General features: G+C 40.8%; 205 protein-coding genes, 8 tRNA genes, 3 rRNA genes, 16 pseudogenes, 1 riboswitch and 2 other annotated features (2 of these 235 cut by a window edge). Of the genes and pseudogenes, 205 read left to right on the top strand and 27 right to left on the bottom strand.

Annotation, left to right across the window (positions count from 1 at the left end; all coding sequences use genetic code 11):
• Positions 1-69 carry the 3' portion of a radical SAM mobile pair protein A gene (locus NKF87_RS12730; RefSeq protein WP_253583664.1) on the top strand. The gene continues 621 nt to the left of window position 1, outside the view, so the window shows 69 of its 690 coding nt (coding positions 622-690); the start codon falls outside the window, past its left edge; the stop codon is at positions 67-69.
• The gene (locus NKF87_RS12725) at positions 57-965 is read left to right on the top strand and encodes a radical SAM mobile pair protein B (RefSeq protein WP_118378715.1); all 909 of its coding nucleotides are present in this window, start codon (positions 57-59) and stop codon (positions 963-965) included. The genes NKF87_RS12730 and NKF87_RS12725 overlap by 13 nt, the downstream gene beginning before the upstream one ends.
• A 296-nt stretch (positions 966-1261) precedes the next feature.
• Here NKF87_RS12725 and NKF87_RS12715 read toward each other — a convergent pair whose 3' ends face one another.
• A complete protein-coding gene (locus NKF87_RS12715) occupies positions 1262-1699 on the bottom strand; it encodes an Rrf2 family transcriptional regulator (protein ID WP_028087392.1) in 438 nt (145 codons plus the stop codon).
• A 154-nt stretch (positions 1700-1853) separates the two neighbouring features.
• On the opposite strand from NKF87_RS12715, the gene NKF87_RS14275 reads away from it, so the two are divergent.
• Positions 1854-1979 carry a hypothetical protein gene (locus NKF87_RS14275; protein ID WP_270604489.1) on the top strand — a complete coding sequence of 42 codons (126 nt, stop codon included), beginning with the start codon at positions 1854-1856 and terminating at the stop codon, positions 1977-1979.
• Positions 1980-2305: 326 nt separating this feature from the next.
• Here NKF87_RS14275 and NKF87_RS12710 read toward each other — a convergent pair whose 3' ends face one another.
• Positions 2306-2542, bottom strand: a complete 237-nt coding sequence (locus NKF87_RS12710; RefSeq protein WP_005341369.1) for a helix-turn-helix domain-containing protein — start codon at positions 2540-2542, stop codon at positions 2306-2308.
• Between the two features lie 141 nt (positions 2543-2683).
• Here NKF87_RS12710 and NKF87_RS12705 point away from each other — a divergent pair, with 141 nt between their 5' ends.
• The 33 genes and pseudogenes from NKF87_RS12705 (at position 2684) to NKF87_RS12555 (ending at position 29681) form a co-directional block, all read left to right on the top strand.
• Positions 2684-3064 carry a hypothetical protein gene (locus NKF87_RS12705; RefSeq protein WP_226799356.1) on the top strand — a complete coding sequence of 127 codons (381 nt, stop codon included), beginning with the start codon at positions 2684-2686 and terminating at the stop codon, positions 3062-3064.
• Positions 3065-3104: 40 nt separating this feature from the next.
• A pseudogene (locus tag NKF87_RS14630) lies at positions 3105-3436 on the top strand (DUF5720 family protein).
• Positions 3437-3622: 186 nt separating this feature from the next.
• Positions 3623-4530, top strand: a pseudogene (locus NKF87_RS12690) (plasmid segregation actin-type ATPase ParM).
• Entirely contained in the window at positions 4527-4817 is a 291-nt protein-coding gene (locus NKF87_RS12685) for a hypothetical protein (RefSeq protein ID WP_007884594.1), read from the top strand. Before NKF87_RS12690 ends, NKF87_RS12685 begins: the two are co-directional and overlap by 4 nt.
• 153 nt (positions 4818-4970) lie before the next feature.
• A complete protein-coding gene (locus NKF87_RS14440; protein WP_330642790.1) occupies positions 4971-5678 on the top strand; it encodes a hypothetical protein in 708 nt (235 codons plus the stop codon).
• A 38-nt stretch (positions 5679-5716) separates the two neighbouring features.
• Complete coding sequence (dcm, locus tag NKF87_RS14435) at positions 5717-6286, top strand: DNA (cytosine-5-)-methyltransferase (RefSeq protein WP_334304158.1); 570 nt, start codon at positions 5717-5719, stop codon at positions 6284-6286.
• Positions 6287-6535: 249 nt separating this feature from the next.
• The gene (locus NKF87_RS14430; RefSeq protein ID WP_330642788.1) at positions 6536-6748 is read left to right on the top strand and encodes a hypothetical protein; all 213 of its coding nucleotides are present in this window, start codon (positions 6536-6538) and stop codon (positions 6746-6748) included.
• Positions 6670-6900 (top strand): annotated as a pseudogene (locus NKF87_RS14625) (DNA cytosine methyltransferase); the annotation flags it as partial. The gene NKF87_RS14430 and the pseudogene NKF87_RS14625, both read left to right, overlap by 79 nt.
• A gap of 2 nt (positions 6901-6902) precedes the next feature.
• Positions 6903-7853 (top strand): annotated as a pseudogene (locus NKF87_RS14545) (amidoligase family protein).
• Between the two features lie 12 nt (positions 7854-7865).
• Positions 7866-8003, top strand: a complete 138-nt coding sequence (locus NKF87_RS14620) for a hypothetical protein (RefSeq protein WP_330642784.1) — start codon at positions 7866-7868, stop codon at positions 8001-8003.
• Positions 8004-8162: 159 nt separating this feature from the next.
• On the top strand, positions 8163-8342 hold the full coding sequence (locus tag NKF87_RS14615) for a hypothetical protein (protein WP_330642783.1): 180 nt from the start codon (positions 8163-8165) through the stop codon (positions 8340-8342).
• 74 nt (positions 8343-8416) lie between these two features.
• A pseudogene (locus tag NKF87_RS14610) lies at positions 8417-12768 on the top strand (SpaA isopeptide-forming pilin-related protein).
• A gap of 87 nt (positions 12769-12855) precedes the next feature.
• A pseudogene (gene metK, locus NKF87_RS12660) lies at positions 12856-14015 on the top strand (methionine adenosyltransferase).
• A pseudogene (locus NKF87_RS14525) lies at positions 14002-14984 on the top strand (DUF3991 domain-containing protein). The pseudogenes metK and NKF87_RS14525 overlap by 14 nt, the downstream one beginning before the upstream one ends.
• Positions 14985-14990: 6 nt before the next feature.
• Entirely contained in the window at positions 14991-15569 is a 579-nt protein-coding gene (locus NKF87_RS12650) for a hypothetical protein (RefSeq protein ID WP_253583658.1), read from the top strand.
• Positions 15566-15736, top strand: a complete 171-nt coding sequence (locus NKF87_RS12645; protein ID WP_253583657.1) for a hypothetical protein — start codon at positions 15566-15568, stop codon at positions 15734-15736. Before NKF87_RS12650 ends, NKF87_RS12645 begins: the two co-directional genes overlap by 4 nt.
• 20 nt (positions 15737-15756) lie before the next feature.
• Positions 15757-16560: a DNA-methyltransferase gene (locus NKF87_RS12640; protein WP_226793175.1), complete on the top strand. Its 804-nt coding sequence runs from the start codon at positions 15757-15759 to the stop codon at positions 16558-16560.
• Between the two features lie 81 nt (positions 16561-16641).
• A complete protein-coding gene (locus tag NKF87_RS12635) occupies positions 16642-16965 on the top strand; it encodes a hypothetical protein (protein ID WP_015513330.1) in 324 nt (107 codons plus the stop codon).
• A 138-nt stretch (positions 16966-17103) separates the two neighbouring features.
• Entirely contained in the window at positions 17104-17280 is a 177-nt protein-coding gene (locus NKF87_RS12630; protein WP_015513331.1) for a DUF3789 domain-containing protein, read from the top strand.
• A complete protein-coding gene (locus NKF87_RS12625) occupies positions 17259-17567 on the top strand; it encodes a plasmid mobilization protein (protein ID WP_015513332.1) in 309 nt (102 codons plus the stop codon). The genes NKF87_RS12630 and NKF87_RS12625 overlap by 22 nt, the downstream gene beginning before the upstream one ends.
• A 6-nt stretch (positions 17568-17573) precedes the next feature.
• Complete coding sequence (locus NKF87_RS12620) at positions 17574-18863, top strand: relaxase/mobilization nuclease domain-containing protein (protein ID WP_015513333.1); 1290 nt, start codon at positions 17574-17576, stop codon at positions 18861-18863.
• A 2-nt stretch (positions 18864-18865) separates the two neighbouring features.
• Positions 18866-19672 (top strand): PcfB family protein, encoded by an 807-nt coding sequence (locus NKF87_RS12615; protein ID WP_015513334.1) that lies wholly within the window; start codon positions 18866-18868, stop codon positions 19670-19672.
• A gap of 5 nt (positions 19673-19677) precedes the next feature.
• Positions 19678-20652 carry an ArdC family protein gene (locus NKF87_RS12610; RefSeq protein WP_208728534.1) on the top strand — a complete coding sequence of 325 codons (975 nt, stop codon included), beginning with the start codon at positions 19678-19680 and terminating at the stop codon, positions 20650-20652.
• Between the two features lie 83 nt (positions 20653-20735).
• Positions 20736-21047 (top strand): hypothetical protein, encoded by a 312-nt coding sequence (locus tag NKF87_RS12605; protein WP_235250576.1) that lies wholly within the window; start codon positions 20736-20738, stop codon positions 21045-21047.
• Between the two features lie 40 nt (positions 21048-21087).
• Positions 21088-21342 carry a DUF4314 domain-containing protein gene (locus NKF87_RS12600; RefSeq protein ID WP_318299347.1) on the top strand — a complete coding sequence of 85 codons (255 nt, stop codon included), beginning with the start codon at positions 21088-21090 and terminating at the stop codon, positions 21340-21342.
• The gene (locus NKF87_RS12595; RefSeq protein WP_055247008.1) at positions 21339-23090 is read left to right on the top strand and encodes a VirD4-like conjugal transfer protein, CD1115 family; all 1752 of its coding nucleotides are present in this window, start codon (positions 21339-21341) and stop codon (positions 23088-23090) included. The genes NKF87_RS12600 and NKF87_RS12595 overlap by 4 nt, the downstream gene beginning before the upstream one ends.
• An 87-nt stretch (positions 23091-23177) precedes the next feature.
• Positions 23178-23495: a hypothetical protein gene (locus NKF87_RS12590; protein ID WP_006426976.1), complete on the top strand. Its 318-nt coding sequence runs from the start codon at positions 23178-23180 to the stop codon at positions 23493-23495.
• Positions 23496-23581: 86 nt separating this feature from the next.
• Positions 23582-24424, top strand: coding sequence for a hypothetical protein (locus NKF87_RS12585; RefSeq protein WP_173689658.1), 843 nt, complete (start codon positions 23582-23584; stop codon positions 24422-24424).
• 4 nt (positions 24425-24428) lie between these two features.
• Positions 24429-24860, top strand: coding sequence for a DUF4313 domain-containing protein (locus NKF87_RS12580; protein ID WP_173818945.1), 432 nt, complete (start codon positions 24429-24431; stop codon positions 24858-24860).
• 3 nt (positions 24861-24863) lie between these two features.
• Positions 24864-25304, top strand: a complete 441-nt coding sequence (locus NKF87_RS12575; protein ID WP_195368708.1) for a PrgI family protein — start codon at positions 24864-24866, stop codon at positions 25302-25304.
• Positions 25297-27614 (top strand): annotated as a pseudogene (locus NKF87_RS12570) (VirB4-like conjugal transfer ATPase, CD1110 family). The gene NKF87_RS12575 and the pseudogene NKF87_RS12570 overlap by 8 nt, the downstream one beginning before the upstream one ends.
• On the top strand, positions 27614-27892 hold the full coding sequence (locus NKF87_RS12565; protein ID WP_253583655.1) for a hypothetical protein: 279 nt from the start codon (positions 27614-27616) through the stop codon (positions 27890-27892). The pseudogene NKF87_RS12570 and the gene NKF87_RS12565 overlap by 1 nt, the downstream one beginning before the upstream one ends.
• 99 nt (positions 27893-27991) lie before the next feature.
• Positions 27992-29681: pseudogene (locus NKF87_RS12555) on the top strand (lysozyme family protein).
• Positions 29682-29836: 155 nt separating this feature from the next.
• Here the strand turns inward: NKF87_RS12555 and NKF87_RS12550 are convergent.
• The 3 genes from NKF87_RS12550 to NKF87_RS12540 are packed head-to-tail and all read right to left on the bottom strand — an operon-like array spanning position 29837 to position 31573.
• Positions 29837-30088, bottom strand: a complete 252-nt coding sequence (locus tag NKF87_RS12550) for a hypothetical protein (RefSeq protein WP_117598636.1) — start codon at positions 30086-30088, stop codon at positions 29837-29839.
• A gap of 2 nt (positions 30089-30090) precedes the next feature.
• The gene (locus NKF87_RS12545; RefSeq protein ID WP_253583649.1) at positions 30091-31200 is read right to left on the bottom strand and encodes a M56 family metallopeptidase; all 1110 of its coding nucleotides are present in this window, start codon (positions 31198-31200) and stop codon (positions 30091-30093) included.
• A 4-nt stretch (positions 31201-31204) separates the two neighbouring features.
• Positions 31205-31573, bottom strand: a complete 369-nt coding sequence (locus tag NKF87_RS12540; protein ID WP_173784964.1) for a BlaI/MecI/CopY family transcriptional regulator — start codon at positions 31571-31573, stop codon at positions 31205-31207.
• A gap of 503 nt (positions 31574-32076) precedes the next feature.
• Between NKF87_RS12540 and NKF87_RS12535 the strand changes: the two genes are divergently transcribed.
• The 5 genes from NKF87_RS12535 to NKF87_RS12515 all read left to right on the top strand — a co-directional run bounded on the left by NKF87_RS12535 (position 32077) and on the right by NKF87_RS12515 (position 39327).
• The gene (locus NKF87_RS12535) at positions 32077-34254 is read left to right on the top strand and encodes a radical SAM peptide maturase, CXXX-repeat target family (RefSeq protein WP_253583647.1); all 2178 of its coding nucleotides are present in this window, start codon (positions 32077-32079) and stop codon (positions 34252-34254) included.
• Complete coding sequence (locus NKF87_RS12530) at positions 34254-34514, top strand: CXXX repeat peptide modification system protein (protein ID WP_173785296.1); 261 nt, start codon at positions 34254-34256, stop codon at positions 34512-34514. The genes NKF87_RS12535 and NKF87_RS12530 overlap by 1 nt, the downstream gene beginning before the upstream one ends.
• Before the next feature lie 353 nt (positions 34515-34867).
• A complete protein-coding gene (locus NKF87_RS12525) occupies positions 34868-36877 on the top strand; it encodes a hypothetical protein (protein ID WP_253583645.1) in 2010 nt (669 codons plus the stop codon).
• 3 nt (positions 36878-36880) lie between these two features.
• Complete coding sequence (locus NKF87_RS12520; protein ID WP_173785272.1) at positions 36881-37633, top strand: ABC transporter ATP-binding protein; 753 nt, start codon at positions 36881-36883, stop codon at positions 37631-37633.
• Between the two features lie 2 nt (positions 37634-37635).
• On the top strand, positions 37636-39327 hold the full coding sequence (locus tag NKF87_RS12515; RefSeq protein WP_253583643.1) for an ABC transporter ATP-binding protein: 1692 nt from the start codon (positions 37636-37638) through the stop codon (positions 39325-39327).
• Between the two features lie 240 nt (positions 39328-39567).
• Here NKF87_RS12515 and NKF87_RS14520 read toward each other — a convergent pair.
• Positions 39568-40168 (bottom strand): annotated as a pseudogene (locus NKF87_RS14520) (tyrosine-type recombinase/integrase).
• Positions 40169-40834: 666 nt separating this feature from the next.
• On the opposite strand from NKF87_RS14520, the gene NKF87_RS12505 reads away from it, so the two are divergent.
• The 12 genes and pseudogenes from NKF87_RS12505 (at position 40835) to NKF87_RS12450 (ending at position 51636) form a co-directional block, all read left to right on the top strand.
• Complete coding sequence (locus NKF87_RS12505; RefSeq protein WP_253583641.1) at positions 40835-41263, top strand: sigma-70 family RNA polymerase sigma factor; 429 nt, start codon at positions 40835-40837, stop codon at positions 41261-41263.
• Positions 41264-41785: 522 nt separating this feature from the next.
• Positions 41786-43751, top strand: a pseudogene (locus NKF87_RS14515) (ATP-dependent DNA helicase).
• Between the two features lie 155 nt (positions 43752-43906).
• Positions 43907-45031: a tyrosine-type recombinase/integrase gene (locus tag NKF87_RS12495; protein ID WP_055215247.1), complete on the top strand. Its 1125-nt coding sequence runs from the start codon at positions 43907-43909 to the stop codon at positions 45029-45031.
• Positions 45032-46237: 1206 nt separating this feature from the next.
• Positions 46238-46669: pseudogene (locus NKF87_RS12490) on the top strand (tyrosine-type recombinase/integrase); the annotation flags it as partial.
• Positions 46644-47027, top strand: a complete 384-nt coding sequence (locus tag NKF87_RS12485; protein ID WP_055261959.1) for a DUF6262 family protein — start codon at positions 46644-46646, stop codon at positions 47025-47027. The pseudogene NKF87_RS12490 and the gene NKF87_RS12485, both read left to right, overlap by 26 nt.
• Positions 47028-47167: 140 nt before the next feature.
• Positions 47168-47911, top strand: a complete 744-nt coding sequence (locus NKF87_RS12480) for a hypothetical protein (protein ID WP_006426953.1) — start codon at positions 47168-47170, stop codon at positions 47909-47911.
• A 590-nt stretch (positions 47912-48501) separates the two neighbouring features.
• Entirely contained in the window at positions 48502-48744 is a 243-nt protein-coding gene (locus NKF87_RS12475) for a hypothetical protein (RefSeq protein WP_253583639.1), read from the top strand.
• 5 nt (positions 48745-48749) lie between these two features.
• Positions 48750-49592, top strand: a complete 843-nt coding sequence (locus NKF87_RS12470) for an NAD-dependent protein deacetylase, SIR2 family (protein WP_253583637.1) — start codon at positions 48750-48752, stop codon at positions 49590-49592.
• A gap of 48 nt (positions 49593-49640) precedes the next feature.
• The gene (locus tag NKF87_RS12465) at positions 49641-50621 is read left to right on the top strand and encodes an NAD-dependent protein deacetylase (protein ID WP_242998860.1); all 981 of its coding nucleotides are present in this window, start codon (positions 49641-49643) and stop codon (positions 50619-50621) included.
• Between the two features lie 192 nt (positions 50622-50813).
• Positions 50814-50978 (top strand): hypothetical protein, encoded by a 165-nt coding sequence (locus tag NKF87_RS12460; protein ID WP_181978337.1) that lies wholly within the window; start codon positions 50814-50816, stop codon positions 50976-50978.
• Positions 50979-50981: 3 nt separating this feature from the next.
• Positions 50982-51197 (top strand): hypothetical protein, encoded by a 216-nt coding sequence (locus NKF87_RS12455; protein WP_055182629.1) that lies wholly within the window; start codon positions 50982-50984, stop codon positions 51195-51197.
• Positions 51198-51219: 22 nt separating this feature from the next.
• Positions 51220-51636 (top strand): hypothetical protein, encoded by a 417-nt coding sequence (locus NKF87_RS12450; RefSeq protein WP_055195465.1) that lies wholly within the window; start codon positions 51220-51222, stop codon positions 51634-51636.
• Between the two features lie 51 nt (positions 51637-51687).
• On the opposite strand, the gene NKF87_RS12445 is transcribed toward NKF87_RS12450, so the two are convergent.
• A complete protein-coding gene (locus NKF87_RS12445) occupies positions 51688-52203 on the bottom strand; it encodes a helix-turn-helix domain-containing protein (protein WP_028087387.1) in 516 nt (171 codons plus the stop codon).
• A 237-nt stretch (positions 52204-52440) separates the two neighbouring features.
• Between NKF87_RS12445 and NKF87_RS12440 the strand changes: the two genes are divergently transcribed.
• The 23 genes from NKF87_RS12440 to NKF87_RS12335 all read left to right on the top strand — a co-directional run bounded on the left by NKF87_RS12440 (position 52441) and on the right by NKF87_RS12335 (position 81225).
• Positions 52441-52797, top strand: coding sequence for a hypothetical protein (locus tag NKF87_RS12440; protein ID WP_227097836.1), 357 nt, complete (start codon positions 52441-52443; stop codon positions 52795-52797).
• Positions 52697-52921 (top strand): Fic family protein, encoded by a 225-nt coding sequence (locus NKF87_RS14510; RefSeq protein WP_334294258.1) that lies wholly within the window; start codon positions 52697-52699, stop codon positions 52919-52921. The genes NKF87_RS12440 and NKF87_RS14510 overlap by 101 nt, the downstream gene beginning before the upstream one ends.
• Before the next feature lie 118 nt (positions 52922-53039).
• Positions 53040-54116 (top strand): SPFH domain-containing protein, encoded by a 1077-nt coding sequence (locus NKF87_RS12435; RefSeq protein WP_253583635.1) that lies wholly within the window; start codon positions 53040-53042, stop codon positions 54114-54116.
• 1 nt (position 54117) lies between these two features.
• Positions 54118-54672, top strand: a complete 555-nt coding sequence (locus tag NKF87_RS12430; protein ID WP_253583633.1) for a hypothetical protein — start codon at positions 54118-54120, stop codon at positions 54670-54672.
• A gap of 237 nt (positions 54673-54909) precedes the next feature.
• Positions 54910-55224: an autorepressor SdpR family transcription factor gene (locus NKF87_RS12425; protein WP_117992070.1), complete on the top strand. Its 315-nt coding sequence runs from the start codon at positions 54910-54912 to the stop codon at positions 55222-55224.
• Positions 55225-55393: 169 nt separating this feature from the next.
• Entirely contained in the window at positions 55394-56233 is an 840-nt protein-coding gene (locus NKF87_RS12420) for an SdpI family protein (protein WP_253583632.1), read from the top strand.
• A 47-nt stretch (positions 56234-56280) separates the two neighbouring features.
• Positions 56281-59892, top strand: a complete 3612-nt coding sequence (locus NKF87_RS12415) for an ABC transporter ATP-binding protein/permease (protein WP_253583630.1) — start codon at positions 56281-56283, stop codon at positions 59890-59892.
• A gap of 120 nt (positions 59893-60012) precedes the next feature.
• Entirely contained in the window at positions 60013-60741 is a 729-nt protein-coding gene (locus tag NKF87_RS12410; RefSeq protein WP_117597542.1) for a DUF554 domain-containing protein, read from the top strand.
• Positions 60742-60878: 137 nt separating this feature from the next.
• The gene (locus NKF87_RS12405) at positions 60879-61895 is read left to right on the top strand and encodes a GGDEF domain-containing protein (protein ID WP_242998858.1); all 1017 of its coding nucleotides are present in this window, start codon (positions 60879-60881) and stop codon (positions 61893-61895) included.
• 44 nt (positions 61896-61939) lie between these two features.
• Entirely contained in the window at positions 61940-62467 is a 528-nt protein-coding gene (locus NKF87_RS12400; RefSeq protein ID WP_055282023.1) for a CinA family protein, read from the top strand.
• A gap of 677 nt (positions 62468-63144) precedes the next feature.
• Positions 63145-64676: ribosomal RNA gene (locus NKF87_RS12395) — 16S ribosomal RNA — on the top strand.
• 118 nt (positions 64677-64794) lie between these two features.
• Positions 64795-64912 (top strand): 5S ribosomal RNA (gene rrf / locus NKF87_RS12390).
• Positions 64913-65361: 449 nt separating this feature from the next.
• A 23S ribosomal RNA gene (locus NKF87_RS12385) occupies positions 65362-68253 on the top strand.
• The 16S, 23S and 5S rRNA genes sit together here, the layout of an rRNA operon.
• A 200-nt stretch (positions 68254-68453) precedes the next feature.
• Positions 68454-70034, top strand: a complete 1581-nt coding sequence (locus tag NKF87_RS12380; RefSeq protein ID WP_253583628.1) for a glucose-6-phosphate isomerase — start codon at positions 68454-68456, stop codon at positions 70032-70034.
• A gap of 149 nt (positions 70035-70183) precedes the next feature.
• Complete coding sequence (locus tag NKF87_RS12375; RefSeq protein WP_192934790.1) at positions 70184-71479, top strand: bifunctional folylpolyglutamate synthase/dihydrofolate synthase; 1296 nt, start codon at positions 70184-70186, stop codon at positions 71477-71479.
• Positions 71476-72033, top strand: coding sequence for a GTP cyclohydrolase I FolE (folE, locus tag NKF87_RS12370; RefSeq protein ID WP_055195732.1), 558 nt, complete (start codon positions 71476-71478; stop codon positions 72031-72033). The genes NKF87_RS12375 and folE overlap by 4 nt, the downstream gene beginning before the upstream one ends.
• A 22-nt stretch (positions 72034-72055) precedes the next feature.
• Complete coding sequence (locus NKF87_RS12365; protein ID WP_253583626.1) at positions 72056-72577, top strand: HD domain-containing protein; 522 nt, start codon at positions 72056-72058, stop codon at positions 72575-72577.
• Positions 72574-73389 carry a dihydropteroate synthase gene (folP, locus tag NKF87_RS12360; RefSeq protein WP_006428047.1) on the top strand — a complete coding sequence of 272 codons (816 nt, stop codon included), beginning with the start codon at positions 72574-72576 and terminating at the stop codon, positions 73387-73389. Before NKF87_RS12365 ends, folP begins: the two co-directional genes overlap by 4 nt.
• A 17-nt stretch (positions 73390-73406) precedes the next feature.
• The gene (gene folK, locus NKF87_RS12355) at positions 73407-74228 is read left to right on the top strand and encodes a 2-amino-4-hydroxy-6-hydroxymethyldihydropteridine diphosphokinase (protein WP_055282006.1); all 822 of its coding nucleotides are present in this window, start codon (positions 73407-73409) and stop codon (positions 74226-74228) included.
• Positions 74229-74292: 64 nt separating this feature from the next.
• A complete protein-coding gene (locus NKF87_RS12350) occupies positions 74293-74937 on the top strand; it encodes a trimeric intracellular cation channel family protein (RefSeq protein ID WP_028088091.1) in 645 nt (214 codons plus the stop codon).
• A 126-nt stretch (positions 74938-75063) separates the two neighbouring features.
• Positions 75064-75304: a binding site (T-box leader), on the top strand.
• 65 nt (positions 75305-75369) lie between these two features.
• Positions 75370-76395 (top strand): bile acid:sodium symporter family protein, encoded by a 1026-nt coding sequence (locus NKF87_RS12345; protein ID WP_173791443.1) that lies wholly within the window; start codon positions 75370-75372, stop codon positions 76393-76395.
• Between the two features lie 207 nt (positions 76396-76602).
• Positions 76603-78699 carry an efflux RND transporter permease subunit gene (locus NKF87_RS12340; protein ID WP_253583624.1) on the top strand — a complete coding sequence of 699 codons (2097 nt, stop codon included), beginning with the start codon at positions 76603-76605 and terminating at the stop codon, positions 78697-78699.
• A gap of 45 nt (positions 78700-78744) precedes the next feature.
• Complete coding sequence (locus NKF87_RS12335; protein WP_253583622.1) at positions 78745-81225, top strand: hypothetical protein; 2481 nt, start codon at positions 78745-78747, stop codon at positions 81223-81225.
• Between the two features lie 115 nt (positions 81226-81340).
• Here NKF87_RS12335 and NKF87_RS14505 read toward each other — a convergent pair whose 3' ends face one another.
• A complete protein-coding gene (locus tag NKF87_RS14505; RefSeq protein WP_238024875.1) occupies positions 81341-81439 on the bottom strand; it encodes a helix-turn-helix domain-containing protein in 99 nt (32 codons plus the stop codon).
• Between the two features lie 127 nt (positions 81440-81566).
• On the opposite strand from NKF87_RS14505, the gene NKF87_RS12325 reads away from it, so the two are divergent.
• From NKF87_RS12325 to NKF87_RS12300, 6 genes are all read left to right on the top strand, one after another.
• Positions 81567-82850 carry an O-acetylhomoserine aminocarboxypropyltransferase/cysteine synthase family protein gene (locus NKF87_RS12325; protein WP_117598160.1) on the top strand — a complete coding sequence of 428 codons (1284 nt, stop codon included), beginning with the start codon at positions 81567-81569 and terminating at the stop codon, positions 82848-82850.
• Positions 82851-83135: 285 nt separating this feature from the next.
• The gene (locus tag NKF87_RS12320; RefSeq protein ID WP_181978371.1) at positions 83136-84458 is read left to right on the top strand and encodes a sodium-dependent transporter; all 1323 of its coding nucleotides are present in this window, start codon (positions 83136-83138) and stop codon (positions 84456-84458) included.
• 30 nt (positions 84459-84488) lie between these two features.
• Positions 84489-85802, top strand: a complete 1314-nt coding sequence (locus NKF87_RS12315; protein WP_117598162.1) for a Na+/H+ antiporter NhaC family protein — start codon at positions 84489-84491, stop codon at positions 85800-85802.
• Positions 85803-85805: 3 nt separating this feature from the next.
• Positions 85806-86276 (top strand): hypothetical protein, encoded by a 471-nt coding sequence (locus tag NKF87_RS12310; protein WP_117598163.1) that lies wholly within the window; start codon positions 85806-85808, stop codon positions 86274-86276.
• 199 nt (positions 86277-86475) lie between these two features.
• On the top strand, positions 86476-88263 hold the full coding sequence (locus NKF87_RS12305; RefSeq protein ID WP_117598164.1) for an aminopeptidase P family N-terminal domain-containing protein: 1788 nt from the start codon (positions 86476-86478) through the stop codon (positions 88261-88263).
• A 144-nt stretch (positions 88264-88407) separates the two neighbouring features.
• Entirely contained in the window at positions 88408-89649 is a 1242-nt protein-coding gene (locus NKF87_RS12300; protein ID WP_117598165.1) for an Nramp family divalent metal transporter, read from the top strand.
• Between the two features lie 72 nt (positions 89650-89721).
• Here the strand turns inward: NKF87_RS12300 and NKF87_RS12295 are convergent, their stop codons facing one another.
• The gene (locus tag NKF87_RS12295; RefSeq protein WP_055214292.1) at positions 89722-90210 is read right to left on the bottom strand and encodes a DUF2798 domain-containing protein; all 489 of its coding nucleotides are present in this window, start codon (positions 90208-90210) and stop codon (positions 89722-89724) included.
• Positions 90211-90532: 322 nt separating this feature from the next.
• Complete coding sequence (locus tag NKF87_RS12290) at positions 90533-91126, bottom strand: HAD family hydrolase (protein WP_117598167.1); 594 nt, start codon at positions 91124-91126, stop codon at positions 90533-90535.
• A 213-nt stretch (positions 91127-91339) separates the two neighbouring features.
• On the opposite strand from NKF87_RS12290, the gene NKF87_RS12285 reads away from it, so the two are divergent.
• On the top strand, positions 91340-92272 hold the full coding sequence (locus tag NKF87_RS12285) for an AEC family transporter (protein ID WP_117598168.1): 933 nt from the start codon (positions 91340-91342) through the stop codon (positions 92270-92272).
• A gap of 120 nt (positions 92273-92392) precedes the next feature.
• Positions 92393-93262 carry a DUF1287 domain-containing protein gene (locus NKF87_RS12275; RefSeq protein ID WP_117598169.1) on the top strand — a complete coding sequence of 290 codons (870 nt, stop codon included), beginning with the start codon at positions 92393-92395 and terminating at the stop codon, positions 93260-93262.
• A gap of 68 nt (positions 93263-93330) precedes the next feature.
• On the opposite strand, the gene NKF87_RS12270 is transcribed toward NKF87_RS12275, so the two are convergent.
• Positions 93331-94071 (bottom strand): GTP pyrophosphokinase, encoded by a 741-nt coding sequence (locus NKF87_RS12270; protein WP_117598170.1) that lies wholly within the window; start codon positions 94069-94071, stop codon positions 93331-93333.
• Positions 94072-94299: 228 nt separating this feature from the next.
• On the opposite strand from NKF87_RS12270, the gene NKF87_RS12265 reads away from it, so the two are divergent.
• The 17 genes from NKF87_RS12265 (at position 94300) to NKF87_RS12190 (ending at position 115377) form a co-directional block, all read left to right on the top strand.
• Entirely contained in the window at positions 94300-95157 is an 858-nt protein-coding gene (locus tag NKF87_RS12265; protein WP_117598171.1) for a DMT family transporter, read from the top strand.
• A gap of 108 nt (positions 95158-95265) precedes the next feature.
• Positions 95266-95391 carry a hypothetical protein gene (locus NKF87_RS14265; RefSeq protein ID WP_262568865.1) on the top strand — a complete coding sequence of 42 codons (126 nt, stop codon included), beginning with the start codon at positions 95266-95268 and terminating at the stop codon, positions 95389-95391.
• A gap of 90 nt (positions 95392-95481) precedes the next feature.
• Complete coding sequence (locus tag NKF87_RS12260; protein ID WP_117598172.1) at positions 95482-96747, top strand: threonine/serine ThrE exporter family protein; 1266 nt, start codon at positions 95482-95484, stop codon at positions 96745-96747.
• A gap of 12 nt (positions 96748-96759) precedes the next feature.
• The gene (locus NKF87_RS12255; RefSeq protein ID WP_117598202.1) at positions 96760-98019 is read left to right on the top strand and encodes a threonine/serine exporter family protein; all 1260 of its coding nucleotides are present in this window, start codon (positions 96760-96762) and stop codon (positions 98017-98019) included.
• A gap of 85 nt (positions 98020-98104) precedes the next feature.
• Positions 98105-98188: riboswitch (ZMP/ZTP riboswitch) on the top strand.
• 120 nt (positions 98189-98308) lie between these two features.
• Positions 98309-99988: a formate--tetrahydrofolate ligase gene (locus tag NKF87_RS12250; RefSeq protein ID WP_171029269.1), complete on the top strand. Its 1680-nt coding sequence runs from the start codon at positions 98309-98311 to the stop codon at positions 99986-99988.
• A gap of 204 nt (positions 99989-100192) precedes the next feature.
• Entirely contained in the window at positions 100193-101962 is a 1770-nt protein-coding gene (locus NKF87_RS12245; protein WP_181978372.1) for a zinc ribbon domain-containing protein, read from the top strand.
• A 185-nt stretch (positions 101963-102147) separates the two neighbouring features.
• Positions 102148-102297, top strand: coding sequence for a 50S ribosomal protein L33 (gene rpmG, locus NKF87_RS12240; RefSeq protein ID WP_028086482.1), 150 nt, complete (start codon positions 102148-102150; stop codon positions 102295-102297).
• A 19-nt stretch (positions 102298-102316) separates the two neighbouring features.
• Positions 102317-102517, top strand: coding sequence for a preprotein translocase subunit SecE (gene secE, locus NKF87_RS12235; protein WP_044920309.1), 201 nt, complete (start codon positions 102317-102319; stop codon positions 102515-102517).
• Positions 102518-102544: 27 nt separating this feature from the next.
• Positions 102545-103060, top strand: a complete 516-nt coding sequence (gene nusG, locus NKF87_RS12230) for a transcription termination/antitermination protein NusG (RefSeq protein ID WP_006428123.1) — start codon at positions 102545-102547, stop codon at positions 103058-103060.
• A 57-nt stretch (positions 103061-103117) separates the two neighbouring features.
• Complete coding sequence (rplK, locus tag NKF87_RS12225) at positions 103118-103543, top strand: 50S ribosomal protein L11 (RefSeq protein ID WP_006428124.1); 426 nt, start codon at positions 103118-103120, stop codon at positions 103541-103543.
• Positions 103544-103600: 57 nt separating this feature from the next.
• Positions 103601-104293 (top strand): 50S ribosomal protein L1, encoded by a 693-nt coding sequence (gene rplA / locus NKF87_RS12220; RefSeq protein ID WP_006428125.1) that lies wholly within the window; start codon positions 103601-103603, stop codon positions 104291-104293.
• Between the two features lie 125 nt (positions 104294-104418).
• Positions 104419-104566: a sequence feature (ribosomal protein L10 leader region), on the top strand.
• 47 nt (positions 104567-104613) lie between these two features.
• A complete protein-coding gene (gene rplJ, locus NKF87_RS12215; protein ID WP_028086478.1) occupies positions 104614-105159 on the top strand; it encodes a 50S ribosomal protein L10 in 546 nt (181 codons plus the stop codon).
• Between the two features lie 61 nt (positions 105160-105220).
• Positions 105221-105598 carry a 50S ribosomal protein L7/L12 gene (rplL, locus tag NKF87_RS12210; protein ID WP_028086477.1) on the top strand — a complete coding sequence of 126 codons (378 nt, stop codon included), beginning with the start codon at positions 105221-105223 and terminating at the stop codon, positions 105596-105598.
• A gap of 273 nt (positions 105599-105871) precedes the next feature.
• The gene (locus NKF87_RS12205) at positions 105872-109750 is read left to right on the top strand and encodes a DNA-directed RNA polymerase subunit beta (protein ID WP_253583620.1); all 3879 of its coding nucleotides are present in this window, start codon (positions 105872-105874) and stop codon (positions 109748-109750) included.
• A gap of 15 nt (positions 109751-109765) precedes the next feature.
• Positions 109766-113473 carry a DNA-directed RNA polymerase subunit beta' gene (gene rpoC / locus NKF87_RS12200; protein ID WP_117598174.1) on the top strand — a complete coding sequence of 1236 codons (3708 nt, stop codon included), beginning with the start codon at positions 109766-109768 and terminating at the stop codon, positions 113471-113473.
• A 211-nt stretch (positions 113474-113684) separates the two neighbouring features.
• Complete coding sequence (locus NKF87_RS12195) at positions 113685-114770, top strand: M24 family metallopeptidase (RefSeq protein ID WP_028087897.1); 1086 nt, start codon at positions 113685-113687, stop codon at positions 114768-114770.
• Between the two features lie 43 nt (positions 114771-114813).
• A complete protein-coding gene (locus tag NKF87_RS12190) occupies positions 114814-115377 on the top strand; it encodes an HD domain-containing protein (RefSeq protein ID WP_049947128.1) in 564 nt (187 codons plus the stop codon).
• A 65-nt stretch (positions 115378-115442) separates the two neighbouring features.
• Here NKF87_RS12190 and NKF87_RS12185 read toward each other — a convergent pair whose 3' ends face one another.
• From NKF87_RS12185 to iorA, 3 genes are read right to left on the bottom strand one after another with little or no spacing between them, the layout of a single operon-like run.
• The gene (locus tag NKF87_RS12185; RefSeq protein ID WP_118309487.1) at positions 115443-116678 is read right to left on the bottom strand and encodes a phenylacetate--CoA ligase family protein; all 1236 of its coding nucleotides are present in this window, start codon (positions 116676-116678) and stop codon (positions 115443-115445) included.
• Between the two features lie 24 nt (positions 116679-116702).
• Positions 116703-117281, bottom strand: coding sequence for an indolepyruvate oxidoreductase subunit beta (locus NKF87_RS12180; protein ID WP_117598176.1), 579 nt, complete (start codon positions 117279-117281; stop codon positions 116703-116705).
• Positions 117274-119097, bottom strand: a complete 1824-nt coding sequence (iorA, locus tag NKF87_RS12175; RefSeq protein ID WP_253583618.1) for an indolepyruvate ferredoxin oxidoreductase subunit alpha — start codon at positions 119095-119097, stop codon at positions 117274-117276. The genes NKF87_RS12180 and iorA overlap by 8 nt, the downstream gene beginning before the upstream one ends.
• A gap of 203 nt (positions 119098-119300) precedes the next feature.
• Here iorA and glf point away from each other — a divergent pair, with 203 nt between their 5' ends.
• The 9 genes from glf to tuf all read left to right on the top strand — a co-directional run bounded on the left by glf (position 119301) and on the right by tuf (position 130192).
• Positions 119301-120431: a UDP-galactopyranose mutase gene (gene glf / locus NKF87_RS12170; protein ID WP_055281957.1), complete on the top strand. Its 1131-nt coding sequence runs from the start codon at positions 119301-119303 to the stop codon at positions 120429-120431.
• A gap of 148 nt (positions 120432-120579) precedes the next feature.
• Positions 120580-121968, top strand: coding sequence for a phosphoglucosamine mutase (gene glmM / locus NKF87_RS12165; protein ID WP_055281955.1), 1389 nt, complete (start codon positions 120580-120582; stop codon positions 121966-121968).
• Positions 121969-122057: 89 nt separating this feature from the next.
• Positions 122058-123896, top strand: a complete 1839-nt coding sequence (gene glmS / locus NKF87_RS12160; protein ID WP_117598180.1) for a glutamine--fructose-6-phosphate transaminase (isomerizing) — start codon at positions 122058-122060, stop codon at positions 123894-123896.
• A 112-nt stretch (positions 123897-124008) separates the two neighbouring features.
• A complete protein-coding gene (locus tag NKF87_RS12155) occupies positions 124009-124947 on the top strand; it encodes a nucleotidyltransferase family protein (protein WP_117598181.1) in 939 nt (312 codons plus the stop codon).
• 73 nt (positions 124948-125020) lie between these two features.
• Complete coding sequence (locus tag NKF87_RS12150) at positions 125021-125578, top strand: VanZ family protein (protein WP_117598182.1); 558 nt, start codon at positions 125021-125023, stop codon at positions 125576-125578.
• A gap of 96 nt (positions 125579-125674) precedes the next feature.
• Positions 125675-126097 carry a 30S ribosomal protein S12 gene (gene rpsL / locus NKF87_RS12145; protein WP_055281947.1) on the top strand — a complete coding sequence of 141 codons (423 nt, stop codon included), beginning with the start codon at positions 125675-125677 and terminating at the stop codon, positions 126095-126097.
• 180 nt (positions 126098-126277) lie between these two features.
• Positions 126278-126748 (top strand): 30S ribosomal protein S7, encoded by a 471-nt coding sequence (gene rpsG, locus NKF87_RS12140; protein WP_022415687.1) that lies wholly within the window; start codon positions 126278-126280, stop codon positions 126746-126748.
• 18 nt (positions 126749-126766) lie between these two features.
• Positions 126767-128884, top strand: a complete 2118-nt coding sequence (gene fusA / locus NKF87_RS12135; RefSeq protein ID WP_055281945.1) for an elongation factor G — start codon at positions 126767-126769, stop codon at positions 128882-128884.
• A 114-nt stretch (positions 128885-128998) separates the two neighbouring features.
• A complete protein-coding gene (gene tuf, locus NKF87_RS12130) occupies positions 128999-130192 on the top strand; it encodes an elongation factor Tu (RefSeq protein ID WP_028087889.1) in 1194 nt (397 codons plus the stop codon).
• A gap of 199 nt (positions 130193-130391) precedes the next feature.
• Here tuf and NKF87_RS12125 read toward each other — a convergent pair whose 3' ends face one another.
• Both NKF87_RS12125 and NKF87_RS12120 read right to left on the bottom strand, forming a co-directional pair.
• Entirely contained in the window at positions 130392-131219 is an 828-nt protein-coding gene (locus tag NKF87_RS12125; protein ID WP_253583617.1) for a DUF2971 domain-containing protein, read from the bottom strand.
• Between the two features lie 17 nt (positions 131220-131236).
• Positions 131237-131770 (bottom strand): helix-turn-helix domain-containing protein, encoded by a 534-nt coding sequence (locus NKF87_RS12120; RefSeq protein ID WP_118392735.1) that lies wholly within the window; start codon positions 131768-131770, stop codon positions 131237-131239.
• 204 nt (positions 131771-131974) lie between these two features.
• Between NKF87_RS12120 and NKF87_RS12115 the strand changes: the two genes are divergently transcribed.
• The 8 genes from NKF87_RS12115 (at position 131975) to NKF87_RS12080 (ending at position 137947) form a co-directional block, all read left to right on the top strand.
• Entirely contained in the window at positions 131975-132166 is a 192-nt protein-coding gene (locus tag NKF87_RS12115; protein ID WP_009243123.1) for a helix-turn-helix domain-containing protein, read from the top strand.
• 13 nt (positions 132167-132179) lie between these two features.
• Positions 132180-133232, top strand: a complete 1053-nt coding sequence (locus NKF87_RS12110) for a site-specific integrase (protein WP_118392736.1) — start codon at positions 132180-132182, stop codon at positions 133230-133232.
• A gap of 17 nt (positions 133233-133249) precedes the next feature.
• Positions 133250-133420, top strand: a complete 171-nt coding sequence (locus tag NKF87_RS12105; protein WP_009243121.1) for a hypothetical protein — start codon at positions 133250-133252, stop codon at positions 133418-133420.
• Positions 133421-133607: 187 nt separating this feature from the next.
• A complete protein-coding gene (locus tag NKF87_RS12100; RefSeq protein ID WP_253583615.1) occupies positions 133608-134282 on the top strand; it encodes a CHC2 zinc finger domain-containing protein in 675 nt (224 codons plus the stop codon).
• Positions 134227-135564 carry a virulence-associated E family protein gene (locus NKF87_RS12095; RefSeq protein WP_253584338.1) on the top strand — a complete coding sequence of 446 codons (1338 nt, stop codon included), beginning with the start codon at positions 134227-134229 and terminating at the stop codon, positions 135562-135564. Before NKF87_RS12100 ends, NKF87_RS12095 begins: the two co-directional genes overlap by 56 nt.
• Before the next feature lie 117 nt (positions 135565-135681).
• Positions 135682-135909 carry a DUF5348 domain-containing protein gene (locus tag NKF87_RS12090; RefSeq protein ID WP_072446982.1) on the top strand — a complete coding sequence of 76 codons (228 nt, stop codon included), beginning with the start codon at positions 135682-135684 and terminating at the stop codon, positions 135907-135909.
• Positions 135910-136152: 243 nt separating this feature from the next.
• Complete coding sequence (locus NKF87_RS12085) at positions 136153-137568, top strand: plasmid recombination protein (RefSeq protein WP_301291796.1); 1416 nt, start codon at positions 136153-136155, stop codon at positions 137566-137568.
• 4 nt (positions 137569-137572) lie between these two features.
• Positions 137573-137947 (top strand): TnpV protein, encoded by a 375-nt coding sequence (locus NKF87_RS12080; RefSeq protein WP_118392740.1) that lies wholly within the window; start codon positions 137573-137575, stop codon positions 137945-137947.
• A gap of 49 nt (positions 137948-137996) precedes the next feature.
• On the opposite strand, the gene NKF87_RS12075 is transcribed toward NKF87_RS12080, so the two are convergent.
• On the bottom strand, positions 137997-138455 hold the full coding sequence (locus NKF87_RS12075) for a very short patch repair endonuclease (RefSeq protein ID WP_101884366.1): 459 nt from the start codon (positions 138453-138455) through the stop codon (positions 137997-137999).
• A gap of 181 nt (positions 138456-138636) precedes the next feature.
• Between NKF87_RS12075 and dcm (NKF87_RS12070) the strand changes: the two genes are divergently transcribed.
• The 15 genes and pseudogenes from dcm (NKF87_RS12070) (at position 138637) to NKF87_RS12000 (ending at position 150241) form a co-directional block, all read left to right on the top strand.
• On the top strand, positions 138637-139869 hold the full coding sequence (dcm, locus tag NKF87_RS12070; RefSeq protein ID WP_118392742.1) for a DNA (cytosine-5-)-methyltransferase: 1233 nt from the start codon (positions 138637-138639) through the stop codon (positions 139867-139869).
• On the top strand, positions 139870-140748 hold the full coding sequence (locus tag NKF87_RS12065; RefSeq protein WP_118392743.1) for an Eco47II family restriction endonuclease: 879 nt from the start codon (positions 139870-139872) through the stop codon (positions 140746-140748).
• Positions 140749-140775: 27 nt separating this feature from the next.
• On the top strand, positions 140776-141693 hold the full coding sequence (locus tag NKF87_RS12060; protein ID WP_118392744.1) for a DUF6602 domain-containing protein: 918 nt from the start codon (positions 140776-140778) through the stop codon (positions 141691-141693).
• Between the two features lie 32 nt (positions 141694-141725).
• Positions 141726-142523, top strand: a complete 798-nt coding sequence (locus NKF87_RS12055; RefSeq protein WP_253583611.1) for a hypothetical protein — start codon at positions 141726-141728, stop codon at positions 142521-142523.
• Positions 142502-143521, top strand: a pseudogene (locus tag NKF87_RS12050) (tyrosine-type recombinase/integrase); the annotation flags it as partial. The gene NKF87_RS12055 and the pseudogene NKF87_RS12050, both read left to right, overlap by 22 nt.
• Positions 143493-143936 (top strand): annotated as a pseudogene (locus tag NKF87_RS12045) (AAA family ATPase); the annotation flags it as partial. The pseudogenes NKF87_RS12050 and NKF87_RS12045, both read left to right, overlap by 29 nt.
• A gap of 71 nt (positions 143937-144007) precedes the next feature.
• Positions 144008-144550, top strand: a complete 543-nt coding sequence (locus tag NKF87_RS12040) for a hypothetical protein (protein WP_253583608.1) — start codon at positions 144008-144010, stop codon at positions 144548-144550.
• A gap of 3 nt (positions 144551-144553) precedes the next feature.
• Positions 144554-144928 (top strand): TnpV protein, encoded by a 375-nt coding sequence (locus tag NKF87_RS12035; RefSeq protein WP_117598191.1) that lies wholly within the window; start codon positions 144554-144556, stop codon positions 144926-144928.
• A gap of 241 nt (positions 144929-145169) precedes the next feature.
• The gene (locus NKF87_RS12030) at positions 145170-145586 is read left to right on the top strand and encodes a YjdF family protein (RefSeq protein WP_117598192.1); all 417 of its coding nucleotides are present in this window, start codon (positions 145170-145172) and stop codon (positions 145584-145586) included.
• A 47-nt stretch (positions 145587-145633) separates the two neighbouring features.
• Positions 145634-145831 (top strand): zinc ribbon domain-containing protein, encoded by a 198-nt coding sequence (locus NKF87_RS12025; RefSeq protein ID WP_008373560.1) that lies wholly within the window; start codon positions 145634-145636, stop codon positions 145829-145831.
• 58 nt (positions 145832-145889) lie between these two features.
• Positions 145890-146222, top strand: coding sequence for a DUF3784 domain-containing protein (locus tag NKF87_RS12020; protein WP_117598193.1), 333 nt, complete (start codon positions 145890-145892; stop codon positions 146220-146222).
• Between the two features lie 41 nt (positions 146223-146263).
• Positions 146264-146584, top strand: a complete 321-nt coding sequence (locus NKF87_RS12015) for a DUF3784 domain-containing protein (protein WP_008373564.1) — start codon at positions 146264-146266, stop codon at positions 146582-146584.
• Between the two features lie 150 nt (positions 146585-146734).
• Positions 146735-147676 (top strand): helix-turn-helix domain-containing protein, encoded by a 942-nt coding sequence (locus NKF87_RS12010; protein WP_253583606.1) that lies wholly within the window; start codon positions 146735-146737, stop codon positions 147674-147676.
• 792 nt (positions 147677-148468) lie between these two features.
• Entirely contained in the window at positions 148469-149383 is a 915-nt protein-coding gene (locus tag NKF87_RS12005; protein WP_253583604.1) for a carbohydrate kinase family protein, read from the top strand.
• Between the two features lie 39 nt (positions 149384-149422).
• Positions 149423-150241: an AraC family transcriptional regulator gene (locus tag NKF87_RS12000; RefSeq protein ID WP_173792150.1), complete on the top strand. Its 819-nt coding sequence runs from the start codon at positions 149423-149425 to the stop codon at positions 150239-150241.
• Between the two features lie 238 nt (positions 150242-150479).
• Here the strand turns inward: NKF87_RS12000 and NKF87_RS11995 are convergent, their stop codons facing one another.
• From NKF87_RS11995 to eda, 3 genes are all read right to left on the bottom strand, one after another.
• Entirely contained in the window at positions 150480-152099 is a 1620-nt protein-coding gene (locus NKF87_RS11995; RefSeq protein WP_173792149.1) for an IS1182 family transposase, read from the bottom strand.
• 178 nt (positions 152100-152277) lie between these two features.
• Entirely contained in the window at positions 152278-153285 is a 1008-nt protein-coding gene (locus NKF87_RS11990) for a 2-dehydro-3-deoxygalactonokinase (protein WP_055214573.1), read from the bottom strand.
• A gap of 39 nt (positions 153286-153324) precedes the next feature.
• Positions 153325-153957 (bottom strand): bifunctional 4-hydroxy-2-oxoglutarate aldolase/2-dehydro-3-deoxy-phosphogluconate aldolase, encoded by a 633-nt coding sequence (gene eda / locus NKF87_RS11985; RefSeq protein ID WP_055214575.1) that lies wholly within the window; start codon positions 153955-153957, stop codon positions 153325-153327.
• A 181-nt stretch (positions 153958-154138) separates the two neighbouring features.
• On the opposite strand from eda, the gene NKF87_RS11980 reads away from it, so the two are divergent.
• From NKF87_RS11980 to pfkB, 21 genes and pseudogenes are all read left to right on the top strand, one after another.
• Positions 154139-154933 carry an IclR family transcriptional regulator gene (locus NKF87_RS11980; RefSeq protein ID WP_070097837.1) on the top strand — a complete coding sequence of 265 codons (795 nt, stop codon included), beginning with the start codon at positions 154139-154141 and terminating at the stop codon, positions 154931-154933.
• 24 nt (positions 154934-154957) lie between these two features.
• A complete protein-coding gene (locus NKF87_RS11975) occupies positions 154958-155659 on the top strand; it encodes a FadR/GntR family transcriptional regulator (RefSeq protein ID WP_173792148.1) in 702 nt (233 codons plus the stop codon).
• 298 nt (positions 155660-155957) lie between these two features.
• Complete coding sequence (locus NKF87_RS11970; RefSeq protein WP_055214582.1) at positions 155958-156974, top strand: zinc-dependent alcohol dehydrogenase; 1017 nt, start codon at positions 155958-155960, stop codon at positions 156972-156974.
• Positions 156975-156988: 14 nt separating this feature from the next.
• Complete coding sequence (locus tag NKF87_RS11965) at positions 156989-158032, top strand: DctP family TRAP transporter solute-binding subunit (RefSeq protein ID WP_055214584.1); 1044 nt, start codon at positions 156989-156991, stop codon at positions 158030-158032.
• The gene (locus NKF87_RS11960) at positions 158032-158529 is read left to right on the top strand and encodes a TRAP transporter small permease (RefSeq protein ID WP_055214586.1); all 498 of its coding nucleotides are present in this window, start codon (positions 158032-158034) and stop codon (positions 158527-158529) included. The genes NKF87_RS11965 and NKF87_RS11960 overlap by 1 nt, the downstream gene beginning before the upstream one ends.
• Positions 158529-159812 (top strand): TRAP transporter large permease, encoded by a 1284-nt coding sequence (locus NKF87_RS11955; RefSeq protein WP_253583602.1) that lies wholly within the window; start codon positions 158529-158531, stop codon positions 159810-159812. Before NKF87_RS11960 ends, NKF87_RS11955 begins: the two co-directional genes overlap by 1 nt.
• A gap of 18 nt (positions 159813-159830) precedes the next feature.
• Complete coding sequence (locus NKF87_RS11950) at positions 159831-160595, top strand: SDR family oxidoreductase (protein ID WP_055214590.1); 765 nt, start codon at positions 159831-159833, stop codon at positions 160593-160595.
• Positions 160596-160672: 77 nt separating this feature from the next.
• A complete protein-coding gene (locus NKF87_RS11945) occupies positions 160673-161626 on the top strand; it encodes a C-terminal binding protein (protein WP_055214592.1) in 954 nt (317 codons plus the stop codon).
• 15 nt (positions 161627-161641) lie between these two features.
• Complete coding sequence (locus NKF87_RS11940) at positions 161642-162616, top strand: bifunctional 4-hydroxy-2-oxoglutarate aldolase/2-dehydro-3-deoxy-phosphogluconate aldolase (RefSeq protein WP_161158968.1); 975 nt, start codon at positions 161642-161644, stop codon at positions 162614-162616.
• Between the two features lie 28 nt (positions 162617-162644).
• A complete protein-coding gene (locus NKF87_RS11935; RefSeq protein ID WP_161158949.1) occupies positions 162645-163586 on the top strand; it encodes a sugar kinase in 942 nt (313 codons plus the stop codon).
• Positions 163587-163837: 251 nt separating this feature from the next.
• Positions 163838-164291: pseudogene (locus tag NKF87_RS11930) on the top strand (DUF4867 family protein).
• Positions 164292-164375: 84 nt separating this feature from the next.
• Positions 164376-165860: an L-fucose/L-arabinose isomerase family protein gene (locus NKF87_RS11925; protein ID WP_022415714.1), complete on the top strand. Its 1485-nt coding sequence runs from the start codon at positions 164376-164378 to the stop codon at positions 165858-165860.
• 76 nt (positions 165861-165936) lie between these two features.
• Positions 165937-167403 (top strand): xylulokinase, encoded by a 1467-nt coding sequence (gene xylB, locus NKF87_RS11920; RefSeq protein ID WP_253584336.1) that lies wholly within the window; start codon positions 165937-165939, stop codon positions 167401-167403.
• 183 nt (positions 167404-167586) lie between these two features.
• Positions 167587-168846, top strand: a complete 1260-nt coding sequence (uraA, locus tag NKF87_RS11915; RefSeq protein ID WP_161143923.1) for a uracil permease — start codon at positions 167587-167589, stop codon at positions 168844-168846.
• 146 nt (positions 168847-168992) lie between these two features.
• Entirely contained in the window at positions 168993-170027 is a 1035-nt protein-coding gene (locus tag NKF87_RS11910; protein WP_028086379.1) for a GntR family transcriptional regulator, read from the top strand.
• 176 nt (positions 170028-170203) lie between these two features.
• Positions 170204-171265 carry an NAD(P)-dependent alcohol dehydrogenase gene (locus tag NKF87_RS11905; protein ID WP_028086380.1) on the top strand — a complete coding sequence of 354 codons (1062 nt, stop codon included), beginning with the start codon at positions 170204-170206 and terminating at the stop codon, positions 171263-171265.
• 237 nt (positions 171266-171502) lie between these two features.
• Positions 171503-172270: a DeoR/GlpR family DNA-binding transcription regulator gene (locus tag NKF87_RS11900; protein ID WP_253583600.1), complete on the top strand. Its 768-nt coding sequence runs from the start codon at positions 171503-171505 to the stop codon at positions 172268-172270.
• Positions 172271-172337: 67 nt separating this feature from the next.
• Positions 172338-173189 (top strand): class II fructose-bisphosphate aldolase, encoded by an 852-nt coding sequence (locus tag NKF87_RS11895; protein WP_028086382.1) that lies wholly within the window; start codon positions 172338-172340, stop codon positions 173187-173189.
• 34 nt (positions 173190-173223) lie between these two features.
• Entirely contained in the window at positions 173224-174744 is a 1521-nt protein-coding gene (gene xylB, locus NKF87_RS11890) for a xylulokinase (RefSeq protein WP_253583598.1), read from the top strand.
• 2 nt (positions 174745-174746) lie between these two features.
• A complete protein-coding gene (locus NKF87_RS11885) occupies positions 174747-175796 on the top strand; it encodes a galactitol-1-phosphate 5-dehydrogenase (protein WP_253583597.1) in 1050 nt (349 codons plus the stop codon).
• Positions 175797-175809: 13 nt separating this feature from the next.
• Positions 175810-176739, top strand: coding sequence for a 1-phosphofructokinase (gene pfkB / locus NKF87_RS11880; protein ID WP_226853274.1), 930 nt, complete (start codon positions 175810-175812; stop codon positions 176737-176739).
• Positions 176740-176835: 96 nt separating this feature from the next.
• Here pfkB and NKF87_RS11875 read toward each other — a convergent pair whose 3' ends face one another.
• On the bottom strand, positions 176836-180117 hold the full coding sequence (locus NKF87_RS11875) for a DUF5107 domain-containing protein (RefSeq protein WP_253583595.1): 3282 nt from the start codon (positions 180115-180117) through the stop codon (positions 176836-176838).
• Between the two features lie 240 nt (positions 180118-180357).
• Between NKF87_RS11875 and NKF87_RS11870 the strand changes: the two genes are divergently transcribed.
• The 17 genes from NKF87_RS11870 (at position 180358) to NKF87_RS11790 (ending at position 200957) form a co-directional block, all read left to right on the top strand.
• Complete coding sequence (locus NKF87_RS11870; protein ID WP_161143939.1) at positions 180358-181269, top strand: AraC family transcriptional regulator; 912 nt, start codon at positions 180358-180360, stop codon at positions 181267-181269.
• 131 nt (positions 181270-181400) lie between these two features.
• Positions 181401-182468 (top strand): zinc-dependent alcohol dehydrogenase family protein, encoded by a 1068-nt coding sequence (locus tag NKF87_RS11865; RefSeq protein ID WP_226851058.1) that lies wholly within the window; start codon positions 181401-181403, stop codon positions 182466-182468.
• On the top strand, positions 182468-183553 hold the full coding sequence (locus NKF87_RS11860; protein ID WP_253583593.1) for a M24 family metallopeptidase: 1086 nt from the start codon (positions 182468-182470) through the stop codon (positions 183551-183553). Before NKF87_RS11865 ends, NKF87_RS11860 begins: the two co-directional genes overlap by 1 nt.
• Positions 183554-183788: 235 nt before the next feature.
• Positions 183789-184955, top strand: coding sequence for an ROK family transcriptional regulator (locus tag NKF87_RS11855; protein ID WP_161143940.1), 1167 nt, complete (start codon positions 183789-183791; stop codon positions 184953-184955).
• A gap of 205 nt (positions 184956-185160) precedes the next feature.
• Positions 185161-185937 (top strand): SDR family oxidoreductase, encoded by a 777-nt coding sequence (locus tag NKF87_RS11850; protein ID WP_028086391.1) that lies wholly within the window; start codon positions 185161-185163, stop codon positions 185935-185937.
• 80 nt (positions 185938-186017) lie between these two features.
• On the top strand, positions 186018-187034 hold the full coding sequence (locus NKF87_RS11845) for a sugar ABC transporter substrate-binding protein (RefSeq protein WP_161143941.1): 1017 nt from the start codon (positions 186018-186020) through the stop codon (positions 187032-187034).
• Between the two features lie 82 nt (positions 187035-187116).
• On the top strand, positions 187117-188619 hold the full coding sequence (locus NKF87_RS11840; protein ID WP_161143942.1) for a sugar ABC transporter ATP-binding protein: 1503 nt from the start codon (positions 187117-187119) through the stop codon (positions 188617-188619).
• Positions 188620-188640: 21 nt separating this feature from the next.
• On the top strand, positions 188641-189591 hold the full coding sequence (locus NKF87_RS11835; RefSeq protein WP_028086394.1) for an ABC transporter permease: 951 nt from the start codon (positions 188641-188643) through the stop codon (positions 189589-189591).
• A gap of 118 nt (positions 189592-189709) precedes the next feature.
• Positions 189710-190810: an ROK family transcriptional regulator gene (locus NKF87_RS11830; RefSeq protein ID WP_215720163.1), complete on the top strand. Its 1101-nt coding sequence runs from the start codon at positions 189710-189712 to the stop codon at positions 190808-190810.
• 83 nt (positions 190811-190893) lie between these two features.
• Positions 190894-191916 carry a zinc-dependent alcohol dehydrogenase family protein gene (locus NKF87_RS11825; RefSeq protein ID WP_161143944.1) on the top strand — a complete coding sequence of 341 codons (1023 nt, stop codon included), beginning with the start codon at positions 190894-190896 and terminating at the stop codon, positions 191914-191916.
• Between the two features lie 104 nt (positions 191917-192020).
• The gene (gene xylB / locus NKF87_RS11820; protein ID WP_226851055.1) at positions 192021-193505 is read left to right on the top strand and encodes a xylulokinase; all 1485 of its coding nucleotides are present in this window, start codon (positions 192021-192023) and stop codon (positions 193503-193505) included.
• A gap of 33 nt (positions 193506-193538) precedes the next feature.
• The gene (locus NKF87_RS11815; protein WP_253583591.1) at positions 193539-194405 is read left to right on the top strand and encodes a glycyl-radical enzyme activating protein; all 867 of its coding nucleotides are present in this window, start codon (positions 193539-193541) and stop codon (positions 194403-194405) included.
• A gap of 52 nt (positions 194406-194457) precedes the next feature.
• Positions 194458-196845, top strand: a complete 2388-nt coding sequence (locus NKF87_RS11810) for a pyruvate formate lyase family protein (protein ID WP_215720165.1) — start codon at positions 194458-194460, stop codon at positions 196843-196845.
• 179 nt (positions 196846-197024) lie between these two features.
• Positions 197025-197516: an ureidoglycolate lyase gene (locus NKF87_RS11805; protein WP_253583590.1), complete on the top strand. Its 492-nt coding sequence runs from the start codon at positions 197025-197027 to the stop codon at positions 197514-197516.
• A 60-nt stretch (positions 197517-197576) separates the two neighbouring features.
• A complete protein-coding gene (locus NKF87_RS11800; RefSeq protein WP_253583588.1) occupies positions 197577-198707 on the top strand; it encodes an ROK family transcriptional regulator in 1131 nt (376 codons plus the stop codon).
• Positions 198708-198737: 30 nt separating this feature from the next.
• Positions 198738-199415: a class II aldolase/adducin family protein gene (locus NKF87_RS11795; protein ID WP_055281928.1), complete on the top strand. Its 678-nt coding sequence runs from the start codon at positions 198738-198740 to the stop codon at positions 199413-199415.
• Between the two features lie 42 nt (positions 199416-199457).
• Entirely contained in the window at positions 199458-200957 is a 1500-nt protein-coding gene (locus tag NKF87_RS11790; protein ID WP_253583586.1) for a rhamnulokinase, read from the top strand.
• Positions 200958-201040: 83 nt separating this feature from the next.
• Here the strand turns inward: NKF87_RS11790 and NKF87_RS11785 are convergent, their stop codons facing one another.
• Together NKF87_RS11785 and NKF87_RS11780 are read right to left on the bottom strand one after the other, a co-directional pair.
• Positions 201041-201721: a fructose-6-phosphate aldolase gene (locus tag NKF87_RS11785; RefSeq protein WP_161143950.1), complete on the bottom strand. Its 681-nt coding sequence runs from the start codon at positions 201719-201721 to the stop codon at positions 201041-201043.
• Between the two features lie 42 nt (positions 201722-201763).
• Positions 201764-202519, bottom strand: a complete 756-nt coding sequence (locus tag NKF87_RS11780; RefSeq protein ID WP_226851045.1) for a DeoR/GlpR family DNA-binding transcription regulator — start codon at positions 202517-202519, stop codon at positions 201764-201766.
• A 174-nt stretch (positions 202520-202693) separates the two neighbouring features.
• Here NKF87_RS11780 and xylB (NKF87_RS11775) point away from each other — a divergent pair, with 174 nt between their 5' ends.
• Positions 202694-204211, top strand: a complete 1518-nt coding sequence (xylB, locus tag NKF87_RS11775; protein ID WP_253583585.1) for a xylulokinase — start codon at positions 202694-202696, stop codon at positions 204209-204211.
• A gap of 63 nt (positions 204212-204274) precedes the next feature.
• Positions 204275-205144 (top strand): sugar phosphate isomerase/epimerase family protein, encoded by an 870-nt coding sequence (locus NKF87_RS11770; RefSeq protein ID WP_055281920.1) that lies wholly within the window; start codon positions 204275-204277, stop codon positions 205142-205144.
• Between the two features lie 111 nt (positions 205145-205255).
• Here NKF87_RS11770 and NKF87_RS11765 read toward each other — a convergent pair whose 3' ends face one another.
• Positions 205256-206047, bottom strand: coding sequence for an HAD family hydrolase (locus tag NKF87_RS11765; protein WP_253583583.1), 792 nt, complete (start codon positions 206045-206047; stop codon positions 205256-205258).
• A 105-nt stretch (positions 206048-206152) separates the two neighbouring features.
• Here NKF87_RS11765 and rpiB point away from each other — a divergent pair, with 105 nt between their 5' ends.
• A complete protein-coding gene (rpiB, locus tag NKF87_RS11760; RefSeq protein ID WP_055282014.1) occupies positions 206153-206605 on the top strand; it encodes a ribose 5-phosphate isomerase B in 453 nt (150 codons plus the stop codon).
• Between the two features lie 60 nt (positions 206606-206665).
• Here rpiB and NKF87_RS14500 read toward each other — a convergent pair.
• A pseudogene (locus NKF87_RS14500) lies at positions 206666-206758 on the bottom strand (RpiB/LacA/LacB family sugar-phosphate isomerase); the annotation flags it as partial.
• A gap of 108 nt (positions 206759-206866) precedes the next feature.
• Between NKF87_RS14500 and NKF87_RS11750 the strand changes: the two are divergent.
• The 4 genes from NKF87_RS11750 to NKF87_RS11735 all read left to right on the top strand — a co-directional run bounded on the left by NKF87_RS11750 (position 206867) and on the right by NKF87_RS11735 (position 209758).
• Positions 206867-207559 carry a FadR/GntR family transcriptional regulator gene (locus NKF87_RS11750; RefSeq protein WP_117598197.1) on the top strand — a complete coding sequence of 231 codons (693 nt, stop codon included), beginning with the start codon at positions 206867-206869 and terminating at the stop codon, positions 207557-207559.
• A 143-nt stretch (positions 207560-207702) separates the two neighbouring features.
• On the top strand, positions 207703-208485 hold the full coding sequence (locus tag NKF87_RS11745; protein ID WP_173791407.1) for an N-acetylmuramoyl-L-alanine amidase: 783 nt from the start codon (positions 207703-207705) through the stop codon (positions 208483-208485).
• Between the two features lie 105 nt (positions 208486-208590).
• On the top strand, positions 208591-208848 hold the full coding sequence (locus NKF87_RS11740; RefSeq protein WP_028086422.1) for a hypothetical protein: 258 nt from the start codon (positions 208591-208593) through the stop codon (positions 208846-208848).
• Positions 208849-209056: 208 nt separating this feature from the next.
• Positions 209057-209758 carry a sigma-70 domain-containing protein gene (locus NKF87_RS11735; protein ID WP_117597770.1) on the top strand — a complete coding sequence of 234 codons (702 nt, stop codon included), beginning with the start codon at positions 209057-209059 and terminating at the stop codon, positions 209756-209758.
• A gap of 14 nt (positions 209759-209772) precedes the next feature.
• On the opposite strand, the gene NKF87_RS11730 is transcribed toward NKF87_RS11735, so the two are convergent.
• Positions 209773-211056 carry an HlyC/CorC family transporter gene (locus tag NKF87_RS11730; protein WP_117597769.1) on the bottom strand — a complete coding sequence of 428 codons (1284 nt, stop codon included), beginning with the start codon at positions 211054-211056 and terminating at the stop codon, positions 209773-209775.
• A 206-nt stretch (positions 211057-211262) separates the two neighbouring features.
• Between NKF87_RS11730 and murB the strand changes: the two genes are divergently transcribed.
• The 26 genes from murB to NKF87_RS11600 all read left to right on the top strand — a co-directional run bounded on the left by murB (position 211263) and on the right by NKF87_RS11600 (position 229103).
• The gene (gene murB / locus NKF87_RS11725) at positions 211263-212174 is read left to right on the top strand and encodes a UDP-N-acetylmuramate dehydrogenase (RefSeq protein WP_055281908.1); all 912 of its coding nucleotides are present in this window, start codon (positions 211263-211265) and stop codon (positions 212172-212174) included.
• 1 nt (position 212175) lies between these two features.
• Positions 212176-213057: an RNase adapter RapZ gene (gene rapZ, locus NKF87_RS11720; protein WP_117597768.1), complete on the top strand. Its 882-nt coding sequence runs from the start codon at positions 212176-212178 to the stop codon at positions 213055-213057.
• 8 nt (positions 213058-213065) lie between these two features.
• Positions 213066-213971 carry a DNA-binding protein WhiA gene (gene whiA, locus NKF87_RS11715; RefSeq protein ID WP_055281903.1) on the top strand — a complete coding sequence of 302 codons (906 nt, stop codon included), beginning with the start codon at positions 213066-213068 and terminating at the stop codon, positions 213969-213971.
• Positions 213964-214215: an HPr family phosphocarrier protein gene (locus NKF87_RS11710; protein ID WP_028086428.1), complete on the top strand. Its 252-nt coding sequence runs from the start codon at positions 213964-213966 to the stop codon at positions 214213-214215. Before whiA ends, NKF87_RS11710 begins: the two co-directional genes overlap by 8 nt.
• A 120-nt stretch (positions 214216-214335) precedes the next feature.
• Positions 214336-215247 (top strand): diacylglycerol/lipid kinase family protein, encoded by a 912-nt coding sequence (locus NKF87_RS11705; protein WP_117597767.1) that lies wholly within the window; start codon positions 214336-214338, stop codon positions 215245-215247.
• A 102-nt stretch (positions 215248-215349) separates the two neighbouring features.
• Positions 215350-215421, top strand: a tRNA-Glu gene (locus tag NKF87_RS11700).
• A 180-nt stretch (positions 215422-215601) separates the two neighbouring features.
• Complete coding sequence (locus tag NKF87_RS11695) at positions 215602-216141, top strand: CD3072 family TudS-related putative desulfidase (RefSeq protein WP_055281898.1); 540 nt, start codon at positions 215602-215604, stop codon at positions 216139-216141.
• A gap of 27 nt (positions 216142-216168) precedes the next feature.
• Complete coding sequence (locus tag NKF87_RS11690) at positions 216169-216729, top strand: CD3073 family putative ECF transporter S component (protein WP_055281895.1); 561 nt, start codon at positions 216169-216171, stop codon at positions 216727-216729.
• A gap of 7 nt (positions 216730-216736) precedes the next feature.
• A complete protein-coding gene (locus NKF87_RS11685) occupies positions 216737-217615 on the top strand; it encodes an energy-coupling factor transporter ATPase (RefSeq protein ID WP_117597766.1) in 879 nt (292 codons plus the stop codon).
• The gene (locus NKF87_RS11680) at positions 217602-218459 is read left to right on the top strand and encodes an energy-coupling factor transporter ATPase (protein ID WP_055281891.1); all 858 of its coding nucleotides are present in this window, start codon (positions 217602-217604) and stop codon (positions 218457-218459) included. The genes NKF87_RS11685 and NKF87_RS11680 overlap by 14 nt, the downstream gene beginning before the upstream one ends.
• Positions 218456-219265 carry an energy-coupling factor transporter transmembrane component T family protein gene (locus NKF87_RS11675; RefSeq protein ID WP_117597765.1) on the top strand — a complete coding sequence of 270 codons (810 nt, stop codon included), beginning with the start codon at positions 218456-218458 and terminating at the stop codon, positions 219263-219265. The genes NKF87_RS11680 and NKF87_RS11675 overlap by 4 nt, the downstream gene beginning before the upstream one ends.
• 85 nt (positions 219266-219350) lie before the next feature.
• Entirely contained in the window at positions 219351-220217 is an 867-nt protein-coding gene (fba, locus tag NKF87_RS11670; protein ID WP_055281887.1) for a class II fructose-1,6-bisphosphate aldolase, read from the top strand.
• 196 nt (positions 220218-220413) lie between these two features.
• The gene (locus NKF87_RS11665; protein ID WP_117597764.1) at positions 220414-222525 is read left to right on the top strand and encodes a glutamine synthetase III; all 2112 of its coding nucleotides are present in this window, start codon (positions 220414-220416) and stop codon (positions 222523-222525) included.
• Positions 222526-222684: 159 nt separating this feature from the next.
• Positions 222685-223164 (top strand): DUF1700 domain-containing protein, encoded by a 480-nt coding sequence (locus tag NKF87_RS11660; RefSeq protein WP_055281882.1) that lies wholly within the window; start codon positions 222685-222687, stop codon positions 223162-223164.
• 228 nt (positions 223165-223392) lie between these two features.
• Entirely contained in the window at positions 223393-223614 is a 222-nt protein-coding gene (locus NKF87_RS11655) for a hypothetical protein (protein ID WP_028086433.1), read from the top strand.
• A 223-nt stretch (positions 223615-223837) separates the two neighbouring features.
• On the top strand, positions 223838-225010 hold the full coding sequence (locus NKF87_RS11650; protein WP_055281878.1) for a THUMP domain-containing class I SAM-dependent RNA methyltransferase: 1173 nt from the start codon (positions 223838-223840) through the stop codon (positions 225008-225010).
• Position 225011: 1 nt separating this feature from the next.
• On the top strand, positions 225012-225623 hold the full coding sequence (gene rdgB, locus NKF87_RS11645) for an RdgB/HAM1 family non-canonical purine NTP pyrophosphatase (RefSeq protein WP_028086435.1): 612 nt from the start codon (positions 225012-225014) through the stop codon (positions 225621-225623).
• A 56-nt stretch (positions 225624-225679) separates the two neighbouring features.
• Complete coding sequence (locus NKF87_RS11640) at positions 225680-226165, top strand: metallophosphoesterase family protein (RefSeq protein ID WP_028086436.1); 486 nt, start codon at positions 225680-225682, stop codon at positions 226163-226165.
• 158 nt (positions 226166-226323) lie between these two features.
• A tRNA-Pro gene (locus NKF87_RS11635) sits at positions 226324-226398 on the top strand.
• An 8-nt stretch (positions 226399-226406) separates the two neighbouring features.
• Positions 226407-226477, top strand: a tRNA-Gly gene (locus NKF87_RS11630).
• A gap of 38 nt (positions 226478-226515) precedes the next feature.
• Positions 226516-226589, top strand: a tRNA-Arg gene (locus NKF87_RS11625).
• A 65-nt stretch (positions 226590-226654) separates the two neighbouring features.
• A tRNA-His gene (locus NKF87_RS11620) sits at positions 226655-226728 on the top strand.
• A 15-nt stretch (positions 226729-226743) separates the two neighbouring features.
• Positions 226744-226815 (top strand) — tRNA-Gln (locus tag NKF87_RS11615).
• A gap of 8 nt (positions 226816-226823) precedes the next feature.
• Positions 226824-226896 (top strand) — tRNA-Lys (locus NKF87_RS11610).
• Between the two features lie 52 nt (positions 226897-226948).
• Positions 226949-227029 (top strand) — tRNA-Leu (locus NKF87_RS11605).
• Between the two features lie 124 nt (positions 227030-227153).
• Positions 227154-229103: a bifunctional metallophosphatase/5'-nucleotidase gene (locus NKF87_RS11600; protein ID WP_055281874.1), complete on the top strand. Its 1950-nt coding sequence runs from the start codon at positions 227154-227156 to the stop codon at positions 229101-229103.
• A 49-nt stretch (positions 229104-229152) separates the two neighbouring features.
• Here NKF87_RS11600 and NKF87_RS11595 read toward each other — a convergent pair whose 3' ends face one another.
• Positions 229153-230082, bottom strand: a complete 930-nt coding sequence (locus NKF87_RS11595) for a hypothetical protein (protein ID WP_117597762.1) — start codon at positions 230080-230082, stop codon at positions 229153-229155.
• Between the two features lie 197 nt (positions 230083-230279).
• Between NKF87_RS11595 and NKF87_RS11590 the strand changes: the two genes are divergently transcribed.
• A protein-coding gene (locus tag NKF87_RS11590; RefSeq protein WP_055282012.1) for a putative ABC transporter permease crosses the window boundary here: on the top strand, positions 230280-230686 show its 5' portion. Its footprint extends 400 nt past the window's final position; the window shows 407 of its 807 coding nt (coding positions 1-407); its start codon is at positions 230280-230282; the stop codon falls past the right edge of the window.

Here is a 230686-nt window from a genome sequence, read left to right as displayed (position 1 = left end):
AATATGATTCAGGAAATGCCGGAAGAATTTAATAAAGTGTTAGAGGTACAGAAATCATGGAAGAAGTAATAAATGGAATCCTCATTCGTGAGGTGGAAACAAAGAACATCATGACTAAGTCTAGTCTGCCGGTAGGCGGTTACTCAGTCAATCCCTATGTGGGCTGTACACATGCCTGCAAGTATTGCTATGCTTCTTTTATGAAGCGTTTTACCGGGCACAAGGAGGAATGGGGCACTTTCCTTGATGTGAAGCATTGGCCGGAAATTAAAAATCCGAAGAAATATGCCGGACAGCGGGTGGTCATCGGTTCTGTGACAGATGGCTACAATCCACAGGAGGAGCAATTCGGGAATACCAGAAAACTTCTGGAGCAGCTGATCGGCAGTGACGCAGATATTCTGATCTGCACAAAGTCGGATCTTGTGGTACGGGATATTGATCTGCTGAAGAAGCTTGGACGTGTAACCGTTTCATGGTCGATCAACACACTAGATGAAAATTTCAAGAACGATATGGACTTTGCTTCGAGCATTGAGCGCCGTATCTCTGCTATGAAGCAGGTATATGAAGCAGGTATCCGTACAGTCTGTTTCGTATCCCCGGTATTCCCCGGTATCACGGATTTTGAAGCAATCTTTGAGCGGGTAAAGGATCAGTGCGATCTGTTCTGGCTCGAAAATCTCAATCTTCGAGGCGGTTTCAAAAAGACAATTATGGATTATATCGCCGGAAAATATCCTGATCTTGTACCACTTTACGACGAGATCTATAACAAGCATAACCGTAGCTACTTTGAAGCACTTGAAGTTAAAGCTGAGAAAATGGCTAAGAAGTATGATTGTGCCTTTGTGGATAATGAAATGCCTTATGGCAGAGTCCCGCAGGGGCATCCGGTGATCGTAGATTATTTCTATCATGAGGAAATCCGTGGGACAGAGAATACCGGAAAAAGAAATCGCTAATTTCAAGTTTGTAGAATTCAAAAATTTAATATGAAATATGAGATAGAGCGTATGGAAATAATCTATACGTTCTATTTTTTTGCCTTTTTTGAAAAAGTGATTAAAAAACTATTGACATTTTGTTACTGGCAAAACTGCAAAATCGATTTTGATTTCCTGTGGTGCCAGACTTTCACCATTTGATATTCAGGAGCTTCGAGAAAGCATGTCGTATGACGAAATGGAACTGGATATGATCGGCAATCAGAGAACAGCCATGTTTGTCATCATCAGTGATACCGATGACACATTCAATTTTAAAGGTTTTTAACTTTCCTGATTTTAAAATAATACCGATCAATAATATCCTGCAATGTAATGGATTTCATTTTTTCATCTACCATATTTTGAATTTCATGATAGAAGTCCCCAATAGCGAATTGAATGTTGATACCGATTCCACAATCCGGATTGGTATCTGTGTCCAGGTGAAGCAGCGGCTTATCGCCCTCTACAGCTCGGTAGATGTCATACATATTGATTTTATCTGCCGATTTTGCAAGAGCGGCATTCGCATGACCTTGTGTGTTGACAACAATGCCTGCATTTTTCAGGGTTGCCATAAGTTGTCTGACATAAGCCGGGTTTGTCTTGATACTTTCTGCAATTTTTGTGCTGGAGAGTTGTTCGTCATCTCCAAGAGCAATAAATATAAGAATATGAATGGTGTCACTAAGCTTTGTGGAATATTTCATTTGTCACCTCGAATTTTCTTCTTGTAATTTTTAAACTTACATGATAACATGACTTTAATGCTTGATGTAAATTTAATTTTAACAAGTAAAAAAATAAAAGTCAAGCAAAATAAAAGGTGTGGAATCTGATATAAAAAAGGAGATAAAGTGGTGTATGCAAAAGGAGGAACAAGTCAGTTTTCTGGCAGAAAAAATCCGTCAGGCAGATGCCGTTTTGATAGGCGGTGGTTCTGGTCTTTCCAGTGCGGCGGGATATAACCATTATCATTGGCTACCCTAAAATGGAGTACAGTTTATAGTAGTGTATAGCGTGTACCAAGTTATAATTATGGGGTTGAAAATAACAGTATACACAGATAATGTGGAAAAATGTGTATGACGTTTATATAGAAAATAACATTGAAAAAGAAATTCAAGAATGGGTAAATTCATTAAATTTAAAATAGAATAATAATTACATGAGTGACAGAAGATAAGAATCTGAATTCCCTGTCACTTTTATATTATTTGATAAGAAAAAAGAACTGGTTTATATCCGATAAGAATATAGACTGGTTCTTATTTTTAATATGCTATTATATACACAGGGAGTCGGGGAATGTCGAACTATAGCAAGCCGGAAAAGAAAGCATTGATATCGGTATGAAAGAGTTTTGCAAGTGCAACTAATTCAGATGCCTTAATGTTCATGCGATTTGTTTCCAGTTTGGCATAGGTACTTTTGGTGATGGAGATACCCATAAGATTTAATTTTGCAACTACTTGGTCTTGAGTCATATTGTTTTTATATCGAATTGCTTGGATATTTTTACCAATATCCATATCTGGTCTAATCTTTTGCATAATGATGAACTCCCCTTATAAAATAAAAAGATTCGTAATACAGAAATATATATATTGATTCTAAAGAATTTAAATTTTATAATGTTTCGTAATAAGGAATTATTTTTAACAGGAAGAGGTAAAAGTATAATGGATGTGGAGATGGAAAAGAGAAAATTTTTAAATCTATGTGGCAAAAGAGATCGAGCATTATTGTCAGGTGAAAAAAGAATGACATTGGGGGATATGGAACGATTGACATATCTGACAGAATTTTTTGAACTGGAGAACTATGGAATCGCCTTATGGAAAGAATTTGGTGATGATGTAAAAGAGCCATTTGAAGCGATGATGAAAATGTTAGATGAGCCGGAGTGCATAGAAGATCGATGGCTTGATGACGAAGCAAAAGGGGAAAAGTGGTTGTTAGAATTTCAGGAACTGGCATTAACGGAAGAATACAGGGAATGGATTCGAAATTATATCGATAAAAAATATGAAGAAAGAGGATTACCATATCCGACAGGAGCAGACTTCGATTAAGAGGTCTGCTTTTTTCTGGTCTTTTGGGAGGTGATAAGAGGTGGAAGTAAGTATTTATGAACTCTTGGCGGCAGCAAGAGAATCGGCTAAATCTGATTATATAAAAGGGGACAGCATTTTGTGTGAGAAGAGATTTCATCCAGATACCCATTACATGGTAGAAATGGAGCTGTTAGGAAATGATAACAAGCTGGGAGAAAAGGGGAATTACATACGAAGTTTCTGACAGAACCGGAGTATCTTCCCATTTTACAAAAGCAGGAAAAACACCTCATAAAAATAAAAAGACAGGCGATTGTTCAAAAAGGAAACTTGCGATATATCCCTCCCCCGGACAGGCTGGACCGCCGCCGGGAGAGGGATATTTTATAACCGGCTGCGAAGGAACAGTAGTGTTCCTCTGGCGATAGTGGTATAAAAAAGCCAGATTTTCCGCAGGTTTTGGGACGCTGGAACATGGAAAAGTGTTCACGAATGGCACTTTTGCAACAATCCGTTGCAGCAGTGAAAGCATTTTTGACCTTACGTTAAACAGAAAAATGAAAGGGTGTGATTGTGATAATCATAGGAATTGATCATGGCTATTATGCCATTAAAACAAGACAAGTGTCTTTCCCAAGTGGAATTATTGGGTATGATTACGAGCCGTATACCATGCAGAATGTTCTGCAATATCAAGGAAAGTATTATGTCTGCGGTACGGGAAGACAGACGCTGGTAAAAAATAAAACGTCAAATGATAATTATTATCTGCTGACGTTGGCAGCCATTGCAGAAGAAATCAAGCATCGGAAAGCGGAACGAAAGACAGAGGTAATTCTGGCTGTCGGACTTCCGCTTTCAAGTTTTGGAAGAGAGAAACAGGGATTCAGGGAGTATCTGTTGCGGAAAGAGCAGCCAGTGCGATTTTTATATGAAAGTGAGTTATATGAGATAACAATAAAAGATGTGAAACTGTTCCCACAGGGATACTCTGCGCTTGCTCTGCATCCAGAGTATCTGAAGAATGAACCGTCTGTTCTGCTTGTTGATATTGGTGGCTGGACCGTTGACCTTATGAGGCTGGACAATGCTGTTCCGAATGCAGCAACGTGCAGAAGTCTGGAACTTGGAGTAATCCGATGTATTGATGAGACAGCAGAACAAGTGCGTAGAAATACCGGACTGTCTGTGACAGAAACTCAAATTGAGCGTGTGCTTCGGAGGGAATCTTGCAGTATGGCAGAGGAGGCCAGACGGATCATACAGGAAAACGGACGGAAATATATAGAAAGAATACTGTCTGCGGTGACAGAATCCGGGTTTGATCTCCGGGCAGTACCCACCGTATTTATGGGGGGAGGCTCCGCAATTTTAAAACGCCACGTGACCGCACAGGACGCGATTTGCCGCCCGTTTTTATAGAGGACGTCCATGCCAACGCAACAGGGTATGAACGGATTGTAGAGCAGATGTGGACGAGATGACACGCCCTGTGTATTCGTTCCGCCCGAACCTGAAAAATCCAGAACACCAGAGGGCATGGGAGAAATTTCAAAGTGTTCCAGAAGGGCAGAAAAGCCAGTATCTGGTTCAGGCAATTCTGGAAAAAGAGGATCGGAAATGGATGGAAGAAGTCATTCAAAAGACGATAAAAGAAAGTGTTCGGGAATTAGGAATATGTGGCACTACGGAACAATCGACAACGAAACTATCATCGGAAGAAATACCAGATCAGATGATGGATTTTCTATCTCAAATGGAAAATTTGTAAAGGGGGTGAGGCCTATGATTGCACGATACATACATTGTTGGATCTGCTAGGGGCAAGGCAAGAAATGCATCGTTATCTTTGGTGGGTATTGTGAATAGCTTTTCATGCGGCTTTGGAGTATGTTGTGTGTAGCGAAAAGAAAGGAGAAAGGTTATGGCAGAGATGAAAAATATCTGCGGAAAGATCCCGATGGACTTACATGAGAAAGTAAGAGAAGAGATTGAACTCACAGAAAGCAGCACACAAAAATTTTTACAACAGGTCATTGAAGAACATTTCAACAGACTGGAAGGAAAAGGAGAAATAAGCATGGGAGCAGTAAGAACAGTAGCAGTACAGGTATCAGAGGAATTATTCCAGAGATTAAAAGTAGTCATCGGAAAGAAACACATGAAACAGAAAGACTTCTTAATTCAGATTATAGAAGAAGCACTGGAAAAGGCAGAGGCCGAATGGCAAAGCAAAGATCAGCCTGAAGAATCCGAACAGACAACTGGAGAATTGGAACAGAAGAAACTCAACCGGAAGAAAGCACTGAGCCGGAAAGGGAAAGCGAACCAGATGGAGAGAGCGAACCGAAAGAGGAAAACGAATCAGAAGAGGAGAGCGAACCGAAAGAGGAAAACGAACCAGAAGGGGAAAGCGAACCGGAAGAGGAAACTGAAACAGAAAGTGAAACTGATCTGGAAGAAGAAACCAAAGCAGAAGAACCAACAGAATGGTAACCAATTGATACAGAATAACGAAGGGCGGTATGAGAGATCATGCCGCCTGTTTTTATCAGCAAAAAGGAGGTTGATAGCCGCAACCATTCAATTTTTTGATCTCTTTAGCGGAATCGGGGGATTCGTGAAGGCTTAAGACGGGCAGGAAACTTTGTCTGTGTCGGACATTGTGAGGTGGATACTTATGCGGATAAGAACTACCGATTGCTGTTTGATACGGAAGGGGAGTGGTATTGTAATGACGCAAGAACAATCGAACCAGAACGAATGCCAGATTTTGATTTACTCTGTGCAGGATTTCCTTGCCAGGCATTCTCTATCGCCGGAAAGCGAGAAGGATTTGCCGATGCAAGAGGAACTCTCTTTTTTGAAATTGCCCGGATTCTTGAAGCTAAAAGACCCTCGTATTTTATCCTTGAAAATGTTCCCGGTTTGTTATCGCATGACAAAGGCCGGACGTTTTGCACCATCCTCAGTACGCTTTCTGAACTGGGGTACCATGTCGAATGGAAAGTGCTTAACAGCAAGGATTTCGGAGTCCCCCAAGCAAGAAAACGGGTGTATATTGTCGGATATCTTGATTTCCGATGTGCCGGAAAAGTATTACCTGAACCAGAAACAAATGGAGCAGCTCTTGTTCAAATCCGGGCAGGAAGTCAGGGAAAAGAGTTTACAGTCCAAAAGGATAAGCTGTACCCTGACATCACAGGCCGGAGGAATGGGTGGAAAGACAGGATTATATGATGTGGTGTTCCAATTAAAGAAATACAAAGCTCGGCTACAAACTTGCAAGAGAGGGTGACAGCATCGATTTAGGCTATGCGAATCTCAACAGCAGGAGAGGAAGAGTTGGACATCAGATAGCACACACCTGACTACAGGTATTCAACAGGGAACACTTCATTTTGTAGATTTGTCTCCGCCGCCACTGGTAACTGAAGAATGCAGAAGCCTTAATACCCGACAATGCGGAATCCATAAATACAAAGGAGAATGTTCCGGTGTATTAAGGGAAGAAGGGCAAGAGCAGTCCTTACACCAGCCAAGGAAAATGTCCGTCAGAATGGCAGACGTATGAAAAATCCAGAAGAACCGATGTTCACAATTACTGCAACCGATCGTCATGGCATCTTGTATCACGGAAGAATAAGAAGATTAGTTCCAAGGGAGTGTCTGCGTCTGCAGGGTATTATGATTGGCAAATAAATAAAATCATAGACAGCACTTCTGATGCACAGCTTTATAAACAGGCTGGAAACGGGGTAACTGTCAATGTCATCGAGGCAATTGGCAAACTATTACAAAAGGCAGACTCCGAACTCAACGAACAGGAAGTGTCTGAGAAAGGAATCCATTAGGCATGATCGGTATAAAAGACCAATACTTTGGCACAGAAATCGAAATGACAGGGATTACCAGACAACGTGCTGCAGAAGTTGTTGCTGAAATGTTTGGAACAGAAGCATATTATGACGGCACGACTACGGAATCTGGTCAGTGATAGATTGGAAGGAAAAAAGTGGAAATTTATGTCTGATGGAAGCATTTATACACAACGGAAAGTATACGGTCGAATTGTAGACGCAGGCGGAGAATATTCAACAGAGATGGTATCACCGAAATTATCCTATGATGAAATGGGTAAGTTACAGGAAGTAGTACGCTGTCTGCGACGGAATGGAGGTTTTGTAAATGAGTCCTGTGGTCAGCATGTTCATGTAGATGCATCGAATCATACACCGCAAGCTGAAAAATGCACTGACAATTATGTATGCAAAGGAAGATATTCTGTTCAAAGCACTGAAAGTGCAGGAGAGAAGAGCAAATAGTTATTGTCAGAGGGTGCGACCGGAGGTATTGGAGAAAATCCGAAAAATACCAAATAAATCAATCACAATGGACCGAGTAAGAAATGTCTGGTATGGAGGCAGGGATGGAAGTCATACCCATTATGATCATACCCGTTATTATGCTCTGAATCTTCATGCTGTGTTTTCAAAAGGAACTTTGGAATGGCGCTGTTTTGAAAGCACACTTCATGCAGGAAAGGTAAGAGCAAATATTACTCTGGCATTAGCCATTTCCGCACAGGCGATCAATCAGAGATCGACACAGATGAAAAAGACACTGATATCAGAAAATCCAGCATTTACATTTCGTACATTTTTATTGAGACTTGGGTTAATTGGAGACGAATATAAAAATGTCGAAAACATTTGCTGGCAAATCTGGATGGTGATCTTGCGTGGAGATATGATAAAAGCACGTATGAGTGTTGAAGAAAAATCAAAGGACAGAAGGAGTCAGATAGAGGTGAGAAAAAATGGAAGATAGATATTACTTCGCTTATGGCAGCAACATGAATCTGGAGCAGATGAAGTACAGGTGTCCGGCTGCGGAAGTTGTGGAAAATGTCCGGCTTGAAATTATCGGCTGGCATTTCGAGGAAGGCTCCGGGTAACGGGTAGCAACGGTACTGCCGGAAAAGGGAAGCTGTGTCGAAGGAGTTTATGGAAAATCACAGAAGCGTGTGAGAAGAGTCTGGATTTTATGAAGGATTCCCAAGTTTTTATGGGAAAGAATCGATTCAGGTAAAAAATCAGGATGGAGTGGAGAAAGAGTGTTTGTATATATGATGAACGCTCCGCACAAAGATGTTCCGGCAAGACCATCGAAGTTTTATCTGGATGGAATTCTGGAAGGATATAAGGATAACCAGATTCCAACAGATTCTGTCATGAAAGCGGTGAAGCGTACCAGACAGGAAGTGAAAAAAGAAAAAAATCGATATACAAGATAAAACGTACCGCAGAGGAAACATCTTCTGCGGTATTTAATTAAAAAAATCTATTTATAATTAGGAAGGAAAAGCACATGAAGGTTAGAAAATTAAAGACCAGAATAGCTGCTTTTGGACTGGCTGTCCTGATGGGCATCAGTACCTTGAGCAGTGTAAATGCGTTTGCGGTCGAACAGACAGGCTCGGAACAGCAGACGGAAGTACAGGCGGTAACAAGCCAGAAAGATACATCGGTTACAGCAGATGATATCACAAAAGCGGTTTCGGATGAAACATTTGCGGTGGAAACCTGTATGGAAGGAATCCATTATGATGCAGAAAAAGAAGATGTTACGCTTGTAAGTATCAAAGATGAGAATGGTGGAGAGTATCATTCTGACAAAGCAGGAACATATATTGCCACTTATATGGTCGTTCCAAAAGATAAGAGTGACAGCTATACCATCACCCGAAAGTGACTCTGACGGATACAGAAGGTCAGGCACATTCTGAAGAAAATGGTGGAGAGAAACAGAAGTCAGATACAGAATCTGAAGATGATTCGGATTCGCCTGTGCAGAACTACACAGATGTAGAAATTGAAACATCCGAAGAAGATGCATCTGCACAGGCAGTCAAAGAACTGAAAGAGGACATCGAAGAGGGAAATGTGATGGTATTGTCTGCGGCTGAAAGAGCTACAAGCAGCGGTTCCACAGTTACATTGACAAAGGGGAGAACTATTTATTATCCAAGTTATATTGGAAATTATCTTACTTGCCTGTTTACAGTCAATGGAAAAATTGCATACTGCCTTCAGTCCCAGAAAGCATCCCCACCGAGTGGAAGTTATGTAGCACAGGTACTGGACAGCAATAAAAATCTACAGAAAGTCCTTTATTATGGTTATGGCGGGGCAGGAGATCTGACAGGAAGTTATCTGTCTGGAAAAACGGAAGATGAAAAGTATGTGTATACACACATTGCAGCCAGCTACGCTTATGCAGGAGAAGCCGGATTTACAGGGTGTAATTATAATGACCTTGTAAATGCAGGGGTTATCGCATATATCAATTATCTGTTTGGACAGGAAGAACCGCCAAAAGGTGAACTGAGCCTTTCAAGCACAAAGCTGAATGCAGTACGGGATGGAAACATCCAGAAAACACCAAATATCACACTGTCTGGAGATCACAGAAACTATGTGACATTGAGTGTACCGGAAAATGTGACAGCACATAATCTTTCCAAAGGAACAAGTGTTACAAATGGAAAAATCCAGATTTATGGTGGAGATACATTCTATCTGTCTGCGGATTTATTACTGACAGGCAGTTATGCTTCCGGCAACTTATATGGTTCTGTCGGAAAGACATGGAGAACACTGGTGCTGACAACCGGAAATTCCAAGCAGGATATCGGTGTATTTGAAAGTGAAACAGCAGCTCCGGTAAGTTTTAGTGTACAGTGGCTGAATATGACACGCATTGAACTTATGAAGAAAGATGTCAATACACAGAATCTACTGTCAGGAGCAGTTTATGGTATTTATACTGATAAGAAGTGTGAAAACCTGCTGATGACAATGTCAGCAACCGGAAGAGATGGAAAAGCAGTCAGCGATTATTTTGATTCTGCACTGAAAACTGTGTATGTAAAAGAGATCACTGCTCCGACAGGATATAAACTGAATACAGAAGTATATAAAGTAGATGTTGCAGCCGGAAAGACATTGAATGTAACAGCAACAGATGAGAGAGTCACCGGAAAAGTAAAAATCGCAAAGATCGATAAAGAAACACTTGCATTTAAAGCGCAGGGGACAGTGCTCTTCGTGGTGCGTGTATGGTCTTTATGCAAAGAGGACATCGTGCATCCGGATGGCACAACAGGAGTTCTGTATAAACAGGACAGCCTGATTGCACAGGGAGTCATCGGAGATGACGGAACACTGGAATTTTCAGAATTATACCTTGGAGAAATGTATCTAAAAGAAATCACTCCACCGGAAGGATATACACTGGATACTACAAATATGAGGTATCAGTAACTTATGAAGGTCAGGATGTTGCGAAGTGACAAGAGACCTTACGGTAAAAGAGCAGGTAAAGAAACAGGCATTCCAGTTAATCAAAATCAGTGAAGATGGAGAGCAGACAGAAACGACCTGGTTGCAGGAGCAAGATTTAAGGTATATCTGATCAGCGACCTGACACAGGTGAAAAATGGGAAACTGAAACCGTCCAATGGAGAAAGCTATACAGCAAGTGATTTCAAAATTATGACTTCAGCAAAGAGCAGGTTGCAGTTACTTATGAGAATGGAACCGCCGTACCAGTACCGGAACTGATCACTGATACAAAGGATATGCAGTCAGCCCGGAACTGCCGTATGGAAGTTATGTTGTAGTGGAAAGCACTACCCCGAGAATCTGAAAACCATTGATCCATTTGTTGTAAATGTGGAAAATGACAGCAGAGAACCAATGCAGTGGAGAGTATTTGATGACCGTCCGTTTGAATTTTTGTTGAAAATCGTAAAGAAGGATGCACAGACTGGAAATACGGTTTTAAAGGCCGGAGCCTCTTATAAGATTTACGATGTGACAAATAAGAAATATGTGGAACAGGTTGTTCAGTATCCGAAGAAAGAAAAGATCAGTGTATTCAAAACAAATGAGGAAGGATATCTGATCACACCGCAGGAACTGAAGTGCGCTACCTATCGAATCGAAGAAGTAAAAGCACCGGAAGGATTTGTAAGACAGGGAAGCGAAGAGTCCCTGTATGATGGAACAACGATTATTTCACCATTAGAGCAGACTACAAAAGGAACATATAAAGAAAATCCACAGAATGGTATTGTAATTACAGTATCCTCAAACACTGCACATCAGATTGATCCGGATACAGGAGCTGCGATTGTAGAGTAGAACAGAAAAATGACGAACAGGTAGGAAGCCTGCTCCTGACGAAAAAGGGAGAACAGCTTACCGAAGTAACCGGAGATTCTGTTCTGGCAAAAGTAAAAGCACTGGTTTCTAAAGTAAGAAATACCGTATCTGGTAAAGAAGAAACAGGTATTATAAAGGCTTTAAATATGAAGAAACCGGAGTAGAAGGTGCTGAATTCGAAGTATATGCCAAAGATACCATCTATTCACCGGACGGAGCAAAGGACGAAGAAGGAAATCCAGTTGTTCGTTATGAGAAAGATGATCTGGTAGCCAAACTGACTACAGATGAAAATGGAACAGCAGTTATCAACAATCTGCCACTGGGAACGTATTATCTGAAAGAGGTTGTAGCAGGAGAGAATTTTGTCCTGAATACAGAACAGAAAGAATTTACCCTGACAGCAGAGGATGATACACAGGCAGTCGTTTATGAAGGCGTTACCTATAAAAATGAAAGACAGAAAGTTTCCGTATCGGTAGAAAAGAAGGATTCTGTCACAGGAGAAAAGCTGGAAGGTGTTATTTTTGGACTGTATGCTGCGGAAGATATTCTTTCTAATCAGGGAGAGGTTCTCGTAGAGAAAGATACCCTGCTGGAAAAGAAAGCAACAGATACAAAGGGAACACTTACTTTCGACAGTGATCTTCCACATGGAAAATACTATGTCAAAGAGGAAGTCAGAAAAGCCGGATATCTTCCAAATGAAGAAGTATGGAATGTAGATGCAACCTATGAAAATCAGAATCTTGCAAAGATTGAACTGAACAAAGAAGTTGAGAATCAGCCGACAGAAACACGTATTACCAAAACAGATGCAACAACCGGAAATGAGCTGGAAGGAGCAAAACTGCAGGTCATTGATAAAGACGGAACTGTTGTGGAAGAGTGGATTAGTACGAAGGAAGAACATGTCATTTACGGACTGCCGGAAGGAAGTTATACCTTACATGAGGAACTGGCTCCTTATGAAGATGGCTATGTGTCTGCCAGCGATGTGACGTTTGAAGTCAAAGAAGATGGAAGTGTGACAAAGGTTGAGATGAAAGACGAATATTCCAAAGTGGAAATTTCAAAAACAGACCTAACAACCGGAAAAGAACTGGAAGGGGCAAAGCTTCAGATCATCCGCAAAGATGGAACTGTTTGGAAGAGTGGATTACGGATGGAAAGCCACATTCCGTTGCAAAGCTCCCGGTCAATGAAGAACTTACTCTGCGTGAGATCACAGCGCCGGATGGTTACGAGATTGCGGAAGATGTTACATTCACATTGAAAGATACAATGGAAGTCCAGAAAGTAGAAATGAAAGATGCCAGAACACCGGAGAAAACAACAGAAAAAACAAATGCACCAAAAACAGGTGATAACCAGAAAGTATGGCCGTTTGTTCTGCTTGCACTGGCATCTGCCGGAACAGCTACAGGAGTGACTGTATACCGCAGAAAGAAGTCAAAAATGACAGACAACAAAGAAGAAACAGAAGTAAAATAAAATAAAAATTACAGGATAAACCAATTGACAGGGCAGGAGATGTTCATAAGGCAGCGCCTGCCCTGTCTGTAGATAAGGAGAAGAAAGATGAGACGTTTTTATACAGCAGAATCAGTAACAGAAGGACACCCGGATAAAGTATGCGATCAGATAGCAGATGCAATCTTAGATGAATGTCTGCGTTACGATCCATCTTCGAGAGTGGCGTGTGAAGTCCTTGCTACAAGAGGAAATGTGTTTGTAGCAGGAGAAATCACCAGCGGATATGAACCACCAGTGTTTGATGTGATCCGAAAAGTTTTAGAAGAGTGTGGATATTGTACAGATGGGATAGAAATGGATACGTTTGTACACCAGCAGAGTCCAGATATTGCGAAAGCAGTGAGTGTGTCGAAAGAATTTCGGGATAATATCGGCGCAAAATTAAGAGATAGAAGCAGGGGAGCTGGAGATCAGGGTGTTATGGTCGGATATGCGTGTGATGATACTCCGCAGCTTATGCCAATGCCGACTGTTCTGGCACACCGGATCACACGTGAACTTTCGGCTTGCAGAAGAAGCGGATATATCAAAGATATCTTTTCGGATGGAAAAGCACAGGTAACCGTAGAATATGAAGATGGAAAACCAGTGAGACTGGAAAGTGTTGTTGTTTCCTGCCAGCATGGTGCAGAAAAGAACCTGAAGAAGTTAGATGCCGAGATCAGAGAGAAAGTGCTTCGCTCAGCACTCAGATTACTGCCGCCGGATGAGGATACGAAGATTCTGATCAATCCGTCAGGAAAATTTGTGTGCGGAGGATTTGATGCAGATACCGGACTGACCGGAAGAAAGCTGATGGTGGATACTTATGGCAGTATGGTTCCGCATGGCGGCGGTGCATTTTCGGGAAAAGACTGTTCGAAAGTAGACCGTTCGGCAGCTTATATGGCAAGGTATATCGCCAAAAATATAGTAGCTGCTGAGTTTGCAAGCAAGTGTCAGGTGTCTTTGGCTTATGCAATCGGAGTAGCAGAGCCGGTTATGATTGAGGTAGACACCTTTGGTACAGGAAAAGTGTGTGCGGATGATTGTCTGGCGGCAGCAATCCCTCTGGTGTTTGGAGTGACACCTGTCCAGATCATGGAATCTCTCGGCTGAACCGTCCGATTTTCCGTCAGACCGCAGTTTTTGGACACTTTGGAAGAAAGGAGTTTCCTTGGGAGCGAACCGATAAGGTACTGGCTCTTCAGGATACCATTCTGTAATGCCTGGGTAACGGAAGAAGAGATTCAGGCAGCAAAAATATGACTGCGTATGAGTATTTGCGAACGCATCAGGCACAGAGACTGCAAAAGACAAGGACCAGAAATGAATGGCAGTTGACGGATCATGACAGTTTTAAAATCAATGAACTGTCCAGCAAATGGCATTGGAAATCCAGAGATATCGGTGGCGTGTCCGCACTGCGGTTCCTGATTGAAGTAGATGGAATGAAATTTACAGATGCCGTAAAACTGTTGTGCGAAGAGAGTCCGTCTTTTATTCCGACACAGTCTGCGAAAAAGGAAAAACCACCCTTTAAGCTGCCGGAGAGATATTGTAATTGCAGACGAATCAGGGCTTATTTAAACCACAGAGGAATCAGCGATGAAGTGATCACGTATTGCATTTCGCATGAAATCCTTTATGAAAGTGTCCCGTACCATAACGCTGTTTTTGTTGGAAAAGATGAATCCGGAAAAGCAAGATATGCATTCCTGCGAGGAATCTATGAAAAAAACGGGAAGGATTCAAGATGGAGCAGACCGGGAGTGAAAAAAAGTACAGCTTTTGTATTCCACCTGAAAGAGAAACAAAACGAGTTGTCGTATATGAAGCGTGTATTGATGCACTGGCCCACATGACACTGGAAGAAGGAAAGAGGGATAAATATCGTCTTTCCCTTGGGGAATCGCTGCTCCGAAAGAAAACACACAGATACAGAGTGAACGTTTTAAAAAGCTGCCGGATGCACTGGAAGAGTTTCTGAAGAACCATCCGGAAATCAAAGAAATTGAAATCTGCACCGATAATGACTTTGCCGGAGATGGGCGAAAGAACAGATGAAAAAACATTACGAGGGAACGTATCAGATTATTGCAATCTGCCGAAAAAGAAGGGCAGATTATGCAGACCTTGCGAAAGAAAAAAAGCAGACAAATAAATGCAGGGACAGACCATTAGAAAGAAGGTGATAGAGAATGGAAGAAAAAGGAACGATGCACGTACATCTGTTGACGGAGCTGACTGGAAATCTTTATTCAGAAGAATCCGAATGGGAAGAAGAGTGGTCGGAGAGTGATGAATATGGAATGCCATTAGATGGAACAGAACTTGCCGATTATGAAGAAGTCATCCGAGAAGAACTGGAACGCTATGGGGAAGATGATCTCATGCAGTATTTTGACGGAAGTGAGTCCATTCAGGAAAAGATACAAAGTGCAGTTGTTACGATAGAAAACAAAGACGGAATCCTGTACGGCTGTACCAAACTGGAATTAAATGAATTTTTAAGTCAGGAAGAACTACAGGAATTCACCGAATACATTACAGGGCAGTACAGTGACGGGTGGGGTGAAGGATTTGAACAGAGGGATATCAAGGTAGATGGTGGAACGATGAATGTGCATTTTGGCATCCTAATATGGAACAGCCGAAAATGTATGAAAAGAAAACAGAGCAGATTCCGACAAAGCCTGAGAAACAACGTCCCAAGTTACAGCTCCTTGGACATGATGGGAATATTTTTTCCATTATGGGCGATGCCTCAACTCTTTTGAAAAAGAATAAACAGACAGCAGAAGCAAAAGAAATGCGTAAAAGGGTATTGGAAAGTGGGGACTATTACAAAGCACTTTTGATTATCAGCGAATATGTAGAAACTGAGTTGAGTCCGCCGCCCAAAGAAAATAAAAAGACAAAGAAGAAAAATCAGCCGGAACGCTGAGAAAAGAAAGGATGATGCCTATGACAAATGGCCTGAGTTTGGAAGAACTTATGAAAGAGGGAACATACCCGGAGGAATATACTGAAGGGGAAAACTGGAAAATATTACATGGAGATACATTAAAACTGGTCAAAGCATTCCAGCCGGGAATCTTTGATGCAGTTATTACCGATCCGCCGTATGCATCCGGTGGAACAAAACAGAATGAAAGAAATCGTACTACAAATCAGAAATACAGCAGTATGAGTGCTGCCAATGCACTTCCGGATTTCGATGGGGATAACAAAGACCAGAGATCTTGGACGCACTGGATGGCTGAATGGCTCTATGATGTGCGGAAAGCCTGCAAGAAAGGTGCTCCGATCTGTCTGTTCATTGACTGGCGTCAGTATCCATCGATTACCGATGCATTGCAGTGGGCAGGATGGATCTGGCGAGGAACAGCGGTGTGGGATAAGGGAAACTCCCGTCCACAGAAAGGCCGTTTCCGCCAGCAGGCTGAATATATTGTGTGGGGCAGTAACGGACCGATGCCGATCAACCGTCCGGTATCTTGTCTGCCGGGCGTCTTCCGATATGGCAATCCGCAGAACCGGATTCATGTGACAGAGAAACCGTTGCAGCTTATGAAAGATGTTATCCAGATTTGTGAACCGAGAGGGCTGATCCTGGACCCGTTTGTCGGAGCAGGAACAACTGTCCTTGCAGCGGTTATGACAGGTTATCGTGCAGTGGGAATTGAGGTAACAGATGCCTACTACAAACTGGGAAGTGACAGAGTGAAAATTGCATTAGAAGCAGAGCAGAAAGAGGATGAAAAGTAGCCGGGATGTCCAATTGGACATCTTGTTTTTTATAGAGAAAATGAGTGGCATCCAACTGGATGCAGGAAGGAGATGGAGCGTATGGAACAGGCGCTGGCTTATGTGTGCTGTTCAGCAGAAGAAAGCCGGGTAAAAGTGCAGAAATATTGCAGAAAAATCTATGAACTTGGGTATGTACCAATCTGTCCGAGATTTGTATTCTCACCATTCTTGGAAGAGTCTGATGCAGAAGATATGCAGGGATATGGAAGAATGTCCCATATCCTTTTACGGAGATGCCGGATGGTAGTCGTATGTGGGAAAGAAGTGACAGGAACAATGAATACCGAAATCAGTATGGCAGACAGACTCCATATCATTTGTACGACACTTGATGGACTGGTACAGATAAAAGAATCAAAATAAATCAGAATCGAGTCAATCCGGTGCTACAGAAACTGGCGGTACTCGTTTTGCAAGCATAGCGTTTGGATATCCAAACGCACTTTGGGGAGAACCCCAATCCCCCGGACACAGACGGAAATGGAAAGGAAGGATCAAGTCATGTTAAGAAATGGAGTAATGATTGTAATCGCATTGATGAGCGGAGGATTTATAGGAGTGATAGTGACCTGTTGCATGGTTGCAGCGAAAAAATCCGATGAGGATCTTGGCGGTATGATGAAAGAGGAAGAGAAAAAAGAAGGGACGGTGATGCAATGCGAAAACGAAACCATGTGATCCCGGTACGGCTTAATGCAAGGGAAGTCAGGGAACTGAATGAGCAGGTCGAAAGAAGCGGTCTGAGCCGGGAAGAGTTTATGCGTTCGTTGATTTTAGGAGCGCAGGTTCATGCAAAACCCTGTGAGCATCATCCCGAATTGCTCCGAAAGATTGCAGGCTTATGCAACAATGCCAATCAGCTTGCACATGTTGCCAATGCTTCTGGTATGGCAAGCGAGCAGAGTATTCAGGAAATGCTGCGGCTTACCAAAGAAACATGGCATCTGGTAAAGGAAGAGTGGTAATGCCGGATGGCTTATACAAGTGTTATCCCCGTCCACCGCCTGGACCGTTCTATCGAATATGTGAAAGATAAAGAAAAAACCACACAGAAAGCGGACTCTCTGGAGGCTGCCATCGATTATGCCATGAATCGGACCAAGACGGAACAGGCGGTCTTCGAAGATACCATCGGATGTACCAATGAAAATGCGTATGAAGATATGCTGGCAACGAAAAAGAGATTCCATAAGATGGGCGGTGTAGAAGGATACCATCTGGTACAGAGTTTTGCAGAAGGTGAAGTGACACCGGAACTGGCACATCTCATCGGGCAGGAATTGGCAGACCGGCTCTTAAAAGGACAATTTGAAGTCGTCATAACAACACATCTTAATACCAGACACTATCACAATCATATTGTCTGGAATTCTGTAAGCATGGTGGACGGACATAAGTACCATAGTAATGCCAAGAGTTATTATACGGAGATCCGTAAGATTTCCGATGACCTGTGCAGAAAATATGGTCTGTCTATCATTGAATCCAATCAGAAAAAATCAATCCCTTATGTACAGTGGAAAGCAGAACAGGAAGGAAAGCCGACATGGAGAACGGCGATCCGTTTGGATATCAGGGAATCGGTACAGGAAAGCTACTCCTGGTCACAATTCCTAAAAGAGATGGAAAAGCGGGGTTATACATGGAAACTGAACAGGAAATACATTTCTTTAAAAGCTCCGGGAATGGAGCGGTATATTCGTCTGCGTTCCCTTGGAAAAAATTATTCTGAAGAGGAAATACGTGGGCAGATACTACAGCCCAAGGTGAAACGAGTCTATCAAAAGGCAGTACAGATTCATCCCAAAAAGAAACTGACCGGGATTCAGGCACTGTATTATTCCTATTTATATCAAATGGGGGTACTGCCAAAAAGACCGAAAAGGAGTCCATACGCTGTCAGAGAGGATATCCGGAAACTGGACCGCAGGATTGAACAGATTGAATTTCTGATGAAACATGACATCATAACCAGAGAGCAGCTTGCCGCATACCGAGAGCCATTGCAAAAGCAGATTGCGGAACTTATGAAAGAACGCAGAAGATTGTATCGGAATGGGGGCAGCAAGACGGGGGAAGAACGATTGTCCGAAATCAATGAGGAATTGAAGCGACTCCGTAAGGAAGTTCGTATGACCGTTCAGATTGAGAAACATTCCTTGGAAATCGAAGCGAGACTTCAGGAAGCAGAAGAACAGAGTCAGGATGAAAAACGTGTGGAAGATAAAGAAAGAATGCAGAAAAGTCAGGAGGTGAGATAAGTATGAATTACGGAGCAGAACCGGCAGATCAGGTGGTACGGTACAGTCTGGAAGGGATGGAGTATTCGCTGAAGATCACCGGGAATGTAGCAAAGCATGTGGCAGTCTTTATTGCTGCCGCTTTGAAGGACCAGAAAAAGACAAGAGGGAAAACAAGACTTACCAGAATGTTAAAGGAACAGCGCCCGATGAAATTTTTTACTGTTCCGGGTGACCGTCTGAAAGAATTTGCAAAAGAGGCCAAGGCAAGGGGCATCTTATATGTAGTTATCAAGAATAAGGTGAATCCGGATCAGACAGAGGTCATGGTATTTGCAGATGATGCAGCAAAGATGAACCGGGTATTAGACCGGATGAATCTGGATTTTGTAAAAGCAGAATCAGGCTCTATGGTTACAGAAGCAGTGGAAAAAGAGAATGCACCGGAGAAGGCAGAGAACCAGATGGAAAAAGAAACCGGGGAGAATGTACGGACAGAGACCGTTGTCCTGCCGGAAGGCAAGATAGAATTTGAACTGGATGATGCGGAAGAAATGTTTCAGATCGGGGATGAGGCTTTTCCGGAAGGAAATTTTACACAGGCGCAGGAGGGGGAAGTAAAGAATCCATCCGAACCTTTCTTGCGCAACAAAAATATTTTTTCCGGTCGGGAAACTAGCTGGGAAGAAAAGAATGAAAAACCATCTGTGCGGAAAGAACTCGGAGATATCCGTAAGGAACAGGAAGAGAAACGCAAGCGTCCAGACAGACGGAAAAATGCCAGAGAGAGCCGGAAGAAACGTAAGAATATGAAAACGAAAGGCAGGTAATGTATATGGATTTAACAGATATGATTTCAGGTGGAACGGAAGAACAGCAGATTCCTGAACAGAAATTGACCAAGGAAGAATATGCAGCCAAGAAGCAGCAGGAAAGAGAAGAGGTATGGGCTGAAGTAGATTCACAGGCACAGGGAGTTTTTCAGGATGGAGAAAAACTGAAAGGCTTTCTGGATTTTATGGCAGAGTGTAATACACAGAGAACTCCGAATCTGCTTTTGATTTACGGACAGCATCCAGATTTTAAGGTAGTAAGGTCTTATGAACGCTGGAGAGAAGAACACCGTTCAGTAAAAGCAGGGGAGCATGGCATTACTTATATGATTTCCACTGAATACGAAAAAGACGGTGAAATGCGGAGAGGGTATACGATCGGAAAAGGATTTGACATCAGTCAGATGTCTGGAAAGCCATTGGAAGAACGCCCTCAGCGAAGTCTGACAGAACTGATAGGAACTGTCTTAAAAGACCAGTCGGTACGTGTGCAGATTGAGGATGATCTGCCAGACAAAGTGCAGGCCCAGTACAATCCGAGATACCGTACCATTTATATCCGCAACGGAATGAGTGAAGTAACGACATTCCATGCACTGAACAGAGAACTGGCGTGTGCAGCACTGGACCAGCATACTGGAACCTACAGCCGACAGAAAGTCAGTGCACAGGCTTATTGTGCAGCCTATGTGATTGCGAAACGTTATGGTGTGGATGTTACCGGATTCAATCTGGAGTATATTGCACAGAGGAATGAATGCGGAAAGAAAGATCCGCAGGAACTGAGAGACTTTTTAAATGATGTCCGTCAGGCTTCCTACAGTATACGAAACCATATCGAACGCAATTTTGGTGCAAAGGAACAGGAGTATATAACCGATGAGTTCGCAATCGGAGACCCTGTAAAAACACCGGAAACCAAGGATGAAAAAGCATCTGGAAAAGAGAAAAAAGCAAAGAACCAGCCGGAACGATAAAAGTGAAAAAGTTGGACGGTTGGAGTAGCTATTACGGAGGTCTTGTGATATGGTTGGTGTAACAAAAAAAGGAGGTCAGCCAGATGACAAAATACTATTTGAAGATGGATAACATTATGAAAAATATGTTCGTGGTGGCACTGAATGATGAGCTACAGGCACAGAGTGAGCAGGATGAATGTTTGGAAGAAACGAAAGCTCTTCTGAAAAAAGTAAGTGAATACGACCTCGCTCAGAAACGACTGCAGATTACAGCCGGGGAACAGAGGCAGATCCGTAAGGCACTGAACAGACTCAGAAGTAAATATCTTGCAGCCGGAAGATACAGTGACGGAATAGATAAAGTCATCCTTCAGGTTGCAAAACCGAATACCACCAGACACATGTTCTGGTAGAGAAAGGAGTGGTTGATTGGTCATTTATTCAAGAGAAAAAGTGGCACGACTTAGAGAACAGTATCCGGCAGGAACAAGAATCTGTCTGGATTCGATGGACGGAGAAGCGGATATGCCGCAGGGACTGGAAGGAACTGTGCAGTATGTGGATGATGCGGGTCAGCTCGGCATCAGTTGGGACAACGGCAGAAGTCTCTCACTGATACCGGGAGTGGATTCCTTTCATAAGAAAGAAGGACAGGGACATCCAGAAGAAAAGCCACGAAAGAAAAGAGAATCTGACTTGCAGAGATAAGTACAAAAAAGCAGGACTGGGTTCTGTATCTTGTCTTTCTGCCATTTGTCTGGTGGGCGGCAGCGATTACCGCTTGTGCCATTGCACCGGATAAGAATTTTATTCAAATCTTAGAAATGCTGAGCGAAAAACTCGAACAGCCGTTTTTTATCACGTATACACCGTATACGTTCAAATGTATTCTGATATTCACAGCAGCCTATTTCTTAGGCATTGGTATTTATGAATCCCAAAAAAGAAATTATAGAAGAGGCGTGGAACATGGTTCCGCAAAATGGGGCAACGTGTCCGAAATCTGCAGACGCTACTGCGAAAAACAATACACGCAGAATCTGCTTTTAACACAGCATTTCCGCATGGGACTGGACGGCTATAAGCACAAACGAAATCTAAATGTGCTGGTAGTCGGAGGTTCGGGAGCAGGAAAGAGCCGGACGTATGCAATCCCAAACATCATGCAGTGCAACTGTTCGATGGTGATTACTGATCCCAAGGCAGAACTTTTGCGTAAAACCGGAGGTGTCCTGGAACGGAATGGATATGAAGTCCGGGTTTTTGATTTGATCAATCCGGAGACTTCCTGGTGTTATAATCCGTTTGCGTATGTCCGGGATGATAAGGATGTACTGAAGCTGATCAATAACCTGATCCGCAACACAACACCAAAGGGTGCGCAGAGCTCAGACCCGTTTTGGGAGAAGTCCGAGACTGCACTTTTGCAGGCACTTATGCTGTATTTGCTGCATGAAGCTCCACCGGAAGAACAGAACTTCCCGATGATCATGGAAATGCTTGGAAGCGCACAGGTCAAAGAAGATGATGAGGATTACCAGTCTCCATTGGACATTTTGTTTGAAAGACTGGAAATGCGGGATCCGGAGAGTATTGCGGTCAAGCAGTATGCCATTTATAAGCAGGCGGCCGGAAAGACTGCAAAGTCGATTTTAATCTCGGTTGGTGTCCGTCTGGCAGCTTTTAACCTGAAACAGATCGCCAACCTGACCTGTACAGACGAACTGGACTTATACAGCATCGGGGAGAAGAAAGTAGCACTGTTTTGCTGTATTCCGGATGCGGACACCAGCATGAATTATCTGGTCGGCATGATTTACAGTAATCTGTTTCAGACACTGTATTATGTGGCAGACCGGAAGTACGGAGGAAGGCTTCCAATTCCGGTACACTGCATTATGGATGAGTGGCCAAACGTAGCCTTGCCGGATGATTTTGACAAGATTCTGGCAACCATGCGTTCCAGGGGGATTTCCTGCAGTATCATCATCCAGAACATCGCACAGATGAAAGCCTTATTTAAAGACTCGTATGAGAGTCTGATCGGCAACTGCGATGAATTTTTATATCTGGGTGGAAATGAAAAAGAAGGACATAAGTATGTCTCGGAATTATTGGGAAAAGAGACATTGGATACCAATACCTACGGACAGACAAAAGGGCGTAGCGGCAGCTATTCGGTGAATTATCAGCAGACTGGAAGGGAACTTTTAACACCGGATGAAATACGGCTTTTAGATAACCGCAAAGCGATTTTGTTTATTCGTGGGGAGCGTCCGATCATGGACGATAAATATGATTTAAAAAAGCATGTGAATTTCAGATACACAGAGGACGGTGGTGCATCGCCTTATGATTATGCGAAAACACCACTGGCTCACGACGACCTAAAGATTGACATTAACAGATTAGACGACTACGAACTGCTGTCTACCGAGGACATCCTTGGTGAATAGCAGTTTTTTGATGGATTGGAGTGATGTGTATTGAAGAAACTTCTCACAGGAGAAAAAAATAGAACAAAAAAGAATACAACTGAAAAAATGACAACCCCAATGCCGATGGGGAGAAAACAGAAAAAGTGGATGAGCCTTTACATGGCGCTGGTACTGACCGTAACGGTTGGAGCAACGACCGCATTCGCAGCCGGAGATCCGTTGTCCGTTATCAATAACCTGTCTACCTTTATTTTTTCTCTGATTCGTGCGATCGGTTTGATTTTGCTTGGATTTGGTGTTGTGCAGGTTGGTCTGTCTTTAAAAAGCCATGATCCAAGCCAGAGGGCAAATGGATTTCTGACACTGGCCGGAGGGGTAATTATTACGTTCGCCAAAGAAATCCTCGATTTGATTATGGCGTAAGCCTCTTTGAAAAAATATATCAGGAAACAGCAGGAGTGCCGAAGGTACTCCTGTATTCAAAAATATGTTTAAGGAGGTGAGAGTTTTTGAGTGATAACTGGATTGTACAGAATCTAAACTCAGCACTATCCACATGGAGTGAAAAGATGGCAGAACTGTGGACTCTGCTGACTGAAAATCCGGCAACTTTTAAGGGCGGCGGCATCTGGCGGATTATGGTAAATATTAATGATGCACTGACAGCCATTGCTTATGGATTACTGGTATTATTTTTCGCAGCCGGAATCATTAAAACGTGTGGCAGTTTTACAGATCTGAAAAAGCCGGAACATGTGCTAAAAGCATTTATCCGGTTTGCACTTGCTCAGGGAGCAATTACATACGGGATGGAACTTATGCAGGCACTGTTTTCCATTGTGCAGGGAATCGTGACAACCGTAATGAGTGGCTCCAGTATGGCAGGAAGCGTGACGGAACTGCCAACGGAGATTGTAGATAAGATTGAGAGTGTGGGAATGTTGGAATCCATTCCATTGTGGATTGTCACACTGCTTGGCAGTCTGCTGATCACTGTATTGTCATTTGTAATGATCCTGACAGTGTATGGCAGAATGTTCAAAATCTATATGTATACGGCAATCGCCCCGATTCCGATTTCCTCATTTGCAGGAGAACCCACGCAGTCCATCGGAAAGAACTTTATTCGTTCTTATATAGGCGTGTGTCTGGAAGGGGCAATTATTGCACTGGCATGCATTATCTTTTCTGCTTATGCGGCAAGCCCTCCGGCTGTCGGAGATACGGAGCTGAGTGCAGTTACAATCGTGTGGAACTATGTAGGAGAACTGGTATTCAATTTACTGGTGCTGGTTGGAGCAATTAAGGCATCTGACCGTATTGTCAGAGAAATGATGGGACTTGGAGGTTAAAAATATGGATACAAAGAAAACATTAAGATATAACTGGGAATTTGGACGTGAGACAGTAGCAATACGAGCGAGCTCTTATCGGAACAATGGAAATTTATATGTAGGACTCTGCCATAAGGAAGGGAGAGAATGGGAAGATTTTGGAGATGTAACCATTAATCTGCCTTATCAGTTCTTAGAGCCAAATGAGGCTTTTATAACAGGAGATTTTACCAAGGATATGCTTAATTTTATCAAGGAACATAAACTTGGAAAAGTGTTGAATGAAACAGGAAGATCAGGATATACAACCTATCAGAAGGTAGCGTTTGATCTAGCAAGACTTGCGGAATTTGATCCGGAAGGCGTTGCGGAACACTGTAGATTTGCCGGGATAGAAGTACCGAAAGAAAAACCACAGAAAACGAAGAAACAAAACAGGGGAGAGGAACGATAATTTATGGAAGTAAAGATGAACAAAGAAATCAGGGACTATCAGGAATCCATGTTTATGGGACTGGACCTGAGACAATGTGTGTGTTCTGTTCTTGCGATTCTTACAGCAATCGGAATTTACTTTGGAATGCGTGATATTACTGGACAGGAAATAACCGGATGGCTGTGTGTGCTTGGTGCTGCTCCATTTGCTGCCTGTGGCTTTTTCAAATATCATGGTATGACAGCCGAACAGTTTTTATGGGCAGTGATCAAATCCGAATTGCTGTATCCGAAGAAACTGGTGTTTCAGTCGGAAGATATCTACTACTCCTGCATGCAGGAGACCATCTCGCTGGGAGAAAAGAATCAAAAGGATGGAGCGGAAATCATAAAAGAGCGGGAGCAAATAGCAGAAGCAAAACAGAGAAAGAAACGCAAGGGAAGGAGTGATGCCTTTGATTAAAACTTTAAGTCAGGCACTTCGGATGGATAAGGAACGCTTCAAAGTTCCGAAATCCGTCCAACAGGCGATTCCCATCCAGCGAATCTGGCCGGATGGAATTTTTCAACAGGGAACGAAATTCTCAAAAACATATCGTTTTACAGATATCAACTATTATATTGCGAGTAAGGACAATAAGACAGAAATGTTTCTGGATTATTCCGAACTCTTAAATGCACTGGATTCCGGCATTTCTGCCAAAATTACCATCAATAACCGGAGAATCAATAAAGAAGAATTTGAAAAATCAATCCTGCTTCCAATGAAGGAAGATGGACTGGACCACTATCGGGAAGAATACAACGAAATGCTCCTGTCTAAGATTACAGGAACAAACAACAGCATCTATCAGGAACGGTATCTGACTGTCAGTGTACATAAAAGATCTATTGACGATGCAAGAACCTATTTTGCACGTATCGGAACAGACATCGTAACACATCTGGCAAAGTTATCGTCCACAGCAGAAGGACTGGACGCAGAGAGCCGGCTCCAGATCTTCCGGGACTTTTTCAAAGGAGATGTCCCACAGGCATTTCCGTTTGATCTGAAACAATTTGCCAAGAAGGGAACAAGTTTCAAGGACTGGATGTGTCCGGATTCTATGGAATTTGAACGTGACCATTTTAAAATCGGTGACAGGTACGGAAGAGTCCTGTATATGCAGGATTATGCAAGTTATGTCAAAGATGACATGATTTCAGAACTGTGTGACTTCAGCCGGAATCTGATGTTGTCGATTGACATCCTGCCAGTCCCTACGGATGAAGCAGTAAGGGAAATCCAGAACCGACTGCTTGGTGTGGAAACAACGTGACCAACTGGCAGAGAAGCAGAATGCAAACAATAACTTTTCAGCTATCGTCCCATACGATATGGAGTTGCAGAGGAAAGAAACAAAGAAATGCTGATGATCTGACAACCAGAGACCAGCGGATGATGTTTGGAATTCTGACGATGGTACATCTGGCAGACAGTAAAAAGCAACTGGATTCCGATACAGAACTGCTCCTGTCGGTGGCAAGAAAGCATCTGTGCCAGATGTCAACATTAAAGTGGCAGCAAGTGGACGGACTCAATACAGTGCTTCCTTACGGACTGCGAAAGCTCAATGCGCTGCGTACACTGACAACGGAATCAACGGCTGTTTTAATCCGTTCCATACACAGGAAATCCTGCAGCCGGGAGGTATCTATTATGGGCAGAATGCAGTCAGCAAGAACCTTCTGGTAGCCGACCGGAAGAAACTGATGAATGGAAACAGTTTCCGTTGGGCGTCAGTGGATCAGGAAAGAGTTTTCGGCAAAAGAAGAGATTGTGCATCTGGCATTGAGTACCGATGACGATATCCTGATTCTTGATCCGGAGTCCGAATTCACAAAATTAGTAGAGGCTCTGGTGGACAGGTTGTAAAAGTATCTGCGACATCAGACAATCACCTGAATGCAATGGATATGGACGCAGCCTACGGCAATGAAAAGAATCCACTGATTGAAAAATCGGAGTTTATCCTGTCTGTGTTCGAACAGTTGGTTGGAGCAGGAAATCTGTCAGCAAAAGAAAAGTCAATCCTGGATCGCTGTGCTGCAGATGTGTACCGGGATTATATCCGAAGTGGTTATACCGGAGAAGTTCCGACATTGAAAGATATGTACCGACAGCTGATGTTACAGCCGGAAGAAGAGGCAAGAGGACTGGCATTATCATCGAACTTTTTATCAATGGAAGCCTGAACACCTTTGCACAGCCGACCAATGTGAATAAGAAGAACAGGATCATGGATTATGATATCCGGGAACTGGGGGAACAGCTGATGCCACTGGAATGCTGGTTACCTTAGACAGTATTTTCAACAGGGTAATTCAGAACTGGAAAGAAGGAAAAACTACATGGATATTTGCCGATGAGTTTTATTGTTATTCGCTATGAATACAGTGCAAATTTCTTCTACCGACTGTACAAGAGAATCAGAAAATACAATGGATTCGTGACAGGTTTAACCCAAAATGTTGAGGAACTTCTGAAATCGGACACTGCAAGACTGATGTTGGCAAACAGTGAGTTTTTGATTCTTTTGAATCAGGCAAGTACAGACAGGGAAGAACTGGCAACTCTTTTGAATATTTCCGAAAACCAACTGTCCTATATTACAAATGTATCGGTCGGCAGTGGTCTGATCCGTTGCTCTGGAATATCGTACCATTTGAGAATACATTCCCAAAGAATACAGACCTTTATAAACTAATGACAACAAAACCGGGAGAATCATAATGAAGAAAAAAGAAGAAGTAACGATAACTTTTTATGCTGCAGAGTGCGGTGAGTTCCATGATTTAGGAGAATATACAAAATGCAGAACGCTGGAAGAGGCATATAAAAAGTACCAGAAGTATTGTAGAACATCTGCCAATATGTGTCCGGCTATTGAGTTTTCTATCCATGATCCGAATCAATTTATTCAGACATGGAATATCCATTACCGTTGTCATCAAAAGACAGGGGGATTTGGAACTTGTGCCATATTACAACGAGCATCCACTGGTAAATGAAGCAATCAGACAGTTGGAGCAGTTGCAGAAACAGCAGGAAAAAAAGAAACATCGGGATGTTGCCCGATGAGATAAGAGATACGGAAAGAGGGTGACCGGATGAGAGATATCAAGGAACGGGTAAGGGATAAGAATCCGAAGATTCGAAATCCGGCTGCCCGGCTTCCGAAAGAGCTGGTTCGCCAGACGGTACTGGAGCAAAAGAAAAGCCAAGGGAACTACATGAGAAAAGCAGTGGGCAGTCAGACTCCCCAACACAATATGGAACTGAAAAAATAGAATCCGTACAGTACAGGGCGGCGAGTGTGGCGGAAGAACCATAGGAAAAACCACATATCGAGGTGGAAAAAAACTTGCCGGAGTGACCTACAGGAAGATAAAGGAAAGAAAAAGCAGACAGGAAGAAGCGAAAGCCGCTGAAGAAGCAATGGAGCAGGGGGCAGAAAGCGGAAAAAAATTAATCAAGCTGAAACCGGAGCAGGCGGCACTTGCCAAGGAGAATGGTAAACGGCAGGTGAAAGCAGCACCGAGAGTGGTAAAAGTATCCGGTCTGTCTCAGGAGAAAATAAAGACACAGGCATCCATGCAGAAACAGCAGGTGGAAAAGAGCCTTCAGGCGATGCAGAAAGCAAGAGTAGTCCAGATGGCAAGAAAATCAGCACAGGCATCGGCAGAAAGTGGAAAAGCAGTCTTTCAGGTAACTGGAAAGGGTTCAAAGTTATCCGTACAGGGAATTACAGCAGCGATTCAAAAAGGGGTAGTAGCTCTTGAAAAAATGGGAAAATGGATTGCTGCCGGAGGCGGTGCATTTCTTCTGGTATTCATTTTGATTGCGGGAATCATTGCAGGAGCAGCCTTCAGCAGTAGTTCGGAAAGTTCCGAATCCCTAAGTGCTGAGGTGCTGGCTTATACTTCGGTGATACAGCAGTACGCATCCCAATATGGTATCCCAGAATATGTGTCTGCGATACAGGCCATCATGATGCAGGAATCTGGAGGCAGAGGAACGGATCCGATGCAGTGTTCGGAAAGTCCGTATAATACAAGATTCTCACACGGTCCCGGTTCTATTACCGATCCGAATTATTCGATAGAGGTGGGAGTGCAGACCTTTGCAGACTGTATCAGTCAGGCAGGATGTAGCAGCCCACAGGATATGGATAAGTTAAAACTTGCATGGCAGGGATATAACTATGGAAACGGATACATAGGATGGGCGCTGCAAAGAGGCGGATACACAGAAGCCAATGCTTTACAATTTTCACAGGAGCAGGCAGCTTCACATGGATGGAGCAGTTACGGAGATCCCGAATACGTTCCCCATGTGATGCGGTATTATTCCGGTGGCAGCCTGTTTGCTGGTTTGTTTGGAAATCAGCAGATCGTATCGGTTGCGATGGGGCAGCTTGGAAACAGTGGCGGTCAGAAGTTCTGGAGCTGGTATGGATTTGACAGTCATGTAGAATGGTGTGCTTGTTTTGTGTCATGGTGTGCCAATCAAAGTGGCTTAATCGAAAGTGGAAAAGTTCCGAAGTTCGCATTGTGCAGTTCCGGTGTTACCTGGTTTCAGGGAAAGAACAAATGGCAGAGTGGTGGAACAACTCCATCAGCTGGAATGATTATTTTCTTCGACTGGAATCACGATGGAACATCAGACCACGTAGGAATTGTAGAAAAGTGTGAAGGTGGAAGAGTTTACACGATTGAGGGAAATTCCAGTGATCAGGTACGGCAGAGAACCTATGCAGTGGATTATGGAGCTATTATGGGGTATGGGAGGAGTTGGTAAAAAGTTATATGATTGTTAATGTGTTTGAAAAGTAGAAAATAAAATATCATTAAAGGAGAAATATTCATTAGTAAAACAAAAGTAGGATTAACCTTAAAGAAAATGTGGATTAATCCTACTTTTTAATCGATACAATGTAAAATAATTATATAATATTATGCTGGTAACCAATCAGTCAGCCATTTTTCATAAGTAATTGACCATAGTCTTCGTTGCTTTTTGCCCTTATATGTACGATACTTCCAAGTGACTTGTTCTACTCTGGCATTAGATATACTTTGAGAAGAATAATTGTTTGAAAGAGTATTGGCAAATACAGGCATCGTATATGCCTGTAGCAGAAATGCACTACCTAGGATACACGGACACACCTTTAAAATAAATTTTTTGATTTTTTTCAGTTGCATAATTATTGACTCCTTTCTATAATTTCATATTTTGAATATTGGGGCTTTTTGATATCAGTTGAATTTAATGTTTTTGAAAATTTTCCATTAACATATAATTCATATTGGTCATCTGATACATGTAAGATTAAAGTTGGTGTATTTATAGTATCTACAGTTTTAGCTGGTTGTAATATTATAAAATAAGAAGCTATAAATAATAAAATAGATAAGGCATAATAACAAAATATTAGTTTTTTATTTCGGTGATTATTATCTAAAATTATTTCAAATCGTTGTCGAGTTAACGAATAAGCAGAATAATTTACAAAAGAAGCTGTCATATAATTGTGAGAATTTGAAATTATAGAGGCTCTTTTTTGTTTTAATACCTTTAACAAAGTTTCAAGGTAATAAGTCTGTTGTTGTTTTGAATAGCGTTCTATTAACTTGGCATCACATCTCAGTTCTAACATTTGGTCAATATCTTTACGCAAAATATACATAAGAGGATTCCACCAAAATATTGCAGAGACCAAAAGTAACAAGACTTTAATAAAAGTATCATGCAGTTTTATATGTTCTATTTCATGTTCTAAAATAAACTTCCATTCTTCAGAAGAAAGGGAGAAATCGGGAACATACAAATGGCATGCACGAAATCCCCAAACTTTTGGAATATCTACGGTAGTAGATACCTTTATAATAATTTTACGGTTAGAATATTGAGAAATCAAATTCTCTATAACAGGGAGATTGATGGATTCTAGTTTGTTTAATTTGTGAATTTCAAATAAAGAAATAAATAAATAGTAAAATCCAAATAAAAAAAATCCTAATAACCAAATAATCAATAATAACTGATATAAAGCAAAATCGTTAAAAAGTTGTAAAGTAAAAAATGGCTTCAAAAAACGGTAAATTTTGTGTATATCAATAATTTTTGCATAATATAAATCTATGGGAAAAAGCAATCTTAAAAAAGCTAATAGTGTTGAAATTAAAAGCAAATTGACACTATATTTAGCAATAAAAGCTGTATTTTTCCTTTTCACAACTATAATTATTGCAGCAATATTAAATAAAATTAAACTACTGAAAATAGAAAAAATGCTTACATTAAGATGTCCCATAATATTATTTCCTTGATTTGATTAATTGCTCCAGTGCTTCCAATTCTTCGTCGGTAAAAACATTTTCACGTATTAATTGTGAAAAGATTTTATAAGGTTCAGCTTTTTGTGAAATATTCATTAATAAATTTGAAAAATAGGAACGTCCTTTTTCTGTTGGAGCAAACGTCCTTCCAAATCCTTTTCCTGTTCGGATGAAACCGGCTTCATAGATAGCTCCCTTTTCTAATAAACTATTTAATAAAATGTGAATTGACCCATCTTTCCAGCATTTGTTGATTGATGAATGTTCTAAAATTCCGGATTTAGATAAAGGGGCATTTGCATCTAATAAGATTTCTAAAACATCGGATTCACTTTTTGTTAAATTCATATAAACACCTCTTTGAAATATTATATTAAATTAATTATATAATAATGTGATAAAAAATACAATAATGAAAAAAATAATAAAAAAGGGATAATAAAAATATTATACAATAAAAATATTGACATTAAATAAAAGAAATTGTATTATATGCACAAAAGAAAACTAGTTTTTGATAAAAATGTGTCGAAAAATAACAGACATTGATCTAGAAGTGTATTTATTTAAGGTTATGTATTAGAAAGTATAAAAATGGTTATGATAGAATGCATTTTTGAAATTTAGTGGTCATTATTTCATTGGTTATTACCCACAATTTTTGCAATACATAATCTTAAAATTAAGCCATTAGTAAAGACTTTTGTTAGTTTTAAATTAATGGAATGGGGAATTAACTACTTGATTTAGAAGTATGTAAAGGTGCTAAATTTGATGGTTTTATTGCAAAATTGTATAAAATTAATTATTAGTAGCTACATAAGAAATTTGAGAAAGAACGGTAAAAGAAGATGAATAATAATTATAGTGTTGGAAATATTCAGCCAGAGTGGAATGATGGCATGGCACAAACATTAACGTTTATTGTTACAGAAGATTGTAATTTGCGATGTAAGTATTGTTATGTAACGCACAAATCAAAAAATAAAGTTATGAAATTGGAAACAGCAATAAAATTTATTGATTACATATTAGAAGATACAAAATTTATAAAAAGCGAGGCTGTAATATTGGATTTCATAGGTGGAGAACCGTTATTAGAAGCTTCATTGATTGATCAGATTTGTGATTATTTTAAAACAAAAACTTATAAGTTAAGAAATCAATGGTATTGGAATTACAAAATAAGTATTAGTACAAATGGAGTGAATTATTCGGATCCATGTGTGCAAAATCTTATATTGAAAAATGAAGGGAAAATCTCAATCGGAATTACTATTGATGGAATTAAAGAAAAGCATGATTTACAAAGGGTTTTTCCTGATGGATCAGGTTCATATGATATTGTTTACAATAATGTTAAACTTTGGTTAGAGCAATTTGAGGGAAGTACAAAAGTAACATTTTCAAGTGACGATTTGATTTATTTAAAGGATAGTATTATTCATTTGTGGAATATAGGAATTAAAACAATTGCAGCAAATGTTGTTTATGAAAATGTTTGGAAAGATAAGGATGAGATTATATTTGAAAATCAATTAAAAGAATTAGCTGATTATATAGTAGATAATGATTTATATGATAAATATGAATGTTCATTATTTTTAGGAGATATTGGAATGCCATATAGTGAAGATGACTTAGACCGAACAAGTTGTGGTGCGGGAAAAATTTTGGCCTTGGGACCAAATGGCAAAATATATCCTTGTGTTAGATATTATGATCATTCATTAAATCACAGAGTAGGATATGTAATTGGTGATATTGAAAAAGGTATTGATTATGAATTGGCGAGGACATTTTTATTAACAAGTTATAAATATCAGTGCGATGATGAATGCTTAAACTGTAGTGTTGCTAAGGGATGTGAATTTTGTCAAGGATTTAATTATGATGAAGCTGATTCAAATACGAACTTTCAAAAAGCAAAATATATATGTAAAATGCATAAAGCGAGAGTTAGAGCAAATAATTATTATTTTGCAAAATTATTTCATAAAAAAGGAATTAAGCGACAGAATTATTATTGGAAAAACAATCTGGTATTTTTGTTGAATGATAATTATGTTTCAGATTGTTCTTATCAGAATAATAGTCTACAAAATATAGGGATGAATGAAAAAAGAATTCGGGAAGGGTTGAAATTTGCAGAAGAAAATTTTATGAAACCGATTTTTTTACATTCAAGAAATATAGAAAAGGATAGTTTGGTAGAGTATGAAGAGTATGAAGTATTGCATAGAATTCCAATAGAAGGATATAGGGAAGGATTACCTTTTGATGAATATCAATTGATAATAACTGTGGATTCAATATCACATATAAAAAGAATAAAAGAGCAAGAAATAGTTATATTCAACATAGAAGAAAAGAATATTTCGAAACTGAGTTACTTTATTGAAAAAATATTATCGAAAACCCAAAGAATTAATATTAATATTATGAACATAAGTCGTAATTTTAATATGAAAGATTATTATAGGGAATTAAAAAAATGTGCTGATTTGTTAATTGAAGAATTCAAAAGAACACAAATTTTTAAAGAGATAAATATTATAACAGATATATTTTTTATTTATAAACATGAAGAATGCAATGCAGGCAGTAGAAGTTTTACTTATGCTCCAGATGGAAATTTGTATGTATGTCCAGCGTTTTATTCAGAAAAAATGGGAAATATTGGAAATATATATACAGGTATAACTTTACCGAACAGAAATCTATATACAACAAAATATATGCCAATCTGTAATGTTTGTGATTGCTTTCAGTGTGAAAATTGTAAGTATTTAAATAAAAAATATACAAATGAGGTAAATATTTCCCCATCATTTCAGTGTGATAAGGCTCAAATTGAAAGAAAGATATCGGTATATTTTCAACAAAATTTAAAAAATATGTGGGAATTCGAAAAAGAATTGGATGATATAAAGTGTGAAGATCCAATAAAAATCTTGGAAAGAAAGGGTATGTATATGGGATATTACAATTCTGAAGATATTGAATCTAAACTGGAGGAAATAAATTGATGCTTGTGCAAGAAATATCTATTGTGGAAAAAAATGAAATTAATGAGTTGATAGAAAAAAAGAATGCATTGAATAATTTGGCTAAAGTATTGAATGAAAGTAATGATAAGGAATTATATAAAAGATGCAAGGATGAATTAGCGAAAATAAATAAGCTATATACAGAATGGTGGGAAAAAGTTATAAATGAATATCAATTAGAAAATAATAAGAATGATGAATTATATGTTGATGCAATAAATGGAATTATTTTTAAATAGCAATATAAAGAAGAAAAGTAAAAATAGTTACCATGATATACATTTCGTAATATTGGTAAAAGAAATGATTGTTTCTTGATTTGAAAAATCAAGAAAATAATCATAAATGCAAAAGGAGAGGAGGTGTAGGTATGGGAAGGTACGATAATAAAGTAAAGAATAACGCTACAATAACTAATATGACAAATTCAAAAAGCTTTTGTGGATTGACATGTAAGAATTATTGTACTTTTGCTTGTAAGGGTACAAGTACAAAGAGTACTAGACCTTCTGCAATTAGTACAAAAAATTAATAATTGTGCGAATGAAAACTGTCTGTAAAACAGACAGTTTTCATTAATGGAGGAGGAAAAATGTTTTTTAAAATAGTAATAAAAAATATGAAATATAATATAAAAAATTATATACTTTTTTTTATAGGAAATATGATCGGTGTTACAACTTTTTTTGTTTTTTGGGGAATATATTCTGTTGTAAAGTCAAGTGCTTCGAATTCTATAAATTTAGAAGATACATTGGTAGAAATTATTATTTCAGTTTTAGTAATAACAATTTTTGCAACGGCTTTAATGATATATTCATTGATGAATTATATTAAATTGAAATTTAGAGATTATGCTCTTTTTATTATATTAGGTGCAAAGAAAAAAATAATATATTCTATGATTGGTTTAGAATATTTGTTTGGATGGGGCATATCATTGGTAAGTGGAGTACTTATGGGAAAAATTATTTTTTCCTTTGTACAAAAAATATGGCACAATTTATTTCCAATGTATATTTCCTATACAAAAATTGGCTTGGATACTTATCTTAATGCATGCAAAGTTAGTTGTTTGATTATGGCGCTGGTTTTTGTTTTCGTATTGGTATGGAATGATAATTGTGGAATAAGCTCTATAATTGCAACGGATTCAATTAAAGAAAGAAAACCTCAAAGTATTTATTGGAGTGTATTTATTATTTTAGGGATAGGAATATTATGTCTTAGTTACTTTAGTTATCAAAGTTCAATGAGTTGGGGATATATTTTTTCACACTTAGAATGGATTCTTGGGGGATTTTTGATTTTAATGTTTGGGGGAGGAATATGTCTTGAAGAAATACACAAACATACCAAATTTTATGATAAAAATATTTTGAAATTGAATCGACTATATAGTAAGTACCAAACAAATATGCTTATACTTTTAATGCTGTTGTCTGTTCATTTTGTAGCGATGGGATATTGTGTGACCAATATTACTACCTTATTACCTATAAGTAGATATGAAGAAAAATATCCTTATCAGGCAATATGGTTTAATCGAAAAAATAATCAAGATATAAAAATCTGTGGGAATTTATGTGAGGAATATCAAGTAAGTGTAAAAAATATACCGATAATTAGAGTGAGCAGTTATGGTAATGAGTTGATTGGAATTTCAGAAGATACATATGAAAAATTAACTGGTGAAAAAATAAGTTTAAAGAATAAAGAAATCGTATATATTACAAGTGAATATAGAACCGGAAACAGAGGAGGAGTGGATACAACAAAAGGTGGATTTGATTATGGGAAAAAAGGTTTTACATGGTTGGCCATGGGAAGCTATACATCAAAATTAAAAGAATATGTTGATCCGGGGACAAATAATATTTTGCCGAGTCATGATAAAAAACATTTATATAAATTAAAAAAAACAGAAAGTAGAAATCTTTTTGGAAAATATAGAATGAATAATGAAGCGGAAAATGTAATAGTGTTTTCGAATAAATATTTTAAATTACAAAGATTAAAAATGCAAAAGAAAGAGTATGAACCAACAACGCTAAGCTTATTTAAGATACCTGATTCAAAAGAAAAGATTGTATTAAAAGAATTGAATCAGTATATAAAACAACACAATATAAAAGATTTTGGATTAACGGATACACCTCAAAGCACTTTTTATATAACTAAAGAGTTTGTAAAAAATATAAAAAAGGTGAAAATTTTTAAAATTACAAATAAAATCTTTATCATGTTTTCAATGCTTATAAATGGATTTTTCGTTTTTGCAATTAAAACAATTGCAGAGACTCCATATTATCAGAGACAATGGAAATTTTTAAAATGTATGGGAATACGAAAAAAGATATGGAATGAAACAATTAATATGGAAATTAAAATTTTGCCATGCATATCAATAATAGCGGCGTTAGTGCTTTCTTTAGGATATTTGATAATAAATTTTATAGTAGATAAAAAAAGCGGAATTATATATGGAAATACAGTTTGGAAAGCTTGGATATTAATGGTTTGTATATATGTATCAATTGAATATAGTATACGAAAAATTTTTACAATTTACATTTGTAAAAAAATAGTGAGGGAGGTGTAATAAATGAAAATACTTGATATAAAAAATTTAAGTCGAAATTATGGCAAAAATTTGTTAAATCAAAGTGAGAAATATGTAAATGTTTTGGATAAAATTAGTTTTCATGTGGAAAAAGGAGAATTTTTGGGAATAATGGGGAAATCTGGCTGTGGAAAAACAACCCTTCTTAAAACTTTAGGAATGATTGATAAGCCAAGTGATGGAAAAATATATTTCATGGGAGAAGACACGAGTAAATTGTATGGAGATAAGTTGGCTGATCTCAGGAATAAGAAAATAGGATTTATTTTTCAAGATTTTTATTTAATGGATAGTTTATCAGTAGAGGAAAATATTATATTGCCAATGATTATTGGCAATATAGAAATGCACAATATGCATGAATTGGCAAGAAAATATGCAGAACAATTTCAGATTAGTCATATTCTAAAGAAGAATCCATATGAATTATCGGGAGGTGAAAAGCAAAGAGTTGCGATTTGTAGAGCGTTGATTAATAATCCAGATTTGATTTTAGCCGATGAACCGACAGGAAATTTGGATTCTAAGTCAGGAAAAATAGTGATAGATGCATTGAATCGAATATCTACAGAATATCATAAAACAATTGTTATGGTTACACATGATCCGCAGATGGCGAGTTATTGTGATCGTATTATTTTATTGAAAGATGGAAAAATACTTGATGAAATAGAAAAGAATAAGAGTAATGGAGATTTTTATTCAAGGATACTTTCGAAAATGGTGGAATTATAAGTATGAATAAAGAAATATATATAAAATATTTCAAAAAAAATAGGAAAGGTCTCCTATTATTAATATTAATAATAGGAATGGGGACTATTGTAAGTGGAATAAATCCATATGTATATGGGAAAATTGTGGATAGTATATCTGATAAAAATGTATATTCTTTAAAAAAATGGTTGTTGTTATTCGGAACTATTTTAATAGTAACGTTAATTTTAGAGTCCATTGAATCGTTAGTTGGAAATTGGCTTACGAATATAACAGAGAATCAAATGAAATTAAATTTATTTGGACATATTTTCTCTATTAAATGTAAAAAAATAGATATATATGAGACAGGAGAATTATTTAATAAAATAGAATTTGATATAGAAAATATTGTTAGTTATTATTTAGATTGCATGACGAGCATTTTGATGATTGTGGTTAATTTGGGGATTTCTGTATATTTTATTTTAAATATTTCAAAATCGTTGGCTGGTATAACATTCATAACAATACCAATGTTATATTTTATTAATTTTATATTTCAAAAAAAAGTTTATATGATGAATCAAAAAATAAGGATATTTACAGATAAATATTATAGTTTTTTAAATGAGAGTTTATCTGAGGTAATCCAAATCAAAGCCTTTGGCTTAGAGAATATTGTATCGCAACGTTATAAAGAATATTTAAAAGAGAGGCTTCGGATTCTTTTGAAAAAGGAAGTCCTTTTGCAAAAAATAGGATTTATAAGAGGTGGATCAGGAAATATAATTAATGTTATAATTTTATTTATTGCAGGAATGTCAATTGTTGCAGGAAATATGACTATAGGTATGTTGGTTTCGTTTTGCTCATATATGGAAAAATTTTTTGAAGCTCTTTCAAAGATTATGGAACTAAATTTGAATAAACAGGAAGTAGTGGTATCTTATGAACGAATGAATGAAATATTGAATTCTGAGAAAGAAGAGAATAATGGAATTATACTTAAAGAACCTATTCAGAAAATTCAATTTCGTCAAGTAATATTTGGATATAAAGACAATTTAGTATTAAAAAAAATTGATTTATCAATTGAAAATCCTGGATTATATTCATTAGTAGGAAGTAATGGGTGTGGGAAAAGCACAATATTCAAGCTATTAGAACGATTTTATGAATGTAAAGTCGGAAAAATTGAAATTAATCAAGTACCAATAAATAAATATTCTGCATCGGATTTAAGAAATAATATAGTGTATATGCCTAAAAAACCCTTTTTTTTACAAGGAACCATTATGGATAATCTGAAATTGGGGCAGAATGAAATATCAGATTTAGAAGTAATAGAAGTGTGTAAAAAAGTGGGGATACATAGTGATATACAGAAGTTGGAAAAGGGATATTATGAGTTGATAGAATCAGGTGGAGAAAATTTTTCAAGTGGTCAAAAACAGAAACTTGGTTTTGTAAGAGTGCTGTTGAAAAAAGCAGATATTGTGCTTTTGGATGAAGTTACTTCGGATTTGGATGGAGAAGCGGAAAGACAAATCTGTAATCAGATAGAAGAGATCGCTAAGAAGGCAATTGTATTAAATATAGCTCATAAGCCTGAAAGTATAAGAAGAAGTAAAAAAGTCTTTTTTATTCAAGGCGGGAAAATAGTCGCAGAGGGAACACATAAAGCGTTGATGAAGAATTGCGTAGATTATAAAAAAATATTTGCTAATTAATAATTAAAAAATGTGTTCGATTTTTTGATTTATTAACTAGAATTAATGAATATAAATATAAATGGAGTATATGATACAATGAATAATAGATAATAAGAAATTATCCACTAAAAACGGAACTATCAGATGAATGAAAAATATAAAGGAATAAATTTTTTAATGGAACAAAATGTTGAATATAGATAATTTGAATCTAAAAAGCAGCCTTGAAAGAGATTACTTGCAAGGCTGTTGAAACTACTATAATTGATTTATTATATTCAAGCTTTTACGAGGATGTTTGGCTTTAAGAATATCTTTTTGCTTTGTCATAGTCACATGTGTATATATTTCAGTCACATTTATTGAACTGTGTCCCAACATAGTTTGAATATAACGAATGTCAACATTCTGTTCCAAAAGTAATGTGGCAAAAGAGTGTCGAAACATATGGGGAGTAATATGTTGACGAATTCCAGCAAGATGACAATATCTATTGATCATGTTTCTTAGGCAAAGGGATGGTTTTCGGAAGTATAATTGGTTCGCGAAATCTTAATTGTAATTTGGCGAAAGGATTATGAAGTATTATTTCTTTGTATTCAAGATGATGAAAGAGAGCTTTTAAAGAAGCAATTTTTCGTTTTACAGTTTTGGGGGCATATTGTTGATGCAACTTTGCTATATATGTTTCTAAAAGGGGAACAGTAAGTTCTGAAGCTTCGATTATCCAAATTTGCTCGGAAAATTGACGTAGGTCTATACGATATGCTTTTAATGTTTGTGAATCTAAGCGTTTTTGTATTCTGCAATACTCCAAATAGTTTTCAATGGTAAATTGTTCATAATATAATCTCCTCATTTGTTTTTTTCTTAAGAATAATCGTACATCGATTTCAGAATATCGTAAATATTTAGAAGTGTTTGATTGGGAAGTATGAGGAAAGAAGTATTACTTTAAAGGAAATTACTTGTATGATGAATGAATTTTACCGTTATAAATAATTAAAATCTTTCAAATATCACAAGTATCTATTTTACATCTCAAAAAGAGGTAGAATGCAATTATGGAATAATAAAAATATTATCGCATAAGATTGACACAAAATAATAAAAATAATATAATTTATTTAAATAATAATGAAAAGAAATACCGAAAATACGAAAAGATTAGCAGATGTAGATGTAGTATATGAATTGAAAGATGGTGTTTTAATAAAAAATAAAGTAGAAGACTATCATGAAAGATGAAAAAATATGAGAACCTACATAATGAAACGTTTTTTATAAAAAGTAAAGTTATGCAATAAAAGTGATAATGATTTTTTGTTAAAAGCAACTTGATAGAAGGATTTATATCAATGAATTTGACTGAAAAAACAAAAAGGTAAAAAGAAGAAGTGTTGTAATCGAACAGATTGCAACATTTTTTTTTCGATGTTTTTCGAAAATGGTAGTTTGTCATGCATCCGGTCACCGCCATGCTCCGATTTGATTTCTATACAAAAATCAGATCGGAGGAAAGATAATGGCTTATAACAAAGCGAGTGAAGAACGAAAATGGCGTTATTGGAAGGAACAGGAAGAAAAGAAACTGCGTGAACTGGGAATGGACGAGGAAAAGATTCGGAAATTAAGACAGATGGACTGGGAAGATTTTCTGGAAGAACGCAGATACCGGGAACGGTTGGAAGAAACGATGCAGGAGATTGATACAGGAAACCCAGAGGACGGTGAACCGTTTGCAATGGATGTCCGGGAACTCTTAGATCATGTGGGAGATAGACGGTTGTATGAAGTGTTAAAGGATACGGAGCATCAGACACTGGAGATACTTTTGCTTAGTACATGGGGATATTCGATTAAGGAAATCGCAAATATTATGGGTCTTCCGAAGGATACCGTTTATACGAAAAGAAAGATTTTGCGGAAAAAATTGAAAAATTTTAAATTTTGAGACAAAAATGACGAATTTCGTCGGCTATTTAATAGGCAGGTAAATTTTGCTAGTGTACTTTGACAATCCTATACCAGCATTACAGGTACGTTCCCGTAAGTAGAAGCGTGTCAGGAAGGCGCGAGGACAAATGAAAATGACAGCAAAGAATACAAAAAATTCTTTGCTGGTGTTTTTGTTTCGAGCGAATCAGCTTTAACTGAAACAGGATCGTGGCGGTCTTTTGCGAGGATCACTTACGAGGGGATAATGATACATAGGAACTGCCAGTGAGCAGAGGATGGACTTTGGGTTGTAATCAGCAAGACCTTTAGAAAATCCATGAGCGGTGCAATGCCAAGCATCCGCCTGTAATGTTCCCGTAAGGCAATGGGGGAGTCGAGGACAAATACAACGCCAAAAAACAAAAGTATAAGAAATCAAGGAAGAATGTGTCGTTGATATCAGATACATGCGGCTGTAGGGAGTAATCCTTTACAGCCGTATTGATGTGGTATCAGCACGCATATCAGGTAACAAATTATGTATTACACAAAAGAATATTTAAAAAGAGCACATCGTGAAATTGATACAATCTTTCGTGTGCTGTTCCCGGAACATGGAATGGCAGTAAGGGAAGAACAGATTATGTTATGCCACGAAATGCTGGATAACCTGCTGGGAAGAAACATAGCACTGTGTGACGCAGGTGTCGGTATCGGCAAGACGTATGCTTATCTGGTGGCCTGTGTTCTGATGAGAAAATATTCCCTCCTTGCAGAAGGATGTTCCCCTTATGAGCAGCGTCCGGTCGTGATATCCACTTCCAGCATTGCACTCCAGAAAGCAATTCTTACAGAATATATCCCTTTTCTCTCCCGGATTCTTCAGGAGAACGGGACGATTCAGGCCCCCATTAAAGCTGTGATACGAAAAGGGAAAGAGCATTTTGTCTGCGATGAGAGGTTGGAGCAACGAATCGTTGCAATCGAAGAGAAAAACAAAAATGCGTTGCAGAAAGAAACGCTGTTGTCGTTGAAAGAACATTATGATATGGACGAAGTGTCCAACTTAAGTGGGTTTGACAGAAGGATGGTGAGTGTACCGAAGTTCTGTTCGGGAGACTGCCCGAAAAGAGGTTCGTGCAGATATCAGCAGTATTTGGAGCGTTCCAGAGATAATGAAATGTTCATTCAGATCTGTAATCACAATTATCTGTTGGCTGATGGTTATCACAGACTGCAGGATTACCGCCCGTTATTGAAAGATTACGGGCATTGATTATAGATGAAGCACACAAACTGCCGGATGCAGCAAAGCAGATGTTCGGGAAGAGCCTGTGTTATGACGATATCCGGGAAATCTGCTTTTATCTTGGAAAAGAATATCAAGGACCGGAGATAAGAAAACTGTCCGGTATGATCCGGATGGTGCTGGACATCATAGGAGAAAACCACAGAACCAGATATGGAATCAAAGAAGAATTCCACATGACAGAAGAGTGTGCAATGTATTTATATGAGGGGATACAGACCATGAATAAGATCATAGAAAAATTAGAAAAGAAGATTCCGAAGTGGATCAGAAACAAGCTGGAAGAAACCAGAAGTGTGCTGGAATGCTTTTTCCATCAGGATAAGAAGTATGTGCTGCATCTGAAGCAGGACCATGACCACCGGATTATATTGTGTGCATCCAGCAGACGGATTCCGCAGTACCTGGATCAGATGTTATGGAGCAGAGGTATGGGAGCGATTCTTACAAGCGGAACTTTAAAAACCGGACAGGGATTTTCCCACATTCGGAAAATGACAGGATTACAGAGAGTGCGGAGAGTCCGGGAATATGTGGCAGACTCCCCGTTTGAATATCAGAAAAACTGTCTGTTATATCTGCCAAAGGATTTGAAAAAATGCAGAAGAGGAAGTCAGGAAGAGGCAGAGATGATAGCAGGGCATATCCATTCGCTGATCTGTTCGACTTACGGACATACGCTGGTGCTGTTTACATCTTATCATTTGATGGGAAACGTTTACCAGATGTTAAGGGATGAAATTCCGTTCCCGATGATAGAAGTGTGGAGACATTCCCCGGAAGAGATCACAAGATTTAAGCAGATGGATAATGCTGTTCTTTTTGCAGCCGGCTCCTGCTGGGAAGGAGTGGACTTCCCCGGAGATATGGTATCCTCGTTAATTATTGTAAAACTACCGTTTGCTGTTCCAGATCCCATCAGCGAAGCACAGAAGAAGGAATATGCTAATCTGAAAGATTACATTCAGGCAGTGATTGTTCCAGACATGCAGAAAAAACTAAGACAGGGATTCGGACGGGCTCTCCGCACCGAGACAGACACTTGTGTCGTGTCCATTTTAGACGAGCGTGCAGGAGAAGGTGGCAGGTATCACGAAGAAGTGATGTGTGCGCTTCCGAGCTGCAAGATGGCAAAAGATATCAAGATGTCCAGCACTTTATCCGAAACCGGAAAGGCGTGGAATACTACCTGTAACCGTTCGTGGTTCTGCTACAGAAAAAGCAGATTTTGCACGAAAAGTTTGGTGGTATTTCAAGGGCGTTTTCGGTGGGATTGTTGGTATTGATGAATAGCTATTTCGGCATGAAGTGGGTATACTGTGTATAGCGTTAGAGGAAAGGAGGCAGCTTATGATATACAAGGTGGAAACGATAAAAGATGGAACAGAAAAATATTTTTTCATCAGAAATCTGGAAACAATGAGCATTGAAGAACTGCCAAGTAAATATCTAATGCATAAGATTAAATGTAAACGTTCACCAAATACAGTGAAACGCACAGCATTTTCAATCTGCTATTATATGAAATATATGGCAGAGAAAGAAATGGAACTCACAGAAGTCTATCAGTTAGATTATGAAAAACAGACAGAATACTTTGTGGAATTTTTATACTGGCTTAAAGCCGGAAACCATACAGAGCAAACGTCTGGAGAAAAGAAGTGTCCGAATGAAGGAACCTGCAACGCATACTTAAAAGATGTGTTCAGGTTCTATTTATTTATAGAGGCAGAATATGAACAGTACGGAAGTCTCAAAACCTTATCGTATAACCAGATTATAGCGGTTAATCAGGTGGGAGTAAAAAAGGTACTGCGGAATCATTCTTTTAAAGCCTATCTGAAGGAAGAGGAACATCGTGGGAGAACAGCAAAAGAAAATCAGATTATTACAATTTTACAGGCCTGTACGAACCGAAGAGATCAGCTTCTGCTGCTTATGTTAGCAGAAACCGGATACAGAATCGGGGAACTACTGGGAGTAAAATATGTCAAAGATATTGATTATAGGAATCACATGATAAGGGTATGCTTCCGGGAAGATAATGAAAATGAAGCAAGAGCCAAAAATGCGGAATACAGAAGTGCCAAGATAAGTAATGATACGTTTGAATTTCTCATGGATTATCTGGCAAAATATCGGAAAATTCTGCAACATCAGGATTACCTGTTTGTGAATATCATGGGTGAGAACATTGGAAAGCCATTAAGAGTGGACAGTGTATATGATATGTTGGACCGAATGGAAAAGAAAACGGGAGTTAAAATCACACCCCACATGTTACGTCACTATTTTGCAAATATGCGAAAGCAGGCAGGATGGGAACTGGAGATGATCAGTCAGGCATTGGGGCATAAACATTTGGATACGACTATAAAGTATCTGGACTGGCTGGATGATGAACTGATAGAAGCAAGTAATGAGTTTTATGCACAACACACTGCTATTTATGGGGCGGAACGTCTGCTGGAGTAGGGAGGTGTGAGAAATACCTATATATTTATTGCAACAGGCAGAACGCATAACAGAATCTGAAGTAGATATTGAGAAGAAAAAGCAGGAACTATATTCAGAAATTGATGCACTTGGAATAAAAAGTGATTCAAGAATTAACAAATTGAAAAAGTTCTTGGCGGATAGAAAAATCTGGCATCTGGAAGAAATGGATTATCCTTTGCGAAATTCGTATGAACAATATTTAAGAGGACAGATACGATCACAAATTGTATCTTTCTATTTGAAAATATATGATACGGTAAAACAACAACATATCTATCAACAGATGCAGACGCTAAATGGAAAGCGGATATATGAATGGAAATATCAAAATAAAATTTATTTTCTGAAGTATTATCCGGAAAAGAAAATAGCTGAGACTTTTGAAACTTCTTATAAAACAAACCTATTGGTGTGGGATTTTACACAAAATTGTTCAGAAGTTTTAAAGAAACAAATTTTTTATACGTTGAGTCGTATCATTGCAAATACTTCAATGTCTAAGGCTTATAGAAATGTCAGGTTAAAATCTTTAAAACTTCTTTATGATTCTTGTGTTCAGTTAAATATTACGGATGTTGGATTGCTGGAAATGGAACAAGTGGAAACTATTTTAAAGAATTTTCCCGAAACGAGTCAACGAAGTATTTTAGGTGAATGCAGAAGAGATGCGTTTATGCAGCAGGAACAGATCCAATGGGAAGCAAATGTATGGTATCTGGAACGATTACATCTTGGAAAACATCGAATAGACGAAAGTAAATCCTTAATTAGCATTTCTTTTATGGAAGTCAAGGAAATACAGAATCGAGAAATTTTACAGGCATACATGAAATATGAACTGGGAATTACTGGACAGGCAGTCAGCACGATTGTACGAAGATTTGTATGTATTAGAAATTTTATTGAACTGCTGGAACAAGAAAAGATACTGGCGATTCATGCAACTGTCGTAGAAGTAAAAAAGTATGCAGACGGCTTGCGAGAACGGGGAATACAGGCAAAGGGATTTAATGAAAGAATTTTCGGTATCGGTCATTTTTATAAATTCATGGAAGTTAAACAGTATATTACAAGAATGCCATTCCGAATTGAATATTTCCAACAAAAAGAAGTAGTAGTACATCATGATCGTAGCGTTGAGGAAACAGTATATATGGAAATTTTGAAAAAATTATATCTTTTTCCAGAGCGATTGCAAAACTGTTACAGAGTTCTATTGAATATACACAGGAAAAGTTCGGTGATACAGAATACATATTTGTTAATGAAAAAGAACCTGACCGCCCGATGCAGTATATGGCTATAAAAACAAAAGTCATGTCCATGATACAGGAAAAGCAGTTGAAAGATGATCATGGCGAATTATTCGGGTTTGGAACGCACATGTTCCGGCACTACTATGGCGTCAAACTTACAGAAATGCATCTGGATGACTGGACGATAGCGAGACTATTGGGGCATAAAAGACTGAATAATGTACAGCATTACCGGAAAATGAGCAATCAAAGAATGGCAGACGAAACCAGAGAAGTAAGACAGATGATGAGTGACATCATATATATGAGTCTGGCAGGATGGGGTGAAGAATATGAGCAAATACGACAAGATGATTGAGGAAAATCAGAGAAAAAGTAAAGAGAAAATTGAACTGGCATTGCAAGCAATACAAGATATGCTGGCAAATAAAGAACGTATCAGTGTTCCAAAGCTGATGAAGAAAACCGGATTGTCGAGAGGATTCTTTTATAAAAATCCAACCGTCCGAGATACATTGAACCAAGCAGTAGAGCAACAGGCCGGAATGATAGATCCAAGAAGAGAAATTCTGAACATGGCGATGGAAAAACAGATTGAACTGCTGAACCAGAAGGTAGCAGCTCTAACCAGAGAAAATAAGGAACTGAAGAGAAAGAACGAAAAGTTACAGAAGGCATTACGGAAACAGGATTTGAATTTTATTAAGAACTTATAACATTGAAAATAATAAGATGGAAGAGATGTGTGCAGACACATCTTTTCATCCTTGAGGATAAAATATATAGAATGAGAATGGGATTGTTTTATGGTATACTAAAAGTGAAATGCTAACTTTGATATGAGGTATAAAACAATATGACAGAAATACAAATTAAAAATTTAATTAAAGAATATGAAAAAGAATATATTGAGTTTATGGAAATTGAGAAATTACCACAGTATAAGATAGATTTTTTTGAAATTAATGTTGAGGAAAGCGATGCAGCAGGATTCGCTTCAGCCGCCCAAGCTTACTATAATACGAAAACAGATGAACATATATTAAGGATATGCAAAAGTTCGGAAATACCAAGGTATATTGTGTTTCATGAATTTACGCATATTTTAGATACGGAAATGTATGCAAAGCAAGATTCTTGGAAATATATGGCTTTGTCTGGTTATACAGAATATCATGCAGCACAAGTTGAATTGATGATAATGTTAGGAGCAGATAGTATACAAACTCAAGATTTTTCATTTACAGTTGATGTTGAAATAGGTAATAGTACAGTTAGGAATTACCTAAACTCAAGACATCAATTAGTAGTGAATATGATGAATAGAACAGATTTTCCAAGAGATATTGAAGCATTAAAAACAACGGTAGGTGTGCTATATAATTATTTTGGAGTGCGTTCTATATGTAAAATGTATGCGAAAGATTATACTGAAGAAGTGGATAACACAATTATTATTCAGAAACTTTCAAAAGTATTATTTGAAGAGATAAATAGCTTTATGGTTGGATGGTTTAATGAAGCACAAGTAGAGCTGAGCTTTGTGTCATATATGAAAATAATGTGGCCTATGCTTCAAAGCTATTTTGGAAAAGAATGAAAGATAGTAACAGTAAACACAGTTTTGTATACAGTTAAACCCAGTAAAATCAACGCATGAGGGGAACTGGCTACATTTTACTACCCTATATGGAGGAATGTTTACAAGATTTCAAGGAGTGGTATGGACTGAAATCTCCTTTTGACGGTTTTTACTACTGTTATTCATCGCCGGAACAACAGTGGGCATATTATGCACGTTACATACAAAGTATGTGGGATGCACCTACAGGACAGCCATACTATGACCTGCGTGATATTGTGGCGGAAAAAGAAGTCTTTGTTTTAACAACCAATATAGATATGCAGTTTGAACGGATTTTTCAGAAAGAAAGGATTTGCGATTATCAAGGTAACATCGGCTATCTTCAATGCAGTCAGCCTTGCCATGATCAAATTTATTCCAATGTAAAAATGATTCGCAGGATGAACGAAAATATCCGGGAGCTGCGAGTTACTTCCGAGCTTCTGCCAAGATGTAATGAGTGCGGGAGAATCATGGTTCCCTGGGTAAGGGATGATACATTTTTGGAGGGGAAAGACTGGAGGGAAGGTGTAAGGCGATATGAGAATTTCCTGAAAAAATATCTCATGAATGGAACAGATAAGAATGTTGTACTGCTGGAGCTGGGGGTTGGTGAGATGACACCCAGTATTATTAAACTTCCTTTTTGGGAAATGACATACAAAAATGAAAAGGTGTTTTATGCTTGTCTGAATCAGAAGAAATCTTCAGTTCCAGAGCATATAAAAGACAAAGGCATTTATATAGCAGGAGATTTGGCAGAAACCCTGCGGGATTTAAAAGAAAACATAGCGGGAAAGGAAATGTGATGAAGATGAATGTATATCAAGAGATAAGTCAAATCATCAAAGAAGCAGATGGTATTTTGATTGGAGCCAGTAATGGTTTGTCTATCGCAGAGGGATATAATATTTTTGCAGATGACGCATGGTTTCAGGAAAATATGGGAGATTTCAGAGAAAAATACGGACTGTGTTGTGTTTTACACGGATTTTCAGTGCCAATGAAGGTAGAAGAAAAGTGGGCGTTTGTAAGCAGACTTGTTAAGGCAAAAGCTATGCAGGATGAGCCGAGTGAGATTATGAAAAACATCTATGCACTAGTAAAGGATAAAGAATATTTCGTAGTAACTTCCAATGCGGAGGATCATTTTGTGCCGGCAGGTTTTGAGGCAGATCGTGTTTTTGAAATGGAAGGGAAATTAACCCAGATGCGGTGCAAGAACAGATGTCATGATGAGGTCTATCCTAATCAAAAAGCAGTTCTCGCCATGACAGAAGAGGAAGTAAACGGAAGAGTACCCAAAGAGTTACTGCCGAAATGTCCAAAATGCGGTGGAGATATGGAAGTAAATTGGGGTGAGATGTCCTCGTTTACAGAAACGAAAAATTGGAAGGAAAAGGCTGCCCGCTATCAAGAATTTATTCAGAATTTACATGGAAAGAAGCTGGTAATTCTGGAATTTGGCATTGGTTGGAGAAATCAGATGATTAAAGCTCCTTTGATGCAGCTAGCAGCAGTAGAACCACAGGCAAGATATATCACATTTAACAAGGGCGAAATTTACATTCCAGAGGAAATCAAAGAAAAATCCATCGGTGTGGATGGTAATCTTACGGTAGCGTTAAAGGAAATCAGAAAGGGAAGGATAGACTAAGTAAGATGGTTAAAGATATTACAGTTGTGAGATAGGAGAATGAAAAAAATGAGCTGTTATGAAAATTTGGTAATGAAAACACAAATGAACTATTCCAGACACTATAGTACCTATGCATCCGGCGGTACTGCTGTAGTGTTGAGCAAACAAAAACCACTTCCTTATGAGGAACAGATTCAGGAATTTGTTCGCAGAGTGCAGGAGGCAGAGAGTATCATAGTAGGCGGAGCATCCGGTTTATCAGCGGCTGGAGGTGGTGACTTTTATTATAGTGATACCCCTTCTTTTCGTGAGCATTTTGGAAAATTTGCAGATAAGTATGGATTCAAAGGTGCTTTTAGCGGAATGATGCATCGGTTTTCTACAAGAAATGAACACTGGGGATATGTGGCAACCTTTTTAAATACTACACAAAATGCCCCTATCAGAGAGCCATATCTGGATTTGGATAGAATCTTGCAGGGAAAGGACTTTCATATCTTAACGACTAATCAGGATACACAGTTTGTAAAAATTTATCCGGAAGAAAAGGTCAGTGAGATTCAGGGAGATCATCGTTTCTTCCAGTGTTCCCAGTGTTGTCAGGATGAAACATGGGATGCCGTACAACCCGTGGCAGATATGATTGCGGCTATGGGAGAGGGGACAATAGTGCCGGATGAACTGATTCCTCGCTGCCCTCATTGTGGTGCGGAAATGTTTCCGTGGGTAAGAGGATATGGGAATTTTCTGCAAGGGAAAAAATACGAAGAAGAATATGAGAAAATCTCAAAATACATTCAAAAGAACAAAGATAGAAAAATTCTCTTTATAGAACTTGGAGTAGGGCGCATGACACCGATGTTTATACAGGAGCCGTTTTGGGAACTGACAAACAGCTTGAAAGATGCATATTATATCTCCGTAAATTCAGAATATCAGTTTTTGCCGGAATTCATTGAAGATAAGGGGATTGCTATTTTGGGAGATATAGGAACAGTGTTAAAAGATTTGCGGAAAGCAAAAGAGGAAAGTGCATTTGTATGTTAAGTTGATTCTGTTTGAAAAAAATACTGCTATATAACCAAAAGGCTCAGGGAATTTCCTCTGGGTCTTTCTTAAGATTCCTCAAAAATTGAGAATTACATATGTTCAATTCTTTGTATTAGGTATATATTTTGAAAAGTTGTCCGGTTATACTGACAATATCAAAAGGCAGAACTGTTAGAATGAGGTGAGCAGATGGATACAGCACAGAAAATAAGGTTAATTCGGATGATTGAAAAAATAGAGAAGAATCCAGAATTCAGTAGTAAAATTGGTGTGAGAAATACATCTGAGTTTATATCAAGTAAACAATCAAAAAAAATGAATGATTCAAATCATAACAGGAGTCAGAAGGAGTAGAATATGTTATCGTTACTATTTGTTATATGCATGATCTGGTTTATTGGAAAATTTTTTATATTTGGTGTAAAAGCATCCTGGGGAATCTTAAAGCTGCTCTGTACAGTTGTATTTTTCCCGGTGATTTTGATAGGAATGGTTGTTGGCGGACTGATTTATATTGCATTTCCATTGTTGATCATCGGCGGAATCATTGCACTTATATCATCTAACTCATAAAAATACGAGGAGGGAAGAAATTATGGGATATGATATAGAAAAAGAGAAACGAGAAGCGATTGAAGCAGGACAACGTGCGTTAAGTAGTCTTCGGACAGCAGAAGAAAACCTGAACAGTGCAAAAAATTGGGGCTTGGTGGATATGTTTGGCGGTGGATTCTTTTCTACGATGTTGAAACACTCCAAGATGGATCAGGCCAGACAAAATATGGAACAGGCGAAATATGATCTTCGTAATTTCAGCAGGGAATTAAATGATGTGAACATGGCTTGTAATCTGAAGATCAATACTGGAGATTTCTTATCCTTCGCAGATTATTTTTTTGATGGATTTGTTGTGGATTGGATGGTGCAGGATCGAATCAATAATGCCAGACATCAGGTGGAAGAAGCTATCCGCAGAACGGAATACATCATAAACCAGTTACAGCATATGTAAAGGAAAGCGGCAGTGGACCATAAATAGGTTTGCTGCCTTGTTTTTTCATACTTATTTTTGTTTCTTTTTTTCTTCTCTGAGCAATTCGATGTTTAGTCCCTGCTCTCCGGCTGTTTTGTCAACCCAGAGATTCAGAGAATCTATTGCCAGAGAAATTTCATCCAGTTTGTTGCTGATAAAAGCAAAATCCTTGATTTCATCATCGCTGATCTTACCGTCACGGGCAATCTGGATCAGACGTGTGGTAAGAGGATTAATCTCATTCAGACTGGCAATGGTTTCCAAGATTATATTGGATAAGTCAGAAACTTCGACTTCCGGGACATAACGATGTCCGATTTCACACTTATGAGAACAATAATAATTGCAGAGATCCGGGCGCTTGTAAGCATCAGCCATCTGGATGATATCGTAAGGTGTGGGTTCCTGCATTTCATATTCAAACTTTTCAATTTTAGAATCAGAAACAGCAGTCATTTTTTCGCTGGCTTCTGATCTGGTAAGACCGGCTTCTTCCCGGCAAATCTGATAAATTGTTTTATTTTCTCTTGTAGATTGTTTCCCCATGAGAATAACCTCCCTGTATATCGCAAAACATGAGGATTATCGGGTGGTAAGTCCACATGCTGTACGTCTATTTCCTTTATGAATTTCATTATACTTGAAGCAGCAAGAAACAACAAGAGATAACAGGAAGGAGCAAGTTATAAATTTTTTGAAAAAAATTATGTATAATTAAGCAAGAAATAAGCAAGAAAACACGCAAGATAATAAGCAAGATGAAATGCTGAGAGGTGAAAAATTATGGCAGATTATACTCCAACGTTTACGATTACAAACACAATGTTGGATTGCGTTGCATCTATATCGGAGAAAATCGGAAAAATGAGTGCATTAAAAAATTTGGAAGCAAAACCTCATTTAAGAAAGAACAATAGGATTAGATCCATTTATTCATCTTTGAGAATTGAAGCAAATTCGTTGAGTATCGGTCAGGTAAGAGATGTTATCAGTGGACAACTTGTATTGGGCGAACAAAAAGAAATTCAAGAAGTAAAAAATGCATACGCATGTAACAGAATATGTAAAAAAATTATTGAATGTTATGGAATACGAAGTGCCATATACAAGCACTGTTTTGATGGAAAAACTCGGACTTAAGTCAAAGGAAACTTTTCGCAAAAATTACATGAATCCGGCTATGGAACTTCAGTTGGTACAAATGACAATTCCAGAAAAACCGAAAAGTAGAAACCAAAGATATATAAGAAGAAACAGAGGTTGACTCCTTTCGCCAGGAAAGATATGATAAATATAATGAGAATGGGGCTGCTTGCTGTAGTATGACGCAGACAGAATCTGGCAGTGAGACGCTGCAAATCAGAAAAGTGGGGGACTTTAAGATGGAAATAATGGATGTTATAAAATATAATGGAAGGCCGGATGTCTTCGCATGGAAATATCCGGGTGAAGAGCTTGGAACATGGTCGCAGCTGGTAGTTAATCAGTCACAGGAAGCCGTGCTTGTAAAAGGTGGAAGTGTGGCAGATGTGTTCGGACCCGGAACGCATACGTTGGATACAAAGAATATTCCGATTCTGAATAAGATTATTAATCTTCCGTTTGGCGGGAAATCTCCGTTCAAGGCAGAAGTATGGTATATTAATAAAGGATATTACCTGGATATTAAGTGGGGAACGCCAACACCGATTCAGATCCAGGATCCAAAGTATGGAATATTTATTCCGATACGCTCGAATGGAGCGTTTGGAATTCATGTAACAGATTCGGTGAAGTTTCTGGCAAAACTTGTGACAACCATGAATGTTTTTGACGCAGAGACTGTAACGAAGTATTTCAGAAGTTTGTATGTGACGAAGATAAAGGATACGATTTCTTCATATCTGCTTCACAGAAAGATCAGTATTCTTGAGATGAATGCGTACATAGATGAAATTTCACAATATATGAAGGAGACAATCTGTCCGATAATGGAAGAGTATGGACTGGGACTGACTTCATTTTATGTAAATGAAATCAGTACACCGGAAGATGATCCGTCTGTGGGAAAACTCAAGGAGGCTTTATCCAAGCGTGCCGAGATGGAGATTATAGGCTACAATTATCAACAGGAGAGATCCTTTGATACATTGGAAAATGCGGTCAGTCACGGGAATGCAGATGCAGGTTCTGTGATGGGAGCCGGAATGGGACTTGGAATGGGATTCGGCGTTGGAAGAGAGATGGGAAACCAGTTTTCTTCTATGGCACAGAATATAGATTTGCGTGGCGGATATAGAAAATCAAAATTCTGCCCGCAGTGTGGGAGCGAAGTTCTGGCGGATGCAAAGTTCTGTTCTGAGTGTGGAAGCCGTCTTATAAGCAAAGAGAGACACTGTACACAGTGTGGAACTGTGCTGGAAGGGAATCTACGTTTCTGTCCGGAATGTGGAAAACGATTAGATGGGGAGGAAATATAAAATGTTGATCATGAAAAAGATTCTGTCAGTTGTGAGGATTATCGGAGGAACATTTTTCCTTCTGGTTGCAGCAATCTGTGTGGAAGAATGGTTCTCTGATCCGGCATATGCAGCGGATATGGAAATTTCGGGATTGATTATGTGCATTGTTCTGGGAATTTTCGGGGTGATCTTGATTGTGCTCGGAATCCAGACACTCCGTCTGCAAAAGCTTTATCGAGAATATAAAGAGATTGCAGAAGCTTCGAATGATGGATTTATCCCGGATATGGCAGCGATTCTTAGCCAGCCGGAGGATAAAGTACGTCGAAATCTTGAAAAATTGTGTAAAAAGAAATATTTTAACGATGCTTATGTGGATAACAAGGCAAAGTTATTTGTTCGAAAGGATCAGATGAATCAGAAGATTGGTAACCCCTCTTTTACAAAGACGGTCAAACAGACAGATGCAGAACTTATTACTGTAAAATGTAAGGGATGTGGTGGTATCAACAAAATTCAAAGAGGAGCCGTGGGCGAGTGTGAGTATTGCGGTTCGCCAATCAGCGGGGAATAATAAAAGAAAGACCTATTGTGGAACCATTATCCACGATAGGTCTTTCAAAGTGAAACTGTAAATACTATTCTGCAGTAACTGTAGCACCGAAAGCCCCCATTACTTCCGAATTCGCTTCAGCATACACACCAAACTGTCTCTGGTAATCGGCTAATTTTTCCTTTGCATTCATTTTTATTTCTTGACATATAATGCATCTGGAATTACAATACACTTAACAATTAGGTTAAATGTTGAATGAGAGGGCGGGATGAATTTTTGGGTATACAAGATACATTAAAAGCATTGGCTGATCCAATACGACGCGAGATTTTGAATTTGTTGAAAAATGGTCGGCTTTCAGCCGGAGAGATATGCGAACATTTTTCAGTAACGGGAGCATCTATATCAAGACATCTGGCAGTATTAAAGGAGGCTGATTTGATTCGAAACCAAAGAGAAGGAAAGTTTATTTATTATGAATTAAACACTTCCGTGTTGGAAGATGTCATGTTGTGGATAACAGACTTGAAAGGAGCATCGGACGATGAAGGAAATGATAAAAAATTATAGAGGTACATTAATTAGCTCTGGACTGGTAATTCTTGCAGGGATTCTGGTAGGTTTTACGAGTATACAGGGTAAGTGGTTAAATGTATTTTTTATAGTGATGCAATGTGCGCTTGTGACAATCATATTTTATGATAACAGGAACAGACAACAAAGTCGCAAGGTTATAGGGATGACTATATGGATCATACCTGTTATTACATTGATTTATAACGGTATTGCCAGATTGGTCAACATGGGAGCAGATACAGAGAATTTATTTATGGCATTGATTTATTATGGAACAGGTTTAATGTTTATGGTTATAGGAAATTATCTGCCAAAGGTAAAACAGAACAATACGATAGGAATCAGGGTCGTATGGACATTGCAGGATGAAGAAAACTGGAATGCAACGCATAGATTCAGTGGAAAGATATGGGTGGCATCAAGTATTCTGTGCATGCTTTGCGGTCTTTTTGCAGAAAGCATAGCAGCACTCGTTTTGTATATTGTAAGTATTATGGCAGCCGCAATCATCAGTGCTCTTTATTCCTATCTCTTTTATAAGAAAAAGATAGGAACCGGAGAAAAATTAAAAATTCAGTATAACAAAAAAGTAATGGTGGTGTACGGAATCGTAACAATTTTAACTATTATATTTATTATAGTGACTTTGTTTTGGGGAAGTATTGACATTCACTTCCAAGATAACAATTTTACTATCGAGGCGCAGGGATGGAGCGATTATACAGTAGCCTATACGCAGATTGACAGTATCTCATACGAAGAGAATTTATTACAGAACTCGAATGATTATAGAACCAATGGTTTGGGAAATTTTAAATATGCTATGGGAAATTTTAGAAATGATGTTTATGGAAATTATATCCGTTATACACATTCGTCCTGTCATTCATATGTAGTCATGAGTGTAGATGGAAAAATATTGGTTATAAATGGTGAAAATGATTCGGCGACAGAAGAAATATATCATACTATCAGTGAGAAGATGTCACGGGAATTAGAATAGAGTCATCTCATTCTCAAAACTGATACTATATTTATAGGAGAATTTAAATGCTTCAAATACAACACATAAAAAAAGAATACCGGACGGGAAGCTTGGTACAGAAGGCTCTGGACGATGTGAGTCTGAATCTGAGAGATAATGAATTCGTAGCAATCTTAGGTCCCAGTGGTTCCGGCAAAACCACGCTTCTGAATATTATCGGAGGACTGGACCGCTACGACAGCGGAGATCTTATCATCAATGGCATTTCCACAAAAAAATATAAGGACAGAGACTGGGATTCGTATCGTAATCATACGATTGGTTTTGTATTCCAAAGCTACAATCTGATTCCGCATCAGACGGTGCTTGCAAATGTTGAGCTGGCACTGACAATTTCGGGAGTCGGGAAGGAAGAAAGAAGAAAGCGTGCAGTGGATGCACTGGAGAAGGTGGGTCTTGGGCAGCAGCTTCATAAGAAGCCGAACCAGATGTCGGGAGGCCAGATGCAGAGAGTTGCAATTACAAGAGCGCTGGTCAATGATCCGGAGATCCTGCTTGCAGATGAGCCGACAGGAGCACTGGACAGTGACACCAGTGTGCAGGTCATGGATCTTCTTAGAGAGGTGGCGAAAGACCGTCTGGTCGTTATGGTCACACATAACCCGGAACTTGCAGAGCAGTATGCGACCAGGATCGTCAATCTGAAAGATGGAAAGATCCGTTCGGACACAGATGAATATATTGTGGAAGAGGAAAATCTGACACCGCCGGAGCATAAGAATATGGGGAAATCTTCCATGTCTTTTCTGACGGCATTGTCACTGAGTTTTAATAACTTAAGGACAAAGAAAGCAAGAACCCTTCTGACTTCTTTTGCAGGATCTATTGGAATTATCGGAATTGCACTGATTCTGGCTCTTTCAAATGGCGTCAACGCTTATATCCGGTCCATTGAGGAGGAGACATTGTCTGAATATCCACTGCAGATACAAAGTACTGGATTTGATCTCACTTCCATGATGGTGGGTATGAATGGGGATCCCGGAAGCAGTGATGATAAGAAAAGTGGAAAAGATAAAGATAAGGTAAAGGTCATGCAGGTAGTCACCAATATGTTTTCAAAGATGGATTCCAATGACCTTGGTGCTTTAAAAAAATATCTGGACAGTGGTAAATCTAAGATTCATGACTATACAAAAGCAATAGAATATTCTTACAATGTGATGCCGCAGTTGTTTCGACAGGACGGTGACAATGTTCGTCAGGTCAATCCGGATCAGTCATTTTCTTCATTGGGACTTGGTGCATCTGCAGGTTCGAATAGTCTGATGTCCTCCATGATGAGTACCAATGTGTTCTTTGAGATGCCGGAAAATACGGATCTCTATGAAGGACAGTATGATGTAAAAGCCGGAAGATGGCCGAAAAAATATAATGAATGCGTTCTTGTGCTGACGCCGGATGGTTCTATGAGCGACTTCTTATTATATACATTGGGACTCAGAGACCAGGTTGAACTCGATGATATGATTAAGCAGTTCATCAACGAAGAGACGATAAAAACGCCTGAAAATATTGGAACTTATACTTATGATGATATTTTGGGAAAGACATTTAAACTGGTAAATGCTTCAGATTATTATGAATATGACGATCAATATCAGGTGTGGAAAGACAAAACTGACAATGCGGATTACATGAAAAAACTGGTCGAAGACGGTGAGAATGTAAAAATTGTGGGAATTGTACAGTCAGCCGAAGATGCGAAGGCTTCATCACTGACACCGGGAATTAACTATACCGCAGACCTTGTAAATCATGTGGCAAAACAGGCAAAAGGCAGCGAGATTGTAAAACAGCAGCTTGCGAATCCGAATGTAAATGTATTTACCGGGGAAGAATTTGGCAATACAGATGGGAACAATGGATTTGACATGAATTCTCTGTTCAGTATAGATGAGGATGCCCTGAAAAACGCATTTGGTTTTGACAGCAGTGCCATGAACAATCTTGGAAGTTCCATGGATCTGTCGGGACTTGATCTTTCCAAGGCATTTCAGATGGACGGAAATTCTATGGATTTGTCCGGTATGGTGAATCTGGATCAGGTAGAAATCAACATGGGCAATATGCCACAGATGAATCTGGGGGATATTCTTGCGAATCTGGATGTACAGGTCAATGCGGATGGCATGCAGAAAATGTTATCCGGCCTTTCAGAAGGTTATCAGGAATATGTAAAGAGCCATCCGGAAGCGGATTATTCCAATCTTGGAAATCAGATTGCAGAATATCTGACTTCCGATCAGGCAAAGACCATTATTCAGAAATATTTGAAAGACATTCTGAAAAATAACGGCGAAATTACGATTACAGCGGAGCAGATCAAGGAACTGTTGACCAGTGTGATGAGTGATTTTCAAAGCTGGCTTACAGAGCAGAACGCTAATCCGGGTGCAGAGGAATTTGGAACGTACTTCCAGCAGTATCTACAGACCGGGCGTGCCAATGCAATTGTAAACAAATGGGCCAATGAAATATTTGGAAATATAGATTTCAACATTTCCAGTGACACATTGCAAGCTATGGCAAAGGAACTGGCAGATGGGTATACTGCATATGCAAAGGAAAAGAATTATGCAGATCCGACAAAGATGGCAGAGAATTTTGTGAATTATATAAAGACGGATGATGGAAAGAGGCGCCTGAATCAGGGACTTTCTGAGGCAATCAATATGGATAGTCTTCAAAAGCAAATCAGCACGGCCATGAGTAGCTACATGGGTCAGGCCATGAGTGCATATACCGGTGCCATTTTTCAGGCAATCAGTACACAGATGACATCCGCTATGAGTCAGGTGACCACGCAGCTTGCCGGTGGACTTGAAACGGTTATGACATCTGCCATGAGCCGGATTGGAGAAAATCTGCAAAAAGCACTGGGAGGCTCTATGAACTTTAATGCCGATGCATTTGCAAATGCATTCCGGTTCAATATGACGGAAGATGATCTGACGGAACTTATGATGTCCATGTCTGGGACACAGAGCGCTTCCTATGATAATAATCTGCAGCAGTTGGGATATGCAGATTTCAGTCAGCCGAGTTCCATTTCCATTTATCCAAAAGACTTTGATAACAAAGAAAAAGTGGTAGAGGTTCTGGATCATTATAATCAGAAAATGGAAGATGAGGGAAAAGAAGAACAGGTGATTTCTTATACGGATATTGTAGGAACGATGATGTCATCAGTGACTACCATTATCAATACAATCAGCTATGTACTGATTGCATTTGTGGCAATTTCCCTGCTCGTATCATCGATCATGATTGGAGTTATTACTTATATTAGTGTACTGGAACGAAAGAAAGAGATTGGTATTTTAAGAGCCATTGGAGCATCCAAAGGAAATATCTCGCAGGTATTTAATGCAGAGACATTTATCATCGGACTCTGCGCCGGACTTATCGGTATCGGACTGACGCTTTTGATATTGATTCCGGGAAATATGCTGATACATGCACTTGCAGACAATAACCGGGTCAGTGCAATCCTTCCAATCGCACCGGCGATCGTACTGATTCTTTTAAGTGTGGTGCTTACCTTACTTGGCGGATTGATTCCTTCAAGGAAAGCTGCCAAGAGTGATCCGGTGACCGCACTTCGAACAGAATAATGAAAAATAAAAGTTTACATGGTAAAAAGGTTTGTGATAAACTAATTATTGGATTGTAAATTCACGGTGCAGGGGGTTCCCTGCACCGTATCTGTATTTTTAGAAAGACGAGGGATAACTATGCCAATAGGAGTTATTATCAATGCCCTGTCGGTTGTCGCCGGCGGTGTGATCGGGGCATTACTCGGGCATAAACTGCCTGAGAAGTTTAATTCGGAGCTTACCAAGATTTTTGGAGTCTGCTCAATGGGAATGGGAGTTAGTTCCATCGGGCTTATGAAAAATATGCCTGCCGTTATTTTTGCAGTGATTATCGGAACTGCATTTGGTTTGGCTGTTAATCTTGGAGGAATGATTAATCGTGGAGCGGTTTGTATGGAGAAACCGGTGGGAAAATTATTCCCGAATAAGAATAAATCTATGTCCAGGGAAGAATATATGTCCATGCTTGTGACAATTATCGTACTGTTCTGCGCCAGTGGGACAGGAATCTACGGTGCGTTGGATTCGGGAATGAGTGGGGATCATACGATTCTGATTTCCAAGTCGATTCTGGATTTCTTTACTGCGATGATTTTTGGAGGAACATTGGGGATGGTGATCGCAGTGGTTGCAATTCCGCAATGCGTGATTTTCCTTATTATATTCGCAGCAGCAAAATTTATCTTTCCACTGACCACACCGGATATGATTGCAGACTTTAAAGCATGCGGTGGTTTCCTGCTTCTGGCTACCGGTTTCCGGATTGCAAAGATTCATGATTTCCCGGTTGCAGATATGATTCCGGCTATGGTGCTTGTGATGCCGGTGAGCTGGTTCTGGGTAAATATGATAGTACCGGTACTGTAAAGTAGTGGATAATAAAATATGTTTCATAGTATGTTTCAGAATTAGAAGAAAATGGAAAGGTATGCAATGAACGGATATTTTTGTGTATTAACTACAATTGATTTTTTGTTTTATGTTTTATGTGTATTCTCACATATTTGAGTGAAACGCTTAGCAAAAAACAAAAGCGTGGTTTCTTTCTTGCCTTTGTTCTGATCGCAGGGATTTCCGTACTGGAAGTCATTACTCTTGTAGTGGATGGTCTGCCTCCGGGGTACCGCTGGCTGAATATTACTGCTAACTATCTTGGCTTTGGTTTGTCACCGGCTGTGTGCATCTGTCTTGTATATGTCTTGGACAGGAAAACAGCCCTGCGGCGTGAGATCAGAACGGCGGTGCGTATTGAAATCGGATATTTGATTTTTCTTTTTGTTACGATTCCATGTGGAATTGTGTTTTCTGTGAGCGCAGATAACATTTATTCACGTGGTCCGCATTTTTATATATATGTCATCATGTATTTTGGGGCGATCTTATATCTTTCTGCATCTACGGTCATTACCGCCAGGGAGTTTCAGAATCGCAGCAGACTTCTGATCTATCCACTTATTCTTTTCGTGATGGCGGAAACGATCATTCAGGTTGCTCTTCCCGAACTTCATGTTACCTGGTTATGTGTTACGTTGCTATCGGTATTGTATTTTATCTATTGCAGCGAGATGTGGAATCAGTTGGATGCACTTACAGGGCTTTTGAACCAGAACAGCTATCTGAAGCAGACAGGTGGGGTGAGGTACAAAGGAGGAGTGCTGGTCGTGTTTGATGTGGATGATTTCAAACAGATCAACGACCGATACGGCCATATACAGGGAGATCTTTGTCTTGCAGGAATCGCAGAATGCATCAAAAAATCTTATGCAAACTTTGGATATTGCTATCGTATAGGTGGTGATGAGTTTTGTGTTCTTCTGAAAAACGGTGGCAACGAAGGAAGGTGTAAACAAGAATTTTTGCAGAGACTGCAAGAAAAACGAGGGGAGATTGCATTTTTACCTACGGTATCCTATGGATCAGCCCCGTTTTCCGGAGAGGATATTGTTAAGGTTAAAGACAGAGCTGACCAGGATATGTATCAATATAAAAAAGAACGTAAGAATCGGAAAAGATTATCCTAAAAAGAGTTTATATTAGAATAATTATAGAAGATAAGGTGAAATAATTGAAGAATGCAAATGGTTATAATGAGTCGGACATCAGAAAAGACTACCACAATCTGACAAAATTATTAATAGAGAAGAATATGACGATCACGACGATGGAATCTGCCACATCAGGGCAGATTGCATCTTTGATTACCGATACCGAAGGGTCATCAGCTATATTAAAAGGCGCATTTATTACTTATTGCAATGAAGCCAAGATCATGCAGGGGGTTCCGGCAGAAATCCTGGATAAATATACGGTATATTCAAAAGAAACTGCAGAGGCTATGGCGAAAGCCTGTGCGAAAACATACAATGCCAATATAGGTATTGGTGTCACCGGTACGATGGGGAATATAGATCCGGCTAATTCGGATGCATCTGTTCCAGGACGGGTATATTTTGCAATTGTGACAGATGGTAAAGTGGAGTCGTATTATGTGGAATTAGAACCACAGCCTACACGTCTGGCTTATAAGCTGGCAGTTGCAAAAAAAGTCTGCGATGCACTTATGAGACAGCTGGAAAATTTAGACAGAGCATGACTCATTTCATTATGAGAGAGTTATGCTCTGTTTTTGTGAAAATGTATATAAGAGAATGAGGAATAGAAGTAGAGTTGTCTGAATTGTCTGAATTGAAGAAAATATAAAAACAATGTTGACAATTCAAACGCCCTTGTGGTATATTAATCTAGCTGTCGCGTTAGACAAGGCCGTGAGGTAACAGAGTCGAAGCAGAAGACGGCGGAAACTGATTACGGAAAAGCAGGAAATGCCGGATCATAATCAGAAATCTTCGGGAATTGTTCCTGAAAAAAAGAATAAAATAACAGTTGACAAACACAACTGCTTGTGATATTCTTAATAAGCTGTCGCTTGAGACAAACGAATGTTTGAGAAAGAGATGGCAGACGGACAGCTGAAAAGCTGGTCGAAAAAAGATTGAAAAAGTTCTTGACAAACGTCAATGAATATGATAATCTAAATAAGCTGTTTCAAACAGCAAAGACAAAGAACCTTGATAATTAAACAATAGACAACAACCCTGAAAATTCTAAAGAGAATTATTCAGAACAGACATTTAATGTCGAACCTTAAAACAGTAAAGGGGATAAGAAAGCTAGTAGTTTTCTTGAACTGGAACGAACTTAATGAAGTTCCATCGGCGGAGCCGAGGAACAATTAATTTGCTAAGCATCGAAGATGCAAAGCAAATTATATTTAACGAGAGTTTGATCCTGGCTCAGGATGAACGCTGGCGGCGTGCTTAACACATGCAAGTCGAGCGAAGCACTTAAGTCTGATTCTTCGGATGAAGATTTTTGTGACTGAGCGGCGGACGGGTGAGTAACGCGTGGGTAACCTGCCTCATACAGGGGGATAACAGTTAGAAATGACTGCTAATACCGCATAAGACCACGGTACCGCATGGTACAGTGGTAAAAACTCCGGTGGTATGAGATGGACCCGCGTCTGATTAGGTAGTTGGTGGGGTAACGGCCTACCAAGCCGACGATCAGTAGCCGACCTGAGAGGGTGACCGGCCACATTGGGACTGAGACACGGCCCAGACTCCTACGGGAGGCAGCAGTGGGGAATATTGCACAATGGAGGAAACTCTGATGCAGCGACGCCGCGTGAAGGATGAAGTATTTCGGTATGTAAACTTCTATCAGCAGGGAAGAAAATGACGGTACCTGACTAAGAAGCCCCGGCTAACTACGTGCCAGCAGCCGCGGTAATACGTAGGGGGCAAGCGTTATCCGGATTTACTGGGTGTAAAGGGAGCGTAGACGGCACGGCAAGCCAGATGTGAAAGCCCGGGGCTCAACCCCGGGACTGCATTTGGAACTGCTGAGCTAGAGTGTCGGAGAGGCAAGTGGAATTCCTAGTGTAGCGGTGAAATGCGTAGATATTAGGAGGAACACCAGTGGCGAAGGCGGCTTGCTGGACGATGACTGACGTTGAGGCTCGAAAGCGTGGGGAGCAAACAGGATTAGATACCCTGGTAGTCCACGCCGTAAACGATGACTGCTAGGTGTCGGGTGGCAAAGCCATTCGGTGCCGCAGCTAACGCAATAAGCAGTCCACCTGGGGAGTACGTTCGCAAGAATGAAACTCAAAGGAATTGACGGGGACCCGCACAAGCGGTGGAGCATGTGGTTTAATTCGAAGCAACGCGAAGAACCTTACCTGATCTTGACATCCCGATGACCGCTTCGTAATGGAAGCTTTTCTTCGGAACATCGGTGACAGGTGGTGCATGGTTGTCGTCAGCTCGTGTCGTGAGATGTTGGGTTAAGTCCCGCAACGAGCGCAACCCCTATCTTCAGTAGCCAGCAGGTTAAGCTGGGCACTCTGGAGAGACTGCCAGGGATAACCTGGAGGAAGGTGGGGATGACGTCAAATCATCATGCCCCTTATAACCAGGGCTACACACGTGCTACAATGGCGTAAACAAAGAGACGCGAACTCGCGAGGGTAAGCAAATCTCAAAAATAACGTCTCAGTTCGGATTGTAGTCTGCAACTCGACTACATGAAGCTGGAATCGCTAGTAATCGCAGATCAGAATGCTGCGGTGAATACGTTCCCGGGTCTTGTACACACCGCCCGTCACACCATGGGAGTCAGTAACGCCCGAAGTCAGTGACCCAACCGTAAGGAGGGAGCTGCCGAAGGTGGGACCGATAACTGGGGTGAAGTCGTAACAAGGTAGCCGTATCGGAAGGTGCGGCTGGATCACCTCCTTTCTAAGGAATTGGAAAAGTAAGTCGTGGAAACGGCTGAATCAATCCAACTAAAACGGATAAAGTAAGGGTTGTTATCTATTGTTTAGTTATTAAGGCTGTCAAAAGCTTAATAATGATTACTGGTGGCGATGCGCTTGAGGGTAACACCCGTTCCCATCCCGAACACGATGGTTAAGACTCAAGCGGCCGATGGTACTTCACTGGAGACGGTGCGGGAGAGTAGGTGGCCGCCAGGCTATAAAAAATTGAAGAACACGAAGCAGATCCGCTGCAAATGTTCGGGAGATTCATATAGATACAGGCAAAAGATGAGCAACAACTTATCGGTGCCAACCTTATCAGCAAGGAAGTGCTGTTATGATAGCTGGTTTTACCAGTGATTAGAGAGTTGAAGTTGAGAATGAGATTTCAGTTTTCTAATGACTGATAAAGATTCAGTCAAAATTGAACAGATGTGGAAGCTCTAAGGAGAAAAAACATCTTTATGTACCTTGAAAATTGCATATAAGAAATAGAAATGATAAGATTTTTAAATATCTTAATCAAGACATCCGAGGTAATTGTTATAAACAGAGTAATAATTACTGTCTGAAGAAAACAGACGTAAATAAAATTGACCTTAAGCCAACGCCGATAACGCTATATCGGTGTAGTGATCATCCATTCCCGTGGATGAGAACAAGTTGGTCATGCTAGAAAGAGCGTATGGTGGATGCCTTGGCACTAAGAGCCGATGAAAGACGTGATAAGCTGCGAAAAGCTTCGGGGAGGAGCAAATATCCTTTGATCCGGAGATATCTGAATGGGGAAACCCACTTGAGCAAACCTCAAGTATCCTTAAGCCAATACATAACTTAAGGAAGGGAACCCGGTGAACTGAAACATCTAAGTAGCCGGAGGAAGAGAAAACAACATGTGATTCTGTGAGTAGCGGCGAGCGAAAACGGAAGAGCCCAAACCGGGATGCGTGCATCCCGGGGTTCGGACCGCATAATTGATTCAACGAATTTAGCAGAACGGTTTTGGGAAAGCCGGCCAGAGAGGGTGAAAGCCCCGTAAGCGAAAGATGAGTTGACATGGCGGTATCCAGAGTAGGTCGAGACACGTGGAACCTTGACTGAATACGCGGGGACCACCCCGTAAGGCTAAATACTCCTTAGTGACCGATAGCGCATAGTACTGTGAAGGAACGGTGAAAAGGACCCCGGGAGGGGAGTGAAACAGAACCTGAAACCATATGTTTACAAGCTGTGGAAGAGCTTTATATGCTCAACCGCGTACTTTTTGTAGAACGGTCCGGCGAGTTGCGCTGGCTGGCGAGGTTAAGCACCAAAGGTGTGGAGCCGAAGGGAAACCAAGTCTTAATAGGGCGAATGAGTCAGTCGGAGCAGACCCGAAACCGGGTGATCTATCCATGTCCAGGTTGAAGTTGCCGTAAAAGGCAATGGAGGACCGAACCCACATCCGTTGAAAAGGGTGGGGATGAGGTGTGGATAGGGGAGAAATTCCAATCGAACCCGGAGATAGCTGGTTCTCCTCGAAATAGCTTTAGGGCTAGCCTCATATAAGTCTTGCGGAGGTAGAGCACTGAATTTCCTAGGGGGCGTCAAAGCTTACCGAAGAATATCAAACTCCGAATGCCGTGTAGATGTTGTATGGGAGTCAGACTGTACGAGATAAGTTGGACAGTCAAAAGGGAAAGAGCCCAGACCTGCAGCTAAGGCCCCAAAATGTGTGTTAAGTGGAAAAGGATGTGGGATTTCAAAGACAACTAGGATGTTGGCTTAGAAGCAGCCATACATTCAAAGAGTGCGTAATAGCTCACTAGTCGAGAGGTCCTGCGCCGAAAATGTCCGGGGCTGAAACACACTGCCGAAGCTCAGGAATGATCCTAGATCATTGGTAGAGGAGCATTGTATACGGGACGAAGCAGTACCGATAAGGAGCTGTGGACTGTATAGAAGAGAGAATGCCGGAATGAGTAGCGAGAGGAAGGTGAGAATCCTTCCGGCCGAATATCTAAGGTTTCCAGAGTAAAGCTGATCTGCTCTGGGTAAGTCGGGGCCTAAGGCCAGGTCGAAAGACGTAACCGATGGACAACAGGTTGAAATTCCTGTACCTTAAGTAAACAGAACTGTGGGGACACGTGTGGAGAGCACAAGCCGGAAATGGAAAAGCCGGTGCAAGCGAGGTAGGAGATGAGCAGGCAAATCCGTTCATCAATCCGAAGACGTGATGCGGACCGAATTAAGAGTAGGGAAGTGTGTGAGCCGTGCGTCAAGAAAAGCCGCTATTGTTTTACTTAAGCCCGTACCGTAAACCGACACAGGTGGATGAGGAGAGAATCCTAAGGCCGACGGGAGAAGCATTGTTAAGGAACTCGGCAAAATGACTCCGTAACTTCGGGAGAAGGAGTGCCAGCGAGAGCTGGCCGCAGAGAATTGGCCCAAGCAACTGTTTAGCAAAAACACAGGTCTATGCAAAACCGTAAGGTGAAGTATATGGGCTGACGCCTGCCCGGTGCTGGAAGGTTAAGAGGAGAGGTTAGCGTAACGCGAAGCTTTGAATTTAAGCCCCAGTAAACGGCGGCCGTAACTATAACGGTCCTAAGGTAGCGAAATTCCTTGTCGGGTAAGTTCCGACCCGCACGAAAGGCGTAATGATTTGGGCACTGTCTCAACAATGCACCCGGTGAAATTGAAATACCAGTGAAGATGCTGGTTACCTGCGCCAGGACGGAAAGACCCCATGGAGCTTTACTCCAGCTTGATACTGGGATTCGGTATTGCATGTACAGGATAGGTGGGAGGCTAGGAAGTGATGACGCCAGTTGTCACAGAGCCGCTGTTGGGATACCACCCTTGCAGTATTGGATTTCTAACCAGCGACCATGAACTGGTCGGGGGACAATGTCAGGTGGGGAGTTTGACTGGGGCGGTCGCCTCCGAAAGGGTATCGGAGGCGCTCAAAGGTTCCCTCAGAATGGACGGAAACCATTCGAAGAGTGCAAAGGCAGAAGGGAGCTTGACTGCGACACCGACGGGTGGAGCAGGTACGAAAGTAGGACTTAGTGATCCGGTGGTATAAAGTGGGATTGCCATCGCTCAACGGATAAAAGCTACCCTGGGGATAACAGGCTTATCACTCCCAAGAGTTCACATCGACGGAGTGGTTTGGCACCTCGATGTCGGCTCATCGCATCCTGGGGCTGAAGTAGGTCCCAAGGGTTGGGCTGTTCGCCCATTAAAGCGGTACGCGAGCTGGGTTCAGAACGTCGTGAGACAGTTCGGTCCCTATCCGGCGTGGGCGTAGGATATTTGAGAGGAGCTGTCCTTAGTACGAGAGGACCGGGATGGACTGGCCGCTGGTGTATCTGTTGCATACCAAGTGCATGGCAGAGTAGCCAAGCCGGGACGGGATAAACGCTGAAGGCATCTAAGCGTGAAGCCCCCCTCAAGATGAGATATCCCTACGTAAGTAGTAAGACCCCTTGAAGACGACGAGGTAGATAGGTCAGAGGTGGAAGTACAGTAATGCATGGAGCTGACTGATACTAATCGGTCGAGGGCATGACCAAGCAAGGTGATAGGTAGGATGAAGAAAATATTTCTTGTATGCAGTTTTGAAGGTATATATAAAAGGTAAAAAGCAATCAACATATGTTGGTTGCTTTTTAATTGTTATTATACTGAAAATGTGCTAAAATTAACGAGAAATACGGCCGGACTCATGACCGTAAAGATCATATTTATTTTTTTGAAGGAGGAATCTAATATTATGATTACCTGGAACAACTTAGATACCCTTGCATCATTCAAAGAACTTGAAAAAGTTGAGCGAGTAAATCTTGTAGAAGCAATGACAGGAGAAAGCGGAGCAGAACGAGTAAAGAATTACAGTGTTCCGATGGCAGAAGGACTTACTTATAACTATGCTGCAAAGCAGGTTGACGATAAAGTACTGGCAGCACTTGCAAAATTAGCAGATGAAGCACAGCTGGCAGAGAAATTTGAAGCACTTTACAACGGAGAAGTGATCAACACAGGAGAGAAACGTCTGGTACTTCATCACATGACACGTGGACAGCTTGGAGAAGCTGTAGAGGCTGACGGAGTGGACAAGCGTACATTCTATACAGAACAGCAGGCTAAGATCGCAGATTTTGCAAATAAAGTACATGCAGGAGAGATCACAAACGGAGCCGGTGAGAAATTTACAACGGTTGTACAGATCGGTATCGGTGGAAGTGATCTCGGACCTCGTGCAATGTATCTTGCACTTGAGAACTGGGCTAAGAAGAATGACACATTCAAGATGGAAGCCAAATTCATCAGTAACGTAGACCCTGATGATGCGGCAGCTGTACTTAATTCTATCGATGTTGCACATTCTATCTTCGTACTGGTATCAAAATCAGGAACAACGCTTGAGACATTAACCAATGAATCATTTGTAAAAGATGCACTGAAGAATGCGGGACTGGATGCTTCTAAGCACATGATTGCTGTTACAAGTGAGACATCTCCGCTGGCTAAGAGTGACGATTATCTTGCAGCATTCTTCATGGATGACTATATCGGAGGACGTTATTCTTCTACATCTGCAGTTGGAGGCGCTGTATTATCTCTGGCATTCGGACCAGAAGTATTTGCACAGTTCCTTGATGGTGCTGCAGCAGAAGATGCACTTTCTAAGAACAAAGATGTATTCAAGAACCCTGCAATGCTGGATGCACTGATTGGTGTATATGAGAGAAATGTATTAGGATATCCAAGTACGGCCGTACTTCCATATTCCCAGGCACTGAGCCGTTTCCCTGCACATTTACAGCAGTTGGATATGGAATCTAACGGTAAATCTGTCAACCGTTTCGGTGAGCCGGTTAACTATCCTACAGGACCAGTCATCTTCGGAGAGCCTGGAACAAACGGACAGCACTCATTCTATCAGTTACTGCATCAGGGAACGGATATCGTGCCGTTACAGTTCGTTGGATACAAGAACAGCCAGATGGAAACAGATGTTGTGATCCAGGACAGCACAAGCCAGCAGAAACTTTGTGCAAATGTAGCTGCCCAGATCGTTGCATTTGCATGTGGTAAATCCGATGAGAACCGTAATAAGAATTTCGAAGGCGGACGTCCATCAAGCATCATTATCGGAGAGCAGGTAAATCCGGGATCTCTCGGTGCACTTCTTGCACACTTTGAGAATAAAGTTATGTTCCAGGGATTTGTATGGAATGTGAACAGCTTTGACCAGGAAGGTGTACAGCTTGGTAAAGTACTTGCAAAACGTGTACTTGCACACGAGACAGATGGTGCACTGAAGGTGTTCAGTGATCTGCTGAATATCTAATAAATTAAAGAAGCAATCACTTGTTAGTGTGATTCAATAGTGGTATGATAGTGCTGTTAGGCAGAAATGTCTGTTTGACAGCACTATTTTTTTGATGAAAGGAAAATAAAGACGTGACCTATAAAGAAGCGAGGGTATATTTGGACGAGATGTCGAAATACGGAAGTGTACTTGGCTTAGATACGATTCGAGGTCTGTTGCGTGAACTTGGGAACCCCCAGGATGATCTGAAGTTCATACATATTGCAGGAACGAATGGAAAAGGATCTGTGCTTGCATACACTTCAATGATATTAAGTAAGGCAGGATACAAAACCGGGCGATATGTTTCACCGACAGTCATTTCTTATCTGGAGAAGATACAGATAGATGGGAAATGGATCTCTGAATCAGAATTTGCAGAGATCATGGAAGAGATAAAAGAAGCAATTGACCGGCTTGTATGTAAAGGAGAACCTGTTCCGACAGTGTTTGAAGTAGAGACGGCGATGGCTTTTTTGTATTTTAAGAAACAAAAATGTGATCTGGTTGTATTGGAAACCGGTCTCGGCGGAGAGACAGATGCGACGAATGTAATTAAGAATACAGTTTGCGCAGTATTTGCAACGATCAGTGTTGATCATCTAGGGGTGATCGGAGATACCCTGGAAGAGATCGCACAGACGAAATCCGGGATCATCAAACCGGGATGTACGGTAGTGTCAGCAAGACAGCAGGAGAATGTCAGACTGATCCTGCGAAAGAAAGCAGAGAGTCTGAACTGTATATACACAGAAGCAGAGCCGGAACAGATGAGTATCGAAAAAGAAGATTATAAAGGACTTACATTTTCATATAAAAAATATGCGCATATGCAGAACCACATTGCAGGAGAGTGCCAGAGAGAAAATCTTTCTGTGGCACTGGAAGTAATTGAAAGCCTCAGGAAGCTGGGATATCAGATTGAGGAAGGAGCAGTGAGGGACGGTCTTGATGCAACAAGATGGGCGGGACGTTTTACTTGTCTGTCTGAAGATCCGGTTGTGATCGTAGATGGTGCGCATAATGAAGATGCGGCGAAGAAGCTTAAGACATCCATTGAACGGTATTTTACGGGAGAGGAACTTATCCTGATCATGGGTGTATTTAAAGATAAAGAATATGAGAAGATCGTACAGATTCTGTGTCCGTCAGCAAAGCGGGTGTATACGGTAGATCTGCCGAATAAGGAACGTACACTGCCGGCAGAGAAGCTTGCAGAATGTGTAAGAGACTGTATGACAGAACAGATGAGCGTGTACGCAGAAAAGAGTATTGGAGATGCTGTTGCAAAAGCGTATACTTATGCAACAGAAGACAGTGGGAAACGTGCGGTGATCGCATGTGGTTCATTGTCATATCTAAGTGAAGTAATCCGGTGTATGGAAGGATGCGTACAGAATCCGCAGAGAAAGGAAAGAATATGATAGATCATGAGAAGATAGAACAGGCAGTGCGGCTGCTTCTGGAAGGAATGGGAGAAGATGTGAACCGGGAAGGACTGATTGATACACCGGACCGGATCGCAAGAATGTATGAAGAGATATATGGAGGTATGGATGAGGATGCCGGAAAACATCTTTCTAAGACATTTACCGTTGACAGTCATGAGATGGTAATAGAGAAAGATATTACATTCTATTCGACATGTGAGCATCACCTCCTGCCATTTTATGGGAAAGCACATATTGCTTATATTCCGGATGGGAAAGTTGTAGGATTAAGCAAACTTGCCCGTACCGTGGAGGTATTCGCAAGAAGACTGCAGCTTCAGGAACAGCTTACCGGACAGATTGCTGATGCTTTGATGGAGCATATGCAGCCGAAAGGGGCTATCGTTATGATCGAAGCAGAGCATATGTGTATGACAATGCGTGGGATCAAGAAGCCGGGAAGCCAGACTGTGACAATTGCAAGACGCGGTGTATTTGAGACAGATCCGGTACTGGAAGAGAGATTTTTCCGGATGCTTGGACGATAAAAAGAAAGAGATACAGATGTAGATGAAAAGAGTAACAGAAAGACAAAAAGGGATGCCCCGTCTGAATGCGGTGGTGAATCATGAAGTGTATCAGACATACTATAAGCGTATCTGTGAATGTGAGACGGATAGGGTATTCTGTTGTCATCAGATGAACCATCTTCTGGATGTGGCAAGAATTGCTTACATTAAGAATCTGGAAGAAGGACTTGGATTCGATAAGGAACTGATCTACGTAGCGGCGGTGCTGCATGATATTGGCAAATCTTTTCAGTACAGACAGCAGATTCCGCATGAGATCGCAGGAGAGAGAATAGCAAGGCGGATATTGGATTCTCTTCCGACTGGTTTTACATTTACGGATGAAGAAAAAGCACTGATCTGTCTGGCAGTCAGGGGACACCGCAGATGGCATGAGCATATGAAGCCGATAGAGGAACTGTTCTATGAAAGTGATAAACGTTCCAGAATGTGTCTTTCCTGCATGGCAGAGAAGAAGTGTAACTGGAATGAAGAAGAGAAAAATATGGAGATAATAATATGATCATAGGTGGAAAGAATTTTGATACAGCAAATCATACATACATTATGGGAATCCTGAATGTGACGCCGGATTCCTTTTCCGATGGAGGAAAGTTTAACGGAATGGATGCGGCAATTGCACATGCACACCAGATGGTTGAAGAAGGTGTAGATATCATTGACGTAGGCGGGGAATCTACGCGTCCGGGACATATCCAGATCACGGATGAAGAAGAGATTGCAAGAGTGACGCCAATTATTGAAGTGCTTAAGAAAGAATTTGATGTACCGGTGTCGATCGATACCTACAAAAGCCATGTCGCAGAGGCTGCACTTCAGGCAGGTGCAGATCTTGTCAATGACATCTGGGGATTAAAATATGATAAGAAGATGGCAAGTGTGATCGCGAAGTATCAGGCTGCATGCTGTCTGATGCATAATCGGGAAAAGGCGGAATATCAGGACTTTCTGAAAGATTTCATGGATGATATGAAAGAATGTGTAAGACTTGCAAAAGCAGCAGGCATTGAGGATGACAAGATCATCCTTGACCCCGGTGTCGGATTTGGAAAGACTTATGAGATGAACCTGGAGATTATCGATAAGATGGAGATATTAAATGAACTTGGATATCCGGTATTGCTCGGAACATCACGAAAATCCGTAATCGGACTGACGCTGGATCTTCCGGTGACGCAGCGGGAAGAAGGTACGATGGTTACGACCGTATATGGGGTACAGAAGGGATGTGCATTCGTACGCGTCCATGATGTAGAGAAAAATAAGAGAGCCATTCAGATGACGAAAGCAATCATGCGGGGACACGAAGTATAGAAAGAGTGAGGAATGAGATGAAACCGGACAAGATAAAGATAGAAGATCTGGAAGTATTTGCCAATCATGGTGTGTTTCCGGAGGAAAATGTACTGGGGCAGAAATTTGTGGTGTCTGCGGTTATGTATACGGATACCAGACGGGCAGGACTGACAGATGAGCTGACTGCATCTATCCATTATGGAGAAGCAAGTGCATTTATCACAGAGTATTTGAAAAGTCATACGTTTAAGCTTCTGGAGAAGGTTGCGGAAGGACTGGCAGAGGAGATGCTGGTGCGTATAGCAGGTCTGCAGAAGGTGCAGATTGAGATCAAGAAACCGTGGGCACCGGTCGGACTGCCGCTTAAGACGGTCAGTGTAGAGATTGAGCGTGAATGGCATACGGCATATATTGCGCTCGGATCGAATATGGGGGATAGCAGAAGCATTTTGGAAGCCGCGGTACAGGCGCTGGATGAGATAAAGAATACAAAGGTGGAGAAGGTATCGACATTTATCACGACACCTCCGTACGGAGTGACGGATCAGCCGGATTTCTTAAACGGTTGTCTGAAGCTTTCGACATTATTATATCCGGAAGAGTTATTAAAAGAGCTGAACCGAATTGAAAAAGAGGCAGGAAGAGAACGAATCATACATTGGGGACCGAGAACGCTGGATCTGGATATTATATTTTATGATGATCTGGTTGCAGAGACGGATACTTTATGTATTCCACATGTGGAGATGCATAAGAGAGCGTTTGTACTGGAGCCTTTGCATGAGATTGCACCTTATAAACGTCATCCGGTGTATGGAAAGACGGTCAGAGAGATGCTGGAAGACCTTCGGAAATAGAATGACAGAGCATGAACAGGACAGTAAATTTACAAAAAATAAAAGACAAGATGGGGAAAACAAGATGGATATTCAGGAGTGGATTATATTTGCAATCGAACTGATCGGAACAGTAGCGTTCTCAGCATCGGGGGCAATGGTTGGAATTGAGTGCAGCATGGATATATTCGGAGTGATCGTGCTTGGTGTGTCAACGGCAGTTGGCGGAGGTATGGTTCGTGATGTTATACTTGGGAAGGTGCCATCGGCACTTCTGCATCCGGTATATGTGATCTATGCCGTACTTGCTGCGGTGCTTGTGTTTTGTATTATATATTTCCGCAGGAAATATCTGCAGGATGGTTTTGGTGAGGTCTATGATAAACTTATGCTGGCAATGGATTCTGTAGGACTTGGAATCTTTTCGGCGATGGGAGTGACAAAAGGTATCAGTTGCGGCTATATCGATAATACATTTCTGCTGGTCTTCCTTGGTACAATGACGGGAGTCGGAGGAGGACTCTTGCGTGATACGATGGCAGGAGTTGCGCCGTATATATTTGTGAAACATATTTATGCATGCGCATCCATTGCGGGGGCGTGGATATGTGTGATCATATACAGAAGTTACGGAGAACTTCCGGCGATGGTGGTGTCATCACTGATCGTTATGCTGATACGTTTTCTTGCGGCTCATTACAGATGGAATCTTCCAAGGATCGGAGAGTAGAAATCCGGGAAGGTAAGGAGCATTTTGCAGAATGTGATGAAAAAATATGCAAAAGCATGAAAATTTATGCTTGACATTTGAAATGACAGGTTTATAATAAGGACTTGTAAAATATATATAGTTCACCGAAATTCGTTGATGAGAACAATGCCGTATCTATCGTTATTTCACAGAGAGCCTGCGGTTGGTGGAAGCAGGTAATAGGCAGATAAGGATATCCTCTCTAAGAAGCGGGTTGAAAGCAATATTAAAGTAAACCTCGCCGGTATCCCCCGTTACAGGGAGCATGTATGATAGTACGTGTATGAGAGCTGTAGAAAGATTCTACAGAATTAGGGTGGTAACGCGGATAGATTTCGTCCCTTTTCAGAGTATATTCTGGAAAGGGATTTTTTTTGGTGGACAGTGATTGTTTAAAGGAGGAGAAGAGTAATGAAAGCATTACAGAAAGCAAGCAAATTTTTATCAGACTACACGTCAATTGTTGTAATCGCGATCGCAGTGGTTACATTTTTCCTTCCGTCTATGATGGGCTGGGTAAACCTGGCGCTGTTCACAGACATGGTATCGAACAAGTTCACATGTCAGTCGATTATCATTGGTATTATCATGTTCAGTATGGGACTGACACTTACAACGGAAGACTTTAAGATTCTTGCACAGCGTCCGTTTGACATTTGTGTTGGTGCGGTTGCGCAGTATCTGATCATGCCATTCCTTGCATTTGCGCTTTCAAAGGTATTGAATCTGCCGGATGGAATCGCACTTGGGCTGATTCTTGTAGGCTGCTGTCCGGGAGGTGTATCTTCCAACATCATGTCTTATCTGTGCGGCGGGGATGTAGCCTTTTCCGTAGGAATGACAACAGTATCCACACTGGTCTCACCGGTTATGACACCACTCATGGTATCTTTACTGGCAAGCGGTACACAGATTACGATCAAGGGACTTCCGATGTTCGTATCAATCATTGAGACTGTTATCCTTCCGGTTGGTGTTGGATTCTTGTTAAATTATCTGTTGGGAAAGAATAAAACATTCCGGGAACTTCAGAAAGTTATGCCGGGAGTTGCTGTTCTCGGACTTGCATGTGTTGTCGGCGGTGTGGTATCTTCACAGGGAGCCAAGTTCTTCCAGTCAGGTGTTGTGATCTTCGTAGCAGTATTACTGCACAACGGACTTGGATATCTGCTTGGATATGGAGCAGGAAAACTGGTTGGTATGAATACGTCAAAGAAGAGAACCATTTCTATCGAAGTGGGTATGCAGAATGCCGGACTTGCAACGAATCTTGCAACTACAACTGCCCAGTTTGCATCTACACCGGAATCTGCAATTATCTGTGCGGTATCCTGTACATGGCATTCCATCTCAGGAACACTGTTAGCCGGATTATTTGCAATGCATGACAAACGAAAAGAAAAAGCTGCCGGAAATGTAGAGGCAGCAGCACATTAAACTGCTCTTGAAATGCATGAAATAACAAATTTATAGAATAGAAACAAAAAAGAAACAACACGGGATGTGCTGTTTCTTTTTTTGTGTGCGCCAATATGGATAAAGATTATCAACGAAATAAAAAAATAATTTAAATAAAATATTGACTATTAGTCATTTTTTACTATAATAATAAATGCATAAAGAAAATAAGAGGAGATGGAAAGAATGGTCAAAGTTGGCAAAGGGATTGCCCGACACAGAATACTGGTGCTGTTTATAGGAGTCTTATTAATTGTTCCGTCAATAATCGGCATCGCAAAAACAAAAGTAAATTATGACCTGCTGAGTTACCTGCCGGATCACCTGGAGACGGTAAAAGGACAGGATATCCTGGTAGATGAATTTGGAATGGGTGCATTCTCCATGGTCGCAGTCGAGAATATGGATATGAAGGATGTACAGAAACTGGAAAAGGAATTTGAAAAAGTGCCGCACGTCCAGGATGTACTCTGGTATGACGATGTGGCAGATATCAGCCTTCCGGTGGAGATGATTCCAAAAGATATCAGAAAAGCATTTATCAATGGTGATGCAACGATGATGTTGGTATTGTTTGATGACACGACATCATCTGATAATTCCATGGAGGCACTGACACAGCTTCGTAAGATCGCGAATAAGCAGTGCTTTATCAGTGGTATGACGGGTATCGTTACAGATATTAAGAATATCGCAATGAAAGAGCTTCCGATCTATGTAGTGATCGCGGCACTGTTAAGCCTGGTCGTACTGGAGATTACATCAGGATCATTTGTAGTTCCGTTTTTATTCCTGCTAAGTATAGGGCTTGCGATTTTATACAACCTGGGAAGTAATATTATACTCGGTGAAACGTCTTATATTACGCAGGCACTGACAGCAGTATTACAGCTTGGCGTAACGATGGATTATTCCATTTTCCTTCTGAATAGTTATGAAGAGAATAAGAAGAGATTCCCTGGCGAGAAAGAAAGAGCCATGGGGCATGCGATTGCCAATACATTTAAGTCGGTTGTCGGAAGTTCCGTAACTACTGTGGCCGGATTCATCGCACTTTGTGTTATGACATTCGCACTCGGACGTGACCTTGGTATCGTAATGGCAAAAGGAGTTGTGATCGGCGTTATCTGTTGTGTAACGATCCTGCCGGCACTGATCCTTGTATTTGATAAACCAATCGAGAAGACAAGACACAAATTGCTGTTAAGTAATATGGATCGTCCATCAGCCTTTATCACAAAGCACTATAAAGTATGGATCGCGGCATTCCTGATACTTTTACTTCCGGCAATTTATGGAAATAACCATACAAAGATTTACTACAATATTGCAGATTCACTTCCGGCAACATTGAACAGTAATGTATCAATTGCAAAAGTAAAGGATGACTTTGGGGCAAGCAACATGCATATTATCATGATGGATAAGAACATGGATGCAAAGGAAAAACAGCAGATGCTGAATAAGGTCGATAAAGTAAAAGGCGTGAAATGGACCATCAGTATGAGTTCACTTATCGGGCCCAGTGTACCGGATTCCATAATTCCGAAGGATGTCCGGAAGATGCTGCAGAGTAAAGATTATGAACTGGCATTTGTAAGCACAGAATACGAATCTGCAACGGATCAGGTCAATACACAGATTAAAAAGATCGATAAGATTGTAAAATCATACGATAAGACGGGAATGGTCATCGGAGAAGCGCCTCTGATGAAAGATCTGCAGGATGTCACGGATGTCGATCTTGTTAATGTTAATATTATCTCTATCGCAGCGATATTTGTGATCATTCTGATTATTTTCAAATCGATTTCACTGCCGGTCATCCTGGTGGCAGTTATTGAATTTGCAATTATGATCAATATGGCGATCCCGTATTATCAGGGAATCAGCCTTCCGTTTGTGGCAAGTATCGTGATCGGTGCCATTCAGTTAGGTGCAACGGTTGACTATGCGATCCTGATGACAACGAGATATCAAAAAGAACGAAGCCTTGGAAAAGATAAGATGGAAGCAATCAGCATTGCACATAAAACGAGTATGCCGTCCATCATCAGCAGTGGACTTAGCTTCTTCGCTGCAACATTCGGAGTTGCCTGCTATTCTCAGGTTGAAATGATCGGTTCGATCTGTACATTGCTTGCAAGAGGAGCCATTATCAGTATGGTAGTCGTGCTTCTGGTATTGCCGGCAATGTTCATGATATTTGACAAATTAATCTGCAAGACATCCATCGGATTTCTTGGGAAAAAGGCAAAAGCACAGACAAGTGAAGCAAAGTAACCTGTTATTAACAATCCATGATAACTAAGAAAGGAAGCAGGAATTATGAATAAGAACAGAAAAATGAAACGAAAAATTGCAGCATCTGTAGCAGTCGGAATGTCAGTGATGATGGGTGTGACACCAGCTTTCGCGGCAAGTGGAACTTCAAACAGCGAGGTATATAAAGAAGAGACGGTATATGTGAATGCCAAAGCAAGCGGCAAGACAGATAAAGTAACGGTATCCAATTGGCTTAAGAATTCAGGAAGTGTATCCGGAGATCTGGAAGACGAGAGTACACTGAGCGATATCAAGAATGTAAAAGGTGATGAAAAATATACGTCAGACGGAGATAAACTGACCTGGGCTACAGACGGTGAGGACATCTATTATCAGGGAACGACAGATAAGAAACTTCCGGTATCAGTAAAACTGAACTATTATCTAGACGGAAAACAGATGAAGCCGTCTGAGTTAAAGGGTAAGAGCGGACATTTGAAAATTACCGTTGATTATAAGAATAATGAAAAGCAGAATGTATCGTTGGATGGAAAAGATACAGAAGTATATACACCGTTCGTGATGATGACGGGAATGATACTTCCGAATGAGACATTCAGCAATGTAACGATCGATAACGGCAAGATTATTTCCGATGGGAATAAGAATATCGTTATCGGATTCGGAATGCCGGGATTAAAAGACAGCCTGAACTTAAGCAGTGAAGAAAGTGACAAAGTTACGATTCCGGAAAGCTTAAGTATTGAAGCAGATGTAACAGATTTTACAATGTCTTCTACTTATACAGTTGCATTATCTGATCTGTTGGATGATATGAATATGGATGACATTGCAGATGTAGATGATCTGCAGACAGCGCTGGATGATCTGGAAGATGCGGCACTTCAGTTGGTTAGTGGTTCCGATACACTGGCAGATGGTGCAGGAACACTGGCAGATGGTGTGAATACTTATACAGAAGGTGTTGACACATTGAATGCCGGTATTCAGAAATATCTTGGTTCTAACGGAGAGTTAAGCGGCAGCGTTACAGAGTATGTGAATGGTGTGAATAAAGTTGTCAAAGGGGTACAGGATTATACGGATGGCGTAAATACACTGGCAGATGGTGTAAGCAGTTACGTAGACGGTGAAAAGCAGCTGGCAGCAGGAGCTTCACAGCTGACACAGCTTAGTGCGGGACTGAAGCAGGTGCAGAGTGCAATCTCCCAGCTTGAGGCAGCAACGGATGGTGAGGGTGGAACCACAGAAGACCTTCAGGCAGCCTCCAAGGCTCTGGCAGCAGGAACAGCACAGATGAAAGCAGCACTTGGAACGAAAGAAGTAGAGGGTCTGATGTCTCAGGTAAATGCTATGGTAACAACCGGCAATACATTGATGGAAGAGACTAAGACATTAAGCGGAACACTGGCAAATGGCATCGAGGCACCGCTTACAACAATTGCCCAGACATTAAATGGTATGCAGGAAGCTCTGGCAAATATTGATGCAGCGCAGACAGCATTAGAGAATGCATGTAAGAATATCAATGATGTAGTTGCATCTGACAATCAGACAATTGCAACAGCTAAGACAACAGCAAAGAACAGTTCTGATGCGATCGCTGCATCTATAAGTGCACTGGAAGCGAAGTATGCAGAAATCTCAGATAAGAATTCCGAGGAAGAAAAGCAATTACAGAGTTCTATAAGTGCACTGAAGAACGCAAAAGCTTCCACAGATTCCGTACAGAATCTCAAGGAGTTATCAGGCATTGATACGTCAAAGATGCCGACAATAGATGTAGATTCCTTAAAAGCAGGTGCAGCAACGATCATGACGAATGCAGATACTTTGAAGAAGTCTTCGGGAGAGCTGGCAGCAGCACTTCCGGAATTACAGAAGCAGTTGAAGAGTATCGAAGATGCGGAAGGTGTTCTTGCACAGGCAGGACAGTTAAGTACATTAACAGGAAGTGTAGACCAGTTAAATGCAGGTATGCAGGGACTGAACAGTGCAATCGGAACACTGCACAGCGATCTGGCTGCATTGAATCATGCGACATCCGCTCAATTCCCGACAGCAATCCAGGGAATCACGGCACTGAACAAAGGATTCGCACAGTTAAGTGGATACAATGATTCCCTGGTAAGCGGTGCAAATAAACTGAAATCCAACAGTCCGACATTAGTAGCCGGTGTCAATACACTTCAGAGTGGAACGAATCAGTTGGCAAGCGGACTGAATACATTGGGAAGCCAGATGTCTTCCGGATCTGCAACACTTGCAGCCAACAGCGGTGCACTTAGAAGCGGAGCTTCCGAACTTCAGTCAGGTGCAAAAGAGCTTGCAGAAGGCATGGCGAAATTTGACAAAGAAGGAACAAGTAAGTTGAAGAGCACCGTGGAAGATGAACTTGGTGATGTACTTGACAGAATCGATGTACTGACATCAGAAAATTGCAAATATAGTACATTCAGCGGTAAGGATAAAGCAATGGATGGTAATGTAAAATTTGTGATTGAGACGGATGCGATCGAGTAAATAATATGAATATGAAATAAAAAGAATCACAGGTGGAAGAGGATGAAGTAATATGTTCCCTGTTAATTAGACGAGGGGCGTATTACTTCATCCTCTTCCGTTTGTGATTCTTTTTTTATTTTTTCAACATTCTCCAGAGAGTGCTTCTGCTTATGCCAAGACGTTTGGCAGTTTTTTCTTTATTCCCATGTTCTTCGGCAAGAACCCATTGTATGATTTGAGAAGACGATAAATTAGTCTTATTATCTTTCCTTGAAATTTCCTCGGTATAGTGCTAAAGTATACTAAAAAGGTATGATTTAGCGAGTGCGTGAAAAAACATGCACTAAGGAGGAAAATTCATGAATGAATACAGAATAGGAACAAAATGTGTACAGGGCGGATATACTCCGGGAAACGGAGAACCAAGACAGATTCCAATCGTACAGTCAACAACATTCAAATATGCAACCAGTGAAGATATGGGAAAATTATTTGATCTGGAAGCGTCAGGATATTTTTATTCCAGATTGCAGAATCCGACTAATGATATGGTTGCGGCAAAGATTGCAGAGATGGAAGGTGGAACGGCAGCGATGCTGACTTCATCCGGACAGGCAGCCAATTTCTTCGCACTGTTCAATATCTGTGAGTGCGGAGATCACATTGTAGCATCTTCATCCATTTACGGTGGAACATTTAACCTGATCGATGTAACGATGAGAAAGATGGGAATCGATGTAACATTCGTGTCACCGGATGCAACAGAAGAAGAGTTAAATGAAGCATTTAAGCCAAATACAAAAGTAATGTTTGGTGAGACAATTGCCAATCCGGCACTTACCGTACTGGATATTGAATTATTTGCCAAAGTGGCACATGCACATGGTGTGCCGCTTATCGTAGATAACACATTCCCGACACCAGTCAATTGCAGACCGTTTGAATGGGGAGCAGATATTGTAACTCATTCGACTACAAAATATATGGACGGACACGGAGCTGCACTTGGCGGAGCAATCGTAGACAGCGGCAACTTTGACTGGATGGCACATGCAGATAAATATCCGGGACTTTGCACACCGGATGAAAGCTATCATGGAATTACATATGCGGAGAAATTCGGCAAAGAAGGTGCATTCATTACCAAATGTACGGCTCAACTGATGCGAGACTTTGGATCTATGCAGTCACCACAGAATGCATTCATCTTAAACCTTGGTCTGGAATCCCTGCATGTACGTATGCCGAAGCACGTAGAGAACGGGCAGGCAGTTGCAGAGTTCCTGGAAGCACATCCAAAGGTAGCATATGTGAACTATCCAGGACTTCCTTCTAATAAATATTATGAAAGAGCACAGAAATATCTTCCGAACGGCGGATGTGGAGTGGTATCGTTTGGATTAAAAGGTGGAAGAGAAGCAGCATCTATCTTCATGAAGACATTAAAGCTCGGTGCGATCGAGACGCATGTAGCAGATGCAAGAACCTGTTGTCTGAACCCGGCAACGTCTACACACAGACAGATGACGGATGAACAGTTAAAAGAGGCAGGAGTACCGGCTGAACTGATTCGTATCAGTCTTGGTCTGGAAGATAAAGAGGATCTGATCGCGGATATCTCGAATGCGTTGGATGCAATCTAAGGTAGAATTGAAAGAGTAAGGCAAAATTCCGAAAAAACTTACATAAATATATTGATAATGCCTATAAGTGGATGCGCTTATAGGTATTATTAATTTGAAAAAATATATATGATTGCTTTTGTGGTAGCAGCACTAAGGGGATAAGTTTATATCCCCTTTTTTTTGACGTTTTTATAGTAATCATGCTAAAATAGAGAAATCTACCATGTGTATGGAATATTTTGAGCCGGCAGGGACAGTAAAAAGACCAAAAACCCCGTCCCCAATGGCTGGAGAGGGAAAATTATGAATAAAAGAGAATCATTTAGCAGCAGATGGGGATTTATCTGTGCCTGTATCGGTTCAGCGGTCGGTATGGGAAATATCTGGATGTTCCCAACAAGAGTATCATTGTATGGAGGCGGTTCATTTCTGATACCATATTTTATATTTGTAATACTGATCGGTTCGACGGGAGTGATCGGGGAGATGAGTTTTGGGCGTGCGGCAAAGGCCGGTCCAATCGATGCATTTGGAATTGCCTGTGAGAAAAAAGGAAAGAGAAAAGTCGGAGAAGCACTGGGGATGATCCCTGTATTCGGATCACTTGCCATGGCGATCGGATATACGGTTGTAATGGGGTGGATCCTAAGATATGCCGTTGGAACATTTACAGGAGCAACACTTTCGCCTGAAAATGTGGATGAATTCGGGGCGGCATTTGGTAAGATGGCGTCAGCATTTGGTAATAATATATGGCAGATACTTGCGCTTGTGGCCTGTATGCTGATTCTGATGTTAGGTGTCGGAAGCGGCATTGAAAAAGCAAATAAGATCATGATGCCGATATTCTTCGCATTGTTCGTGATTCTGGGAATTTATGTCGGATTCCAGCCGGGAGCAAGTGAAGGATACCGTTATATTTTCAGAGTAGATCCGAAGGCATTCAGAGATCCGGCAACGTGGATCTTTGCACTTGGTCAGGCATTCTTTTCCCTGTCGGTAGCAGGAAATGGAACATTGATCTATGGATCTTATCTTTCGGATGAAGAGGACATTCCGGCTTCTGCAGGAAGAGTTGCATTATTTGATACGATTGCAGCAATTCTTGCCGCACTCGTTATCATTCCGGCGATGGCAACAACGGGAGCGCAGTTGGATCAGGGAGGTCCCGGACTATTGTTCATCTTTCTCCCGAATCTGATCAAAGGAATGCCGGGAGGATGGCTGATCGCAATCATCTTCTTTGTTGCGGTATTACTTGCGGGTATGACATCGTTGATCAACTTGTATGAGGCTCCGATCGCTACGGTGCAGGAAAAATTCAAGCTTGGAAGAGTGCCGGCATGTGCATTTACAGGAATTGTGGGAGTGATCGTCTCCTTGCTGATCCAGGGCATCGTGTCAGACTGGATGGATGTGCTGTCTATCTATATCTGTCCGCTTGGAGCCGGGCTTGCAGGAATCATGTTCTTCTGGGTATGCGGTAAGGCATTCGTGGAAAAACAGGTTAATACAGGAAGAGAGACACCATTTACGAAACAGTATTATACAATATGTAAATATTTTTATGTACCGGTATGTTTTATTGTGCTGATCCTTGGAATTGTTCTCGGAGGAATCGGTTAGAAGAAAAAAGGAATGAGAGGATAAAGAAGAATGAAAAAAGGAAATGTGACAGCATTACTGCCGATAGGCGTATTTTTGTGTATCTATCTGGGGCTTGGAATCGCATTTGAATATGTAATGAAGATTCCGATGGGATTCTATAATGTTCCGATCATAATCGCATTTCTTGCAGCGATTCTGGTGGCATGCCTGCAGAACCGCAAGATAAGTTTTGACGAGAAGCTGGAAATCATGGCGCAGGGGCTTGCTGATAAGAATATTATTACAATGCTTCTGATCTTCTTGACGGCTGGGGCGTTTGTCGGAGTGGTAGGAAGAAGCAGTGCGGAAAGTGTGGCATATTTCATGTTGTCACTGATTCCGGCAAGATTTTCAGTTGCGGTATTATTTGTGGTAGCCTGTTTTGTGTCGGTTGCCATGGGAACGTCGGTTGGGACAATTACATTGATCACGCCGATCGCAGTGTCCGTATCCAAGGCTTCGGGATTTGACATGGCACTTTGCATCGGTTCGGTTATGGGAGGATCAATGTTCGGAGATAACCTTTCTTTTATTTCAGATACAACGATCGCAGCATGTAACGGACAGGGATGTCAGATGAAGGATAAATTCCGGGAGAACTTTGGAATTGCACTTCCGGCAGCTATTGCAACGCTGGTATTGATTTTAGTTTTTTCATTTCAGACAGACATTGCCGGACAGGTAAGTAAGTCTTATAATCTGGTGCAGATTATCCCGTATGTGCTGGTTCTCATAGGAGGAATTGCCGGAGTCAATGTGTTTGTGGTGCTTCTGATCGGAATTCTGTCAGGTTCGGTTATCATGCTGGCCGGCGGACATGTTGCGGCGACAGATCTGCTTGCTAATATGGGTTCTGGGGCTTCCGGAATGTTCGAGACGAGTATGGTGGCAATCCTGGTAGCAGCGATGTGTGCACTGATCCGTGAATATGGTGGTTTTGATGCATTGCTGGCAGGAATCCACAAAGTATTCAAAGGCCGCAAAGGCGGTCAGTTTGGTATGGGACTTCTGGTCGGAACGATGGATATTGCAACGGCGAATAATACGGTGGCAATTGTCATGGCGAATCCGATCGCGAAGGATATGGCAAAAGAATATGGGATCACACCGCGAAAGGCAGCTTCGATACTGGATACATTTTCCTGTGTTTTTCAGGGGATTATTCCTTACGGAGCACAGATGCTGGTAGCAATCTCTGCGGCAAGTGAACTGGGATATCGTGTGTCGGCATTTCAGATTATGCCGAAGCTCTTTTATCCATTTTTGCTGTTTGTGAGTTCTATGATATTTATATTTTTGATACCGTCTAAGAAGGAGAGCTAAATCATGACAGAAGAGATCAGGCAGAAACTGACAGGTGCAGTCATCGGGCTTGCAAGAACCTGTGAAAATAACGAAAAGACAGAGAGCACCGACCGGGTATTCTTAGAAGCACTGACAATGGCCGGAGACTGGTCGGCAAGTATCTTTGACATGAGTGAGATGTTAGAAAAAGTCAGAAATGAAAAGTACACAGTCTCACCGGGATGTGTGACCTGCGCCGCGCCATGCGGGAATACAGATGATTATGATATGGAGAATCTGTGGAAAGAATCCGAAGAAATCGGAGCTTTCAAGAATACAATCCTGATGGTGATCTGTCAGACCGCAGCAAAATTATATCATGCAGATCAGACAGAAGAATCTGAGACGGTGAAGTTATTATTCCGTGCGTTACGTATGATCAGTTTTGAGGGCTGGGATGTTGCAGGGCTTATACCGGTGATGCTGGAGCTTGGAAAAGCCGGACGGATATAAAAATAAATAGAATAATATTAGCAAAAAAGACTTTAAAAGGGATTCGGAAAAATCTATTCTAAAGTCTTTTTTTTGTCATCCATTCAAAAGAAGTATTACTTATGAAAGATAAGAAAAATTATCTGATTTAATAGAAGATTAATGATAAGAAATGCGTTATAATAACAATACACTGTATATATCAAGGAGGAACAAAAACATGACAGTACCAGAAAGACTTTCCGCACTTCGTAAGTGTATGGAAGAAAAGAACATTGATGTGTATGTAGTACCGACTGCCGACTTTCATCAGAGTGAATATGTTGGGGAACATTTCAAAGCGAGAAAGTTCATTACAGGGTTCTCAGGATCAGCAGGAACAGCTGTGATCACAAAGACAGAAGCAAGACTCTGGACAGACGGACGTTACTTCATCCAGGCAACAGCACAGTTGGAGGGGACAACTGTAGAACTTATGAAAATGGGTGAGCCTGGTGTGCCAGAGATGAATGCATATATTGAAGAGGTATTAAAGGAAGGCGAGACACTTGGATTCGACGGAAGAGTCGTATCTGTCGGTGAAGGAGAAGGTTATGCAGCCATCGCTGGGAAGAAGAATGCAAAAGTAAATTATCAGGTAGACTTAATCGATGAGATCTGGGAAGACCGCCCGGTTTTATCCGAAGAGCCTGCATTTAATCTGGATGTAAAATATGCCGGAGAAACTGTTGCAAGCAAACTTGCAAGAATCCGTGAAGAGATGAAAGAAGCAGGAACCAATGTGCACGTTGTATCTACGCTCGACGACATCTGCTGGACGTTAAATATCCGTGGAAATGATATAGACTTCTTCCCACTGGTATTATCTTACGGAATCATCACAATGGACAGTTTCGAGCTGTATATCGATGAGAGAAAATTAGATGACAAGTTAAAAGCCAAACTTGCAAAAGATGGCGTAAACTTACACCCATACAACGACATTTACGAAGACGTGAAGAAATTTGACAGTGATGTGGTTGCAATGATCGATCCTGGAAAACTGAATTATGCATTGTTCAACAATATTCCTGAAAATGTTAAGACAGTAAAAAAGAGAAATCCGGCAATTCTCATGAAAGCGATCAAGAACCCGGTTGAGATCGAGAACATCCGCAAGGCACAGATCAAAGACAGTGTTGCGCATGTAAGATTCATGAAATGGCTGAAAGAAAATGTTGGCAAGATGAGGATCACAGAGATGAGCGCATCTGATAAATTGGATGAATTCCGTGCTGAGATGGGCAAATTTATCCGTCCAAGCTTTGAACCAATCTCTTCATTTGGAGAGCATGGTGCGATCGTACACTACACATCTTCACCGGAGACAGATGTAGAGTTAAAAGAAGGACAGTTATTCTTAACGGATACAGGAGCTGGATTCTATGAAGGTTCCACAGATGTAACCAGAACTTACGCACTCGGCGAAGTTCCGCAGATTATGAAAGATCACTTCACATTGGTTGCGATCAGTAACTTACAGCTTGGCAGTGCAAAATTCCTGGAAGGTTCTACCGGTATGATTCTTGACATCCTTGCAAGAAAACCATTCTGGGACAGAGACTTAAACTTCAACCATGGTACAGGACACGGAGTCGGATACCTTCTGAACATCCACGAAGGACCTGCAGGTTTCCGTTGGAAATATCGTAAGGGTGAGACAGAAGTATTACAGGAAGGCATGGTCATCACAGATGAGCCTGGAATCTATATTGAAGGATCTCACGGAATCCGTCTGGAGAACGAACTGTTGACCTGCAAAGGAACATTGAATGAATATGGTCAGTTCATGTACTTCGAAGCAATCACCCTGATTCCAATGGATCTGGATGCGATCAATCCGGATATTATGACACAGGAAGACAAGAAACTGTTGAATGATTATCATGCAAAAGTATACGAAGTGATTGCTCCTTACCTGAACGAGGAAGAGCAGGAGTGGCTGAAGAAATACACAAGAGCTATTTAACCTGTGAGGACGGATTTTTCAGCGGTTTGCTTCTAAATGAGAAATGATATTCATATAATGAATTGACAAAGATGAAAATGCTTAGTAGAATCTAAGTTAGTTACAACTAACTTAGATTCTACTAAGTAAAGGAGTTCATTATATATGAAGCGGAAATCCAAGAATCAATCCAAGAATAAGACACTTAATTTCCTGCGTTATCTGGGGCCGGGGCTTCTGGTTACAGTAGGATTCATAGATCCGGGAAACTGGGCTTCGAATATTGCGGCGGGATCAGGTTTCGGATATGAGTTATTATGGATGGTGACATTATCTACAGTTATGCTGATCGTACTGCAGCATAACGCGGCACATCTGGGAATTGCAACCGGACTGTGTCTGTCGGAAGCGGCGAGCAGATATATGCCAAGGCTGTTAAAAGACCTGATACTTCTGACTGCAATGCTTGCGGCGGTAGCAACGGCGATGGCAGAGATACTCGGAGGAGCGATTGCGCTGCAGATGTTGTTCCATATACCAATCAGACTGGGGAGTATCCTGATCCTGGTTCTGGTATTATTCTGTGCATTTACGAATGCATATAAGAGAATAGAAAAACTGATCATATTATTCGTGTCGCTGATTGGATTTTCTTTTTTATTCGAAGTTGGAATTGCGAAGATCAACTGGGGAGCAGCTGTGGTCGGATGGGTGAAACCGTCATTCCCGTCGGGAAGTATGCCGGTGATCTTAAGCGTATTAGGGGCGGTGGTGATGCCGCATAATCTGTTTCTGCATTCGGAGATTATTCAGAGCAGACAGTGGAATCTAGAAGACAGTTCGGTAATCGAGCAGCAGTTGAAGTATGAATTTAAAGATACATTATTTTCCATGATCATTGGATGGGCAATTAACAGTGCGATGATCATGATGGCGGCAGCGACGCTTTATCAGAACGGAAGTGGAAAACAGGTGGATGATCTGACTGTTGCGGGAAAGATGCTGTCGCCTTTGTTGGGGAATGCGGCAACGGTGGTCTTCGCATTGGCACTTTTGCTGGCGGGTATCTCATCCAGTATCACTGCAGGAATGGCCGGTGGAACGATATTTTCCGGAATCTTTAACCAGCCATATGATATTAAGACAAAGGAAACAAAAAGAGGAGTACTGCTGACGATGATTCCGGCGGCGGTGATCATCCTGTTTATCAGACAGCCATTCGAAGGTCTGGTATATTCCCAGATGCTGCTTGCCGTCCAGCTTCCAGTTACAATATTTACACAGATATATCTGACGGCTTCGAAAAAGGTAATGGGAAAATATGTGAACAGCAGACGTTTGAATTTTTTGCTTCTGGTGATTGCTGTGATTGTAACAGGGCTGAATATAGCATTGCTTTTTGTATAGACAGGAAGAACAGAATAAGAAGAAAGAAAAACCGGGCACTGTATAGAAACAGGCTCGGTTTTTTTGTATCAATTATTCGGTTACAGCGGAAGCGGCAACGTTTTCTTTCTCAGGAAACATCTTTCTGAAGATCAGACGGATGAATGGTCCGCAGTAGAAGATCTGCCAGAAGAAAGCAACCGGGAAGTTCATGAATGTTGTCTGACACCAGGTAGCAATCACATTACTTCCTGCGTTCTTGAACAGAATCGTTGCAACAAGACTCATGCAAGGACACATGATGCATACGATCATGGAAGAGATTGCAAGAGTGATGAAGATTGGTCTGTCCTGTGGTGTAACGATACGGAAGGCAAGCATATGTGCAAGTTTGTCAACGAAAGCAAATTCCAGAACGAAGGCAACCGGCCACATGATTTTCAGTTCGCCGAAAGCCATCAGGAATACTTCGTTGCTCATTCCTCCCACATTCAGGCAAATATTGTAGCAGATCATGACGTAAACCATCAGAAAAGACATCATCAGTGTAAAAATAACATTTTGAAATAAAGTTTTTGGCATAATTTTTGTTCTCCTTTTTATGAAATGTTTAAAAATGGGTACAAAAAAGACACTTGTGTTGTTCGTTAATCAAGCATACACTTGTGTCGTTTCCAATTAAACCAAAATTATCTTATTTTTTTGTCCGAATATGAATTATACCGAACGAAAAGCTAAAAATCAAGTATTTTTTTACATAACATCCGGAAGTGGATTTATGACACCTCTCATTTCAGTTCTAATCATTCTAGGTGCGGTGTCGACAGCCGTCAATATGGTTGCTGCAATGGTAAAGCGTATCTGTAACGGGATTGAGAAGCGTTTATTAAAAAAGGGCAATTGATTAAAACTCAATTGCCCTTTTAACGGCTTCAATATCTCCCGTAAACAAGATGCTCTCCATTCCAAGTTCTTTACTTGCAATGACATTTTCCACCGTATCATCGATGAAGAAGCATTCACTTGGTAGAAGGTCATATTTATTGAACAGATGGTAATAAATATCGTGTCCCGGCTTTGCCATCTTTAGAGGTGCAGAGAAGACGATGCCATCGAATTCTTTCAGGATCGGATAATCTTTCGGTGCACGTTCTGCAAACCTGGTAGAAGCGTTGGAAAGCAGATAGATCGGAACTCCCCGGGCTTTTAACTCTTTGATGAATTTCCATGTTTCAGGAAGCGGATCGACATACTGGAACCAGTTCTCGAAAAAATCGCGGGCAGTATCTTTCAGACGGTCCGGAAGTTCTGCAATCGTATCTTCGGCATTCTGGTCATAGTCGATAGTTCCGGCATCTAAAGCTACCCAGTTTTTAAAAATGGCATCAGCAAGAATATTATAATCTTCCGGTGTAGAAGCAAATTTCCCCAGGATATAGTCTCCTTTAAATTTTCCGATTACATTTCCAAAGTCAAAAATAATATTCTTGTATTTCATCTCAAGTTCCTCCCTGTATTTTATACTGCCTGTTTTATATTTTTATAAACACTATTATAGCTTTATGGATAGAAGGAATCAATATATATAGGATAAATAACATGTCAATATAAGTATGATTAATAAAAGAATGTCAGGATTTTGTGAGATTGACAATTATCGGGAAAGTGTATATGATTTTCGATAGAACTGTAAAAGGAAAGAGAGATTATTATGGAAATCAGTATACTTTTAATGGAACAGATCACAGAACTATTTCTTATGATACTGATGGGATATATTATTGTAAAGACAGGATTGTTAAAGGGAGATGACAGCAAAGTTATTTCTAAAATTGTATTATATCTTGTTATCCCGTGTGTGATCATCAATGCATTTCAGGTGGATTATACGAGTGAAAAGGCGAAGGAACTTTTGCTGGTATTTGCAGCGTCGGTATTATTACAGGTTATATTGCTGGCAGCAGTGTGGGGTGTTGGAAAGGTATTGAAACTAAATGAAGTAGAGATGACATCCATCTATTATTCGAATTCGGGCAATTTGATCGTACCGCTGGTGACTTTTATTCTGGGAAAAGAATGGGTATTATACGGTTGTGTGTTTATGAGTGTCCAATTAGTATTTCTGTGGACGCATGGCAAGAATACGATCAGCCGGGAAGGAAAGTGGGACTGGAAAAAGATTGTATTCAATATCAATATGATCTCGGTATTTGCCGGAGTTGTGCTGTTTTTTACCAGGATCAGGCTTCCGGAAATTGTAAATCAGACCTTAAGTTCTGTGGGCAGTATGATCGGTCCGGCAAGTATGATCGTAACGGGGATGCTGATCGCAGAGATGAATCTGAAGAGTATATTTGAAAATGTGAAAGTGTATTTTATTTCATTTCTGAGACTGGTCGTGATACCTGTGATATCATTGATGATTTTAAAGATAAGCGGGCTTGTGAACATACATTCGGATGGAAAGAAATTACTGCTTATCGTATTTCTTGCGGTGATCACACCGTCTGCTTCAACGATCACACAGATGTGTCAGGTGTATGGAAATGATTCGAAATATGCCAGTGCGATCAATGTTATGACGACATTATTATCCATTGTGACAATGCCACTCATGGTGCTCTTGTATCAGACTGTGATGTAGAAGAGAGTATAGATGAAAGGCGTGTATTTGTATATAGTTGATGAAGAAAATTATCTGTTTTCTGATTGAAAGCGAACCAAAGGTAAGATACAATGGAGATATGAAGGAGGGGAGCAGAAGATGGCAGAATTACTTACAGCGGCGACACCGATATCCTATTATCTCGTTGCAGTAAATATTATTGCATTTATTTTATATGGAACGGATAAAGCGAAAGCAATGCATCATCAGTGGAGGATCAAAGAGGCAGTGCTGATAGGGATTGCGTTTGTCGGCGGTGCATTTGGTGCGTTTGCAGGAATGATTGTATTTCATCATAAGACAAGAAAGATGAAATTCCGAATCTTAGTTCCAATCGCTATTATCATCTGGCTGACCCTTGGTGGATTTTTGGCAGAACGTGATGTGGTAGGACTGACGAAGACAGACCGGCCAAAGAATGAATACAACGGCACAGAGATCACACCGTATCATAGCAGTGTGGATAAAGATGGTGACGGTACGGATGATCAGACCGATATTTTGAAGAATGCATTGGTTTATGTGAAGAAGCGGCCGGTTTACAAGAGCAGATATTATCAGACCGGTTATCCGGATGACAGATATGGTGTCTGTACAGATGTTGTCGGATATGCGCTTAAGAAAAGCGGATATGATCTGCGGGAACTGGTAGACGAAGATATCAGAACGAATCCGAAGGATTATGATATCGATGAGCCGGATAAAAATATTGATTTCCGAAGAGTAAAGAACCTGAGAATATATTTTGAACATACAGCGACCAGTCTAACCACGGATGTAAATGACATTGAACAATGGCAGGGCGGCGACATTGTAGTGTTCAAGAATCATATCGGGGTAATTTCTGACAGACGGAATGTGGAAGGTGTACCATATGTGATTCATCATAATGATCCGTATCAGAAGAATTATGAAGAAGATATCCTACAGGAGAGAACCGATATTGTCGGTCATTTCAGAATATCGTAATGGCAAAGCACTGTGAAATATTACCAAATTTCGCAGTGCTTTTTTGGCGCATTTTTCAATATGTCTTTTTATGACAAATCCTTTAATAATAAAGACTGTTCGTCTGGTTTAGCATTCTCAGCAATTACATCACGGACGTTCTGCATACGCATATCCAGGTCGGCACTGATCTGTGCACAGGCAAGCATCTCATCCTCCAGATATTTTGCTTTGTCAGCCGGGATATCTTTCTTGTAACGCAGCTTATGTTCTAGGCTTGCCCAAAAATCCATAGCGATCGTACGAAGCTGTACTTCTACAGTCATGTTACGTTTTCCGTCCTGTAAAAAGATTGGTACACTGACAATCAGATGAAGGCTGCGGTATCCGCCCGGTTTTGGATTTTTGATATAGTCTTTCTTCTCAAGAAGTGTGATGTCATCCTGAGAAAGCAAACAGTCCGCAAGCATGTAGATATCATCCGGAAAAGAGCAGATGACACGGACGCCGGCAATATCATGGATATTTTCTTCAATAGAAGAAAGGGTGAGAGGTATGTCTTTTTTACGGATCTTTTTAATCAGGCTTTCCATGGATTTGACGCGGGACTTGATATCCTCGATCGGATTGCGGTCATATTCCAGGGAATACTGTTCGTTTAATACTTTGAATTTCGTCTCTACTTCCATGATGGCACATTGATAATAGGACATCTGTTTTTCTATTGGTTTCATATTTTTATTAACAAAATCCAGAAATTCGTCAGACATCAGACTGTTTCTGACGAAGCGTTCTTTGCGTTGTTCGATAAATGTCTCAAGAGGTCTCATGTTGCATTTCTCCTTTCATTATCCAAAAATATTTTAGCATATCTGTAGTTGAAATTCTATCAACAGATAGGTGTGTTTATGGGAGAATGCGACAATGTAAAAGAATTGTAGCAAGTTGTACAAAATCAAGTCCAATTGTCGGATATATTCACAGTTAAAATTTTTCGTGGTAAGATAAATGACATAACGTAAGATATAAAGAAATAAATCATAAGGAAGTGTAAGTTTATGAATTCCAGATACAAAGGAATATTTTTCATTACATTATCGGCGTTATCATTTGCATTCATGAATGCTTTCGTAAGGTTATCCGGTGATCTGCCTTCGGTACAGAAGAGCTTTTTCAGAAATCTGGTAGCTTTTTTTATTGCGCTGATCATGATCATAAGAAGTAAGGATGGATTCAAAATCGAAAAGGGAAATCTGAAATATATGATTCTGCGTGCGACATTCGGTACGGTGGGAATCTTGTGTAATTTCTATGCAGTGGATCATCTGGTACTGTCGGATGCATCGATGCTGAATAAGATGTCGCCGTTTTTTGTAATTATCTTTTCATTTTTATTGCTGAAAGAAAAGATGAGTCTGGCACAGGCACTGGCGGTTGCGGGTGCATTCATCGGAAGCTTATTTGTAATCAAACCGACATTTACGAATATGGCACTGGTACCGTCACTGATCGGACTGTGCGGTGGAATCTGCGCAGGTATTGCTTATGCGATGGTGCGTATCCTGGGGCAGAGAGGACAGAAAGGTTCTTCGGTTGTAATCTTCTTCTCAGGATTCTCGTGTGTGGTTACACTGCCATATCTGCTTCTGGATTTTCATCCGATGAGCGGCCTGCAGATCTTAACGCTTCTGGGTGCGGGACTTGCGGCTGCAGGCGGCCAGTTCGGAATCACGGCGGCTTATTATCATGCACCGGCGAAAGAGATATCCATTTATGATTATTCGCAGATCATCTTTTCGACGATTCTGGGCTTCTTTCTGTTCGGACAGGTACCGGATAGGTATAGCGTGCTGGGGTATGTGATCATATGTGCGATGGCGCTTTGGATGTTTGTGTATAATAAGAACCGGGATTAAACACAAAATCGATTTAATAATTCAGCTTTTCTGGAATCAAAAGTTTTCCGAATCTGTTCGTTGGTTTTTACCGGTGGATACTCTAGAAAAAACGAAGGAGGTTACTTTATGCAGGCACAAGTAAAAACGTGGGGGAATAGTCAGGGGATTCGCATTTCAAAGGAAATATTAAAAGCTGCAAATATAAGAGCTTCTAAGACTGGTATTACAAACTGTTATTACATTTTACAATAATTATGTTGACTTATAGAAAATCCATGATATGATTCAAATGTTAGATTTAGGAAATGGTAATTTTATGAAGGAAAACAAGGGGTAAAAAAGATGAATTATAACAAGATTGTACAGGGAATCCTGGACATCGGAGAAGCGATGCTTCAAAGTGGTGCAGAGAATTTCCGTTTGGAAGACAGCTTTTACCGCATGTGCAGAAGCTATGGATTTAAGAGATCGGATGTATTTGTCATTCCGAGTAATATACAGGTGACGGTGGAGACACCGGAAGGCGAGATTATTACACAGATACGTCATATCGAGTCGTCGGAGCCGAATTTTGACCAGCTGGATTATCTGAATAATCTGTGCAGATATGTCTGTCAGCATACACCGGATGAAAATGAGATGCGTGAGAAGTATCTGGAAGTTATCAATCGTGAACCACAGAAGCGTATCACAAGATATGCGGCAGGAATCATGGGTGGAACAGGATTTGCTGTATTTTTCGGGTGTAACCTCTGGGATGCGGTCATTGCATTTATAGTATCGGTGATGATCGTTGCAGTCGGTGACTGGCTTGCGAAGCGTGAAAGCAACTTACTGGTTTACAATGGTATTCTTGCGTTTATATCAGAAGTGATTATTATCGGAGCTTTGAAGATGGGAATTGCAGATCATCCGGACCGTATTATGATCGGTATCGTCATGCTTCTGATCAGCGGATTGAGTACAACGAACGGAATCAGGGATCTTCTTCAGAGAGACTTCATTTCCGGATTCATTAATATTATGAATTCGTTCCTTGGAGCAGCGGGAATTGCATTTGGAATTGGTCTGGCGATCATATTATTCCATGAGGGATATTCCGATCATTTTATCCTGAATCACAGTGTACCGATTCAGCTGCTCTCCTGCACGGTTGCGTGTACTGGATTTGCATTATGGTTCAAGATCCGTGGAAAACAGGTATGGTATAACAGTATCGGAGCATTTTTTACATGGGCAATCTATGTTGCAGTATACGCAGTAAAACCGAGTAACTTCCTGGCAACCATGATTGCAGCAGGATTTGTTGGATTTTATGCATTTATCATGTCCAGAGTAAATAAAGCACCTTCAACCATCTTTTTGACTGCATCGGTATTCCCGCTGATCCCAGGACCGAATCTGTACTATGTAATGTACGGGTGTGTCAGCCAGGATCCGCAGATGGTTTTTGAGGAGACGATTATTCTTCTGGCGACCTGCCTTGCAATTGCATTCGGATTTATCATCGTAGATGTGGCATCCAGAAGTATCATGCATGCAATGAAGAGAGAATATCATATCGGTAAAAGCGCATTGAATCTTCCGCTGATCGGTGGAAAGAAATAATAATTGAAATCCATGAATTATGAAAAGTTAGTACAGGGAATCCTGAATATAGGAGAAGCAATGTTACAGTGCGGGGCGGAAATCTTCCGGGTAGAAGACAGTCTGTACCGTATGTATAAGAGCTATGGTTTCGTAAAATATGATGTATATGTGATTCCAAGTAATATACAGGTGACGGTGGAGTCGCCGGAAGGTGAGATTCTCACACAGATCAGGCATATAGAGTCTACAGGGGCAGATTACGACAGGCTGAATTATCTGAATGCCCTGTCACGGTATGTCTGTGCATATAATCCGGATGACAAAGAACTGGTCAGGCGCTATAAAAAAGTAATGGCACGGCCGGATCAGAGTGAACTGATCACAGGAATCGCACAGATTACAGGTGGAACGGCGTTTACCGTATTCTTCGGTGGAGATATACAGGATGCAGTTGTTGCATTGATTGTCTGCCTGATGATCGTTCTGGCAGGCAGATGGCTTGGTAAGCGGGAGGGCAACCCGATGATCTACAATCTGATCCTGGCATTCTTATCGGAGGTTGTGATCATCAGTGCTGCCAGGATCGGATTGGGAGATCATCCGGACCGTATCATGATAGGAATTATCATGTTGTTAGTCAGTGCACTTGGTGTGATCAATGGGATACGTGATGTGATGCAGAGAAACTTTATATCCGGAGCACTGGAAGTAATGAATTCAATGCTTGGTGCGTTTGGCATTGCTTCCGGGATCGCACTTGCAATGCTGTTGATGGGAAATATATCGGCAGAAGGATTTGATGTGAATAAAAATACCGTGATTCAGCTGATTTCCTGTACGATAGGCTGTATCGGTTATGCAAGCTGGTTCAAAATACGGGGAAAGAAAATCCTGTATTCTGGTGTCGGGGCATTTCTGACATGGGGGATATATTTACTGGTGTATGCATGGTATCCGAATAATTTTTCCGCAATAGTAGCTGCGTCCTGTTTTGTTGCAGGATATGCATTTATTATGTCGAGAATCGATCATGCGCCGTCCACGGTCTTCCTGACCGCATCGGTCTTTCCGTTGATGCCGGGAGCAAGGCTGTATTATCTGATGTATGGTGTAGTCAGCAGAAATTTTTCAATGGCAGCAGAACATGCACGGGTATTGCTCGAAACGTGTCTTGGTATTGCATTTGGATTTATTATTGTAGATGTGATTTCAAGAAGTATCATGCGGGCGCAGGGAAAAGAATATCACATGGGGAAAAAGTCTACAGTTATTAAAAAAGATGAAAAATAAAGACTGTGTTACGAGCATCCGGATGATGCAGGTGAATTTTCCGGATTGACAATTTTCCATCCTTATAATATAGTAAAAGACAAAGAGAAGATCTGATGACTGACGGATAATGTGGAGTACCACAGGGAAATCAGATACTTGGTAGAAGCCGACCGTCTGGGCAGCATTTATCCTAAATAGGATGAGTGTTGTCCTTTTTTTACAACACCGGATACAGAAGAACCGGTAGTGTTGTATGAAAAGGACCGGGAATTCAGAAAGACAACATACGATCAGGAGGAAATGAATGATGAAAACAGATATTGAGATCGCACAGGAATGTATGATGGAGCCTATCACAAAGGTGGCAGAAAAAGCAGGAATTCCAGAAGAATATCTGGAACAGTATGGAAAGTATAAAGCAAAGATTGATTATAATTTTTTAAAGAAATCAGATAAAGAAGACGGGAAGCTGATTCTTGTGACCGCAATCAATCCGACACCGGCAGGAGAGGGTAAGACAACTACCACGGTAGGTCTTGCAGATGCCCTGCAGAGAATGGGGAAAAAGCCCATGGTGGCACTTCGTGAGCCATCTCTTGGACCTGTATTCGGTATGAAGGGAGGAGCTGCGGGCGGAGGATACGCGCAGGTTGTTCCGATGGAAGATATCAACCTTCATTTTACGGGAGATTTTCATGCGATCGGAGCTGCGAATAACTTACTGGCAGCAATGATCGACAACCATATCTATCAGGGAAATGACCTGAATATTGATCCAAGAAAAATTGTATGGAAGAGATGTGTGGATATGAATGACCGTCAGCTCCGTTTCATCACAGACGGACTTGGCGGAAGGGTAAATGGTGTGCCGAGAGAAGACGGCTATGATATCACTGTTGCTTCTGAAATCATGGCAATCCTCTGCCTCTCGAAGGATATTGCAGATCTGAAAGAAAGACTCGGAAAGATTATTGTTGGTTATACTTATGGCAAGATCGCAGACCAAAAACCGGTAACAGCACATGACCTGCATGCAGAAGGTGCGATGTGCGCACTTCTGAAAGATGCTTTGAAACCGAACCTGGTACAGACACTGGAGCATACACCTGCAATCGTGCATGGCGGACCATTTGCCAATATCGCGCACGGATGCAACTCACTGACGGCGACCAGAATGGCAATGAAGCTTGCAGATTATGCGATCACAGAAGCAGGATTCGGAGAAGACTTAGGGGCAGAGAAATTCCTGGATATCAAATGCCGTATGGCAGGAATCAAACCGGATGCAGTCGTGATCGTAGCAACTGTAAGAGCTCTCAAGTATAACGGCGGCGTTGCAAAACCGGATCTGAATGAAGAAAATCTGGAAGCATTAGAAAATGGAATTCCGAACTTAATGAAACATGTGGATAATATTAAGAACGTATATGGACTTCCATGTGTTGTTGCGATCAATGCGTTCCCGACGGATACCAAAGCGGAACTGGATCTTGTAGAGGAGAAATGTAAAGAGGTCGGAGTAAACGTGGCACTTTCCGAAGTATGGGCAAAGGGCGGCGAAGGCGGTCTGAAGCTTGCAGAAGAAGTGGTACGTCTGTGTGAGGAACCAGGTGATTTTCACTATGCATATGAACTTGAAGGAACGATCGAAGATAAATTGGATCAGATCGTGCAGAAGATCTATGGCGGTAATAAAGCAGTACTTACGGCAGCAGCCCAGAAGCAGGTAAAACAGCTGACGGATCTTGGATTCGGCAACGCACCGATCTGTATGGCGAAGACACAGTACAGTCTGACCGATGATCCGAAGAAACTTGGAGCACCGAAAGACTTTGACATTACAGTCCGCAACCTGAAAGTCTCTGCGGGGGCAGGATTCATTGTAGCCCTGACAGGAGACATCATGACGATGCCTGGTCTTCCGAAGGTTCCGGCAGCAGAAAGAATTGACGTGGATGATGAAGGAAGGATCACAGGATTATTCTAAGTGTAGATAAAGTTAACAGTAAAATCCGGCGGCTTTTGTGAGGCCTGCCGGATTTTTTGACATTTTTTGACATAAGATTTACAGGATTTTGAAAAACAGCAGGAGAATATGTGCTAGAATTTCAAGTTAGTGTTATAATGCAAGAAGTAAAAAACGGCAAGCAGGCATGGCTGCCCGGCTGTGATTTGAAAAGGAGGAATGCTTATGCGTCAATGCCCGAATTGCAAGTCTGACAATCCAGATGATGCCCGTTTCTGCAATTATTGTGGAATGCGTCTTCCCGAATCAAAAGAGGAAACATTATATAATGATCTGGAAGGACTGGAAAAAGCCCGGAAGGTAGAATTTTCCGATCAGGAGATAGCAGAGGAATCGGAGAAAGTAATTGATGAAGCGAAGAAATTATTCGAACCAGAGTGGAGCGGAGAACCGGAAGAAAATGATGGTCTGAAAAAGCAGCTCACGATTCCGGAGAATCTGGACCATATGATCGAAGAAGTGACGCGGGAAGAACTGGAACAGGAACTTCACAGGAAGATCAAGCTGAGAGAACAGGATCTGAAAGAGAATGAAACTCCGGAAGAAGAACCGGTTGAAGAACCGACCAGAATGATCGGAGAGGACAGCAAAGAAGAGGCAGATGAGCCGACACGTATGTTCACAGGGGATATCGGAGATTTCATCAAGAAGAAAAAGGACTATGAAGATGTTCCGGAAGAAGATGCATATGAGGAAATTCTTCAGTCATGGGAGAGAAAGCGGAAAGAAAAGAAGATAAAACGGGAAAAAGAAGGAAAAGATCCGAGTCGTGTGCCGCAATTTATCCGGGATAAACGTTCCTGGTCAGATATGACAACCGGACAAAAGAAAGCAGTGAAAAGAATTGCAGCAGGGATCCTTATAGTTGCTGTATTCTGTATTATAGAAGTATATCACGGTCGCCCGGAGGCGGTGGCAGAGCGCTATTGTAAGGCATACATACAGGAAAACTGGAAGAAGGCAGGGCGCTTGTCAGATCTTCCGGAAAACGGATATGTAACGCAGGATGAATATGTAAGCTATATGAAGAAAAATGCAGTTACTGGGATTTCCGGTTATGAAATAAAAGAGACAAAGGAAAATCGTCAGACAGAGGTAGAATCCGGCGGAAAGCAGCGTGCATTTACCGTTGTATATAAGACAGAAGATAACAAAGAAAAGACGAAGATGCTTATTGTTCAAAAACAGAAAAAACGAAACTTTCTTTTTTTTACTGATTGGAAAGTATCATCAGACGAGATAGTAGCAAATGACTTTAATCTCTATCTTCCGGCAGGTTCCAAAGCCTGGATCGATGATATAAAACTGACGGAGGATTCTAAGCTGAAAGATGACTCTGACAATCTGGAACAATACAAAGTGTCATTGATTGAAGGGGAACATAAGATCAAGGTAAAAGTTCCGTGCTTCCGGATGTACCGGTCCGGGTTCCAGGCGTCAGATAAAGGAAATGCGACGATTTCCAAGATGAAGATATCGGAAAATGGGAAAAAGAAATTTAACAGAAAGATGAAGGACATTCTGAACGCATATGTGAAAGCTGCGAAGGCAGGCAAATCTTTCTCTGAAGTAGCAGGATTGTTTGAGAAGGATTCTTCCTGCAAAAAAGAGAACAAAGAATTCTATAATGACCTGAAGAAGCAACTCGGTTCCGGAGACGGTTATATAACGAAAGAAGTAAAACTTGATAATTATGAAGGAAAATATGTGATCAGCGGTGTAACAGGAGTGGTCAGGGGAACGTTGTCCTATGATTATAAAGTTACTTTTAAAGAAGAAAATAAAAATGAAAGCCGGTCTGTGTCAGAAACAGGTGATGGCGTAGAAGATGCAGACGGAAGTTCGCAGATGAGCGCCGAATTTGTGTATCAGAATGGAAGTTATCAGCTGCGTTCCGTTAATCCCGGAAATATCTGGTATAAGCAGCTGCAGTAGATTTATTCCCAAAAAGTTCTTTCAAAAAAATGCAAATAATATAGGAAAAAGCTTGCTTTTTAAGCCTGGATATGATACGATATTCGGGCGAATGGAAGTAGGCTTTTTTTTTATGCCTAAAATCGGGCAGCATCGCAAGCTGCCACGAAACACGTTAACTAAGAATATAAAGCGAGGTGGAAGTTGTGCGTACAAGAATCACATTGGAGTGTACAGAATGCAAGCAGCGTAACTACAACATGACAAAGGATAAGAAATCTCATCCGGAACGTATGGAAACCAAGAAGTACTGCAGATTCTGTAAGAAACACACATTGCACAAAGAGACAAAATAATCGCCGCAAGAAGGAGTGAATGTCGATGAGTAGTAAGAAAACTCAGAAGGAGAGCTGGTTCAAGGGTCTTGACAGAGAATTCAAGAAGATCGTGTGGCCAGACAAGATGACAGTTGCAAAAGAGACGGCAGCGGTTGTTTCTGTATCCGTGGTCCTGGGAGCGATTATCGCACTTGTAGATTTTTTCGCCCAGTACGGAGTAGATTTATTAATTAAATAACTCAAAACGGACAAGAAAGGTGAGATTATGTCAGAGGCAAAATGGTACGTAGTTCATACCTATTCAGGGTACGAGAACAAAGTAAAAGCCAACATTGATAAGACAATCGAGAACAGACATCTTGAGGATCAGATCCTTGAAGTAAGAGTACCGCTGGAAGACGTTGTTGAGATGAAGAACGGTGTCCAGAAAGTATCTCAGAAAAAGATGTTTCCAGGCTATGTGTTGATACACATGATTATGAACGATGATACATGGTACGTTGTTCGTAATACAAGAGGTGTGACAGGATTTGTCGGACCTGGATCTAAGCCGGTGCCGCTTACAGATGCGGAGATGGCTCCTCTGGGAATCCAGAGAGAGGAAGTAGTCATGGACTACGAGGAGGGCGACACAGTCCAGGTAATCGCTGGAGCATGGGCGGATACGGTTGGTGTAATCCAGTCTATCAACATGCAGAAGCAGAGCCTTACTATTAATGTTGAGCTCTTCGGCCGCGAGACCCCGGTTGAAATTGGTTTCGCAGAAGTTAAGAAAATGTAACAGTAAGTGGGAGGGGCGTTATATGTTCCCCGCCATCACCACAAGGAGGTAATTGAAATGGCAAAAAAAGTAGAAGGTTATATTAAATTACAGATCCCAGCCGGCAAAGCTACTCCGGCACCACCGGTTGGACCTGCTCTTGGTCAGCACGGTGTAAACATCGTTGAATTTACAAAACAGTTCAACGCTAAGACAGCAGATCAGGGAGACATGATCATCCCTGTAGTTATCACAGTTTACAATGACAGAAGTTTCAGCTTCATCACAAAGACACCACCGGCAGCAGTTCTGATCAAAAAGGCCTGCAACATCAAATCTGGTTCAGGTGTGCCTAACAAAACAAAGGTTGCTACAATCACAAAAGCTCAGGTAGAGGAAATCGCTAAGACAAAGATGCCTGACCTGAACGCTGCTACAATCGAGAGCGCTATGAGCATGGTAGAAGGTACATGCCGCTCTATGGGTGTAACTGTAACAGAATAATTGATGAAGATTAATGTGGGAGGGTTATCCCGACAATACCACTAGGAGGTTTATAGAATGAAAAGAGGAAAGAAATACGTTGAAGCTGCGAAAACAATCGACAGAGGAACACTCTACGATGTAGCAGACGCAGTATCATTAGTTAAAAAGACTGCAACAGCAAAATTCGATGAGACAATTGAAGCTCATATCAGAACTGGATGTGACGGACGTCACGCTGACCAGCAGATTCGTGGAGCAGTTGTTCTGCCACACGGAACTGGTAAAAAGGTTCGTATTCTTGTATTTGCGAAAGATGCCAAAGCTGAAGAAGCTAAAGCAGCCGGAGCAGATTTCGTAGGTGGAGAAGAACTTATTCCTAAGATCCAGAATGAAAACTGGTTTGAATTCGATGTAGTAGTAGCTACACCAGACATGATGGGTGTTGTTGGACGTCTCGGACGTGTACTTGGACCTAAGGGATTAATGCCAAACCCGAAGGCTGGTACAGTAACAATGGACGTTACAAAAGCTATCCAGGAAATCAAAGCTGGTAAGATCGAGTACAGACTTGATAAGACAAACATTATCCATGTGCCAGTAGGTAAAGCAAGCTTTACTGAAGAACAGCTTACAGACAACTTCCAGACGCTTATTGATGCGATTAACAAAGTAAGACCTGCAGCAGTTAAGGGACAGTACCTTAAGAGCGTAACACTTACTTCAACAATGGGACCTGGTGTAAAAATCAACCCAATGAAGCTTGTTTAATCCGCAAGATAATAATGAATAAAAACTCCGTATACAGATGTGATGCTGTATACGGAGTTTTTTTATACCAAAGTTTTTTTGTAAAAGAAAATGAAAAATCTCTTGACAATAACACACGCATATGATAATATACTACAGGACTGCCGAAGACAGTAGGTGCTTGAAAGAGCGTAAGAACACATTTTATGCGGACGCCTACCGAGGAAAGATCGATACTAAAGTATGACTTATCAACCTCTATGTCTTTGGATATAGAGGTTTTTTACATTTATATCTGTCGGCGGTGTAAACTTACAAATCTACAAGGAGGTGCACCATTCGTGGCAAAAGTTGAATTAAAACAACCAGTTGTACAGGCTATTGCAGAGGACGTGAAAGACGCAACAAGCGTTGTCCTTGTTGACTACCGTGGACTGACTGTTGCAGAAGATACAGAGATGCGTAAACAGTTAAGAGAAGCAGGCGTTGTCTACAAAGTTTGTAAGAACACAATGATGAAGAGAGCTTTTGAAGGAACTGATTTCGCAGCATTAGATGAGCACTTAGAAGGACCAAGTGCTATCGCTATTTCTAAAGATGATGCAACAGCTCCGGCAAGAATCCTTTGCAAATTTGCAAAGAATGCAAAAGCCCTTGAATTAAAAGCAGGTGTGGTTGAAGGAACATTATATGATGTAGACGCATTAAATGAACTTGCTAAGATTCCTTCAAGAGAAGAGCTTCTTTCCAAATTACTTGGAAGCTTACAGTCACCTATCACAAACCTGGCTCGCGTTCTCAATCAGATCGCAGAAAAAGGTGGAGCAGATGCTTGTGAAGCAGCTCCGGCAGCAGAAGAAGCTGCAGAAGCACCAGCAGCTGAATAGGCTGATGGCAGCGTAATAATTTATTTCAAAAAAGAAAATAAGAAAAATGGAGGAAAATAAAATGGCAAAGTTAACAACAGAAGAATTTATTGAAGCTATCAAAGAGTTATCTGTATTAGAGTTAAATGATCTTGTAAAAGCTTGTGAAGAAGAATTTGGTGTATCCGCAGCAGCAGGTGTTGTAGTTGCAGCAGCTGGAGCAGAAGGTGGAGCAGCAGCAGAAGAGAAAGATGAGTTCGATGTAGAATTAGTTTCTGCAGGAGCAGCTAAGGTTAAAGTTATCAAAGTTGTTCGTGAAGTAACAGGACTTGGACTGAAAGAAGCTAAAGCATTAGTTGACGAAGCTCCAAAGGTAATCAAAGAAGGCGCTTCTAAAGCTGAGGCTGAAGAAATCAAGACTAAACTTGAAGCAGAAGGTGCTGAAGTTAACCTTAAATAATTCGAGTTTGATTGAATTATCAGGGCATTCCGGTGACGGGATGCCCTTTCGTATTATAAGGGATGCTGAATATAAGAAAGAACTGAAAAAATAGTGCGGATTTGCTTGACATACTTGACAGGCCTGTGCTATAGTAAAAAATGCGCTATTGTGGATAGTTATGCCATGATTTCGTAAAAAAAACAATAAATTGTGTTGTTTTTTGAGACTCTGCAAGTTATATGGGCAGTGAAAAGCCCAGCCAGAAAAATAAATGAGGAGTGAAACGTCAATATGGAGAAAAACAGAATTCGTCCTATTAAAAGTGGAAAAAGTTCACGAATGAGTTATGCCCGACAGAAAGAAGTCGTTCAGATGCCTAACTTGATCGAAGTTCAGACAGATTCTTACAAGTGGTTTCTGGATGAAGGGTTAAATGAAGTGTTCGATGACATTTCCCCAATTACAGATTACAGTGGAAAATTAAGCTTGGATTTCGTGGATTTTACTTTGTGTGAGAATGAAGTGAAATACACGATTGATGAGTGTAAAGAACGTGATGCAACATATGCTGCACCTCTGAAAGTCAAAGTAAGACTTCACAATAAAGAGACAGATGAGATCAATGAGCATGAGATCTTTATGGGAGATCTTCCACTGATGACAAGAACAGGTACTTTTGTGATCAATGGTGCGGAACGTGTAATTGTCAGCCAGTTAGTTCGTTCTCCTGGTATCTATTATGCCATTGCACATGACAAATTAGGTAAAAAACTGTATTCAGCTACCGTAATCCCGAACCGTGGTGCATGGCTGGAGTATGAGACGGATTCTAATGACGTTTTCTATGTACGTGTAGATAGAACAAGAAAGGTACCGATTACTGTGTTGATTCGTGCATTGGGAATCGGTACAAATCCAGAGATTATTGAACTCTTTGGAGAAGAGCCGAAGATCCTGGCAAGTTTTGAGAAAGATGCTGCAACGAATTATCAGGAAGGACTTCTGGAATTATATAAGAAGATCCGTCCGGGTGAACCTCTGGCAGTAGACAGTGCTGAAAGTCTGATCACAAGTATGTTCTTTGATCCGAGACGTTATGATCTTGCAAAAGTAGGACGTTACAAGTTCAATAAGAAGCTTGCGTTAAAGAACCGTATCAGTGGTCAGGTGCTGGCAGAAGATGTTGCAAGCCCAATGACAGGGGAAGTTCTGGCAGAAGCAGGAACCAAGATCACAAGAGAACTGGCTTCCGCAATCCAGAACAATGCAGTTCCATATGTATGGATCAGCGTAGAAGAGACAGAACGACCGATCAAGGTAGTTTCAAATATGATGGTTGACCTTGATGCTGTTGTTGATGTGGATCCGGAAGAAGTAGGGGTTACAGAGCAGGTATATTATCCTGTGCTTGCTGGAATTCTGGAAGAGACAGCCGGAGACATTGATGAATTAAAGGATGCGATCAAGAGAGACATCCACGATCTGATTCCAAAGCATATCACAAAAGAAGATATCTTAGCTTCTATTAACTATAATATGCATCTGGAATATGGCATCGGAACAGATGATGATATCGACCACCTGGGTAACAGACGTATCCGTTCTGTAGGAGAACTGCTTCAGAATCAGTACAGAATCGGTCTTTCTCGTCTGGAAAGAGTGGTTCGTGAAAGAATGACAACACAGGATATGGAGGGCATTTCTCCACAATCCCTGATCAATATCAAACCTGTAACAGCAGCAGTGAAAGAATTCTTCGGATCTTCCCAGCTGTCACAGTTCATGGATCAGAACAATCCGCTTGGTGAGCTGACTCATAAGAGACGTCTTTCAGCGTTGGGACCTGGTGGTCTGTCAAGAGACCGTGCAGGATTCGAGGTACGAGATGTACACTATTCTCACTACGGAAGAATGTGTCCGGTAGAGACACCTGAAGGACCTAACATCGGTCTGATCAACTCTCTTGCAAGTTATGCAAGAATTAATGAGTATGGATTTATCGAGGCTCCATACCGTAAGATCAACCATGATGATCCGACTAACCCGGTAGTTACAGATGAAGTTGTATACATGACAGCGGATGAAGAAGATAATTATCATGTAGCACAGGCGAACGAGCAGTTAGATGAAGAAGGACATTTTGTACGTAAAAATGTATCTGGTCGTTACCGTGAAGAGACACAGGAATATGAAAGAAGAATGTTCGATTATATGGACGTATCTCCTAAGATGGTATTCTCTGTGGCTACAGCTTTAATCCCATTCCTTCAGAATGATGATGCGAACCGTGCCCTGATGGGATCAAACATGCAGCGTCAGGCAGTACCGCTCCTGTTTACCGAGGCTCCGGCAGTAGGAACAGGTATGGAAGAAAAAGCTGCCGTTGACTCCGGTGTATGTGTGGTCGCTGAAGAAGGCGGTACGGTAGAACGTTCTACTTCTACAGAGATTACAGTTCGTCAGGATGACGGAAAACTGAAAAAATATAAATTAACAAAATTCCAGAGAAGTAACCAGAGCAACTGTTATAACCAGAGACCAATCGTCTTCAAAGGAGACAGAGTCGAAAAAGGCGAGGTTATTGCAGATGGACCATCTACATCTAATGGTGAACTTGGACTTGGAAAGAACCCGCTGATCGGATTCATGACATGGGAAGGTTACAACTACGAGGATGCTGTTCTGCTTAGTGAAAGACTGGTGCAGGATGATGTATATACTTCTATTCATATTGAAGAATATGAAGCAGAAGCACGTGATACAAAGCTTGGACCAGAAGAGATCACACGCGACATTCCAGGTGTTGGTGATGATGCACTGAAGAATCTGGATGAAAGAGGAATCATCCGTGTCGGAGCAGAAGTCCGTGCCGGAGATATCCTGGTAGGTAAGGTTACTCCTAAGGGAGAGACAGAGCTTACAGCTGAAGAAAGACTGCTTCGTGCAATCTTCGGTGAGAAAGCCCGTGAAGTAAGAGATACTTCTCTTAAAGTACCTCATGGAGAATATGGTATTGTAGTGGATGCAAAGGTATTTACAAGAGAGAATGGTGATGAGATGTCACCTGGAGTAAACCAGTCAGTCCGTATCTATATTGCACAGAAGAGAAAAATCTCTGTCGGTGACAAGATGGCCGGACGTCATGGTAACAAGGGTGTTGTTTCCCGTGTACTTCCGGTTGAAGACATGCCATTCCTGCCGAATGGACGTCCACTGGATATCGTGCTGAATCCACTGGGTGTACCGTCACGTATGAATATCGGTCAGGTCCTGGAGATTCACCTGTCCCTGGCTGCAAAAGCACTTGGATTCAACATCGCAACTCCTGTATTTGACGGAGCGAACGAGATTGATATTATGGATACTCTTGATCTGGCAAATGATTATGTCAACTTAAGCTGGGAAGAGTTTGAAGCAAAACATAAAGAAGAACTTCTTCCGGAAGTACTGCAGTATCTGTCAGACAACAGAGAACACAGAAAACTCTGGAAAGGTGTTCCGCTTTCAAGAGATGGTAAGGTCCGCCTGCGTGACGGACGTACGGGTGAGTACTTCGACAGCCCGGTAACCATCGGACACATGCATTACCTGAAACTGCACCACCTGGTAGACGACAAGATCCATGCACGTTCTACAGGTCCTTACTCACTGGTTACACAGCAGCCATTAGGAGGAAAGGCTCAGTTCGGTGGACAGCGTTTCGGAGAAATGGAGGTATGGGCACTGGAGGCTTATGGTGCATCATACACACTGCAGGAAATCCTGACTGTGAAGTCAGATGATGTCATCGGACGTGTGAAGACTTACGAAGCAATCATCAAGGGTGAGAATATTCCTGAACCGGGAATTCCGGAATCCTTCAAGGTATTGCTCAAAGAGTTACAGTCACTCGGACTGGACGTACGTGTCTTACGTGATGACAATACAGAAGTGGAGATTATGGAAACTTCCGATATGGGAGAGACAGATTTCCGTTCTCTGATCGAGGGAGACAGAAGATATCGTAATGATGATGACGAAGACTTTGGTAAACACGGATACAGCAAACAGGAATTCCAGGGTGAAGAACTGGTTGATGTAGAAGAAGAACCAGAATCAGACGATGATTTCGATATGAATTTTGAAGAAAATGATGACTATGATTTCGGCGATTCATCTGATGATGAATAGGAAGGGGTCCAAAGTATGCCAGAAAATAATAAGGAACAAACTTATCAGCCAATGACTTTTGATGCGATCAAGATCGGTTTGGCATCACCTGAAAAGATTCTGGAATGGTCAAAAGGAGAAGTTACCAAACCAGAGACCATCAACTATAGAACTTTAAAACCTGAAAAAGACGGACTGTTCTGCGAAAAGATTTTCGGACCAAGCAAGGACTGGGAATGCCATTGTGGAAAGTACAAAAAGATCCGCTATAAAGGTGTGGTCTGCGACCGTTGTGGTGTTGAAGTAACAAAAGCAAGTGTACGTCGTGAGCGCATGGGCCATATCGCCCTTGCTGCTCCTGTATCGCACATCTGGTACTTCAAGGGAATTCCAAGCCGTATGGGACTGATTCTTGATCTGTCCCCGAGAACATTGGAAAAAGTACTGTATTTCGCTTCTTATATCGTACTGGATAAAGGTGAGTCAGATCTGATGTACAAACAGGTATTATCAGAGGCTGAATATCAGGAAGCAAGAGAAAAATGGGGAAGCACATTCCGTGTAGGAATGGGTGCAGAATCCATCAAAGAACTTCTTGAGAACATTGATCTTGAGAAAGAATATACAGAATTGACAGAAGGCTTGAAAGGTGCAACCGGACAGAAACGAGCAAGAATCGTAAAACGTCTGGAAGTAGTAGAAGCTTTCCGTGAGTCTGGAAACAAGCCAGAATGGATGATCATGACAAATATCCCGGTTATCCCACCGGATCTTCGTCCAATGGTACAGCTGGATGGCGGACGTTTTGCGACATCTGACCTGAATGATCTGTACAGAAGAATCATCAACAGAAATAACCGTCTGAGACGTCTTCTTGAATTAGGCGCACCGGACATTATTGTTAGAAATGAAAAGAGAATGCTTCAGGAAGCTGTAGATGCCCTGATTGACAATGGCCGCCGTGGACGTCCGGTAACAGGACCTGGTAACCGTGCACTGAAATCTCTTTCCGATATGCTGAAAGGTAAGTCCGGACGTTTCCGTCAGAACTTGCTTGGTAAGCGTGTTGACTATTCCGGACGTTCCGTTATCGTTGTAGGACCGGAACTTAAGATCTACCAGTGTGGTCTGCCGAAAGAAATGGCAATCGAGCTGTTCAAACCATTTGTTATGAAAGAACTGGTTCAGAACGGAACAGCACACAATATTAAAAATGCTAAGAAGATGGTAGAAAGACTTCAGCCGGAAGTATGGGATGTTCTAGAAGAAGTAATCAAAGAGCATCCGGTTATGCTGAACCGTGCTCCTACACTGCACAGACTTGGTATTCAGGCATTTGAACCGATTCTTGTAGAAGGTAAGGCTATCAAGCTTCATCCACTGGTTTGTACAGCGTTCAACGCCGATTTCGACGGAGACCAGATGGCTGTCCATCTTCCACTTTCCGTAGAAGCACAGGCAGAGTGCCGTTTCTTACTTCTGTCACCGAACAACTTACTGAAGCCGTCTGATGGTGGTCCGGTAGCCGTTCCTTCACAGGATATGGTACTTGGTATCTATTATCTGACTCAGGAGCGTCCTGGTGCCAAGGGAGAAGGCATGATCTTCAAGAGTTTCAACGAAGCACTTCTTGCTTATGAAAATGCTGCTGTAACACTTCATTCACGTGTAAAAGTACGTGTATCCAAGAAGATGGCAGATGGAACAGTGAAGACAGGAACGGTAGAATCTACAGTCGGACGTTTCATGTTTAATGAGATCATTCCACAGGATTTGGGATTTGTAGACCGTGAAGTAGAAGGAAATGAATTGCTTCTGGAAGTTGATTTCCATGTAGGAAAGAAACAGCTGAAACAGATTCTTGAAAAAGTTATCAATACACATGGAGCTACTGCGACAGCAGAAGTACTCGACCATGTAAAGGCTATGGGTTACAAGCTTTCAACAAGAGCTGCCATGACCGTATCCATTTCTGACATGACGGTACCTCCGCAGAAACCGGAGATGATCAAAAATGCGCAGGATACTGTAGATAAGATTACAAAGAACTTCAAACGTGGTCTCATTACAGAAGAAGAAAGATATAAAGAAGTTGTAGAGACATGGAAAGCAACTGACGATGCCCTTACAAAGGCACTGCTTGACGGTCTTGATAAATATAACAACATTTTCATGATGGCAGATTCCGGAGCCCGTGGATCTGACAAACAGATCAAACAGCTTGCAGGTATGCGTGGTCTGATGGCCGATACAACAGGTCACACGATCGAGCTGCCAATTAAATCAAACTTCCGTGAAGGTCTTGATGTACTGGAATACTTCATGTCTGCACATGGAGCTCGAAAAGGTATGTCCGATACAGCTCTTCGTACAGCCGATTCAGGATATCTGACAAGACGTCTGGTAGACGTATCACAGGAACTGATCATCCACGAAGTAGACTGTGCAAAACCGGGAGCACCGATTCCTGGAATGTATGTAAAAGCATTCATGGATGGAAACGAAGTGATCGAAAGTCTGCAGGATCGTATCACAGGACGTTATATCTGTGAGAACATCGTAGATAAAGATGGCAACATCCTTGTAAAGGCAAATCACATGGTAACACCGAAACGTGCAGAGCTGATCTGTAAAAAGGGTGTTGACGAGAAGGGCGAGCCGCTGACACAGATTAAGATCCGTACAATCCTTACATGCCGTTCACATAATGGTGTATGTGCAAAATGTTACGGATCCAACATGGCAACAGGTGAGCCGGTACAGGTTGGAGAAGCTGTCGGAATCATCGCCGCACAGTCAATCGGAGAACCTGGTACACAGCTTACTATGAGAACATTCCATAGTGGTGGTGTAGCCGGTGGAGATATCACACAGGGTCTTCCTCGTGTCGAGGAGCTTTTCGAGGCAAGAAAGCCTAAGGGACTTGCAATTATCACAGAAATCGCAGGAACTGCTAACTTAAATGACACGAAGAAGAAACGTGAGATCATTGTGACAAATAAAGAAACAGGTGAATCCAAAGCATATCTGATCCCTTATGGATCACGTATCAAGGTGGCTGACGGCGCAGAACTGGAAGCCGGTGATGAACTGACAGAAGGTAGTGTAAATCCACACGATATTCTGAGAATCAAAGGACTTCGTGCTGTACAGGATTACATGATCCAGGAAGTTCAGAGAGTATATCGTCTGCAGGGTGTAGAAATCAACGATAAGCATATCGAGGTTATCGTTCGTCAGATGCTGAAGAAGATACGTATCGAAGAGTCCGGAGACACAGAATTCCTCCCGGGAACAAATGTTGACAGACTTGAGTTTGAGGATGTAAATGAAGCTTTGGAAGCAGAAGGTAAAGAACCTGCAACAGGTGAGCAGATCATCATGGGTATTACAAAAGCTTCCCTTGCTACGAATTCATTCCTGTCTGCCGCTTCCTTCCAGGAGACAACAAAAGTCCTGACCGAAGCTGCTATTAAGGGTAAGGTTGATCCGCTGGTAGGTCTGAAAGAGAATGTTATCATTGGTAAACATATTCCTGCCGGAACAGGTATGAGAAAGTATCGTGACATCAAGTTGAACACAGAGATGGAAATGGAAGACGAACTGGATTTTGAGGACGATTTTGATTTTGAATTCAAAGATGCAGATGAGATGAATCAGGAGATTACTCTTGATGAAGGAACAGAAGATGCAGTAGAAGATATTGCAGAAGAAACAGTTGCTGTATCTGAAGATGAAGAATAAAATATAAGTCAAATAAAAAGAAAGTGTTCACACTGAAAAGTGTGGACATTTTCTTTTTTAGTGAAAAATAAGATGATATCGCTAATGTTTACTGTTATTTGTATATATAAATTGACTTTTATATTCAAAAAGTTTATAATAATTGTCAGTGAGAATCGGCGAAAATAGTAACAGATTCTGTCAACATTTTAAGAAAGGTTGGGGTTCTATTATGGATCAAGGTAAACTTACAAGAATATTAAAATCAATGGAGGAGCATGAGGTTCCGCAGATGATCGTTTCTGACCCGGTTGCGATCTTCTATCTGACAGGCAAGTGGATTTTTCCGGGAGAAAGACTTCTGGCATTGTATCTGAATGTGAACGGAAATCATAAAATGGTAATCAACAAATTATTTCCACAGGAATCAGATCTTGGCGTAGATATTATCTATTATGATGACATTGAAGACGGAGTAGAGATCTTAAGCAAGTATGTAGATAAAGATAAGACAATGGGAATTGATAAAACATGGCCGTCAAAATTCCTTATTCGTCTGCAGGAGTTAGGCGGAGGAAGTAAATTTGTAAATGGATCTCCGATCATTGATTATATCCGTATGGTAAAAGATGAGAAAGAAAAAGATCTTATGAGAAAATCTTCTAAGTTAAATGATATTGCTATGGAAAAGATCATTCCATGGGTAGCAAAAGGATTAACTGAGAAAGAATTAAATGCAAAAATGCGTGAAATTTACAAAGAAATCGGATGTGAAGATGTATCGTTCGATCCAATTACAGCATACGGACATGGCGCTGCAGATCCACATCATGTAACAGATGATTCCAAAGGAAAACGCGGAGATTGTGTAATTCTTGATATCGGTGGATTTAAAGATAACTATGCATCGGATATGACAAGAACTGTATTTATCGGTGAAGTATCTGACCGTGCAAAAGAAATTTATGATATCGTAGTTGAAGCAAACAGAAGAGGTATCGAAGCTGCCAAACCGGGAAATAGAATGTGCGACGTTGACCTTGCTGCAAGAAATTACATCGAGGAAAAAGGATTTGGCGAGTATTTCACACACAGAACAGGACATTCTATCGGACTGGAAGATCACGAATTTGGTGATGTATCATCTGTTAATACTGACATCATCAAGGTTGGACAGTGCTTCTCAGTAGAGCCGGGAATCTATCTCCCGGATGAGAACATCGGTGTTCGTATCGAAGACCTTGTAATCATCACAGAAGATGGATGTGAAGTTCTGAATGACTTTACAAAAGACCTGATCGTTGTACCGGAAGAGTAAAATATCAGAATACATATTTCGCACAGAAATGGAGAAAATGCAGATGACAAGAGATCAGGCGTATGAAATCTTAACAAAATACATGAAAGGTGAGAATTATATTACACATTCTCTGGCAGTTGAGGCTATTATGAAGGGATTGGCCAAACGTCTTGCGCCGGACGAGGTGGAATATTGGGGAATTGCAGGATTGCTGCATGATCTGGATGAAGAGCAATGTGACTGGGAGCATGACTTAAGTGTACACGGACCGACATCGGTAGAAATCTTAAAAAAAGAAGGAATTGATGATCCTGTATTATTTGGAGCGATCTGTGCACATAATCCGAAAAGTGGCGTGAAAGCGAAAACAAAAATCCAATATGCACTTCTGGCGGCAGATCCAATGAGTGGTTTCTTAAAAGCGGTTGCGCAGATTTACCCGGATAAAAAGATTGCAAGTGTAAAAAGAAAGTCTGTTATAAAACGTTTTAATGAAGCACGATTTGCGAAAGGTGCCAATCGTGATTACATGGAAAGTATCGAATTTACAGGGCTGATGTTGGAGGACCTGATTGATATCGGATTGGAAGAAATGTGTGCGATCTCTGATGAATTAGGATTATAACAAAGTATAAAAATGGTGTTGTAAGAAATATAGATCTTACAACACCATTTTTAATATATCATTAATTATTCATAACGCTCATCGATGACACGTTTTGTCTTCTTTTCGCTTCGAGGTAATAATCCGATTTCAACAACTTTAACTAACGGTGTAAAGCCTATGCGGCTTTTGACGGTAGCTGCGATTCGTTTGGCAAGATCAAGGAAGTCAACCGTTCCATTTGTTTCAACATAGATTCGCATGGTGTCTTTTCCGTCAAGATGAGAAATGCGGATCTGATATTCACTGGATACTTCAGAAAATCCTTTTAAGATTTCTTCAATCTGAGCTGGGAACACATTTACACCCTTGATCTTCATCATATCATCGGTACGTCCCATAATAGTATCGAGCCGTGGGAATCTGCTTCCGCAAGGACATTCTCCCGGAATGATGCGGGAAAGATCATGTGTGCGGTAGCGGATAAGAGGTGCTCCTTCTTTGACCAGGGTGGTAATGACGATTTCTCCGAGTTCTCCGTCCGGAAGTACTTCACCGGTTACAGGGTCGATGATCTCAATGTAAATATAATCATCCCAGTAGTGCATACCACAGTCATGGGAACAGCTGATTCCGATTCCCGGTCCATAGATTTCCGTCAGGCCATAGATGTCATAGAGTTCAATTCCAAGTTCTTCCGTGATACGCCGGCGCATTTTTTCACCCCAGCGTTCAGAACCAATGATTCCTTTCTTCAGATGGATCTTGTCTTTGATTCCTCTTTTTTGGATTTCTTCTGCAAGAAGCAGGGCGTAAGAGGAAGTAGAACCGAGAACGGTTGTCTTCATATCCATCATCATCTGAAGCTGTTTGTCGGTGTTTCCGGGTCCCATAGGAATAACCATGCTTCCTAATCTTTCGGCACCTGCCTGAAATCCGATTCCGGCAGTCCAGAGTCCGTATCCGGGTGTGATCTGAATACGGTCCAGATTTGTAAGACCGGCCAATTCATAGCAGCGTTGAAACATGATTGCCCAGTCGTCTACATCTTTCTGAGTATATGGAATGATGACCGGCAGTCCGGTGGTACCGGAAGAAGAGTGGATTCGGACAATCTTTTCTTCCGGTGCGGTCATCAGACCAAGAGGATAAGCATTTCTTAAATCATTTTTCTCAGAAAACGGAAGCTTTTGAAAATCTTCCGCTGACTGTATACTGGTAACACCGGCTTCTTCTAATTTCTTTCCATAGAAACTTTCCGCTTTCAGGAGCGCCTGTATCTGATTATTTACCTGTGCGATTTGTGTCTCTGTAATCTGCATATGTCGTGTTCCTGCCTTTCTTTGTTATATGTTATAGTTTAATGCCCGGAGATTCATTTCATGGAATTTCTCGGGAAGTGTATATTTCATAATGTCTTCTATTTCAGAGATTGTAAAGTCCAGTACTCCGGTCCGTATGGCTGCGCCAAGAAGCACCATGTTCAGTACTTTGGAAGAACCAATGTCTGCACATGCCTGATCTGCATTTACAAGAGTCAGATTAGGAACAGCCGCTTTTAGATATTCAAGCATCTGAGGTGCATCATAATCTGATCCGCTTAAGGTAGCAGTAACTGGTTTTACAGCTCGGGTGCTGACAACAATATGTCCGTGGTCTTTGAGATAGGGAAGCATACGGACTGTCTCACCTGGTTCGAAGCCGATGATCAGGTCGGCAGTTCCTGTTTCGATCATTGGCGAATAGAGATTATCACCCATACGAAGATGACTGAATACACTACCACCACGCTGAGCCATACCGATGGTCTCGGCACTCATGACAGGAATATCTTTACTCATAGCTGCTGCGGCAAGAAGTTTGGAAGCGAGGACGGTTCCCTGACCGCCGACGCCGCACAGGACAATGTTTTTTTGATTATTCATGTTTTTTACCTCCTATAATAGCAGCTGTAGGGCATACCTGACTGCATAATCCGCAGCCGGTACACATCGTATCATCAATGCAGACATTACCGTTGTCAAGTACAATGGCAGGGCATCCAAGTTCACGGATACATTTTTTACATCCGATACATTTTTCGGCATCTATATGAAGAGAAAACTCCGGCTTGGTGATGGCTATACATGGTGATTTGAATATAATAGCTTTTACACCTGTCTTATCAGCCATTTCCCGGACGCATGCTACAGATGAGTTCAAATCCAGCGGATTTACAGTCTTAACATCTGTAACGCCGATTCCGCGGAGGACTTGTTCGATATTAATTTTTTGCACGATCTCCCCCATCACTGTGCGGCCGGTTCCAGGGTGTGGCTGATGTCCGGTCATGGCTGTGGTAGAGTTATCCAGAACGATCAGTATCATATTCGCCTGATTGTACACGGCATTGACAACACCTGTGATCGCAGAGGCGAAGAAGGTTGAGTCTCCGACAAACGCAAAGCATGTGGTGTCAGGTTCCACTTTTTCGATACCTTGTGCGATATTCAATCCGGCACCCATACACAGACAGGTATCAACCATATCGAGAGGAAGGGCATTTCCGAGCGTATAACATCCGATATCCCCGCAGAAAACGGTTTTCTTTCCTTTCATAGCTTTTTTTACGGCGTAGAAAGAAGCTCTGTGAGGACATCCGGCGCAAAGTACCGGCGGGCGGACCGGCAGTGCCGGCGGTTCCGGAAAATCAGTGGTGACAGGGGAGGTAAGACCAAGGAATGTATTAATATAGGTAGTTATAGTGTCACGGGTGTTTTCTCCGGCACAGGCAGTATGACCACTGAGTTTTCCGCTAATTCTGGTTGGAAGATGATATTTTCCGCATATATAGATCAGCTCACGTTCGATAACCGGATCAAGTTCTTCCAGGCAGAGAACTTCATCAAGTCCAGAAAGGAAATCTACTGCTAATTTTTCCGGAAATGGATGAGGCGTGGCAATTTTTAAAGTCTTTACCATACCGGTCTTTTTTAATGTTTCCATCGTGTAGGTATAGCTGATCCCTCCGGTGGCGATTCCTTTTTTTGAATCCTTGAAAGCATCGCAGGATGGATGAATCGTATTTTTCTCATAAGAAGAAAAGATATCGGATAATTCCTGGTTACGTGCTTCGATTTTTTTGTGATTCATGAAAGATAATCTAGGAAAGATAACCCAGCGTTTGGAATCTTTGATAAAACCTTCCGGTTGGTGGTGGGTATATTCTGTCTCATCTTTTACCATGATAGACGCGTAGCCATGACAGACACGTGTGGTTGGACGTAAGAATACCGGAGTACCGTATTTTTCTGAATATTCAAAAGCTTCCTGGATCATCTCATAAGCTTCCTGTGCCGAAGATGGGTCAAAGCAAGGCAGCTTGGAAAATCTGGAAAAATGTCTGGTATCCTGCTCTGTCTGAGAAGAAATCGGACCCGGATCATCTGCTACGAGAATGACCATTCCGCCTTTGATCCCGACGTACTCGAGACTCATCAGCGGATCGGAAGCAACATTTAATCCGACCTGCTTCATGGTTACCATGGATCTTGCACCGGCATAAGAAGCTCCGGCAGCCAGTTCCATGGCCGCTTTTTCGTTCACGGACCATTCCACATACACATCATCCGGCCGGTGTTTTGCTATAGTTTCCAGAACTTCCGTAGAAGGGGTTCCGGGATAACCGGCTACGACATTAACTCCGGCAGCAACTGCACCGAGGGCAATTGCTGCATTTCCCATTAAAAATTCTTTATGCATAATCATATCACCTCTAATTGTACGAATTCGTTATTTAAATAGTATAATATGTCTGATAAAAAAATGCAATCTTTTGGTAACGTGATAAAGTGGAATAAAGCAAGGGAAACGAAGAATGTCTTTTCGGGAATACAAGGATATGATAGAATAACACTACCAGATAGATTGTGACAGGTATCAGAAAATAAAAAGAGGTATGTAAGATGAAAAAATATGATTATTTAGTAGTCGGGTCAGGATTATATGGGGCAGTGTTTGCTCGTGAAGCAAAAAAAGCGGGGAAATCTGTTCTGGTAATTGATAAACGTCCGAATATTGCGGGAAATGTATATACAGAGGATGTAGAAAAAATTCATGTACATAAGTATGGTGCACATATTTTTCATACAAATAATAAGAAAGTATGGAATTATATCACGCAGTTTGCGGAGTTTAACAGATTTACGAATTCACCGGTAGCGAATTATAAGGGTGAGTTATATTCACTTCCTTTTAATATGTATACATTTAACAAGATGTGGGGAGTGGTGACACCGGAAGAAGCAGAAGCGAAGATAGAAGAGCAGAGAAAGGAAATTACGGGAGAGCCAAAGAATCTGGAAGAACAGGCAGTTTCACTGGTTGGAAGAGATATCTATGAGAAATTGATCAAGGGTTATACAGAGAAGCAGTGGGGACGTGACTGCACAGAACTTCCGGCATTTATTATCAAGAGACTTCCGGTGCGTCTGACATTCGACAATAATTATTTCAATGCAATGTATCAGGGAATTCCTGTGGGAGGGTACACGAAGATGGTAGAGAATCTTCTGGATGGCATAGAGATCCGTCTGAACACAGAATATCTGGAGCATAAAGAGGAATTAGATGCGCTGGCAGAAAAAGTAGTTTATACAGGACCGATAGATGCTTATTTTGAATATAAACTCGGAACGTTGGAGTACCGCTCTGTAAGATTTGAGACGGAACTTTTAGACAAGCCGAATTTCCAGGGGAATGCAGCTGTAAACTACACAGACAGAGAGACGCCTTGGACACGTATCATCGAGCATAAGTGGTTCGAATTTGGAAAGGATTCAGAAGGAAATGATATTCCAAAGACTGTGATCAGCCGAGAATACAGCTCTGAATGGAAATTGGGTGACGAACCATATTATCCGGTCAATGATGAAAAAAATGGAGCATTGTACGCAGAATACAAAAAATTAGCGGAAAAAGAAGAGAACGTGATCTTCGGAGGCCGTCTAGGGGAATATAAATATTATGATATGGATGCTGTCATAGCATCAGCGTTAGAACTCTGTGAAAAGGAACTCGGAATTATAACCGGGTAATAATGAAAAAAGTATGCATAGAAGCAATTGTCTTTGCACATATGCATACTTTTTTGCCATTTTTGCTTGAACTTGAGTCTAATACCAACTATAATGGGGGCAGTTGCTTTGTGAAAGATAGACGATATATTATTTTAGGAGAATAGATATGGGAAGATATTTCGGAACAGATGGTTTCCGTGGCGAAGCCAATAATAACTTAACAGCAGATCATGCGTACAAGATCGGAAGATTTCTCGGATGGTACTATGGAGAAATAAAACGTCAGAATGGTGATGATACACCGGCACGTATTGTAATTGGAAAGGATACGAGACGTTCCAGCTACATGTTCGAATATACATTGGTAGGTGGACTTGTTGCATCGGGAGCAGATGCTTACCTGCTTCATGTTACAACAACACCATCTGTTGCTTATGTGGCAAGAACGGATGAATTTGATTGCGGGATCATGATCTCTGCAAGTCATAATCCGTATTATGACAACGGAATCAAACTGATCAACGGTAATGGCGAGAAGATGGATGAGGGAACGATCGCACTGGTAGAAGACTATCTGGATGGCAAACTGGAAGTATTTGGGGAAAAGTATGAGGAGATTCCATTTGCACATACATCTAAGATCGGACGTACGGTAGACTATGTATCAGGAAGAAACCGTTACATCGGATATCTGATTTCACTTGGACTTTATTCTTTCAAGGGTGTGAAAGTCGGACTGGATTGTGCGAACGGAAGTTCATGGAATCTGGCAAAGTCTGTATTTGATGCACTTGGAGCCAAGACATATGTAATCAATGCAGAGCCGGACGGAACGAATATCAATAACAATGCAGGATCTACGCACATCGGCGGCCTGCAGAAATTTGTTGCCGAGAATGGTCTGGATGTTGGATTTGCATATGACGGAGATGCTGACAGATGTCTCTGTGTAGATGAAAAAGGGAATCTGATAGATGGAGATGCAATTCTTTATATTTATGGAAAATATATGAAAGAACGTGGCAAACTGGAAAACAATACGGTCGTTACAACAGTTATGTCTAATTTTGGATTATACAAAGCATTCGATGAGGCAGGGATTGATTATGCAAAGACTGCAGTCGGAGACAAATATGTATACGAATATATGACAAACAATGGATGCATTCTCGGAGGAGAACAGTCCGGCCATATTATTTTCTCAAAATATGCTTCCACAGGAGACGGTATCCTTACCAGTCTTAAGATGATGGAAGTTATGATGGCAAGAAAGAAGAAAATGAGTGAACTCATGGAAGGGCTTCATATTTATCCACAGGTTTTGGAGAATGTACGTGTGACAGATAAGAAAGCAGCGCAGGACGATGCGGATGTACAGAGCGCGGTACGGGCAGTAACAGAAGCCCTTGGAGATACCGGACGTATCCTTGTGCGGGAATCCGGAACAGAACCACTTCTCAGAGTTATGGTAGAAGCAGAGACAGAAGAAATCTGTAAAAAATATGTAGATCAGGTTGTAGATGTCGTTAAGAAAAAAGGATATGTGATCGGCTAAAGCAGCGGACCTGAGGCGGAGATAAGATACATAAATACCAGAAATGGAATAGATTATATTAAGAATAATACAGGGAGAAAAAACGAATTATGTGTGGAATTGTAGGATTTACAGGTGAACACCAGGCAGCACCGATCTTGTTGGATGGTTTGTCAAAACTGGAATATCGTGGTTACGACTCTGCAGGAATTGCTATACGTGACGGCAGTGCAGATGCAGAGATCATTAAGGCAAAAGGCAGACTGAAAGTTCTTGCTGAGAAGACGAATGATGGTGAATCCGTAAAAGGAACCTGCGGTATCGGTCATACAAGATGGGCAACACATGGAGAACCATCTGAGAATAATGCACATCCTCATGCAAGTGATGATGGAAATGTTGTGGCTGTTCATAATGGTATTATTGAAAACTATCAGGAATTAAAGGATAAACTTGTCCGTAAAGGGTATACATTCTATTCTGAGACAGACACGGAAGTAGCAGTAAAACTGATCGATTATTATTATAAAAAATATGAAGGGACTCCGGTAGATGCGATCAATCATGCGCTGGTACGGATCAGAGGCTCCTACGCATTGGCAATTATGTTCAGAGATTATCCGGAAGAAATCTACGTAGCAAGAAAGGACAGTCCGATGATCCTTGGAGTTGCGAACGGAGAATCCTATATTGGTTCCGATGTTCCTGCAATTCTGAAATATACGAGAGATGTATACTATATCGGTAACCAGGAGATGGCACGTGTCCGTAAAGGTGAGATTACATTCTATAACCTGGATGGAGAAGAGATTGAAAAAGAATTAAAGACGGTTGAATGGGACGCAGAGGCAGCAGAAAAATCAGGATATGAGCATTTCATGATCAAGGAAATACATGAGCAGCCAAAGGCAGTTTCAGATACACTGAATTCTGTTATAAAAGACGGAATGATTGATCTTTCAGAGGTCGGACTTTCGGAAGAAGAGATCAAAGAGATCAGCCAGATTTATATCGTGGCATGTGGATCGGCATATCATGTCGGAGTGGCAGCACAGTATGTCATGGAAGATCTGGCAAGAATTCCGGTACGTGTAGAACTTGCATCAGAATTCCGCTATCGTAATCCGATTCTTGATCCGAAAGGACTGGTAGTCATTATCAGCCAGTCAGGAGAGACCGCAGACAGTCTGGCAGCACTCAGAGAATCAAAGAAACAGGGAGTAAAGACACTTGGTATCGTGAATGTAATCGGTTCTTCTATTGCCAGAGAGGCAGACAATGTATACTATACACTGGCAGGACCGGAGATTGCAGTTGCGACAACAAAAGCATACAGCACACAGTTGATCGCAGCTTATACACTTGCAATTCAGTTTGCAAAGATCAGAGGACAGATTACAGAAGAACAGTATACCGGATATATTGAAGAACTTCAGAGCATTCCGGAGAAAATTCAAAGAATTATCGAGGATAAAGAGAGACTTCAGTGGTTTGCATCCAAACAGGTGAATGCGAAAGACATTTTCTTTATCGGTCGTGGAATTGATTATGCGATTTCCCTTGAGGGAAGCCTTAAGATGAAAGAAATCAGCTATATTCATTCGGAGGCATATGCAGCAGGAGAATTGAAGCACGGAACGATTTCCCTGATTGAAGAGGGTACACTGGTTATCGGAGTACTGACACAGCCGGAATTATATGAAAAGACACTGAGCAACATGGTAGAGTGTAAGAGCCGTGGCGCATATCTGATGGGACTTACAACATTTGGACATTATAATATTGAAGAAAACGCAGATTTTTCTGTATACATTCCAAAGACAGACCCTCATTTTGCAACATCACTTGCAGTTATTCCGCTTCAGTTACTTGGATATTATGTATCAGTAGCAAAAGGTCTGGATGTAGATAAACCGAGAAACCTTGCAAAGAGTGTAACAGTAGAATAGAAATGAACAGGGTGGGATATGGCATGATAAACAGTCATGGTATATCCCGCTTTTTTGTGCTATACTGATTTTAACTGTAAAAAAGACAAATAAACAAAGGAGAAAGAGAATTATGAAAACAGCATTAGTCATTATGGCTGCAGGAATGGGTTCGCGTTTTGGCGGCGGAATTAAGCAACTGGAACCGGTAGGCCCAAATGGGGAGATCATTATGGATTATTCCATTCATGATGCAATAGAGGCCGGATTTAATAAAGTAGTATTTATCATTCGTAAGGATATCAAAGATGCATTTCATGATGCGATCGGAAAAAGAATTGAAGGAATCTGTAATGAATTGAACATAGAATTTGCTTATGCATATCAGGAGTTGGATGATCTCCCGAAAGGAATTGAAAAGCCGGCCAAGAGAAGCAAGCCGTGGGGAACAGGACAGGCGGTACTGGTATGTAAAGATATTATCAAAGAGCCATTCGTAGTTATTAATGCAGATGACTATTATGGAAAAGAAGCATTTGTAAAGATTCATGAGTTCCTTGTGGAAAATTATACACCGGAAAAATCAAAAGAACTTTGCATGGCCGGATTCATTCTCGGCAATACTTTAAGTGATAACGGAACTGTTACAAGAGGAATTTGTGCAGTAGATGAGAATGATTATCTGACAGATGTCGTAGAAACTTATGAAATCAAAAAGACATCAGACGGAGCAGAATCTCAGGGAAATAGAATTGATGTAAATGCACATGTATCGATGAATATGTGGGGACTGACACCGGAGTTTGTAGGACTTCTGGAGGAAGGATTTGTAGAATTCTTTGAGAATATCAAAGGGGATGAAGCAAAAGAACTGAAAGGTGAATATCTGCTCCCGATCTATATTGATGAACTTCTGAAAAAGGGAACAGTAAGTGTCAGACTTCTGGAGACACAGGACAAATGGTTTGGCGTAACTTATAAAGAAGACAAACCGGTTGTAGTAGAGTCATTTGCAAAACTGATTGCAGACGGTGTATATCAGAAAGATCTGTTTGCAGATCTTAAGGCGTAATATCCGGGATATAACCGCAGGTATGATATCGAAAGCATGTGATTGAACAGGAAGAAAAAAGACAGGAAAGAATATGACGGAAAACAGGAGAAAGAGAAATAAGGCAGGAATTATCTGGCTGTTTCTTATGCTGATATGGCTGACGGTGATTTTTTCATTTTCAGCAAAAAAGGCAGATGAATCGACGGTAATGAGCCACTCCGTCGGAAAGTTGATTGGAAATATCGTGATTCCGGAGTACAGATCCTGGCCGGAAGATAAACAGGAGCAGTTTGCGGAAAAGATAGATTTCCCGGTACGCAAATGTGCGCATGCGTCGGAATACGCAGTCCTTGGTGTGTTGATGCTGGGGACTGCGTACTCTTTTGCGGAAGATCAGGGAAAAAAGAACAGATTATTATGCTGGTGTGCAGGTACGGCATACGCAGCAACAGATGAATTCCATCAACTATTCGTGCCTGGGCGCAGCTGTCAGTTCAGGGATGTCTGTATTGACAGTGCAGGCATACTGACAGGTATCGTGCTGTTTAGCCTGATAAAGCATCAGATCGCGAAATATAATGAAAAGAAAAAAGTGGCAAAAAACGTGAAAAATCAAGGGAAATCCCTTGACAAGAATCATGATTCGTAATAAACTAAACAAGCGTGCATGGGAACGTTTTGTTTTGATGTGCGACTATTCACAAGATGAATAAGCAACTTATTATAATCGTAGGAGGTGAAAGAAATGCCAACATTTAACCAGTTAGTAAAAAAAGGACGTCAGACATCTGTAAAGAAGTCTACAGCACCAGCACTTCAGAAAGGATACAACTCTTTAAAGAAGAGAAGTACGAATACTTCTGCACCACAGAAGAGAGGTGTTTGTACAGCTGTTAAGACTGCTACACCTAAGAAACCTAACTCAGCTCTTAGAAAGATCGCCAGAGTACGTCTGTCTAACGGAATCGAAGTAACAAGCTATATCCCGGGAGAAGGACACAACCTTCAGGAGCATAGTGTTGTTCTGATCCGTGGAGGAAGAGTAAAAGACCTTCCAGGTACAAGATATCATATCGTAAGAGGAACACTTGATACAGCAGGTGTTGCTAAGAGAAGACAGGCTCGTTCTAAATACGGTGCTAAGAGACCAAAAGATGCTAAGAAATAAATCTATTGCATAGACAACAGATAAGATTTCAAACCAATTAAAAATGTAATCACAAACAGAACTATGATTATGTAAGTTGCAAGGTATATATATGTATGCCCTATGCACTACACAGTATCATTAGAAAGACACATGTGAGTACCGATGAATTAAATTAAGATGTTTAAGGAGGGAAGGACCGTGCCACGTAAAGGACATACTCAGAAAAGAGACGTATTAGCGGATCCAGTATACAACAATAAAGTGGTAACCAAGCTTGTCAACAACATTATGCTTGATGGTAAGAAGGGTGTTGCACAGAAAATCGTATACGGAGCGTTTGAAAGAGTTGAAGCAAAAGCCGAAAAGCCAGCTATCGAAGTATTTGAAGAGGCTATGAATAACATCATGCCAGTACTTGAGGTAAAGGCTAGACGTATCGGAGGAGCTAACTACCAGGTACCGATCGAGGTTAGACCTGAGAGAAGACAGACTCTTGCACTTCGTTGGCTGACAGTATACTCTCGTGCTAGAGGAGAGAAAACAATGGAAGAAAGACTGGCTAACGAAATCCTGGATGCAGCAAACAATACAGGCGCATCTGTAAAGAAGAAAGAAGACATGCACAAGATGGCAGAAGCAAACAAAGCATTTGCTCATTATCGTTTCTAATTATAGGAGGAAAAAATCTTGGCTGGAAGAGAATATCCATTAGAGAGAACAAGAAATATCGGTATTATGGCACATATCGATGCTGGTAAGACAACTCTTACCGAGCGTATCCTGTACTATACCGGTGTTAATTATAAGATTGGAGATACTCACGAAGGTACTGCTACCATGGACTGGATGGAACAGGAGCAGGAAAGAGGTATCACAATCACTTCTGCGGCTACAACATGCCACTGGACACTCGAAGAGTTCACAAAACCTAAAAAGGGAGCTCTTGAGCACCGTATCAACATCATTGATACTCCGGGACACGTTGACTTTACTGTAGAGGTTGAACGTTCACTCCGTGTACTGGACGGCGCTGTCGGCGTCTTCTGTGCTAAGGGTGGTGTTGAGCCTCAGTCAGAAAACGTATGGCGTCAGGCTGACACATACAATGTACCAAGAATGGCATTCATCAATAAGATGGATATCCTGGGTGCTGATTTCTACAATGCAGTAGACCAGATTAAGACCAGACTTGGAAAGAACGCTATTTGTCTTCAGTTACCAATCGGTAAAGAAGATGACTTCAAGGGAATCATTGACCTGATGGAAATGAAAGCTTACATCTACAACGATGATAAGGGAAATGACATTTCTGTTACAGATATCCCGGAAGATATGGCAGATGATGCAGAACTTTACCATACAGAAATGGTAGAGAAGATCTGCGATCTTGATGATGATCTGATGATGCAGTATCTGGAAGGTGAAGAACCATCTGTTGAAGATATGAAGAAAGCACTCAGAAAAGCAACATGCGAGTGTACAGCAGTTCCTGTTTGCTGTGGTTCAGCTTACAGAAACAAAGGTGTACAGAAACTTCTTGATGCAATCCTTGAGTACATGCCTGCACCAACAGATATCCCGCCAATCGATGGTGTGGATGAGGATGGTAATGAGGTTGTAAGACATTCTTCAGATGAAGAGCCGTTCTCAGCACTTGCATTCAAGATTATGACAGACCCATTCGTAGGTAAACTGGCATACTTCAGAGTTTACTCTGGTACAATGAACTCAGGTTCTTATGTACTGAATGCTACAAAGAATAAAAAAGAGCGTGTTGGACGTATCCTTCAGATGCATGCCAACAAACGTGAAGAGCTTGATAAAGTATATTCAGGTGATATCGCAGCTGCTATCGGATTTAAATTCACTACAACAGGTGATACAATCTGTGACGAGCAGCATCCTGTAATTCTGGAATCAATGGAATTCCCAGAACCAGTTATCGAGCTTGCTATCGAGCCTAAGACAAAAGCTTCCCAGGGTAAACTTGGTGAATCTCTTGCAAAACTGGCTGAAGAAGACCCTACATTCCGTGCTCATACTGATCAGGAGACTGGACAGACAATCATCGCTGGAATGGGAGAACTTCATCTTGAAATTATCGTAGACAGACTTCTTCGTGAGTTCAAGGTAGAAGCTAATGTAGGTGCTCCTCAGGTTGCTTACAAAGAAGCATTTACAAAACCAGTTGATGTCGACAGCAAATATGCAAAACAGTCAGGTGGACGTGGACAGTACGGACACTGTAAAGTTAAATTCGAGCCAATGGATGTTAACGGTGAGGAAACATTCAAATTCGAATCTTCTGTAGTTGGTGGAGCTATTCCGAAGGAATATATCCCGGCTGTAGGTGAAGGTATCGAAGAGGCTATGCAGTCTGGTATCCTTGGAGGATTCCCGGTTGTTGGTCTTAAGGCTAACGTATATGACGGTTCTTACCATGAAGTCGATTCAAGTGAAATGGCTTTCCATATTGCAGGTTCTCTTGCATTTAAGGACGCTATGAAGAAGGCATCTCCGGTTCTTCTTGAGCCTATCATGAGAGTGGAAGTTACTATGCCGGAAGAGTACATGGGTGACGTTATTGGAGACATTAACTCACGTCGTGGACGTATCGAAGGTATGGATGACCTCGGCGGCGGAAAGATCGTTCGTGGATTCGTTCCATTGTCAGAAATGTTTGGATACTCTACAGACTTACGTTCCAGAACACAGGGACGTGGTAACTACTCAATGTTCTTCGAGAAATACGAGCCAGTACCGAAGTCAGTACAGGAAAAGATTTTATCCAGCAAAAATGACTAATTATTTATAAAATGCTTGAAAAAGTGCTACATTTGAAATATAATCAAATGTAGCCGAGCAAACGAACAATTTGTTAATATGCCATATGGCACTAAATTAAGGAGGATATTCAAAATGGCTAAAGCTAAATTTGAAAGAACAAAACCGCATTGTAATATCGGTACTATCGGTCACGTTGACCACGGTAAAACAACTCTTACAGCTGCTATCACAAAGACACTTGCAGCAAGAGTACCAGGAAACACAGCAGAGAACTTTGAAGATATCGATAAAGCTCCAGAAGAGAGAGAACGTGGTATCACAATTTCTACAGCTCACGTTGAGTACCAGACAGAGAAACGTCACTATGCACACGTTGACTGCCCAGGACATGCTGACTACGTAAAGAACATGATCACAGGAGCTGCTCAGATGGATGGAGCTATCCTTGTTGTAGCTGCTACTGATGGTGTTATGGCTCAGACAAGAGAGCACATCCTGCTTTCTCGTCAGGTAGGTGTTCCTTACATCGTTGTATTCATGAACAAATGTGATATGGTTGACGATGACGAACTTCTTGAATTAGTAGAAATGGAAATCCGTGAACTCCTTGACGAGTATGAATTCCCAGGAGATGATACTCCAATCATCCAGGGATCAGCTCTTAAAGCTCTTGAAGATCCTAACTCAGAGTGGGGAGACAAGATCATGGAACTCATGGATGCTGTAGATTCTTATATCCCAGATCCAGAGCGTGATACAGATAAGCCATTCCTTATGCCAGTAGAGGACGTATTCTCTATCACAGGACGTGGTACAGTTGCTACAGGTAGAGTAGAGCGTGGTGTTCTTCATGTATCTGACGAAGTAGAAATCGTTGGTATTCACGAAGAGACTAAGAAGACAGTTGTAACAGGTGTTGAAATGTTCCGTAAACTTCTTGATGAAGCTCAGGCTGGTGACAACATCGGTGCTCTTCTTCGTGGTATCCAGAGAACAGAAATCGAAAGAGGACAGGTTCTTTGTAAACCAGGTTCAGTAACATGCCATCACAAATTCACAGCTCAGGTTTACGTTCTGACAAAAGATGAAGGTGGACGTCATACTCCATTCTTCAACAACTATCGTCCACAGTTCTACTTCAGAACAACAGACGTTACAGGTGTTTGCGAACTTCCAGAAGGTGTTGAAATGTGCATGCCTGGTGACAACGTAGAAATGACAATCGAACTGATTCACCCAGTTGCTATGGAGCAGGGACTTCGTTTCGCTATCCGTGAAGGTGGACGTACTGTAGGATCAGGACGTGTTGCTACAATCATCGAGTAATACAATCTGAAAATAGATTTGTTATCGTAAGATAACTTGTGTCCAAACGTAAGATACCCGTAGAACCGAAGTTCTACGGGTTTTTCTGTTGCCTGGAAATATATAAAAAGAGCAGAAAAGAATAACGAATAGTATAGAAAAACGGTTGCCGGGAGAGTATCCTGACAACCGTTTGTGATAACAGAATGATAACAAAATCTTAAATTAATCCAAGCAAGGAGCTTTCATGAAGTACTGCAGATGGATTATATTTCTCTATAAGAGAATTTACAATTAAGCGATTTCCGGCACTAATTTTAGGACTTAAGGTAATTTCCATTTGTGCGTAAGCATGTTCGTCTAGAGTTAGATCATAGAAGGGAAAAGCTTGTTTTGCCTGCCCAAATAAAATTTTAGTACTAGTCGCTTGAAATTCTTTGACAGATTTATCAACTGCCTGATTAAGGTTTAGAGGCATGAGTAATAAAATGTAGCGCCATTCATGCTGGAATTCCCAATGAATATTCTTATGCTTGCCCAAATTACCTAGAGCAATACTAAATTTATCACCATCCTGATTTAATAACTTGGGATATAGCTTGGACGAATCAGAAGTATATTCGACTTTATGTAAAATATTATTACCCAATGCGCCAGGAGCTATAAATCCATTTTTTAACATATCTGCAATGGGAATTATGGATTTCAAATATGATCCATTTGAATTATCGGTTACTGTTTGATGTGTAACCTCCGATATGGATGAAGGGGTATTTTCAAATTCTTTAAAAGGATTAGCCTTCAGTTTTATTCGTACACCGGCGTTAAGCGAACTATACATTTTCCACATAGGAATATTTTCAGTTTCATCATCTGTCCATGAACTTACATAACAAAATTGACCAGCATTTTTTAAATCAAAAGCTTCTTTTTCTTGCAAATCATCCATTTGATCTAAGGAGGTTAATCTAAATGTGTGATTGGCTAAAATAAGGGCAAGAGTTTCAATATTAGTGTAATGATATAAATATTCAGGTGAATTCTCCATAATGATTTAATACCTCCTTAAGTCAGATCATATGTTTTAATCTCGTTTCCTTCGGTTCCCTTTTTGATTACAGTATGGCAGCCTATCGTGGTTCCCATAGCACGCAATTTCCATTCTTCCTGGGTAGCGTTTAGCTTATCCAATTCTTCCTGCCTCTTATCTTCATCTTCAATAGCTAATATTTCAGCTTTTTCCTTTTCGTAGACATTTTTAAACTGACACCACTTCTTAAAGAAATCCTGCATTGTAGGATTATCAAATGTCATTGCAATCTTCTGATCTGAAGTCTCCGAAAGAGAAAGATTTACAGAGTCATCGATTGCAAACAGGATGGAGAGTACATCTCCAACAGTCCCAATATTGAAATCAAGAAAAACACTGACATTTAATCCCAGTGCAGTTGCAATCTTTTCTAGCTGATCCGGTTTTGGATTCCGGATTCCCAGTTCATATTTTCTTATCGTACCAACATTAATGCCGGACAGCTCGGCTAATTGTATCTGACTGTATCCTCTGAATTCCCGGTATGCCCGGATTTTTTTACCTACCATTATGGCTGCCTCCTTAATTATATTTGTGTTTCTATTCTAGCACAAAAGTGAATGATGTGAAAGAGGTTGTTTTTTCAGAGTGGACCGTGAAACACTTTGGAATATAAAAATTAAATTCGCAAAAGGTTATTGACAAAGTCACAAAAGTGAATTATGATAGAAAACATCAAAAGAGTCACAAAAGTGACTGGAAAGGAGGAAGATATGAGAACTAATTATATGATGACTGTTGATGATGTCATGGAAGAATTAGGTGTAAAACGCAGTAAGGCATATTCCATTTTGAAGCAGCTTAATGATGAACTGGCAAAGGAAGGATATGTGGCAGTTCGTGGGAAGATACCACGTCCTTACTGGGAAACAAAATTTTATGGATGCTCTCAGAGAGCAGTATGAAGGAGGTTTTTAGATGTCAGCTTACAAGGACAAAACACAGGGAACCTGGTATGTAAGCTTCCGTTATATTGACTGGACAGGAAAGAAAACACAGAAGCTGAAAAGAGGGTTCAAGACAAAGAAAGAAGCATTGAATTATGAAAAGGAATTCATAAGAAAAACTGCGGCGGATATGAAAATGGAGATGAACAGTTTTATTCAAGTCTATTTTGAAGATAAAAAGAATGAACTGAAAGAAAATTCAATCCGTAACAAGCAGCACATGATGAACAAGCACATTGTTCCGTATTTTGGAACAAGAAAAATGAATGAAATTACACCGGCAGAGATTATCCAGTGGCAGAACACCATTCAGGAAAAAGGTTACAGCAAGACTTATGAGCGTATGATCCAGAATCAGTTAAATGCACTGTTTAATCATGCACAGAAAATTTACAATCTGAAGGAAAATCCATGTAAGAAAGTAAAAAAGATGGGGAAATCAGATGCAAATAAGCTGGAATTCTGGACGAAAGCAGAATATGACAGATTTATCGCCGGGATTGAGCCGGGGAGTGAGGATTATCTGATATTTGAAATTCTGTTCTGGACAGGAATCAGGGAAGGAGAGCTTCTGGCATTGAGTCTTTCAGATTTTGATATGAGTGGAAATCTCCTGCATATCAATAAGACGTATAACCGGATCAGGAAAAGAGATGTGATTGATACTCCAAAAACAGAGAATTCAGTCCGTACCATTGATATTCCAAATTTTCTTAAGGAAGAGGTGCAGGAGTATGCGAAGAAACATTATGGATTTCCGGAAGATCAGCGGTTGTTCCCAATTGTAGCGAGAACGCTGCAGAAACGTCTCAAGAAATATGAAGCATTGACTGGTGTAAAACCAATCAGAGTGCATGATATCCGGCATAGTCATGTGGCATATTTGATTTATCAGGGCGTAGAGCCATTGATTATCAAGGAGAGATTGGGACACAAAGATATTCAGATGACATTGAACACTTATGGGCATCTGTACCCGTCACAACAGAAAAAAGTAGCTGAGATGCTGGATAACAAACGTTAATACGGAGGTAGAAGCAAATGAAAACAAAGAAAGTAGTCGGAAAAATATTTGATGCAATTAACTACAGTAAGAAGTTGAAGATAAGTTCTATTTTACCAGATCGAGATTCAGATTATGTGATTCTTCTTGAATTAGAGGACGGAAGCAAATTTGAAATTATCATTATTCCTACAAGGAGATTTGTGTAAGGAGCAAAAGCTATGACTACTGACAGACAAAAAGAAAAAGCCCAGACAAAATATCTGAGCAAGTTCTCTGATAATCAGATTCACTGATATACCATCTTGGCAGATTCAGTATATCACGAATTGAAAGATACAACAATTCCCGAATATCTGTTCATCAGAGACTTGCCCGGAGGGGCAGGAGGTAGAAGTGACATTATTTGAACAGGTAAAAGAATGTGTGACAGCCAGACAGGCTGCGGAGCATTACGGGATAAAAGTAAAAAGAACTGGAATGGCGTGTTGTCCGTTTCATAAAGACCGACACCCAAGTATGAAGGCAGATAAAATATATCACTGCTTTGCATGTGGAGTGGGCGGTGATGCGATAGATTTTACAGCAAGGTTATTTGGAATATCACAGTATGAAGCTGCGAAAAAGATGATAGAAGATTTTGGACTAGATATAAAAATCGAAGACAGAAACAAATACAAAAGGACGCACCAAAGCAGGAATACTTTAATATCAAAGAAACCTAAAGTTGTGATGATCAGAGAAAAACTGGAGCAGTGGTTGAAACATGTAACAGACGTGCTGATCAGATATCTGAAATGGATTCAGTTCTGGAAAGAGTTTTACAAACCAGAACCAGAAGAAGAGTGGCATGAATTATTTACGGAGGCATTGGCAAATGAAAGAAAGATAAATGACTATCTGGACGTGCTGATGTTTGGAACAGGAGAAGAGATTGTAGAGTTTTTCAAGATGAAGAGAAGGGAGGTTGAAAAAATTGAAGAAAGAATTAACGAATATCAGCGAGAAGTCCTTGATGGAATTAGAAGATATTGTGAACGAGGAAATGCTTACAACAGAAGATGTCAATAATATGCTGGAGCATACGGATAAGGGAAGAACAAAGCAGACAATCAGAAACTGTGTAACGGTACTTCAAAATGATCCGGTACTGAAAAAAGCGATTAAACGAAATGAGCTTTCCGGAAGAATGGACATTGTAAAAGAGGTGCCATGGGAGCGGAGAAATAACAGTCCTACGGTTACAGATACAGACGAATACAATCTGAAAATGTATCTGGAAGAGCATTATGAAATAACAAGTGAGCGTGTGATCAAAGCGGGAATAGATATTGTTTCCAATGAAAATAAATATCACCCAATCAGAGATTATCTGGAGAGCCTGGTTTGGGACGGAATTCCAAGAATAGAAAATATGCTTCCGCATTTTCTGGGAGCAGAAAAGAGCAAATACACAATCGGAGTAATGAAAATGCACATGTTGGCAGCGATTTCAAGAATTTATGAACCGGGAATAAAATATGACATTATGCTGTGCCTGGTTGGAAGTCAGGGAGCCGGAAAGTCTACGTTTTTCAAATATCTGGCGATAAAAGAAGAATGGTTCAGCGACAATCTGGATCATCTGGATGATGAAAATATTTACAGAAAACTGCAGAATCACTGGATTATCGAAATGGGGGAAATGAAGGCAACTATCACAGCAAAGAATATTGAACAGATAAAATCGTTTTTGAGCAGACAGAAAGAAACTTACAAAGTACCTTATGAAGTTCACCCGGAAGACAGACCGAGACAGTGTGTATTTTGTGGTACTTCAAATGATCTGAATTTCCTTCCGCTGGACAGAACCGGAAACAGAAGATTTGCTCCGGTAATGACAGATATGTCGAAAGCAGAAGTTCATATTCTGGACAATGAGGCAGAGAGCAAAGCCTATATCGAACAGGCCTGGGCAGAGGCAATGGTACTGTATCGACAGGGAAATGTGTTCTTAGGATTTACAAAGGAAATTGAGGAAGAGGCAAAGCGTCTGCAGAAAGAATTTATGCCGGAAGATACCAATGCCGGAATCATACAGGCATTTCTTGATGACTACGATGACGAGTATGTATGTACCAGAATTCTGTTCGATGAAGCGCTACATCGAACCGGAGAAATGAAACAGTGGGAAGGTAAAGAGATTGCTAATATTATGAACAATGCAATTGAAGGCTGGAAACCACATGGTACACATCGGTTCGGAAAGGAATATGGAATACAGCGTTCATGGAAAAGGATGGAAGATTCTGTGAAGAAAGATAAAGACGGCTTTATGGAAGTACCGGAACAGTTGGAGATACCGTTTGAGTAAAGATTATTGTAAACGATGTAAACGGAACTTGAAGGAAAAACTTAAAAAGTTAACTTTTAAAATCTTTTGAGCCCCGTTTACAAATTCCGTTTACAAATTGGAAAGGAGCAGAAAATGATGAAACAGGGAAGATTAGGATACAACAGTAGTAATGGAAGATATGGATTATTATCATCAGACTTATGGATTGATACAGGATTTCACTGTGGAGAAGGACTGGAAGTGCTGGTAGGTGATGAATGGGTACAGACCAGAATGGAGATGAATCTGGCAAGAGAATGGTATCTAGTGGGGACATCTTATTGTGGAGATCTGGAATATGTGCAGGCAAGGATACCTGGATAAACAGATCTATGATCCACTTCGGTCGGTGCAGAACAGACGTCCATAAGGACGTTATGCCCCCGGCAGGGCGCAAGGGGACTTTTGATGGACGGTACGGCTGTCGAAAGTGCTTTTGCGTTACTTTTGACAAAAGTAACAAAACCGCCGTATCCGGCGAAAGTTTCTTAAATATCGCCATGTCTAGCGTAAATAAAAATTATGTGCCATATCTGGCACTCAAACAGAAAAGAGGTGAGAAAATTTATGATGAAAAGAACAATCAGTGGCATGATCGGAGCCGGTTCACTGGCTCATAACAGACGGGATTTTGTAGCAGAAAATGTAGATCCGGACAGAGTACAACTGAACATTTGTTATAAGAATGAGAATCTGAAGGAAGTTTATAAAGAGCTGTTTGACGATGCGGTTGAGAGATACAATGTCGGGAAAAGAAAGGACCGGAAAATTGCAAATTATTATGAAAAAATCCGACAGGGAAAACAGGAGAAGTTGTTCCATGAAGTGATCTTCCAGATAGGAAATCGTGAGGATATGGCAGTGGGAACATCAGAAGGAAATCTGGCTGTAAAGATACTGGACGAATATGTGAAAGACTTCCAGAAGCGGAATCCGACACTTCGGGTATTTAGCTGCTATCTGCATCAGGACGAAGCTACTCCGCATCTGCATATTGACTTTGTTCCTTATGTGACCAACTGGAAGGGAAAAGGAATGGATACCAGAGTTTCACTGAAACAGGCATTGAAAAGTCTTGGATTTCAAGGTGGAAATAAGCATGATACAGAACTGAATCAGTGGATAAATCATGAAAAAGAAGTGCTGGCTGAAATCGCAAAACAGCATGGAATTGAATGGGAACAGAAAGGCACACATGAAGAACATCTGGATGTTTACAATTTCAAGAAAAAAGAACGCAAAAAGGAAGTGCAGGAATTGGAACAGGAAAAAGAAAATCTGACAGTGGAGAATGAAGGATTGACTTCTCAGATTGCGGACGCAAGGGCAGATATTAAGCTTTTGGAAGAAGAAAAAATTCAGTTCCAGAAAGATAAAGAAACAGCGGAAAGACGTGCTGAGAAAGCAGAAGCGGAATTGAAAAAACTGGAGGACAGAAGAGAATTCCTGCAACCAGTGATGGATAATGTCAGTAAGGAAATAAAAGAATATGGAATGATTAAAACATTTCTGCCGGAAGCTACAGCATTGGAACGTGCGGTAACTTACCGGGATAAGAAAATAAAACCATTATTCATTGAAATGAAAAACAAAATCGGTGCGATGGCTGCACAGGTGAAAGAACTTACCAGAGAAAGAGATAAGTGGAAAAGTAAGTTTCAGAAGAAAAAGCAGGAGCACGAGAACACTAAAAAGGAACTGGCAGAAGTTCAGAAGGATTATCAGAAATTATCCGGTGAGAAAGAAATTCTGCAGGGAATTGCAGACAGATATAACCGACTTTTACGCATGTTGGGGAAAGATATGGTAGAACGACTGGTGCAGGACGATATCCGGATGCAGACGGAACTTGAAGCGAAAAAACAGAAAGAGCAAATGCCGAAAAAAATAAGTGATCGCATACCGTGGGCGAAAGAACGAAGTGAAGAACACAATGCACAAATTAAGAAGAATAAAGCAAAGTACAGAGGAATGGAGTTGTAAGGATATGAAGAAACAAATTTATGATGAAAAGAATGGACTGAGCTATACATTGCATGGAGATTATTATCTGCCAGATTTGGAACTCAATGACGAAGAACCGGTATATGGAAAATATGGAATAATGCGAAAGCAGTTTTTGAAGGAACACAGGAATGCCCGGTATCAGTATCTGGTACTGACTGGGAAACTGACGGAGCATTTGAATCAGATTGATAAAGAGGTGAGAGAAAAAGTTGAGATGCTGGTGGAGCAGATGGCTGAACGGTGGGGAGTGACGGAAGAATTGAAGATGCAGGATCAGATGGAATGGGTGAGAAGGATGAATAATATTCAAGCAACTGCTGAAGAAATAGCATATAAAAATATAATCTTTATGTAGGAAAGAGGCTGTCTGCAGGAGTTGTGGACAGCCTCATGTATAGGAGGGGTTATTCTTCAGATATATCATAGTCAGTGGTTGTATCAGAAAATTTTGTATCCCAAATGGCTTCTTCAATGGCTTGTAAACATTCGTCTGTATGTTTGGAAATATCTTGCCCCCAGAAGTGAAGAACAGTATAGCCTAGGAATAGAAGCTTTTTATCATTTTCATAATCACGATTACGATTTCGCTCGATTTTTTTGATCCAAAAATCTGGATTTTTTCCTTTTTCAAGCCGAAGTTTGAGAATCTCCCAATCCTTTCCGTGAAAAAATTCACTATCGCAAAAAATAGCAATTTTATATTTGGTAAGAACAATATCAGGAGAACCAGGGAGAGCTTTATAATTTTTTCGATAGCGATAACCTTTGTGCCATAGAGCTTTTCGGAGCAATAGTTCTATGGAAGTATCTTTACTGTGGATCTTACGCATATTGTTTGAAACAGTAGCGGAATCACGTGACATATAGGTACCTTCTTTCTGCCTGAACTGATAAGAATATATTATCAAAAAACAGAAGAAATAGCAAAGGGGTTAAGAAACATACAAGAGGAAATCTAACGATATAGTGAGAAAATTGCTTGTTGCTAATTGTGGTATATGGTAAAATATGAGTTGTACTATTTTTGATTTTGGAGGAATTTTAATGGCGATTTGTTATGACAAATTATGGAAATTACTGATAGATAAAAAAATGAACCGTACAGAATTGAAGGAAGCGTCAGGAATAAGTTTTAATGTATTAGCTCGATTAGGAAAGAATGAGCCAGTTTCATTTGAATCAATAGAAAAAATATGTTTTACATTAAATTGCAAGATAGAAGATGTTGTAGAGATAAAAAAAGAAGAATCACCACAAATCGATATTGATGCATTTACAACCATAGAACTGTTTGCTGGAGCAGGAGGTCTGGCTTTGGGAATCGAAAAAGCTGGATTTGAACCATTGGGACTAATAGAGTTTGATAAAGATGCGGCAGAATCTTTGAAAACCAATAGGTCAAACTGGAGAGTTATTCATGATGATATAGCTAATATCTCTTGTTTGGATTTGGAAGATTATTTTGGTATAAAAAAAGGAGAATTGGATTTATTATCGGGAGGAGCACCGTGTCAGGCTTTTTCTTATGCTGGAAAAAGATTAGGACTTGAAGATGCAAGAGGAACACTTTTTTATCACTATGCAACTTTTTTACAAAAATTACAGCCAAAGATGTTTTTGTTTGAAAATGTGCGGGGGTTGCTGACTCATGATAAGGGAAGAACATATGCAACGATAACAAATATTTTTGAACAGGCGGGATATACCATTCAGAAAAAGGTTTTAAATGCGTGGGATTTTGGTGTGCCACAGAAAAGAGAGAGACTAATCACTGTTGGAATTAGAAATGATTTAGTGGGAAAAGTTTCATTTTCATTTCCTAAAGAACATGATTATAAGCCTGTTTTGAGAGATGTTTTATTGGATTGTCCAGAAGGACCAGGAGTACCATACGGAGAAAATAAAAGGAAAATATTTGAATTAGTTCCACCCGGAGGATATTGGAGAGATATTGATCCAGAGATTGCAAAAGCATATATGAAAAGTTGCTGGGATATGGAAGGTGGAAGAACAGGAATTCTTAGGAGAATGAGCCTGGATGAACCGTCATTGACGGTATTGACTTCACCGTCTCAGAAGCAAACAGAAAGATGTCATCCATTGGAAGCAAGACCGTTTACGGTACGTGAGAATGCAAGATGTCAAACATTTCCAGATGAATGGCAATTTTGTGGAAGTGTTCAATCTCAGTATAAACAGGTTGGAAATGCTGTTCCTGTCAATTTAGCATATGAAATTGGGTTAGAGATACATAAATCATTAGAGGGGGTAAAATAAATGGCGTGGAATTTAGATTTTATATCAGAAGAGGATTTTAAGAAGCATGTGCGTGCAACGATTATGAAATACGGAGAAAAACTGGAATCGTATGATTTGAAGCGATTCAATAGTAACCTGATTGATCCGATCAAGCTGATTTTTGATAAATCGGTGTATCGTACAAGCTGGGAAGAAATTGTAAATAATGAAATTTTCCGGCAGAGAGATAAGTCTAACAATAATGATATAGGATATTTTCATCAGAATATTTTTTCCTATTTCAAAGGCTGCGAAGTCCCGCAGGCAGGCTGGGATGTTATTTACAGAAATCCAGATGGAATACAAATGCCAGATGGAGATATTGTGCATACAATATATGTGGAAATGAAAAACAAACACAATACTATGAATTCTGCATCTTCTGCAAAAACATATATAAAGATGCAGGGACAGATTTTGGAAGATGATGATTGTGCGTGTCTGTTGGTTGAAGCAATTGCAAAGAAATCACAGAATATAAAATGGTCAACAAAGGTTGATGGGAAGAACGTGCAGCATAGATTGATTCGCCGTGTGAGTATGGATCAGTTTTATGCAATTCTCACTGGTGAAGAAGATGCATTTTATAAGATGTGTATGGCATTGCCGGAGGTAATCAATTCTGTTGTAAATGAAGAAGGCGGTGTTGAAGTACCACACGATACGGTTATTGATGAATTGAGAAAAGTGGCATCATTATATGGTGATGAAAACGACGAGCTGTCTATGGCAATGGCTGTATATATGCTTGGATTCAATACGTATATGGGATTTGGAGATAAAATCCGTGGAGAATTAGGAGAAAATAAAGATGGAATGCTGAAACGGATTTATGAATATGTGAAACGGTTAAAATAGGCATATAAAGAATGGTGGGGAATGAACATGAGCACTTCGACACATGATTTATTTGATTTTTTTAAAAAGGCAAATAGTAATATTTCGGATGAATACACAAGAATTTGTAGAAGAGTGAATGAAGATCCAGGAACTGCAGGGGATCAAGGAGAAGAAAACTGGAAAGAACTTTTGGAATCTTGGATTCCACCTTATTTTCAAATAGTTACAAAGGGAAGAATATTAAGTGATTCAGGGGAAACAAGTCCGCAAGTGGATGTGATTGTTTTATCACCAGATTATCCTAAAAGTTTGTTGAATTGCAAGGAATATTTATCTGGAGGAGTAGTGGCTGCATTTGAATGTAAAACTACATTAAGACGTAAACATATTGGCGAATTTATAGAGCATTCAAAGAAGATAGAAAAATTAGCTATTAATGAGAATGGAACGCCGAGAAAAGACTTACAAAGCAAAATTTATTACGGATTATTAGCGCATTCACACGAATGGAAAAAGGAAAATTCGAATCCGAAAGAAAATATTGAAAAGGCCATTTGGGAATATGATGAAAAATATGTTACACATCCTAGAGAGATTCCAGATATTATATGTGTTGCTGATTTAGGGGTATGGAAATCTCAAAAGATGATAGTGCCAAATTATGATAACGGAAAAGGTCTAAAGGGAAATTATGTTATGAGTGGGTACATAGCATCGGATAATAAAGAAGAATTTTTTACTCCTGTAGGTTCATGTGTTTTTGATCTGCTTCAAAATATTGCGTGGCGATATCCAAGTGTAAGAGATATTGTAACTTACATGAGAAAATTAAATATTTCTGGTAGCGGTAGCGGATATTCTAGACCATGGGAATGGAGTATATTGTCTGAAGAAACACAAGAAAATATATATAGATTAAAAAATGGTGGATTTTGGAATGAATGGGGTATGGTTATAGATTAACCCACCTTTACAACTGAGATGGGGAGGCAATTATGAGAATCGATTTACATTGTCATACGAAGAAGGTAAAAACAGGCGATGCTTATACAAGAAATGTTACCAAGGATAAATTTTTTCAGAAGGTTATTGAAGCAGAGGTTAAAATTATTGCAATAACAAATCATAATCAATTTGATTATATGCAATACAAAGAATTTAAAGATGTCACAGAAGGATATTGTGATATTTGGCCAGGGGTAGAACTTGATATTATAGGAAAGGCAGATCAAAAGGGAAATTGTAAAAGAGGACATTTGATTGTAATCGCTAATCCTAAAAATGTTGAACTGTTTAATACTCAAGTACAGGAATTGGTTAACGATGAAGATGTAAATACATTTCAAATTGGTGTGAAAAAAGTATATGAAACGTTAGGAAAATGTGATTGCATTTATATACCACATTTTCATAAAGAACCTAAACTGTCAGATGAGGATATTCAGGAATTAGGGGAATTATTACCCGATTCTAGCCGACTATTTAAGGAAACGTCTGATTATCGAAGCCTTGGCGTTTTTTCCAATTTTGATTATAGTGTTATTATAGGAAGTGATGTGCAAGATTGGAATAAGTATGAAACCAGCAAGTTTGCAGATATAAGACTGCCAGTACAAACATTTGAACAATTTTGCTTGTTAGCAAAAAAAGATGTACAAATCATAGATACCTTGCTCAATCAAAAACGAAAAAAAGAGATTCCTGTATCGCCATATAAAAAAGTAAACTTTAAATTACCTTTTTATGAAGATATTAATATTATTTTCGGGCAGAAGGGAAGGCTCAGTCATTGAAGGACAGGAGTATCAAGAATAAAAGAGATACGATGAATGCTCAACTGTTACCGTATTTTAAGGACAGACCGATGAACAGTATCACACCAGCAGAGATTATCCAGTGGCAGAATACGATTATTGAAAAAGGATATTCAGATGATTATCTGAAAACAATACAGAATCAGATGACGGCATTGTTCAATCATGCGAAGAATATCTACAATCTGGCAGATAATCCCTGTGACAAAGTAAAACGTATGGGAAAGACTTCAAAAAAGAAAATGAAGTTTTGGACAATTGAAGAATATCGGCAGTTTATGACCGGAATAGAACCGGGAAGCAAATATTATGTGCTGTTTGAATTATTATTCTGGACAGGAGCGAGAGAAGGCGAAGCACTCAGCATTACACCTGCTGACATTGATTTTGAAAGGAATCTACTTCATATCAATAAAACTTACTACCGTATGCATGGAGAGGACGTGATTACATCTCCCAAAACAGAAGAATCGAACCGTACGATTTCCATACCGGAATTTCTGAAAAAAGAGATTCAGGACTATATTAGCAGACTGTATGAGTTGCCCGAAGATGAACGGATTTTTCCAATGGTTCATGAAGCGGTACAGCATAAGTTAAAACAGGTGGTTCAAAAGACCGGAGTAAAAAAGATAAGAGTACACGACATTCGTCACAGTCATGCGGCATTTCTGATTAATAAGGGAGTGCAACCATTGATGATTAAAGAAAGGTTTGGACATACGGACATTCGCATTACATTGAATACTTATGGGCACTTATATCCAGATCAGCAGAAAGTGGTGGCAGATATGCTGGATGATGAAAATATAAAAAGCTCCGGAAGTACGAACAACCGGAGCAATGTGACAAATGGGGACGAATCCACAAATGTCAACCCTAGACAAGTTGATTATAGCAGGGATTCTTCCAGAGAACAACAGAGAATTGGCGAGAACAGTTGGGAAAATGGAGGAATTGATGGAACAGAGAAATGAGAATAAAACAGAATTGAAAATGATAAAGATGTCAGATGTCCAGTCCCAGACAGTGGACTGGCTCTGGTATCCATTTATCCCTTATGGGAAATTAACAATCATTCAGGGTGATCCGGGCGATGGAAAAACTACGCTGATATTAAATATTGCAGCGAGATTGTCTAAAGGAGAAGGTCTGGATAACGATATGAAAGTAACAGAACCAGTAAATATTATTTATCAGACAGCGGAAGATGGGCTGGCAGATACGGTAAAACCCAGACTGGAGCTGGCAGAAGCGGTCTGTGAAAGAATCATGGTTATAGATGAAACAGAAAAATCACTTTCCATGATAGATGAGAGACTGGAAACTGCTATCAAACGGACTGGTGCGAGAGTGCTTATTTTAGATCCGATTCAGGCATACCTTGGAGGGAGAAACAAGAAGCAGAACAAAGGGCAGAGGACGCAGAAAAAGAAGTAAAAAGTCTGGAAGAGCGTCGAGATGTGCTGCAGCCGATTATGGATAATGCCAGTAAAGAAATAAAAGAATATGGAATGATTAAGACGTTTTTACCGGAGGCAGGAACATTTGAACGTGCAGTACCTTACAGAGAAAATAAAATCAAGCCATTGTTTATCAAGATGAAGAATCAGATTGCTGCATTAGCTGGAAAGGTTGTAGAACTTAACAAAACGATAGAAAGCTGGAAAAACAAATATCAAAAATCTACGGAGAAATGTGATGATATCCAAACGCAGTTAGATGATGTGCGTAAAGAAAATGGGGAATTATTAAATGATAATCAACGTTTACAAGAGATTTCGGACAGATATGACAGAGTGGTGCGTATTTTGGGATCAGAAACTGTAGAGGATGTGGTGCAGCAGGATATTAAAGAACAGAGGACACTGGAAGAAAAACGGCGAATGGAGCAAATGCCAAAGGGAAGCGTTCTGAAACAGTTGGAATGGGCGACTCAAAAGAGTCAGATTGAAAACCAACAACGTAAGAAAAATAGAACAAAATACAAAGGATTGGAGATTTAGACTATGAAAAAACAATTTTATGATGAAAAAAATGGAATGAGCTATACATTGCATGGAGATTACTATTTGCCGGATCTGGTTTTAAGAGAAGAAGAGCCGACATATGGAAAATATGGAATGTTACGAAAGCAGTTCTTAAAAGAACACAGATCAGCAAGGTATCAGTATTTGTTATTGATTGGAAAGCTGAATGAACATCTGAATCAGACTGATCAGGAAGCTAGAGAACAGGTGGAAACGCTTATGGAACAGATGACAGAAAAACAGGGTGTAACTGAAGAATTAAAGGCACAGGATCAGATGGAGTGGGTCAGGCTGATGAATAATATAAAAGCTAGTGCAGAAGAAATTGTATTGAAAAACATGATATATGTGTGATTGCGAGGGGGATAAAATCGCTTTTTTACATTTTTGTATATTAGAATAGAACTTTAGAAAGCACTATGGTAAAATAAAGTGAAGGTAAATTGAAACTTATCAAAACAAAGATAAAAACGCAACGTGCATCTTTGATGTGCCAGAGCCGGTAGGTAGCCCGGCCGTCCTATATAAATAGGGTAAGTAACCTGCCCCTCCGGGTTGTCCATTCTTTGTTCAATAAATTTTAGGAGGGATTTTTATGGACAGAGTAAATGGAAGATTGACGGTATATTTTGAAGAACCATTTTGGGTAGGCATATTTGAGCATATTGAAGATGGTAAATTATCTGTGGCAAAGGTAACATTTGGCGTAGAACCAAAAGATTATGAAGTGCAGGAATATATTCAAAAATACTATTTCGGTTTGAAATTCAGTCCGGCTGTTGAAGCTATTGTAAAGGATATAAAAAGAAATCCGAAACGGATGCAGCGTTCAGCAAAAAAGCAGATGCTGGAAACTGGCATTGGCACAAAATCGCAACAGGCGTTGAAATTACAACAGGAACAGAACAAACAGGAGCGTAAAGAAAAAAAACGAAAGAAAAAAGAGGCGGAAGAACAGCGAATGTTTGAACTAAAACAGCGAAAGAAAAGAGAAAAGCATAAGGGACATTAAAAGTCCTTTGGGCTTTTTCTCAAATTCGGGATTTGGAGGTATAAACAATGAGGAAATGTGAAAAGTGTGGAGCAAGTATGAAATTAGATTTAAGACTTAAAGTTAATGGCGGTGGCTATGGGATGGTTGTTCGTGTAGATGAAAAACAAAAGGCGACAACTATAGATGATGTTAGAGTTGCAGTCTGCCCAGAATGTGGTTATACAGAAATGTATTTAGAGGATTTAACGAAATTGAAATCTTAAAAGACAACTTTCAGATTTTTAGAATTAAGAAAAACGGAATTTAGGGAGGGGTCTATAATTGAAATTAGCAGATTTAGCAACAGGTTCTGATTGGATAGTGTGGATTGTCTTTGTAATATTTGCTGTACTTTCTATAGTTTTACTTTCTGGACACGGAAGCTGGTTTATTTCTGGATATAATACAGCTTCAAAAGAAGAAAAGAAAAAATATGATGAAAAGAAGTTATGCAGGACAATGGGAGTTGGAATGTCTATTATAGCAATTCTTGTATTAATTATGGGCTTGCTTGAAAATATTTTGCCTGCATTTTTTGTATATATTGCATTGGGAATCATTGTAGTTGATGTCGTGGTTATTATCATTTTAGAAAACACACTATGCAAAAAGTAATAATTTCTGGTTTGAGGAATTGACTGAAAGGAAGGCATTATATGTTCTATATTTATATTATTTTTGACTTTGCAATGGCAGTGATTATGCTTTTATTTGGAATATGGTTTTATAGGTCAAAAGGACAAGCATCCAAATTCTTGTCTGGTTATAATATGAAATCAGCAGAAGAACGAAAAAAATATGATGAAAATGCTATGTGTAAGGCATATGGGAAGAGAATGATGTTTATGTCAATTCCTTTTATTGCTGGAATGATTATAGATATTTGGCATATAGGAATCGGTTGTTTAATTGCATGGGTGATATGGTTTGTTATGTTTATTCTGCTACTTATGGATAGACATAAAAGAGAAGGTTAATTTATAGAGGAATAGAATGCTTTTGGGGTGAAAATACCGTTTATTTGTTTTAGACATACGATGTCCGGTTGAAAATTAGCGGATTCTCGTTTTATGTCGTGGTAATTTTGATACATATTGGTAAGCTGTAAGTGGAAGAGAGGTAGAGACATGGACACAAAAAAGATTGGGGCTTTTTTAAAGCAATGTCGTAAAGAAAAGAATCTTACGCAAGAGCAGCTTGCCGAGAAGTTTGAGGTATCTGCAAGAACAGTTTCCAGATGGGAAACAGGAATAAATATGCCAGATCTCAGTATACTTGTTCAACTTGCTGAATATTACGATGTTGAGATGAGAGAGCTCCTGGATGGAGAAAGGAGCCAGACTATGAATAAAGAGATGAAAGAAACACTGGACAAAGTTGTGGTGTATGAAGGATGGGTGAAACAAAAAGCATTAAAGGCTGGAAATCTTGCATTTGCATCAATGTTTGTGATTAGCGTGTTAGCGATTATTATTCAGATGTTATTAACTGTGGATATTCGCTTGGTTTTAGGAGAGACAGCAACTGCTTTGGTAGGAGGAATCCTGTACGCCTCTATTATGGTGTATAATGGAATATGGGATAAATGTTTGCCAAAAAGTGCTACTATATGGCGAGATTTTCTCACCAGTGTGATATGTACAGGAATTTTTACAGTCATCTATGGCATATGTTCATTTAGAATGGGAGCTACAGAAACACAGGTAACACAATTAGCATTGGGATTTCTGATTGGTATTACTATTGTGGCATTTATTGTTCTTAGGCTCTTGGCATTTATTAATCGAAAAAGAAACCAGAATTCGTCAAATATTCAGGAGAAAAAGGAAACTTCCATATCTAAGGCAGAATGGACAAAAATTTATAATGCACAGAATATAGTAGAGACAGAACAACTCGTAGAAATGTTAAAGCAAAATGGAATAGCAGCTTTTTCACAGGAAGCAGGTGCGAATGTTGCAATGCATGGGGCACCAGGATTTGGAATATATGGTGTGGATATATTCGTGAAAACCGATGATGCAGAGAAGGCAGTACAGTTGATCAAGGAGATTAATAACCAAGAATGAAGAAATTTTTTGACATTTTCACACATGCGTGCTAATATGATTATAGAAAAAGAGTGCTACCGATAGACGGTTAGTCCACATACTTAATTGATTAAAAATAACCGTTCAGTTTGCGAGGCTGGGGCGGTTATTTTTGTGTCTTGTTATTATCTTTGCCGAATGTGTATCCGGCACAAAAGCAGGTGATGCCGAAGCTCACGACTGCAATAAAGTCCACAATACTCATTGGCTTAGCCCTCCTTTCCAGTGGATTCTCTTTCGAGTTTCTATGTAATCAGAGGGTCACAGTCCCTCTGCTGAAGGACTAACCGCCTACCGTTATGATAGCACCCATGTTTCGATTATAACAGTCAAGGTGGGAATCTGCAACCGGAAAGTTGACAGCTCATGAAAATCTGGCTGTGATACCGTTTTGATACTAAAAAATGAAGAGAACAGAAATATAGCGTAGAAATCCTATAACACAGGACAATAAAGACACGAAAATCACAGAAAATAATGAGATTTTAAGAACCTCACAAACGTGAAGGTGGACGTACTGTAGGATCAGGACGTGTTGCTACAATCATCGAGTAATTATAATCTGTTATCAGAATATTAACTCAAATATATACCCCAGAGGCTAAAACCTCTGGGGTTTTTGTTATACCAAAGTATACAAGAGAACTTGTTGGGCTTAAGAAAGAAACGATCAGCGAAAGTTCGACAAATGGATATAATAATCTTGAAGAAAATAATTCAGTTATGTATACTTAAAAATATAAAATAAAATTAAATTAAGAGGAGAGCAGTATGCAAAATCCGGAAATAGTAATTATAGGAGCAGCAATTATTGATGTTCTGGCATATCCTGTAAACGTGAAAGTATTTGAAACGGGATCGTATTCGACAGAAGATATACATATGACGACAGGGGCAGATGCATTAAATGAAGCCACTATACTTGCCAAAAAAGGGCGGAGAGTTCAGTTGGAAACAGTGATAGGTCAGGATGATGCAGGAAAATTCATACAGGCTCATTGCAATGATGCAGGGATCATGGTACGGGATGTGTGCATCAAAAAAGATGAAAAGACAGGTATGAATATTGTTCTTGTGGAGCAAGATGGAACAAGAAGTTTCTTGACGAATCCACATGGTACACTTCGAAGCCTGAAAGTAGAACATATCCAGATGCCATTTCCTGAGAGTGCAATGATCGTATGCTTTGCAAGCATATTTGTATTTCCGAAGATTGGTCCTGATAAATTAGTGCAAATATTCTCACAGGCAAAAATGCAGGGGAAAATTGTCTGTGCGGATATGACAAAGCGTAAAAAGGGCGAGACGCTGGAAGATATGGCGGAAGCTTTTTCGTATATTGATTATCTGTTTCCAAATGATGAAGAGGCGATGCTTCTGACGGAAACGGAATCAGTCGAAGAAGCAGCAGAATGCATAAAATCCACAGGTGTGGGAAATGTGATCATAAAATGTGGAAAGCGGGGATGTTACATTCGGACAGATGTGGAAAAGTGTTGGATAGCTGCGGAAGAGAATGTAAATTGTATTGATACAACTGGAGCCGGAGACAGCTTTGCGGCGGGATTTCTGAATGCACTGTTGGATGGAAACGGTGTGAAAAGATGTGCGAAAGAGGGAAACCGTTATGGCGCAGAGGCGGTTCAGCATATCGGAGCGACTGCATGGCTGAATGGTGGACTCTGAGAATTGAAATGAATAAATGATGATATGGAGTAAAAGGGTATGGAATATTCACATGAGATCATTGTGCCCAACGATGATCTCCCATTTAAAATGTTCATATTTGAGGGAAGTCAAGGAGGATATATCCGCCAGAAACACTGGCACAGATCAATAGAAATATTTGCAGTATTTGATGGGGAGATGGAATTTTATCTGAATGACAAGAGATATCCGCTTCACACGGGAGAATTTATGCTTGTGAATTCAAATGAATTGCATTCCATCTATGCGCCCAAAAAGAATAAAACGCTGGTCATACAAATACCGGTTGCGACATTCGAAAGATATTATACAGACGACGGATTCATATATTTTTCTCACAGTTCCAGGATCCAGGATGAAGAGGTGATGGGTCTGTTTGAAGAAATGTATCATGTATATGCGGAGAAGAAGAATGGATATGAATATAAGGTTCAGAGTCTGTATTACCGTCTGCTGTATCTGTTGGTAAGTAAGTACCGCAAGACGGATCTGGATGCGGAAAAGATACGTGCAAATAAAAAATTAAATAAGCTGTCAACAATTACGGATTATATGAAACAAAATTACAGCAAAGAGCTTTCGCTGGAGAGTCTTGCGAGGACATTTAATTATTCCCCGACGTATTTATCACGTATGTTCCGAAAGTATGCGCAGATGAGTTATAAGACGTATCTGGATGATCTGAGACTTCGGCATGCGTATAATGATCTGGTGAATACAGATCTTTCAATCGGAATGATTGCGGAGAAGAATGGATTTGCGGGGAGCAAAGCATTTGCAAGGGTGTTTAAGGAGCAGTATGGGGAACTGCCGAGTGAATATCGGAAGAAACAGTGAGAGGAGAAGAATGGCTTAAAAGTAATCTTGTAAAATGATCTGTAAAGAATATAGTAGCAAATAAAGAGTGAGGGGCTGTCGCTTTAACGATTGAAAAATCGGTGAAGCGGCAGCTTCCTTTTGCCTTTTTTGATAACCATATTTAAGATTTTTAATTGGAAAGTTCCTTTTTTGTAAAAAAGACATACTTTAACACACCTAAATAGATGTTTCTGAAAAATTTTTGAATTTTCAAAAATTATGCTGTTTTTAAAGGAAATAAATGTTTTCCTGTTTTCCCTTTTTGAATTTTATTATGAAGTTTATTCACATTTTTTGCCATTGCAAGCAAAATACTTTCTGCGAGAACATTAGATGTACCCCGGCTCAAGTATCTTCGGAATTGCATATCCTGTTTTAATTCTCCAAAAGAACCTTCTACCTGAATACTTCGGTTGGTTCTGAGATGGATCCCCTCGTCGGATAGAATTCGTTCCAAATCTTCTTTGCGATATTTTAAAAATGTTTTTGCTACCGAGAGCACCTTATGACGCTCTTCCATTGGTGTTTTACAGTTATTCCCTTTGATACAGTCTCTTTTGTATGGGCAGTCTTTGCATTCACTGCATTGATAGATTGTTTTCTCACTAATATATCCTGTTTTTGATTTTGAACGACGCACATAAGTAGATAACAGTTGTTTTCCGTTTTTACAAGTATAGCAGTCTTTTACTTCATCATAATTCATATTTTCTATTCGTCCGATATCTTTTTTATATTTTCTAGTTTTCGATTTTTCATAATTTGATGGTTTGATAAATGCCACCTGGCCGTTCTTTTCTAAATAAACATAATTCTCTTCACTTTTGTATCCTGCATCAGCAATGATCTTTTTATATTTAAATGATAGATAGGTTTCAGCCTCTTTGAAGAATGGAATGAGCGTTGTGGTATCTGTAGGCTGAGGGCTAATCGTTAGCCATGTGATGTATTCTGAGTCTACTCCGTGATGTAAATTAAATGCAGGTTTTAATTGCCCGTTTCCCATAGCATCTTCTTTCATACGCATAAAAGTTGCATCAGGATCTGTTTTGGAGTAGCTGTTTCTTTTGCCACAAATATGCAGCTTTTTGGTATATCCTTTCAGACGGTCAAGATAACTTTCTAATGTTTCAATACTCTTTTGTAAGGGAGATTTTCTCTTTCCTATGCCATGCACAAAATCAATATTTTCTTCCTGCTTTAATGCATACAGTTTTCTGCGCAATCGTTTTACATGCTTCATTTTAACTGTATCCCCATGAACAATCTGAATTCCATAGAGTTGCTCACATTCGTCAATAAAATCAGCAATTTTCATCAATAACTTTTCCTGATTTTTAGATACAGATTTTTTCCACACAAAAGTATATTTGTTTGCACAGGCTTCAATCTTTGTTCCATCAATAAAGATTGTTTCACCAGAAATTTCTCCCAGTTCATAAAGGAGGCCCGACATTTCAGCAAGAATTCGTTTGGCACACGGAGCGAAATGGATACTGCGGAATCGGGCAAAGGTAGCATGATCAGGTACTGGTTTTCCTTCTAAAAGATACATAAAATTAATATCACGTTTACAGTTAAGTTCCATGGAACGGGATGAATAATCACCATTCATGTAAGAATACAAAACAATCTTCAAGAGAGTTCTTGGCGAAACTGTATTTATTCTTTCATAAGTAGAATATAAGTCAGTCAAATCCATAGCCTCCACAAACTGACTCAGTAACCGCACAGAATCATCTACTGGAATAATTGTTTCCAAATTTAAAGGAAGTTTTAGTTGATATCCTTCTTCGTTCAAAGTATAATTTTTATGTAATAATATAGGAGTTTGCATGCTTATATTTTACACCTACAGCCGGACTTTGCGAAGTCTGGCTGTAATTTTTTGCACAGAAAAGGAGCTGTGCACTAATGTTTAGTGCGACAGCCCCTTGTCTATCGACATGTGTTCCAAAGTATTCAATGCCGTAGCCACTAAATTCTGCAAAAATAATAGCAAGAAAGGGTTAGGGCTAATGTGTCTGCAGATCTTTCATGGCAAGATGAAAAGCTCCCTGTGCGGCAATTGGAATCTCTTCAGAGTCATCTAACACAATATTATGGAAAGCAGGGTCTTCTTTTAACAGATCATAAAGCGCATGACTGAAAGCACCGTTCCCATGGATGACAATACGTACATTCGTGACATCTTTAAAAAATGCTGCATTATGAAGAGCGGTAAGATCACTTTCCAATACAATTCCGAGAACATAGTTCTGCAGATTATATTTTGACTGGCTGCCAAACCGGTCAAAAAGTCTTGTGAGAAATAATGCACGTCCAAAGCCTTCCTTTCGATGCATTTCACAGCCGTATTGTATCATTTCCAGATTGTAGTGTTCCATGGATGGAAATCCATGATCGACAGAACTGGCTACAATCGTATCATTGACGATGGAATTTAATAATTCTCCGGAGAGTGTGGTGCTTGTAGCGAGAACTGTGCAGTTTTCGTCTATGAAGACGTACTTATTATGAGAACCAGGCAGAATATAAATGGTATTCTGGTCAGAGCCATACTGTTCGATCAAAGCATAAGTCTCCGTCTCTTCTCCACGCATAATGTCAAATGTGCGTAAAGAATCAAGAGATTCCGGGTTGGAAAGTGTATTCTTTATGCCGGGAATAAGGACAATCTCTTTTGAAAATACTTCCGGCAGGTGGACACGCACCAGGTGCTCCTGATAATTTTTCATGGAAACAGGAGCAGTAAGATGTGGCACTTCAAGGATGCCAAGGTCGCTGGTCAGCATTCCGGACATATAGACTCCTTGGACAGCATTATCGGAAACTGCACATTCGGTAAGCATGCTTTCAATCATATTGTGAATTGCTTTTTTCCAGGCTTGATTGCTGCCATTTATCGCAGACGTTTTGGCTCCGATTGCTTGTGAGCGTTGTGTAAGGATTTGGCCATTGGCAGTCCAAAGATAAGTTCTGGTATTACTTGTTCCACCGTCTACAGTTATTATATAATTCATGATTTATCCTCCTTGATAATGAGTATGAGTAAACTGTTGTTATAATGTTTGATGTGAAATGGCAGTACAGTATCTATGTGCGATTTCCGTTAATTCACTGTATTTTTCTTCATTAGCTAATTTGGAAAATTCTCCGGCAATGCCGTAAAAATCTGCACCGGATTTTTGCCATAGAGTTATATTTTCGAGATTCACTCCTCCGGTTGGTCCTATAAGCGCCTGTGGGATCGGAGCTTTTATGGCTTTTATAGAATCCAGACCAAGGATAGAAGCCGGGAATAGTTTGATCATATTTACGCCAAGTTCTAAAGCAGTCATGATTTCTGTCGGAGTCATACAGCCGCAGATGACCGGTTTCTGGTAACGGTTAGCACATTTTATAACACCTTCATTGAGCGTAGGAGTAACAATATACTGTGCGCCGTGCTGAATGGCATTCAGACAGGATGCTTCATCAAGTACAGTGCCGGCTCCGATCAACAGATCAGATACATTTTGATAGTGGGAAATAACCTGAAGTGCTCCGGGAGTATTCAGGGTCACTTCAATTGCCTGGATACCGCCTTTTTTTAATGCTTCAATTCCTTTTTGCGCTTTTTGAGGAGAATCTAAGCGTAAGATGGCGATAATCTTATTCTCTAACAGTTGATTTAAGATAGATACATAATTCATTTATAACACCTCGTTTGTTTGTAAATAATAACTAGTTCCTATATAGAAACTATAACACTAGAAAGGAATGGTGACAATTCTCAATTGATAACAAAAAAACTTGCCTGAATTTGGTAATATTGTATAGAGCATTCATTTGGGATATGATAAAATGAGTGTAAATGAAAGAGAGGAAGCTATTATGCAAGAAGAGAAAATGCACCGATCGACCTATCGGGTTTTGAAAATATTTGAGCTTTTATCTGCAACTTCGGAAGGAATGTCACTGACCGGTCTGGCACAGAAACTGGAGATTCCAAAGGGAAGTCTTCATCCAATCTTAAAGACCATGCAGGCAATGAATTTTATCAGAATGAATGATAATGGGAATTATACAATCGGGCAGGCAGCATATTTTGTGGGTTCTTCATATACGAAGAATTCCGATCTGTTACAGGAAATAGATTATGTTTTGAAGAATTTGTCATCTGCGGTTAATCAGACAGCATATTTTTCGGTATTATCCGGTGGTGAGGTTTTATATCTTTTGGAAGAAAGAGTAGCGACCCCCATCACGATCCAGGCAAAAAGAGGATACAAATATCCGGCATATGCAACAGGTATTGGAAAAGCCCTGCTTAGCGGAAAGACAGAAAAGGACATTAAAACATTATATCCGGAAGGGTTATATAAATTGACAGAACATACAATTGATGATTTTGACACACTTTTCTCACAGATGGAAGAGACGCAAAAATCAGGGTATTCATTTGAAAAAGAGGAATCGAATAAAGATGTGCAGTGTATTGCAGTTCCTGTAAAATACAAAGAAAATGTAATTGCAGGTATGAGCGTGGCTGTTCCGGTGTTTTACTATTCAGAAGAATTTGAAAAAAAAGCAATGGAAGAACTAAAAAAGGCAAAGCAACATATCGAGAAACTGATCCAGGATAATACACAGGAGTGGGTATATTCACCATTGGGAACAGAAACATAAATGGCATGACCGGGAGGTGCTGTGATGAAACAAAAAAATGGAATGCCTCTGGCGCAGGCGGCGGCAGAAGATATCATTGAGATGATCCGAACCAATCATATGAAGCCGGGAGACCGTCTGGAGAATGAATATGAACTGGCAAAAAAACTAAATGTCGGAAGAAGTACGGTCAGAGAAGCGGTAAAAAGCCTCGAAACAAGAAATATACTGACGATAAAAAGAGGAGCCGGAACCTTTATTTCGCAAAATGAAGGTGTAGCGGTAGATCCGCTTGGAATTTCCCTGATGGGAAAGGATGAAGAGATAGCATTAGAACTTCTGGATGTACGTATGATACTGGAGCCCGAAAGTGCAGCACTGGCAGCAATTCATGCAGATAAGAACGAGATTGCGGAGATATCCAGACAGAACCGGAAGGTGATTGGAATGATCAGACAAGGATTGGATCATCATGAAGAGGATGCACGATTTCATCAGCTGATTGCAGAGGCGACAAAGAACCGGATCATAGCGAAGCTTGTGCCGATTATTCAGCAGTCAGTAGGACTGACAGCCGAGATGACGAGTAAACGCCTGACAGAGACAACGGTGAGTTTTCATGAACAGATTGTCGAAGCTATAACAAGAGGAGATGCGAACGGAGCAAGAAGCGCGATGATAGCACATATCAGCGAAAACAGGATTTATATCATAAAAGAAATTGAACGAAAGCGACGTTTTGAGTAGAAAAATATGTAAAAAAGTAGCGAAAAATAAGGATGTCAGACAAGTTTTTAAAATAAAAATCAAGAGGAAATGCCTTAAAATCAAGGTTTTTGGGCAATTGGCTCTTGATTTTTTTTTGACAAAAATCAAGACATCAGATGTATTTGAGGCGTTAAATTGTATATACTTAACAAGTATGCACAAAATAAATGGCGTAAACGGAGAAAAAAATATACAATATTGCCAAAACCGTAAGACGCATATATAATAAAACCATAAAGATTAATCAGACAATTACAGGGGAAATGGAGGAGAGCAAATGAAAGCATTAGTATATGCTGGACCTAAACAGGTAGAAGTTCAAGAGGTAAAAGAACCTGAAAAGCAGGACGGGAAAGTGAAATTAAATATCAGATATTGCGGAGTCTGCGGATCAGATATTGGTATTTATCTGGGAACACATCCAAGAGCAAAAGCACCATTGATTCTGGGACATGAATTTTTGGGAATTGTTGCAGAAGATGGAAAGAAATTTAAAAAAGGTGACAGAGTTGTCCCTTATCCGTTACTTTCCTGTGGACATTGTCTTGCATGCAGAAGTGGAAATGAACATGTATGTAATACACTGGGGCTGATCGGGATTGATACAGACGGTGGGATGTGTCAGACCGTATACACAGATGAGGATGTGCTGTTTAAGGTTCCGGATGGAGTCAGTGATAAAGCGGCAGCAGTGATCGAGCCTCTTGCAGTACTTGTCCATGCAATTCACATGTCAGGATTTGAGGCACTGGATACAGCAGTGGTAGTTGGAGCCGGACCAATTGGAATGTTATGTGGAATCATGTTAAAACATGCAGGGGCATCAAAGATATTTATTTCCGATGTTGTTGAAAAAAGGCTTGAGATTGCAGAAGAACTTGGATTTATACCGGTGAATCCGGAAAAAGAGAATCTGGAAAAAGTTGTAAAGGATGCAACAAACGGCGAGGGATGCGATGCATTCTTTGAATGCAGCGGCGCAGCAGTGCCGGCAATGCAGATGACAGATATTACAAGAGTCCGAGGAAAAATCTGTATCGTATCAGTACATAAAAAACCACACGAAGTGAACTTAAGAGAAGTGAATTTCAAAGAACAGACAGTGGTTGGAACAAGAGTATATACGAAAGAAGAATTCGGAAGAGCTGCAGAACTTACAAAAGAATTAGAAACAGAACTTGAAAAAATTGTAACACATGTTGTTCCACTGAAAGAAAGTGACAAAGTATTCGATATGATCGCAGATCCGGAATGTGGAACAATCAAGATTGTAGTTGACTGTGAAAATGTATAAGGAGGGAATGGCAGATGTCCAGTAAGACAAAGTCAGTAACAGCGGTATTAATCGTACTTGCACTGGTTGCCGGAGTTGGAATGACAAAGGTAGGCAGTAAATATAAAACACAGGATAAGGTGAATCTTATCTTTGCAAATGCAACATCAAATTCGGCGAAAAAAGCGGGAGAAAAATTTAAAGAACTTGTAGAAGAATATTCAGATGGAGATATCACAGTAGATCTGTTCCCGGACAATCAGCTTGGTGATGACAAGACAGTAGCTGAAGGTGTACAGAATGGAGATATTGATATTGGAATATCTTCCAGCGGTAATTTATCAACACTATACAAAGATTATTACATTTACGATACACCATATTTGTTCTTGAATTCACAGGAAGTATATGATGTGGGATTTGACGGAAAAGCTGCACAGGAAATGTTAAAGGGTGTAAGCAAAGTTGGATTGAAGCATATGGCAATGTGGGAAAACGGATTCCGTAATTGCACGAATAATGATCATGCGATTGAGACACCGGCGGATTGTAAAGGGCAGAAAATCCGTACAATGGAAAATCCAATTCATTTGAAAGCATGGAAATCCATCGGAGCTAACCCAACACCAATGGCATTCTCAGAGTTATTTACAGCTATGCAACAGGGAACGGTAGACGGAGAAGAAAATCCAATCGGAATTATTTACAGTAACCGCTTTTATGAGGTTCAGAAATATATTTCACTGACACAGCATGTATATACACCGTATGTAGTATTTATGAATCCGGATAAATATGATTCATTGACAGATGAACAGCAGGAAATTATTGATAAAGCAATGAAAGAAGCATCAGCATATCAGCTGGAAGTATCTGCAAAAGATGAAGAAGAAGGACTCAAGGAAATGGAAAAATATGGATGCGAAGTGAATACATTGACGGACGATCAGAAAAAAGAATTCCAGAAGCTTATTGAAGATGCAGATGTATTCAGTCTGGCAAAGAGTTCCATGGAACATCCGGAATATTTTGATGAGATTCAGAAAGAACTGACCCAGTATCGTGAGGAGGGAAAATAATGAAAAAAATTTTAAAATTCTTGAATGATTATCTGGAAGAGACAATCTGTATCATCCTGATGTCGGTTATGACAATTATCATATTCATTCAGGTTATTATGAGATATGTAATGCATAATTCGCTTTCTTGGTCGGAAGAACTTGCAAGATATTGTTTCATTTGGCTGATCTACATAGGTGTGGCTTATGGATGCAAACTGATGAAACATATAAAAATTGATGCGGCATTAAAGTTGTTCCCGGAAAAAGTAAGACCGTATATTACAATTGTTGGCGAACTTCTGGTACTTGCATTTGCAGCATACATCGTTGTGACAGGTGTAGAACTTACATATAAACAATGGCTGTTCGGAAAAGCGTCACCAGCCTTGGGAGTTCCATTGCAGTATATCAACGCAGCACCGGTTGTCGGATTTGGTTTGGTTGTAATCAGACAGATTCAGACAATCTGGTATTTGGCAGGAAAACTGCCGGAAAAAAACGGGGGTGAAAAATAGTGGTTGCAGCAGTTTTATTTATCGCATTAGTTGTTACTTTAGTTTTAAATATGCCGGTTGGAATTGCAATTGGAGTATCTTCTCTTTGTGCAATTTTGGCAGACGGACGTATCAGTTCCTTATACATTGTACAGCAGTTGGTTACAAGTGCTGACTCTTTTCCACTGATGGCAATCCCGTTATTTATTCTCGCAGGAGAACTGATGGGTGCAGGTGGGGTATCCAAGCGTCTGTTGAATGTATGCAACGTATTTTTAGGAAGATTCACAGGTGGACTTGCGACAGTAACTATCGTGTTATGTATGTTCTTCGCAGCAGTTTCCGGATCTGGTCCGGCAACCGTTGCAGCAATTGGTTCTATGGTAATTCCGACTATGCTGGATAAGGGTTACAGTAAGAGCTTTACTCTGGCATTGATTGCTACGGCAGGTAGTATCGGAGTTATCATTCCGCCAAGTATCCCGATGGTAATTTATGGAGTATCTACAAGTACTTCCATCAGTTCTTTGTTTATGGCAGGTTTCCTTCCGGGTATTTTAATCGGTTTTTCTCTAATTGTTGTTTCTTATCTGTATTGTAAGAAACAGGGATGGAAAGGTGATGAAAGAAAATATACGGCAAAAGAAAAACTTGCAGCAATCTGGGATGCAAAATGGGCATTATTAAATCCAATTATCATTCTTGGTGGAATTTATGCAGGAATTTTCACACCGACAGAGGCAGCAGCTGTTGCAGCAGTATATGCATTTATCTGCGGAACCTTTATTTACAGAGAGTTTAATATCAAAGAAATGTTTGCAACAATTGGAAATGCATGTAATACAACAGGAACAACCATGGTAATCATTGGATGTGCTACAGCATTTACAAAGATCCTTACGATTGAAAAGATTCCGGGAGCCATAACAAATGGAATCATTAACTTTACAGACAATAAAATCTTAATCTTATTATTGATCAACGTATTACTACTTATCGTTGGATGCTTTATGGATACCACACCGGCGATGATGGTACTTGCACCGATCTTGTTACCGATTGCAGCACAGTTCGGCGTAGATCCGATCCACTTTGGCATCGTAATGGTTGTCAACCTGGCAATCGGATTCATTACACCACCTCTTGGAATCAACCTATTCGTTGCATCGAGGGTTGGACGGAGTGATCTGGAAACGGTATGCTCCGGAATTATAAAATTTATTCTGGTAATGGTTGTGGATTTATTACTGATTACATTTATCCCGGCAATCAGTATGACGCTTCCGAATATATTCATGAAGTAATGAGGAGGGACAGCAGCTATGAGTATATTTGATCTGACAGGAAAAAAAGCAATTGTAACCGGCGGATCCAGAGGGCTTGGCCACGGAATGGCAGAAGGATTGATGGAAGCCGGATGTGAAGTGGTAATTATAGGAACCAGAGAAAGTATTAAAGACCGTGCAGCTGAATTTAATCAAAAAGGACTCAAGTGTACGGGAGTACAGGCAGATTTGGGAGATGAAATAGCATTAAAAGAAGCTTTTCGGGAATCTCTGGCAGCACTTGGCGGGCATCTGGACATTTTGGTAACGGCCCATGGTGTGCAGAGTAGACATCCATCAGAGGAATTTCCGATGGAAGACTGGAAAAGAGTGCTGGATGTGAATCTGACTGCAGTATTTGAACTGTGTCAGCTGGCTGCAAAACAGTTTATGGCACAGGAGAGCAAAGGAAAGATTATTACAGTAGCATCGATGCTGTCATTCTTTGGAGGATATACAGTACCTGCATATGCGGCATCCAAAGGCGGTGTGGCTCAGATTACCAAAGCATTTTGCAATGAATGGGCAGAAAAAGGAATTAATGTAAATTCTATTGCACCTGGATATATGGCGACAGAGATGAATACGGCACTTTTGGATCCGAAAAATCCGAGAAAAGAAGCAATCACAAACCGCATCCCTGCAAAGCGTTGGGGAACAGCGGAAGATATGAAGGGTCCTTGTGTATTTCTGGCATCAGATGCATCAGACTATCTGAACGGAGCAGTCATTCCGGTGGATGGAGGATATCTCGTTCGATAAAAACAGAAAGTCTAGAGAAAGTAAAGATATTGAATAAAAAATAACAGAAAAAATGTAACATAATTGGAGGAAAAGACATGAAAGTAATTATTACAGACTGTGATCATGACAGTATTGATATTGAGAAGAAAGTATTTGCAGATGCAGGAATGGAAGTAGAACTGAAACAGGCAATCACAGAGGATGAGGTGATTGAGCAGTGCCAGGACGCGGAGATATTTATTGTACAGTATGCAAAGATTACAAAGAAAGTAATGGATAACTGTCCGAAATTAAAATATGTTGTCCGTTATGGTGTTGGAGTAGATACGATTGATGTACCGGAGGCTACCAAACATGGTATTCAGGTAGGAAATGTACCGGACTATGGAATGAACGAAGTGGCAGATCACGCAATTGCACTGGCCATGGTAATGGTAAGAGAAGTTGTAAAAATGAATCAGTTTACAAAGAATGAAAAATGGGATTATACAAAAGCAATTCCAATCCACAGATTCAGCGAACTGACGGTTGGAGTTGTAGGACTTGGAAGAATTGGGCGTAATTTTGCAAAGAAAATGCATGCACTTGGTTTTAAAGTAATCGGAACAGATCCATATTTTAAAGCGACACCAGAGACGGATGAATATGTGACAGCAGTTTCTGTAGAGGATATTATTACAAAATCAGATATTATTTCCTTACATTGTCCGGCAGATGGAAATAAAGATTTATTCAATGCAGAGACATTTAAGAAGATGAAGAATTCAGCAGTGCTAATCAATGTGGCACGTGGAGGAATCATTAATGAAGCAGATTTGGATGAGGCGTTGAGCAATGGAGAAATTGCAGGAGCAGGACTTGACTGTATGCTTGGAGAGCCGGTAAGTAAAGATTCACCATTGTTTAAGCATGAAAATCTGGTTGTAACACCTCATATGGCTTGGTATTCGGAAGAAGCAGCAAGTGAACTGAAGAGAAAGGTTGCAGAAGAATCTGTAAGATTTTCCAATGGTGAAGCAATTCACTACCCGATCAATAAACTGGCATAGGAGGTAGAAGACATGATAGAAGAATTATTGAAACAGATTGAATGTATGGGGATTCTTCCGGTTATCAAACTGAATGATGCAAAGGATGCGGTTCCGCTTGCAAAAGCATTGTGCGAAGGCGGACTTCCATGTGCAGAAGTTACATTCCGTACAGATGCAGCAAAAGAATCCATTGCGGTAATGACGAAAGCTTATCCGGAGATGCTGGTAGGAGCCGGAACTGTATTGAATACAGAGCAGGTAGATGAGGCAGTAGAAGCAGGTGCAAAATTTATTGTAAGCCCGGGACTGAATCCGGACACAGTCGAGTATTGTGTGAAGAAAGGGATTCCGATTCTTCCGGGATGCTCCAGCCCAAGTGATATTGAGCAGGCAATCAAATATGGACTGGATGTGGTGAAATTCTTCCCGGCAGAGGCAGCAGGCGGATTGAAAGCAATCAAAGCTATGGCAGCACCTTATAGTCAGATCCGTTTTATGCCGACTGGTGGAATCAATCCATCCAATGTTAGCGATTATCTTGCGGAAGATAAGATTCTGGCATGTGGAGGAACCTGGATGGTTCCTGCGGCAGAGATAGAGGCGGGAAATTTTGATAAGATTAGAGAATTGACAGAAGAAGCGGTTAGAAGCATGCTCGGATTCAGACTTGCACATGTAGGAATTAACTGTGAGAATGAATTGGAGGCTCATCTAGTAGCAGGAGCATTTGATACAATGTTTGGATTTGCGCCAAATGAGAATCCGAGTTCTATCTTTTCGGCAGGATATGTAGAGACGATGAAAACGCCATATCTTGGAAGCAAAGGACATATTGCAATTGCAACATATTCTGTAGAACTGGCGAAAGCTTATCTGGAAAGAAAAGGTGTAAAATTTAATGAAAACAGCACCGTTTACCGACCGGACGGAAAGATACAGGCAATTTACATGGCAGAAGAAGTGGGCGGATTTGCAATCCATCTGGTAAGAAAACCGAAGGAAGCATAGAGGCAGATTACAGGAAAGGAAAGACGAAATGGGAAAGACAATATTATTTGGTGAACCGATGGCGCTTCTGATTGCAGATACGACAGGCCCGTTAGAAGAAGTAGAACATTTTACAAGAGCAATGTCAGGTGCAGAAGTAAATGTATCGATCGGATTATCGAGACTTGGACATCCGGTAGAATATCTCACCAGACTTGGTGATGATCCATTTGGACATTATATTGCAAATGCATTAAAAAAGAATGAAATAGGAACTTCTCTGGTTACATATGATGACGTATACAGAACTGGGATTCAGTTAAAGAACCGCGTGACAGACGGAAGTGATCCATATGCACCATATTATAGAAAGGGATCGGCGGCATCACATATTACGATCAGCGAGATTGATGCGATTGATCTGACCGATGTAGAACTGGTTCATGTGACTGGAATTCCGCCGGCACTTTCACAAAGTGCAAGAAAAGCGACCTTCCGTTTGATGGACAGAGCAAAGGAGGCAGGAATATTTATTACATTTGATCCCAATCTCAGACCGGTGTTATGGGAAGATGAAGAGACTATGTGCACCGTGCTCAACCAGTTGGCAGCGAAGGCAGATGTAGTGCTTCCGGGAATCGGTGAGTGCAAGATATTAGCAGGAACAGAAGATAAGAAAGAAGCAGCAGATTTTTATCAGAAGTTGGGTGTGAAAACAGTGATTATCAAAGATGGATCGAAAGGTGCCTATGTGCAGACTGCAGACGAGAATTACGATGTAGCAGGCTATAAGGTAGAGAAAGTTGTAGATACCGTTGGAGCCGGTGATGGATTTGCAGTCGGAGTGTTAAGTGGAATTCTGGAAGGATTGGATCTGAAGGACAGTGTAAAAAGAGGAAATGCGATTGGAGCAATTCAGGTAATGAATATCGGAGATAATGAAGGACTTCCGACACCGAAAGAATTAAAAGCATTTCAGGAAAAGCAGTAAATAGAAATTATGGATATTGGACAGGAGATTACCTCCGGAAAAACAGAGTCGGACTTTGATGTCGCGGCTCTGTTTTTGTATCGCCACGTGTTCGTAAGGAGCTGCCAGTGGCAGGTCCTGTAGATCAGGGTATGCAATAGAAGCTTATAAAATGTGGAAAAAGATAAGAAATCGCCATAATCAGGTTAATTTATAGGTGGTAAGTACAAAATCAGGTTGATATAATGACATTGTAAATAAGAGAACGACAAATGCACGGAGGAAATCAAATGGAGATTCTGAAAGCAATGGAGCATGCACCACTTCCACTGGATGAAGTAATCTATGAACCATCGATTGAAGAACTGGAAGGTCTGAAGATTGCAGATGAGATGAAAGAACGTGCTTACGGCGAACTGGAGATCCAGATCGGATACTGTAACGGTAATAATAAAAAATTAAATGCAGTAGAATATCACCGCTCCTCAGAGCTTGATATTGCCGTAGATGATCTGATTCTTTTGCTTGGATGCTGTACTTCCGAAAGATACGAATACAGAACTGACAGAAGTGCAGAAAAAGACAATTGAGGAAGCCAAAAAAGCAGAAGGAAAGATGCCGGAAGATGGATTACTTACCGCAAAGAATAAATGGCTGATCGCACATGAGGAAGCTGAGATCGAAGGCGCATTTAACTGTCTTTGCGGAGTCAATGTAACAGTGTAACGGCAACAGTATTACAGATGAAATAAAGCGGGACGAAAACCCGTTAGAATAATTATAAATAAAATATTTAGGAGGAATCACACAATGAACAATATGCCAGAAGTAAAAATTGGAGTAGTAGCAGTCAGCAGAGATTGTTTCCCGGAAAGTCTTTCTGTTAACAGAAGAAAGAATCTGATGAAAGCATACACAGAAAAATACGGAACAGAAGGGATCTATGAATGTCCGATTTGTATTGTAGAAAGCGAAATCCACATGGTACAGGCACTGGAAGATATCAAGAAAGCAGGATGTAATGCACTCTGCGTATATCTTGGAAACTTCGGACCAGAGATTTCTGAGACATTACTTGCAAAACATTTTGATGGACCGAAGATGTTCGTAGCAGCAGCTGAAGAAAGCGGAGATAACTTATTAGATGGACGTGGAGATGCATATTGCGGAATGTTAAATGCAAGCTATAATTTACAGCTTCGTAACATCAAAGCATATATCCCGGAATATCCGGTTGGAGATGCCAAAGAGTGTGCAGATATGATCCATGAGTTCCTTCCAATTGCAAGAGCTGTTGTAGGACTTCAGAATTTGAAGATCATCAGCTTCGGACCAAGACCGATGAACTTCCTTGCATGTAATGCACCAATCAAGCAGCTTTACAATATCGGAGTAGAGATTGAAGAAAACTCTGAGCTGGATCTTTTCGAGGCATTTAATAAGCATGCCGGAGATGAAAGAATTCCTGCAATCGTAAAAGAAATGGAAGAAGAACTTGGAGCCGGAAACAAGAAACCGGAGATTCTTCCAAAACTTGCACAGTATGAAATTACATTAAAAGACTGGGTAGAAGAACACAAAGGATATCGCAAATACGTAGCACTCACAAGCAAATGCTGGCCTGCATTCCAGACACAGTTCGGATTTGTGCCATGTTATGTGAACAGCCGTCTGACAGCACAGGGAATTCCTGTATCTTGCGAGGTTGATATCTACGGAACATTAAGTGAGTTCATCGGAACTGTTGTAAGTCAGGATACAGTAACATTACTCGACATCAACAACTCTGTACCTAAAGATATGTACAAGAACGATATTGAAGGAAAATACAACTATACACAGAAAGACACATTCATGGGATTCCACTGTGGAAATACTGCATCAAGCAAGCTTTCATTCTGCGAGATGAAATACCAGAAGATCATGGCAAGAACTCTTCCGGAAGAAGTTACACAGGGAACTCTGGAAGGAGATATCGTGCCTGGAGATATTACATTCTATCGTCTGCAGAGCACAGCAGACAACAAACTCCGTGCATACGTTGCACAGGGAGAAGTTCTTCCGGTAGCGACAAGATCATTCGGTGCAATCGGTGTATTCGCAATTCCAGAGATGGGAAGATTCTATCGTCACGTACTGGTAGAAAAAGGATTCCCACATCACGGAGCTGTTGCATTTGGACATTTCGGAAAAGAACTGTTTGAAGTATTCAAATATATCGGAGTTCCAGTAGATGAGATTGGTTATAACCAGCCGGCAGGGGTAAAATATCCGACAGAGAATCCATGGGGATAATAACGGACAGGTAATAAGTAATAGAAAGAGATGGGACTGAATTTTTCAGTCCCAAAAGTGATTATGGAGGTAAATGATGTTATACATAGGTGTAGATCTTGGAACATCAGCAGTAAAACTTCTGGTGATGGATGAGACAGGAGATATTAAAAAGATTGTTTCGAAAGAATATCCGCTCTTCTTCCCACATCCGGGATGGTCAGAGCAGAAACCGGAAGACTGGTTTGAAAAATCAATGGAAGGGATCAAAGAACTGACTGCCGAGTGTGATAAGTCACAGGTAGCAGGAATCAGCTTTGGAGGCCAGATGCATGGTCTGATTGCTCTGGATAAAGATGATAATGTTATTCGTCCGGCAATTCTCTGGAATGATGGAAGAACAGGGGAAGAGACAGAGTACATGAATGAAGTGATCGGAAAAGATAAGTTATCAGAATATACGGCAAATATTGCGTTTGCAGGATTTACTGCACCGAAGATCCTCTGGATGAAAAAGCATGAGCCGGAGAATTTTGAAAAGATCGCAAAGATTATGCTGCCGAAAGATTATTTGGCATATAAACTTTCAGGATCGTTCTGTACTGATGTATCGGATGCATCGGGAATGCTGCTTATGGATGTGAAGAATCGCTGTTGGTCAAAAGAGATGATGGATATCTGTGGAATTACAGAAGATAAACTGCCAAAATTATATGAAAGTTATGAAGTAGTTGGAACTCTGAAAAAAGAAATTGCAGATGAACTTGGATTTTCAGAGAATGTAAAAGTAATTGCAGGAGCTGGAGATAATGCAGCAGCAGCGGTAGGAACAGGGACAGTAGGAGACGGAATGTGTAACATTTCCCTCGGAACATCCGGAACTATCTTTATATCAAGCAACAAGTTTGGGGTAGATGAGAATAATGCACTGCATTCATTTGCACATGCAGATGGTCATTATCATCTGATGGGATGTATGTTAAGTGCGGCATCATGTAATAAATGGTGGAATGAAGAGATTTTAAAGACAAAGGATTTTGCTACAGAACAGGCCGGAATTACAAAGCTTGGCGAGAATCATGTATTCTATCTCCCATATCTGATGGGGGAAAGATCTCCTCATAATAATCCGGATGCAAGAGCGATGTTTATCGGAATGTCGATGGATACGACCCGTGAAGATATGACTCAGGCGGTGCTGGAAGGTGTAGCGTTTGGACTTCGTGATTCTCTGGAAGTTGCAAGGAGTCTTGGGATTAAAATTGAGAGAACCAAGATTTGTGGTGGTGGAGCCAAGAGTCCACTTTGGAAGAAAATGATTGCCAATATCATGAACCTGAAGGTTGATGTAGTTGAAAATGAAGAAGGACCGGCACTTGGCGGAGCAATGCTGGCAGCAGTTGGCTGTGGTGAATATCCGGATGTAGAGACGGCAGCAGCAAAGATTGTAAAAGTAGTAGATACAGTGGGGCCGGATGAGGAGCTGACAGCAAAATATGAAGAACGTTATCAGCAGTTCAGAAAGCTCTATCCAACTGTGAAATGCTTATATGAAAAAGGCTGATTTTTTCAGAAAAATGAATTTTGTCATATAAAAACATATATGAAAAACGAGGATTTCACTTCCGCATATAAAACGGATATGTTAAAATAATCAGAAGAGTGAAATCTTAGATAAAGAGGTATGAGATGTGTAATTCTCATACCTCTTTTTTAAGACAAAGGAAAAAGAGGAGGAAAATGAACTATGGAAAGTCATAAGATTATCCAGGTAGAAGAAAAAGTACCATTGAAACTATTGCTGCCACTTAGTATCCAGCATATGTTTGCGATGTTTGGGGCATCGGTGCTGGTTCCGTTCATATTCGGAATCAATCCAGCGATCGTACTTTTTATGAACGGTGTGGGAACGCTGATCTTTATCGTGGTGACAAAAGCGAAGTCACCGGCGTATCTAGGATCCAGCTTTGCATTCCTTGCACCAGCTGGTGTCGTGATCAGTAAGATGGGGTATCCGTATGCACTGGGAGGATTTGTAGCAGTTGGATTCTGCGGATGTATCCTGTCCTTTATTATTTACAAATGTGGAACGAAGTGGATCGATATTGTGCTTCCACCGGCAGCTATGGGGCCGGTTGTTGCGCTGATCGGACTGGAATTATCAAGTTCTGCCGCAAGTAACGCAGGCTTATTGGAGGATAAGATCGATCCAAAGAATGTACTTGTATTTGCAGTGACGCTGGGGGTTGCGGTATTTGGAAATATTTTATTCAGAGGATTTTTATCAGTTATCCCGATCCTGATTGCAGTAGTCGCAGGATATCTGACAGCGTTGGCATGCGGAATCCTGGATTTTACACAGGTAGTAGAAGCTTCATGGTTTGCAATCCCGAATTTTCAGGCGCCAAAGTTCGATATGGGTGCAATCCTTATGATCCTTCCGGTACTGTTGGTTATCACATCCGAGCATATCGGACATCAGGTTGTAACAAGCAAAATTATCGGAAGAGATTTGTTAACAGACCCGGGACTTCACAGATCCCTGTTCGGGGATAATTTCTCGACAATGGTATCCGGACTGATCGGATCAGTACCGACAACTACGTATGGAGAAAATATCGGAGTTATGGCAGTGACAAAAGTATACAGCGTTCGTGTAATCGGCGGGGCTGCAGTCCTGTCTATTATCTGTTCATTTGTTGGGAAATTGTCGATGATGATCCAGACAATTCCGGGACCGGTTATCGGAGGAATCTCGTTCCTTTTATATGGTATGATCGGAGCATCGGGTCTTCGTATTCTGGTAGACTCCAGAGTAGATTATGGAAGATCCAGAAACCTGATGCTAACATCCATTGTATTTGTAACCGGTCTGTCCGGAATATCTGTGAATATCGGAACCGTGTCATTAACAGGAATGGTTCTGGCATGTGTTGTTGCCATGGCACTTAGCCTGATATTCTATATCTTAGATAAATTAAAGCTTACCAATGATCGGAAAGCGTAAGGTATTCTTTAAGAAAGTGTAATATAAAAATTACCCGTTTCACAAAAATCAGTGAGACGGGTAATTTTTATGTAGAACCTTTCTTGAGAATATGATGGTATCTTGGTATAATACCATTAAGAAGAGACGGAAATGGAGACAGGAATATGGGAAATGAAATGAATGAACTCAGATATCTGGATCTGAAGAATGCATTATGTGAAAAAATATATGAAGGCATATATAAGGATGGAAAAAAGATTCCATCGGAGAGACAGTTATCTACAGACTATGAAGTGAGCCGTATTACGGTGAGAAAAACACTGGAGCTTATGGAAAAGGAAAATCTGATTGTCCGCGAAGTGGGAAATGGAACACGGGTGACATTGAAAAATTATGGAAATGCAAATCCTTTGGATGTTGTGGCGCTTACGGCACCATCGAGGAATCCTTTTTTTGCAAATTTTATTGCAGAATTTCAAAAGCAGGCATGGGAAAAAAATACATTATTACTATATGTAGAGGTACCGGAAAGAGCAACGTTGGAAGATTGTCTGTACCGTTTGTATACGAGAAATATCAGAAACGTGGTAGTATGGCAGGATGACCAGACAGTAGACAGAGAGAAACTTTTGCGTTTGCGGAGTATTGGAATGAATATGGTCTTTTTTGATGCAGATGATGCACTGCCGTATGCAGATGCTGTGTTTCTGGACAATGTAGATGCCGTGAAGAGCCTGTTGAAAAGCGTAGAATTTCCGGGAGAAAATTATCTGTATGTGGGATGGGATAACCGGAGCATCAGTAATGTAAGAAAAAGGGAAGCTGCATTTACGGAGAATTGTCCGGATGGCGGTGTGGTAAGAATACCATGGAGAAGAGACAGGAAAATCGAAGAAGAATCGGTAAAACGAGTAAAAGAAGAGATTCAGAAGATGCCACAGGGGATGATCGTCTGTGGGGCAGGTGAGATTGCACAGCGAATATCGGAATCCTTATGGGAGATGATGAGTCAGGAGAAAAAATATATCATCGGTACGATCGATGATTTCGATGGATCGGATCGCTATCCGGTAAAGGTATGTGTGCAAAATCTTAGAGAGTCGGCAAGAAAGATATATCAGAGATTAGAAGAACAGTCAGAACTCGGAAGCGGTTGGAAAGCAGAGAGCTATCTCATCAGAGGGAAAATCATAAAATAAAGAGTTCACAAATATAGTTCATGAAAAAGAAAAGGATTTGATAGATGATTTTGGAGAAATATGAGACCTCGATCTAAGAAATAAAACGGCAAAATTATCTTGACAATTTTAGCCTTGTGGATGATAATATAAGTACATTATTAAAAGATTTAATAAAGTCTAGGAGGAACGGTTTCATGGATGGAAAAATGAAAGTTGCAGTGATGAACGGAATTGGGAAAATGGGCTTTGAAGAACGTGATATCCCAACACCAAAGGCAGACGAAGTATTAGTAAAACTGGATTATGTAGGAATCTGCGGTTCCGATCTTCATTATTATGAGACAGGGGCAATTGGAGATTATGTGGTTGAGCCGCCATTTGTACTGGGACATGAACCTGGGGGCGTTGTGGTAGAAGTAGGAGAAGATGTAACACATCTGAAAGTTGGCGACAGAGTTGCACTGGAACCGGGAAAAACCTGCGGACACTGTGAATTCTGTAAGGAAGGAAAATATAATCTGTGTCCGGATGTTGTATTCTTTGCAACACCACCGGTTGATGGAGTATTTCAGGAGTATGTAGCACATGAGGCAGGACTTTGCTTCAAACTGCCAGATAATGTAAGCACATTGGAAGGAGCTTTGATCGAACCTCTGGCTGTTGGATTCCATGCAGCAATCCAGGGCGATGCACATCTTGGACAGAAAGCAGTTGTTATGGGAGCCGGATGTATCGGACTTGTATCACTGATGGCATTAAAAGCAAGAGGTGTATCAGAAGTATACGTTGTTGATATCATGGATAAGCGTCTGGAAAAAGCAATGGAACTTGGAGCAACTGGTGTCATTAACGGAGCAAAAGAAGATGTGATCGCAAAAGTGAGAGAACTGACAGGCGGTCTTGGAACAGATATTGTAATCGAGACAGCAGGTACACAGATTACAACGTCACAGGCTATACATATTGCGAAGAAGGGATCTACAATTGTTCTGGTTGGATACAGCAAAACAGGAGAACTTACACTTCCTGTAAGTCTTGCACTGGATAAAGAACTGACATTCAAGACAGTATTCCGTTATCGTCATATTTATCCACTTGCAATCGATGCGGTTGCTTCCGGAAAAGTGAATCTTAAGGGAATCGTTACAGACATCTTCCCATTAGATGAAGCACAGAAAGCTATGGATTACAGCGTGAATAATAAAGCAGATATTGTAAAAGCAGTGATTCAGATCAATCCGGATGCTGAAGCGTAGATCATATCAGCAGAAAACGTCAGTTCATATGCGAAAGTTATTGGTGTAAAGAAAAAAGAATATAAAAACCAGAAAAAGCCACACAATGCTATTGACATTGTGTGGCTTTTTTAGTATTATCAACTTAAAAACAACAAGAAACAAGATAAAACAAAGAAAAACAAAGATTTAACAAACAAAAAACCACAATAGAACAGAATAAGAATTCAGGTAAAAGGAGGAGTGAGAAAGATAGCCATGATAGCAATAGAAAGGCGAAACGGTATATTGGAAAAACTGCAGGAAGATAAGAAAGTTGTTGTCGGAGAACTCAGCCAGTTATATAAAGTATCTGAAGAGACGATTCGAAGAGATCTGGAACGTCTGGAAAAAGAAGGTTTATGTACAAAGAGTTATGGCGGGGCTGTGCTCAATGAGAATAACAATGTGGAGATGCCGTTCAACGTCAGAAAGAAAAGCAATGCAACAGGAAAACAGAAAATTGCAGAGTTGATAGCCGGTATGGTAGAAGACGGAGAACACATTTTACTGGATGCAAGTACCACTGCCGTATACATTGCAAAAGCACTGAAGAGTAAGAGAAATCTTACAGTCGTTACCAATTCTATAGAAGTTCTGATAGAGGTATCAGATATGACGGACTGGAATGTGATTTCTCTTGGAGGAAGTTTAAAAGAAGGATTTCTCGCAGCCATCGGAGCAGCAACAATCGCAGGAGTGAAAGAATATAAAGTGGAAAAATCCATCGCATCCTGCAAAGCATTTGACCCGGAGGAAGGATTTTATGATACCGGAGATGAGTTTGCAAGAACCAAACGGGCGATGATTGAACGTGGCGATACAAAGATTATGGCAATCGATTCTACCAAATTTGAAAAATCTGCATTTGCCAAAGTGATGGACACAGAAGGTATAGATGTGATCATCACAGACAGAAAACCACAGAAGGCAGTATTGAAATCTTGTGAAGAAAAGGGAATTAAATGTATATACTCGGAAAAATAGAGAAGTTTCTTCTATATTAATATGAACACTGTAAATAATTTAAAAGAATATCAGGAGGATAAAGAAAATGGCATTAGTTACTTCAAAAGAAATGTTAACAAAAGCAAGGAAAGGTGGATATGCAGTAGGAGCATTCAACGCAGAGAATATGGAGATGGTCAAAGCAATTATTGCAGCAGCAGAAGAATTGAAAGCGCCTGTTATGATCCAGACCACCCCTTCTACTGTAAAATACGGAACAAGTGCTACATATGCAGCGATTGTAAAAGCAGAAGCTGAGAAAGCAAGCGTACCGGTATGCATGCACTTGGATCACGGCAGCAGTTATGAACTTGCAGAAGAATGTATCGGAAATGGATATACATCTGTTATGATTGACGGATCAAAAGAAGATTTTGAAAATAACATTGCCGTTTCCAAAAAAGTCGTAGAAATGGCACATGCAAAAGGTATTCCGGTAGAAGCCGAACTTGGAAAAGTTGGCGGAAAAGAAGATGATCTGGTAGCAGAAGCTGATACAAATACAGATGTAAATGAGGCAATTGAATTCGTGGAAAGAACAGGCGTAGATTCGCTGGCAATTGCAATTGGAACTGCACATGGATTTTATGTGGGAACGCCTGTACTTGATAAAGAACGTCTTTCTGAAATCGCAAAAGTTGTATCAATTCCACTTGTACTTCACGGAGCATCCGGAATCAGCGATGAAGATGTTGCGGACTGTGTAAGCCGTGGAATTTCAAAAGTAAACTTTGCAACAGAGCTGCGTGTGGCATTTACAGATGCATGTAAGAAATTATACATAGAGAAACCAGAAACATTTGATCCAAAGGCATATGGAAAAGTTGGTATGGCAGCAGTTAAAAAACTGGTTATGAACCGTATGAGAGTATGTGGGTGTGACGGGAAAGCAGAGTGATTCTTTATCCGGAGAATACAAAAAGGAGGTTCCTATGCGGGAATTATTATTGGGAGTTGATATCGGAACCAGTGCCTGCAAGGTTGCGGTATTTAATAAACAGGGAGAGGTAATCGCCAGCGGAAATGGTGGTTATCAGGTGTATTACCCACATCCGGGATGGGCAGAACAGAATCCGGATGAATGGTGGAGTGCGGTATGCAGCGCGATTGGAGATGTCCTGAAAAAGGGCAATGTTAAGCCGGAAGAAATCAAAGGAATCGGAGTGGATGGACAGAGTTGGTCGGCTATTCCAATTGATAAAGATGGAAATGTATTAACGAATACACCAATCTGGATGGATACCAGAGCGCAGTCGATCTGTGACAGATTAAATGTAGAGATTGGTGCAGATAACATTTTCCAGGTGGCAGGAAATTCCATGCAGCCATCCTATTCTACAGCAAAGATTCTGTGGTATAAGGAAAATATGCCGGAGGTATATGCGAATACATACAAGATCTTACAGTCCAACGCATTCATTGTATACCGTTTTACAGGAATCTGTTCACAGGATAAATCTCAAGGATATGGTCTCCACTGCTTTGATATGAGAACTGGTACATGGAATATGGAGATGTGTAAGAAGCTTGGGATACCGGAAAGTTTTCTGTCAGACATTTACGAATGTTCGGAAATCGTAGGCGGAGTCAGTGAAAAAGCTGCAAAAGAGACCGGACTTTTAGAAGGAACACCGGTTGTTGCCGGAGCACTGGATGCGGCTTGCGGAACACTTGGTTCCGGAGTAATCCATCCGGGAGAGACACAGGAACAGGGCGGTCAAGCAGGTGGAATGAGTATCTGTCTGGATGAGTATGCTGCGGATCCAAGACTGATCCTGAGTTATCATGCAGTTCCGAATCAGTGGATCTTACAGGGCGGAACCGTCGGAGGCGGCGGAGTTATGCGCTGGATCGAAAAGGAACTTGGGGATTATGAGAGAAGTATCGCAAAAGAATGTGGAAAATCCTCACTTGTTCAGTTTAATGAATTGGCAGAGAAGGTGCCGGCAGGAAGTGACGGGCTGATCTTCCTTCCGTATATGTCCGGGGAGCGTTCACCAATCTGGGATCCGAATGCAAAAGGGGTATATTACGGACTTGATTTCAGTAAGACCAAAGGACATCTGATCCGTGCGGCAATGGAAGGTGTAGCATATTCATTAAAGCATAACCTGGATATCGGAGAAAAGACAGGAGCGAAAGTGGAAGAACTGCTTGCAATGGGTGGATCTGCAAACTCTCTTCTTTGGACACAGATCAAATGTGACGTAACAGGAAAACCAATCACCGTACCATCTTCCGATACAGCGACTACACTTGGTGCAGTTATGCTTGCCGGAGTCGGAATCGGAATGTATAAAGATTTTGAAGAAGCTGTAAAGATTACAGTGAAAAAGACTCGCCATCACGAGCCTGATATGGAAAAACATGCAATTTACCAGAAGAATTATGAGACCTATCTGGAAATCTATGAGAACTTAAAAGAGACCATGAAGAAAACAGGAGGAATGTAAAAGTGAAAGCAGGAGTCGTACACGCAAGAGAAGATATCAGATATGAAGAAATCGAGAAACCAGTACCAAAAAAAGGCCAGGTACTGATCAAAGTAAAATATACAGGAATCTGTGGATCAGATATTCCACGTGTCAATGGGGATGCATGCCATTTCTTCCCTAATGTACTGGGACATGAGTTCTCAGGAACAGTAGAAGAAGTAGGAGAAGGCGTAACATCTGTAAAACCAGGTGACAGAGTTGCAGGTGTACCACTTGTACCATGTATGGAATGTGAAGACTGTCAGAAGGGTAACTACTCTCTGTGTAAACATTATAGCTTCATTGGTTCCAGAGAATTCGGAAGCTTTGCAGAGTATGTGGTTGTTCCTGAAAAGAATGCTGTAAAATTCGAAGACAGCGTAAGCTTCGAACAAGGTGCATTCTTTGAGCCGGCAACAGTAGCACTTCATGGACTGGAAAGAGTAGAATTCAAAGGTGGAAAGACAGTAGCCATCCTTGGAGGCGGAACCATCGGAATGTTCGTTATGCAGTGGGCTAAGATCTTCGGAGCAAAAGAAGTTGTTGTATTTGATATCTCTGATGAACGTCTGGAATTAGGAAAACGTCTCGGAGCAACGGCCGGAATCAATACATTGGAAGAAGACTTCATGGATAAAGCTATGGCACTTACAGGTGGCAAAGGCTATGATTATGTGTATGAGACAGCAGGAAATTCTATCACAATTAAGATGGCATTCCAGTTAGCTGCCAACAAAGCACAGGTATGCTGCGTTGGAACTCCTACAAAAGAAGTTACCTTCTCTGTAAAAGAGTGGGAGAACTTAAACCGTAAAGAATTTATCCTGACAGGATCATGGATGTCATACAGTGCACCATTCCCGGGACATGAATGGGAATTAGTAGCACACTACTTCAAGACAGGAGAACTGAAGTTTGACGATTCCTTCATCTTTAAGAAGATTCCGCTTAGCGAAATCGCAAGTGCATTTGAGATGTACAAGACAAGAGGACTGGTAAAAGGAAAGATCTTAATCGACAGCGAAGCATAGGAGGCAAAGTACGATGATATTAACCGTTACGTTGAATGCAGCGATTGATAAAAGATATGTAGTAAAAGAATTCCAGGTAGGAGAAGTTAACCGTGTGGCTGAGTGCACTTATACACCTGGCGGCAAGGGACTCAATGTGTCAAAGCCTGCATCTATCGCAGGCGCTGAAGTAGTTGCAACCGGATTTGCAGGAGGCCATGCAGGAAATTACATTGTAGATTCATTGAAACCATTTGGCATCAAGAGTGAATTCTATCACATGGAGGCTGAAAGCCGTTCGTGCATCAATATCTGGGATGAAAAGAATCATGTACAGACAGAATTCCTGGAGCCTGGATTTACCGTATCCGCAGAAGACTTTGAAGGATTCTGCGAAAAATTTAAGACATTAATACCAAAAGCTGATGTAGTAGCAATGTCTGGAAGCGTGCCAAAGGGACTGGACGGAACTGCTTATCAGAAACTGGTATCGATCGTAAAAGAGGCAGGTAAGAAGGTCATTCTTGATACGAGCGGAAAACTTCTGGAGATGGGTATCGAGGCAAAACCAACGATGGTAAAGCCGAACATTGATGAAATCCGTATGCTGACCGGAAGCCATTGTGATACAAGAGAAAAACTGATCGAAGCAGGAAAGAAGATCCATGAAGCCGGTATCGAGATCGTAGTTATCTCACTTGGTGCAGACGGTTCCCTTCTGATCTGTGCAGACGGCGTATATCAGGCAATCGTTCCAAGAATCGATGCGGTAAATACGGTAGGATGCGGTGATTCCATGATTGCAGGATTCGCACTCGGATTCGAAAGGAGATTAAGTGTGCAGGAGACATTAAGGCTTGCAAGTGCAATCTCAGCCTCGGCAGCATTAAGAGAAGAGACCGGATTCTTCGTAAAAGAAGATATGGAGCGAATCTTACCGCAAATTGAGATTAAGAGACTATAAAGTTATACTAAAACGAGCAATATCGTATGAGAACTCTTCTGCTTAGAGATACGATATTGCTCTGTTTTTTATTGTTCGGGCATCCTAAGCGGTGAATTAAACACCCATTTCTTCAAGATACCTCACATGCTCTATCGCCCCCTGATGATTCCCCTGAAGCGCAAGCACCTCATCAAGTCCATCACGGGCCTTCTCATAATCCCCAAGTCCGATCGCACTAAGCGCCATCAGATACTTACAATCAATCGTATTACGAAGCTTAATATCATTAGGGAATACCTCAAGCTCTGGAAGCGATACCGCAAAGTAATCATAAGACACTTCATCAAAGATATGCTTCTCACCAAACGCTTTCAGCTGATGATAACACTTAGCAGCCTTTTCTGTTCTTCCAAGAGCAGCATTCGCAAGACCCTGATAGAAGATCGTATCAGACGGCTGGTCATTATAGTAAAGAGCAGCCGATGGCTCATCCAGTCCTACAGAAGCTTTCTCCCACCATCTGGCAGCTTCTTCGGTCGCATTCAGGGCCGCATAGCAGCATCCGATATAATATTCCGCAATATTATCCAGAACATTCGGAAGTTTTCCTTCGCCTAAGTTATCCGGATAGGTAAATGTATCTGTAAGAAGCTTAATTGCTTCCTCATAATTCTTCTCTTTCATAAGCCCAAGAGCCTTGTGAGTCAGCGCATAGCGGTACTGGCCACTGACTTTTCCTTCTCCACCTTCCCATGGATGGAACGTATGTCCCTTCAAAGCATCCAGAGCCTTGTCGTACTGATCGGTCTCGTTCAGAAGCGTGATATATTCAAGATACAGCACGTCTCTGTCTTCGACTAACTCCGGATATTTCTCAAGCAGAGCCAGACGGTCTTCCAGTGCAACATTATTCTTAGCAGCCAGCTGGTCGTATTCGAGAAGAAATCTTGGATAAGAAGAATCCAGTTCAAATGCTTGCTTCATATAATCCAGAGCTTTGGCAGGTTCTTTGCATTTATTATAATAAGCAATCGCAAGATTACGATAAGCCATAGCATACTTCGGATTTTCGGAAATGCTTTCTTTCCACTCATTTACAGCTTTGTCATACTGCTTCTTATCATACAGCAGGCATCCAAGATAATAATGTGCATATGGTACTTTTTTAAGTGCAGATATAGCAACATTTAAGATAAGAATCTCTTCTATCTTGTTCGGGAAGCAGTAATCCGGATTGGTATGTTCTGCTTTCTGGTAAGCATCCAGTGCAGCTTCATTTTTACCATCTTTTTCATAAGCATAACCCATATAGTACCAGGTCATAGGCGACTTGTCCGGTGTTGCATCCAAGATACGTACCACATCTTCATAAAGTCCGGCTTTGATATAGTCCAAAGCAACTTCCAGATAGTTATGTGCAGAGGTACGCATTGTGCTGATCCATCCGCTCAGATCATCTTCTGAAACGGATTTTTCATACAGGCAGTCAAGTGACAACGGATCGATTGCAAGACTTTCAGTGAGAAAATCTTTGTTGCAACGTCCAAGCTTTCGAAGGATAGAAGCTTTTAATGCACGTACCTTCATGTTATGCCAGTTGCGGATCATGGACTGCTCTGCAAATGTAAGCGCCTGTTCATATTCGTGTTTTTTGCATGCAAGCAGTGCAAGCCAGTAGAATCCGGCGCTCTGCGTCTCGTGGCTCCATGTAGATTTATAGAATGCATCATAGGCAGCAGATTCATTTCCCAAGAAATATTCTGCAAGACCTAAGTTAAAGTAGCATTCCCCGTTATATGGATTTGGATTCTTCCAGGTCTGTTTTTCAATGGCCGCTTCAAAATGTTTCTTTGCAGCAGCGAAATCACCGCGCTTCATAAGCAGCATACCGTATCCGTTATTCAGACGGATGTCACTTGGATCACGGCGGAGTCCTTCTTCGTAGTAATCAGCAGGTTCATATGTTGCATGACGGTACTGCTCCAGATGCTGTGCACCTAAGAATAATTCTTCTGTAGATTTCAATTCAGCCGGTGTGCCGAGAGGAACAGCAGGATCCGGGATTGGCTCCAGTTTTTCTTCCAGTCCGGTATAAGTAACAAGTGTATGTCCATCTGTAGCAGTCACTTTTACTGTGCAGCCTGCGGTGGAACTGGTATCAGTCGTAAAAGTATCTTCAAATGCCTGCAGAGGAGAAATGTCAATGGTCTTGCTGTAAAGTACATTACCCTCTTTTTCTACAGATAAGGTGAGTCCGTTATAAGAACCGGAAGTATACAAAAGCAGTGTAGCTGTAGAATCTTCAATTGTAAAGTTCACCATGGCATCCTTCGTAGCATTCTTCACACGTCCAACATTTTTATATGGCATAAAATACTGGGTAAATGTCTTTTCTTCGTAAGGCTTTAACCATGTGAAATCCGGCTGATTGTCTGCGAATACTCCAGTCATCAGTTCGATATATGGTCCATCCTCATCAGTAAGGTTGCGGTCCCATGTACGGCCAAAGTCCGCGTTGCCCCATGTCCACTGCTTCTTGCCAGGAGAGATGTGATGGTCGGCAACGTGCAGCAGTCCGGCTTTTCTTCCTTCATCGTAGTTACCTATAAAATCAAAGTCAGAATGCGCAGCCATGTAAGAAGTCGGCACCTTGATATTCTTATACATGGAAATGTCAACGCCTGCAGAGTAGTCGTATTTGTAATATTCTCCGGTTGCGATCGGGAATGTAGATACGGCACGTTTTCCATGGTCCATAACTGCATGTACATCCGGCGGGAATACAGAGTAAGTATTGTCATTGACCGGAACAGCCGGATTTGCCCACCAGAGGAAGGTCTGAGGAATATCGGTGTTGTTAAAAAGCTGTCCCTTGATCTCGATATAAGCCTTGTCAGGATAGAGAGTGAATGCCCCCATACCCTTTGTACCGTACATCTTGTCAATCTCACTGACATATACGGTAGCAGAGCCGTCCTCTCGTTCCTGATAGTAATAATCCACCGGACTGTAAGTACTTGGCCTGTGATGCTGTGGCCAGTTGAATTCGATACCGCCTGAGATCCAAGGACCGGTTAAGCCAACGAGTGCCGGTTTGATCACATGGTTATAGTAGACAAAGTCATAACCGTTTGTCTTATCATAAGCTCTCTGGATACGTCCGCCGAGTTCCGGAAGAACCATAACCTTCAGATAATCATTCTCCAAATAGATAGCGTGGTAGCTTACATCTTCTTTTTTATCAGAGATTTTTTCGGTTACCGGAAGCGGGTAGACCTTGCCGGAACTTCCCTGATAGGCACGGTTCTCGATAAAGAGAGGCCCCTTTTCCGGTGGATAGACTTTATAGGTCGGGATGGTTACATTTTCTTCCCATACGTGTACGTTATTACTCATAATAGATTCTCCTTTGAAAATAATAAATATGTGATGATGATTTTCCCATCTCAAAGCTGCGAATATTTATAGCAATGCTTTTGTGTATGCTTTTACGATAGCATGAAAATAGTATTGGCAGAATATCATATTTCATAAAAAGATGGACAATATTCCACAAAATTGCTATGCTGAATATAATGAAAAAGAACCATGAAAAGAGTAATAAGAAATTCATAAAAGGCAAGGGGACAAACGAAGATGGAAAGAGAAAAGGATGAAGCATACATACAGGAAAGCCAGAAAAGAGACGGATTCAAAGATGAACAATATTTCATAATTCCAACAGAATCATTCAAAGAATACCTGAAACATCCGCTGGTAAAAGCGATGTACCTGACAGATATCGGATTCTTCCCGAAGGCGTATCATCATTACCGGGAACGGGAGGAAGGAACAGAAGAATATATCCTCTTATATTGTACAGAAGGGGAAGGCTATATCCATATCGGAAATAAAAAGTATCATCTTCACCCTCAGGAAGTGTTCTGTATACCAAGAAACCAGAAGCATAAATATTATGCCAGTGAGAAGAATCCGTGGAGTATCTTCTGGGTACACTTCAAGGGCGAAAATACAGGCTATTATCCATTGGAAGAATACCAGATTATTCAGATGAATTCCATACATGCGGAGAATAGGATCATAACATTATTTGGTGTGTTGTTCCGTGTATTGGAGCGCAACTATACACTTGGAAACTTTATCTACATTTCCCAGGTGTTGTCACTGATCCTGTCCGAGATATATTTTCGCGAAAAAGCAGATGAGGCAAGCCGGCAGAACCGGCATATTACAACAATCGTACGTTATATGTACCGTCATCTGGATCGGAATCTGAAATTAGAGGATCTGGAAGAGGAACTGGAACTTTCGAAAAGCTATATCAATGCATCATTTAAGAAATATACCGGCAGGGCGCCGATTGATTTTTTTATCAACCTGAAGATGCAGGAGGCGTGTAAGCTTTTAAAGTCTACAGATCTGTATATTGTGGAGATTAGTCAAAAACTGGGATATGATGATCCCTATTATTTTTCCAGAATATTCAAGAAAGTAATGGGAGTATCACCAAAAGAATATCGGAACGGTGACTATATCCAGAAGCAGTAATATAGTCCATTAATTCGTCAGATTGTTTATGTTATGGAATGTGAAAAAGGGGTAAGATGAGGATGACAAAAAGAATACACCAGAAAAATTAATAGCAGAAAAATCATAAAAATATTCAGGAGGGATACAACATGAAATACGAAATTCCAAAAAAGATGATCGGTATGAAACTTCCGGGAGGAGCAAAAGTACAGAAGGTAGAGCAGCCGGTGCCGGTACCCGGACCGGGACAGGTACTTCTGAAGATGAAGGCAGCCAGTCTTTGCGGAAGTGATCTGAAATATATTTATTATGAACATACAGATAAGACAGGTGGAGCAAGATATGACGATGTGATTGCAGGTCATGAGCCGAGCGGACAGGTTGTACAGGTTGGAGAAGACGTGCTGGACTTTAAAGAAGGAGACCGTGTGGTTGTATATCACATTCAGGGATGCGGATACTGTGACGAGTGTAAGAAAGGCTTCTTCATTAACTGCCAGAATCCGGAGAGACGTGCTTACGGATGGCAGAGAGACGGTGCACTTGCGGAATATATGGTAGCAGATGTATCTACCTGTATTCATCTGCCGGATTTCCTGACATATGAAGACGGAGCCATGATCGCATGTGGATTCGGAACTGCTTACCAGGGATTATTAAGGGCTAATGTATCCGGAAGAGACCGCGTACTGGTTATGGGGCTGGGACCTGTCGGACAGGCGGCACTGATCCTTGCGAAAGCCATGGGTGCAGAGACGATCGGTGTAGATATCTCAGAAGAACGTCTGGAGATGGCAAAGAAGATCGGGGCAGATCAGGTACTCTTAGGTGATGATGACGTTGTACAGAAAGTAATGGAGTATACAGACGGAAAAGGTGTAGAAGTAGCAGTGGACTGTTCCGGAAGCAGCATCGGCCGTCACAGATGTCTGGAAGTTGCAAGAATGTGGGGCAATGTGGTATTCCTTGGCGAGCAGGGAACCGTAACATTCGAGCCAAGTCCGCTTCTGTTACATAAGAACCTGACATTACATGGATCATGGGTAACATCCGTAGGTAATATGGAGCGTCTGGTCGAATTTCTGGACCGCAAGAAGATCCATCCAAGCCAGATCATTACACACAGATATCCGCTTAGCCGGACGGAAGAAGCATACCGCGTATTTGCAACCGGAAAAACAGGTAAAGTATGTGTTAATATGGAGATGGAAGATTAATGAAGAATCTAGATAAATTATTATCCTGGCTTCAGACTTCGGAATATGACGGAGTGATCTTAGGAAGACGGGATAATTTCAAATGGATCACAGAAGAAAATGCAAATGCTGTAGTGACGAACACAGAAGTCGGAGTGGCACATCTGCTCATCGAAAAAGACGGATCGGTTACAGTAGCAGCAGACAGCAGTGACTGTCCACGTATGGAAACGGAGCAGAATGCGCTGAGAGCAAAAGGAATGCTGATCCCATGGTATGAATCTTTTGAAGCACATCTGAAAGATTATATAGGAGACCGGACATTTGCATCCGATACTGGAATTGCGGGTACGGATAATGTACAGTCAGAGCTTATCGATGTCCGTATGCAGTTAAGTGAAAAAGAACTGAAGCGTTACCGGAAGATCGGGAAGGAATGCGCCGGAATCGTAGAAGGTGTAGCCATGAATGCAAGACCTGGACAGACAGAGCAAGAAATTGCAGATAAGATCAGAACAGGATGCATCGCAAGGGGAATCAGTCCGGACTGTGTATTGGTGGGAAGTGATGAAAGAATCCTGAATTACCGTCATCCGGTACCGACAAGCAAAAAGATTGAAAAAAGTCTGATGGTAGTATTGGGCGGTGAAAAGTATGGACTAAATGTCAGTATGACCAGAATGGTGTATTTTGTGCCGGTGCCGGAAGAGATTAAGGGAAGAATGCAAAAGACGCAGAAGATATTTGCGGCAATGCAGAATTTGATGAAAGACGGTATGAGTTATCAAGCGTATTTTCGGAAAGCACAGGAATTATATGCAAAAGAAGGATGTTCGAAGGAATGGAAGATGCACCATCAGGGCGGACCGACCGGATATGGCTGTAGGGAATTTACAGTAACACCAGAGACGAAAGGTGTAATTAAGAAGAATCAGGCATATGCATGGAATCCAACAATTGCAGGGACAAAGTGCGAGGACACTACATTCCTTGCGGATAATGGTGTCGAGATATTTACCAGAACGAAAGCATGGCCATGCACTGTGATAGAGACAGAATATGGAAGTTGTTCGGTGGCGGATATCTTATATATAAAGAATGAATAAAAATACAAACAGGTGATACAGAAAAGAAAGAGGTTATGCTCACAGAAACTGTGTCATCTGTTTTTTGTAGTAGATAATTATAATTTTAAAACTGTATATACAAATGGTACAAAAATGCGCAAAGTAAATGAAAAAAATTGTGAAAAATATTTGTATTCTTTTTTGTAACATGATATAATATAGATGTTACAAAAACACTTAAATAAAATACTTAATAAAGTAGAGGGCAGAAATTATGAAAAGAAGCACGAACAGCGTAGAAGTGAAAAGACAGAATAGAAACCGTGTATTCAGATATGTGAACGGACAGGCAGAGACGAGTATGCCGGAGATTTCTGCTGCATTAGATATCAGTGGACCGACGGTTCTTACAATTGTGAATGAACTGAAAGAAGAAGGTGTGCTAAAGGAAGCCGGGGAGTTAAAATCAACGGGAGGAAGAAAGGCAAAAGCAATTGCTGCGGTAAAAGATATAAAATACGCAGTCGGAATTGATCTGACGGCAAACCATATAAGTATTACGTATACAGACTTGTCAGAAAAGGCATTAAAACATGTAAGGATCAGAAAGAGTTTTGAATATACGAATGAATATCTGGATGCACTTGCTGTATTTACCAGACGATTTATAGAAGAAAATGCAATACCGGAAGATAAGATATTGGGAATCGGAATATCGATGCCTTGTATTATAGATAAGAAAGAACAGCTTATTACATATTCCAACGCACTGGATATTTATAATGTATCCTGCAGTGAATGGAAAGAACATTTTAAATACCCGGCAGTTCTTCTTAATGATGCGAATTGTGCAGCGATTGCAGAAAGTGCTGAGCATGTGAATTGTGGTAATATGGTATATCTTATGCTGAGTAATACTGTTGGTGGTGCGGTGCTGTTTGAAAACAGCAATGTAATCATGACGGCAGGAAATGAACTTGAGGCTGTTGATATGTATCGGGGAGATAACTGGCGGAGTGCGGAATTTGGGCATATGGTAATCCATCCGGGCGGAAGAACCTGCTATTGTGGAAAAAAAGGATGTTTGGATGCGTATTGTTCGGCACTCCGGCTTGCAGATCTTACAGAAGGAAAATTGGAGATATTTTTTGAAAAGCTTGAAGAGGGAAATGCAGAGTATGAAAAGATATGGGATGAATATCTGGATAATTTAGCAATAGCAGTGGATAATCTCAGGATGTGCTTTGATTGTGAAGTGGTCCTGGGTGGATATGTAGGTAATCTGATTGGACCATATGTACCAAGATTACGTCAGATGGTGGCGGAAAAGAACTTGTTTGGTCATGATGGAAATTATGTAAGAGCTTGTGATTACAGGGCGGAGGCATCTGCGCTTGGAGCTGCGATTAAATTAATAGAAAACTATATACAGACAATATAGACAAATGTTAAATAAATAACATTATTAAAACTATACAAAATACACATACAAAATTTAGTCGATATTGCATATTGCACAAACAAAATAACAAGTATTATAATAATACCAACAAAGATATGCAAAGCGCTTTTGTAAAAGTGATTTACAAAAGAGTTATGCGGAATCAAAACCAACAGACACGGCTAACAACCGGAAGGAGGGCAACATGGGAATTATTGAGAACATGAGACTTGACGGGAAAGCAATTTACGTAACAGGGGCTGCGAGCGGAATCGGAAAATGTGCAGCCATGGCATTTGCAGAAGCAGGGGCAGATGTAGCAATCGTAGATATTAATCTTGAAGGGGCTCAGAAAGTAGCAGATGAGATTGCAGAAAAGACAGGTTCTAAGACAATCGCAATTGAATGTGATGTTACAAAGCAGGATCAGGTTGAAGCAATGGTAGCTAAAGTGGTTGATACATATGGAAAACTTGATGCATGTTATAACAATGCCGGAATCGCAGTAAATGCACCAGCTGAGGAGATGACACTTGCTCAGTGGCAGAAAGTAATTGATATCAATCTGACAGGCGTTTTCCTTTGTGCAACAGCAGCAGGAAGAGTAATGTTAAAACAGGGTTATGGTTCCATCATTAATACAGCTTCTATGTCAGGACATATTGTAAATGTTCCGCAGCCACAGTGTGGATACAATGCGTCAAAAGCAGGAGTAAGTCTTCTGACAAAATCACTTGCTGTAGAATGGGCAAAGAAAGGTGTCAGAGTCAACTGCATAAGCCCGGGATACATTGGAACAGATCTGATCATGTCAAGAGATGATCTGAAACCACTGATTGGGCAGTGGAATGCAATGGCTCCTATGGGACGCCTTGGAAAACCGGAAGAATTACAGTCAATTCTGGTATATCTTGCAGGAGACACAAGTACATTTACAACCGGATCAGATATCATCGTAGATGGAGCATTTACATGCTTCTAAATTGACCGGTTATATCATTCTAAGATAGCTAATAGCAACGGCTATGCGAATAAAATTATTAATTTCAAGGAGGACAATCTATGAAAAAGAAAATCGTAAGTATCTTACTGTGCGTAACGATGGTAGCAGCTATGGCAGTTGGATGCGGAAGCAAAGACGGAGGATCAGACAGCAAGTCAGAAAGCGGAGATTCCAAAGACAAAAAGTACAAAGTCGGAATTACAATTCAGTCATTAAGCAATGCGTACTGGGCAGGAGTTATGGGAAAACTCGAAGAACAGTTAAAGGACAAAGGCTGGGATTACACATTGATCGACTGTGAAGACAACTCTGCTACACAGGTTAGCCAGATCGAGAACTTTATTACATCGGGATGTGACCTGATCATGGTTCACCCTTCTGATGCAAAAGCGGTAGAGAACATCTGTAAAGAAGCTCTTGATGCTGATATTAAAGTAATGTGCTGGGATGACCCGATGGAAAACACAACGGCTAACTGGGTACTGGACAATACAGAGCTTGGTAAAGAGATTGGTAAAACAGCAGCTGAATTTATTAACGATAAATTTACAGCAGATGATAAAGCACAGGTTACAGTTATCGGATATCCTTCAACAAAGGTTCTGAAAGAAAGAGCTGATGGTATCAAAGAAGGTCTGAAAGAAAATTGCAAAGACAATTATGAAGTGATCGCAGAAGTTGATGGTCTGGAAGCACCGGAAGCACAGAGCAACGTAGAGTCTGTACTTTCTGCACATCCAGATGCTAATGTATTCGTTGGAGTCGGAGCTGGTGCTATGATCGGTTCGAATGAAGCTCTTCTTCAGAAATACGGAAAAGGAAAAATTCCAGAGAACGTAGGTGTTATTACAACAGACGTTACAGAGCAGCAGCTGAATTCCCTGAAAGCTGGAAATGAAGCAGTAAGATCTATCGTTGGATTTGAAGGATCTAACGAAGATACAGCAAAAGCTTGTATGAAAATGTATGAAAGAATCTTAAGCGGTGAGAAATTTGAGGGTGATGATCACAACGTTTACAGAACAATCAAACCTATCACAACAGATAACATTGATGAGATCTTAAAAGGAATGTAAAACAGTCATAAAACTGAAACAGATTAAAAAGGAGGCGGCATTACGCCGCCTCTGTTAATTAGTAGAATCACGGGGGATGAACATGAGCGAAGAATATGTATTACAGTTACAGCATATAAGAAAAGAATACCCGGGTGTTGTAGCGTTGAAGGACGTTACGTTGGAATTAAAGCCAGGCGAGATTCTGGCTCTGATTGGAGAAAATGGAGCTGGAAAATCTACATTGATTAAGTGTTGCTCAGGAGCGGTTATTCCAACTTCTGGAAAGATTATAGTAAATGGCAAAGAGTTTTCTAGCATGACACCACAGTTGGCATCGGAAAATGGTATTGCAATTATTTATCAGGAATTTAATAATGTGAAGGAACTGTCAGCAGCAGAAAACTTATTCCTGGGAAGACCTATCCGTAAAGGAATAGTCATTGATAAAAAAGCAATGGAAGAAGAGGCGGCAAAAGCATTTGAAGCTCTTCATATTAAGATTGACCCGAAGGCACTGATGAAGAACCTGACGGTTGGATATCAGCAGATGGTTGAAATTGCAAAAGCAGTTCAGCAGAATGCAAAAATACTGATTATGGATGAACCTTCTGCGCCTTTGACAAGTGCAGAAGTTGAGAGTATGTTTGAAGTAGTAGAAAGACTTCGTAAAGAAGGGGTTTCTATTATTTACATATCTCATAGATTGGAAGAAATATATCGTCTGTCAGACCGTATTCTGGTTATGCGTGACGGAGAATATGTAAAGACATTGATCACAAAGGACAGTGAAGTCCAGGAATTGATTAAATTGATGGTAGGACGTGAACTTACACAAAGTTATCCACCTAGAAAAGATTGTGTTAAGAAAGACGAAGTTGTTCTTGAATTACAAAATGTAACAGGTAACGGAGATACGGATATCAGCTTAAAGATTCATAAAGGCGAGATTCTTGGACTTGGTGGACTGGTCGGAGCCGGAAGAACGGAACTTGCCGAGATGATATTCGGGGCAGTCAGAAAAAAATCAGGAAAAATGATTTTTAATGGTAAGGAGATAGATCCGAAGAGCCCGAGAGAAGCGATTAATCTTGGAATTGCTCTGGTGCCGGAAGACAGAAAACGTCATGGTGCTATGTTGGGTATTTCTATTAAGAATAATATTAATATGCCAATCTATGAGCGCAATTCCAAACTCAGCGTTATAAACAATAAGCAGGAACAGGAAATTGCAGAAAAATATAAAGAAAATATGGCAATTAAGACTCCTTCCCTGAATCAGCTGGTTAAAAATTTAAGTGGTGGTAATCAGCAGAAGGTTATCCTTGGAAGGTGGATGGCAGCAGATTCGGAATTGATTATCTTTGATGAACCAACACGAGGAATTGATGTTGGAGCAAAATATGAGATTTATAAATTGATGAACGATCTTGTTGAGAATCAGGGAAAGACAATTTTAATGATTTCTTCAGAGATGGAAGAGTTGATGGGTATGTCTGACAGAATTGTGGTTCTTTCAGAAGGAAACATGACAGGAGAACTTTCAAAAGATGAGTTCACCCAGGAAGTAATTATGACATATGCATCCGCAGCAAGAGATAAATAGGCATAGGAAGGGGTTAGACAAATGAAAGAAAACAAAGTATCAAGAGTTTTAAAAGACCAGGCTATCTGGTTAGTATTTATCGTTCTTGTAATTGCATTTACAATTGCAAATCCAAGATTCATTACAATGAGTAACTTATTAATTATGCTGCGTCAGGTCGCTGTATGGGGAATTGCTTCTGTAGGTATGATGTTTGTTATCTTGCTGGGTGACATCGACCTTGGTACAGGATCTGTTATTACATTCGTTAATATTTTATGTGCAAAACTGATGGTTGAGTTCGGTGTTAATATGTATCTTGCAGTACTGATTTCGTTACTGGCATCTACACTGATTGGTCTTTTGAATGGTTTCATGGTAGCGACAATCGGTATCCCGGCACTGATCGCAACATTTGCGACACAAACAGCATTTTCCGGTATTGCATTGATTATGTGTAATGGACAGCCAATCAATGGATTCCCTGAAAAATTCTCTGTATTTGGTGCAGGATGGGTTGGACCGGTACCTATTCCGGTAATTATTATGATTATCTGCTTTATCATTGGAGCATTTATTCTGAATAAGACATATTTTGGACGTTATTTCTATGCAGTAGGTGGTAACATTGAAGCTGCAAGACTTTCTGGTATCCGTACAGGAAGAGTTAAATATCTGGTATTTGCATTATCAGGATTTTTTGCAGGACTTGCCGGTATTGTACTTTTGTCACGAACAAATTCCGGTATGGGTAATGCAGGACTTGGCTACGAATTCAAAGTTATTACCTGCGTTGTCCTTGGAGGTGTGTCTGTAGCAGGTGGTTCCGGTAGAATGTCTGGTGTTGTAGCTGGTACATTTATTATTGGGGCATTGAATAATGGTATGGTGCTTATGAATATCAATACCTGGATTCAGGATATCGTACTTGGTATTGTACTTGTCCTTGCTGTTGGTTTTGACTGTATCCAGAAGAAGAGACAGGCTAACTAATAATAAAGCTGAAAAGATATTAAAATCCCGGTAAAAGTTTATTTTACCGGGATTTTTTGCTAAAATATTTTTGCTAAAATATTTTCGTTAAATACTTTAGTAGACAAGGGGAAGAGTTTTGAGGAAAAGTCAGTTAATATATCAATATATCAGGGAACAGGGAGCAGTATCAAAGCAGGATATTGTGATCGGATTAGGGCTGAGTCTTCCGACAATCACGCAGAATTTAAATAATCTGGCGGAGTTGGGATTGATTGATACGTCAAAAAAAATATCAAATACAGGTGGGAGAAATGCGACCGCTTATTCCTACATAGAAAAAGCCAGATATGCAGTCGGCTTGTATTTAAACAGGCATCATATTAATTGTGTGGCAGTAGATTTATCCGGTAATGTTATCAGTCTGATCAGGGTCAGGGAGAATTTTGATTTGAATGACGATAATTATCTGAGAAAGATTGGAGAGACGGTAGAAGAAGTCAAAAAGGATACTGGTCTTTCGGATGACAGATTTCTCGGAGTCGGGATTGCAGTTCAGGGATTGATCAGTGATGATGGTGAAAGGGTTACTTACGGGCTTACGCTTAATTTCACAGGAGTGACCAGAGCAGATATTGCGAAATATATTCCATATCATAACCGGCTGTTCCATGATTCGGCAGCAGCAGGTTATGCGGAAGTATGGGACAGAAATGACCTGGATGATGCATTCTATCTTAGTCTTAGCAACAGTGTAGGTGGAGCTGTGATTGTTGCTAATAAAATATTTGAGGGAGAACGCAGGAAAAGCGGTGAAATCGGACACATGACGATTATTCCGAAAGCCGGAGACAGATGCTATTGTGGCCAAAGGGGTTGTTTTGACACAGTGTGCAGAGCAAATGTGCTTGCAGAATATGCGGATGGTGATCTGGAAAAATTCTTTGAATTATTAGAAACGAAGGATCTCGGAGCAAGGCGCCATTGGAACAGATATTTAGAATATTTGTCAATAGGTATTCACAACATACGTATGTTATATGATACGAAAATTGTAATCGGCGGTTATGTAGGGGCATATATAGAGAAGTATATGGAAGATCTGTGTGCCAGGGTAGATGCCAGAGATTCATTTAAGGAAAAATCAGAAAGGTATCTTGTTCCTTCTAAATATAAGAAAGAACCGACAGGAGTGGGAGCAGCAATCCATATGATTGATGAGTTTTTTGAGATAATTTAAGTTAAAATATTGATGAAATAATGGTATTGTGCTACAATGCCATTAAAAGAAGCAAGTTAAAAATTAAACTATGGAGGTACAATATGAAAGCGGCAGTATATTACGGAAAACATAATCTGGTAGTAGAAGATGTTCCGGTAAGGGAACTGAAAGACAATGAAGTGTTAATCCAGGTAAAGTATTGTGGAGTATGTGGAACGGATGTGCACATTTTTAATGGTGATGGAGGATCTTTTGAAGTTACACCGCCGTTGATTCCGGGGCATGAGTTTTCGGGAGTTGTAAAAAAAATCGGAGCTAATGTAAATAGAATTAAAGTGGGGGACCGTGTGAGCGGTGACCCGAATGATATGTGTGGGGAATGTTATTTCTGTAAAAATGCTATGCAGCATTTTTGTACAGATAATATTGGTGTAGGTACAACTGTAGATGGAGGATTTGCAGAATATGTTATTATGCATGAAAAACAGTTGTATACATTTTCGGATGATCTGAGTTTTATCGAGGCTGCAATGGCAGAACCAGTTTCCTGCTGCCTGCATGGAATAGATCTCTGTCATATTAAATCTGGTGATACGGTGCTTGTTATAGGCGGAGGACCGATTGGAATGATCATGTTGCAGCTTGCAAAGAATGAAGGTGCAACAAAGCTGATCCTGTCCGAACCGGTAGAAGAAAAACGTGAACTTGCATTAAAATTAGGCGCAACAAAAGTAATCGATCCAATAAACGAAGATGTTCAGGCGGTGTTGGATGAATATACACCGAATGTAAATGTTGTAATTGAGTGTGTGGGAAATATACATACACAGGAAGATGCAGTGAAATTTGCCGGTAAGGGTGCGACAGTAATGTTTTTTGGTCTTGCTTCGCCAGAGGATAGTTTCCCACTGAAGCCGGATGATGTGTTTAAGAAAGAATTGCATATTACATCATCATTTATCAATCCTTATACGTACGAGAGAGCAATACAGGTTCTGGAGTCAAAGACATTACGTTTGGAGGACTTGATCACAAATATTGTACCATTGGATGATATTGCAGATGTATTTACAAAGCCTGAATACAGAAGAGCCGGAAAGGTCATGATAAAGATTGCAGATTAAGCAGTTGCGAATGTAAAAAAACAAGGGGCGGAACTATTATATATTCCGTCCCTTATATTAGAAAACAAATGGTACTACTCGACAATACCAAAAGGAGAGCAGTTATGAATTATTATCTTGGTGTGGATGTAGGAACATCCAGCGTGAAATCATTATTGATGGACAGCGAGGGAAAGACAGTCGGAACTTCTCAGATTGGGTATGACATTATTAAAGAAAAGTTACAATATGCAGAACAGGATATGGAGAAGTTATGGGAGGCAACAAAAGAGACGATTACAGATCTTGTGAAGAGATATCCGGAGGAATCAGCTAAGATTCATGGGATCAGTTATTCCGGACAGATGCACGGACTGGTTATGATAGGTGCAGACGGCAAGCTGATTCGCAATGCAATTATCTGGGCAGACCAGAGATCAGAAAAAGAGATCCAGAAGATATACGATATCACAGGAAAGGATACATATCGTGGAACCGTGCTGAATTCACTTAGTACAGGATTCTTGATCTCCTCACTGATGTGGGTGAAAGAACATGAGCCGGAGAATTTTGAAAAGATCCGTTATGTAGTTTTCCCGAAAGATTATATCCGTTATAAGATGTGCGGAGAGATCGGAACGGACATGTCGGATGCGTCAAGTGGTGCAATATTCGATACAAAGAAGCGTGACTGGGCATGGGGGCTGATAGAGAAACTTCAGATGCCAAAAGAAATCTTCCCGGAATGTCATGAAGCATACGAAGCAGCGGGAACAGTTAATAAAGAATGTGCAGAACAGACCGGATTAAAAGAAGGAATCAAGATCGCCTATGGCGGTGGCGATACTCTGATGCAGGGCGTGGGTAACGGAATTATCCGGCCGGGCGTACTTGCAGCGAACATCGGAACGTCCTGTCAGATCTCGGGAGGATTTAACGAACCATTATATGATGAAAAATTCCGGACCAATACATTCTGTCATGTGAAAGAAGACTTATGGATGCTGATGGGAGCACACTTAAGCGGCGGTGTTGCGCTGAAGTGGCTGATGAACAACATTCTGGAGATGGGATCTTATGATGAGATGACCTCACTTGCGGCGACTGTACCTGCAGGAAGCGAGGGACTGGTATTCCTTCCGTATCTGAGTGGCGAGAGAACGCCATATAATGATCCGAATGCAAAAGGCATTTACTTTGGAATGACACTGAAACATGAAAGAGCGCATATGATCCGGAGCACGATGGAAGGAATTGTATTCGGACTTCGGACATCGATAGAAATATTCAAAGACCTCGGAATTGAATATCACAAAATTATAGCATCCGGTGGAGGGGCAAGAGGAAAGCTTTTTCTGGAGATGCAGGCAGATATCTTCGATTGCGAGATCTATACAAATCAGGGAAATGAACAGGCATGCATCGGAGCTGCGATAACAGCAGCAATTGCGGCCGGAGAATTCGGAAACTATGAGGAAGCCTGCGATAAACTGGTACATATGAAAGATACAATTGTAACACCAAACCATGAGAACCAGAAATACTATGAAGAACAGTTCGCGATATTCCGTGAGTTATATGGACATAACGCAGATCTGTTCAGGTTATAGTGAGACTAACTATTAAGAAAGGACAGATGACAGATGAAGATATTTCAGAAAGGATTCAATTACTCCCAGGACGGAGATGGAAACAGACTGGTATATCATATGCAAGGCTGTAATCTGAAGTGTCCATGGTGTGCGAACCCGGAGGGGATGCAGTGTAAAGGAACGATCGTATCAGATCCGGAGTGGATTTTGGAAAGCATCTGTCCGCATGGAGCGATCAGTGGAACAAAAGTAGACAGGACCATCTGTGTAGGATGTAAAAATCATGAGTGCATCACAGAACATGATACAAAGGGGATGTATTTGTCTTACCAGAATTATACGGTTGACGAGATCGTAGAAGAAGTCTTGAATAACGAAATGATGTTTTACGATGGCGGCGGAGTTACATTTACCGGAGGGGAAGTAACAATGCAGTTTGAAGAACTTCTTGAGTCATTGAAAAAACTGAAAGAACATAGAATCAATACAGCAATTGAGACAAATGGAACGCATGTAAGGACAGAAGAATTGTTCCCATATGTTGATCAGCTGATTATGGACTGTAAGTTATGTGATCCGGTAAAACATCAGAAATACACAGGCGGTGCGAATGAAGAGATTATGAAAAATATCAGGAAAGCAGCAAAAGAGCATCCGTATTTTCATGTAAGAGTTCCGTTGATCGGTGGCGTGAACAATGCAACGGAAGATCTGGAAGCATTTGTCCGCTTTTTTAAAGAAATCAATGGAGACAATGTAACATTTGAAGTGCTTTCTTATCACGAATTCGGTAAGAAAAAATGGGAAGAGTGTGGATGGAAATACCGCATGACCAAAGATGCGTACGTAGATCAGGAACTGGTAAAACAGTTCCGTCAGATGATCAAAGATGCGGGACTTAAATATAAGAAAACCTAAAGGCAAAAGAAAGGTTTTCGGTAAAAACTTCAAAAAGGAGGAGAAGCAGGATATGAAGATCGAAAGTATTTTAAACGCACAGGAAATTACAGAACTGGCAAAAGAAAGATTCAAAGAAGAAAGGGCAACCGATCACCTGGAAGGATGGTTTCTTGCAAAAGAGATCATGAGAGAGTGCGATGAGAAGTTCAAAGAAGATGTTGATAGTATCCGTATCTCAAAGACACTGGTAGAAATTGCAAAGAGAATTCCACTGTGGCTCAGTGATTATCATATTTTTGCGGGAACACAGGACGATGCATTTGCAAGATCTTATGCACTGATCAATCCTGCATTTTCGGTAGATTCATTTACAGGATACTGCGATCCGGTTGCTGTATTTGGTGATATTGATCCAATTGGGGATATTACACGGGAAAGAATTAATGATCTGAAAAAATACAATGAAAATACAAAATTTGCACAGGCACTCTGTGCAGCTTATGATATTGCAGGCGACAAGACAAGCGAGGCAATCTTCTTTATCGAGCAGGTTACCGGACATCTGATCCCGGATATGCGAGGTGCATTAAAAGTCGGTGTGAAAGGATTAAAAGAGCAGATCAAAGTAAATAAAGCAAAAGAAACGGATGAAGATAAGAAGGTATATTTTGATGCTATGGATATTGCACTGGATGCAGCAGTGATCATTGCAAACAGATATGCGGATATGGCAGAAGAAAAAGCGAAAGGACTGGAAGCGAAAGATAAAGAGCGCTTTAAACTGATGGCTGCAACGCTTAGAAAAGTACCGGAGAACGGAGCAGAGAATCTGTATGAGGCAATTCAGTTATTTATCATTATGTGGCAGGTAATGTGCCTGGAGCAGACACCGAACCCATATGCTTTCTCTGTTGGAAATGCAGATCGTATCTTCGAACCTTACAGAAGCAAAGAAGATACAGGCAGAGACATGACAGCTGCATTATTAAAGCACCTGCTTGTATTCTATAACGTAGCAGACAGAAGCTGGGCAATTTCACAGAACCTGATCATTGGCGGAAAGTCCAATACAGGAGAGGATATGACAAACCCAACTTCGTATGCGCTGTTAGATGCATATTATGACATGAACCTTCCACAGCCGATCCTGTCTGTGAAATTACATAAGAATACACCGGATAAATTATATGAAAGCCTTGGAAGATTTTTATTCACACCTGGATGCCTGACACCGTCTTTCTTTAACGATGATTCCGTATTTGAGTTCTTAAAAGAGAAGAATCATGTAGAACCACAGGATCTGGAAGACTACTCGGTAGCAGGATGTCAGGAGCCTCTAATCATGGGTAAAGATAATGGTAATACAACCAACAGCTGGCTTAATATGGCAAAAGTTCTGGAACTGTGCATAAATGATGGAAAATCAGAAATCTCAGGAAAGAAGTTTGGCAAGAGTTATGAAGAAAACGGATGTAAGAACGCACTGGAACTGCTTCAGAATATCCGCCCGATCTTCTATGAGAACCTGGAAGAATACGTAGACCAGATGGTAGAATGTGCCAATGCAGCCTCTGAAGCAATCTCTATCTTACAGGTACCATTTCTCTCAACTCTGATGGATGGAATAAAGACCGGCGTAGACACCAGAGATACAAAAACACAGGGAACAAAATATAACGGAAGCGGCTGTCTGATCCATGGACTGTCTGTAGTAGCAGATTCATTTGCGGCAATTGATACGCTGCTTGCAGAAAGACCGGAAGATGCAGAACGTATGGTAGAGGCACTTCGTGATAACTTTGAACATGATCCGGAGATGCGTCAGTATCTGATGAAAGCAAAGAAATATGGCAATAACATCGCATCTGTAGATAAGGATGCAGCGGAAATTGCAGGAAAAGTAAGTGACATGGTATGCTCTAAGAAGAATTATCTTGGCAATGCATTCCGTGCAGACTGGGCTTCACCGTCTACTCACCTCTTGTATGGCTACTGGGTAGGTGCAACACCGGACGGAAGACTTGCAAGAGAAGAGCTTGGATATGGTATCGACCCGTTATACGGCGAAGCGCATCAGGGACTCGGCTTCAGAATCATGTCTAACATGAAACTTCCATTTGATAAGATGAATGGCGGATGTGCATCTCACCTTGGAATTAATCCAAATTACTTCAAGAGTGAAACTATGGAAGGCAAAGGAATGGAATTCAAAGACAAGATCATGGCCCCGCTCTTCTTTAATCCTAAGAAGACAGACGGAATCTCTCCATTCTACCTGTATGTTAATGTAACCACACCGGAGATGCTAAGAAAAGTATTGGCGAATCCGAAGAAATATGCACCAAGCGGAGTATATATTATGAGAATTCATGGAACGTTTGTGAATTTCCTGGATCTGTCACCGGATATTCAGGAAGATATTATCAAACGTCTGGATATGGAGTCTACATCGATGTGATGTGGGAGTGCAATAGTAAATTGTGAAAATAGATAAAAAGAGAACTCTGTTTTTGGTGAAAAAAGAGAAAACAGAGTTCTTTGTTAAATGCGCTTGAATTTTTTGAAAAATAATATTATTTTTAATATATATTAAACCACATTTAAAAAGTGTTTTAAATAACGAAAGGAGATACAATTATGAGAACAATTCAGGCGAAGCCATTAACAGCAGATGCATTCAGACAGTACGGAACATTCTGGTCTGCAGTCGATGGAGAAGGATATGGATTGGGCGGAGGATTTTTTACATTTTATCCGGACCGGATTGCAGTGTCATCAGAGAAAAGGATAGGTTTTTCAACACTGAAAGTGAGTAAACCGGAGAAGTATATTGTAGAGGAACTGGAATATCATAAGACGACATGGGAGATGTTTATGCCGTTGAATGATGACGCTGTTCTGCATGCAGCACCAAAGTCCGGCGGGGATGTAGTGACTGAACTGACAGAAGCGTTTATTGTACCAAAAGGAACGATGGTAAAACTGGATGCGGCAGTATGGCATCTGGCAGCTATGCCCGTGAATGTAGGAGAACTGCAGAGTCTGATTGTATTACCGGAAGGAACTTACATGAATGACTGTACAAAGGTGGCATTGAATGACGAACAGAAATTTGAAATCGTAATATAAGATGACAATCCAACGATATGTGAATAATGGAGGATTGAAGGAGGAGCTGCGGTAATACAGATGACGGGAACAAAGATTGATACAATAAAGATACGGCAGTTGAACCGGGAACAGACATTTGAATATATCAAAAAGAACCCGATGGCAGCAAGAGCTGATGTGGCGAAAGAGCTGAACTTAAGTTTTCCGACCGTGACCAGTATCGTTACAGAGTTGGAAGAAGCAGGACTGATCCGGGCTGAAAAAAGTACAACCAATACAGGCGGCCGGTCATCGATGGCGTATAGCTGCGATGAAAATGCAAGATGTGCGATTGGTATCCAGTTATCGGAACGTTATATGAAAGGACTTGTTCTGAATCTGCAGGGGAATGTAATTGGAAATGTGATTACAGAAAAGTTAAAGTTTCGGTCGGATGATAATTACAGGCGGAAAATAGGTGAATTATATCAACGTCTGGTACGGGAGATGGGATTAAAAGAAGGAGAGATCCTGGGTGTGGGAATCACAGTAGAAGGGCTGACAGATAATGAGGGAGAACGTGTGACCTGCAGTTTTACGGAGCAAATGTCAGATGTCCGAAGAGAAGAACTTGCAAAGTACATTCCGGTTGAAACACGGCTGTTTCATGATATGACGGCAGCTGGATACAACCAGAAGCTAAAACTCGGACAGAATGTATTCTACCTATCCTTGAACAGCAGTATCGGTGGAACTGTTCTTGTGCAGGATGAAGTCTATAATGGGAATCATAACCGGGCCGGTGAGATCGGACATATGCGTCTTGAAAAAAATGGAAGACGTTGTTATTGCGGTAATTATGGATGTTTTGATGCGTATTGCAATTCATTGATCCTGAAAGATGCGGCGGGAGGAGAATTAAAAGATTTTTTTGCCGGGATCGATCAGGGGAATCGGGAATATGAACGAATTCTTGACGAATATGTGGAAAGACTCAGTGATGCGGTATTCAATATCCGTATGCTGTATGATGACACGGTGCTGATCGGCGGTGAACTGGGAGAATATGCTGACTACTTCATCGAAAAAATATGGGGGATTCTGGACAGCCAGGACATCTACCGGGAAGAAAGTGCAAAGGATTATGTAAAAGTCTGCGAAGATGGAGAGAATGTGATCGCGATCGGAGCAGCAATGTATTATATCAATCAGGCGACAGTCAGATTGTAAAAGAATCTAAGAGATCAAGGAGGAAAAAAGATGACAGAATTAGAAATCAAGGAACAGATGTGTGAAGTGGGCAGACGCGTATATAACAAAGGCATGGTGGCGGCCAATGATGGAAACTTTTCCGTAAAATTAAATGATCACGAATTCTTATGCACACCAACAGGTGTAAGTAAAGGGTTCATGACACCGGAATTCATCTGTAAAGTAGATGAGAATGCGAATGTATTAGAGGCTAATGAAGGATTCCGTCCCTCTTCGGAAATTAAGATGCATATGCGTGTTTATAAAGAAAGACCAGATGTAAAATCTGTTGTACATGCACATCCGATGTATGCAACATCATTCGCATGTTGTGGAATGGGTCTGACAGAGAAGATCATGCCGGAAGCAGTACTGTCACTTGGAGAAGTACCGCTTGCAAAATACGGAACACCTTCTACAGACGAAATTCCGGATGCAGTTGCAGAATATCTGGATTATTATGATGCAGTACTTCTGGAAAACCATGGAGCTTTGACCTATTCCGATTCCCTGATGAATGCGTATTTCAAGATGGAATCACTGGAGTTCTATGCAAGACTTCTGTATCAGGCAAAAATGCTTGGCGGCCCGAAAGAACTTCCGGAAGAACAGGTACTGAGACTTTATTCTATGAGAAGCCAGTATGGACTGACAGGAAGACATCCTGCCGACAAACTGAAAAAATAATCACAAAAGAGCTGAAAAACGGGAAAGAAAGGAGCGTACAGGATGGAAAATCAGAATACACATTATGTTCTGGCATTTGATTTTGGTGCTTCCAGTGGAAGGGCAATTCTCGGCGCCCTGAAAGATGGGAAAATAGAGATGAAAGAGATCCACCGCTTTTCGAATGATCCTGTTATGGTAAACGGAACGATGTACTGGGATACACTCCGGCAGTTCTTTGAGATCAAGCAGGGAATTGTCAAAGCGAAAAAATATGGAACCATCGACAGTATGGGGATTGATACATGGGGCGTGGATTTTGGACTGATCGATGAACATGGTGCACTTCTGGAAAATGCCGTACATTATCGTGATGAGCGGACACGCGGAATGGACAGAAAAGTATTTACGAAGATCCCGAAATCAGAACTTTATAATATAACAGGAAATGAATTTAACTACTTCAATACAATCTTTCAGTTAAATGCATTGAAAGAAAATCGCCCATGGATGTTAGAAAGAGCGGATAAATTCCTCTTTACACCGGATCTTTTTAACTATTTCCTGACAGGAGAAAAGAAAGCAGAGTATACGATGGCAACAACGTCCTCACTCCTGGATATCCGGAAAAGAGAGTGGTCGGAAGAAGTGATAGAACGGATCGGACTGAAGAAAGAATTATTCCCGGAGCTGATCGCAAGTGGAAGTATCGTCGGTCCTCTGAAAAAAGAAATCTGTGAAGAACTTGGCGTGAATTCGATGAAGGTTATAGCTGTAGCCTCTCATGATACACAGAGTGCATCGGCAGCAGTCCCAACGCAGGAAAAAGATTTTATCTTTATCAGTTGTGGTACATGGAGTCTGTATGGCACAGAACTGGATGAGCCGGTTATTGGAGAAAAATCACTTGAGATGAATGTATCGAATGAAGGCGGTTATGGAGGAAAGATTAATTTCCTTAAGAATCTGACCGGTCTTTGGATGGTGCAGGAAAGCAGAAGGCAATGGATCCGGGAAGGCAATGAATATAGCTTCGGAGAACTGGAGACACAGGCAAAAGAAGTGGAATTATTCCAGAACTTTGTGGATGCCAATGCAGAAGAATTTGTACCATCTGGCAATATGCCGCGCAGGATTCGTGAATATTGTAAACAGACGGGTCAGACAGTACCGGAGACGCCGGGCGAGATCGTATGCTGCATCAATCAGAGTCTTGCAATGAAATACAGAAGGGAACTGGATAAGATCCAGTATTGCCTGAACAAGAAGTATGACACGATCCATATGATCGGTGGAGGAATCCAGAGTAAACTGCTCTGCCAGATGACGGCTAATGCAACCGGCTGCCGCGTAGCTGCAGGACCAGTAGAAGCTACTGCATTTGGAAATATTGCAGTACAGATGATCGCACTTGGCCAGATCAAAGATATCAGAGAAGCAAGAGAGATCATTGAACGTTCTGAGGCGACCTGTTATTATGAACCGCAGAATACAGAAGAGTGGAGTCAGGCATATGCACGTTACTGTCAGGTGACAAAAAGACAGGAAGAAGAATTAGAATAAAAAAACATAATAAAAACTCCGGAGAAGAGATTGTTCAAATCTTCTCCAGAGTTTTGCTATCCCAGGGGAGGGATATGTATTACTTACTGGAGTTCCGAGATGGTTACATCACCATATACAGATTTCCAGTCAGCATCAAAATCATCTACGGCTTTCAGAATATGAGCCTGTGTCAGTGCAGCTGATAAGATGGAAGGATCCATGGTTGCTGTCTGTGCACCGGCAAGGAAAGCGCGGTCAACCTGGCCTGCATTCTTAAAGCTTGCACCAAGAATCTGTGTGTGATATCCGTAAAGTCCTATCATTTCTGCAAAAGAAGCAATGACATCATCCGGATCGATTCCCATATTTTCCATCCTGTTAAAGTATGGTGCGATATAATCGGCTCCTGCTTCCATGGCAAGGAATCCCTGCTGTTTGCTGTAGATTGCGGTAGCGGTTACATTAACGTCCTGTTTTTTGAGGGTTTTAATCGCTTTGATACCTTCTAATGTAACAGGAACTTTGACGCATACCTGATCGTCTACTTTGTTAAGGATCGTCTCTGCATCACGGAGCATTCCGTCAGTGTCCTGTGCCGTAACCTGGATATGCAGAGTCTTGTCCATTCCGATGATAGAACGGATCTCATTCATATGCGCAAAGAAATCAATCTTTCCTTCTTTTTTTACAATCGATGGATTTGATGTAACACCGGCGATCGGGAAAATGTCTGTATAGTAACGAATTGCATCAAGATTAGCTGTGTCTAATAAATACTTCATAAGAAACCTCCTGAAAATTAATAATATGAAATAAATAAGTGATTACTGTGCAACCAGTATCCGGATTCCCTTTTCGGAGAGAAAAGATTTTTCCTCTTCGGAAATGCCGGCATCGGTAATGAGCTGATAAACATCCTGAAACCGTAGATAAGCAACAGCTCCGGATTGACGAAATTTTGCAGAATCGGCAAGAATGTAGGTGTGATCTGCAGAGTTTGTCATTTCACGTACAGTATCAGTACGTGTCAGATCTTCTCCGGTGAATCCGAATTCCATGGAAAAGCCATCGGTTCCGGTAAATATTTTATCTACATGAAACGCTTTAATAGCTTGTTTGGTAAGGGGACCGACCAGGGATCTGCCTTTCGGCTGTAAAGTACCTCCCAAAAGAATAATCTGGATATTGCTATAGTCAGCAACGTAATCGGCAAGATATACGGAATTGGTAATAATCGTAATATTCTGTTTTGTTTTGGCAAGTTCTTCTGCGAAAAGTGCGCAAGTCGAACCAGATTCAATGATCAACGTCTCGCCGTCCTTTACAAGTGATGCGGCAGACTGTGCAATCTTCTGCTTGTTATCGTAATGAAAGGCCATACGGTAATTGATATCCCCGGGATCTTTTAGTACAGCATAACCGCGCTCTCTTTTTATAATGCCGCGTCCGGACAGCGTGTCTAAATCCTTACGGATTGTTACTTTAGATGTATGCAGATATTCTGCAAGTGTAGATACTTCGGTCTTGCCATGTTCCGTCATATATTCAAGTAATGCGGTATGTCGTTCTTTTGATGTCAAAATGCACACCTCCTTTAAGTTATGTGATTTCTACAGTTGTTATATTATCACTGAAAATAACATAAGTCAATGTCAAAAGTTACGTACGAAAGATAAAAAGTTTCAAAATGTTTACAAGGAGATGACTATGTGGTATAGTAATAGACAGAGAAAGAGGAGAAGGAGAGCGGTGAAATGGATAAATATTTAATCGCACATGATCTTGGAACATCGGGAGACAAAGCATCCTTATTTTCAATAGAGGGAAAGCTGGTAAAAAGCTATACGGCATCTTACAAAACGCATTATTTTCATAATAATCATGCAGAACAGGAGACAGAAGACTGGTGGGAAGCAATCTGCAGATCAACAAAGGAAATTGTTAAGGACATAGAACCTGAAGCAGTTCTTGGAATTTCCTTTTCGTCGCAGATGCAGGCGTGTGTTGTGGTAGATGAAAAAGGAAATGCGCTGCGTCCGGTTATGATCTGGGCGGATCAGAGATCCGGAGAACAGATGAAGAAACTGACCGAAAAAGTAGGAGCGGACCGGATGTACGAGATTAACGGACATCGTCCGAGTGCAAGCTACAGTATCGAGAAGCTGATGTGGATCAGGGATCATGAACCGGAAGTGTATCAGAATACATATAAGATGCTGCTGGCAAAAGATTATATTATCTGCAGACTGACAGGAAAATTTGTTACGGATTATTCGGAAGCTTCCGGAACGGATGCATTCGACCTTAAAGGAATGGAATGGTCGGAAGAAGTGCTAAGTGCTGCAGGAATTCCGGCAGATAAGATGCCTGAATTACATGCGTCGACGGATGTGATCGGTAATTTGACTGCTCATGCAGCGGAAGAATTGGGACTTGTAGTGAATACAAAGGTAGTATGCGGAGGGGGAGACGGACCATGTTCTGCACTGGGAGCCGGAAGTACGGAGAATGGGCAGATGTTCCTGTCGTATGGCACCTCAGCATGGATCGCAGGAACTTCAGATGAAGTATTCCTGGACAAAGACCGCACATTAATCTGTTTTGGGCATGTAATACCGGGAAAATATATGCCTTGTGGTACCATGCAGGCAGCAGGAAGCTCTTATTCTTATATCCGCCATGCAATGTGTGGAGAGGAAGAAGTGATCGCAGAAAAAGAGGGGGGCTCTGTCTATGATGTCATGAACCGTCTGGTGGAACAGTCGCCGGCGGGAGCGAAAGGACTTGTATTCCTTCCATATCTTGTGGGGGAGAGAAGTCCGAGATGGAATCCGGATGCATCGGGAAGCTTTCTCGGAATCCGGATGGAGCATGAAAAGTGTGATTATATCCGTGCCGTACTGGAAGGAGTAGCAATGAATCTGGGTATAATCCTTGAAAAGCAGAGGGAGAACGGAGAGATCCAGGATCTGGTACTTACCGGAGGAGGAGCCAAAGGAGATACGTTGTCTCAGATACTGGCAGATGTGCTGGGTGTACGCCTGCACCGGCTGGATCAGGTGGAGACTGCAACTTCCGTGGCAGCAGCGGTTATTGCAGGTATCGGTGTAGGTGTGTTTAAAGATTTTTCTGTTGTAGATCAGTTTGTGAAACGGGAAAAGACATTTGTTCCGCGTGAAGAATATAAGCCGGTATATGATCATCAGAAAAAATTGTTTGTAAAAGGATATGAGTGTCTGTCGGATTATTACAAAATGTCTGCAGAAGAATAGAACAGAAACGGAAAGTATGTAAGATGTATATAAAGACATACAAAGAAAAGGAGGATATACAACATGAAACATGGAATTTATTACGCTTATTGGGAAAGTGAATGGGCTGCTGATTACAAATATTATGTGGAAAAAGTAGCCAGACTTGGATTTGATATTCTGGAAATCGGGGTAGGTCCGATTGCAGATTATTCTCAGACAGAGATCAAAGAATTAAGAAAATGTGCGGATGATAATGGTATTATCCTGACAGGCGGATATGGTCCGACATTTAATCATAATATGGGATCCTCTGATCCGAAGATCAAAGCAGAGGCGCTTGACTGGTATAAGCGGACATTTGATGTAATGGGTGAATTGGATATGCACTGGCTTGGAGGTGCACTTTATTCTTACTGGCCGGTTGATTTTTCAACGGTAAATAAACCGGAAGACTGGAAATACAGTGTAGAGGGTGTACGGGAACTTGCTGATGCTGCAAAACCATATGGAATTGATCTTGGAATGGAAGTTATTAACAGATTTGAGACGCACATTTTAAATACATCAGAAGAAGGTGTGGAATTTGTAAAAGAAGTAGATAAAGATAATGTAAAAGTTATGCTTGATACATTCCACATGAATATTGAAGAGGTGAGTATCGGAGACGCAATCCGCCATGCGGGAAATCTTCTGGGACACCTGCATACAGGCGAATGTAACCGTATGGTACCGGGAAAGGGACGTATGCCTTGGAGAGAAATCGGTGATGCATTACAGGATATTAAATATGACGGGAATGTAGTTATGGAACCGTTTGTACGTATGGGTGGTCAGGTTGGATCGGATATTAAGATCTGGAGAGATATCAGTCGTGGGGCAAGTGAAGCAGAACTTGATGCAGATGCAAAACGATCAGTTGAGTTCCAGAGATATATGTTGGATTGGAAATAATCTGGTGTTAAAAAATAAGTGAGAAAACCGATGGAGTAGCGGATAACAGCTATTTCCATCGGTTTTTTAGACTCTGACATGCAAGAGAAGCAGCTGGAAGATTTTTTTTTGTTATACTGCAGGCAATTCATCAATAATCTGCTGCAAAACCTTCTCAACAGAATCCGTGACATGGGTTGCATATTTATCAATCCCGGGTGCAGCATTAGTCATAGCATAGCTTGTACCAGCGGTCTTAAGCATTTCAACATCGTTGTACTGATCACCGAATACAACACAGTCCTTTGCATCGATATGCAGATGATCGAGCAGATTTTTCAGTGCACTTCCTTTGTTGGCTGTCGGACAGATAAAATCTACCCAGAGGTTACCGGAAGTAACCACTTTAATGTCGGAAGAAAACATTTCTTTTAAATGCTTTTCACATGCATCGGTTCCGTTGTAATCGCAGACTGCAATCTTAAGAATCGGTTCCGGAATCTCGCTTTTTGGATCATCAATGAATTTCATATGATTCTTGATGACATTTACCATGTGATTATAGAATTTAGGATTTTTCGAGGTGCTGTAGCAGATACGTTCGCCGGAGATAATGCAATTGTATTGTGGATATCTGGCAACTTCATCCAGGATACGGTAAGCAAGGTCTTGTTCGATGATCCCTTTGGAAATAGTCTCTTCGTTGTATATGCAAAGAGAACCGTTTTCGGCTATGTATGCGATATCATCCTGAACCGGAGTGAACAGCCTGCGCAGGTTCAGATACTGGCGTCCGCTGGCTGCTGCGAACATGATTCCGTGTTCTTTTAATGTACGGATCTGATCGAAAACGATGGGATTTACATCGCGTGCGCCGTTTTGAAGTAATGTGCCGTCGAGGTCACTGGCGATTAATTTAACCATAAATAACTCCTTAGATAAAACATTTCTGAAAACATTGATATTTATTTCGCTACTAATTATAATATAAATGAGTAAAATATGAAAGACAAAGGTAGGAACAAGGATATGAAGATAGGGATTGCAAACGATCATTCGGCAGTAGACATGAAAAATGAGATTGTAGAATATCTGAAAAGCCTGGGATATGAAGTTGTGAATTATGGAACAGATACTTATGAAAGCTGCAATTATCCGGAGTATGGTGAAAAGATTGGTAATGCGGTGGCAAGCGGTGAAGTAGAGCAGGGAATTGCAATCTGCGGAACCGGTGCGGGAATCTCACTTGCAGCGAATAAAGTGAATGGTATCCGTGCAGTAGTATGCAGCGATCCATATACAGCAAGAATGGCGAAAGAACACAACGATGCGAATATAATTGCATTCGGAGCACGTGTGATCGGTATTGAAACAGCGAAATGTATCGTTGATGAATGGCTGAACGCGAAGTTTGAAGGCGGAAGACATGCCGCGAGAGTGGACATGATCATGGATGTGGAAAAAAGAAATCATAATTTGTAAAACTAAAAAATATAAAAAGGCAGTACACGGAGTGATAATCTGTGTACTGCCTTTTTTCATTTATTTCTGATGAAAAGCATCTACCTTTGGCTGTGAAGAGCATCCAGGAACAAATTCGTTCGTAAGGAAAGCATCTGTTAATTCTTCTCTTAATTAGGATTATTTTGAAAAAGGAAATGGCTGTGTGCTTGACAATATAAACAGATAGTGTAAACTTACTTATTAAGAGTTAGTGTCATTATATAATGAAAGAGGAATGTGATGGAGAGACAGCAGAAGGCTTATAAAGGCGTAATTGATTACTTTAAAAAGAAGATTTTGGATGGAGAACTTCGTCCGGGGGAGAAACTGCCGCCGGAGCGGGATATCGCAGAACGGTTGAATGTAAGCCGTAATTCAGTGCGGGAGGCAATCCGTATCATGGATATGACAGGAGTAATTTCTTCGCAGCAGGGATCGGGAAATTATATTACCTGCGAATTCCAGAAAAGTCTTGCGGAGACGATGACGATGATGTTTGCTATGGATCAGATAGACTACAGGCAGATCAGTCAGATACGCCAGGCGTTGGAATGTCTGGCCTTTTCGCTTGCAATAGAAAATGCAACAGATGGTCAGATAGAAGAAATGGAGAAAGCAGTAAAGGAACTGGATCGGAGTCAGGATGATGTAAAGAATGCAGCACTGGATAAGAAACTGCATTATACGCTCTCAAAGGCGTCGGGCAATATACTGGTGCAGGATTTTCTGGAGGCATGTTCCGGTGTGATCGATTCATTTATTCACGATATGCGTGCGGAGATTTTGCGTACGGAAGAGAGAAAGAATTTGTTGAATGAATGTCATAAAAAGCTGATAGAAGGGTTGAAAGAGAAAAATAAAGCAAAAGGCCTGGAGGCTTTGGAACATCATTTTACGTTGATCAATGAGATTTTGGAAGAACGGGAAAGATAGAAAAACAGAAGAACATTTGGCATAATGTTTCATATTTTATAGCAGATGGGATTGGTTCCTGTCTGCTATATTTTTTGCCTGTAAAGAGGCAGAAATGAAGGAGCCCCTGATTTTATAAAAGATGATAGGAAAGGAACATAGTTATGGCATATTCGATCATGTTGGATGCCGGACACGGCGGTACAAAAGATCCGGGAGCAGTCTATAAAGGAAGACAGGAAAAGGATGACAATCTGAGACTGGTGCTGGCAATCGGAGAGATCCTGTCTGACAGAGGACTGGATGTGAGATATACGCGGACAACGGATGTCTATGAAACCCCTTATGAGAAAGCAATGAAGGCAAATAATGCAGGAGTCGATCTCTTTATTTCTATTCATAGAAATTCGTTTCCTGCCGATAATGAGGTGGAAGGAGTTGAAAGTCTGATCTATGATCTGTCGGGACTCAAATACAAGATGGCACAGGATATCAATGAGCAGCTCGAAGGTGTAGGCTTCGTGAATCTGGGCGTGAAAGCAAGACCGGATCTGGTGGTTCTGAAACGTACAAAAATGCCGGCGATACTGGTAGAAGCCGGATTCCTGAATTCGGACACAGATAACCGTCTGTTTGATGATAACTTTGAAGATATCGCACAGGCAATTGCAGATGGGATTCTGGACACATTGGAAAGTAATGGGCTGATCAAAGAAGAAAAAGTTCCGGTGTACCGGGTGCAGGTGGGCTTGTTCCGGAATCAACGCTATGCGAACCGGCTGCAGAATGAACTTCTGGAGCAGGAGTATCCGGTGTACATTGACCGGTCCGGTCCGTATTACAGAGTCTATGTAGGAGAATTTGATAATTTAAATGATGCGGTACAGATGGAGCGTCGTCTGAAGCGGGCAGGATATCAGACTTTAATCGTGCAGGGAAAGATTTAACATAGATTTTTCATTGCCGGGGTATTTTATTTAACATAGCCTTTCTATACTTGAATCAGAAAAAGAGATAAGAGTAAAGATTCAAAAAACGGGAGGCGTTTAGAGATGAGATATCTGTGGAATATGTTGAATAAAGAATTTACAATAGAAGGAGCTGTCAGTGCTTTTCTGGTAATCAATATGATTGGATGGATGGCAGCAACGATGGGAGCAGGAATGCTGATCTGCAAATTTTTGGGATTTTCTATCACGGGTAATTTGGAAAATCTCATGTGTGCAGGAATCTACGGAGGATTGATCGTAGGATTGGTCGGGGGCAGCTTATATCTGTACGGGTTATACAAACACCACTCCATGGAATAGAAGATAAATTAAAAAGGGACTTGTTTTACAAAACAGTGTAGAACAAGTCCTTTTTTAGTTTCGGAATATACAGGAGGATATGATGGCGGATGGTATAGCAATTGACACGAGGATCATTTCATAATATTATGGAATTGCTTTGGGAGTGTTAAGACAACAATAAAATGTGTATGTATGAATAAAAGTAATAAAAAGATGGAGGAATAAAATGGCAGATAGATTACAGTTTAAAGAAAAGCTTGCGGGAGTACTTGCGCTTGCAGAAGATCAGAATGGAAAGATTACCGTAGATGAAGTGGAAAAGTATTTTGAAGAGGATGGACTTTCGCAGGAACAGATGAATCTGGTCTGTGATTACCTGTTATCGATGAAGATGGCGGTGATCGGTTATAAACAGGCCGGAGGTACGGTAAAAGAAGCGGAAAATGAAGAACAACAGCCATTAAGCCCGGACGAACAGAAATACGTAGAAGAATATCTGCGAAGTCTTGGCGATATGAATGAAGAGACACCGGAAGAGGTGCGCATGGCATATTATCTTCCGAAAGTGGTAGAAGAAGCGGTGAGACTGCATCATCCGGAAGTGTTTATCGGTGATATGATCCAGGAAGGAAACATTGTACTGATGCTGGCATTAAAAGAGATCCGGAAGGAAAAAGATGAAGAAGAGATTCTGGAACAGGTACGTGCCGGAATGCTGGCATCGTTGGAGTCGCAGACAGAAGTAAAGAGAAGAGATCATAAGATGGTTGAGAAAGTTACAGAACTTGATGAGACGATTAAGAGTATGAAAGAAGAATACGGACGTAAAGTCAGCGTGGATGAAGTTGCAGACAGACTTGGAATCAGCGAGGATGAGATCGAAGATATTCTGAAACTTGCCGGAGAAGAAGTGAAAGATGAAGAATAAAAAGGAGACGGGGATTAATCCTCGTCTCCTTCTTCATTTTCCGGTTTTGGTTCCGGCAGATATAAATGTACACTTTCAATTCTGTTTTTATCTAATTTTTCTACAACCAGATGGATGTCGTCTTCGGTGGTGACGCCGTCGCCAATCTCAGGAAGCCGGTCCAGATGCTCGATAATGAATCCACCGACGGAATCATACTCTTCTGAGGTCAGATCAAGATCGAGCCTGTCATTTAAGTCATCCAGATTCGTGGAACCTTCTACGATATAATCGCGTTCACCAACCTGTTTGATAAAGTCTTCTTCGTTTTCGTCATATTCATCATGAATTTCTCCGACGATTTCTTCCAGGATATCCTCTAATGTGATCAGTCCGGAAGTTTCGCCGTATTCATCAAGAACGATGGCAATGTTAAAAGAAGCCTGGCGCATCTCCACAAGTAATTCGGAAATATTCTTATATTCGTAAGTGAAATAGGCCTCGCGCATAAAGTCGCGGATATGAAACTCTTTTTCTTTGTCATATAAGAGAAGATCTTTCATATTGATCGTACCGACAACATTGTCCGTTGTATCTTCAAAAATCGGAAGACGTGTGAATTTGTCCTCGCGGAAAATGTCGATCAATTCTTCGTAGGTGGCATTTACATCGGCGAACGTAACATGAACTCTTGGTACCATAACATCTTTCGCTTTCGCATCGCCAAGATCAAATACGTTATAGATCATCTCTTTTTCGTCAGATTCGATGACACCGCTTTCGTGGCTGACATCTACGATCGTACGGAGTTCGGATTCTGTCATCTGTTTATTTCCGGCATTCGGATCGATGTGAAGAATGCGGAGAATGATATCCGACAGCGTATTGATGATAAATACAAATGGTGTCATGACTTTGATGTACAGATTTATGGCCGGAGCATAACGAAGAGACATCTTTTCCGCATGCAGTGTAGCCATGGTCTTTGGTGTGATCTCTCCGAAGAGAATGATCAGTACAGACAGAACTGCACTTGCCACTGCCACCATAGACCCGCCAAGATTGTAAGCCAGGGTGGTAGTAAGGGAAGCGGCGGAAAGATTCACCACATTATTACCGATCAGGATTGCACTCAGCATCTTGCTGGTATCATCGGTAATACGCATAACGGTTTTTGCCCGCTTGCTGCCTTCGTCGGCAAGACCACGGATACGCATTCGGTTTACCGTTGTTAAAGCTGTCTCCGCAGATGAAAAAAATCCTGAAAGAATCAATAAAATCAATAGAATAATGAGTTGTATCGCGACACTCGTGTCCAATTGTATAATTCACTCCTTTAAAAAATAAATACTTGGCACTAATATACCGCATTTGAGGCAAATTTGCAAGTGTACGTTGAATTTACCGGGCGTTTAGTGTAAGATGTAAGTACTGTCTGAGGGCAGGAATTTTATGAACTGAAAATTCTGTATGATATAGTAGCGGTTGGAAGAAGAACAACCTGACAAAAAAGGTGGAGACAAGAATGAATCAGGAAATAGGAAAGAAATTATTGAGTATTTTAAAAGTGGAACAGGTAAAAAAGGATGAACCGATGAAGATTCACACAACATTCCGTGTGGGAGGTCCGGCAAGCTATTTTGTGACACCAGAGACGGAAGAAGAAGTTGCAAAAGTGATCGAGGTGTGCACACAGGAAAATGTTCCTTATTATATAGTAGGAAATGGAAGTAATCTTCTGGTATCCGATCAGGGATATGAAGGAGTGATCATCCAGATATATAAACAGATGAATCAGGTAGAAATTACAGAAAATGAGATTCACGCACAGGCGGGCGCATTGCTTTCCATGATTGCTAACCGTGCAATGGAAGCAGAACTTACAGGTTTTGAATTTGCGGCAGGAATTCCGGGAACACTCGGAGGAGCGTGTGTGATGAATGCCGGAGCATATGGCGGGGAGATGAAGGATGTACTGGAAACGGTAACCGTTCTTACCCGTGACGGGGATGTAAAAACGTTGACAAAAGATGAACTGGAACTCGGATACCGTACCAGTGTGATCGCAAAAAAAGACTATATTGTATTAAGTGCGGTGATCAGACTTGAGAATGGAAAAAAAGAAGAGATCAAAGCCGTTATGGATGACCTGAAGGAAAAAAGAATTACAAAGCAGCCGTTGGAATATCCGAGTGCAGGAAGTACATTCAAACGCCCGGAGGGATATTTCGCGGGAAAGCTGATACAGGATGCAGGACTTCGTGGATTTCAGGTCGGAGGAGCGCAGGTGTCTGAAAAACATTGTGGATTTGTAGTGAATAAGGATCAGGCAACAGCAGCAGATGTGATGAACCTGATGAACCAGGTGTCTGATAAGGTGTATGAAATGTCAGGAGTACGGCTGGAGCCGGAAGTAAAGAGACTGGGAGTGTTCTAAGATGAGATGTGTGATCGTTACCGGAATGTCCGGGGCTGGAAAAAGTACAGCGCTTAAGATGCTGGAAGATATGGGGTATTTTTGTGTGGACAATCTTCCGGTACCGCTGATTCCGAAGATGGCAGAACTGTTAAGCGTGCCGGGGACGGAGATCAACAAGGCTGCTCTTGGAGTAGATATCCGGAGTGGACAGAATTTTTATGAACTGAAGAAGATATTAAAAGAGCTGGACCGGTCAGGAACAAGATTTGAGATCCTGTATCTGGAATCCAGTGATGATGTACTGATCAAAAGATATAAAGAGACAAGACGATTTCATCCCTTATCCGGAAAAGATGGGAGAGTGGAAGAAGGAATTAAAGAAGAAAGAAAACGACTGGAATTTTTAAGAGAGCGTGCAGATTATCTGATTGACAGCAGTCATATGCTGACAAGAGAACTGCGTGCAGAACTGTCAAAGATTTTTGTGGAAAATAAAGAATATAAGAATCTGTATATATCCGTATTGTCATTTGGATTCAAATACGGAATACCGGCAGATGCAGACCTTGTATTTGATGTACGTTTTCTTCCTAATCCGTATTATATTGATGAACTGCGTCCGAAAAGCGGGAATGACAAAGAAGTCCGGGAGTATGTCATGGATAATGACAAGGCAAGAATGTTCCTTGCAAAACTGACGGATATGGTGGAATTCCTGATTCCGAATTATGTACAGGAAGGTAAGACGCAGCTGGTGATCGGGATCGGATGTACAGGCGGAAAGCACCGGTCGGTAACGTTGGCGAATGAATTATATGAAGCATTGAGTAAGAATGATAATTATGGTATCCGTATCGAACACCGTGATATTGGAAAGGATGCTGTCACCAAAGCGAGGTAGAAAGTCAGATGTCATTCTCGGGAAAAGTAAAAGAAGAATTATTGGAACATTATGCCAGAGCAAGACACTGTGATATTGCGGAATTGTCTGCAATTGTTCATATGTGCGGAGCATTTGGATCGGGGTACAAAGGAGTGTGCTGTCTTAAAGTACATACAGAAAATCTAGGGGTCGCAAGAAAATGCTTTACATTGTTGGAAAAAACGTTTAATATAAAGAATGATATCGTAGTCCGCAGAAATGCAGGAAAAGATAATTACAGTTATTACATTTATGCAAAAGGTGAAGAACTAATGGCGATCCGTGACACGATCGTACAGGCAGTCTGTTGTAAGAGAGCATATATCAGGGGAGCATTTATAGCATCGGGGTCTATGAGTGATCCAAGCAAGTCTTATCATTTTGAAATTGTCTGTAACGATATGCGTCAGGCAGAGCATCTGCGGGACATGATGAACAGTTTCGATGTAGATGCGAAGATTGTACAGCGTAAAAGAACATATGTAGTTTATCTTAAGGAAGGCTCACAGATTGTAGATATACTGAATGTGATGGAAGCCCACGTGGCTTTGATGGAACTGGAGAATGTCCGTATCATGAAAGAGATGCGTAATTCTGTGAACCGGAAAGTAAACTGTGAGACAGCTAATATTAATAAAACCGTATCTGCTGCAGTAAGGCAGATGGAGGATATTACATATATCAGAGATCAGATCGGTTTTGAGAAGCTGCCGGAGGGATTAAGAGACGTTGCCCTTACGCGTCTGGCATACCCGGAAGCGGCTTTGAAAGAGCTTGGTCAGCTAATGGCGAATCCTCTGGGAAAATCAGGGGTGAATCACAGGCTCAGGAAGTTAAGTGAAATCGCACAACAGTTAAGGGAACAGCAAGGAGGAGCAAGTCGTTATGATTAGAAAGCCTGTTACCATTCAGAATAATATGGACATGGAAGACCGTCCGGTGGCTCATCTCGTACAGGAAGCAAGCCAGTATGCGAGCCAGGTATATATTGTGATGGGAAGTAAAAAGATTAACGCAAAGAGTATTATGGGAATGATGAGTCTGAAACTTCAGAAAGGCGAAGATGTTACAATTGTAGCAGACGGTCAGGATGAAGATGCAGCCGTAAGTGGCGTGGCAACATTTTTAGGTGCATAACAATAATACAGGGAATATCCGGATGATGTGAGATAAAGGGGCCGTTGTGATGAGAGTTACAATAGCCTCTTCATTATTAAATTAAGAATTATATGAAAGATAAGGGAGGATGCATATTTTATGAAGCGTTTGCTTTTTATCTACAATCCACATGCGGGAAAAGAACTTTTAAAACCGAAGCTTGCAGATGTGATTGATATCTTTGTGAAAGCCGGCTATGAGGTTGTGGCATATCCGACGCAGGCGTATCGTGATGCGTATAAGAAAATTAAGAAATATGATTCCAGTGAATACGATCTGATCGTGTGCAGCGGAGGAGACGGAACGCTTGACGAGGTCGTAACCGGTATGATGAAACGCGACAGGGATAAGCGGGAGCCGATCGGATATATTCCGACCGGTACAACAAATGACTTCGCAAGCAGCCTTCATATTCCGAGAGGATTACTGGAGGCAGCAGACAATGCAGTAAATGGGGAAGTATTTGCCTGTGATGCCGGAAGATTTAATGATGATATTTTTGTCTATATTGCGGCATTCGGACTGTTTACAGATGTATCTTACCAGACAAAACAGTCTATGAAGAATGTTCTGGGACATCTGGCATATGTGCTGGAAGGTGCGAAACGTCTGTTCAATATTCCTTCATATAAGGTGAAGGTGACACATGATGATGAAGTGGTCGAAGATGAATTCGTATATGGAATGGTTACAAATTCCAGATCCGTCGGTGGGTTCCGTAATCTGATCGGAAAACAGGTCGGATTCGATGACGGGGTTTTTGAAGTGACATTAATCAAGACACCTAAGAATCCGATCGAATTGCAGGAAATCATCGCTGCATTGATGATCGAGCAGATGGATTCCAAGTATATGTATACGTTCAAGAGTGGACGGATCATGTTCGAATCTATAGAGGAGATACCATGGACGCTGGATGGGGAATTCGGCGGCGAACACGATGAAGTTGTGGTCGAGAACCTGAATAAAGAGCTTCAGATCATGGTTCCGGGAACGCATGAAGAAGATTAAAAATCCCTGAATTGTAGAAAAAACTGAGAAATTTAAAAAAATTAAAAAAAGTACTTGCCTTTTTGCAAAATCCTTGCTATACTAGGCAAGTACCAAACGAATGGCTCCGTGGTCAAGCGGTCAAGACGCTAGCCTCTCACGCTGGAATCAGGGGTTCGATTCCCCTCGGAGTCACTGAGATCTGCAGATTCTTCTGCAGATTTTTTTTATCAAAGTGTTCAAAACAAGTCTGTTAAAAGTCCATTATTAATTTCATAGATATAATCTATAAGCAATCTTTTATATAAAGAAAAACAATTTCAATAAGCAGATAATAAATGATATTATGGAAGAAGTCGGAAAGGAATAGGAATTATGAAAGATCTTTTGATAGTATCTCATTGCATTTTGAATCATGCGGCAAAGGTGGAACAGGATGAAGCGGAACTGGCCGGAGAATATAAGATCCGGGAAGAGTTGCTGCAGCTTGTTTTAAAAAAAGATGTACAGTTATTTCAAATGCCCTGTCCAGAGTTTATCATGTATGGGTCTCAGAGATGGGGGCATGTAAAGAATCAGTTTCAACATCCATTTTATATTGAACAATGCCGGCAGATTCTTGAACCGGTTTTATTTCAGTTGCAAGAATATGCGCAGCATGTGGAAAAATTCCGCATTTTGGGGATTGTTTCAGTAGAAGGCAGTCCGAACTGTGGATATCATCTTACCTGCGAAGGAGAATGGAAGGGTGAGATTGGAACGGATGAAAAAAGAATACAGGACATTCAGAAGTCTCTGAAAATGACAGAAAAACCGGGTGTATATATGGAAGTACTGGAAGAAGAACTTCGTAAAAAAAATATGAAGATTCCTATTATGACGATGCAGGAAGCATTACAGCTGCTGAAAAACTAATGGTTGGAGAGAAGAGAGGAGAACAAAATGAAAAACAGAAAAGTCTATGTAACAACTTTTTGTGGTGTTGCAGTAGCAATGAACATTGTACTTGGAATTATCACATCGGCACTGGGTATCCCGTTATATCTGGATACACTTGGAACCGTACTTTCTGCGGCGATTCTTGGTCCGGTACCGGGTATCATCGTAGGAGCATTGAGCAATATTATTACAGGACTGATCTATAGCGTGTCGGATATCCCATTCTGTCTGGTAAATATGGCAGTCGGTCTGATCGTAGGTCTTGTGGCAAAAAAATGGAAATTCGGAATCGTTCCGGCAATAATTACAGGTGTTGCACTTAGTTTTATCTGCCCGGCGATCGGAACACCAATCGGAATCTATGTATATGGAGGACTGAATGGATCAGTTTCGGATATGCTGGTGATGTCACTGGTGCAGGGTGGAAAAACAATTTTTCAGGCTTCCTTCCTTAGAAATGTTGCATCAAACTTGATCGATAAGATCGGAACATGTGTTATCGGATATCTGCTCATTAAGGCAATGCCGATGAGATTTTTGGATAATTTTAAGAAAGAGGCATAAATCTCATATGATAAAGATTGAAAATCTGGTACATAACTATACAATATGGAAAGATGAAAATACAAAAAGTGAGAAGACAGTGTTGGACGGAATATCATTAGATATTCCGTCTGGTCAGTTTGTGGCAATTTTAGGGCCGAATGGTTCCGGTAAGTCTACATTAGCCCGGCATTTGAATGTATTACTGCTTCCGGATGAAGGGACAGTATGGATTGACGGAAAGAATACACAGGCAAAAGAAAGGCTTTATGAAATCAGAAGCCGGGTTGGTATGGTGTTTCAGAACCCGGACAATCAGATTGTTGGCACCAGTGTAGAAGAAGATGTTGCATTTGGTCCGGAGAATAAAAATGTAGAGCCGGAAAAAATAAGAAGAATTGTAGAAGATGTTTTGCGGAAAGTAAGGTTGTGGGAGAAGAGAAAAACTCCGCCTTCCAAATTATCGGGCGGGCAGAAACAGAGACTAGCAACGGCGGATGCGCTGGCAGGACTCCCGGAATGTCTGGTGTTGGATGAACCGACAGCTATGCTGGATCCCTCTTCAAGAAAAGAAGTAATAAATATTGTGAAAGAATTGAATCAAAAAGAGGGAATGACGATTATCCTGATCACACATCATACGGATGAAGTCGTAGATGCGGATCGTATTATATTGATGAAGGATGGAAAAATAATCGGAGATGATATTCCAAAGAAAATATTTGCAGACCGCAGCCTGTTAAAAAGAGCGAAAATGGATATTCCGCCGGTTGTAGAATTGGGTATGCGGCTGAAAAAGCAGAAGATCGGATTGGATGAACCGGTTTTACATGAACAGGAAATGATCAGAAAAATTACAGAACTATATAGAAGTAAATGCGGAGGCTGGAAAGATGCTGCAAGGTAAACATATCACATTTTCTTATCAGGATCCGGCAAAAGGGAAGACAGATGTCCTGGCAGATGTTTCGTTTGAAATCAGAGAGCACGATTTTATAGGACTGATCGGTGCATCGGGATCAGGAAAGACAACATTGATTAAGCATCTGAACGGTCTGCTGAAGGCAGAATCGGGAGAAATCTTTTTTAAAGGTAAAAATATATACAGTAAAAAATATCCGCTTTCAGAATTGAGAAAAAAAGTCGGACTTGTATTTCAATATCCCGAACAACAGTTGTTTGGCAGGACAATTTTGAAAGATGTGATGTATGGTCCGCTGAATCTGGGAATGAGTGAAGAAGAGGCCGGAAAGTTAGCAAAGGAAAGCCTGGAACTGGTAGGGATTCCGGAAGAGTATTATCAGATGAGTCCGATGGAGCTTTCGGGAGGACAGAAAAGATGTGCTGCAATTGCAGGTGTATTAGCGATGCAGCCGGAAATACTGGTGCTGGACGAACCGGCAGCAGGGCTTGATCCTGAGACGAAACATGAAATATTTGAGCTGTTATGCAGGATAAGAGAGAAACGAAATAACGCAATTGTACTGGTATCACACCATATGGAAGATGTAGCGCAATTTGCTAACCGTGTATGGGTGATGTATAAAGGAAAGATCGCGATGGATGGCACTCCGGAAGAAGTATATTCCAGAGTGGAAGAACTGGAAGAAATGAACATTGGAATTCCGCAGATCACACATTTGACCTATTCGCTGATAAAAGAAGGCGTGCCTTTGCCACGGCCGGCAATCAGTGTGGAAGAAGCAGAAAAGATGCTGGCAGAGATTTTGAAAGAGGAGAAACCATTATGATTCGGGATATTACGATTGGAAGATATTATGATTCGGAATCTGTGATTCACCGGATGGATCCGAGAACAAAATTGATGGGAGTTCTGGTATACATTATTTCGCTGTTCCTTGTGAAAAATGTCTGCTGGTATATCGGATGTCTGATAGTAATGCTTGTCCTTTATAAGGCCGCGGGAGTTCCATTTGGATATTTGTTGAAAGGATTGCGGGGAATTCTGCTTTTGCTCTGCTTTACGTTCCTATTCCGTATGTTGTACACGCCGGGCGATCCGCTTATACAGGTCTGGATATTTACGATAACAAAACAAGGAATATTAAAGGCAGTACAGATGACAGCAAGGATTGCCCTGATGATTTCGGGTGCATCTCTCCTTTCTTATACTTCAACTCCGAAAGAACTTGCGGATGGTTTGGAAAAAGCGTTTTCCGGATTGGAAAAAACAGGGATTCCTGTGCATGAAATGGCGGTCATTGTGATGATAGCGTTCAGATTCATTCCCATCATGTTAGAAGAATTAAATGTTTTGATGGATGCACAGGCAGCCAGAGGCGCAAAATTTGAAGATGGCAATATACTGGAAAAATGTAAAGGTGTCATGACGTTATTGCTTCCATTGTTTCTGCTGACGGTACGAAGGTCATCGGATCTGGCAATGGCAATGGAAGCCCGGGGGTATACAGGAAGCGGAAAAACTTCAAGAATGTATCCATTGGTATATAAAAAAGAAGACCGGGCGGGATACCTTGCGATTTTGATATATATTAGTGTTTTCATAATTGCAAGGATAAGTTCCTTGTCTTTTTAGAAGTTATGATATATAATGCAAGTGAAACAAATTTGTCATAAAGAAACAGAGATGCTTATGGCAGTAAGAATTGGAGGAATAACATATGTTAGTATCAGCAAAAGAAATGCTCGATAAGGCAGTAGCAGGTCACTACGCAGTAGGACAGTTTAACATCAATAACTTAGAGTGGACAAAATCTATTCTTCTTACAGCAGAAGAGTTAAAGTCACCAGTTATCTTAGGTGTATCTGAGGGTGCCGGAAAATACATGACCGGATTCAAGACTGTAGCAGCTATGGTTAAAGCTATGATGGAAGAACTTAACATCACAGTTCCGGTTGCATTACACCTTGACCACGGAACATACGAAGGATGTAAAAAATGTATCGATGCAGGATTCTCTTCAATCATGTTCGATGGATCTAAATATCCAATCGAAGAGAATGTGGCAAAGACAAAAGAACTGATTGCTATTTGCAGAGAAAAAGGAATGTCTATCGAAGCTGAAGTAGGATCTATCGGTGGAGAAGAAGACGGAGTTATCGGTAAAGGTGAATGTGCTGATCCTAATGAATGTAAGATGATCGCTGACCTTGGTGTTGATATGCTCGCAGCAGGTATCGGTAATATCCACGGAAAATATCCTGCAAACTGGGAAGGATTAAGCTTTGAGACTCTGGATGCTATCCAGAAACTGACTGGCGATATGCCATTAGTTCTTCACGGAGGTACAGGAATTCCGGAAGATATGATCAAGAAAGCAATCAGTCTCGGTGTTGCAAAGATCAACGTAAACACAGAGTGCCAGCTGTCATTTGCTGATGCTACACGTAAATATATTGAAGCAGGAAAAGATCTGGAAGGAAAAGGATACGATCCTCGTAAACTCCTGAAACCAGGTGCTGAAGCTATCCAGGCAACAGTTAAAGAGAAGATGGAATTGTTCGGTTCAGTAGGAAAAGCTGAATAATCAGTAAATTTTCACTTGCCTTTTTTGACTGGTTGAGTTATACTAACTGGCATAGGAAGAACAAAGGCGTTCCAACGAAAGTTGGAGTGCCTTTTTTCATACTATGGTATGCACAGAAAGTGTATAAGAAGATTATATGCATACCATAGTGTGAAACTTATACTATAAATAACAATGAGAAAGGAAACGAAGAGACATGAGTGAAGCAATTAATGTAGCCAAGATATTTGGCGAAGACGTGTTCAATGATACTGTAATGCAGGAACGTCTTCCGAAAAAAGTCTATAAGGATCTGAAGAAAACAATTGAAGAAGGTAAGGAATTAGACCTTGCTACAGCAGATGTAATTGCACATGAGATGAAAGAATGGGCAATTGAGAAGGGGGCTACACACTATACTCATTGGTTCCAGCCTCTGACAGGTGTAACCGCTGAAAAACATGATTCATTTATTTCAGCACCTCTTCCGAATGGAAAAGTACTGATGAGTTTTTCGGGAAAAGAACTGATCAAAGGAGAACCGGATGCATCATCATTCCCATCAGGCGGACTTCGTGCAACGTTTGAAGCAAGAGGATATACAGCATGGGATTGTACATCACCGGCATTTGTAAGACATGATGCAGCAGGAGCAACACTTTGCATCCCTACAGCATTCTGTTCATACAAAGGAGAGGCACTTGACCAGAAGACCCCACTTCTTCGTTCTATGCAGGCAATCAGTGAGCAGTCACTGAGACTGTTAAGATTGTTTGGAAATACAACATCTAAGAAAGTAACACCTTCCGTAGGACCGGAGCAGGAATATTTCCTTGTAGATGCTGAAAAATTCTTACAGAGAAAAGACCTGATCTATACAGGACGTACACTGTTCGGAGCAATGCCTCCAAAAGGTCAGGAATTAGACGATCATTATTTCGGAACCATCCGTCAGAGAATCGCAGGATTCATGAAAGATGTCAATGAAGAACTCTGGAAAGTCGGTGTTACATCTAAGACACAGCATAATGAAGTTGCACCTGCACAGCATGAACTTGCACCAATCTATGCAGAGTGTAATGTAGCGCTGGATCACAACCATATTATCATGCAGACACTGAAGAGAGTTGCATGCCAGCATGGTATGAAGTGTTTACTCCATGAGAAACCGTTCGCAGGAGTTAATGGTTCCGGTAAACATGATAACTGGTCTCTTACAACAGACGACGGAAAGAACCTGTTAGAGCCAGGCAAAACACCACATGAAAATATTCAGTTCTTATTGGTACTTACCTGTATCCTGAAAGCAGTTGACAGACACGCAGATCTTCTTCGTGAATCTGCAGCAGATCCTGGTAATGATCACAGACTCGGAGCTAACGAGGCACCACCGGCAATCATCTCTGTATTCCTTGGAGAACAGTTAGAGGATGTACTGGAACAGCTGATCAGCACAGGCGAAGCTACACATAGTCTGAAAGGCGGAAAGCTTCAGACAGGAGTTGATACACTTCCGGATCTTGCAAAAGATGCAACAGACCGTAACAGAACATCACCATTTGCATTCACAGGCAACAAATTCGAATTCCGTATGGTAGGTTCCCGTGATTCTATTTCAGGACCAAACGTAGTACTGAATACAATCGTTGCAGAGGCATTCTCTGAGGCTTGTGATGTTCTGGAAAAAGCAGACAACTTTGATGAAGCAGTACATGATCTGATCAAGCAGTATGCAACAGAGCATCAGAGAGTTGTATTTAACGGCAACGGATATTCAGATGCATGGGTAGAGGAAGCAGAAAAACGAGGACTTCCGAATATCAGATCCATGGTAGAAGCGATTCCTGCCCTGACTACAGAGAAAGCTGTAAGTATGTTTGAAAAATTCAAAGTATTTACAAAGGCAGAACTGGAATCACGCGCAGAGATCAAATTCGAAAGCTATGCCAAAGCAATCAATATCGAAGCACGTACGATGATCGATATGGCAAGCAAACAGATTATTCCTGCAATTATCAAATATACCAAAGATCTTGCAGACACAGTGGTTGCAGTGAAGGAAGCAGGTGCAGATGCATCTGTTCAGGCTGAACTTCTGACAGAAGTTTCCGGACTGTTAGCAGAGACTAAAAAAGCGCTGGAAGCATTGAAAGTTGTCACAGATCAGGCAGCAGCTATGGAAGAGGGAGAAGATCAGGCAAGATTCTATCACTTCGATGTTGTACCTGCAATGGAAGCACTTCGTACTCCGGTTGACACACTGGAGATGATCGTTGACAAAGAAGCATGGCCAATGCCTTCTTATGGAGATCTTATCTTTGAAGTATAATCAGAGATGGAAGATTATCTGTTAGACGAAGAAAATATTTTAGAAATACATTAGAAAAATTTAAGAACCCTGGACTTGGAATGGACACATGATTGTGATATTCTAAGTTCAGGGTTTTTAGATACCAAAGTATGTTAAAATCCTGTAAGGAGGGCAATCATGACGAAAAGAGAATTTTTAGATAAATTAAAAAAAGCACTTGTCAATGACCTTTCGGGAAGTGTAATACAGGAGAATGTGAATTATTACAACGATTATATTACGGAAGAAGTGCGGAAAGGACGCAGAGAGTCTGATGTGATCGAAGAACTGGGGGATCCATGGGCAATTGCAAAGAATATTATTACTTCGGAAGAAATGAAAGGAAACACACAGGAATCATATGACAGCTATGAGCCGGGAAGACGAAGAGAGAATTCTTATGAACAGGACTATGGCAGCGAATCCGGGTACAGGGGCACACACGTCTTTGGACTTGATACCTGGTGGAAGAAACTGGTTCTGATCCTTGGAATTATAGGAATTGTTGTATTGGTTGCAGCGGTGGTCGGAGGAATTATCAGTCTGCTTGCACCGATATTCGTGCCGCTTCTGATCGTGTGTCTGATCATTAAGTTGATTAACGGCAGGAGAAGGTGAATAGATAATAAGTAAAAGACCGATGGGGGAGCCATCGGTCTTTTGAGGGGAGTATAAATAATTAATAAGGGGTTGTAGAAAGTGTCCTTTCTACACCAACAGTATAATATAGTAAAAAATAAAAATCAAGAAAAATATTAAAAAATCTTAATATGTGCCGGGATGCATAATTGGAAAATGTCAGGACATACTAATCACGTAACAAAAAGTGATTAGGAGGAATTCAAAATGGCTAAAAATTACAATTCATCAGAAAACTGTCATAACGAGGCGGACAAGCACACATCGAACAGAAATGCATCCAGAAACACATCGAACAAGAATGCATATGGAAAGAATGCATCGGACAGAAATGTAACAGACAAGAATGCAAACAACAAAAATGCATATGACAAAGATGCAAAAGATAAGAATTCATACAATTATGGAAATGAGAACAGCAGCTACTAGAAAAAAGAGTTTCCGGGCAGGACGTGCGAAAGTGCGTCCTGCTTTTTTGCCGTCATGTATGTGTAGCGAATTTCCAAAAGCAGGAGACCGGGTGGAGAACCGGGAGGTTCTATATGTGAAATGGGTTGACAAAGAGAGGCGGTTATCAGTAAGATAAGTAAGTAGAAAATAATAGATGGAATGCAGTTGTACTGCATGAATAGAGCAGATAATGGAGAATTGAATGAAAAAAATGGAATTGATCGCTCCCTGTCATTTTGGGCTGGAAGCGGTATTAAAACGAGAGATACTGGATCTGGGATATGATATCTCGGAAGTAGAAGACGGAAGGGTCGGTTTCTGGGGAGACGCAGAGGCAATCTGCCGTGCGAATATATTTCTCAGAACAGCGGAGAGAGTTCTTCTGAAAGTAGGCAGCTTTAAAGCAACAAGCTATGAAGAATTATTTGAGAATACCAGAGCGTTGGACTGGGAAAATTATATCCCGGAAAATGGAAAATTCTGGGTTGCAAAAGCGGCATCTGTAAAGAGTAAATTATTCAGCCCGTCGGATATCCAGTCAGTGATGAAAAAAGCGATGGTAAGAAGAATGCAACAGAAGTACCAGGTAGAATGGTTTGCGGAAGACGGAGCAGCATATCCGGTCCGTGTCTTCCTGAAAAAGGATGTTGTGACGGTTGGAATCGATACATCCGGTGTATCTCTGCATAAAAGAGGATACCGTGAAGTATCAGGAAAAGCACCGATCACAGAGACACTGGCAGCAGCACTGATCATGCTGACTCCATGGCATAAGGACAGAATTCTGGTAGATCCGTTCTGCGGAAGTGGTACATTTCCGATAGAAGCAGCAATGATCGCAGCGAATATCGCACCGGGGATGAATCGTTCCTTTACGGCAGAAGAATGGACGAACTTGATCCCGAAGAAGCTCTGGTATGAGACGGTAAATGAAGCGAATGAACTGATTAACGATGATATCGAAGTTGATATCCAGGGATACGATGTAGACGGATCTGTGATCAAGATCGCGAGACGTAATGCGAGAGAGGCGGGTGTCGATCATCTGATCCATTTCCAGGAAAGAGATGTGAAAGATTTAAGTCATCCAAAGAAATATGGATTCATCATTACGAATCCGCCGTATGGAGAAAGGCTGGAAGATAAGAAGGATCTGCCGGCATTATATAAGGCATTCGGAGAGAGCTTTAAGAATCTGGATTCCTGGTCTGCGTATATGATTACATCTTATGAAGATGCAGAACGCTATTTCGGACGGAAAGCCGATCGTAACCGTAAGATTTATAACGGAATGTTAAAGACATATTTTTACCAGTTCTTAGGACCAAAGCCGCCAAAGGCCGGACGTCCGTCGGACAGACAGGAGAAGAAATAAGATGGATAAAATTATATTTGCAACTGGCAATGAACATAAGATGATAGAGATTCGTGCGATCTTAAGTGATCTGGGAGTGGAGATTCTTTCTCAGAAAGAAGCAGGAATCAAAGCAGACGTGATAGAGGATGGAATGACATTTGAAGAAAATGCGATGATCAAAGCAACAGAGATTGCAAAGATCGCACATGAGATGCCGGAGTATGCACATGCAGTCGTTCTGGCAGATGATTCCGGCCTGGAGATTGATTATCTGAATAAAGAACCGGGAATCTATTCTGCGAGATATATGGGAGAAGATACTTCGTATGATATTAAGAATCAGGCCCTTCTGGACCGTCTGGACGGTGTGCCGGATGAAAAGCGTACAGCAAGATTCGTCTGTGCGATTGCAGCAGCTATGCCGGATGGTTGCTGTGAAGTAGTCAGAGGAACGATGGAAGGAATTATTGGACATAAGATTGCAGGAGAGAATGGATTCGGCTATGATCCGATCTTCTTTCTTCCGGAATGCGGATGTACCAGTGCGGAACTATCGCCGGAAAAGAAGAACGAACTGAGTCACAGAGGGGAAGGATTGAAAAAAATCCGTAAAATCCTGGAACAGAGATAGAATTCAAAAGAAACAGACAAAAGAAGCAGACAGAAGAATAGTTAGGATAAGAGAATATGAAGATACTGATCATAAGTGATACGCATGGGGCACACAGAAATTTTGACCGTGTGATAGAAAAAGAACAGCCGCTGGATATGTTGATACATCTCGGCGACGTAGAAGGCGATGAGGATTATATTCCGGCAGTTGCGGACTGCCCGGTACATATGGTGCGTGGAAATAATGACTTTTTTTCCGGTCTTCCGGGAGAGGAAGAGTTCATGATCGGGGGCTATCATATATTTATTACACACGGACATGGATATTATGTATCTATGGGAGAAGAACGACTGAAACAGGAGGCAAGAGGGCGTGGTGCCGACATTGCAATGTATGGGCATACACACCGGCCGTTTTATGAAAAAGAAAAAGATCTGATTACGTTGAACCCGGGAAGCCTCTGTTATCCAAGACAACAGGGGAGAAAGCCGAGTTATATGCTCATGCAGATTGACGACAACGGAAAAATGGAGATTACACAGGAATATCTGAATCCGTAAAGGGAGAGTCCGGAAAATCCTTGTATTTCAAGGGTTTTCGGACTACTTGAAGAAAAAATAAAAAAAATGAAAAAAGTTGTTGACATTTAGTTGGCACTCATATATAATATGTCTTGTGTCACGGAGCGGTAACAAAAAGTGATACAAAACAACACCATCGGGGTGTGGCTCAGCTTGGCTAGAGCGCCTGGTTTGGGACCAGGAGGTCGCAGGTTCGAATCCTGTCACCCCGATACGTCATGCGGGTGTAGTTCAATGGTAGAACACCAGCCTTCCAAGCTGGATACGTGGGTTCGATTCCCATCACCCGCTTTCCTGAAACAATTTGTTTTGGGTGTGGTTAGAGATATGAGTCTGTAGCTCAGCTGGATAGAGCAACGGCCTTCTAAGCCGTAGGTCGAGGGTTCGAATCCCCCCAGGCTCGTTTAAACCACAAAATTTAATACGGTGATACTTAGTTGGACAAAAGACAGTTCGATAAGTAATATGGTGGGTATGGTGCAGTTGGTTAGCGCGCCAGATTGTGGTTCTGGATATCATGGGTTCGAGTCCCATTACCCACCCTTTTTCTTTATTATTGGGCTATCGCCAAGCGGTAAGGCACAGGACTTTGACTCCTGCATTCGTTGGTTCGAATCCAACTAGCCCAGTTTATTATGGGCGTGTAGCTCAGGTGGTAGAGCACTTGACTTTTAATCAAGTTGTCCGGGGTTCGAATCCCCGCACGCTCAGTATTTAAAAACGCAGATCTTTCAAAATAAGAAGGATTTGCGTTTTTATTAAGCGGATGTGGCGGAATTGGCAGACGCGCTAGACTTAGGATCTAGTGTCCACGACGTGCAGGTTCAAGTCCTGTCATCCGCATGAAAAGATAATCCCGAGAACAGTATGATATGATGCAGTTCTTCGGGATTTTTTGTATACGAAGGTATACAGGAGAATCTGCTGCCGGTAGTTCTCTTTATATAAAAAAGAAAGGAAAAAATATATGAGAAGAGTAAAAAGAGTTATTGTGCTGATTTTGATCGTGATGTTATGCATGCCGCTGCTGCCGGGAGTGCAGACCGAGGCTGCAGATGGGGGAAAACATCTGGATGTATTATTTACGCATGACACACATTCGCATCTGAACAGCTATTCTACGATCGTAAATGGGAAACAAAAAGAGGTCGGAGGCTTTGCAAGGATCAAAACATTGATCGATGAAAAGAAGAAAGAAAATCCGGATACACTTATCCTGGACGGAGGAGATTTTTCCATGGGAACCCTGATCCAGACAGTGTACACAACAGAAGCGGCAGAACTTAGGATGCTTGGATATCTGGGCTGTGATGTTACGACATTTGGCAATCATGAATTTGATTACCGTTCCGGCGGACTTGCAGATATGCTGAAGACTGCAAAGAATTCAGGGGAGACAGTTCCGAAACTTGTAGTGTGTAATGTAGACTGGGATGCCATGGAAAAAGAAGGATTAAGCAAAGGGCAGAAACAGATAGAATCCGCATTTGAGACATATGGAGTAAAGGATTATGTGGTTATTCAAAAAGGCGGTGTAAAGATAGCGGTTCTTGGGGTATTCGGGAAAGATGCATTAGAATGTGCACCTACCTGTGAACTTGAGTTTAAGGATCCTGTGGAATCAGCAAAAAATACAGTAGAAGAGATTAAGAAAAAAGAAGATGTCGATATGATCGCATGCGTTTCCCACAGTGGGACATGGGAAGATGAGAAAGTATCAGAAGACGAGACTCTGGCGAAAGAAGTACCGGATATTGATCTGATCATCAGCGGGCATACACATACGCAATTAGACCAGCCAATCAGACATGGGAATACTTATATCGTATCCTGTGGGGAATACGGTAGAAATCTTGGAAGCATTTCCATGACCCAGAAGAAAGATAAACGCTGGAAAATGAATACTTATAAATTGATTCCAGTAACAAAGAATGTAAAATCTGATCAGGCAGCCCAAAAGCAGATTGATAAATTTATGGATACTGTTGATACCAATTATCTGGTAAATTTCGGTTATACAAAAGATCAGGTGCTTGCAGAAAATGATATTAAGTTCAACAGCCTTGGGGAAATGGAAACAAAGCATGAAGAACTGAATCTGGGAGACATTATATCTGACGCCTATGTGTATGCGGTGGAAAATTCCGAAGGATATGATGGCAGGCCGGTAGATGTGGCGGTTGTGCCAAGTGGAACGGTGCGTGACACATACACAAAAGGTGATATTACGGTAGAAAAGGTTTATAATTCTTTCTCGCTGGGGATCGGTAAAGACGGTCTTGCCGGTTATCCACTGATCACTGCATATTTAACCGGAAAAGAATTAAAGCTGGTAGCAGAAGTAGATGCGTCTGTTTCTGATTATATGACGACTGCAAGATTATATTGCAGTGGAATGAACTTTACTTATAATCCGCACCGCATGATTTTGAATAAAGTAACAGACTGCTATCTGACCAAAGACGGGAAGAGAGAAGAGATACAGGATGATAAATTATACAAGGTTGTGACAGATCTGTATACAGGACAGATGTTGGGCTCTGTCACGGATGTATCATATGGATTATTAAAGATTGAACCGAAGGATAAGAATGGTAAGCTGCTAAAGAATCTGGAAGATGAGGCAATTACAGACGGCAAGACAGAATTAAAGGCATGGGTGGCAATTGCAAGATATATGCAGTCGTTTGAAGACACAGACGGAGACGGAATAGCAAATGTTTCTGATTACTATAGTACGACACACGGGCGGAAAGTAGTGGAAGACAGCAGGAATATTGCAGATCTGTTAAAACATCCGAATAAATTTGCCGGAATGATCGTGGGAATCTGTGCGGGACTTCTTTTTCTGATTATAGTGATTATCTGGCTGATACGAAAGTTGATCAGAAAAATCCGTGTTAAAAAGAAAAAATAAAAGAAATGAAAAAACACCGGGCATTCAATTCTGCCTCGGTGTTTTTTGACTATTTTATAATAAATTTCCGGATTATACAGCTTACAACTCCTGCGGCACAGATTGGAAGTAATGTATTCTTTAAACTTCCGTAAACAGTCAATGCACTCTGGATTCCCTGGAGTGCGGCAGGAATCTGCGGAATGAGACTTGCAAACACAGCAGACAGATAAGAGCCGGCTGCGATAATGATAAAGGATGTAAGCCCCCGGCCGTTATCGATGGTATTTCCATCACGGCCCTGCTTCCTGCTTCCGCCGAGAACACAGAAAAAGATAATAATCTCATAAAGCAATAATACTCCGGCAACCGCAAGATAGGCGATCAGTTCCTGATCTGCAGCTGTCAGACGGGAAATAATGTTACCAAAAGGACCTACATTTGTCAGGAAATGCAGTCCCAAAAGATAAATGATCCATGCGATCAATAACAGCGTTCCCATTCTTAACAGAAAATTGATAAATTTGAATAAGATTTTTCCTCCCGTTTTTGCGGTTTTTGCAACCGGTTTTGCGACATTTGGAATTTTAACCCCACGTTTTTTCCGGCGGTTTTTCTCTTTTTTACGACCATTGCGGGAATCATCATAATCATCATCCATGGCGTTGTCATCATCATAAAGCTCATCATCTAACTCATCAAGGAAATCCTCATCATAATAGCTGGTATCAAAGAAATTATCTTTTCCTTTTTGATTCCTGCTTTTTCTGGAATTTTTCCTGTTTTTATCCTTTAATTTTTTTGTTAATCTGTCATAATCATTTTTTCTGATATAATCAGTATGATCAATGTCGGATAATCCGGATAATACATCACGGTAATCATCATCATCGTCATCATCGATAGAGATGTCCGGAAGATCACCTTCGTAGATCACTTCGAAATCATCGTCAAAAACATCAGAAGTAGTTGGTGTTTTTTTCTTGTTATTTAAACTCATTGTTAATCCCTCCTATTTATACCCGTCTTCTATTTTATAATGTTTGAAAAAAACTCTCAAGAGTGGTCACAGAATATTCACGAAGTTGTAAGAAAAAATTTAGATTTGTATTATATGAAATAAAAGCTTAACAGATCTGAAAAAGAAGTTTGTTGAGAAATAAAGTGGAATCACGTATAATAAAATTTATTAATATAATGACAAAGAAGGAGAGAGGATATTTGACAGAGTTATATTATTTCGCATTATCATTTTTTGTATATGGATTCCTGGGATGGTGCACGGAGGTCGCATATGCAGCAGCAAAACAGGGCAAGTTTGTAAACCGTGGATTTTTGAATGGACCGATCTGTCCGGTATATGGAATAGGGGTTGGTGTTGTAGTACAGTTTCTGACGCCGGTTGAGAATAACCTGGTGTTGCTGTATATCAGTTCTACCATACTTGTGACTGTGATCGAAGGGATTACCGGATTTTTGCTGGAGAAGATCTTTCATAATAAATGGTGGGATTATTCGGAACAGCCATTGAATATTGGTGGATATGTATGTGTGTTGTTTTCGCTGATCTGGGGAGTGTTCTGCGTCCTGATCGTGAAGATTAT

It is taken from the genome of Dorea longicatena, assembly GCF_024168045.1.
Classification (GTDB): domain Bacteria; phylum Bacillota; class Clostridia; order Lachnospirales; family Lachnospiraceae; genus Dorea_A.
The sequence above is the reverse complement of the archived record's forward strand: the minus strand, read 5'-3'. Positions and strand labels throughout refer to the sequence as shown.

Bases quoted from the DNA above. Each gene is read 5' to 3' on its own strand.
- NKF87_RS12725 (WP_118378715.1), top strand. From the start codon at position 57: ATGGAAGAAGTAATAAATGGAATCCTCATTCGTGAGGTGGAAACAAAG.
- NKF87_RS12715 (WP_028087392.1), bottom strand. From the start codon at position 1,699: ATGAAATATTCCACAAAGCTTAGTGACACCATTCATATTCTTATATTT.
- NKF87_RS14275 (WP_270604489.1), top strand. From the start codon at position 1,854: ATGCAAAAGGAGGAACAAGTCAGTTTTCTGGCAGAAAAAATCCGTCAG.
- NKF87_RS12710 (WP_005341369.1), bottom strand. From the start codon at position 2,542: ATGCAAAAGATTAGACCAGATATGGATATTGGTAAAAATATCCAAGCA.
- NKF87_RS12705 (WP_226799356.1), top strand. From the start codon at position 2,684: ATGGAAAAGAGAAAATTTTTAAATCTATGTGGCAAAAGAGATCGAGCA.
- NKF87_RS12685 (WP_007884594.1), top strand. From the start codon at position 4,527: ATGACACGCCCTGTGTATTCGTTCCGCCCGAACCTGAAAAATCCAGAA.
- NKF87_RS14440 (WP_330642790.1), top strand. From the start codon at position 4,971: ATGGCAGAGATGAAAAATATCTGCGGAAAGATCCCGATGGACTTACAT.
- NKF87_RS14430 (WP_330642788.1), top strand. From the start codon at position 6,536: ATGTTCCGGTGTATTAAGGGAAGAAGGGCAAGAGCAGTCCTTACACCA.
- NKF87_RS14620 (WP_330642784.1), top strand. From the start codon at position 7,866: ATGGAAGATAGATATTACTTCGCTTATGGCAGCAACATGAATCTGGAG.
- NKF87_RS12650 (WP_253583658.1), top strand. From the start codon at position 14,991: ATGGAAGAAAAAGGAACGATGCACGTACATCTGTTGACGGAGCTGACT.
- NKF87_RS12640 (WP_226793175.1), top strand. From the start codon at position 15,757: ATGACAAATGGCCTGAGTTTGGAAGAACTTATGAAAGAGGGAACATAC.
- NKF87_RS12635 (WP_015513330.1), top strand. From the start codon at position 16,642: ATGGAACAGGCGCTGGCTTATGTGTGCTGTTCAGCAGAAGAAAGCCGG.
- NKF87_RS12630 (WP_015513331.1), top strand. From the start codon at position 17,104: ATGTTAAGAAATGGAGTAATGATTGTAATCGCATTGATGAGCGGAGGA.
- NKF87_RS12625 (WP_015513332.1), top strand. From the start codon at position 17,259: ATGCGAAAACGAAACCATGTGATCCCGGTACGGCTTAATGCAAGGGAA.
- NKF87_RS12620 (WP_015513333.1), top strand. From the start codon at position 17,574: ATGGCTTATACAAGTGTTATCCCCGTCCACCGCCTGGACCGTTCTATC.
- NKF87_RS12615 (WP_015513334.1), top strand. From the start codon at position 18,866: ATGAATTACGGAGCAGAACCGGCAGATCAGGTGGTACGGTACAGTCTG.
- NKF87_RS12610 (WP_208728534.1), top strand. From the start codon at position 19,678: ATGGATTTAACAGATATGATTTCAGGTGGAACGGAAGAACAGCAGATT.
- NKF87_RS12605 (WP_235250576.1), top strand. From the start codon at position 20,736: ATGACAAAATACTATTTGAAGATGGATAACATTATGAAAAATATGTTC.
- NKF87_RS12590 (WP_006426976.1), top strand. From the start codon at position 23,178: ATGACAACCCCAATGCCGATGGGGAGAAAACAGAAAAAGTGGATGAGC.
- NKF87_RS12580 (WP_173818945.1), top strand. From the start codon at position 24,429: ATGGATACAAAGAAAACATTAAGATATAACTGGGAATTTGGACGTGAG.
- NKF87_RS12575 (WP_195368708.1), top strand. From the start codon at position 24,864: ATGGAAGTAAAGATGAACAAAGAAATCAGGGACTATCAGGAATCCATG.
- NKF87_RS12565 (WP_253583655.1), top strand. From the start codon at position 27,614: ATGAAGAAAAAAGAAGAAGTAACGATAACTTTTTATGCTGCAGAGTGC.
- NKF87_RS12550 (WP_117598636.1), bottom strand. From the start codon at position 30,088: ATGCAACTGAAAAAAATCAAAAAATTTATTTTAAAGGTGTGTCCGTGT.
- NKF87_RS12545 (WP_253583649.1), bottom strand. From the start codon at position 31,200: ATGGGACATCTTAATGTAAGCATTTTTTCTATTTTCAGTAGTTTAATT.
- NKF87_RS12540 (WP_173784964.1), bottom strand. From the start codon at position 31,573: ATGAATTTAACAAAAAGTGAATCCGATGTTTTAGAAATCTTATTAGAT.
- NKF87_RS12535 (WP_253583647.1), top strand. From the start codon at position 32,077: ATGAATAATAATTATAGTGTTGGAAATATTCAGCCAGAGTGGAATGAT.
- NKF87_RS12530 (WP_173785296.1), top strand. From the start codon at position 34,254: ATGCTTGTGCAAGAAATATCTATTGTGGAAAAAAATGAAATTAATGAG.
- NKF87_RS12525 (WP_253583645.1), top strand. From the start codon at position 34,868: ATGTTTTTTAAAATAGTAATAAAAAATATGAAATATAATATAAAAAAT.
- NKF87_RS12520 (WP_173785272.1), top strand. From the start codon at position 36,881: ATGAAAATACTTGATATAAAAAATTTAAGTCGAAATTATGGCAAAAAT.
- NKF87_RS12515 (WP_253583643.1), top strand. From the start codon at position 37,636: ATGAATAAAGAAATATATATAAAATATTTCAAAAAAAATAGGAAAGGT.
- NKF87_RS12505 (WP_253583641.1), top strand. From the start codon at position 40,835: ATGGCTTATAACAAAGCGAGTGAAGAACGAAAATGGCGTTATTGGAAG.
- NKF87_RS12495 (WP_055215247.1), top strand. From the start codon at position 43,907: ATGATATACAAGGTGGAAACGATAAAAGATGGAACAGAAAAATATTTT.
- NKF87_RS12485 (WP_055261959.1), top strand. From the start codon at position 46,644: ATGAGCAAATACGACAAGATGATTGAGGAAAATCAGAGAAAAAGTAAA.
- NKF87_RS12480 (WP_006426953.1), top strand. From the start codon at position 47,168: ATGACAGAAATACAAATTAAAAATTTAATTAAAGAATATGAAAAAGAA.
- NKF87_RS12475 (WP_253583639.1), top strand. From the start codon at position 48,502: ATGAATGGAACAGATAAGAATGTTGTACTGCTGGAGCTGGGGGTTGGT.
- NKF87_RS12470 (WP_253583637.1), top strand. From the start codon at position 48,750: ATGAATGTATATCAAGAGATAAGTCAAATCATCAAAGAAGCAGATGGT.
- NKF87_RS12465 (WP_242998860.1), top strand. From the start codon at position 49,641: ATGAGCTGTTATGAAAATTTGGTAATGAAAACACAAATGAACTATTCC.
- NKF87_RS12460 (WP_181978337.1), top strand. From the start codon at position 50,814: ATGGATACAGCACAGAAAATAAGGTTAATTCGGATGATTGAAAAAATA.
- NKF87_RS12455 (WP_055182629.1), top strand. From the start codon at position 50,982: ATGTTATCGTTACTATTTGTTATATGCATGATCTGGTTTATTGGAAAA.
- NKF87_RS12450 (WP_055195465.1), top strand. From the start codon at position 51,220: ATGGGATATGATATAGAAAAAGAGAAACGAGAAGCGATTGAAGCAGGA.
- NKF87_RS12445 (WP_028087387.1), bottom strand. From the start codon at position 52,203: ATGGGGAAACAATCTACAAGAGAAAATAAAACAATTTATCAGATTTGC.
- NKF87_RS12440 (WP_227097836.1), top strand. From the start codon at position 52,441: ATGGCAGATTATACTCCAACGTTTACGATTACAAACACAATGTTGGAT.
- NKF87_RS14510 (WP_334294258.1), top strand. From the start codon at position 52,697: ATGCATACGCATGTAACAGAATATGTAAAAAAATTATTGAATGTTATG.
- NKF87_RS12435 (WP_253583635.1), top strand. From the start codon at position 53,040: ATGGAAATAATGGATGTTATAAAATATAATGGAAGGCCGGATGTCTTC.
- NKF87_RS12430 (WP_253583633.1), top strand. From the start codon at position 54,118: ATGTTGATCATGAAAAAGATTCTGTCAGTTGTGAGGATTATCGGAGGA.
- NKF87_RS12425 (WP_117992070.1), top strand. From the start codon at position 54,910: ATGAGAGGGCGGGATGAATTTTTGGGTATACAAGATACATTAAAAGCA.
- NKF87_RS12420 (WP_253583632.1), top strand. From the start codon at position 55,394: ATGACTATATGGATCATACCTGTTATTACATTGATTTATAACGGTATT.
- NKF87_RS12415 (WP_253583630.1), top strand. From the start codon at position 56,281: ATGCTTCAAATACAACACATAAAAAAAGAATACCGGACGGGAAGCTTG.
- NKF87_RS12410 (WP_117597542.1), top strand. From the start codon at position 60,013: ATGCCAATAGGAGTTATTATCAATGCCCTGTCGGTTGTCGCCGGCGGT.
- NKF87_RS12380 (WP_253583628.1), top strand. From the start codon at position 68,454: ATGATTACCTGGAACAACTTAGATACCCTTGCATCATTCAAAGAACTT.
- NKF87_RS12375 (WP_192934790.1), top strand. From the start codon at position 70,184: ATGTCGAAATACGGAAGTGTACTTGGCTTAGATACGATTCGAGGTCTG.
- folE (WP_055195732.1), top strand. From the start codon at position 71,476: ATGATAGATCATGAGAAGATAGAACAGGCAGTGCGGCTGCTTCTGGAA.
- NKF87_RS12365 (WP_253583626.1), top strand. From the start codon at position 72,056: ATGAAAAGAGTAACAGAAAGACAAAAAGGGATGCCCCGTCTGAATGCG.
- folP (WP_006428047.1), top strand. From the start codon at position 72,574: ATGATCATAGGTGGAAAGAATTTTGATACAGCAAATCATACATACATT.
- folK (WP_055282006.1), top strand. From the start codon at position 73,407: ATGAAACCGGACAAGATAAAGATAGAAGATCTGGAAGTATTTGCCAAT.
- NKF87_RS12350 (WP_028088091.1), top strand. From the start codon at position 74,293: ATGGATATTCAGGAGTGGATTATATTTGCAATCGAACTGATCGGAACA.
- NKF87_RS12345 (WP_173791443.1), top strand. From the start codon at position 75,370: ATGAAAGCATTACAGAAAGCAAGCAAATTTTTATCAGACTACACGTCA.
- NKF87_RS12340 (WP_253583624.1), top strand. From the start codon at position 76,603: ATGGTCAAAGTTGGCAAAGGGATTGCCCGACACAGAATACTGGTGCTG.
- NKF87_RS12335 (WP_253583622.1), top strand. From the start codon at position 78,745: ATGAATAAGAACAGAAAAATGAAACGAAAAATTGCAGCATCTGTAGCA.
- NKF87_RS12325 (WP_117598160.1), top strand. From the start codon at position 81,567: ATGAATGAATACAGAATAGGAACAAAATGTGTACAGGGCGGATATACT.
- NKF87_RS12320 (WP_181978371.1), top strand. From the start codon at position 83,136: ATGAATAAAAGAGAATCATTTAGCAGCAGATGGGGATTTATCTGTGCC.
- NKF87_RS12315 (WP_117598162.1), top strand. From the start codon at position 84,489: ATGAAAAAAGGAAATGTGACAGCATTACTGCCGATAGGCGTATTTTTG.
- NKF87_RS12310 (WP_117598163.1), top strand. From the start codon at position 85,806: ATGACAGAAGAGATCAGGCAGAAACTGACAGGTGCAGTCATCGGGCTT.
- NKF87_RS12305 (WP_117598164.1), top strand. From the start codon at position 86,476: ATGACAGTACCAGAAAGACTTTCCGCACTTCGTAAGTGTATGGAAGAA.
- NKF87_RS12300 (WP_117598165.1), top strand. From the start codon at position 88,408: ATGAAGCGGAAATCCAAGAATCAATCCAAGAATAAGACACTTAATTTC.
- NKF87_RS12295 (WP_055214292.1), bottom strand. From the start codon at position 90,210: ATGCCAAAAACTTTATTTCAAAATGTTATTTTTACACTGATGATGTCT.
- NKF87_RS12290 (WP_117598167.1), bottom strand. From the start codon at position 91,126: ATGAAATACAAGAATATTATTTTTGACTTTGGAAATGTAATCGGAAAA.
- NKF87_RS12285 (WP_117598168.1), top strand. From the start codon at position 91,340: ATGGAAATCAGTATACTTTTAATGGAACAGATCACAGAACTATTTCTT.
- NKF87_RS12275 (WP_117598169.1), top strand. From the start codon at position 92,393: ATGGCAGAATTACTTACAGCGGCGACACCGATATCCTATTATCTCGTT.
- NKF87_RS12270 (WP_117598170.1), bottom strand. From the start codon at position 94,071: ATGAGACCTCTTGAGACATTTATCGAACAACGCAAAGAACGCTTCGTC.
- NKF87_RS12265 (WP_117598171.1), top strand. From the start codon at position 94,300: ATGAATTCCAGATACAAAGGAATATTTTTCATTACATTATCGGCGTTA.
- NKF87_RS14265 (WP_262568865.1), top strand. From the start codon at position 95,266: ATGCAGGCACAAGTAAAAACGTGGGGGAATAGTCAGGGGATTCGCATT.
- NKF87_RS12260 (WP_117598172.1), top strand. From the start codon at position 95,482: ATGAATTATAACAAGATTGTACAGGGAATCCTGGACATCGGAGAAGCG.
- NKF87_RS12255 (WP_117598202.1), top strand. From the start codon at position 96,760: ATGAATTATGAAAAGTTAGTACAGGGAATCCTGAATATAGGAGAAGCA.
- NKF87_RS12250 (WP_171029269.1), top strand. From the start codon at position 98,309: ATGAAAACAGATATTGAGATCGCACAGGAATGTATGATGGAGCCTATC.
- NKF87_RS12245 (WP_181978372.1), top strand. From the start codon at position 100,193: ATGCGTCAATGCCCGAATTGCAAGTCTGACAATCCAGATGATGCCCGT.
- secE (WP_044920309.1), top strand. From the start codon at position 102,317: ATGTCGATGAGTAGTAAGAAAACTCAGAAGGAGAGCTGGTTCAAGGGT.
- nusG (WP_006428123.1), top strand. From the start codon at position 102,545: ATGTCAGAGGCAAAATGGTACGTAGTTCATACCTATTCAGGGTACGAG.
- rplK (WP_006428124.1), top strand. From the start codon at position 103,118: ATGGCAAAAAAAGTAGAAGGTTATATTAAATTACAGATCCCAGCCGGC.
- rplA (WP_006428125.1), top strand. From the start codon at position 103,601: ATGAAAAGAGGAAAGAAATACGTTGAAGCTGCGAAAACAATCGACAGA.
- rplL (WP_028086477.1), top strand. From the start codon at position 105,221: ATGGCAAAGTTAACAACAGAAGAATTTATTGAAGCTATCAAAGAGTTA.
- NKF87_RS12205 (WP_253583620.1), top strand. From the start codon at position 105,872: ATGGAGAAAAACAGAATTCGTCCTATTAAAAGTGGAAAAAGTTCACGA.
- rpoC (WP_117598174.1), top strand. From the start codon at position 109,766: ATGCCAGAAAATAATAAGGAACAAACTTATCAGCCAATGACTTTTGAT.
- NKF87_RS12195 (WP_028087897.1), top strand. From the start codon at position 113,685: ATGGATCAAGGTAAACTTACAAGAATATTAAAATCAATGGAGGAGCAT.
- NKF87_RS12190 (WP_049947128.1), top strand. From the start codon at position 114,814: ATGACAAGAGATCAGGCGTATGAAATCTTAACAAAATACATGAAAGGT.
- NKF87_RS12185 (WP_118309487.1), bottom strand. From the start codon at position 116,678: ATGCAGATTACAGAGACACAAATCGCACAGGTAAATAATCAGATACAG.
- NKF87_RS12180 (WP_117598176.1), bottom strand. From the start codon at position 117,281: ATGAATAATCAAAAAAACATTGTCCTGTGCGGCGTCGGCGGTCAGGGA.
- iorA (WP_253583618.1), bottom strand. From the start codon at position 119,097: ATGCATAAAGAATTTTTAATGGGAAATGCAGCAATTGCCCTCGGTGCA.
- glf (WP_055281957.1), top strand. From the start codon at position 119,301: ATGAAAAAATATGATTATTTAGTAGTCGGGTCAGGATTATATGGGGCA.
- glmM (WP_055281955.1), top strand. From the start codon at position 120,580: ATGGGAAGATATTTCGGAACAGATGGTTTCCGTGGCGAAGCCAATAAT.
- glmS (WP_117598180.1), top strand. From the start codon at position 122,058: ATGTGTGGAATTGTAGGATTTACAGGTGAACACCAGGCAGCACCGATC.
- NKF87_RS12155 (WP_117598181.1), top strand. From the start codon at position 124,009: ATGAAAACAGCATTAGTCATTATGGCTGCAGGAATGGGTTCGCGTTTT.
- NKF87_RS12150 (WP_117598182.1), top strand. From the start codon at position 125,021: ATGACGGAAAACAGGAGAAAGAGAAATAAGGCAGGAATTATCTGGCTG.
- rpsL (WP_055281947.1), top strand. From the start codon at position 125,675: ATGCCAACATTTAACCAGTTAGTAAAAAAAGGACGTCAGACATCTGTA.
- tuf (WP_028087889.1), top strand. From the start codon at position 128,999: ATGGCTAAAGCTAAATTTGAAAGAACAAAACCGCATTGTAATATCGGT.
- NKF87_RS12125 (WP_253583617.1), bottom strand. From the start codon at position 131,219: ATGGAGAATTCACCTGAATATTTATATCATTACACTAATATTGAAACT.
- NKF87_RS12120 (WP_118392735.1), bottom strand. From the start codon at position 131,770: ATGGTAGGTAAAAAAATCCGGGCATACCGGGAATTCAGAGGATACAGT.
- NKF87_RS12115 (WP_009243123.1), top strand. From the start codon at position 131,975: ATGAGAACTAATTATATGATGACTGTTGATGATGTCATGGAAGAATTA.
- NKF87_RS12110 (WP_118392736.1), top strand. From the start codon at position 132,180: ATGTCAGCTTACAAGGACAAAACACAGGGAACCTGGTATGTAAGCTTC.
- NKF87_RS12105 (WP_009243121.1), top strand. From the start codon at position 133,250: ATGAAAACAAAGAAAGTAGTCGGAAAAATATTTGATGCAATTAACTAC.
- NKF87_RS12095 (WP_253584338.1), top strand. From the start codon at position 134,227: ATGGAATTAGAAGATATTGTGAACGAGGAAATGCTTACAACAGAAGAT.
- NKF87_RS12090 (WP_072446982.1), top strand. From the start codon at position 135,682: ATGAAACAGGGAAGATTAGGATACAACAGTAGTAATGGAAGATATGGA.
- NKF87_RS12085 (WP_301291796.1), top strand. From the start codon at position 136,153: ATGATGAAAAGAACAATCAGTGGCATGATCGGAGCCGGTTCACTGGCT.
- NKF87_RS12080 (WP_118392740.1), top strand. From the start codon at position 137,573: ATGAAGAAACAAATTTATGATGAAAAGAATGGACTGAGCTATACATTG.
- NKF87_RS12075 (WP_101884366.1), bottom strand. From the start codon at position 138,455: ATGTCACGTGATTCCGCTACTGTTTCAAACAATATGCGTAAGATCCAC.
- dcm (WP_118392742.1), top strand. From the start codon at position 138,637: ATGGCGATTTGTTATGACAAATTATGGAAATTACTGATAGATAAAAAA.
- NKF87_RS12065 (WP_118392743.1), top strand. From the start codon at position 139,870: ATGGCGTGGAATTTAGATTTTATATCAGAAGAGGATTTTAAGAAGCAT.
- NKF87_RS12060 (WP_118392744.1), top strand. From the start codon at position 140,776: ATGAGCACTTCGACACATGATTTATTTGATTTTTTTAAAAAGGCAAAT.
- NKF87_RS12055 (WP_253583611.1), top strand. From the start codon at position 141,726: ATGAGAATCGATTTACATTGTCATACGAAGAAGGTAAAAACAGGCGAT.
- NKF87_RS12035 (WP_117598191.1), top strand. From the start codon at position 144,554: ATGAAAAAACAATTTTATGATGAAAAAAATGGAATGAGCTATACATTG.
- NKF87_RS12030 (WP_117598192.1), top strand. From the start codon at position 145,170: ATGGACAGAGTAAATGGAAGATTGACGGTATATTTTGAAGAACCATTT.
- NKF87_RS12025 (WP_008373560.1), top strand. From the start codon at position 145,634: ATGAGGAAATGTGAAAAGTGTGGAGCAAGTATGAAATTAGATTTAAGA.
- NKF87_RS12015 (WP_008373564.1), top strand. From the start codon at position 146,264: ATGTTCTATATTTATATTATTTTTGACTTTGCAATGGCAGTGATTATG.
- NKF87_RS12010 (WP_253583606.1), top strand. From the start codon at position 146,735: ATGGACACAAAAAAGATTGGGGCTTTTTTAAAGCAATGTCGTAAAGAA.
- NKF87_RS12005 (WP_253583604.1), top strand. From the start codon at position 148,469: ATGCAAAATCCGGAAATAGTAATTATAGGAGCAGCAATTATTGATGTT.
- NKF87_RS12000 (WP_173792150.1), top strand. From the start codon at position 149,423: ATGGAATATTCACATGAGATCATTGTGCCCAACGATGATCTCCCATTT.
- NKF87_RS11995 (WP_173792149.1), bottom strand. From the start codon at position 152,099: ATGCAAACTCCTATATTATTACATAAAAATTATACTTTGAACGAAGAA.
- NKF87_RS11990 (WP_055214573.1), bottom strand. From the start codon at position 153,285: ATGAATTATATAATAACTGTAGACGGTGGAACAAGTAATACCAGAACT.
- eda (WP_055214575.1), bottom strand. From the start codon at position 153,957: ATGAATTATGTATCTATCTTAAATCAACTGTTAGAGAATAAGATTATC.
- NKF87_RS11980 (WP_070097837.1), top strand. From the start codon at position 154,139: ATGCAAGAAGAGAAAATGCACCGATCGACCTATCGGGTTTTGAAAATA.
- NKF87_RS11975 (WP_173792148.1), top strand. From the start codon at position 154,958: ATGAAACAAAAAAATGGAATGCCTCTGGCGCAGGCGGCGGCAGAAGAT.
- NKF87_RS11970 (WP_055214582.1), top strand. From the start codon at position 155,958: ATGAAAGCATTAGTATATGCTGGACCTAAACAGGTAGAAGTTCAAGAG.
- NKF87_RS11965 (WP_055214584.1), top strand. From the start codon at position 156,989: ATGTCCAGTAAGACAAAGTCAGTAACAGCGGTATTAATCGTACTTGCA.
- NKF87_RS11960 (WP_055214586.1), top strand. From the start codon at position 158,032: ATGAAAAAAATTTTAAAATTCTTGAATGATTATCTGGAAGAGACAATC.
- NKF87_RS11950 (WP_055214590.1), top strand. From the start codon at position 159,831: ATGAGTATATTTGATCTGACAGGAAAAAAAGCAATTGTAACCGGCGGA.
- NKF87_RS11945 (WP_055214592.1), top strand. From the start codon at position 160,673: ATGAAAGTAATTATTACAGACTGTGATCATGACAGTATTGATATTGAG.
- NKF87_RS11935 (WP_161158949.1), top strand. From the start codon at position 162,645: ATGGGAAAGACAATATTATTTGGTGAACCGATGGCGCTTCTGATTGCA.
- NKF87_RS11925 (WP_022415714.1), top strand. From the start codon at position 164,376: ATGAACAATATGCCAGAAGTAAAAATTGGAGTAGTAGCAGTCAGCAGA.
- xylB (WP_253584336.1), top strand. From the start codon at position 165,937: ATGTTATACATAGGTGTAGATCTTGGAACATCAGCAGTAAAACTTCTG.
- uraA (WP_161143923.1), top strand. From the start codon at position 167,587: ATGGAAAGTCATAAGATTATCCAGGTAGAAGAAAAAGTACCATTGAAA.
- NKF87_RS11910 (WP_028086379.1), top strand. From the start codon at position 168,993: ATGGGAAATGAAATGAATGAACTCAGATATCTGGATCTGAAGAATGCA.
- NKF87_RS11905 (WP_028086380.1), top strand. From the start codon at position 170,204: ATGGATGGAAAAATGAAAGTTGCAGTGATGAACGGAATTGGGAAAATG.
- NKF87_RS11900 (WP_253583600.1), top strand. From the start codon at position 171,503: ATGATAGCAATAGAAAGGCGAAACGGTATATTGGAAAAACTGCAGGAA.
- NKF87_RS11895 (WP_028086382.1), top strand. From the start codon at position 172,338: ATGGCATTAGTTACTTCAAAAGAAATGTTAACAAAAGCAAGGAAAGGT.
- xylB (WP_253583598.1), top strand. From the start codon at position 173,224: ATGCGGGAATTATTATTGGGAGTTGATATCGGAACCAGTGCCTGCAAG.
- pfkB (WP_226853274.1), top strand. From the start codon at position 175,810: ATGATATTAACCGTTACGTTGAATGCAGCGATTGATAAAAGATATGTA.
- NKF87_RS11875 (WP_253583595.1), bottom strand. From the start codon at position 180,117: ATGAGTAATAACGTACACGTATGGGAAGAAAATGTAACCATCCCGACC.
- NKF87_RS11870 (WP_161143939.1), top strand. From the start codon at position 180,358: ATGGAAAGAGAAAAGGATGAAGCATACATACAGGAAAGCCAGAAAAGA.
- NKF87_RS11865 (WP_226851058.1), top strand. From the start codon at position 181,401: ATGAAATACGAAATTCCAAAAAAGATGATCGGTATGAAACTTCCGGGA.
- NKF87_RS11860 (WP_253583593.1), top strand. From the start codon at position 182,468: ATGAAGAATCTAGATAAATTATTATCCTGGCTTCAGACTTCGGAATAT.
- NKF87_RS11855 (WP_161143940.1), top strand. From the start codon at position 183,789: ATGAAAAGAAGCACGAACAGCGTAGAAGTGAAAAGACAGAATAGAAAC.
- NKF87_RS11850 (WP_028086391.1), top strand. From the start codon at position 185,161: ATGGGAATTATTGAGAACATGAGACTTGACGGGAAAGCAATTTACGTA.
- NKF87_RS11845 (WP_161143941.1), top strand. From the start codon at position 186,018: ATGAAAAAGAAAATCGTAAGTATCTTACTGTGCGTAACGATGGTAGCA.
- NKF87_RS11840 (WP_161143942.1), top strand. From the start codon at position 187,117: ATGAGCGAAGAATATGTATTACAGTTACAGCATATAAGAAAAGAATAC.
- NKF87_RS11835 (WP_028086394.1), top strand. From the start codon at position 188,641: ATGAAAGAAAACAAAGTATCAAGAGTTTTAAAAGACCAGGCTATCTGG.
- NKF87_RS11825 (WP_161143944.1), top strand. From the start codon at position 190,894: ATGAAAGCGGCAGTATATTACGGAAAACATAATCTGGTAGTAGAAGAT.
- xylB (WP_226851055.1), top strand. From the start codon at position 192,021: ATGAATTATTATCTTGGTGTGGATGTAGGAACATCCAGCGTGAAATCA.
- NKF87_RS11815 (WP_253583591.1), top strand. From the start codon at position 193,539: ATGAAGATATTTCAGAAAGGATTCAATTACTCCCAGGACGGAGATGGA.
- NKF87_RS11810 (WP_215720165.1), top strand. From the start codon at position 194,458: ATGAAGATCGAAAGTATTTTAAACGCACAGGAAATTACAGAACTGGCA.
- NKF87_RS11805 (WP_253583590.1), top strand. From the start codon at position 197,025: ATGAGAACAATTCAGGCGAAGCCATTAACAGCAGATGCATTCAGACAG.
- NKF87_RS11800 (WP_253583588.1), top strand. From the start codon at position 197,577: ATGACGGGAACAAAGATTGATACAATAAAGATACGGCAGTTGAACCGG.
- NKF87_RS11795 (WP_055281928.1), top strand. From the start codon at position 198,738: ATGACAGAATTAGAAATCAAGGAACAGATGTGTGAAGTGGGCAGACGC.
- NKF87_RS11790 (WP_253583586.1), top strand. From the start codon at position 199,458: ATGGAAAATCAGAATACACATTATGTTCTGGCATTTGATTTTGGTGCT.
- NKF87_RS11785 (WP_161143950.1), bottom strand. From the start codon at position 201,721: ATGAAGTATTTATTAGACACAGCTAATCTTGATGCAATTCGTTACTAT.
- xylB (WP_253583585.1), top strand. From the start codon at position 202,694: ATGGATAAATATTTAATCGCACATGATCTTGGAACATCGGGAGACAAA.
- NKF87_RS11770 (WP_055281920.1), top strand. From the start codon at position 204,275: ATGAAACATGGAATTTATTACGCTTATTGGGAAAGTGAATGGGCTGCT.
- NKF87_RS11765 (WP_253583583.1), bottom strand. From the start codon at position 206,047: ATGGTTAAATTAATCGCCAGTGACCTCGACGGCACATTACTTCAAAAC.
- rpiB (WP_055282014.1), top strand. From the start codon at position 206,153: ATGAAGATAGGGATTGCAAACGATCATTCGGCAGTAGACATGAAAAAT.
- NKF87_RS11750 (WP_117598197.1), top strand. From the start codon at position 206,867: ATGGAGAGACAGCAGAAGGCTTATAAAGGCGTAATTGATTACTTTAAA.
- NKF87_RS11745 (WP_173791407.1), top strand. From the start codon at position 207,703: ATGGCATATTCGATCATGTTGGATGCCGGACACGGCGGTACAAAAGAT.
- NKF87_RS11740 (WP_028086422.1), top strand. From the start codon at position 208,591: ATGAGATATCTGTGGAATATGTTGAATAAAGAATTTACAATAGAAGGA.
- NKF87_RS11735 (WP_117597770.1), top strand. From the start codon at position 209,057: ATGGCAGATAGATTACAGTTTAAAGAAAAGCTTGCGGGAGTACTTGCG.
- murB (WP_055281908.1), top strand. From the start codon at position 211,263: ATGAATCAGGAAATAGGAAAGAAATTATTGAGTATTTTAAAAGTGGAA.
- rapZ (WP_117597768.1), top strand. From the start codon at position 212,176: ATGAGATGTGTGATCGTTACCGGAATGTCCGGGGCTGGAAAAAGTACA.
- whiA (WP_055281903.1), top strand. From the start codon at position 213,066: ATGTCATTCTCGGGAAAAGTAAAAGAAGAATTATTGGAACATTATGCC.
- NKF87_RS11710 (WP_028086428.1), top strand. From the start codon at position 213,964: ATGATTAGAAAGCCTGTTACCATTCAGAATAATATGGACATGGAAGAC.
- NKF87_RS11705 (WP_117597767.1), top strand. From the start codon at position 214,336: ATGAAGCGTTTGCTTTTTATCTACAATCCACATGCGGGAAAAGAACTT.
- NKF87_RS11695 (WP_055281898.1), top strand. From the start codon at position 215,602: ATGAAAGATCTTTTGATAGTATCTCATTGCATTTTGAATCATGCGGCA.
- NKF87_RS11690 (WP_055281895.1), top strand. From the start codon at position 216,169: ATGAAAAACAGAAAAGTCTATGTAACAACTTTTTGTGGTGTTGCAGTA.
- NKF87_RS11685 (WP_117597766.1), top strand. From the start codon at position 216,737: ATGATAAAGATTGAAAATCTGGTACATAACTATACAATATGGAAAGAT.
- NKF87_RS11680 (WP_055281891.1), top strand. From the start codon at position 217,602: ATGCTGCAAGGTAAACATATCACATTTTCTTATCAGGATCCGGCAAAA.
- NKF87_RS11675 (WP_117597765.1), top strand. From the start codon at position 218,456: ATGATTCGGGATATTACGATTGGAAGATATTATGATTCGGAATCTGTG.
- fba (WP_055281887.1), top strand. From the start codon at position 219,351: ATGTTAGTATCAGCAAAAGAAATGCTCGATAAGGCAGTAGCAGGTCAC.
- NKF87_RS11665 (WP_117597764.1), top strand. From the start codon at position 220,414: ATGAGTGAAGCAATTAATGTAGCCAAGATATTTGGCGAAGACGTGTTC.
- NKF87_RS11660 (WP_055281882.1), top strand. From the start codon at position 222,685: ATGACGAAAAGAGAATTTTTAGATAAATTAAAAAAAGCACTTGTCAAT.
- NKF87_RS11655 (WP_028086433.1), top strand. From the start codon at position 223,393: ATGGCTAAAAATTACAATTCATCAGAAAACTGTCATAACGAGGCGGAC.
- NKF87_RS11650 (WP_055281878.1), top strand. From the start codon at position 223,838: ATGAAAAAAATGGAATTGATCGCTCCCTGTCATTTTGGGCTGGAAGCG.
- rdgB (WP_028086435.1), top strand. From the start codon at position 225,012: ATGGATAAAATTATATTTGCAACTGGCAATGAACATAAGATGATAGAG.
- NKF87_RS11640 (WP_028086436.1), top strand. From the start codon at position 225,680: ATGAAGATACTGATCATAAGTGATACGCATGGGGCACACAGAAATTTT.
- NKF87_RS11600 (WP_055281874.1), top strand. From the start codon at position 227,154: ATGAGAAGAGTAAAAAGAGTTATTGTGCTGATTTTGATCGTGATGTTA.
- NKF87_RS11595 (WP_117597762.1), bottom strand. From the start codon at position 230,082: ATGAGTTTAAATAACAAGAAAAAAACACCAACTACTTCTGATGTTTTT.